The 230,686-nt window shown below is 58.5% G+C and carries 192 protein-coding genes, 5 pseudogenes, 1 riboswitch and 1 other annotated feature (2 of these 199 running past the window's edge); of the genes and pseudogenes, 95 read left to right on the top strand and 102 right to left on the bottom strand.

Annotated elements, in window-relative coordinates:
* From BTN45_RS23090 to BTN45_RS23075, 4 genes are all read right to left on the bottom strand, one after another.
* Nucleotides 1-753, bottom strand: the 5' portion of a protein-coding gene (locus BTN45_RS23090) for a hypothetical protein (protein ID WP_207591739.1). It extends 351 nt beyond the left edge of the window; the window shows 753 of its 1,104 coding nt (coding positions 1-753); its start codon is at nt 751-753; its stop codon lies beyond the left edge, outside the window.
* A 262-nt stretch (nt 754-1,015) separates the two neighbouring features.
* Nucleotides 1,016-2,554 (bottom strand): ABC transporter substrate-binding protein, encoded by a 1,539-nt coding sequence (locus BTN45_RS23085; RefSeq protein WP_246751753.1) that lies wholly within the window; start codon nt 2,552-2,554, stop codon nt 1,016-1,018.
* Between the two features lie 124 nt (nt 2,555-2,678).
* Entirely contained in the window at nt 2,679-3,659 is a 981-nt protein-coding gene (locus BTN45_RS23080) for a mannonate dehydratase (RefSeq protein ID WP_207591298.1), read from the bottom strand.
* 67 nt (nt 3,660-3,726) lie between these two features.
* Entirely contained in the window at nt 3,727-4,440 is a 714-nt protein-coding gene (locus BTN45_RS23075) for a FadR/GntR family transcriptional regulator (RefSeq protein WP_004444769.1), read from the bottom strand.
* A gap of 206 nt (nt 4,441-4,646) precedes the next feature.
* Here BTN45_RS23075 and BTN45_RS23070 point away from each other — a divergent pair, with 206 nt between their 5' ends.
* Genes BTN45_RS23070 through BTN45_RS23055 form a run of 4 tightly spaced genes read left to right on the top strand, consistent with a single transcriptional unit; the run spans nt 4,647 to nt 8,137 of the window.
* Nucleotides 4,647-5,675, top strand: a complete 1,029-nt coding sequence (locus BTN45_RS23070; RefSeq protein WP_022563795.1) for an ABC transporter permease — start codon at nt 4,647-4,649, stop codon at nt 5,673-5,675.
* Nucleotides 5,672-6,571, top strand: a complete 900-nt coding sequence (locus BTN45_RS23065) for an ABC transporter permease (protein ID WP_034497999.1) — start codon at nt 5,672-5,674, stop codon at nt 6,569-6,571. The genes BTN45_RS23070 and BTN45_RS23065 overlap by 4 nt, the downstream gene beginning before the upstream one ends.
* Nucleotides 6,558-7,403, top strand: coding sequence for an ABC transporter ATP-binding protein (locus BTN45_RS23060; protein ID WP_004444772.1), 846 nt, complete (start codon nt 6,558-6,560; stop codon nt 7,401-7,403). The genes BTN45_RS23065 and BTN45_RS23060 overlap by 14 nt, the downstream gene beginning before the upstream one ends.
* Complete coding sequence (locus tag BTN45_RS23055; protein WP_207591297.1) at nt 7,400-8,137, top strand: ABC transporter ATP-binding protein; 738 nt, start codon at nt 7,400-7,402, stop codon at nt 8,135-8,137. The genes BTN45_RS23060 and BTN45_RS23055 overlap by 4 nt, the downstream gene beginning before the upstream one ends.
* Before the next feature lie 60 nt (nt 8,138-8,197).
* Here the strand turns inward: BTN45_RS23055 and ugpC (BTN45_RS23050) are convergent, their stop codons facing one another.
* The 7 genes from ugpC (BTN45_RS23050) to BTN45_RS23020 form a co-directional block, all read right to left on the bottom strand.
* Complete coding sequence (gene ugpC, locus BTN45_RS23050) at nt 8,198-9,250, bottom strand: sn-glycerol-3-phosphate ABC transporter ATP-binding protein UgpC (RefSeq protein ID WP_207591296.1); 1,053 nt, start codon at nt 9,248-9,250, stop codon at nt 8,198-8,200.
* A gap of 17 nt (nt 9,251-9,267) precedes the next feature.
* Nucleotides 9,268-10,110 carry a carbohydrate ABC transporter permease gene (locus BTN45_RS23045; protein WP_006697331.1) on the bottom strand — a complete coding sequence of 281 codons (843 nt, stop codon included), beginning with the start codon at nt 10,108-10,110 and terminating at the stop codon, nt 9,268-9,270.
* Nucleotides 10,100-11,032: a sugar ABC transporter permease gene (locus BTN45_RS23040; protein ID WP_207591295.1), complete on the bottom strand. Its 933-nt coding sequence runs from the start codon at nt 11,030-11,032 to the stop codon at nt 10,100-10,102. The genes BTN45_RS23045 and BTN45_RS23040 overlap by 11 nt, the downstream gene beginning before the upstream one ends.
* Nucleotides 11,033-11,042: 10 nt before the next feature.
* Nucleotides 11,043-12,314, bottom strand: a complete 1,272-nt coding sequence (locus tag BTN45_RS23035; RefSeq protein WP_207591294.1) for a sugar ABC transporter substrate-binding protein — start codon at nt 12,312-12,314, stop codon at nt 11,043-11,045.
* Nucleotides 12,315-12,363: 49 nt separating this feature from the next.
* Complete coding sequence (locus BTN45_RS23030) at nt 12,364-13,965, bottom strand: FAD-dependent oxidoreductase (protein ID WP_207591737.1); 1,602 nt, start codon at nt 13,963-13,965, stop codon at nt 12,364-12,366.
* Nucleotides 13,966-13,970: 5 nt separating this feature from the next.
* Nucleotides 13,971-15,041, bottom strand: a complete 1,071-nt coding sequence (locus BTN45_RS23025; protein ID WP_100911468.1) for a LacI family DNA-binding transcriptional regulator — start codon at nt 15,039-15,041, stop codon at nt 13,971-13,973.
* A 198-nt stretch (nt 15,042-15,239) separates the two neighbouring features.
* Nucleotides 15,240-15,977, bottom strand: coding sequence for a PHB depolymerase family esterase (locus tag BTN45_RS23020; RefSeq protein ID WP_207591292.1), 738 nt, complete (start codon nt 15,975-15,977; stop codon nt 15,240-15,242).
* A gap of 411 nt (nt 15,978-16,388) precedes the next feature.
* Here BTN45_RS23020 and BTN45_RS23015 point away from each other — a divergent pair, with 411 nt between their 5' ends.
* The 6 genes from BTN45_RS23015 (at nt 16,389) to BTN45_RS22990 (ending at nt 23,180) form a co-directional block, all read left to right on the top strand.
* On the top strand, nt 16,389-18,455 hold the full coding sequence (locus BTN45_RS23015; protein WP_207591290.1) for an ATP-dependent helicase: 2,067 nt from the start codon (nt 16,389-16,391) through the stop codon (nt 18,453-18,455).
* A 355-nt stretch (nt 18,456-18,810) separates the two neighbouring features.
* The gene (rfbC, locus tag BTN45_RS23010) at nt 18,811-19,380 is read left to right on the top strand and encodes a dTDP-4-dehydrorhamnose 3,5-epimerase (protein WP_207591288.1); all 570 of its coding nucleotides are present in this window, start codon (nt 18,811-18,813) and stop codon (nt 19,378-19,380) included.
* A gap of 2 nt (nt 19,381-19,382) precedes the next feature.
* Complete coding sequence (rfbB, locus tag BTN45_RS23005) at nt 19,383-20,438, top strand: dTDP-glucose 4,6-dehydratase (protein ID WP_207591286.1); 1,056 nt, start codon at nt 19,383-19,385, stop codon at nt 20,436-20,438.
* A 4-nt stretch (nt 20,439-20,442) separates the two neighbouring features.
* The gene (gene rfbD / locus BTN45_RS23000) at nt 20,443-21,336 is read left to right on the top strand and encodes a dTDP-4-dehydrorhamnose reductase (RefSeq protein WP_207591285.1); all 894 of its coding nucleotides are present in this window, start codon (nt 20,443-20,445) and stop codon (nt 21,334-21,336) included.
* Nucleotides 21,333-22,199 (top strand): glucose-1-phosphate thymidylyltransferase RfbA, encoded by an 867-nt coding sequence (rfbA, locus tag BTN45_RS22995; RefSeq protein ID WP_207591284.1) that lies wholly within the window; start codon nt 21,333-21,335, stop codon nt 22,197-22,199. Before rfbD ends, rfbA begins: the two co-directional genes overlap by 4 nt.
* Nucleotides 22,200-22,289: 90 nt before the next feature.
* Nucleotides 22,290-23,180, top strand: coding sequence for a glycosyltransferase family 2 protein (locus tag BTN45_RS22990; RefSeq protein WP_348649832.1), 891 nt, complete (start codon nt 22,290-22,292; stop codon nt 23,178-23,180).
* A gap of 3 nt (nt 23,181-23,183) precedes the next feature.
* On the opposite strand, the gene BTN45_RS22985 is transcribed toward BTN45_RS22990, so the two are convergent.
* From BTN45_RS22985 to BTN45_RS22965, 5 genes and pseudogenes are all read right to left on the bottom strand, one after another.
* On the bottom strand, nt 23,184-24,104 hold the full coding sequence (locus tag BTN45_RS22985; protein ID WP_207591282.1) for an NAD-dependent epimerase/dehydratase family protein: 921 nt from the start codon (nt 24,102-24,104) through the stop codon (nt 23,184-23,186).
* Between the two features lie 15 nt (nt 24,105-24,119).
* Nucleotides 24,120-27,185: a glycosyltransferase gene (locus BTN45_RS22980; protein ID WP_207591281.1), complete on the bottom strand. Its 3,066-nt coding sequence runs from the start codon at nt 27,183-27,185 to the stop codon at nt 24,120-24,122.
* 184 nt (nt 27,186-27,369) lie between these two features.
* Nucleotides 27,370-27,669: pseudogene (locus BTN45_RS22975) on the bottom strand (transposase); the annotation flags it as partial.
* A gap of 68 nt (nt 27,670-27,737) precedes the next feature.
* Nucleotides 27,738-28,031, bottom strand: coding sequence for a hypothetical protein (locus tag BTN45_RS22970; RefSeq protein WP_207591280.1), 294 nt, complete (start codon nt 28,029-28,031; stop codon nt 27,738-27,740).
* A 196-nt stretch (nt 28,032-28,227) separates the two neighbouring features.
* Nucleotides 28,228-28,650 (bottom strand): annotated as a pseudogene (locus tag BTN45_RS22965) (IS3 family transposase); the annotation flags it as partial.
* A 111-nt stretch (nt 28,651-28,761) separates the two neighbouring features.
* Nucleotides 28,762-28,817, top strand: a sequence feature (sul1 is cis-regulatory element that is thought to sense ions involved in sulfur or methionine metabolism; They are found in Alphaproteobacteria).
* Between the two features lie 73 nt (nt 28,818-28,890).
* Here BTN45_RS22965 and BTN45_RS22960 point away from each other — a divergent pair.
* On the top strand, nt 28,891-30,378 hold the full coding sequence (locus BTN45_RS22960) for a SulP family inorganic anion transporter (RefSeq protein WP_207591279.1): 1,488 nt from the start codon (nt 28,891-28,893) through the stop codon (nt 30,376-30,378).
* 41 nt (nt 30,379-30,419) lie between these two features.
* On the opposite strand, the gene BTN45_RS22955 is transcribed toward BTN45_RS22960, so the two are convergent.
* The 10 genes and pseudogenes from BTN45_RS22955 to BTN45_RS22910 form a co-directional block, all read right to left on the bottom strand.
* Nucleotides 30,420-32,018, bottom strand: a complete 1,599-nt coding sequence (locus tag BTN45_RS22955) for an IS66 family transposase (RefSeq protein WP_207591278.1) — start codon at nt 32,016-32,018, stop codon at nt 30,420-30,422.
* A gap of 69 nt (nt 32,019-32,087) precedes the next feature.
* A pseudogene (gene tnpB, locus BTN45_RS22950) lies at nt 32,088-32,441 on the bottom strand (IS66 family insertion sequence element accessory protein TnpB).
* Nucleotides 32,438-32,824, bottom strand: coding sequence for a transposase (locus BTN45_RS22945; RefSeq protein WP_207591271.1), 387 nt, complete (start codon nt 32,822-32,824; stop codon nt 32,438-32,440). Before BTN45_RS22945 ends, tnpB begins: the two are co-directional and overlap by 4 nt.
* 470 nt (nt 32,825-33,294) lie before the next feature.
* Nucleotides 33,295-34,359, bottom strand: a complete 1,065-nt coding sequence (locus BTN45_RS22940) for an FkbM family methyltransferase (protein ID WP_207591262.1) — start codon at nt 34,357-34,359, stop codon at nt 33,295-33,297.
* Nucleotides 34,360-34,747: 388 nt separating this feature from the next.
* A complete protein-coding gene (locus tag BTN45_RS22935) occupies nt 34,748-37,297 on the bottom strand; it encodes a glycosyltransferase (protein WP_207591260.1) in 2,550 nt (849 codons plus the stop codon).
* Between the two features lie 656 nt (nt 37,298-37,953).
* A complete protein-coding gene (locus tag BTN45_RS22930; RefSeq protein WP_207591258.1) occupies nt 37,954-38,877 on the bottom strand; it encodes an NAD-dependent epimerase/dehydratase family protein in 924 nt (307 codons plus the stop codon).
* Nucleotides 38,878-38,907: 30 nt separating this feature from the next.
* Nucleotides 38,908-39,918, bottom strand: a complete 1,011-nt coding sequence (locus BTN45_RS22925; protein WP_207591256.1) for a GDP-mannose 4,6-dehydratase — start codon at nt 39,916-39,918, stop codon at nt 38,908-38,910.
* A 74-nt stretch (nt 39,919-39,992) separates the two neighbouring features.
* Nucleotides 39,993-40,991 (bottom strand): hypothetical protein, encoded by a 999-nt coding sequence (locus tag BTN45_RS22920; RefSeq protein WP_207591254.1) that lies wholly within the window; start codon nt 40,989-40,991, stop codon nt 39,993-39,995.
* Between the two features lie 25 nt (nt 40,992-41,016).
* Nucleotides 41,017-42,228 carry an HAD-IIIA family hydrolase gene (locus tag BTN45_RS22915; protein ID WP_207591252.1) on the bottom strand — a complete coding sequence of 404 codons (1,212 nt, stop codon included), beginning with the start codon at nt 42,226-42,228 and terminating at the stop codon, nt 41,017-41,019.
* A gap of 320 nt (nt 42,229-42,548) precedes the next feature.
* On the bottom strand, nt 42,549-43,151 hold the full coding sequence (locus tag BTN45_RS22910; RefSeq protein ID WP_246751725.1) for a D-sedoheptulose 7-phosphate isomerase: 603 nt from the start codon (nt 43,149-43,151) through the stop codon (nt 42,549-42,551).
* 1,081 nt (nt 43,152-44,232) lie between these two features.
* Here BTN45_RS22910 and BTN45_RS22905 point away from each other — a divergent pair.
* The 4 genes and pseudogenes from BTN45_RS22905 (at nt 44,233) to BTN45_RS22890 (ending at nt 49,624) form a co-directional block, all read left to right on the top strand.
* Entirely contained in the window at nt 44,233-45,996 is a 1,764-nt protein-coding gene (locus BTN45_RS22905; protein WP_207591250.1) for an ABC transporter ATP-binding protein, read from the top strand.
* A gap of 226 nt (nt 45,997-46,222) precedes the next feature.
* A pseudogene (locus tag BTN45_RS22900) lies at nt 46,223-46,974 on the top strand (integrase core domain-containing protein).
* 646 nt (nt 46,975-47,620) lie between these two features.
* Complete coding sequence (locus tag BTN45_RS22895) at nt 47,621-48,565, top strand: class I SAM-dependent methyltransferase (RefSeq protein WP_207591248.1); 945 nt, start codon at nt 47,621-47,623, stop codon at nt 48,563-48,565.
* A 273-nt stretch (nt 48,566-48,838) separates the two neighbouring features.
* Entirely contained in the window at nt 48,839-49,624 is a 786-nt protein-coding gene (locus BTN45_RS22890; RefSeq protein WP_207591246.1) for a 2-keto-4-pentenoate hydratase, read from the top strand.
* 80 nt (nt 49,625-49,704) lie between these two features.
* Here the strand turns inward: BTN45_RS22890 and BTN45_RS22885 are convergent, their stop codons facing one another.
* Complete coding sequence (locus BTN45_RS22885) at nt 49,705-50,610, bottom strand: LysR family transcriptional regulator (protein ID WP_207591243.1); 906 nt, start codon at nt 50,608-50,610, stop codon at nt 49,705-49,707.
* Between the two features lie 184 nt (nt 50,611-50,794).
* Here BTN45_RS22885 and BTN45_RS22880 point away from each other — a divergent pair, with 184 nt between their 5' ends.
* Nucleotides 50,795-51,850, top strand: a complete 1,056-nt coding sequence (locus BTN45_RS22880; protein ID WP_207591241.1) for an aldo/keto reductase — start codon at nt 50,795-50,797, stop codon at nt 51,848-51,850.
* A 49-nt stretch (nt 51,851-51,899) separates the two neighbouring features.
* Here the strand turns inward: BTN45_RS22880 and BTN45_RS22875 are convergent, their stop codons facing one another.
* Together BTN45_RS22875 and BTN45_RS22870 are read right to left on the bottom strand one after the other, a co-directional pair.
* On the bottom strand, nt 51,900-52,850 hold the full coding sequence (locus BTN45_RS22875) for a bile acid:sodium symporter family protein (protein ID WP_035208230.1): 951 nt from the start codon (nt 52,848-52,850) through the stop codon (nt 51,900-51,902).
* A gap of 192 nt (nt 52,851-53,042) precedes the next feature.
* Nucleotides 53,043-53,843, bottom strand: a complete 801-nt coding sequence (locus tag BTN45_RS22870) for a hypothetical protein (RefSeq protein WP_035208339.1) — start codon at nt 53,841-53,843, stop codon at nt 53,043-53,045.
* A gap of 140 nt (nt 53,844-53,983) precedes the next feature.
* Here BTN45_RS22870 and BTN45_RS22865 point away from each other — a divergent pair, with 140 nt between their 5' ends.
* The gene (locus BTN45_RS22865) at nt 53,984-55,051 is read left to right on the top strand and encodes a linear amide C-N hydrolase (protein ID WP_035208229.1); all 1,068 of its coding nucleotides are present in this window, start codon (nt 53,984-53,986) and stop codon (nt 55,049-55,051) included.
* Between the two features lie 40 nt (nt 55,052-55,091).
* Here the strand turns inward: BTN45_RS22865 and BTN45_RS22860 are convergent, their stop codons facing one another.
* Complete coding sequence (locus tag BTN45_RS22860; protein WP_207591239.1) at nt 55,092-55,619, bottom strand: dihydrofolate reductase family protein; 528 nt, start codon at nt 55,617-55,619, stop codon at nt 55,092-55,094.
* Between the two features lie 47 nt (nt 55,620-55,666).
* Here BTN45_RS22860 and BTN45_RS22855 point away from each other — a divergent pair, with 47 nt between their 5' ends.
* From BTN45_RS22855 to BTN45_RS22835, 4 genes are all read left to right on the top strand, one after another.
* Nucleotides 55,667-56,236, top strand: coding sequence for a TetR/AcrR family transcriptional regulator (locus BTN45_RS22855; protein WP_035208226.1), 570 nt, complete (start codon nt 55,667-55,669; stop codon nt 56,234-56,236).
* Between the two features lie 372 nt (nt 56,237-56,608).
* On the top strand, nt 56,609-57,208 hold the full coding sequence (locus tag BTN45_RS22845; RefSeq protein ID WP_035208225.1) for a superoxide dismutase: 600 nt from the start codon (nt 56,609-56,611) through the stop codon (nt 57,206-57,208).
* A gap of 103 nt (nt 57,209-57,311) precedes the next feature.
* The gene (fdxA, locus tag BTN45_RS22840) at nt 57,312-57,647 is read left to right on the top strand and encodes a ferredoxin FdxA (RefSeq protein WP_035208224.1); all 336 of its coding nucleotides are present in this window, start codon (nt 57,312-57,314) and stop codon (nt 57,645-57,647) included.
* An 11-nt stretch (nt 57,648-57,658) separates the two neighbouring features.
* Nucleotides 57,659-58,228, top strand: a complete 570-nt coding sequence (locus BTN45_RS22835; protein WP_035208222.1) for a flavin reductase family protein — start codon at nt 57,659-57,661, stop codon at nt 58,226-58,228.
* A gap of 76 nt (nt 58,229-58,304) precedes the next feature.
* Here BTN45_RS22835 and BTN45_RS22830 read toward each other — a convergent pair whose 3' ends face one another.
* The 6 genes from BTN45_RS22830 to BTN45_RS22805 form a co-directional block, all read right to left on the bottom strand.
* Complete coding sequence (locus tag BTN45_RS22830) at nt 58,305-59,090, bottom strand: inositol monophosphatase family protein (protein ID WP_035208221.1); 786 nt, start codon at nt 59,088-59,090, stop codon at nt 58,305-58,307.
* Nucleotides 59,087-59,983: a glycerophosphodiester phosphodiesterase family protein gene (locus BTN45_RS22825; RefSeq protein WP_207591236.1), complete on the bottom strand. Its 897-nt coding sequence runs from the start codon at nt 59,981-59,983 to the stop codon at nt 59,087-59,089. Before BTN45_RS22825 ends, BTN45_RS22830 begins: the two co-directional genes overlap by 4 nt.
* A gap of 47 nt (nt 59,984-60,030) precedes the next feature.
* Nucleotides 60,031-60,891, bottom strand: coding sequence for an ABC transporter permease (locus BTN45_RS22820; protein ID WP_081093252.1), 861 nt, complete (start codon nt 60,889-60,891; stop codon nt 60,031-60,033).
* Nucleotides 60,891-61,745, bottom strand: coding sequence for an ABC transporter permease (locus BTN45_RS22815; protein WP_207591728.1), 855 nt, complete (start codon nt 61,743-61,745; stop codon nt 60,891-60,893). The genes BTN45_RS22820 and BTN45_RS22815 overlap by 1 nt, the downstream gene beginning before the upstream one ends.
* Complete coding sequence (locus BTN45_RS22810) at nt 61,745-62,785, bottom strand: ABC transporter ATP-binding protein (protein WP_207591235.1); 1,041 nt, start codon at nt 62,783-62,785, stop codon at nt 61,745-61,747. The genes BTN45_RS22815 and BTN45_RS22810 overlap by 1 nt, the downstream gene beginning before the upstream one ends.
* Nucleotides 62,786-62,871: 86 nt before the next feature.
* Complete coding sequence (locus BTN45_RS22805; RefSeq protein WP_035208215.1) at nt 62,872-64,101, bottom strand: extracellular solute-binding protein; 1,230 nt, start codon at nt 64,099-64,101, stop codon at nt 62,872-62,874.
* A gap of 147 nt (nt 64,102-64,248) precedes the next feature.
* Here BTN45_RS22805 and BTN45_RS22800 point away from each other — a divergent pair, with 147 nt between their 5' ends.
* Complete coding sequence (locus BTN45_RS22800) at nt 64,249-65,397, top strand: ROK family protein (RefSeq protein WP_207591234.1); 1,149 nt, start codon at nt 64,249-64,251, stop codon at nt 65,395-65,397.
* A 130-nt stretch (nt 65,398-65,527) separates the two neighbouring features.
* On the opposite strand, the gene BTN45_RS22795 is transcribed toward BTN45_RS22800, so the two are convergent.
* Entirely contained in the window at nt 65,528-66,808 is a 1,281-nt protein-coding gene (locus BTN45_RS22795; RefSeq protein WP_207591233.1) for an ABC transporter substrate-binding protein, read from the bottom strand.
* Between the two features lie 195 nt (nt 66,809-67,003).
* On the opposite strand from BTN45_RS22795, the gene BTN45_RS22790 reads away from it, so the two are divergent.
* From BTN45_RS22790 to BTN45_RS22765, 6 genes and pseudogenes are all read left to right on the top strand, one after another.
* A complete protein-coding gene (locus BTN45_RS22790; protein ID WP_207591232.1) occupies nt 67,004-69,526 on the top strand; it encodes a hypothetical protein in 2,523 nt (840 codons plus the stop codon).
* Nucleotides 69,527-69,539: 13 nt separating this feature from the next.
* A complete protein-coding gene (locus tag BTN45_RS22785) occupies nt 69,540-70,634 on the top strand; it encodes a glycoside hydrolase family 105 protein (RefSeq protein WP_207591230.1) in 1,095 nt (364 codons plus the stop codon).
* Between the two features lie 5 nt (nt 70,635-70,639).
* A complete protein-coding gene (locus BTN45_RS22780; RefSeq protein ID WP_207591228.1) occupies nt 70,640-71,992 on the top strand; it encodes a glycoside hydrolase family 28 protein in 1,353 nt (450 codons plus the stop codon).
* Nucleotides 71,992-73,095 carry a sn-glycerol-3-phosphate ABC transporter ATP-binding protein UgpC gene (ugpC, locus tag BTN45_RS22775; RefSeq protein WP_207591226.1) on the top strand — a complete coding sequence of 368 codons (1,104 nt, stop codon included), beginning with the start codon at nt 71,992-71,994 and terminating at the stop codon, nt 73,093-73,095. The genes BTN45_RS22780 and ugpC (BTN45_RS22775) overlap by 1 nt, the downstream gene beginning before the upstream one ends.
* A gap of 1 nt (nt 73,096) precedes the next feature.
* The gene (locus tag BTN45_RS22770) at nt 73,097-74,092 is read left to right on the top strand and encodes a sugar ABC transporter permease (protein WP_207591224.1); all 996 of its coding nucleotides are present in this window, start codon (nt 73,097-73,099) and stop codon (nt 74,090-74,092) included.
* 2 nt (nt 74,093-74,094) lie between these two features.
* A pseudogene (locus BTN45_RS22765) lies at nt 74,095-75,143 on the top strand (carbohydrate ABC transporter permease).
* Between the two features lie 94 nt (nt 75,144-75,237).
* On the opposite strand, the gene BTN45_RS22760 reads toward BTN45_RS22765, so the two are convergent.
* The gene (locus tag BTN45_RS22760) at nt 75,238-77,733 is read right to left on the bottom strand and encodes a DNA translocase FtsK (protein ID WP_246751752.1); all 2,496 of its coding nucleotides are present in this window, start codon (nt 77,731-77,733) and stop codon (nt 75,238-75,240) included.
* A gap of 579 nt (nt 77,734-78,312) precedes the next feature.
* Between BTN45_RS22760 and BTN45_RS22755 the strand changes: the two genes are divergently transcribed.
* The 7 genes from BTN45_RS22755 (at nt 78,313) to BTN45_RS22725 (ending at nt 84,800) form a co-directional block, all read left to right on the top strand.
* A complete protein-coding gene (locus BTN45_RS22755; protein ID WP_207591220.1) occupies nt 78,313-79,920 on the top strand; it encodes an ABC transporter substrate-binding protein in 1,608 nt (535 codons plus the stop codon).
* A gap of 9 nt (nt 79,921-79,929) precedes the next feature.
* Nucleotides 79,930-80,919 carry an ABC transporter permease gene (locus tag BTN45_RS22750; RefSeq protein ID WP_207591218.1) on the top strand — a complete coding sequence of 330 codons (990 nt, stop codon included), beginning with the start codon at nt 79,930-79,932 and terminating at the stop codon, nt 80,917-80,919.
* Nucleotides 80,916-81,746: an ABC transporter permease gene (locus BTN45_RS22745; protein ID WP_004438917.1), complete on the top strand. Its 831-nt coding sequence runs from the start codon at nt 80,916-80,918 to the stop codon at nt 81,744-81,746. Before BTN45_RS22750 ends, BTN45_RS22745 begins: the two co-directional genes overlap by 4 nt.
* Complete coding sequence (locus tag BTN45_RS22740; protein WP_207591216.1) at nt 81,743-82,543, top strand: ABC transporter ATP-binding protein; 801 nt, start codon at nt 81,743-81,745, stop codon at nt 82,541-82,543. The genes BTN45_RS22745 and BTN45_RS22740 overlap by 4 nt, the downstream gene beginning before the upstream one ends.
* Complete coding sequence (locus BTN45_RS22735) at nt 82,540-83,319, top strand: ATP-binding cassette domain-containing protein (protein ID WP_207591214.1); 780 nt, start codon at nt 82,540-82,542, stop codon at nt 83,317-83,319. The genes BTN45_RS22740 and BTN45_RS22735 overlap by 4 nt, the downstream gene beginning before the upstream one ends.
* A gap of 9 nt (nt 83,320-83,328) precedes the next feature.
* Nucleotides 83,329-84,447, top strand: a complete 1,119-nt coding sequence (locus tag BTN45_RS22730; protein WP_207591212.1) for an aminotransferase class V-fold PLP-dependent enzyme — start codon at nt 83,329-83,331, stop codon at nt 84,445-84,447.
* A 164-nt stretch (nt 84,448-84,611) separates the two neighbouring features.
* Nucleotides 84,612-84,800: a hypothetical protein gene (locus BTN45_RS22725; protein WP_207591210.1), complete on the top strand. Its 189-nt coding sequence runs from the start codon at nt 84,612-84,614 to the stop codon at nt 84,798-84,800.
* 172 nt (nt 84,801-84,972) lie between these two features.
* Here BTN45_RS22725 and BTN45_RS22720 read toward each other — a convergent pair whose 3' ends face one another.
* Nucleotides 84,973-86,784 (bottom strand): IlvD/Edd family dehydratase, encoded by a 1,812-nt coding sequence (locus BTN45_RS22720; RefSeq protein ID WP_207591208.1) that lies wholly within the window; start codon nt 86,782-86,784, stop codon nt 84,973-84,975.
* Between the two features lie 519 nt (nt 86,785-87,303).
* On the opposite strand from BTN45_RS22720, the gene ytfQ reads away from it, so the two are divergent.
* From ytfQ to BTN45_RS22695, 5 genes are all read left to right on the top strand, one after another.
* Complete coding sequence (ytfQ, locus tag BTN45_RS22715) at nt 87,304-88,269, top strand: galactofuranose ABC transporter, galactofuranose-binding protein YtfQ (RefSeq protein WP_034498148.1); 966 nt, start codon at nt 87,304-87,306, stop codon at nt 88,267-88,269.
* Between the two features lie 298 nt (nt 88,270-88,567).
* On the top strand, nt 88,568-90,091 hold the full coding sequence (locus tag BTN45_RS22710; protein ID WP_207591206.1) for a sugar ABC transporter ATP-binding protein: 1,524 nt from the start codon (nt 88,568-88,570) through the stop codon (nt 90,089-90,091).
* Nucleotides 90,091-91,134 (top strand): ABC transporter permease, encoded by a 1,044-nt coding sequence (locus BTN45_RS22705; protein WP_207591726.1) that lies wholly within the window; start codon nt 90,091-90,093, stop codon nt 91,132-91,134. Before BTN45_RS22710 ends, BTN45_RS22705 begins: the two co-directional genes overlap by 1 nt.
* Nucleotides 91,131-92,111 (top strand): galactofuranose ABC transporter, permease protein YjfF, encoded by a 981-nt coding sequence (gene yjfF, locus BTN45_RS22700; protein ID WP_207591205.1) that lies wholly within the window; start codon nt 91,131-91,133, stop codon nt 92,109-92,111. Before BTN45_RS22705 ends, yjfF begins: the two co-directional genes overlap by 4 nt.
* Nucleotides 92,112-92,128: 17 nt before the next feature.
* Nucleotides 92,129-92,863 (top strand): FadR/GntR family transcriptional regulator, encoded by a 735-nt coding sequence (locus tag BTN45_RS22695; RefSeq protein WP_207591204.1) that lies wholly within the window; start codon nt 92,129-92,131, stop codon nt 92,861-92,863.
* A gap of 66 nt (nt 92,864-92,929) precedes the next feature.
* On the opposite strand, the gene BTN45_RS22690 is transcribed toward BTN45_RS22695, so the two are convergent.
* Entirely contained in the window at nt 92,930-94,147 is a 1,218-nt protein-coding gene (locus BTN45_RS22690; RefSeq protein ID WP_207591203.1) for an MFS transporter, read from the bottom strand.
* A gap of 183 nt (nt 94,148-94,330) precedes the next feature.
* On the opposite strand from BTN45_RS22690, the gene BTN45_RS22685 reads away from it, so the two are divergent.
* The gene (locus BTN45_RS22685) at nt 94,331-95,269 is read left to right on the top strand and encodes an AraC family transcriptional regulator (protein ID WP_035208187.1); all 939 of its coding nucleotides are present in this window, start codon (nt 94,331-94,333) and stop codon (nt 95,267-95,269) included.
* Between the two features lie 29 nt (nt 95,270-95,298).
* Here the strand turns inward: BTN45_RS22685 and BTN45_RS22680 are convergent, their stop codons facing one another.
* The 3 genes from BTN45_RS22680 to BTN45_RS22670 are packed head-to-tail and all read right to left on the bottom strand — an operon-like array spanning nt 95,299 to nt 100,767.
* Nucleotides 95,299-98,574 carry an error-prone DNA polymerase gene (locus tag BTN45_RS22680; protein ID WP_207591202.1) on the bottom strand — a complete coding sequence of 1,092 codons (3,276 nt, stop codon included), beginning with the start codon at nt 98,572-98,574 and terminating at the stop codon, nt 95,299-95,301.
* Nucleotides 98,571-100,088: a DNA polymerase Y family protein gene (locus tag BTN45_RS22675; RefSeq protein WP_207591201.1), complete on the bottom strand. Its 1,518-nt coding sequence runs from the start codon at nt 100,086-100,088 to the stop codon at nt 98,571-98,573. The genes BTN45_RS22680 and BTN45_RS22675 overlap by 4 nt, the downstream gene beginning before the upstream one ends.
* On the bottom strand, nt 100,003-100,767 hold the full coding sequence (locus BTN45_RS22670) for an ImuA family protein (protein ID WP_207591200.1): 765 nt from the start codon (nt 100,765-100,767) through the stop codon (nt 100,003-100,005). The genes BTN45_RS22675 and BTN45_RS22670 overlap by 86 nt, the downstream gene beginning before the upstream one ends.
* Nucleotides 100,768-100,991: 224 nt before the next feature.
* On the opposite strand from BTN45_RS22670, the gene BTN45_RS22665 reads away from it, so the two are divergent.
* The 3 genes from BTN45_RS22665 (at nt 100,992) to BTN45_RS26445 (ending at nt 102,988) form a co-directional block, all read left to right on the top strand.
* Nucleotides 100,992-101,345, top strand: a complete 354-nt coding sequence (locus tag BTN45_RS22665) for a DUF1304 domain-containing protein (protein ID WP_207591724.1) — start codon at nt 100,992-100,994, stop codon at nt 101,343-101,345.
* A gap of 4 nt (nt 101,346-101,349) precedes the next feature.
* Complete coding sequence (locus tag BTN45_RS22660; protein WP_207591198.1) at nt 101,350-102,621, top strand: glycerate kinase; 1,272 nt, start codon at nt 101,350-101,352, stop codon at nt 102,619-102,621.
* A gap of 115 nt (nt 102,622-102,736) precedes the next feature.
* Nucleotides 102,737-102,988 (top strand): hypothetical protein, encoded by a 252-nt coding sequence (locus tag BTN45_RS26445; protein ID WP_044459894.1) that lies wholly within the window; start codon nt 102,737-102,739, stop codon nt 102,986-102,988.
* Nucleotides 102,989-103,076: 88 nt separating this feature from the next.
* On the opposite strand, the gene BTN45_RS22655 is transcribed toward BTN45_RS26445, so the two are convergent.
* The 6 genes from BTN45_RS22655 to BTN45_RS22630 form a co-directional block, all read right to left on the bottom strand.
* Entirely contained in the window at nt 103,077-104,264 is a 1,188-nt protein-coding gene (locus BTN45_RS22655) for a Gfo/Idh/MocA family oxidoreductase (protein ID WP_004438856.1), read from the bottom strand.
* Nucleotides 104,265-104,285: 21 nt separating this feature from the next.
* Nucleotides 104,286-105,338, bottom strand: coding sequence for a sugar phosphate isomerase/epimerase (locus BTN45_RS22650; RefSeq protein ID WP_004438853.1), 1,053 nt, complete (start codon nt 105,336-105,338; stop codon nt 104,286-104,288).
* A 144-nt stretch (nt 105,339-105,482) separates the two neighbouring features.
* A complete protein-coding gene (gene ugpC, locus BTN45_RS22645) occupies nt 105,483-106,556 on the bottom strand; it encodes a sn-glycerol-3-phosphate ABC transporter ATP-binding protein UgpC (RefSeq protein ID WP_004438850.1) in 1,074 nt (357 codons plus the stop codon).
* Nucleotides 106,557-106,573: 17 nt separating this feature from the next.
* Nucleotides 106,574-107,422 carry a carbohydrate ABC transporter permease gene (locus BTN45_RS22640; protein WP_004438848.1) on the bottom strand — a complete coding sequence of 283 codons (849 nt, stop codon included), beginning with the start codon at nt 107,420-107,422 and terminating at the stop codon, nt 106,574-106,576.
* Nucleotides 107,415-108,353, bottom strand: coding sequence for a sugar ABC transporter permease (locus BTN45_RS22635; protein WP_207591196.1), 939 nt, complete (start codon nt 108,351-108,353; stop codon nt 107,415-107,417). The genes BTN45_RS22640 and BTN45_RS22635 overlap by 8 nt, the downstream gene beginning before the upstream one ends.
* 70 nt (nt 108,354-108,423) lie before the next feature.
* The gene (locus tag BTN45_RS22630) at nt 108,424-109,725 is read right to left on the bottom strand and encodes an extracellular solute-binding protein (protein ID WP_207591194.1); all 1,302 of its coding nucleotides are present in this window, start codon (nt 109,723-109,725) and stop codon (nt 108,424-108,426) included.
* 196 nt (nt 109,726-109,921) lie between these two features.
* Here BTN45_RS22630 and BTN45_RS22625 point away from each other — a divergent pair, with 196 nt between their 5' ends.
* Genes BTN45_RS22625 through BTN45_RS22615 form a run of 3 tightly spaced genes read left to right on the top strand, consistent with a single transcriptional unit; the run spans nt 109,922 to nt 112,932 of the window.
* Nucleotides 109,922-111,121 (top strand): ROK family transcriptional regulator, encoded by a 1,200-nt coding sequence (locus tag BTN45_RS22625; RefSeq protein ID WP_004438840.1) that lies wholly within the window; start codon nt 109,922-109,924, stop codon nt 111,119-111,121.
* A gap of 51 nt (nt 111,122-111,172) precedes the next feature.
* On the top strand, nt 111,173-112,273 hold the full coding sequence (locus BTN45_RS22620) for a Gfo/Idh/MocA family oxidoreductase (RefSeq protein ID WP_004438837.1): 1,101 nt from the start codon (nt 111,173-111,175) through the stop codon (nt 112,271-112,273).
* A gap of 17 nt (nt 112,274-112,290) precedes the next feature.
* On the top strand, nt 112,291-112,932 hold the full coding sequence (locus BTN45_RS22615) for a ThuA domain-containing protein (RefSeq protein WP_004438834.1): 642 nt from the start codon (nt 112,291-112,293) through the stop codon (nt 112,930-112,932).
* A 133-nt stretch (nt 112,933-113,065) separates the two neighbouring features.
* Here the strand turns inward: BTN45_RS22615 and BTN45_RS22610 are convergent, their stop codons facing one another.
* Entirely contained in the window at nt 113,066-114,424 is a 1,359-nt protein-coding gene (locus BTN45_RS22610) for an amidase (protein WP_207591192.1), read from the bottom strand.
* Nucleotides 114,425-114,726: 302 nt separating this feature from the next.
* Here BTN45_RS22610 and BTN45_RS22605 point away from each other — a divergent pair, with 302 nt between their 5' ends.
* The 3 genes from BTN45_RS22605 (at nt 114,727) to BTN45_RS22595 (ending at nt 118,964) form a co-directional block, all read left to right on the top strand.
* The gene (locus BTN45_RS22605; RefSeq protein WP_207591190.1) at nt 114,727-117,069 is read left to right on the top strand and encodes an EAL domain-containing protein; all 2,343 of its coding nucleotides are present in this window, start codon (nt 114,727-114,729) and stop codon (nt 117,067-117,069) included.
* A 29-nt stretch (nt 117,070-117,098) separates the two neighbouring features.
* Nucleotides 117,099-117,992 carry an amino acid ABC transporter substrate-binding protein gene (locus BTN45_RS22600; RefSeq protein WP_125270780.1) on the top strand — a complete coding sequence of 298 codons (894 nt, stop codon included), beginning with the start codon at nt 117,099-117,101 and terminating at the stop codon, nt 117,990-117,992.
* Nucleotides 117,993-118,061: 69 nt separating this feature from the next.
* Nucleotides 118,062-118,964 carry an amino acid ABC transporter substrate-binding protein gene (locus BTN45_RS22595; RefSeq protein WP_207591184.1) on the top strand — a complete coding sequence of 301 codons (903 nt, stop codon included), beginning with the start codon at nt 118,062-118,064 and terminating at the stop codon, nt 118,962-118,964.
* Between the two features lie 38 nt (nt 118,965-119,002).
* Here BTN45_RS22595 and minE read toward each other — a convergent pair whose 3' ends face one another.
* From minE to minC, 3 genes are read right to left on the bottom strand one after another with little or no spacing between them, the layout of a single operon-like run.
* Complete coding sequence (minE, locus tag BTN45_RS22590; protein WP_125270782.1) at nt 119,003-119,263, bottom strand: cell division topological specificity factor MinE; 261 nt, start codon at nt 119,261-119,263, stop codon at nt 119,003-119,005.
* A complete protein-coding gene (minD, locus tag BTN45_RS22585; protein ID WP_004438810.1) occupies nt 119,260-120,075 on the bottom strand; it encodes a septum site-determining protein MinD in 816 nt (271 codons plus the stop codon). The genes minE and minD overlap by 4 nt, the downstream gene beginning before the upstream one ends.
* Nucleotides 120,076-120,110: 35 nt before the next feature.
* A complete protein-coding gene (gene minC / locus BTN45_RS22580) occupies nt 120,111-120,839 on the bottom strand; it encodes a septum site-determining protein MinC (RefSeq protein WP_004438803.1) in 729 nt (242 codons plus the stop codon).
* A 405-nt stretch (nt 120,840-121,244) separates the two neighbouring features.
* On the opposite strand from minC, the gene BTN45_RS22575 reads away from it, so the two are divergent.
* The 7 genes from BTN45_RS22575 to uxuA all read left to right on the top strand — a co-directional run bounded on the left by BTN45_RS22575 (nt 121,245) and on the right by uxuA (nt 128,439).
* Nucleotides 121,245-121,931, top strand: a complete 687-nt coding sequence (locus tag BTN45_RS22575; RefSeq protein ID WP_207591183.1) for an HAD family hydrolase — start codon at nt 121,245-121,247, stop codon at nt 121,929-121,931.
* 368 nt (nt 121,932-122,299) lie between these two features.
* Nucleotides 122,300-123,016 (top strand): FadR/GntR family transcriptional regulator, encoded by a 717-nt coding sequence (locus tag BTN45_RS22570; RefSeq protein ID WP_207591182.1) that lies wholly within the window; start codon nt 122,300-122,302, stop codon nt 123,014-123,016.
* A 62-nt stretch (nt 123,017-123,078) separates the two neighbouring features.
* Nucleotides 123,079-124,053 carry a sialic acid TRAP transporter substrate-binding protein SiaP gene (locus tag BTN45_RS22565; RefSeq protein WP_207591181.1) on the top strand — a complete coding sequence of 325 codons (975 nt, stop codon included), beginning with the start codon at nt 123,079-123,081 and terminating at the stop codon, nt 124,051-124,053.
* Between the two features lie 60 nt (nt 124,054-124,113).
* Nucleotides 124,114-124,686: a TRAP transporter small permease gene (locus BTN45_RS22560; RefSeq protein WP_035208172.1), complete on the top strand. Its 573-nt coding sequence runs from the start codon at nt 124,114-124,116 to the stop codon at nt 124,684-124,686.
* 4 nt (nt 124,687-124,690) lie between these two features.
* A complete protein-coding gene (locus BTN45_RS22555) occupies nt 124,691-126,097 on the top strand; it encodes a TRAP transporter large permease (protein ID WP_035208170.1) in 1,407 nt (468 codons plus the stop codon).
* Nucleotides 126,098-126,166: 69 nt separating this feature from the next.
* Nucleotides 126,167-127,234: an L-idonate 5-dehydrogenase gene (locus tag BTN45_RS22550; protein ID WP_207591180.1), complete on the top strand. Its 1,068-nt coding sequence runs from the start codon at nt 126,167-126,169 to the stop codon at nt 127,232-127,234.
* The gene (gene uxuA, locus BTN45_RS22545) at nt 127,231-128,439 is read left to right on the top strand and encodes a mannonate dehydratase (RefSeq protein ID WP_207591178.1); all 1,209 of its coding nucleotides are present in this window, start codon (nt 127,231-127,233) and stop codon (nt 128,437-128,439) included. The genes BTN45_RS22550 and uxuA overlap by 4 nt, the downstream gene beginning before the upstream one ends.
* Nucleotides 128,440-128,465: 26 nt before the next feature.
* On the opposite strand, the gene BTN45_RS22540 is transcribed toward uxuA, so the two are convergent.
* Complete coding sequence (locus tag BTN45_RS22540; RefSeq protein ID WP_234905476.1) at nt 128,466-128,816, bottom strand: antibiotic resistance protein VanZ; 351 nt, start codon at nt 128,814-128,816, stop codon at nt 128,466-128,468.
* A gap of 246 nt (nt 128,817-129,062) precedes the next feature.
* Here BTN45_RS22540 and BTN45_RS22535 point away from each other — a divergent pair, with 246 nt between their 5' ends.
* Nucleotides 129,063-130,574, top strand: coding sequence for an aldehyde dehydrogenase (NADP(+)) (locus tag BTN45_RS22535; protein WP_207591173.1), 1,512 nt, complete (start codon nt 129,063-129,065; stop codon nt 130,572-130,574).
* A 53-nt stretch (nt 130,575-130,627) separates the two neighbouring features.
* Here BTN45_RS22535 and BTN45_RS22530 read toward each other — a convergent pair whose 3' ends face one another.
* The 4 genes from BTN45_RS22530 to BTN45_RS22515 are packed head-to-tail and all read right to left on the bottom strand — an operon-like array spanning nt 130,628 to nt 135,494.
* The gene (locus BTN45_RS22530) at nt 130,628-131,626 is read right to left on the bottom strand and encodes a TRAP transporter substrate-binding protein (protein WP_207591171.1); all 999 of its coding nucleotides are present in this window, start codon (nt 131,624-131,626) and stop codon (nt 130,628-130,630) included.
* A 15-nt stretch (nt 131,627-131,641) separates the two neighbouring features.
* Nucleotides 131,642-133,474 (bottom strand): TRAP transporter large permease subunit, encoded by a 1,833-nt coding sequence (locus tag BTN45_RS22525; RefSeq protein WP_207591170.1) that lies wholly within the window; start codon nt 133,472-133,474, stop codon nt 131,642-131,644.
* Nucleotides 133,475-133,503: 29 nt separating this feature from the next.
* Entirely contained in the window at nt 133,504-134,631 is a 1,128-nt protein-coding gene (locus BTN45_RS22520; protein ID WP_044459877.1) for an LLM class flavin-dependent oxidoreductase, read from the bottom strand.
* Nucleotides 134,628-135,494: an ABC transporter substrate-binding protein gene (locus BTN45_RS22515; protein ID WP_207591169.1), complete on the bottom strand. Its 867-nt coding sequence runs from the start codon at nt 135,492-135,494 to the stop codon at nt 134,628-134,630. The genes BTN45_RS22520 and BTN45_RS22515 overlap by 4 nt, the downstream gene beginning before the upstream one ends.
* Before the next feature lie 213 nt (nt 135,495-135,707).
* Here BTN45_RS22515 and BTN45_RS22510 point away from each other — a divergent pair, with 213 nt between their 5' ends.
* Nucleotides 135,708-136,073, top strand: a complete 366-nt coding sequence (locus tag BTN45_RS22510) for a metalloregulator ArsR/SmtB family transcription factor (RefSeq protein ID WP_004438767.1) — start codon at nt 135,708-135,710, stop codon at nt 136,071-136,073.
* Nucleotide 136,074: 1 nt separating this feature from the next.
* Nucleotides 136,075-136,704, top strand: a complete 630-nt coding sequence (locus BTN45_RS22505) for a glutathione S-transferase N-terminal domain-containing protein (protein WP_207591165.1) — start codon at nt 136,075-136,077, stop codon at nt 136,702-136,704.
* A 4-nt stretch (nt 136,705-136,708) separates the two neighbouring features.
* Here BTN45_RS22505 and BTN45_RS22500 read toward each other — a convergent pair whose 3' ends face one another.
* On the bottom strand, nt 136,709-138,544 hold the full coding sequence (locus BTN45_RS22500) for an ABC transporter ATP-binding protein (protein WP_207591163.1): 1,836 nt from the start codon (nt 138,542-138,544) through the stop codon (nt 136,709-136,711).
* A gap of 212 nt (nt 138,545-138,756) precedes the next feature.
* Nucleotides 138,757-139,953: an aminotransferase class V-fold PLP-dependent enzyme gene (locus tag BTN45_RS22495; RefSeq protein ID WP_207591161.1), complete on the bottom strand. Its 1,197-nt coding sequence runs from the start codon at nt 139,951-139,953 to the stop codon at nt 138,757-138,759.
* 88 nt (nt 139,954-140,041) lie between these two features.
* On the opposite strand from BTN45_RS22495, the gene BTN45_RS22490 reads away from it, so the two are divergent.
* Nucleotides 140,042-140,878 carry an IclR family transcriptional regulator gene (locus BTN45_RS22490; protein ID WP_072493551.1) on the top strand — a complete coding sequence of 279 codons (837 nt, stop codon included), beginning with the start codon at nt 140,042-140,044 and terminating at the stop codon, nt 140,876-140,878.
* 6 nt (nt 140,879-140,884) lie between these two features.
* Here the strand turns inward: BTN45_RS22490 and BTN45_RS22485 are convergent, their stop codons facing one another.
* From BTN45_RS22485 to BTN45_RS22465, 5 genes are all read right to left on the bottom strand, one after another.
* Nucleotides 140,885-141,379 carry a RidA family protein gene (locus tag BTN45_RS22485; protein WP_207591153.1) on the bottom strand — a complete coding sequence of 165 codons (495 nt, stop codon included), beginning with the start codon at nt 141,377-141,379 and terminating at the stop codon, nt 140,885-140,887.
* An 82-nt stretch (nt 141,380-141,461) separates the two neighbouring features.
* Nucleotides 141,462-142,685 carry an amidohydrolase/deacetylase family metallohydrolase gene (locus BTN45_RS22480; protein WP_207591151.1) on the bottom strand — a complete coding sequence of 408 codons (1,224 nt, stop codon included), beginning with the start codon at nt 142,683-142,685 and terminating at the stop codon, nt 141,462-141,464.
* A gap of 1 nt (nt 142,686) precedes the next feature.
* Nucleotides 142,687-143,562: an ABC transporter permease gene (locus tag BTN45_RS22475; protein ID WP_004438752.1), complete on the bottom strand. Its 876-nt coding sequence runs from the start codon at nt 143,560-143,562 to the stop codon at nt 142,687-142,689.
* Nucleotides 143,562-144,503 (bottom strand): ABC transporter permease, encoded by a 942-nt coding sequence (locus BTN45_RS22470; RefSeq protein ID WP_006698531.1) that lies wholly within the window; start codon nt 144,501-144,503, stop codon nt 143,562-143,564. The genes BTN45_RS22475 and BTN45_RS22470 overlap by 1 nt, the downstream gene beginning before the upstream one ends.
* A 106-nt stretch (nt 144,504-144,609) precedes the next feature.
* The gene (locus BTN45_RS22465; protein ID WP_207591149.1) at nt 144,610-146,136 is read right to left on the bottom strand and encodes an ABC transporter substrate-binding protein; all 1,527 of its coding nucleotides are present in this window, start codon (nt 146,134-146,136) and stop codon (nt 144,610-144,612) included.
* A gap of 423 nt (nt 146,137-146,559) precedes the next feature.
* On the opposite strand from BTN45_RS22465, the gene BTN45_RS22460 reads away from it, so the two are divergent.
* The 4 genes from BTN45_RS22460 (at nt 146,560) to BTN45_RS22445 (ending at nt 153,999) form a co-directional block, all read left to right on the top strand.
* Nucleotides 146,560-147,684: a glycosyltransferase family 4 protein gene (locus BTN45_RS22460; RefSeq protein ID WP_111814049.1), complete on the top strand. Its 1,125-nt coding sequence runs from the start codon at nt 146,560-146,562 to the stop codon at nt 147,682-147,684.
* Nucleotides 147,685-148,083: 399 nt separating this feature from the next.
* Nucleotides 148,084-149,280 (top strand): polysaccharide biosynthesis/export family protein, encoded by a 1,197-nt coding sequence (locus BTN45_RS22455; protein WP_207591148.1) that lies wholly within the window; start codon nt 148,084-148,086, stop codon nt 149,278-149,280.
* Between the two features lie 283 nt (nt 149,281-149,563).
* Nucleotides 149,564-150,862 carry an efflux RND transporter periplasmic adaptor subunit gene (locus BTN45_RS22450; protein ID WP_207591146.1) on the top strand — a complete coding sequence of 433 codons (1,299 nt, stop codon included), beginning with the start codon at nt 149,564-149,566 and terminating at the stop codon, nt 150,860-150,862.
* Nucleotides 150,859-153,999 carry an efflux RND transporter permease subunit gene (locus BTN45_RS22445; protein WP_207591140.1) on the top strand — a complete coding sequence of 1,047 codons (3,141 nt, stop codon included), beginning with the start codon at nt 150,859-150,861 and terminating at the stop codon, nt 153,997-153,999. Before BTN45_RS22450 ends, BTN45_RS22445 begins: the two co-directional genes overlap by 4 nt.
* On the opposite strand, the gene BTN45_RS22440 is transcribed toward BTN45_RS22445, so the two are convergent.
* From BTN45_RS22440 to BTN45_RS22420, 6 genes are all read right to left on the bottom strand, one after another.
* The gene (locus BTN45_RS22440; protein ID WP_246751751.1) at nt 153,996-154,553 is read right to left on the bottom strand and encodes an invasion associated locus B family protein; all 558 of its coding nucleotides are present in this window, start codon (nt 154,551-154,553) and stop codon (nt 153,996-153,998) included. The genes BTN45_RS22445 and BTN45_RS22440 overlap by 4 nt on opposite strands.
* A gap of 17 nt (nt 154,554-154,570) precedes the next feature.
* Nucleotides 154,571-156,193, bottom strand: a complete 1,623-nt coding sequence (locus BTN45_RS26440; RefSeq protein WP_246751723.1) for an autotransporter domain-containing protein — start codon at nt 156,191-156,193, stop codon at nt 154,571-154,573.
* Nucleotides 156,190-158,697: an autotransporter-associated beta strand repeat-containing protein gene (locus BTN45_RS26435; protein WP_246751722.1), complete on the bottom strand. Its 2,508-nt coding sequence runs from the start codon at nt 158,695-158,697 to the stop codon at nt 156,190-156,192. The genes BTN45_RS26440 and BTN45_RS26435 overlap by 4 nt, the downstream gene beginning before the upstream one ends.
* 222 nt (nt 158,698-158,919) lie before the next feature.
* Nucleotides 158,920-159,444: a flavin reductase family protein gene (locus BTN45_RS22430; RefSeq protein ID WP_207591130.1), complete on the bottom strand. Its 525-nt coding sequence runs from the start codon at nt 159,442-159,444 to the stop codon at nt 158,920-158,922.
* The gene (locus BTN45_RS22425; RefSeq protein ID WP_207591126.1) at nt 159,444-160,337 is read right to left on the bottom strand and encodes an aldo/keto reductase family oxidoreductase; all 894 of its coding nucleotides are present in this window, start codon (nt 160,335-160,337) and stop codon (nt 159,444-159,446) included. Before BTN45_RS22425 ends, BTN45_RS22430 begins: the two co-directional genes overlap by 1 nt.
* Nucleotides 160,337-161,494: an LLM class flavin-dependent oxidoreductase gene (locus BTN45_RS22420; RefSeq protein ID WP_004438724.1), complete on the bottom strand. Its 1,158-nt coding sequence runs from the start codon at nt 161,492-161,494 to the stop codon at nt 160,337-160,339. Before BTN45_RS22420 ends, BTN45_RS22425 begins: the two co-directional genes overlap by 1 nt.
* Nucleotides 161,495-161,595: 101 nt before the next feature.
* On the opposite strand from BTN45_RS22420, the gene BTN45_RS22415 reads away from it, so the two are divergent.
* From BTN45_RS22415 to thiD, 11 genes are all read left to right on the top strand, one after another.
* Entirely contained in the window at nt 161,596-162,300 is a 705-nt protein-coding gene (locus BTN45_RS22415) for a GntR family transcriptional regulator (RefSeq protein WP_207591124.1), read from the top strand.
* Between the two features lie 334 nt (nt 162,301-162,634).
* Nucleotides 162,635-163,711 carry a sn-glycerol-3-phosphate ABC transporter ATP-binding protein UgpC gene (gene ugpC / locus BTN45_RS22410; protein ID WP_207591123.1) on the top strand — a complete coding sequence of 359 codons (1,077 nt, stop codon included), beginning with the start codon at nt 162,635-162,637 and terminating at the stop codon, nt 163,709-163,711.
* 47 nt (nt 163,712-163,758) lie between these two features.
* Nucleotides 163,759-165,009, top strand: a complete 1,251-nt coding sequence (locus tag BTN45_RS22405; RefSeq protein WP_207591122.1) for an ABC transporter substrate-binding protein — start codon at nt 163,759-163,761, stop codon at nt 165,007-165,009.
* A gap of 172 nt (nt 165,010-165,181) precedes the next feature.
* A complete protein-coding gene (locus BTN45_RS22400) occupies nt 165,182-166,093 on the top strand; it encodes a sugar ABC transporter permease (RefSeq protein ID WP_198650671.1) in 912 nt (303 codons plus the stop codon).
* A gap of 4 nt (nt 166,094-166,097) precedes the next feature.
* Nucleotides 166,098-166,955: a carbohydrate ABC transporter permease gene (locus BTN45_RS22395; protein ID WP_207591121.1), complete on the top strand. Its 858-nt coding sequence runs from the start codon at nt 166,098-166,100 to the stop codon at nt 166,953-166,955.
* An 11-nt stretch (nt 166,956-166,966) separates the two neighbouring features.
* A complete protein-coding gene (locus BTN45_RS22390) occupies nt 166,967-168,958 on the top strand; it encodes an alpha-glucosidase (protein WP_207591120.1) in 1,992 nt (663 codons plus the stop codon).
* A 36-nt stretch (nt 168,959-168,994) separates the two neighbouring features.
* Nucleotides 168,995-169,097: riboswitch (TPP riboswitch) on the top strand.
* 128 nt (nt 169,098-169,225) lie between these two features.
* A complete protein-coding gene (locus tag BTN45_RS22385) occupies nt 169,226-170,011 on the top strand; it encodes an ABC transporter permease (protein ID WP_035208126.1) in 786 nt (261 codons plus the stop codon).
* Nucleotides 170,008-170,958, top strand: coding sequence for an ABC transporter substrate-binding protein (locus BTN45_RS22380; protein ID WP_035208124.1), 951 nt, complete (start codon nt 170,008-170,010; stop codon nt 170,956-170,958). Before BTN45_RS22385 ends, BTN45_RS22380 begins: the two co-directional genes overlap by 4 nt.
* Nucleotides 170,955-171,695 (top strand): hydroxyethylthiazole kinase, encoded by a 741-nt coding sequence (locus BTN45_RS22375; RefSeq protein ID WP_035208122.1) that lies wholly within the window; start codon nt 170,955-170,957, stop codon nt 171,693-171,695. The genes BTN45_RS22380 and BTN45_RS22375 overlap by 4 nt, the downstream gene beginning before the upstream one ends.
* Complete coding sequence (gene thiE / locus BTN45_RS22370) at nt 171,682-172,344, top strand: thiamine phosphate synthase (protein WP_035208120.1); 663 nt, start codon at nt 171,682-171,684, stop codon at nt 172,342-172,344. The genes BTN45_RS22375 and thiE overlap by 14 nt, the downstream gene beginning before the upstream one ends.
* On the top strand, nt 172,341-173,138 hold the full coding sequence (thiD, locus tag BTN45_RS22365) for a bifunctional hydroxymethylpyrimidine kinase/phosphomethylpyrimidine kinase (protein ID WP_035208119.1): 798 nt from the start codon (nt 172,341-172,343) through the stop codon (nt 173,136-173,138). The genes thiE and thiD overlap by 4 nt, the downstream gene beginning before the upstream one ends.
* Before the next feature lie 16 nt (nt 173,139-173,154).
* Here the strand turns inward: thiD and BTN45_RS22360 are convergent, their stop codons facing one another.
* Complete coding sequence (locus BTN45_RS22360) at nt 173,155-173,613, bottom strand: Lrp/AsnC family transcriptional regulator (RefSeq protein ID WP_004438693.1); 459 nt, start codon at nt 173,611-173,613, stop codon at nt 173,155-173,157.
* A 127-nt stretch (nt 173,614-173,740) separates the two neighbouring features.
* Here BTN45_RS22360 and alr point away from each other — a divergent pair, with 127 nt between their 5' ends.
* Nucleotides 173,741-174,907, top strand: a complete 1,167-nt coding sequence (gene alr, locus BTN45_RS22355; protein ID WP_207591119.1) for an alanine racemase — start codon at nt 173,741-173,743, stop codon at nt 174,905-174,907.
* Entirely contained in the window at nt 174,879-176,171 is a 1,293-nt protein-coding gene (locus tag BTN45_RS22350; protein ID WP_022563675.1) for a D-amino acid dehydrogenase, read from the top strand. The genes alr and BTN45_RS22350 overlap by 29 nt, the downstream gene beginning before the upstream one ends.
* A gap of 66 nt (nt 176,172-176,237) precedes the next feature.
* Here BTN45_RS22350 and BTN45_RS22345 read toward each other — a convergent pair whose 3' ends face one another.
* Nucleotides 176,238-176,948, bottom strand: a complete 711-nt coding sequence (locus BTN45_RS22345; RefSeq protein ID WP_004438680.1) for a GntR family transcriptional regulator — start codon at nt 176,946-176,948, stop codon at nt 176,238-176,240.
* A gap of 179 nt (nt 176,949-177,127) precedes the next feature.
* Between BTN45_RS22345 and BTN45_RS22340 the strand changes: the two genes are divergently transcribed.
* On the top strand, nt 177,128-177,631 hold the full coding sequence (locus BTN45_RS22340) for a BA14K family protein (protein WP_006698554.1): 504 nt from the start codon (nt 177,128-177,130) through the stop codon (nt 177,629-177,631).
* Between the two features lie 126 nt (nt 177,632-177,757).
* Here BTN45_RS22340 and BTN45_RS22335 read toward each other — a convergent pair whose 3' ends face one another.
* Both BTN45_RS22335 and BTN45_RS22330 read right to left on the bottom strand, forming a co-directional pair.
* A complete protein-coding gene (locus BTN45_RS22335) occupies nt 177,758-179,122 on the bottom strand; it encodes a sigma-54 dependent transcriptional regulator (RefSeq protein WP_207591118.1) in 1,365 nt (454 codons plus the stop codon).
* 1 nt (nt 179,123) lies between these two features.
* The gene (locus tag BTN45_RS22330; protein WP_112555650.1) at nt 179,124-180,965 is read right to left on the bottom strand and encodes a sensor histidine kinase; all 1,842 of its coding nucleotides are present in this window, start codon (nt 180,963-180,965) and stop codon (nt 179,124-179,126) included.
* 236 nt (nt 180,966-181,201) lie between these two features.
* Between BTN45_RS22330 and BTN45_RS22325 the strand changes: the two genes are divergently transcribed.
* Both BTN45_RS22325 and BTN45_RS22320 read left to right on the top strand, forming a co-directional pair.
* Entirely contained in the window at nt 181,202-182,548 is a 1,347-nt protein-coding gene (locus tag BTN45_RS22325; RefSeq protein WP_004438672.1) for a dicarboxylate/amino acid:cation symporter, read from the top strand.
* A 183-nt stretch (nt 182,549-182,731) separates the two neighbouring features.
* The gene (locus BTN45_RS22320; RefSeq protein WP_207591117.1) at nt 182,732-183,169 is read left to right on the top strand and encodes an EamA family transporter; all 438 of its coding nucleotides are present in this window, start codon (nt 182,732-182,734) and stop codon (nt 183,167-183,169) included.
* Nucleotides 183,170-183,208: 39 nt separating this feature from the next.
* Here the strand turns inward: BTN45_RS22320 and BTN45_RS22315 are convergent, their stop codons facing one another.
* Both BTN45_RS22315 and BTN45_RS22310 read right to left on the bottom strand, forming a co-directional pair.
* Nucleotides 183,209-184,561, bottom strand: coding sequence for an aspartate aminotransferase family protein (locus BTN45_RS22315; RefSeq protein WP_207591115.1), 1,353 nt, complete (start codon nt 184,559-184,561; stop codon nt 183,209-183,211).
* A gap of 36 nt (nt 184,562-184,597) precedes the next feature.
* Complete coding sequence (locus BTN45_RS22310) at nt 184,598-185,332, bottom strand: SDR family oxidoreductase (protein WP_207591113.1); 735 nt, start codon at nt 185,330-185,332, stop codon at nt 184,598-184,600.
* A 231-nt stretch (nt 185,333-185,563) separates the two neighbouring features.
* Between BTN45_RS22310 and BTN45_RS22305 the strand changes: the two genes are divergently transcribed.
* Together BTN45_RS22305 and BTN45_RS22300 are read left to right on the top strand one after the other, a co-directional pair.
* The gene (locus BTN45_RS22305; RefSeq protein WP_207591111.1) at nt 185,564-187,210 is read left to right on the top strand and encodes a GNAT family N-acetyltransferase; all 1,647 of its coding nucleotides are present in this window, start codon (nt 185,564-185,566) and stop codon (nt 187,208-187,210) included.
* Nucleotides 187,211-187,267: 57 nt separating this feature from the next.
* Entirely contained in the window at nt 187,268-188,422 is a 1,155-nt protein-coding gene (locus BTN45_RS22300) for an amidohydrolase (RefSeq protein ID WP_207591110.1), read from the top strand.
* A 28-nt stretch (nt 188,423-188,450) separates the two neighbouring features.
* On the opposite strand, the gene BTN45_RS22295 is transcribed toward BTN45_RS22300, so the two are convergent.
* From BTN45_RS22295 to bcsN, 5 genes are all read right to left on the bottom strand, one after another.
* Nucleotides 188,451-190,778: a cellulose synthase gene (locus tag BTN45_RS22295; protein WP_207591109.1), complete on the bottom strand. Its 2,328-nt coding sequence runs from the start codon at nt 190,776-190,778 to the stop codon at nt 188,451-188,453.
* Nucleotides 190,769-191,824, bottom strand: coding sequence for a glycosyl hydrolase family 8 (locus tag BTN45_RS22290; protein ID WP_207591108.1), 1,056 nt, complete (start codon nt 191,822-191,824; stop codon nt 190,769-190,771). The genes BTN45_RS22295 and BTN45_RS22290 overlap by 10 nt, the downstream gene beginning before the upstream one ends.
* A complete protein-coding gene (locus BTN45_RS22285) occupies nt 191,821-194,310 on the bottom strand; it encodes a cellulose biosynthesis cyclic di-GMP-binding regulatory protein BcsB (RefSeq protein WP_207591107.1) in 2,490 nt (829 codons plus the stop codon). Before BTN45_RS22285 ends, BTN45_RS22290 begins: the two co-directional genes overlap by 4 nt.
* A complete protein-coding gene (bcsA, locus tag BTN45_RS22280) occupies nt 194,307-196,496 on the bottom strand; it encodes a UDP-forming cellulose synthase catalytic subunit (RefSeq protein ID WP_022563664.1) in 2,190 nt (729 codons plus the stop codon). Before bcsA ends, BTN45_RS22285 begins: the two co-directional genes overlap by 4 nt.
* Nucleotides 196,497-196,563: 67 nt before the next feature.
* Nucleotides 196,564-197,553, bottom strand: a complete 990-nt coding sequence (gene bcsN, locus BTN45_RS22275) for a cellulose biosynthesis protein BcsN (RefSeq protein ID WP_207591085.1) — start codon at nt 197,551-197,553, stop codon at nt 196,564-196,566.
* A 343-nt stretch (nt 197,554-197,896) separates the two neighbouring features.
* Between bcsN and BTN45_RS22270 the strand changes: the two genes are divergently transcribed.
* Nucleotides 197,897-199,072, top strand: a complete 1,176-nt coding sequence (locus tag BTN45_RS22270) for an AGE family epimerase/isomerase (protein WP_207591722.1) — start codon at nt 197,897-197,899, stop codon at nt 199,070-199,072.
* A gap of 53 nt (nt 199,073-199,125) precedes the next feature.
* Here the strand turns inward: BTN45_RS22270 and BTN45_RS22265 are convergent, their stop codons facing one another.
* From BTN45_RS22265 to BTN45_RS22245, 5 genes are read right to left on the bottom strand one after another with little or no spacing between them, the layout of a single operon-like run.
* Nucleotides 199,126-200,088 carry a glycoside hydrolase family 26 protein gene (locus BTN45_RS22265; protein WP_112636116.1) on the bottom strand — a complete coding sequence of 321 codons (963 nt, stop codon included), beginning with the start codon at nt 200,086-200,088 and terminating at the stop codon, nt 199,126-199,128.
* A 13-nt stretch (nt 200,089-200,101) separates the two neighbouring features.
* Nucleotides 200,102-200,605 (bottom strand): DUF995 domain-containing protein, encoded by a 504-nt coding sequence (locus BTN45_RS22260; RefSeq protein WP_004438628.1) that lies wholly within the window; start codon nt 200,603-200,605, stop codon nt 200,102-200,104.
* Nucleotides 200,606-200,619: 14 nt separating this feature from the next.
* Entirely contained in the window at nt 200,620-202,551 is a 1,932-nt protein-coding gene (locus BTN45_RS22255) for a glycosyltransferase family 2 protein (protein WP_207591084.1), read from the bottom strand.
* Nucleotides 202,548-203,531: a UDP-glucose 4-epimerase GalE gene (gene galE / locus BTN45_RS22250; protein WP_207591079.1), complete on the bottom strand. Its 984-nt coding sequence runs from the start codon at nt 203,529-203,531 to the stop codon at nt 202,548-202,550. The genes BTN45_RS22255 and galE overlap by 4 nt, the downstream gene beginning before the upstream one ends.
* Before the next feature lies 1 nt (nt 203,532).
* Complete coding sequence (locus BTN45_RS22245; protein WP_004438618.1) at nt 203,533-204,555, bottom strand: UDP-glucuronic acid decarboxylase family protein; 1,023 nt, start codon at nt 204,553-204,555, stop codon at nt 203,533-203,535.
* Between the two features lie 389 nt (nt 204,556-204,944).
* On the opposite strand from BTN45_RS22245, the gene BTN45_RS22240 reads away from it, so the two are divergent.
* A complete protein-coding gene (locus BTN45_RS22240) occupies nt 204,945-205,292 on the top strand; it encodes a hypothetical protein (RefSeq protein WP_004438615.1) in 348 nt (115 codons plus the stop codon).
* A 42-nt stretch (nt 205,293-205,334) separates the two neighbouring features.
* On the opposite strand, the gene BTN45_RS22235 is transcribed toward BTN45_RS22240, so the two are convergent.
* A complete protein-coding gene (locus BTN45_RS22235) occupies nt 205,335-206,099 on the bottom strand; it encodes a response regulator transcription factor (RefSeq protein WP_348649831.1) in 765 nt (254 codons plus the stop codon).
* 918 nt (nt 206,100-207,017) lie between these two features.
* Between BTN45_RS22235 and BTN45_RS22230 the strand changes: the two genes are divergently transcribed.
* The 5 genes from BTN45_RS22230 to BTN45_RS22210 all read left to right on the top strand — a co-directional run bounded on the left by BTN45_RS22230 (nt 207,018) and on the right by BTN45_RS22210 (nt 214,377).
* Nucleotides 207,018-207,983, top strand: a complete 966-nt coding sequence (locus BTN45_RS22230) for a hypothetical protein (RefSeq protein WP_035211034.1) — start codon at nt 207,018-207,020, stop codon at nt 207,981-207,983.
* Nucleotides 207,984-208,132: 149 nt separating this feature from the next.
* The gene (locus BTN45_RS22225) at nt 208,133-210,154 is read left to right on the top strand and encodes a hypothetical protein (protein ID WP_207591075.1); all 2,022 of its coding nucleotides are present in this window, start codon (nt 208,133-208,135) and stop codon (nt 210,152-210,154) included.
* A gap of 68 nt (nt 210,155-210,222) precedes the next feature.
* The gene (locus BTN45_RS22220) at nt 210,223-212,430 is read left to right on the top strand and encodes a type I secretion system permease/ATPase (protein WP_207591073.1); all 2,208 of its coding nucleotides are present in this window, start codon (nt 210,223-210,225) and stop codon (nt 212,428-212,430) included.
* Nucleotides 212,431-212,438: 8 nt separating this feature from the next.
* Complete coding sequence (locus BTN45_RS22215; protein WP_004438597.1) at nt 212,439-213,797, top strand: HlyD family type I secretion periplasmic adaptor subunit; 1,359 nt, start codon at nt 212,439-212,441, stop codon at nt 213,795-213,797.
* Between the two features lie 85 nt (nt 213,798-213,882).
* Nucleotides 213,883-214,377 carry a hypothetical protein gene (locus BTN45_RS22210; protein ID WP_004438593.1) on the top strand — a complete coding sequence of 165 codons (495 nt, stop codon included), beginning with the start codon at nt 213,883-213,885 and terminating at the stop codon, nt 214,375-214,377.
* On the opposite strand, the gene BTN45_RS22205 is transcribed toward BTN45_RS22210, so the two are convergent.
* The 4 genes from BTN45_RS22205 to BTN45_RS22190 form a co-directional block, all read right to left on the bottom strand.
* Complete coding sequence (locus BTN45_RS22205) at nt 214,374-215,642, bottom strand: O-antigen ligase (protein WP_035211041.1); 1,269 nt, start codon at nt 215,640-215,642, stop codon at nt 214,374-214,376. The two genes, BTN45_RS22210 and BTN45_RS22205, sit on opposite strands and share 4 nt — an antisense overlap.
* 7 nt (nt 215,643-215,649) lie before the next feature.
* A complete protein-coding gene (locus BTN45_RS22200) occupies nt 215,650-216,906 on the bottom strand; it encodes a polysaccharide biosynthesis/export family protein (RefSeq protein ID WP_207591071.1) in 1,257 nt (418 codons plus the stop codon).
* Nucleotides 216,907-217,090: 184 nt separating this feature from the next.
* Entirely contained in the window at nt 217,091-217,771 is a 681-nt protein-coding gene (locus BTN45_RS22195; RefSeq protein WP_004438583.1) for a sugar transferase, read from the bottom strand.
* Between the two features lie 618 nt (nt 217,772-218,389).
* Nucleotides 218,390-218,938, bottom strand: a complete 549-nt coding sequence (locus tag BTN45_RS22190) for a cupin domain-containing protein (RefSeq protein WP_207591062.1) — start codon at nt 218,936-218,938, stop codon at nt 218,390-218,392.
* A gap of 146 nt (nt 218,939-219,084) precedes the next feature.
* On the opposite strand from BTN45_RS22190, the gene BTN45_RS22185 reads away from it, so the two are divergent.
* The gene (locus BTN45_RS22185) at nt 219,085-220,419 is read left to right on the top strand and encodes an aspartate aminotransferase family protein (protein WP_125270817.1); all 1,335 of its coding nucleotides are present in this window, start codon (nt 219,085-219,087) and stop codon (nt 220,417-220,419) included.
* Between the two features lie 210 nt (nt 220,420-220,629).
* On the opposite strand, the gene BTN45_RS22180 is transcribed toward BTN45_RS22185, so the two are convergent.
* The 6 genes from BTN45_RS22180 to BTN45_RS22155 all read right to left on the bottom strand — a co-directional run bounded on the left by BTN45_RS22180 (nt 220,630) and on the right by BTN45_RS22155 (nt 225,089).
* Complete coding sequence (locus tag BTN45_RS22180; RefSeq protein ID WP_207591052.1) at nt 220,630-221,556, bottom strand: homocysteine S-methyltransferase family protein; 927 nt, start codon at nt 221,554-221,556, stop codon at nt 220,630-220,632.
* A 17-nt stretch (nt 221,557-221,573) separates the two neighbouring features.
* Complete coding sequence (locus BTN45_RS22175; protein ID WP_037091118.1) at nt 221,574-222,263, bottom strand: ABC transporter permease; 690 nt, start codon at nt 222,261-222,263, stop codon at nt 221,574-221,576.
* A 12-nt stretch (nt 222,264-222,275) separates the two neighbouring features.
* Nucleotides 222,276-222,998 (bottom strand): ABC transporter permease, encoded by a 723-nt coding sequence (locus tag BTN45_RS22170; RefSeq protein WP_207591050.1) that lies wholly within the window; start codon nt 222,996-222,998, stop codon nt 222,276-222,278.
* 19 nt (nt 222,999-223,017) lie between these two features.
* The gene (locus BTN45_RS22165) at nt 223,018-223,791 is read right to left on the bottom strand and encodes a transporter substrate-binding domain-containing protein (protein WP_035211050.1); all 774 of its coding nucleotides are present in this window, start codon (nt 223,789-223,791) and stop codon (nt 223,018-223,020) included.
* A 23-nt stretch (nt 223,792-223,814) separates the two neighbouring features.
* Entirely contained in the window at nt 223,815-224,594 is a 780-nt protein-coding gene (locus BTN45_RS22160) for an ABC transporter ATP-binding protein (RefSeq protein ID WP_112636714.1), read from the bottom strand.
* Nucleotides 224,595-224,804: 210 nt separating this feature from the next.
* Nucleotides 224,805-225,089 (bottom strand): hypothetical protein, encoded by a 285-nt coding sequence (locus BTN45_RS22155; RefSeq protein ID WP_072493583.1) that lies wholly within the window; start codon nt 225,087-225,089, stop codon nt 224,805-224,807.
* A 284-nt stretch (nt 225,090-225,373) separates the two neighbouring features.
* Here BTN45_RS22155 and BTN45_RS22150 point away from each other — a divergent pair, with 284 nt between their 5' ends.
* The 3 genes from BTN45_RS22150 (at nt 225,374) to BTN45_RS22140 (ending at nt 226,662) form a co-directional block, all read left to right on the top strand.
* Nucleotides 225,374-225,901, top strand: coding sequence for a DUF4142 domain-containing protein (locus BTN45_RS22150; protein WP_044459826.1), 528 nt, complete (start codon nt 225,374-225,376; stop codon nt 225,899-225,901).
* Nucleotides 225,902-226,077: 176 nt separating this feature from the next.
* Nucleotides 226,078-226,245, top strand: coding sequence for a hypothetical protein (locus BTN45_RS22145; RefSeq protein ID WP_207591048.1), 168 nt, complete (start codon nt 226,078-226,080; stop codon nt 226,243-226,245).
* A 114-nt stretch (nt 226,246-226,359) separates the two neighbouring features.
* Entirely contained in the window at nt 226,360-226,662 is a 303-nt protein-coding gene (locus tag BTN45_RS22140; RefSeq protein ID WP_004438551.1) for a DUF982 domain-containing protein, read from the top strand.
* Between the two features lie 166 nt (nt 226,663-226,828).
* On the opposite strand, the gene BTN45_RS22135 is transcribed toward BTN45_RS22140, so the two are convergent.
* From BTN45_RS22135 to BTN45_RS22120, 4 genes are all read right to left on the bottom strand, one after another.
* Nucleotides 226,829-227,614, bottom strand: a complete 786-nt coding sequence (locus tag BTN45_RS22135; protein ID WP_207591046.1) for a L,D-transpeptidase — start codon at nt 227,612-227,614, stop codon at nt 226,829-226,831.
* A gap of 19 nt (nt 227,615-227,633) precedes the next feature.
* Nucleotides 227,634-228,689 (bottom strand): murein L,D-transpeptidase family protein, encoded by a 1,056-nt coding sequence (locus BTN45_RS22130; protein WP_207591044.1) that lies wholly within the window; start codon nt 228,687-228,689, stop codon nt 227,634-227,636.
* A 175-nt stretch (nt 228,690-228,864) separates the two neighbouring features.
* On the bottom strand, nt 228,865-229,650 hold the full coding sequence (locus BTN45_RS22125; protein WP_004438541.1) for an SDR family NAD(P)-dependent oxidoreductase: 786 nt from the start codon (nt 229,648-229,650) through the stop codon (nt 228,865-228,867).
* Entirely contained in the window at nt 229,647-230,045 is a 399-nt protein-coding gene (locus BTN45_RS22120; protein ID WP_004438538.1) for a hypothetical protein, read from the bottom strand. Before BTN45_RS22120 ends, BTN45_RS22125 begins: the two co-directional genes overlap by 4 nt.
* 92 nt (nt 230,046-230,137) lie before the next feature.
* Here BTN45_RS22120 and BTN45_RS22115 point away from each other — a divergent pair, with 92 nt between their 5' ends.
* Nucleotides 230,138-230,686, top strand: the 5' portion of a protein-coding gene (locus BTN45_RS22115) for a DNA-3-methyladenine glycosylase (RefSeq protein ID WP_004438534.1). The gene runs 36 nt beyond the window's last position; 549 of the gene's 585 nt are visible here — the first part of the coding sequence; the start codon lies at nt 230,138-230,140; the stop codon falls past the right edge of the window.

Here is a 230,686-nt window from a genome sequence, read left to right as displayed (position 1 = left end):
GTCGATCCGCTCCAGCTGATCGTCAAGCAGGACAGGCAAGGCGCCGTTACCATGCAGGACCGCAAGCGCCACATCCTGTTTGCCGGTATTGCCGATGACAACGGGAATGCGACCCCGTTCCAGATGCGTGAAGGATTGCCGCTTGGTTTTATCGTCTCTGACCGTATCGGCATAGGTCACGAAAAGACGGCTGCGTTTTTCGGCAACGGCCGTCAGCGCCACCGGAATAACGGTCAAGGGCGCCGGCTTGCGCAGCTGCAGGCGGACCCGCAGCATGCGGACAAGTGTGAACAGCATGGCGAGACTACCGAAACCAAGCAGAAAGACAAACACGCCGAGTGTGATGATACGGTTCCAGAGCATGTCCAGACCCAGCGAAATCGTTGCGAGTTCCGGGTTCTTCGCGGAGATGACCAGCCCGGTTTCGTAATCGCCGGAATGGAGATCGACGAACATGACCTCGACATCCTTCTTGTAGCTCACGCCCGCATGGTCGTAGGAAAGATCGGCCTTGCAGGTCGTGAAGATCGCCTTGCGTGTCTTGCAGCTGCCGCTGATATCGCCGTTTTCAATCTCCAGCGGATCCTGGCTGATCTTGTAGTCACGCACAACGCCCGGGCCTTCGGCTACCAGCATGACAATCGTGATTACGAAAAGCACGGGAACGGAGAAATAATAGGCTGCCGGCACCGAAATGACGCCACGTTTGAGGCTGAGTGGCCGAGACGGAAGTTTTATCTGTGCAAGGTTCATTGTCGTCAACGCATTCTTCGGGAGGTAGGTGAGCGGAGTTCGCGACTCTCGCCCGACGGAAGGAAAAGTTGCCGCACGGTCTAAACCGATGAAGTCCTTGAGGAAACCCCCTGAAATTACGGGATGGTGCGCGGCTATCTCCCGTCCCGGCGCTGTATTCCTGGTCAACGTGCGGGAGAAGACTCTGGCGCATTGGCCCAGTCACGCATAAAAACGGGCGGTAAAACCGCCCGTCACCTGTTTCGCAAACTATGCTTTGCCGTCAGTCCTTCGTGACCTTTTCAAGCCGGGTCGTCTGGCTGGGGTGGCCCACATAATCCTTGACGCGTGCATTCAGCACGATCGGCTCGAATCTTTCGAACATCGGCAGCACCGCAGGCTTCTGCGCGACGAACATTTCCTGCATCTGGGTGTAGATTTCCCCGCGCTTCTTGGCATCAGGCTCGAGTGACGCCTTTGCCGTGAGCGCGGTCAGTTCCGGAATATCCCAGGCCGAGCGCCAGACGAAATTGCCGGCGTTGTTGGCGGCAAGCGAGTTGTCCGGGTTGCTGGAGAACTGCTCCATCGAGCCCAGAACATTCGGCATGTAGGCTCCGGTCTGCGGAATGAGCAGATCAAAATCCCGCGCGCGGTGCGCGGCAATCACGTCCGAGCCGTTACCCTGCTGGATATTGACCTTGATACCAAGCTGGCTGAGCGTGGCCTGAATGGCAGTGGCGAGGTCGATGCGCGGCGTCTGCGCGATCGTCTTCAGATTGAGCGTGAAACCGTTCTCGTAGCCAGCCTCCTTGAGGAGTGCTTTTCCCTTCTCCACGTCGAGCTTCCAATCCGGGCTCGGAATGGCATACTCGAAATTCTCTGGTACCGGCACCGTGCGCGCCCGCCCGTAGGGACCCATGATGGTTTTTTCCATGCCCTTGTAGTCGATGCCGTAGGCGATCGCTTCGCGGACCTTGGGGTTGGACAGGGGCTCCTTGCCGGCATTCATGGACAGGACGTAAAAACCGCCCGTCGGCACACGCTGGATCTGGAAACCGTCCTTGTTGTTGAAGGTCGCAAGATCCGCAGCCGTCAGCGCGCTGGCGATGTCGATATCGCCGCGCTCCAGCATAAGGCGTTCAACCTGGCTTTCCGGCACATGCCGCACGATGACGCGGCGCATTTTGGGGCTGCCGGCCACATAGTCCTTATTCGCCTCCAGAATGATGATCTCATTCGGCGACCAGCGGTTGAGCGTGAACGGGCCGGAGCCGGCCGAATTCGTTCTCAGCCATGCATTCCCCCAGTCATCATTGACCTCGTGGGACTTCAGTTCCTTGCTGTCGACCACGCTGGCAATGACCATGGCGAGGCGATAGAGCAGCAATTCCGAAGTCGTTTCACCCGAAAGATCGACGCGAACCGTTTTTTCATCCGGAGCACTTACCAGCTTATCGATGTTGTCGGCATTGTAGCCCACGCGCTTGAGGTTCGCTGCGGCCGCCTGGTTCATCTTCAGAAGGCGGCTGAGCGAATAAACCACATCGGCCGAGGTCACCGGGTTACCGGAGGCGAAATTCGCCTCGCGAAGATGAAAGGTGATGCCTTTCTCATCCGTTTCCCAGCGCTCGGCGAGCTGCGGCGAAACCTTGCCGGAACCGTCCACCGAGATCAGGCGATCATAAAGATTGGCCATGATTTCGTTGGCTTTTGCCTCGGTGGCCTGATGGGGGTCGAGTGACAGCACCTGGGCCAGCGACGTGCCGATAACCAGCTGGTCGTTGGGGGTTTTGGCCGCGACGGCCGATCCCTGCACGAGCATAGCGCCAAGAACGGTGGTGAATGCGAGACGGATCAATGTTTTTTTCATACCTGCTCCTCCTACAGATCGGTAATTGATGTTCGGGAAAAGCCGCGACGCAGCGGGGCGTCGTGGGCCAAAACGGTCAAAGATGTTTGTTATCAAGTGCTTCGATCAAGGCTGCGATGTAGCCGTAGCAGAAGGCGAAAGCGACGCCGACGGGATCGCGTCCGGCGATCGTCGGCACATGGTCCGGCATGATCATGTAGCGATAACCGAGTTCGTGATAGAGTTTCAGCGAGCGCACCATGTCCATGTCCCCCTCATCGGGGAAAGTCTCCATGAAGGACAATTTCCCGCCGCTGATGTTGCGGAAGTGGACGTTGAAAATCTTGTCGCGGCTGCCGAACCAGCGGATGATGTCGTCGATCTCCTCGCGCGGATCATCAAGCATCTCGCCGATTGACCCCTGGCAGAAATTCAGGCCGTGATAGGGGCTCTCGCGCATCTGCACGAACTTCTTCAGCCCATCGACTGTTCCGAGCACACGGGTGACGCCCCTGTAGCCTGGCGGTGTATAGGGATCATGGGGGTGGCAGGCGAGACGCACCCTGTTGCTTTCGGCAACCGGCACGACCCGTTCGAGGAAGTAGTCGATGCGTTCCCAGTTCTCGTCTTCGGACAGAACGCCGGCGGGGCCAGGTGCGGCATCATGGTCCGCCTTGTCCCAGCGCCATGCCTCGTTGAGCGAACCGCCACGGCCGCGCTCCATCTCCGTTCGTGGAATGCCAATGAGGTTGAGATTGTATTTCGCGGCAGGAATTCCAGCCCTCGCGATGTTTTCGATCATCGTGCAGACGGCATCGATCTGCCGGTCGCGATCCGGGCCGGCAAGCAGGATATCGGGATATGACGCCTGCTCGATGGGCCGGGACGGCAACGGCAGTTGCACCATATCAAGGACAAGCCCAAAGCTTTCGACCTTGTCACGGTGGCGCTCGAAATCCTCGAAAGTCCAGCTTGCGGGTGCTCCGGGCGGATCCGCGCTGATGTTTTTGACGCCGAGCTGCGCCCAGACCTTGTAATCCTCGTCATCGCGCGCAGCAACCTGGGTGCCGACATACATCGATTCTCTCCTCTCTCCATGCAAGTCATCATATGACATCGCATGAAATAAGATGAGTGTCGAGATGCTATTGCGCCTCCGAGAGCAGCCTGTATCGCCGCTGGCTTGCCAGCATGTGTTCACGCATGGCTTTTCGGGCCGCATCGGGATCCTGCTCGACGATGGCGCGCAGGATCGCCTCGTGCTCGGCCTGGACTTTGCGAAGATAATTCGCGTCGCCAGTTTCAGGCAGCGTTGGGAACTGCCCACGCGGTATCGAGCGTGAACCGAACTGGCGCAATGCCTCCAGATAGAAGCGGTTATTGGTTGCGGTCGCGATGGCCGAATGGAATTCGTAATCCGCATCGACGGTTGATTCGCCAGCGTCGATGGCACGGGCCATTTTCCGGTGCGCCGCCGAGATTGCCGCTTCCTGCTGGGCCGTCCGGCGATAGGCTGCGATCGCCGCCGCCTCCCCTTCCGTTGCCAGGCGGAACTCCAGCATTTCCAGCGTCTCGGCAATGGTGCCAACTTCAGACTGCGTCAGTTTCACGCCGGCCCATTCACTGTCGCTACTGACAAAAACCCCCTTGCCCTGGATAGGGACGACGTAACCGGCAGAACGCAAATCGGCAATCGCTTCGCGGACCACCGTCCGGCTCACGCCATAAGCGCGTTCCAATTGCGGCTCCGTGGGAAGCTGGTCGCCATTTTTCAGTTTTCCACTGCGAATTTCTGCGCTGAGATTATCGATGATCTGTTGCGCCCGCCTCTCCCGCGGCCTCGCTTTGTCGCCAATCATGCCAGTCTTCCCTCTTGCAGAATACGAATCCCTTCGTTACTCATATGATGACGTGGCGGCACGTCATATGTTTTCATGTTAACTCAGGGAGGGGTTGGGATGAAGTACCATCAAGAGTTTTTACAAAAGAGAATTGCGCGTCTGCGGCGAGCAGCGTGCAAAGGGCCGGCCGCTGACGGATTTCTCTCAAGGAAGTGCGGCCAGCAATGACGGAGATTTCACTGCGCGGGCTTGGGCATCGTTTTCTGCAACTGATCGTCAGCCTCTTTATCCTGCTCTGCATCACCTTCATCATAGGCCGTGTGATGCCGACCGATCCGGTCGGAGCAATCGTCGGCGAGCTTGCCGATCCAAAAGCCTACGAGGCCATGAGGGCGCGGCTTGGCCTTGATCTGCCACTTTATCAGCAGTTCTTCATTTACTTGCGTGGTCTGCTGCATGGCGATTTCGGTATCGCGATCCTGACGGGCAATCCCGTGACGCGCGATCTGGCGCAGGCCTTCCCCGCAACCTTCGAACTCGCGACCCTGGCGATCATCATCTCGACGATCATCGGCGTTCCCCTCGGCCTTGCAGCAGCCCTGTTTCGCGATACGTTCATCGACAAGTTCGCGCGTGTCTTTGCGCTGGTTGGACATTCGATACCTGTCTTCTGGTTCGGCATCGTCGGGCTCGTCATTTTTTATGCCAGTCTCAATCTGGTCGGAGGGCCCGGCCGGGTGGACGTGTTCTACGAGGGTCTGGTGGAACCCAGAACCGGCCTGATGCTGGTCGACAGCCTGCTTGCGGGCGAGACGGAAATCTTCTGGAACGCGCTCGGACATATCATCCTGCCGGCCGTAATCCTTGCCTATATGGCCATGGCCTATATCACCCGCATGACGAGGGCCTTCACCCTCGAACAGCTGAGCCAGGACTACGTCATCGCGGCGCGGGCCAAAGGTGTCAGCCCCGCACGCACCATAACCCGCCATGTACTGCCCAATATCGCCGTGCAGCTCATCACCGTTCTGGCAATTTCCTACGGCAATCTGCTGGAAGGCGCCGTGGTGACCGAGATCGTCTTTTCCTGGCCGGGCATCGGCCAATACATGACCAATGCGCTGCTCATCGGCGACATGAATGCAATCCTCGCCGCCACGATCGTCATCGGCTTCATATTCATGTTGCTCAACTTCCTCGCCGATCTGGCCTACACCACGCTTGATCCCCGCACACGGGAGGCCGCACGATGACCGATATCGCGCAAAACAATACCGTCGATCGCCCCGGCGTCCTGTCGCGCCTGTCGACCACAACCGTGCGGACACTTAGGAAACTCGCAGACGAGCCACTTGGGATGTTCGGCTTCGCCATTCTGGCGGTTCTGGTTTTGGTCGCCATTTTCGCTCCGCTCATTGCGCCTTACGATCCTGCCCGCCAGGCGCTCGAAAACGCGCTTCAGCCGCCAAGCTGGGCGCATCTGGCCGGAACCGACGAATTTGGCCGCGATATTTTCAGCCGGCTCGTCTACGGCACCCGCATCACCATCCAGACCGTCCTGTCGGTCTCGGTCATCGTCGGTCCGATCGGCCTTGCGATTGGCGTCATGGCCGGTTTCTTCGGCGGGCGCACCGATGCCATCTTAATGCGCGCGACCGATATCGTCCTCTCCTTCCCCTCGCTCGTGCTCGCACTTGCCTTTGCGGCAGCGATGGGAGCCGGTCTCGGAACAGCGATCATCGCGATCTCGCTGACGGCGTGGCCACCGATTGCGCGTCTGGCCCGCGCGGAAGCACTGGTGGTGCGAAACACCGATTATGTGGCCGCCGCCCGCCTCTACGGTGCCTCGCCGCTGCGCATCCTGTTTCTCTATATCGCGCCGATGTGCATCCCCTCTGTCATCGTTCGCCTCACGCTGAACATGGCGGGCATCATCCTGACGGCTGCTTCGCTCGGCTTTCTCGGCCTCGGGGCGCAGCCGCCGCTGCCTGAATGGGGTGCGATGATCTCCAGCGGCCGCAAATTCATGCTCGATTACTGGTGGGTCGCCGTCATGCCCGGCATTGCCATCCTGCTGACGAGCCTTGCCTTCAACATCGCCGGCGATACGCTGCGCGACCTTCTGGATCCGCGTCATGCCCGTTCCTGACAGCACTCCCATACTCTCGGTACGCGACCTCAATGTCCGTTTTGGGCGCAATGCCATTTCCGCCGTTTCCAACGTCAATTTCGATGTCGGCCGCGAAAGGGTCGGTATCGTCGGTGAATCCGGTTCCGGCAAATCCACCACCGGCCGCGCCGCCATGCGCCTTTTGCCGAAGAGCGCGACCGTGACGGCGGAGAAAATGGATTTTCTCGGCGAACCGCTGCTCACAAAAACCGAACGGCAGATGGGCGCGATCCGCGGCAGCGAGATGGCGCTGATCATGCAGGACCCGCGCTATTCGCTGAACCCGGTGCTGCCCATCGGCAAACAGGTGGCGGAAGCCGCCGAACTGCATCTGGCGCTTACCGGCCAGGCGGCAAGGGCTGCTGCGCGCGACATGCTGCTGCGCGTGCGTATCAACGATCCCGACCGCGTCATGGCGCTTTATCCACACCAGATATCGGGCGGCATGGGGCAGCGGGTGATGATCGCCATGATGCTGCTCGCCAAGCCGAAGCTTGTCATCGCCGACGAACCCACCTCGGCCCTCGATGTCAGCGTGCGCAAGGATGTACTTCTGCTTCTGGACGAGATGGTGCGCGAGAACAATTCCGGCCTGATCCTCATCAGCCACGACATCCGCATGGTGGCGGCCTTCTGCGAACGCGTGCTGGTCATGTATGGCGGGCGCGTGGTGGAAACGCTGACGAAGCTTGAAGATGCGCAGCATCCCTATACGCGCGGCCTGATCGCGGCCATGCCCGATCCCCGCAATCCGGTCAGGCGTCTCAAGGTGTTGGATCGTCAGGCAATCGATGCGGAGGTGATGCGATGATCACGGTAGACAAGCTCGACGTCGTCTACGGCGCCAAGGAAAAACGTAACCACGTCGTACGCGGCGTCAGCCTTACGGTCAACAAAGGCGAAACCCTCGGAATCGTCGGCGAAAGCGGCTGCGGCAAATCGACCTTGCTGCGCTCGCTGGCAGGTCTGGAGGGTGGCTGGACCGGCTCGATAAGCTTTAATGGAAAACCGGTCGGCAAGACCCGCAGCCGCGACGAACTGAAACTGGCCCAGATGGTATTTCAGGATCCCTACGGTTCGCTGCATCCTCGCCACCGCATCGGTCGGGCACTGGCCGAGCCCATCCGCGCCATGGGGCTTGGCGACGGCTGGTCGAAGGTTCCCGCCGCCCTGCAACAGGTTGGCCTGCCTGCGCATTTTGCCGAGCGCTTCCCGCATGAACTTTCCGGCGGCCAGCGCCAGCGCGTGGCAATCGCCCGCGCGCTGATCCTCGAACCACCGATCCTGCTGCTCGATGAACCGACATCCGCGCTCGACGTTTCCATTCAGGCCGAAATCCTCAACCTTCTTGCCGACCAGCGCGAAGAACGCGATCTGACCTTTGTTCTCGTCAGCCATGATCTGGCTGTCATCGCCCATATGTGCGACCGCGTGCTGGTGATGCAGAACGGCGTTTTTGTGGATGAGCTAACCAGGGCCGACCTTGAAGCAGGCGTTACCCATGCCGCCTATTCAGGCGAGCTGTTCGAAAGCAGCTTTCTTTGAGATGATCGGTCGCGGAGATGGCTGAAGCGCGGCCGGACCTTTCTGGACGCGCGCCGGGGCTCAGTTCAGCCGATTGCCGTTTTCGTCCGAAAACAGATGAATGCCGTCCAAAGCCGGGGATATCCTTATCTCCTCGCCGACCGCCTGGCCTATGCGTTCGCGAAAAACGCCGAGCACCCGCGAACCACCCAGTGTCATGGTGACCTGCGTTTCCGATCCCAGCGGTTCGACGAGCAGGATCTCGGCCGGTACGCCCGAGGGATCAAGGGCGAGGTGCTCGGGTCGGATGCCATAAGTCGCCCCTTTTCCCGCAAGAGCGGCGGCAGCGGCCGGCAATGGCAAGACCACACCGCCAGTTTCAAAACCGGCTTGCGATATCACGCCGGGCAGAAAATTCATGGAAGGTGAGCCAATGAAGCCGGCAACGAACTGGTTTGCCGGACGGTCGTAAAGTTCGAGCGGCGTGCCGACCTGTTCGACACGGCCGCCGTTCAGCACGACCACCCTGTCAGCCATCGTCATCGCCTCCACCTGGTCATGCGTCACATAGATGGTGGTGGTCCTGAGTTTCTGATGCAAGGCCTTGATCTCGCCACGCATCACGACGCGCAGTTTGGCATCAAGGTTTGAGAGGGGCTCGTCGAACAGGAACACCTGCGGATTGCGAACGATGGCGCGACCCATTGCAACACGCTGGCGCTGACCGCCAGAGAGCTGGCGGGGATAACGGTCGAGCAATGCGGTGAGACCAAGGATATCCGCCGCCCAGTTCACCTTCTCGGCGATTTCCTGTTTGCTTGAGCCGCGATGCTCCAGCGAAAAGCCCATATTGGTTGCGACCGTCATATGCGGATAAAGTGCGTATGACTGGAACACCATGGCGATGTCGCGGTCCTTGGGATCGAGATCGTTGACGATCCGCTCGCCGATCTTGAGTTCGCCACCCGTGATCGTTTCGAGACCGGCGACCATCCGCAGCAGGGTCGACTTGCCGCAGCCGGAGGGTCCGACGAGGACGACAAATTCGCCATCCCTGATATCGAGATCGACGCCGTGAATGGTTTTTACCGCGCCATAGCTTTTGCGGATGTCGGACAGGGTTACATTAGCCATCGATTAAATCCGGTTTTTCAGCCCTTGAGGCCGGTATGGGCTAGGCCTTCGACGAACTGCTTCTGGGCAATCACGAAGACGATGAGCACGGGCAGCGCCGTCAGCGTCGCTGCGGCAAGCTGGATATTCCACATCGGTCCGCCATAGGCGTCGGTATATTGAGTCAGCGCCTGCGGCAGCGTGAACATCTCTGCGCTGGAGAGAAAGACGATGGGCTCAAGGAACAGGTTCCAGGAGTGCAGGAACGTGAAGATCGCGACCGAGGCCAGCGCCGGTTTTGCCAGCGGCAGCGCGATCTTGCGGAATATCTTGAAGCGCCCGAGACCATCGACACGCGCCGCCTCTTCGAGCTCGGCGGGCAGCGTCACGAAGAACTGCCGCATGACGAAAGTGGCAAAAACACTGGGCGCGCCGAAGATCGGAACAAGAATGAGCGGCCAGTGTGTGTTGACCATGCCCGCCTTCAGAAACATCTGAAACAGCGGCACGATCGTGACTTCCGACGGAATGAGCAGGCCAAGCAGCACGACCATGAAAATGAGATTTGCGCCCGGAAACCGGATCCGCGCAAAAGCATAGCCTGCCATGGACGATATGATCATCGTTCCTGCCGTCACGACAGCTGCGATATAGGCGGAATTCCAGTATTGCCGCACGAAAGGCTGCAACTCGAAGACCTTGGAATAGCTCGTCCAGTCCTGGTTTTGCGGGAAGAATTGCGGCGGGAAGGCGAAGATATCACTGATCGGCTTGATCGATGACGTCACCATCCACCAGGTCGGAAAGACGAACGGGATCAGGAGCACGCACAACACCCCGTAAAGAGCGACCTGCATGCGTGGGGAAAGGTCAGCTTTCATAAAAGACGATCCTCTTGCGCATCTGCCACTGGGCGAAGGTCAGTACGGCGACGATCACAAACAGCAGGATGGACAGCGTCGAGCCGTAGCCAAAGAAATGAAACTGGAAGGCCTGCTGATAGAGATAATAGACCAGCACCGTAGTCGAAAGACCCGGCCCTCCCTGGGTCAGAACGGCGATCTGCGCAAAAACCTGCAGCGAGCCAACAATCGTAATGATCGAGGTCAACAGCATCGTCGGACTGATCAGCGGCAGGGTAATGCGACGAAACTGCTTGAAGGCGGGCGCACCGTCGATGCGGGCCGCCTCGTAGAGTTCTTTCGGCACACCCTGAAGTGCCGCCAGAAACAGGATCATGTTAAGCCCGACATTCTTGAAGACCTGCACAACGATGACTGAAATCATCGCGGTCGTTTCCTCGCGCAGCCAGTTGGGGCCTTCGATGCCGGCCATCAGCAACATGCCGTTGATGCCGCCATTTTTCTGCAACAGGAACCCCCAGACGATCGTCCAGGCAACCAGCGACACGACGACCGGCGAGAAGAACAGCGTCCTGAATATCGCGATGCCAGCCAGTTTCTGGTTCAGCAATATGGCCAGAAGCAACGCCAGTGACAGGTTGAACACGACGAGCCCGGCCGAAAAAATCGCCGTCGCGCCAAGGACGTCGCGAAGATTGTCGTCCTCGACCAACATCCGGTAGTTCTGCGCACCCGTATAGGTGAAGGTGTTGGCGAGCACATTCCATTCATGCAGAGAATACCAGAACACCAGCCCGAGCGGGATCAGAACGAAGATGACGATGCCGATCAGCTGCGGGGCGATGAACAGGAAGCCCGCAAGGCTGTCGCGCCGCGCGATGGTCCAGAACGCCGGGGCCGGACGATCCTGAGTACGGGCAATATCCTGCGCGACAGCCATGGTTTTCTCCTCAGCGCTTCAAGAGCGGCCCGATCTGGCCGCAGATTTTTTGAAGCGCGCCGGCCACATCGGCCTGCGGCCGCCAGACGGCGTCGAGGTTCGAACGCACGATCTGCTGGATCTGGGCAAACCCGGTATGGCCGGGCATGACCTTGCCGGTCGAGATGCCGGAGATGACAACCTTTTCGATCTGCTCCTCGCTGAGCAGCGGGTTCGTCTTTTTCAGCACCTGCGCATTCAGCAAAGACTTGCGCGCTGAAGGGAAGAACTGGCTGAGTTTGGCGGAATTTTCCGGATTGGTCATGTAAGCCACGAATTGCGCCGCGGTCTCGGCATTCTTGCCTGATTGCATGACGCCGATACCCGCCTGGCCGATCAGCGCATAATCGCCCGCAGGGCCCTTCGGAAGAGGCACGAGGTCCCAGCCAAATGGCTTGTCCTTCGGCAGAAGCGAGGCACGGCTGATCTGAGTAATCGTCATCGCCGCATTGCCAGCAAAGAAATCGACCGTCTCGCCGGGGCCCGGAATGGCCTTCTTGTCGAAGATGGCGTCGTGGATGAACGAAATGGCGTCCGCCATCGGCTTTTCCGCCATGGTGCAGGTGGCGCCGTCAGCGCTCCAGGGTGAAGCCCCCCAGCCATTCCAGACGGAAGTGAGATATTGCCAGCTCTGGTAATTGAAATCGCGGACGACAAGCCCGCCCTTCCCGGTCTTGGCGACAGCCGACGCGGTTGCGATGGCGTTGTCCCACGTCCATTCGCCGGCAGCGATCATGTCAGCAGGGGTCTTGGCACCGGCAGCCTTGATGAGATCGTTATTGACGAAGACGGCGAAGGGCGAGGTCGAAAACGGATAGGCGTAAAGCGTACCGTCCTGCGACCAGCGTTCCGTGGCGCCGGCACCCACCTCCTCAAGATTATATCCCGGCGCAGCCTTCAGTGTGTCCGTCAGCGGGTAGAGCGCCCCGGACTTGACGAAATCATAAGCCGACGTCTCGAAAATCCAGGCCATGTCAGGTGCGTTGCCGCCCGCGATCTGTGTGGTGAGTGCAGTCGTGTAGGTATCGAAAGGCAGGGACTCATAAGTCACGCTGACATTTGGATGATCCTTCTTGAAACCGGCTGCGATCTCGTTGAAGAGCTTGAGATGCGCCTCGTTGGCGCTCCAGATCGTCATGCGCAGATTAACCGCATCCTGCGCAATCGCTGCCCCCGCAAGCGCAAACGAGCCGACCAGGGCAAGCGCACAGGCCGTGGATTTCAGTTTAAAATGATTGTTCATTCCCGGTCCTCCTCCAAAGATGGGTTCGATGAGACGGCAAACCGCCGTCCTAATAGGCCGCGATATCAGGCCAGCGTATTTCGATGCCCTGACGGGTCAGCTGCGTCTGGAAGGCTTCCAGGCGGTCATCGTCTTCCTGCACCTGATGTGGCGTGAGGCCATTTTCCAGGCAGTGCGCCGCAAGCATCCCGGCCACTTCGCCGATGTTCCATTCGACCGGATGCAGGCGGTAGCAACCATTGGTAATATGCGTCGTGCCGATGTTCTTGCCGGCCGGGATCAGGTTTCTCACCCGCTGCGGGATCAGCGCACCGAGCGGTATTTCAAACGGGCAGGATGGCACGTCGATATAGTTGTCGCCGCCGGTGGATGGATGCAGGTCGATGCGGTACATGCCTATACCGATGCTGTCGCGATAGCGGACCGCGCCTCTTTCGCCGCGAACCGTATAGGAAAGATCCTGCTCGACGATGCGCGTCACCGGCTTGATACGGCGGCTTTCGCGAATGTAGGGCGCCATGGCAAGCCCATGGTCGGTGCCGGTGATATCGCCGCGCAGCCGAAGCCCGCGGAACCCCTGCCCGCCATCAAGGCGCGGTGCTTCCGTCTGCAGCCAGTAAAAGACCGAATAGGAAAGATCTGCCGCCGCCTTGAGGTGGCGCGCCTTTTCTTCCTCGGTCACATCGATGATCGTGCCATCCATGTAATCGATCATCGGCCAATTCACGAGGCAGATATCCGATTGGTAGAACCCGGGCGCAAAGTTCTTCCGTGCCGCGATGCGCCGGAAAATCCAGAGATTCTCATCACCGCCGCCCTTTCGCTGGTCGGCATCGACCAGCAGCGGGTTATCATCGGGATTTGGCGTGAAGGAGCGGGTGGTATGCTCCAGCGTGCGCGGATGGGGCGCGGTGAAGCCGAGGAGCGGACCGCCCCAGAAATGCGGCTGGTAAGAGCGCCAATAGTCGTAGTTCTCAGGCTTGTCGATCGTCTGGTCGCCATCGACATGGTCAATGGCAAAGCAGATTGAGACAGCCTGCACATTGTCCGGTTGAGCGTGCTCTGGCGCGCTCGGTTCCCCCGTGTCCGACTGCGCCTCAAAACCCTTGGCATATTCCGTGCCGGTCATCGGCAGCAGATCGCCAAGTTCGGTGGCGTCGAGTACGTAATCGGCGGATATGACGATTTCAGCGCCGCCGTCGCGATGGCGGAGGGTCACGGAGCGAACCAAGTCGCCGTCCACATCGGCCGCGACGGGACGCCAGGGCTTGAGTATCGTCAGACGACCTGCGCCAATATAGGGCATCAGCATGCTTTCCATGACCGCGAGGCTGACACGCGGCTCGGCGCAGATGCGGCTCACCCATCCGCCGCCCGGATTAAGGTCACCCCACGCGCGCGCGCCTTCCGTCAGCGGATAATGGTCTCGATAATATTGCCGCACACCGTTGCGCAGCGCCCGGTAGGACCGGGTGATGCCGAACTGTTCAACCCATGTATGCTCGTCCGAGGGAACGGCCTGACTGGTCAATTGGCCGCCGATCCAGTCGTATTCTTCGGTCATGATCACGCGTTTGCCCGCTCGTGCGGCCGCCAGTGCCGCCGCTACGCCGCCGAGGCCGCCACCGACCACGAGAATATCTGCTTTCATGTCTTTCACGACGTCACATCCGTTTTGTTGACTGAGGACTTGTTTGCCGAGCCGGTCGGGGCCGGCCCCAACGTCTCTCCCTTGACGGGTTCACATTTGAGAAGGATTTGCCCACCGGCGCTGCCGGTCTCGATGCGGTTGACCAGCATGGCGGTTGCCTGCCGCCCCATCTCCTCGCGCGGAATTTCATAGGAGGTGAAGCGCACGGGGCTGCGAGCGGCCCTGATATGGCTGCCAAGCACGATCATCGAAAATGCGTCGGGTACGACAAGTCCCCTCGCCCGCGCCAGCGCCTCGACGCGCACGGCATCGGCCAATTCTATGAAGAAGGCGACTGTGGCCCCGCTCTCAATGATGGCATCGAGTATTTTCTCAGCCGGCCGGTTGACCGCCTTGATATGCAGGGCAATTGTGGCCGCATCTGCGAGCGCCGCGCTGAAACCTTGCCAGCGATCGGCAATCGATTCTGCCGGACCATGAGGTCCGATATAGGCGAGCCTAGTGTGTCCCAGCGCGATGGCGTCTTCGACGAGCTGACGCGTTCCCGCGGCGTAGTCACCGCCGACATAGGGAACCGGACCACCGGCATCTTCACGCCGGCCGATCGCGACGAAGGGATAGTCTTCCGAAACCAGCCGGGCGAGTTCCTTGCGATCGAACTCGCGGCCGAGAACCAGACAGCCGTCCGCAATCCGAAGCCTGTTGCCTTCCGAGAAAATCTTGCGGTTATCGCCGACACCGGCGCTCGTCAGCAGCAGAAGATCATAAGCCTGCTGCTGCGCCTCTTCTTCGATACCCAGCAGAAAGGGCGTGAAGAAGTCAGCCTGGGCGCTCGGGAATGCTGGCTCATAGGTGAAAACGCCGAGGATCCGGTTCAGCCCCTTGGCCATGCGCCGCGCAATCGGATCGGCAACATAACCGGTCTGGCGAATGACGGCCTGCACTCTTTCCCGGGTTTCGTCCGGGATGCGCGCGACCGCTGCCGGCGCGCCGTTCAGAACAAGAGACACCGTTGCCTGGCTGACACCGGCAAGCTTGGCGATATCGTTCTGCGTGAGACGTCTGTGACTGGACACGCCATGCCCTCCTCCGGCATCCATCCACTGCTAATACGTATTATCAGCTAATGCGTATTAGCACTATCTCCGCGTTGGGAGTCAAGCGATAAAGTGCATTCGCTGAAAGGGTCGCAGATTATCGCAAGCCTGCGCTGCAATGGCAAAACGCGGCAGAAACGGCAATGTCAGCTGTAAAAAACAGCGGTCGGCCCGGATTTACGGATTCGAGGATGCTTTTTCGCCCGCAAGCTTCTGCTCAAGCAACCAAGTCCACATCGCCTCGTCGTTCAGCACCTTTCCCTCGACCGCCTGATGGTCAGTGTCCTCAAGCACATTGAGCCGAACATTGCGCTTCAGCTCCTTAAGACGTTGCACGAGCACCACTGTATCGGACAGCGGGATCACCTCGTCATCTGCACCATGAAAGGCCCAGAAAGCCGCCTTCTCGTTCGTTCGATTGAGGTAGTGCCGAATGCCGCCGCCGGCAATCGGAACCACCGCGGCGAAAGTTTGAGGAAACTGTTCTGCCATGGACCATGCGCCGAACCCTCCCCGGCTATAGCCGATCAGATAGATGCGCTCCCGGTCGACCCGATGGTTGGCCACCACCGCCTCAAGAACGCTTGCGACACGCTCGATCGGATAAAGTAGTTCCTCGCTCGGATTTTGGGGTGAAAACACCAGGAAGGGAAACTCACGTCCGTCCTCTATCATTTTCGGCAAGCCGCTCGACCGTAGCTTTTCGACGTCGCTGCCGCCCTGATCGCCGCCATGCAGCCAGACGACAAGAGGATAGGTCTTGTTCGAGCCGGCGTAATCCTTGGGCGTATAAAGCAGGTAGTTGAGGTCAGAAGCGATGGTGACATCGGATTTCATCGCTTTCTGTTCGGCCTGTGCAAATGTCGAGGCAGTGATTGCAGCCAGAGCGATCAGGCAGAATTTAAGTCGTCTCATGATTTTTTCCTCCCAGTGAATAAGCCTCTTCGGGGGTAATGACCGTTAAATCCGATCGGGTTCAACGCTCCCGGAAAAAGCAGGAAAAGCGCCTCGGAAAACATGAAATATCTCATTATTTCAGACCAATGAGACAACTGCCTCATCTGATTTCCGGCGATGCGACGACAGCATATCCGCTTCCGCTCCTGAGGCAACATTCGCGGAAGAGACTTCGGAAATCGAGCTGTCAGGTGATAGCGCCAACCGGACTTGCGCAGCAAGGCTTTTGCGTTCAGCATTTGTTCTGGCTTGCTGTTTGAGTCTTTGCTAATCATTGCGGCACGAAGGCGACATGGCGGCGCAGGCTCAGTCGCCGCCGTTTTCGGGCAGGCAACTTCGCCTAGAACAGATATCGAGGATTAGTGCAGGATGGCGGTTGCCTATCTGGAAAAACTGAACGAGCAGCAACGCAAGGCCGTGGAACATGGGGTTGGACTGGTGGACGGACATGTCGCCGGTCCGCTTTTGATCATCGCCGGCGCCGGTTCGGGCAAGACCAATACGCTGGCTCACCGTGTTGCGCATCTGATCGTGAATGGCGCCGATCCCCACCGTATCCTGCTAATGACGTTCTCACGGCGCGCAGCCTCCGAGATGGCGCGCCGTGTCGAACGGATATGCAAGCAGGTCCTCGGGGCAAATTCGGCAATCATGACAGATGCATTGGCGTGGTCCGGCACGTTTCACGGCATTGGTGCACGGCTGTTGCGCATCTACGCCGAGCAGATCGGCCTCAACATCGATTTCACCATCCACGACCGCGAAGACAGCGCCGACCTGATGAACCTTTCCCGGCACGAGCTGGGTTTTTCCAAAACTGAAAGCCGCTTTCCGACAAAGGGCACCTGTCTTGCGATCTATTCGCGCGTCGTAAATTCCCAGACACCACTCAAGGACATCTTGCGCCAGCATTATCCCTGGGTTGCCAACTGGGAAAGCGAACTCAAGGAATTGTTCACGGCCTATGTCGAGGCCAAGCAGGTCCAGAACGTGCTCGATTACGACGATCTTCTGCTCTACTGGGCCCAGATGGTCAGCGACCCCGTTCTGGCCAACGATATAGGCAACCGCTTCGACCATGTGATGGTCGATGAATATCAGGATACCAACCGGCTGCAGGCTTCGGTGCTGATGGCGCTGAAGCCCGGTGGCCGCGGCTTGACCGTGGTGGGCGACGACGCGCAGTCTATTTATTCTTTCCGGGCGGCGACCGTGCGAAACATCCTCGATTTTCCGGCTTCCTTCAGCCCGGCGGCCGATATCATCACGCTGGATCGCAACTATCGCTCAACGCAGCCAATCCTTGCGGCTGCCAACGGGGTCATCGATCTCGCGCGCGAGCGCTTCACCAAAAACCTCTGGACCGAACGGGTATCGCTTGAGCGCCCACGGCTCGTAACAGTGAAGGATGAAACCGAGCAGGCGAACTTCATCATCGACCAGATCCTCGCCAATCGCGAGATCGGCATGACGCTGAAACAGCAGGCCGTGCTGTTCCGCACCTCCAACCATAGCGGCCCGCTCGAGGTGGAACTGACCCGCCGCAACATCCCCTTTGTCAAATTCGGCGGCCTGAAATTCCTGGACAGCGCCCATGTGAAGGACATGTTGGCCGTGCTGCGCTTCGCGCAAAACCCGCGTGACCGCGTCGCCGGTTTCCGGCTGCTGCAGATGCTGCCCGGCATTGGACCGAAGAAAGCTGGCACTATTCTCGATGCGATTGCGACAGACCCCGAGCCGCTGCTTGCCCTCGCCGAAATTCCGCCGCCGCCGAAGACCGGCGATGACTGGACAGCCTTCACACAAATGCTTTTGGGCCTGCGGCAGGCGCCGAATGACTGGCCGGGCCAGATCGGGCAGGCGCGGCTGTGGTACGAACCGCATCTGGAACGCCTGCATGAGGATGCGGACACCCGCAAGGCCGATCTGCTGCAGCTAGAGCAGATCGCTGGAGGCTACCCTTCACGCGAACGCTTCCTGACCGAACTGACACTCGACCCGCCGGACGCCACCAGCGATCAGGCCGGCGTGCCGCTGCTTGACGAGGATTATCTCAGCCTCTCCACCATCCATTCCGCCAAAGGCCAGGAGTGGCGCTCCGTCTTCATCCTCAATGTGGTCGACGGCTGCATCCCCTCCGACCTCGGCGTCGGCACCACCCAGGAACTGGAGGAGGAACGCCGGCTTCTCTATGTCGCCATGACCCGCGCCAAGGACAGCCTGTCGCTGATCACGCCCCAACGCTTCTTCACCGGCGGGCAGAGTCAGCAGGGTGACCGGCATGTTTACGCCGCCAGAACCCGCTTCATACCGGCGACATTGCTGCAGTTTTTTGAGACGATGACCTGGCCACTGGTTTCAGCCGCCGCTTCGGAACGCAGCGCGCAGCAGATCCGGATCGATGTGGGTGCGCGGATGAGGGCCATGTGGAAATAGGAGTGGGTTTTTCCGGCAATATTTACCTCCACGCAGCACCGATAGACGAGACGGCTATTGAGCAAGTATCCGCTTCCTCTCGGCCGTCGGCCTTGATAGCACCCTTGGGACGCTGAAACAGCTGACGAAGCCTAGGAGCGTTCATGCCGCATCCGCGGATCTAGCTTCGGCGAACTTCTGCTGACAGCAGATCACTCGCTGTACGTGAAACACACGCCACGACCCAACAGGCTGTCTTCGTGTTGTTTGTCGGAGATTCCGTCGCTCTTGTGGGGGCGATCAATAAAGCGTTATTGACTGTCCCTGCCGATAAAGCCATATCACCTTGAGAGGCTGACCAGACAGGATCCGCATAGTGCAACTAGAAGCATTCACGATACCAGGCTTGAAAAAGATAACCCCGGCTCGTTTCGGCGACAACAGGGGTTACTTCAGCGAGGTTTTCAAGAGGGATTGGTTTCGCGACAATGTGGCTGATGTGAAGTTTGTGCAGGATAATGAATCCCTGTCCGCACAGGCCGGGACCGTACGAGGACTTCATTTTCAGACAGAGCCTTTTGCACAGGGCAAGCTCGTTCGCTGTATTCGTGGGCGGCTGCTGGATGTTGCGGTGGATATCAGGACAGGATCCCCCACCTTCGGGCAATGGGCTGCTGTCGAGCTCTCACCCGAAAATGGCGAGCAGCTGTGGATTCCGGCGGGATTTGCCCACGGTTTTATGACGCTCGTTGACGACACGGTCATCTCATACAAGGTGACCGCTCAATACAGCGCAGCCAATGACCGCGGCGTAAAATGGGACGACCCCGCCATCGGCATAAAATGGCCTGAACTGGACGGCGTTGTCCTTTCAGATAAAGACGCAAAGCAACCGCTTCTGTCCGATCTGACTGAATATTTCACTTACGAAAAAACTGGAAACTGATGATGCGCGTTCTAGTGACCGGCGGCGCCGGATTTATTGGCTCCGCCCTTGTACGCTACTTGGTGAGCGAGATTGGCGCCGATGTTCTCACCGTTGATAAGCTGACATATGCGGGCAACCTCGCGTCACTGAAGCCGATCGAGAATGCGCCAAATCACCGCTTCCTTCAGGCCGACATCTGTGACCGGATAGCGATAAACGACGCATTTGCGACATTCGAGCCGGATTACGTGATGCATCTGGCAGCCGAGAGCCACGTCGATCGCTCCATCACAGGCGCCGCTGATTTCATTCAGACCAACATCAACGGCACCTTCACGATGCTGGAGTCGGCGCGGCAATATTGGAGCACTCTTGAGGGCGATGCCAAGGCGAATTTCCGGATGCTGCACGTGTCGACAGACGAGGTGTACGGCTCACTCGGCGAGCACGGTCTTTTTGAAGAAACAACGCCTTACGATCCTTCATCGCCCTACTCTGCCTCAAAAGCCGCAAGCGACCATCTGGCGACCGCCTGGCAGCGGACATATGGCCTTCCGGTCGTCATTTCCAACTGCTCCAACAATTACGGCCCGTTCCACTTCCCGGAAAAGCTCATTCCCCTGATCATTCTGAACGCGCTGGAGGGCAAGCCGCTGCCGGTCTACGGCAACGGCGCGAACATCCGCGACTGGCTTTACGTGGAGGACCACGCCCGCGCACTCTGGCTCATCGTTCAAAAGGGTCTTGTCGGCGAGAAGTACAATGTTGGCGGCAGAAACGAGCAGAAGAATATCGACGTCGTAAACTGCATCTGCTCCATTCTGGATGAGCTCCGCCCGCAATCGAAACCCCATGCGCAGCTTATCAAATACGTCACCGACCGCCCCGGTCACGATGCACGTTACGCCATCGACGCGACGAAGCTCGAAACGGAGCTCGGCTGGAAGGCGCAGGAAAATTTTGCGACCGGCATTCGCAAGACCGTACAATGGTATCTCGACAATGCCTGGTGGTGGCAGCCCTTGCGCGAAGGCGTGTACTCCGGAGAGCGCCTCGGCGTTCTGACGAAAGGCTGATTCAATGCGTCTTGCGGTGACCGGCAAAAGTGGACAGGTCGTGAGCGCCCTACAGGCGCTGGCGAGTAACGAGTTGGAGATCGTCTCTCTGGGGCGACCGGAACTCGACCTTTCACACCCTGAAACTGTCTCGAAGGCCCTAAGAGATGCAAAACCCGATGTTGTGATATCGGCAGCGGCCTATACCGCGGTCGACAAGGCGGAAAGCGAGCCGGAGATCGCTTTTGCCGTCAACCGGGATGGCGCAAAGGAGGTCGCGCAGGCGGCAAAAGAACTTTGCGTACCCGTTATTCATCTTTCCACAGATTATGTTTTTGACGGCACCAAGGCCACGGCTTACATGGAAAGTGATCCGACAGGCCCCTCCTCCGTCTACGGCCGCTCGAAGCTTGAAGGCGAACGAGCCGTTGCGGAGGCTACCGACAATTACGTGGTTCTGCGGACCGCATGGGTCTATTCGGAATATGGCAACAACTTCGTGAAGACCATGCTCCGGCTGAGCGAGAACCGCGACGAGATCAATGTGGTTGCGGACCAGTTCGGATGCCCTACCTCGGCCAACGATATCGCTGCCGCGGTCGTAACAATCGCAAGAAAGCTCGTGGAAGATTCGTCGTCCCGTCTTCGTGGCGTTTTTCATCTTTCCGGAACCGGCGAAACGAACTGGGCGAATTTTGCGAAACAGATATTCGTATTCGCTGAAGAACACGGCGGGAAGTCGATGATCGTCAACGACATCACCACTGCACAATACCCAACCCCGGCCCGGCGTCCGGCAAACTCTCGGCTTGATTGCAGCAAGCTGGAAGAAGTTTATGAAATAAGACTCCCGGACTGGCAAAAATCAACGCGCGCGGTCGTTTCCGCCTTGGCGCACATTAAAGAGGAACAGCCATGAAGGGCATTATTCTGGCAGGCGGCAGCGGCACGCGCCTGCATCCCATGACGCTGGCAGTCTCGAAACAGATTCTGCCGGTCTATGACAAGCCGATGATCTATTATCCGTTGACCACGCTGATGCTGGCCGGCATTCGCGAGATTCTCATTATCTCGACGCCCCACGATATGCCGCTTTTTCAGTCTCTTCTGGGCGATGGCTCGAAATGGGGTCTTTCCATTGAATATGCGGTTCAACCCAGCCCGGATGGGCTGGCGCAGGCCTATATGATCGGCGCGGGCTTCGTGGCGGGTTCGCCATCCTGCCTTATTCTGGGTGACAACATCTATTATGGCCACGGATTGCCGGAGCTTCTGCAGGCTGGTACGAGCGTCAACGATGGAGCGACGGTTTTCGCCTATCATGTGAACGATCCCGAGCGTTATGGCGTCGTCGATTTCGATGACGAAATGCGTGCACTTTCTATCGAGGAAAAACCGCTACAGCCGAAGTCGAATTGGGCTGTTACCGGGCTTTATTTTTACGACGCGGATGTGGTGGATATAGCAGCCAATCTCAAACCTTCGGCGCGCGGCGAATACGAGATTACGGACGTAAATCGGATTTATCTGGAGCGTGGTAAGCTGAAAGTGTCAATCATGGGTCGGGGTTACGCTTGGCTCGATACCGGCACTCCCGACAGTCTTCTCGAGGCAGGTGAATTTGTGCGGACGCTGGAAAAGCGACAAGGCTTCAAGATTGCGTGCCCGGAAGAGATAGCCTTTACAAAGGGCTTCATTACTAGTTCCGAGTTCTCAGTACTCGCAGAAAATGCCGGCAAGGGTGATTATGGCATATACCTTAGAAGACTTGCCTCCTCTTAAGTTTGTGGAATACTCTTTCGAATCGATTTAAGCGAACTATGCTACTCTTTCTGTTACAGAAGCCAATCAAAATCCACGTAGGGAGCGCGGATGGTGCGCCAAACTTCTGGGGTCAAAATGGCTAGTTTGTCGCTCTCGGACGTAACGGTTGTCTCTGTTTGCTACAAGAGCGATGAGCTGATAGCGGATATGATCTCAACCATCCCTGAAGCAACACCAATAGTTCTCGTTGACAACGGGAAAACGAACAGTTTTGCGAACCTACCCGCAGATAGAAACATCAGGATCGTTCAGTTGGGGGACAATCTGGGCTTCGGCCGCGGATGCAATGCGGGCGCGGCCGAAGCCCATACACCGTGGATATTGTTTTTGAACCCCGATGCCCGGTTGAAAGCTGGCGCGATTGAGGCTTTTCTGGAAGCTGTCGACCGTCACCCGACTGGCGTCGCATTTAATCCGCGGATATCCAACGCGGACGGGAGTGAATATTTCAAACGGCGGTCTTGGTTATTGCCGCGCAGCCGCTACATGAACAAGGGCTGGCCAGCGGCAGATACGGCCGTTTCTGTTTTAAGCGGCGCTGCATTTTTTGTTTCAAAGCGAAAATTCGATGCTGTGGAAGGTTTTGATCCAGACATCTTTCTCTATCATGAGGATGATGACCTGTCATTGCGCCTTGCAAAACTAGGGCAACTTATATTTGTGCGCGATGCCCTCGTTTCCCACGCTGCCGGACACTCTTCGGGGCGATCCCCAGAAGTCGCCCGGCTCAAGGCGTTTCATATGGCGCAATCAAGAATTTATACCGGTATAAAGCATCAGCGGCCGTTTCCGAGATTTTCGACGTTTGCGGAAGCCTTGGCTTTGATCATGTCCCCCAGCGTCCTGTTCTCAGCCCGCCGGCGCGGCAAGGCCATCGGATTTATTGAAGGTACAATTAAATCTATTAGGCCACCAATCGTGAAGCGAACGATCATCTGATTTCTATGGCGACTTCTGCTCTCTTAACCAAGACCAGACACCGGCAATCCCTTCTCTCAAGCCAGTCTTTGGCTCCCAGTCAAAATCCATCTTTGCCCGTTCTATGTCCAGAACGGATATTGGAACGTCGAGGCTTCGGTGAGGCTTGTAGATGACTGGAATAACATCACCCGTAACTTCCTGCACGATTTCAACAATATCTATGACAGAAGTTCCGGTTCCGCTACCCCCATTATAGACGCCGACCCTGTCGCTGAGTAGCGCCTTGGTACACAAGCTGCTAAGATCCTTTACATGAATATAGTCGCGAATCGTGGAGCCGTCCCCCCATATCTCGATAGGCTGCTGTTTCAGGGCGAGGTTGAGATATGTGGCAATTATGCCTTGGACGCCTAGGTTACCCTGATAAAATCCGTAAGGATTAGAGGCACGAACCACGACGGGCCGCAAACCGGACTTGATTTCATAAAGCTTAAGATAGGACTCTATCGCGACCTTCACCACTCCGTACGAACATATTGGATCCAGTATATGTCCCTCGGGTATTGGGACCTCCCGCGGCTTACCGTAGACAGTTCCGCCCGACGATAGATAGAGAATGCGTGTGACATCACATGCTGCCATGTCCTCCAATAGGCTCAGGGTCCCGAGAAGATTAAGTTCAACATCCCTGCCTGGATTCTTATCACCCGTGGCCGGCACCGTCGCGCTGATGAGATGCGCGACGGCGTCTACATCCATCAAAAGCTCGCGCATCAGTTGGCTGTCAGCCAGTTCTCCGGAAACGTATTGTACACCTGCAGGCAGCGGTCGATTGGGCATACGGCTTCTTCCCAGTACTTTCACCTCATGTCCCGAAGCCACCAAATCTTCGACTAAATGATAGCCGATGAACCCTCCACCGCCGAGAACTAGTATATTCATAAAATCCCTATCACCTTACCGCGACCTAAGTCGCCTCTCTGCGAGCACGGAACGATAATGGTCGATGTATTCACCCGCAAGCACATCGATATCATACGTCGCTCCGAGGATTTCCGCTTTCTCTCTAAAGCCCTCACGGATATCCTTTTCCAAGATTTCTTCCATCGCGCTACTCAGTTCATGAACAAATCGGTCATTGTCGCTGTCATTTGCAATTATTATTCCCGCTTGTTGGCCATCGATCTGTGACATTGTCTTGATCTCACCAACATTAGTAGCAACGCAAGGGACACCGACTTGAAGCGCCTGTATTAAGCAAAGCGGATAGGATTCTCCAGGAAAGCGCGTCGGTATCAGGGCTACGTCGCTGATACGGTAAAGACCATATATTTCTTTGACGAAACCAAGGAAGTGAATTGTCGAGTCCATCGTTGCCAGGCGCTTGGCTTCGTCCGCGGCTGGCCCTTCGCCCACCATCAGCATCGCCATCGGGACGTCGGGTCGCCGCTCTCGTAATAAACGATATGCCCTGACGGCCTCCACCCAGCCTTTGCCTTCAACCCCCCGTGCAACAAGCGAAAATACGACAGCGTCTTTTGCTACGTTCAGCTGAGTCCGGGTTTTAGGAAACGCCACTTCATCAATAGGCATCGCATTTTTTACTTTTACGAATTTTTTTTCGTCGATCTTTAGATTGTCGAACGGCCTTAGGTTTCGATCCGCAGTGTAGGCGAATTTATCAATTCTCTTGCTCCAGCGAGCGATTTTGCTCGTTGCAACATCCATCGCCTCATAGGAGCCATGCAGCGTCGAAATAAAGGGGGCAGAAATGCCGTTCCCGTCGAGTAAGAAGCGCTCGACATTGGCAACATGCGAATGGACGACAGAAATTCCCGCATTCTTGATGAAATTATCTATGCCCATATCGCGAACCGCATTGGCCGTATAGATAGGGATGCTAGGATCGAGCATGTGCCGAACGTCCTTGTGGTCGTCCGCGTCGTGCATCTGAAGAATAGAGACTATAATGCCCTTGCGACGAAGCGCATTAGCGAGGTGAATAGGGAATATTTCTCCACCACCGAAAGAAAATCCCAAAATGCCAACCAAAACATGAATATGTTCACGCGTGACCATGCTGAGGTTTACGTAATTCACAAGTTTTTCGAACTCTTCTGTCCTTATCCCAGCACCTCTGGATATGCTACGGCATACATCAATAAAGCGTTTAAGAGTGTCGTCCGGTACATCCCATCGTTTCTTCAAAGACGTCATAAAACGCGCATACTCTGTGTAGTATTCTGGTTTGGATTGAGCGCTCCTACCGGAAGTATTGCTCCCATGAATACGGAAATAGCTTACGGCACTGGGCTCATACGCGATTTGTCCGCCCCCCGCGATAATCGAGTAAAGATACCAGTCTCCCATGATTTTAAAACTTCTGGCTTCTTCCCATACTTGATCCGAAATTTCAAAACGCCTCCACAGGCTTCCTCCGACGTTAGCAATCACATTTTTGACACCAAAGCCGCCGCGAAACCATTCAGCCGCGGGGCGAGTCACGCGCCCATCCCATATCCCTGGCTCACTATCTTCACGATAGTGATCAAGACCCGCAAAATATTCCCCCTGGCTATTCGCAAATTGAATCCGCCCGAACGCCATCATCACACTTGGGTCACGAAATACGTTGACCATTCTTTCGATGAAAGTCGGCTCGCAAAAGTCGTCGCTTTCGCAAATCCAGACCAAATCGCCCTTCGCAAGCGAATGGCCTTTCTGCCATTGACGAAACACATTTCCAGAATTCTCGGTATTATAGACAGCGCTGATGCGCTCAGGAAAGCGCTTAACATACGATTCGATCACCGAGCGACTTTCGTCACCGGAGCAATCGTCCAGCACAAGAATATCGACGAGGGGATATGTCTGCACCAGAATACTGTCCAGACGCTGAGCAAGATACCGCGCGTGGTTGAAGTTTGGCACGATCGCGGTCACTCTCACTCCGCGCTGCGCTCCGATATTGGAGCGGCTCGCTGCGATGAATTTATTTGAGGCAATCCTCTGGTAATAGTCGAGGCAAAACTGATCGATTTTGCGCGACAGCAGCATCGGGTCGCGCTTTTCGGCGGACTTCAAAAACCTGTTGCGTCTGCGAGTGCTGAAAACGCTCATCCCAGATAAGGTGTACAATAGACGCGCATAAATCAAACGCTTCAAAAACTTCGTTAGAGAAGCCTTGCTCATCCAGTTGTTGCGCTGAAGCGCATCTACTTTACCGGAAATATGGTCGATGTCCTTCAAGAGGGTTTCGGCCCATCGAGTCTGCTCCAATTCCAAGCGCTTGAGTACTGGCTCTGATTCCTGAATGTCTTGGGAAAAAACGCCGCTTGTACTTAGATTGCCCAGAGGCTGATCTGATGCAATGCCGATCATATACGTTGGCAAGTCAATACCCGCGGTCGTCGCGCCACTTCCCGAGTTGGTCTCAAAAAACCGCGTGGCCTCATTTTCAGATGCGATGATCGAGCCAAAACCTATCTTCTGGCCATGCATCGACACATGAGCAAAATATTTCCCAAGGAGTTCGCTGAATTCGGATTTAAACAGTTCCTTGACGCTGGAGGAATTAGCCCGCCCCGTCGCGACTGTGTGGGCGTATTCCTCCCGCGTCGAAATAATCAATATTCCATCGGTTCGGAGGACACGCTTGATCTCATGCATAAATTGATCGTGGGACTCGATATGTTCTAGCTTTTCAAAACATATAACTACATCCACCGACGCCGACGGTAAGGGAATCGCTGAATAAGACCCAACCCTGAGGGAAATATTTCCAGCTTTGTAATTTAAATGCGCGTGACTTATCGTTTCGTCAGAAATATTCACACCGACTACGGACCGGGCAGTTTTCTTAAGAAGTGCTGTACCTAACCCTTCACCACCCGTGATATCGAGAACGTCTTTCCCCCTGACCAAATTCTTTGCTAGGTGATACCGGTGCATGTACTCTAGGTCGATATTTCCGCCAGCCGTTTGGAGACAGCGTTCGCCGTTCAAATCAAGATCGTCGGTCATATTTTCCCTCGGCAAAATGCGTAGCGGATTATGCTGTGAGGCGGATACCTTATTCTCTGGCTCAAGTCGAGACAATGATCCCACCGGCAAAAAACCAGTTGCTATGAAGTGACCTCGCCCAAATCTTATCCCGTTTTAAGTTCGCTCCCGCGGCGTTGGGTTGTGACCTGCCACTTAATTTCCATCCGGCTGCAATTAGAGCCTCGGCTGTTTTGATACGCCAATGGCGTGATGAGCGCACCCGGCGGAAACGCGAAGCTTCGACATTTCGCAGCGTTGGAGCCGGTTGCGGCGATGATCCCGGCATAATCCGCCGGTCTGGTATCGGAGCGATGAGTGCGGCCGAAAATGTTTATAATCGTCGGCCCACTCGCAATGGCGCTACGGGCATGATCAAGACCAAAAAAAATAGGCTCTCGTTTACCAACTCGTCGCGCATGTAGCCGTTGAAACTCTCGAAATAACCGTTTTGCATCGGTCTTCCCGTCACGATCATGGTAGCCATTCGGTGAAGGCCGCAGATATCGAACCAAGCCAGATTTTTATGGCCAGCTATTCACGCGGCAACTTGTCCGCCACGATCCTAAACTCCTCGGCGGTTAAACCTGTCAGCGTCGGCATTTCCCAATCGAAGAATCTATGATCACGAATGGCATAATCAATTAGCCGTCGAGTGGCATACAGCTCTCCCAGGGATAATTCGGCATGAGGGACGACCTCAGCAACTTTGTTTGCAATGGCATTGACTAATGATCCGGGTGTTGTCGACACGATCACGATGTGGCCGTCAGTTTCGAGCTGGAGGAGCGCCTCGCGCACGGCGTTTCTCAGGTCGGTATCACCCATTTATGCTGTCTATCTGGTTTTCCAAATCCTTCACTCTTTGTAGGTGAGCCTTCGGGAACTGTCGGTGTAACGCTAGCCGACATGCTGCATCTGAGCGAGCAATTTTTACGATTGGCTTGGTATGGTGCTTGTGCACTCGTCAGCTAGCGCCGCCGGTTAGGCAGCTTGGCCTCTTGGAGACTTCTGCTGCTGCCAACCAGCGGGCATTCGCCTTGGCTTCGAAGAGGATCGGCACACGCGTGCCAACAGCACGACGCCTGGCTTTGCGGTTGCGCACGGAAGACCTTCCTCGCGATAGAGCCGGTAGATGCGATTGACACCGGACGGCTCTCCATCTCGCCGAAGCAGGACGAAAAATCGACGATAGCCGAACTGGCGGCGCTCATTGGCCAGATCGCGCATCTTCGCTCGCAACTCACCTCCCGGCGGTCGAGAGGATCGATAGCGGATCGTCTTGCGGTCGGCACATATGATCTGGCAGCCCCGCCGTTCCGTAAGCCCGTAATGACCTCCAGATGCTCGACGGCTCCACACTTGGCGGCAGGCCCTACCATTTTTTTGAAAAAAGCTCGCTGAGTGCGGCCGTAACCAGAAACTGTTCGGCGAGCAGCTTCTTCAGCGTAACCGGTGTCGCATCCGCACCTTAACCGCCGCGTCCTTTGTTTTGTGTTTGGTTCAGACCAAGACATAATTGCAAAACTGGACTGCGTGAGCTACTTAGCGTCATCCACAAGGACCCGGTGAAACTCCGGGTGGCTCTTCTGGCCGCCGATCCGCCAGACAACACAGCAACGCAACCTATTCTGTTTTCGAGGACCGAGTTCGCTCGGCCCGTTGCATCAACTGTGAAAAATCATCAATGCGAACTTTTTCAAACTACCGTCAGGAGTGGTTCTCCAACATCCGTGGCGACGTGCTTTCGGGTATCGTCGTCGCTCTCGCGCTTATCCCGGAAGCGATAGGCTTCTCCGTAATCGCGGGCGTCGATCCTAAGGTCGGCCTCTACGCTTCCTTCGCTATCGCGTGCGTGGCGGCCTTTGTGGGCGGGCGACCTGGAATGATCTCTGCTGCAACGGCCGCGACCGCTGTTGTCATGATCTCGCTGGTCAAGGAGCACGGCCTTCAGTATCTGTTCGCCGCCACGATCCTTATGGGTATCATCCAGATCGTCGCGGGATGGCTCAGGCTCGGCCGCGTGATGCGCTTCGTCTCCCGTTCCGTCATCACAGGCTTCGTCAACGCGCTTGCGATCCTGATCTTCATGGCCCAGTTGCCCGAACTCGTTGGGGTCCCGACGCTCACCTACGTGATGATCGCGGGCGGGCTCGCCATCATCTACCTCTTTCCATACGTGACCAAGGCTATTCCATCGCCGCTCGTGGCCATCGTGGTCCTCACGGCCATGGCGTGGTGGTTTGGCATGGACCTACGCACCGTCGGCGACCTCGGCGAACTTCCGTCTTCGATCCCATTCCTGATGCTTCCGCAGGTTCCGTTGACGTGGGAGACGCTGCAGATCATCTTCCCATACTCAGTGACGCTCGCTGCTGTCGGCCTGCTGGAATCGCTGCTTACCGCGCAGATCGTCGACGACATGACGGACACGCCCAGCAACAAGAGCCAGGAATGCGTTGGTCAGGGCGCAGGGAATATCGCCTCGGCGCTGATCGGCGGCATGGGCGGATGCGCCATGATCGGACAGTCGGTCATCAACGTAACATCTGGTGGTCGAGGACGGCTTTCAACGTTCGTGGCGGGTGCTTTCCTGCTATTCCTGATCGTCGTCCTCAACGACCTCGTCCAGATCATCCCCATGGCCGCGCTTGTTGCGGTTATGATTATGGTTTCTATTGGCACTTTCTCCTGGCGGTCGATCCTCGACCTAAGACGCCATCCGCTTCCGTCCTCCGTGGTGATGTTGGCGACGGTCATCACCGTCGTCGCAACGCATGATTTGGCGAAAGGCGTGATCGTTGGCGTCCTGCTGTCAGGCATCTTTTTTGCTGGCAAGGTAGCCCGTCTGTTCAGGGTCACTCGCTTGGAGAATCCCGAAGAAAACAGTGTCACCTATGCAGTGGTGGGGCAGGTCTTCTTTGCGTCGGCGGAAGCCTTTATCCATGCGTTCGACTTCACCGACAAGGGTAAACGGATCATCATCGATCTCACAAAGGCCCACCTCTGGGACATCACTGCAATCGGCGCGTTGGACAAGATCGTGTTGAAGTTCCGCCAAGCGGGCGATGAGGTCGAGGTTCTCGGCTTCAACGAAGCGAGTGCTGATATGATTGATCGCTTCGCGCTGCACGACAAAGATGAGCGGATTGCGGCAAGCGCCTCACTACACTGAACATCGTGGCTGCGTACCTTTGTGCGCAGCCATCTGCCCCGCTACTGTTGCCTGTTGGTCCGCTCGAAGGGCGAATTATTCCAAGGCAAAAGCGCATGTATCTGGCTCTGCTTGTGGCCGTTGACGATGGCAGTGAGTGTGGCGGTCAGATAAGCCAGCGGATCGACGCCATTGAGTTTACAGGTCTCGATCAGCGAGGCGATGGTCGCCCAGTTCTCGGCCCCGGCATCGTGGCCCGCAAAGAGCGCGTTCTTGCGATTGAGGGCAATCGGTCGGATGGTTCGCTCGACGCTGTTGTTGTCAATCTCAATGCGGCCGTCGGTCAGAAAAGGCTTCAGACCATCCCAGTATTTGGCGATGTAGGCCATTGCCTCGCCGAGCGGGGACTTCGTTGCGACTCGGGCGCGGTGATGGACGAGCCACGCCTGCATGTCGGCTACAAGTGGTCCTGATCGTTCCCGCCGACCTGCAAGGCGAGCCTTTGGACCAAGCCCCCGAAGTTCGGCTTCGATGCGATACAGTTCACCGATCCGCTTCACTCCGTCCTCGGCAATCGGTGACGAGCCGTTGCGGGTGATCTCCACCAGCTTGCGCCGCGCGTGGGCCCAACAATAGGCAAGCCTAATGTCCGGGCCGATGTGGTCGGGTCCAATCAGCCTGTTATATCCGGCGTAGCCATCCACCTGCAGGGTGCCTTCGAACCCCTGCAATATCCGTTCGGCATGAATGCCTCCTCGACCGGGCGCATAGGTGAAGGCCACGCCCGGTGGAGCGCCGCCGCCCCATGGACGGTCATCCCGCGCCAGCGCCCAGAAGTATCCGGTCTTGGTTTTGCGAGAACCGGGATCGAGTACCGGGGCGCGGGTCTCGTCCATGAACAGTTTGGTCGAGCGCTTCAGGTCGGCAATCAATGCATCAAAGACGGGACGCAGTTCATAGGCTGCGCGACCGACCCAATCTGCAAGCGTGGAACGGTCGAGATCGATGCCTTGGCGGCTCATGATCTGGGCCTGCCGATAGAGCGGAAGGTGATCGGCATATTTGGGAACCAGTACATGGGCGACTGTCGCTTCCGTCGGCAGGCCTGCCTGGATCAGCCGAGCGAGAGCCGGAGCCTGAACGACGCCGTCGGTGCAGGCACGGCACGCATATTTGGGGCGACGAGTGACGATCACGCGGAACTGTGCCGGGACCACGTCCAGCCGCTCGGAAACATCCTCCCCAATGCAATGCATGCATCCGCCGCAGCCGCAGATCAGGCTTTCCGGATCGATTACTTCTTCGACGCGGGGAAGATGTTTTGGAAGGGAGCCGCGATTGATAGCGCGTGGCTTGGCAAGCCTTTTTGCCGCCGGGGTGTCCGCCTCATCCTCGGCATGGATCACGGCCATCGCCGTTTCCAGGTCTTCCAGTGCCAGATCGAATTGGTCGGGATCGGTCTTCTCGGATTTGCGTCCGAAGGCTGCCTGCTTGAAGGCTGCAACCAGCTTCTCAAGCCGCTCTATCCGCTCGTCCTTTCGAGCGATGTGCTCGTCCTTGCTCGCTATCGCGAAGTCCTTGGCCGCCTCGCGTGCCTGCGCCGCGATCAGCAGCGCCTTCAGGGCGGCGACATCATCGGGAAGGTCGGCGGCATCAAGCATGGCTGGAAACTATCAAATCCGGAGCCGATTTGCCTTCGGAATTTGCGGTGCTGAGTCATCGTGCCGCAGCTATTCGACGGTCTCTGGCGTTCTCGTTTGGACGGCATGAACCCGCCGCCAATCGAGGCCTGCGAATAGCGCTTCGAACTGGGCGTGGGTGAGTGTCATCAGGCCATCCTTTATGCCGGGCCAGGTGAACGTGTGCGCTTCGAGCCTTTTGTAGGCCATGACGATCCCGGACCCATCCCAGTAGATCAGCTTCAGTCGATCTGCTTTGCGCGACCGGAACACGAAGACCGTTCAGGTGAACGGGTTCTTGTGCAGCTCGTTCTTCACCAGCGCCGCCAATCCGTCATGGCCCTTGCGGAAGTCGACCGGCTTCGTAGCTACCATGATCCGCACGCGGTTCGATGGAAAGATCATGTCGCCGCCGCCAAGGCACGCGCGATGGCGGCAATCCGGTCAGCAGATGCGTCTTCCTCAAGGCGGATGGTGACTGGACCGATGACGATCTCGGGACGACTAACCGCTTTAGCCGGCGGTTCCGAAACAGGCTGATCGACTATCACCGCCGCGAACTCTATCGCATCCTCCGGTGCTCGGAGGATCAGCTTGCCCTGCCGCGCCATCGTCCGCCAGGTGGAAAGACTGTTGGCTCGCAATCCATAGCGCTGCGCAACTTCATTTACCGTCGTCCCAGGTCTCAAGCTCTCCGAAACGATCTTTGCCTTGATCTTATCAGGCCAATGTCGATGAGCCTCACGTCCAGGCTTCCTGGTTGTGAGAAACTCCCGTTCATGATCCATGGAATGTCGATCACAGATCAGGCGGCAGCGAGCAACGTGGGGGCAGAACACCGGTTACTCTTCAGCTTGGCGTTCTTATCCTCCAATGATCTACTTTTCCGTAAATCGCTGCTTCTTCATAAGTCCATCCTCAATGGGGCGAACTCTAATCCATTCTGGAGGAAATTCTCAGTGGCAGGTGACAGTCACTACAACGATCATCGATCAGACTCAGGCCTCGGATGGCTGGCACCCGCCGCGTTCGCTCAAGCAATCACCCCGGCACATGATGCGATGCTGAGGAACCAGACTGGCTCCGCAGCTGCTGCACGTACAACAACCCTACGCCGCCGATGCCAACTTGAAACCGGATAAAACCTGAGGACGATGTCAATTCATTAATTCCCGCGATGCACGTCCCGCTCGATAACCTGGATACTGATCGTGAGTCTAAGCTCTGCGATTACATCGCTTAGAACCATCAACCGTTGCTATCGAATTGAACGCGTCGCGTCACTATCTACCTTAGATGCATCTCGCTCAACGATTAGGTTTTCGATCGTGTTCCTCAAGTCCGAAATCGTTTTCTCATAGCCATCAATCATCAGAGCTGCATTGTTCTTCAGCTGATCAACGTGTGCACCCCTTGAGTCTCTATCAATTATCAGGCCTTGCACTGTCTCCTGAAGTTGCTCGATTATAATGTCTTTCTTCGACTTCGGCGACTTGGTGCCCGTCTCATGCTGATGAGATAGGCCCTCCCACCCCGGCATGATTACATCGAGCTGTGGCAGAATAGACTCGTGCACAAACCAGTCGTCGAACAGGGAAATCTCATTGAGGATGCGGTAATACCCGTTCACTTTTAGAAGGTTAAGAACCTGATCGCGCGTCGGCGAGTAGTTATGCTCACAGGCTATTATGTTGAATTTAAATAGTGAAAAGTCGAAGCCTTTTAGAATGGAGAGTTCACTCCCCTCGGTGTCGATCGAAATAAAGTCGATCACTCCCGGCGCACCATGCTGAGTTAGAAGATCCTGAAGATTCACAGTTTCTACTGGATACGTATCTCCAAATTTTCTGGTATTTCGATGCAGGTCAACATCCGAGAACTCAACGATTGTGGAGAGGGCGAAATCCGATTGAACTTCTCTAAACATCAATTGGGAGCCAGTAGTTTCATAGACGCATCTATCATCGATGATCGCACGTGGACGGTTTTCTCGAAGCGCTTCAATCCAGACGCGTGCCGGCTCAGCCAAGATGCCTACCCATCCCAGCTGCTGCTCAAGTAGAAACGTATTGCTCAGATATACGCCATCGGTTGCGCCGAATTCGACAAAATAGCCGTTCTGTTTAAATCGGGAAAGAACCGCCACAAGAATATCTTGCCGCAACTGAGCCTTGGCTTGCGGCAATAGTGCCGCCGCAGCCGGCAGTAAATCATCACTAAAAACCCTGAAAAGTTCTACATCGTCGAAGTCCTCGTGATGTCGATTCCGGTTCAAGCATCGAAGGATTGCCCGGATTTGTGAAATTTCGCTGACGGTGTTCATCGGGACTCCCATAAACCGTTATTCAAAGCGCCCTAACTTGTCATAATGGGTTGGCACAAGGACAGCGTCATGTCATCACAAATCAGATTTTTTCAAGGGCCAGCTATGAATTTCACGATCTTTTTCGTTTGGTAGAATTCCCGGCTGCCAACAGCGGATATTGATGCGGCGCGTAACAATAATGAGGTATGTGTAGGATTCTTCTCCCGAAGCTCGATCATACATCACGAGCTTAACGTTGCTACCGGCTTCCAAATATTCGACCTCAACGCGCTCAGATCCTGAAACTTTTGGCCTGACGCCACCAGCTAGCCGTTCGCGAACTTTTCAATAACCTACCAGCAAAAGCGCCAATCCCGGCGCTCATATATAATTTTAGCATATCTGGTCATTGCGATCTATGATCGTAGAGATACCGCCTGAAAGATACGCAACGGATCAAATCTTCAGCCTTGGTAGGAGAAGTGTACTCTTCATACACCTCTTTGAAGAGGTCATAGACTTCGGTGTCTAGGCCCCTCAACAGTGTCATAACATCAGCCAACAGGCTTTCATCACGATATAAATCGAAGATATCATGTTTCAGGTTGAAGAAGAGTTCGGTGGGCCCAGCTTCGGCCAGCGATGACAGCTGTACCCTGACAATTATATGTTCTGCGTAGCTTTGTGCGATCTTTGTCTGTGCTCGTGCTGTCTGCGAGTGATAACGAAAGTAATTCAGATTTTCGGCGAGATAAGCAATCGATCCATATTGCATCGCCCTACCAACAAAGAGCCAGTCTCCGGCAAGGCGATACTTTTTTATATCCTGATCAAACGCCTCCTGAAACGTGTCTGTCTTCACTAGCAGGCTACTCATATTTGGAACGACCATGCCGCTCGCCTGAAACTCCTTCAGTTCGTGTTTGCCGTTCACGGCAAAGCTACGGCGCCACCTCGTGGGGTGAAACACCGACGGGAAATATCCGTCCGCAGTTGTATCGATAACATTGTTGTGAGCGTCTATGATCAAAGAACCACAATAGGCCATGTTGATATCCGATCGCGCCCTCATGGTTTTTACCAGTTTCGGGACCATCGTGCGGTCGCAGGAATCGTCACTCTCGCAGATCCAGATCAGATCCTCGCTAGTGTTTTTTGCGGCATATTCCCACGCACTAAAAGGGGTTCCGCTATTCTCGTCGTTGCGAATGTATTCAAACTTAAACTCTTCCTGCAGCTTCTTGATAACAGCATCCGAATTGTCGTCGGAGCAGTCGTCAATCACCGTGATTCGAAGCTTGTCATACTCTTGGTCAACGATGCTTCGGATACGCTGTTCTATATAGTTGCCATGCTGGTAGGAGGGGACGACGGCATGAACACTCGGCAGTCCCTTCGCTGAAATTGACGCCGGGATCGCATAGGTTCGTTTAATCTCAGGCCACTTTGATTCCCAGCCGTAGTATTGCTTGCAGATTTCATAAGCGGCTTGACCCATCTGATCTCGACGCTTGCTGTCTCTGAGCAATTCCACAACATAAGCGGCAAACTGGCGAGGATCCTCGCTAACTAAGATCGAGTGACCGTGCTCGTACTTAAGGCCATTGGCAGAAATAGGGGTTGCTACCGTAGGCAAGCCGAGGTGCGCATACTGATTGATCTTCCCTCGAAAGCCAGCTCCCGATAAGGCCGGAGCTATGCCAACGGCGGCATGACCGATCTCGGCCCCAACCCGATCCACCTCACCAACATAGCTAACGCATGATCGTGGTTTTGCGAGAATGTCAGACACGTTCCCGCGACCGACAATGCGGAAATCGTAATCTCCGAATTCTTCGATGATGTGAGGATGCACTTCGTCCAAATACCACTGAAGCGCGTCGCGGTTGGTCTGTGAGCCAAAGTACGCAATGAAGCATACCGCGTTGCCGGAACGGGTCACCGTGTCCGATTCAAGGAACTCGATTGACGAAACGCCTGTTTCAATTGAAGTTATCGTTTTGATCCCAACCGATTCTGCAATACAGTCGGCGTCAATCTGCGACACGCAGACAACCTCGTCAACCAGTCGGCATATCTGCGCCTCAAGCTTAGCATCGGCTTCGGCAAGTTCTGCTTCAGGAATGCTTAATACGCCGCGTTTCAGGCACTCGGTGCGGATGAGGCTCTCCATCGGCGTGAAAATCAGTCGGTCTCCGATCTCACGATACGCCTCGATGGTTTCTGCCGACTGTGGGAACTGAAAATCCACAACATCAAAATAGCGAACAACTCCTGACTTCTCACGATAATGAGCAAGGGAGAAGTTGTAATTCTCGGCATACACGACCCTGTCAACGAGCGCATATACCTCCGCTCCCGCGCCCAGCAACGACTTGTTGGAGCTCACAAAAATCTCGATATAGACTTTACTGTTGCGGCTCTTGATGACTTCAATCATATCCAAAATGCGAAGCCCACCCGCATGCCGAGTGGTCGGCATGTGGGTACTAACGATCAGAATTGAGTGGCACTCGCGGTCTAGCTCACGGTCCACCGCGATGTGGTTTTCCTCGACGACGAGCCCGAGCCTGAGCATGGCCTCCTTTTCGGAGATTGTTGCGGGTGCAGGCTTTGGGTCATCCTCGGGCCCAATGACCATTCCCGCAGCCATCAAAAGCTGAATATTACTTGTTCGTTTGTCAAGAGAGCGCTTGAATCGGTGCTTCGCGCGCGCACTCAACCACGGAAACATCAGGGCCAGCTTCAATGCCCCTATCTGACCACGCTGTTTGAACGTTCGCCGGGCGACCGTGGGGTTGATCCTTCGAGCCTCCAGTTCCGCCTTGCGCCTCGATATAGAGATCAGAAAACGCTCCTTTCTGCGTTTCGACAAAAAGGGAAGAAAACGCGCTATTCTGAGAGACGCGATCAGAGTTCTTAATTTCAAACTTGGGTCGTTGGCGTATTTATTCATCTATATGGGTCGTTTCGATTGAAAAAGGACAGTCGTTTAGGAGCTGGTCCGTTAAACGTGTACCGGTATTATTAATATTTTGGACTGTTAAAAAGAGCAGTATCCACCCTTCCGATTTCCTTGAGCGTCGGCCCCCCCCCCGGTAAACGTGCCCAGTTAGGAATAATTATTAACAACGTGATAAAGTGAACTGGCAGGAGTATTTTGCTCAAATGCCAGATCATCAAGCTATGCTCCGGAAATTGCGATAAACCATCGAGCGCAGATTCATTAATATAGAATCCATCCACATGTCTTCCCTTTCACAGAACACACTACGAACGCTTGATGGATTGTCCGTGCCAAATGTCGCAGGCCCAAGGCTCTGATAGTGACACAACAAATAGATTGACCGTGCGCTAACGGATAGGCGATGTTCAAACAGATCAGGCTCGCCCGAGCGCATTGTACACTTTGTGATCGCTTGCGCGGTCAATCTCGGGGCAGTTTCTTGAAAAAGCGATGCGCGTGTCGCGTCTACACAACGGGCCAGTCGTTTGCCAAAATTTTTTCCGATCATTCAGGGCTCCGGCAAATGTTTGCTACAACAGATATTCAAAGCTTGGCTGACCATATATCCTCTTTGAGGCTTGGCAATTCCGCACTATTGGTCATGTCTAGTTGTGATTTTCGCAGTACCACTCCCAAGTCTCTTTAAGGCCCTGTTCGATGGTATATTTGCAGCCGAAGCCAGCAGAGGTGATCTTGGTCAGGTCATAAGCGCGATAGTCTTGTCCGTTCGGTTTGGACGAATCCCACTGGATCCTGTCGGAGAGGCCGGTGATTTCACCAAGGGCCTCGACAATCTCACGGATAGCGAACACTCGGCCGCTGCCGATATTGGTTGGGCCGTCGATATCGCTCATGATCAGGCAGGCGACCCGCGCCGTATCTTTCACGTACATGAAGTCACGCCGAGCCGACCCATCGCCCCAAACTACAACCGGACCGCCGTAAATCTTTGCATGATGAAACTTCTTGATGAGCGATGGGACCACATGTCCGAACTCGGTGTCGAATTTGTCGCGCGCACCGAAAAGATTGCACGAAACGACATAGCCCCATTTCAACCTATAGCTGTCTTCGTAGGCCTCCAGCATCGCCAGCATAGCACGTTTCGCGTGCGCGTAAGCACTTTCCGAACTGTGCGGCCGCCCCATGAAGATCATATCTTCTTTCAAAAGCGGACCCGGTGACGGAAAGGGATAAACGGCACCGGTTCCCATAACTGTAATTTTATCAGCAGATGAAAGATGTGAGGCCTCAACGACGTTGGTATTGATGACCACGTTATCGCGGAACGAAAGGGCCTGATTTTTCATGTTTCCCATTATGCCGTAGACTCTAGCAGCGGCATGGAAGACATATTTCGGTTTGTGAGCTTCGAATGCGGACACGGTAGCGTGACGATCCGTCAGATCGCAATCTTCCCGTCCTAGCGCAACGACGTTCTCGTAACCTTCAGAACGAAGGTGTTCCACCAGTGCGGAGCCGACAAGCCCACGCGCGCCTGTAACCAAGATAGTTTCGTCTTTTTTCATAGCTCGTCCAGACTAGAATATGCCGATCGATCAGCGAGAAAGGAAGGAATTGTTCTTACCAACACGTTCACGCCAGTAATCGAGAAGATCTGCCATAGTCCGGTCGAAGGAAATTTCAGGTTGCCAACCGGTGTGGTTCTGGAATTTCTTGGTATTAGGTACCTGCAGGTCTGCATCTATCGGCCTCAAGCGATCCGGATCAATTTCGACTTTTATGTTCTTGCAGGTCGACTGTGAAAGAAGCTTATCGAGCATTTCTCGGACCGAGCAAGTGTACGTTCCGCCGATGTTATAATAGGCGCCAGGTGTTGGGTTAACAGTGACGAGCATATAGTATGCACGCACAGCATCACGAACGTCAGCCCAAGTCCGAAGAGAATCAAGATTGCCCACGTTGACCACAGGTGGCAATTTGTTGTGCTCGATCATGGCGATCTGTTTTGCGAACGTCGATTCGGCGAAAACATCACCGCGCCTAGGACCCGTATGCGTGAACATGCGGGTAGTCATGACGGTCATCCCGTAGGCTTCGGCATAGTAGCGACCGACTAGATCGGTTCCGACCTTCGAAATCGCGTAGGGCGAAGCCGGGTGGAAGCTGCATTCCTCGTCGATGGGAAGCTTCTCCTTCGGCACTCTGCCGAAAACTTCCGAAGAGGCACAAACGTGAATCACCGCTTCTGGCGCATACTTTCGCAGTGCCCCCAGAACGCGCTCAGTCCCTTGAATGTTAGTATCCATTGTATCCAAAGGAGCAGTAAACGATGTTTTGGGATAACTTTGCGCAGCCAGATGAAAGACGTAGTCGGGATTTGCTTCCTTAACAGCATTGTCGATCGACATTGTGTCGCGCAAATCGGCGTAATGCAACCGGAAGCGATCTTTCTGGTTGATCCGATCAATGTGGGTGGTCAGGTTGTCGAGTGGGCTACGCCAACGCAGCATGCCATGAATTTCCCAATCCGTGTTCTCAAAGAGATAGTCAGCAAGATGGGAACCGACCATGCCTGTGATTCCAGTAATAAAGGCCCGCTTTGCCATGAAATTAGCTTTCTTGTTTCGTCTGCTGTTAAAGTAATACGCCGCCTTCAAAGACGTCGAGTGACGTTTAGTACTCACGCAAAACTATGCACGATACTGGCGCCGTTGTCTTCGGTCGATATCTTCACGAAATTCTTGTCGCCAAAGCGCTCACGCAACTTTTCCTGGACATGCTCCGATGCGAGAAAGAGCATAAATCCACCACCGCCAGCCCCGCACAGTTTTCCACCATACCCGCCCAACGACATAGCGGTTTCGTAAATATCATCAATGCGCGCAGAGGAGACGGCGGGCGAAAGACTTCTTTTCGTCATCCAGCCCTCACTGATAAGCTTGCCCAGTTCCGTTAACGCTGTTCGAGAATCGTTCCCTTCGAGGATCCGCACACCCTCCTCGCAAAGCTCATAGAGATGTCTCAGTTCTTTCACAATCTTGCGCTCACGTGTGTTGCTGATCTGAGTCTCCAAAGTCTCCGACGCAGAACGCTGCACGCCCGTGTAAATAAGGCACATCGACGCATTGATTGCGTCTCTGCAATCGGTTGTCATGCGCACGGGCTGAAGTGAGAAATCATTTCCATGGAACCTGTAGTGATTGAGCCCACCAAACGAAGCATGCGACTGATCCTGGATTCCACAATTTTCACGCAAAAGCTCGGTTTCAACTCTGACAGCCTCACGCATAAGGTCTAGCTTCGTTATAGAACGACCCTGGAGGTGAGAGATGAGCTTCACGAACCCGACCGTGAATGACGAAGACGATCCCAATCCTGAGCCCCCCGGCAAATCCGAGATGATGGCAATGTTCATCGGTGCGTCATACTGTCTATCCTGCAAGACAGCACGGATAACATTGTGCTTTATCTCACTAACGTTGTCGACCGCTTCAACGGTGCGATACGTAATTCGGTACTTTGTCTCCGCCACTCCTGCCATTGGTAAGGTGACGGTATAGATGAACTTGTCGATCGCCGTTCCTAGTACAGCTCCGGGAAATTCCTGAAAGTAATCCGGGTAGTCCGTTCCTCCTCCGAAGAAGCTCACGCGCAAGGGTGATTTCGCAATGGTCAGCATTCCAGAAAGCCTTTAGTAGGGTTCATTAACCGTTTGTTGCGCCGCGAACAACGGCAGCAAGATCGCACGAGTTCGCTTCGACCAGCGTGCCGGGAATGCCTGCATTCCGTGCCGCGTCTAAGTCAGATTCCTTGTCGCCAATCAGAAAACTGCCCGCCCGAGTTATCGGCCAATGCCTAAACGCATCCTCTATCATGCCGGGGTTGGGCTTTCTGTTCGAATGGTTGGCTTTGTAGCGCTCGACAACGGCATCCGGGTGGTAAGGACAAAAATAGAATGCGTCGATGTGAGCGCCGTGTCTGATAAGTTCAGCGTTCATTGCTGCATGAAAGCGATGCACAGCCGCCTCGTCATAATATCCACGAGCCACACCTGCTTGATTGGAGATAACTATGACGTAATATTTCCCTCTATTGAGCGCCCGTATCCCGTCGATCGCGGTTGGCGTAAAAATGAGATCTTTTACGGCGTGGGTATAGCCGTTATCAACATTGATAACGCCATCACGGTCGAGAAATGCTGCAGGCCGGGAAATCGCGCCAATCAGTTCGGCGCTCGCCTGACCATAGCTTTCAGGAAGTCCGATATCAATAAAATAACCTTCACCGGCGCGCGCCTCTAGGCTGCCAGAAGCAACCCATAATGGAAAAACATCCGCTTCTATTGATGCAGGGAATGCTATATTAGCGTCAGTGATAGCATCTCGTCGAAGCAAACAAACGCCGCTGTTAATCATTTGTCGGCCGCTGTCGGGCCGTTTCTCGAGAAATGCTTGGACAATGCCGTCCTTATCGACATGCACTATCCCATAGCGCGACGCATCCTCTATTTCACACAAAAGGAGGCGGCCGTTGGAGCAAGATCTCATCGCCTGTCCGAGTAATGTGCTCAAATCCGCATCAAACAATGAATCTCCGTTAGACATGACAAAAAATTCATCTAGGTGTTCAACTGCAAACGCCAAAGCTCCAGCCGTGCCAAGAGGACGGGGCTCAACTATTACGGTTAGGTCGACATCGTAAAGGCTCTTGCCGTGATAACGATCCACCACCATCTCACCCTTGTATCCCGCAACCAAAACGATCCTGCGTATGCCATAACGGGAAAGATGACGAATAATATGCTCAAGAAACGGACGCCCGCCAATCTCGACCATTGGCTTTGGACAGTCGAAACCCATTGATCGCAATCGCGTACCCTGTCCGCCGACAAGGAGGACTGCCTGCTCAACCATCATGGACAACTCTAACCTATTTTATCAACTGAATCCGACGGAAAAACTAGGGATCAACATGACTACTGCCTAATAAAACATCAAGCTCTCCTGGATCTCTAGGTGCCTTAAAGCAATCAATGAGAAGTTGTCAACCTTGAATAGAAATTGCCACCTGAAAGGACAACGGCCCTTTCGATTATGCCTAATTGGTGACCTTTAGCGATGCCTGAGACTTGCCCGAATGCCTCGTCCATAATAACATCGCTTCATCTCCCACTCAGGGAGCGTCCGTTAAGTTCCGCCGTATAAATTGCTGAGGCACACCATTCCCGCGCACCGGTTCATTGATTTGGCTGACATAGCTCAGACTCTATAAACGCACAAATCAGATGGCCAATTACGATATGCACTTCCTGAATATGATTGGTCTTGGTATGTGGAACAGCGATCAGGACGTCGGAAAGCGGCCTCATCTTACCGCCGCCTTGGCCAGTCAATCCGATCGTGCCAAGGCCAAGCGAACGCGCGGCTTCAAACGCCTCAACCACATTCGCACTGTTGCCGCTTGTCGACAGTCCGAAGACAACGTCGCCCTTCTGAGCGATACCGCGAAGCTGGCGCGAAAACACCTTCTCAAATCCATAATCATTGCCAATCGCGGTCAACGCTGACGTATCGACAGTGAGCGATAATGCCGGGAGCGGATTTCGATCGAGCAGAAAGCGCCCCATTAGTTCGGCTGCCAAATGCTGAGCATCCGCCGCTGAACCGCCATTCCCACAAAATATGATTTTGCCGCCATTACGCAAAGCCGAAATGCAGAGATCCGCGGCACGGTCAATCTCGGCAGCAAGCACTTGGGAAGCCTGCAAGGCTTTTTCCGTTTCGGAAAAATAATCCATCACATCATCTCGGCGACTTGATTGTTTAACCGGCTGATCCATATTTCTCGTCCTGATTATAGATGATTTTGACTTAATCTTACGGCTTTAGTGATGAGGCTTGTAAATCGTCCGCGCGATCACTGCAATCCGCATGCCCGCACAAAAACTTGCTCTGTCGCAAAAATCGAGGATTAAGGGCGCTATTCCGGCTTGAAATTATGGGCCCACGTCCGAAATGTAGGTATTGTGAATATCCGCGAGTCTCAACAGCAGGCGCGATAAACGCGATCAAGTAGGAGGCGGCTCGGCTTGAACGTTTCTCTAAGCGGATTTCCGCCCCAGTTATGCCGCCATCTTCTTGGCGTTAACGCCGTTGAGGAGCTTGATCGGGGCCGGTTGAATGAAGCTTTTGCTCGGCGTGTCGTTGGAAAGAGCCACCCTTGTCAGACGGGGGGGGGGGTGTAAAATAGTCGCTCTTTGACGTAGCATATCCAACAATCGATAATGAGAGAATCGAAATTCAGCAAAGCCAAGTTGCATTCGTTGAAAGAGCCACACGGATAGCAATTCAATTTCGCCAACCATCAAAAGTAAATGAGTTGGATATGCATGCCCCCCGGAAAGTATAACATGGACTTAATATCCTCTACACAATTTATTTGCAATAATTCTTCTACTTATGCCAGCGAAAATTACCGTTGTAACTAAACGAAGATATAACAACGACTAAGAAATTATAAATTCTTCTTATTATTGTATAATTAGCGCGAATATTAAATTTAACATATTAAGCCTGACCCGAAAATACGGCTTTTTTGGGGAAGTGAGGCCGATAATTCTAATCGCACATTGGCTGCGATTCCGCCTGACATGACGATATTGACAGACAGAATGAGGGGGACTATTTGCTAGCGACCAATGTGGGTCACACATAGCTCCAAATTGGAGCTTCTAGTCCTTGGAAGCGCAGGTTTTTGTCCGACTATCTTCCTCTGTATTCTGCGCATACCCGCAGCGAGAATTGATGGTGCTACAGGGTGACAACAAATGACATGCGGGGTGACACGACAATGACCTTTGCTATGCGATGAGCAGGTATTGCTTCGGAACGTTATTATCTTGAATTTGCAAGGATATTGCAGTGATCGGATCATTTTTGTCGCCAAACGACAAAAGGCTGCTAACGCGGCTATTTAAGGAAAACTTCAAGAAACACGTTGGCTGGTATTCTGCAGCAATCGCCGCAATGCTCGTCGTCGCTGGCATGACATCACTTAGCGCGTGGATAATGCGTGATATCGTCAACAGTGTGTATTTGAAGCAAGGCTTCGACGTAGTCCTTCAGATTGCCATTGCAGTTGCAGCCATTTTCATAGTGAAGGGTCTCGCCACCTTCGTTCAGAGCTACTATCTGAGCAAGGCAGGCAACAGCATCGTCGCCGAACAGCAACGTAAAATCTATGATCGACTTCTGAAACAGGGTGTGTCCTTCTTTCAAAACCTGCCATCTTCCGAACTGCTTGTTCGCGTCACCTATAACGCCCAGGCTGCGCGTAGCGTTATCGACACAATCGTCACGTCCTTCGTTCGTGACCTTTTCTCCCTCCTCGGCTTGATCGTCGTCATGTTCGCCCAGAACTTCCTTCTGAGCGCGATTTCCATGATTATCGGACCTTTGGCGATCTTGAGCGTTCGTCTTGTGCTGAGGCGCGTTCGGAAAATTATGGAGGCAGAACTTGCTTCATTAGGGGAAATCGTCAACGTCGTACAGGAGACCAGCATTGGTGTTCGCGTCATCAAGGCGTTTTCTCTGGAAAACCTGATGCGCCAACGCATGAATAAAGCTGTCTCGGACGTCGAGCAGCGTGCAAATGGTATTGCGAAGCTCGAAGCAGCAACTAGTCCTATTATGGAGACCTTGTCAGGCTTGGCAATTGCGGTTGTTATTGCTGTATCCGGCTATACAGTTCTAGAAAAAGGTGGATCGCCGGGTGACCTGATGGCGTTCATCACAGCGCTTCTACTAGCCTACGAGCCTGCAAAACGACTCGCGCGTATGCGCGTGCAAATTGAGAGTGGGATGATTGGTGTGCGGATGATGTTCGAGGTCCTCGATGCTCCGCTAACGCTAACAGAGAAGAAGGACGCAGTAATACTCCCCAAGGCGAGTGGCGATGTTGAGCTCAAGAACGTCAGCTTCGAGTATGTGTCTGGTCAGCCTGTTTTAAAAGATGTCTGTGTCAGATTCGAGGGCGGCAAGATGACGGCGTTGGTGGGCCCCTCGGGCAGCGGCAAATCAACAATCATCAACCTCATGATGCGCCTCTACGACCCACAGAACGGTTCTGTCGAAATCAATGGCATGGATCTGCGCGATGTTTCTTTTGCCAGCCTCCGTGAACACGTTTCTTATGTCGGTCAGGAAACCTTCCTCTTCTCGGGTACGGTGAGACACAATATCTCCGTGGGTCGCGATAATGCGACAGAGGAAGAGATCGTCGCTGCAGCCCAAGCGGCAAATGCGCATGATTTCATCATCAAGATGCCAAACGGATACGATACAAGGCTCGGTGAAAATGGGTCTGGCCTCTCTGGTGGCCAGCGACAGCGCGTGGCAATTGCACGCGCAATGCTTCGAGACGCAGATATTCTGATCCTCGATGAAGCGACTAGTGCACTTGATTCCGAATCCGAGTCACTTGTCCGTGATGCGTTGGAGCGTCTTACGCTCAACAAGACTTCCATCGTCATCGCCCATCGTCTTTCTACCATCAACCGCGCCGACAAGATCGTCGTTATGGACAACGGCGAAGTGGTCGAGCAGGGAAGCCGGCGTGAATTGCTGGCGAACGATGGTCTTTACAAGCGGCTTCATAGCATCCAATTCGATGCAGACGTCGCTTAATACAGTGATAAAATCCAGTGGCCTCCCCGACCGTATGGCTCGATTGGGAGAAAGTCCTGCACGAACGCGGAATTCCGATGTGTGGCGCAGCGCTAGGGGACCGGCCGGTCTCTGTGCTATCGTATCCATTTAACCTTGCCGCGCTGAAATGATCCATTTTGAAGTAAGCTCTGGCACAAAGAAAAACCAGAGAACGAGGGTGATGCGGTTCACGAACTAAGAGAGTATCGGTCTTCTGAAGGGAGCACGAGGCTAGCACGCCGGTCTCGGAGCTTTGCCGTAAACACGGCGTCAGCGATGCCAGGATCTATAGATGGAAGGCCAAGTTTGGCTGCATGGGTGTATCGGAGCCGGGCGGCTGAATGCGCTTAAAGACGAGAACACAAAGCCGAAGCGGCTTGCAGCGGACGCGATGCTTAACAATGCCGTGTTGAAAGACCTTTTGGGAAAGACGCTGTGACGCTCACCGCAAGACGGGCAGAAGGTTCCGGCTTTGGCAGTCGTCGACGCTTGCACCAGAAACTGCCTGACGAGCGTTGCCGATACATCATTTTCCGGTCTGCGGATTGTCCGTGAGTTGGGCCGGATCGTAGAGGGGTTGTCAAGCTGCAGATGATCGTCAGCGACAATGGCAGCGAGCTCACCAGCAACGCGATCCTGTCATGGACAGATCGGACAAACGGAATGGTGCTATATTGCGCCTGGCAAGCCGATCCAGAACGCCTTCATCGGAAGCTCCGATGGGCGGCTGTGAGAGAAACACTGAATAATACTCCCTTCTCGTCACTTACTGACGCTCGATCGGTGCTTTCAAACCGGCGCAGTCATTACAACGATTATCGATCACACTCAGACCTCGGATGGCTGGCACCCGCCGAGTTCGCTTAGGCAATCAACCCGGCACGTGATCCGTTGCTGCGCAACCAGAATGGTTCCGCACCGCAGCACGCCGCTACTGCCGCAAGTACAACAACCTGACACCGCCGGAGCGAATTTAACACCTGATAAAACTCGGGGGCCAAGTCGAATTCTGACCGAGAAGATTGATAGACTTACGCTGAGGCTTCGACAGACGACAGGGAATGAAGAGCTGGGCCGTCTTGCTTCCGGCGCCGGTCAGCGAGCGCCGGCACTATCTTTCGCATTCCTCCCAATCCCGCGTATTCAAGAGCGGTCAGAATTTTACTGATTTGTTGAGGCTTTGTGCCAAGGCAACGGTCACTGGTGAAACAACCGATTTCAACAAGGTGCGACAGAACGATATCGAGAAGCTTCAGACCGCATCACGAGATCTGACATACGATCGATAAAATTACTCGTTCGCGGAAGGGCACCAAAATCTTGCAAACGGGACATCGAAAGCCGCCCTACCCGTCTGTTACGCAGACCCCGCTAGCTCCCTTTGGCGAGGTCGATCGCGAGGATATTAACTGCTGTCATCTGCTCTCGCTGTGTCGGCGACAGCATGGCGTGAACCAAGCATCGTGCACCGATGCCGGCCAAAAGCGGCATTCATCCAATCAATTCGGTGCTTAGCTCGACTCTCGCTTTCAGAGCCGAAAGGGCGGAAAATTACTAGCTTTCGTCGTTTCCACAACAATTTATGAACCATCAGAGGATCGAATTGCCAACCACTGTTTTTAGTGACAAAACGTCGGAAAGAGAATTCCTGAAAGTCGTCAATTATCGAGGCAGCATGTCAAATGTTAATACAGCAACCAAATCTGGGCCTCCTTGGACGGACAGCATGGGGCAATCCCCTTGGCTCGGTAAGGTCAGGACATATGAAGAATACCAACAATTGAGGTTGCCTCGTTGGATTGATCCATTCAAAATAAAGCCAGCGCACGACATCATACTCGACGGCTTCAATGGTCTGGGAGGCTTCGAGACAACCTTTCGTCTCGGACTCGAATTATGGCTGGAAGGTCATGGATTCCTTTACCGAGAAGCCTTGAGCTGTAACAAAACCAGCCTAAACGCTCGCATGAGGGCGTCGCTTCAATACCTATTCGAGGTGTTCAATCCGCAGCCTGATCAATCTGTTTATATAACGGAGCAGGTGACGCCGATGTTTCAAGAGCTCTCTCGCGATTTTGCCAATATTATCGGCAGCGAATATCTCCTGGATACGCCGCTTGGCGAAAAGAAAGACGGTGTCCTGTGCCAGGACATCATGAATTTAACATTTGACGATAACGTCTTCGATTTCGTCTTGAGTTTCGATGTTATTGAACACGTTCCTGATTATCGAAAAGCTTTCCGCGAGATATATCGCACCTTAAAGCCCGGTGGAGTCCTATTTTTCACTGTTCCGATTACTTTGACATCGCGCGTAAGCCACGTCAGAGCAAAGATTGACGAAAAAGGTGAGCTTATTCACCTTCTACCCGAAGAATACCACGGTAACCCTCTCGGCCCACCGTCACTTTGCTTTACGAGTTTCGGGTTTGATCTCCTCGACGACATGCGTCAATGTGGTTTTTCTGACTGCTATGCAGAACTGTACGCAAACATCGAACTTGGATACTGGGGCGAGGCTCAGCCTATGTTGGTCGCGGTCAAGTAAGTCGTCAGCTTTGTCTATAAGGCGACATGGTGGGGTCTGCTTCGCTTTTGGCGCGACACTTCTGCTCCCCACTAAGGCATGACAAACAGGTACTAGTTTAAGATTTACCTCGTCGATAAACATTGCCGCGGTATTTTGATCCAACACGACATCAAGATGCGACTTCAGAATATTGAGCCAGAGCGCAGATTCGTGAGTGCTTGATGGCCTTGGCAGACTGCGTCAACTCGTGACAGCATCTCGCGCATGAGATCATCAGGAGACATGAGCGGAATGACGGCAATCGGAGAACTGGCAGAGAATTTTGCAGAGGCAAGCCGAGAGGGCGCGAGAATTCCTCTGGCAGAGCTTGAGGCCGAGGGTCTCGTTCCCGGCAGCCTTTTAGAGGCCATGGCGGTTCAGCGGGCTTTTGCTGCAAACTGGGCAACGCCGGTCGCCGGCTGGAAACTGGCGATCCGGCCGGATGGCGGGGCTGTTGGGGCACCGATTTTCGATTGTGTTAGGGTCGACGACGCCAATCTCGCTTCTTTTCCTGAAGATGGCACCGAAGGTGTCGAAGTCGAGATTTGCTTCACGCTTTCCGCCGACATCCCTGCTTCAACCGCTGGGCGGATGACAAGGACCGACCTAGCAGGATTTATCGACAAGGTTCATCTTGGCGCCGAACTCCTTCGCTACAGGCTGGTGGAGAAAAACCAGGTGCCGTTTCCGCTCTTTCTGGCGGATCGGCTCGCCAACCACGGCTTCGTCATCGGCCCGGAACTGGACGAAGGCATCGTGGAGGTCTTTACCGGGAACAGCGAGGACCTGCTGCAGCTCACCGTTACAGAGGGAACGGTGTCGCTGTTCGATGCCAAGGTCAAGCATCCGAATGGTGATCCGCTTGCGCCGCTTGTCGCCTTCGCCAATTCGGCATTCAACACCGGCGACATGCTGAAGGCTGGCAATGTCGTGACGACGGGTAGCCTTTGCGGTGCGATACCAAGCGCACTTGCTGGCGACACGCGCGTAAGGCTGGAATCGGCTGGTGCTTTCACACTCTCAGGTCCGAAACGATAGCCTTCGCTCCTCAGGCTGCTACCGTCTTCCGCCAGCCTGAGGCCTTAATCCCACTCACGCCTTTTATGGCACGTGGAACGTCACTTCACCCGCCCATACTCGCCGAGAAAATCGAGCAGGGCCCGAATACGTGCCGGAAGCGGTCCCCGTTGGCCGACATAAACGGCATGAAACATCTCCGTCTCACCCGTATCGAGATGATCGAGGACCGGGATCAGACGGCCGGCGGCGATATCCTCTCGCACGGTAAAAGCCGAAAGGCGAACCAGACCGACACCGGCAAGGGCAAGACGGCGAAGACCCTCGCCATCGCTCACCTGCACGCGTCCCGTCGCCGGAATAACGACGGTCTTTCCGGCGTCTCGCAACGGCCAGCCGTCGATTGATCGGGCGTAGCCGAATCCAAGGCGGTTGTGATCTTCGAGATCGGCTATTGTCTGTGGAATGCCATGACGCTCCAGATAATCCCTGGAGGCCGCGATGATCATTCTCGTCTCACCGAGCTTGCGGGCAACAAGCGTTGAGCTTTTCAGTGGTCCCGCGCGCACGGCCACATCCGTGCGTTCCGCAAGCAGGTCAACCACCAGATCCGTCTGGACGATATCAAGCGTGATGCCTGGATGGAGCGCCAGAAACCGTGGCAGGATGGGTGCAAGAATATGCGCTGCATAGGATGCGCTGGTGTTTATCCGCACGCGGCCGAGAGGCCGTTCACCTTCCCCGGCGGCGCGTTCGGCCTCTTCAAGATCGGCGAGGATACGGGCGGCCCGTTCATAGAAGGCGCAGCCCTCGGGGGTGATCTGAAGCTGACGGGTGGAACGGTTGAGCAGGCGTGCACCAAGGCGGCTTTCCAGCCGCGCGATCAGCTTGCTTACGGCGGAAGGCGTCATGTTAGCCGCAGCCGCCGCGCGGGAAAAACCACCAAGCTCAACGACCCGTACGAAGATCTCCATCTCCCCTGCCCGGTTGATCTCCAGTCGCGCCATGATGACTTCATCTCACAAGTGATAATAGTTTCGGCATTCTATTTCATTGAAGAGCAGGCGTCTATCTTAAGATAGCGATTGCAACACAGCGCAGTCTTCACCCGTCAGATCACGAATGGACGGGCAGAAGGCCACGCCGCGACGTGCCGCCTACGACCATTTTGGAACAACAAAGGAACGACCCATGGAATATCGCCAGCTTGGCAAATCCGGTCTGAAAGTGCCGGTCTTGAGTTTCGGCACCGGAACCTTCGGCGGCTCCGGCCCGCTCTTCAGCAACTGGGGCAATTCAGATGCGGCAGAAGCCCGACGCCTGATCGATATCTGTCTGGAAGCAGGCGTCAACCTCTTCGATACCGCCGATGTCTATTCCAATGGCGCATCGGAGCAAGTGCTCGGCGAAGCCGTCAAGGGAAGGCGCGACAGAGTTTTGATCTCGACGAAGACCAGCCTGCCGATGGGCGACGGGCCGAACGAGGCCGGCTCGTCCCGCTTCCGGCTGCTGCGTGGGGTGGATTACGCCCTGCGCCGCCTTAAGACCGATTATATCGATATCCTTCAGCTCCACGCCTACGATGCCTTCACGCCGGTTGAGGAAGTGCTCTCGACGCTCGATACGCTCGTCCGGTCGGGCAAGGTGCGATATACCGGCGTCTCGAATTTTTCCGGCTGGCAGATCATGAAGTCGCTCGCGGTCGCCGATCGATATGGCTGGCCGCGTTATGTGGTCAACCAGGTCTATTACTCGCTTGTTGGCCGCGACTACGAGTGGGATCTGATGCCGCTCGGGGCGGATCAGGGTCTTGGCGCCATGGTCTGGAGCCCGCTTGGATGGGGGCGATTGACCGGAAAAATCCACCGCGGCACGCCGCTGCCTGAGGGTAGCCGCCTGCATAAGACCGCCAGCTTCGGCCCGCCGGTAGATGATGAACATCTCTACCGCGTGATCGATGCGCTCGAAGCTGTCGCGCAAGAAACCGGCAGGACGGTGCCGCAGGTCGCCCTCAACTGGCTGGTCAGACGCCCGACTGTTTCCACGGTCATCATCGGCGCGCGCAATGAGGAACAGCTTCGCCAGAACCTCGATGCCGTGGGATGGGAACTGACGTCCGCACAGGTAGCGACGCTGGACGAGGCCAGCGAGACGACTGCTCCCTATCCACATTTCCCATATCAGCGCCAAGAGGGCTTTGCCCGGCTTAATCCACCGGCCGTAGCACGTAGGACTATGCCGTTCTAAGGCAGGGTCAGGCCGCCTGAACGACGGGCGGCCTGACAAATGCGGAGCTTCAGGCGGCTTTGTTGGCGGAGCCTGCGTCCACCCGGCCCGAAAACCAGTTCGCCAGGATTGCGCCGGAAATATTGTGCCAGACGCTGAAAATGGCGCTCGGAACCGCGGCGAGAGGCGAAAAATAGGCCGTGGCAAGTGCTGCGCCAAGGCCCGAATTCTGCATGCCCACCTCGATCGCAATGGCCTTGCGCTTGGCAAGCGACAGGCCCGTTGCCTTTGCCGCGAGGTAACCGAGCAGATAGCCAAGGCCGTTGTGCAGAACCACGACGGCAAAAATCATCAGCCCGGACTGGGCGATAGATGCCTTGGATCCTCCGACCACCGCCGAAACAATGAGGACGATGCCGATGACGCTTACCAGCGGCAATGCCGGAACGGCGGTCTTGACGAGACCGGGAAGCAGCTTCTGTAGAGCGGCGCCGAGAGCGAGCGGAACCAGAACGACCTTGACGATGCTGAGGAACATCGCCCAACCGTCGACGGGCAGGAACTGGCTTGCGAACAGCCAGACGAGGAATGGCGTCACCAGCGGCGCCGCGAGCGTGGTGACCGAGGTGCAGGCGACCGACAGCGCGACATCGCCCTTGGAGAGATAAGTCATGACATTGGAAGAAGTGCCGCCCGGGCAGCAGCCAACCAGAATGACGCCAGCCGCGACTTCCGGCGGCATGGGAATGATAAGCGTCAGCAGCACGGCCAGAAACGGCATGATGAGAAACTGGCCGAGCACGCCGATCGTCACATCGAAGGGCCTTTTCACGACCTCCCTGAAGTCATCGACCGAAAGTGTGAGACCCATGCCGAACATGATGATTGACAGAAGCGTGACGATCCACGGCGCGATCTGCTTGAACGTATCCGGAAAGAAAAAGCCGAGGACGGCGAACAGGATGACCCAGATGGCAAAAGTCTTGCCCACGAAAGCCGAAACGGCTGCCAGCGTTTTCATGTCTAAACTCCCATAAAGAACACCGCAGCCCGTCTATCCTCCAAGGAGTTCGTGTCAAGGCCAAACCAGGCGGCGTCGTACCCCTCCTCAAACTCACAGCTGCCCACAGCTGTCTCGCGAAAATCCGGATTGGCGCGGTGCGAGAGACCTGTGCCCCGCCGCGCAGATGATCGATGGAATCCGGAAAGGTGATCAGAACCTGTAGGTGACACCGAGTACAGGCCCGCTCAATCGGGACTCAAAAACATAACCATCGTCTGAATAATCGACATCGAGCACCTTGTAGCCGGCCGAGACCGACAATGAGTCGGTAAAGATGTAGTTGACCGTCGCCAAGGCGGACCAGGTGAGATCGGATCCCGCGCCAAAGCCGCCGATATCCACCTGCCCCTGAACGGACAGCTTATCCGTCAGGCTGAAAAAAGCGCGTGCGCCGATGACGGGATCTATCCAGCCAAAACTTTCCTTGTGGGCGGCGGACACGCTGCCGATTAGGGGATGGCTGGCGGTCACCGCCACCTCATTGGAAATATGCCAGAAGCGAGCCCCGGCCAGCGCGTCCAGCGAAAATCCATCTGCGTCAACGATGCGGTACCCGGCCTGCAGCGTCGCCATGAATTCCTGCGTGTCGACATCTGCATCGATTGCAGCGCCGGCCGGCAAAGTTGGTAAACCGGGAATCTGCAGCGCTGGCAGCGGCCCGGCCGCTTTGTTGTCCGTAGTATCGACATACATGATGTCGCCGGAAAGGATGATGCGGTCATAACGGCCCCAGACGTTAAGAAACCCGCCGAAGTTGAGATCCTCCATCACGTCGGAGAAGGATTTTTCGACATGAAGCGTCGGCGCCCGCCGGAACGGCGAGATGTTGCCGTTCAAACCAGTGGCCCATAGATAACCCGTGGCCTGAAACGCCCAATCGGCTCCATCAACCGTTGCGGGCGCGGCACGAACCTCATCCGCGCCTGAGGCCGCAGTTGCGGAAAAGGCCACAAAGACCGAAAAAACCGATAATTTTAGCAATGCCTTCTCCCCAACTAATTGCCCGTAGCTAAACCTATTTGACTCCCGCCAACAAGTCCGATCTTCTATCATACGCTGTATCTTGTACCGAAAGCACCGGAGACGTTTAAATGCGCCCGAAGACCCTGCCGCTTTTCTCTGCCTTCACCGCCGCCATGTTTTCCATTGCCACGCTCACCACGTCAGTTGCGCAAGCCTGCACGCGTTTCGTTTATTTGGGCGAGAATAATCAGGTAATGACGGCCCGTTCGATGGACTGGAAAACGGATGTGGGGACAAATATCTGGGTTTTCCCCCGCGGCATGGACCGTTCCGGTGAGGCCGGTCCGAATTCCATAAAATGGACCTCTAAATATGGCAGCGTCATCGCATCGGGTTACGACATTTCCACGACGGACGGCGTGAACGAGGCAGGCCTGGCGGCCAACGTTCTCTGGCTCGTTGAGTCGAGTTATCCCGTCTATGACGGGAAATCTCCGGGCTTGTCCATCGCAGCATGGGCGCAATATGTGCTCGACAATTTCGCGACCGTGGAGGAAGCGGTGCGTGCGCTCGAGAAAAACCCGTTCACGATCGTGACTGATAATGTCCCCGGCGAAGAGCGTCTGGCGACACTGCATCTATCGCTCTCCGATGGGAGTGGCGACAGTGCGATCGTTGAATATATCGATGGCAAGCAGGTCATCCATCACGGCCGCCAGTATCAGGTGATGACTAATTCGCCGACTTTCGACCATCAGTTGGCATTGAACGAATACTGGAAGCAGATTGGCGGCACCGTCATGCTGCCGGGCACGAACCGCGCGTCCGACCGTTTCGCCCGCGCATCCTTTTACGCAAACGCAATACCCAAAAGCGAAAACCCGGTCGAAGCCATCGCCAGCGTGTTCAGTGTCATCCGTAACGTCTCCGTTCCTTACGGCATCACGACCCCGGACCAGCCGAACATATCCTCCACCCGCTGGCGCACGGTGATCGATCACAAGCGCAAGCTCTATTTCTTCGAATCCGCACTGACACCGAATATTTTCTGGATCGACCTGACGAAGCTCGATCTTTCCAAAGAGACGGGTGCAGTGAAGAAACTCGACCTCGGCGCCAATCAGATCCATATCTATTCCGGCATGGCGAATGACAGCCTGAAGGAGACTCAACCTTTCAAATTTCTGGGGCTTTGAGTCTCATCCTGGCCGCTGCGGTTCCATGGGCGCCGGAGCGTCATGAAAAGCGGTAATGCAATCTCACACAGCCCTTGTCGATTGCTGTTGCACTTATCAGCGTCGGGCTTGCCCGGTAACCGGTCAAGGGAAAGAGAGGCTGGCCGGAGCCTAGTATTTCAGGGATGACGTATATTTCGATCTCATCCAGCGCGCCGCGCTCCATGAAGGCCATCTGCAGCCGGCCCCCGCCGAGCATCCAGACATCGCCGTCATCGAGCGCACGCAATTCCTCGATCAGCGAGTCCAGGTCGGCGCGCACTTCCAGCGCGCCTTTCGGCTGCTCGATCGGCCGCGACGTGACGACGATGACACGGTGGCCGTCATAGGCCCAGGGGCTCTGCTCCCCGGCAATGAAATCGTAGGTCGCCCGCCCCATGACCACGGTCCTTATCCCCGTCAGGAACAGGCGATAATCATGCTCGCCGAGGTCCATGTCGTCATACTTGTAGAGCCAGTCGAGAGACCCGTCTCCCGCTACGATCAAGCCGTCCAGACTGGCAGCTATATATCCACGAATGATTGCCATTCCACCCTCCTTGATTTATAAATGAATATTCGTTTATAAATATCCTCATGCCAAGACACAAGCTTGTTTCCGATGAAGAGGTACTTAACGCCCTGCTGCCGCTGATGTTGCAGACAGGGCCTGACGGCCTGACCTTTGCTGCCGCGGCCAAAGCCAGTGGCCTCTCTGCCGCTACGCTGGTACAGCGCTACGGCAACCGCGAAGACCTTGTGGAGTCTGTGCTGATGCGCGCATGGGACAACCTGCTGGCGCAGACGCGGACAGCGGACGAGGAGGAGCCGTTAACGCCACAGGGCGCGATATCGCTGCTGATGCGGCTTATGCCGGGCGACGCTGCAGAACAGAACGCCTGTGACGGGCTCCTGCTGCTCAGGGAGGATATCCGCAATCCGAAACTCAGGGCGAAAGGTGCCCTCTGGGGCAAGATTCTCGCACAATCGCTGGGGCGCCGGGTCTCGAAAGATGAAGAAACCGCAGCCAGTCTCGGCTGGCAGATGGCTGCCGTCTGGCAGGGCGCACACACGTGGTGGGCGTTCACCCGCGGTGAAGATGCGGATTCGGCAATTCGAAGAGCGCTTCAGGACTGGGTAGACATGGTGGAACGGGCTGGGCGGTGAAATTCGGGGGTACTGTCGGTGTCTCAAGTCTTGACGGATCTGGCGCATTTGGCTCCCTCACGACGGGTGTTTCCATGGAGACGGCAGAAAACTGGTCGCTTGATGCAGCACTCCTTTTCAACATAGAGGACGATGGGGAAACATCAGCAGGCGCGAAACTCGGCGTCAGCAAGAAATTCTAGGCGCAAAGGCAAGCAAACTGAAGCGCCGTCCCGTTGGCTGGCCTGGGTGATCAGCACGGCGGCACGCCGTTGGCATGGCGTCAAAAAACCGCTTGACCTCAACCGCGATTGAGGTCCTACAAGTACGGTCACCTTGTTTTCGCAAGGCTCTTTCATCCTCTTGAGCGAACAGTTGACAAAGGAATACCCCATGGCTTTCCAGCTTCCCGACCTGCCCTATGCCCATGATGCGCTCGCCCCCTCGGGGATGTCCGAGGAGACGCTGAAGTTCCATCATGATCTTCATCACAAAGCCTATGTCGACAATCTCAACAAGGCGATATCAGGGACCGAGTGGGAAAACAGGAATCTCGAAGAGATCGTCCGAGGCACCTATGAGAAGGGTGCGGTGACGCAATCCGGCATATTCAACAACGCCTCCCAGCACTGGAACCACACTCTCTTCTGGGAAATCATGGGGCCTGAGCATCATGCGATGCCCAAGGTGCTGGAAGAGGCGCTGACACAGTCCTTCGGCTCGGTAGCATTGTTCAAGCAGAATTTCGCCCTTGCCGGCGCTTCCCAGTTCGGCTCTGGCTGGGCGTGGCTGGTGATTGATACCGATGGTTCTCTGAAAATCACCCGCACTGAAAACGGGGTCAATCCACTGTGCTCCAGACAGAAGGCGCTTCTTGGCTGCGATGTGTGGGAACACAGCTATTACATCGATTTCCGCAACAAGCGCCCGGCCTATATCGAGAACTTCCTCGATAATCTGGTGAACTGGCAGGCGGTCGCCAGTCGTCTCTGACCTGATTGAACCAATCTGGCCGGCGCCGCTACCTCGTGCGGCCTGTCGGCTCAGGCGCAGCCGGACAGCCGCCGTCCGGCTGCCATTTTGTTCGAGCACCCAGATGCCCTATGTCGTCACCGAAAACTGCATCGCCTGCAAATATATGGACTGTGTGGACGTCTGCCCGGTCGAATGTTTTTATGAAGGCGAGAACATGCTCGTCATCCATCCCGATCAATGTATCGACTGTGGCATTTGCGAGAGCGAGTGCCCCGCCGCAGCGATAAGGCCAGATACGGAGCCGGGACTGCACGTCTGGCTCGACCTTAACCGCCACTATTCCGGCATCTGGCCGCGCGTGCATCAAAAGAGAGCGCCGCCAGACAATGCCGATATCATGAATGGCGCGGCGGCCAAGTTTTCCATTTTTTCGAAAAATCCGGGAGCGGGCGGTTAGCCCGGCGTCGCATGTCTCATAATCTCAAGCTCATCGATGGCGGTGCGGTCAATCACGCGCATCTTCCGCTTAAAGCCTCCGCTACGCCGGCAGTCTCACCACGTGAGTTCAAGGACGCGATGAGCGCCCTCGCCTTCACCGTCGCGGTGGCCTCATCCGCCCATGGGGGTGAGCGGATCGGACGCACGATCACCTCCTTCATGCCGCTCAGCGCGGAGCCACCGCTTCTGATGATCTCCATCGACGCCAGCAGCCGTATGGTCGACCTCGTAGCCGCATGCCGGCGGTTTTCCGTCGCCGCGCTGTCCAGGGGCCAGGAAGAGATCGCCGACGTTTTCGCGGGGAAGGGAAACCTGCCGGATCGGTTTTCGATTGGCCAGTGGGATTCCTGGCCTTCAGGAAGCCCTCGGCTTGCCGGGGCGCTACTCTCCCTTGATTGCGAGCTCGTCGGCTCCGTTGATGCCGCCGACCACATCCTGTTCGTTGGCGCCATCACCGAATCGATCCCGGATCCCTCACGCAAAGCCCTGCTTTGGAGCGATCGCTCCTATACCGGCACCGTGGACGGCACAGATCTATGATGTTGTGAGGCCGCGCCCCTGCCATGCCTAAACGCTCGACAACGCCGGATGTCACAACGCATCCGGCGCGTCTACGTCACGCAGGTTCCGCTACCGCCTTTCCGGCGATTTCCGGCCATAGCCCTTCCGACGCTGCCATTAAGGCCGGCGTCGCGGCGGCCACCCAGGGAACGCCGGCCCCGTGGCGCGTACCGATCCGCACATCAAGACCCGCTTCCCTTGCGAGCACGACACCGCCGGCGATGTCCCACATCGTCGTCAATTTCTGCAAGTGACCGTCGAAGATGCCGCGCGCGGCAAAGGCGAGACCGATCGATGTCGAGCGTATGGATTCCACCACCCAGCCTGCGTGCCTGAGCCCCACATTCAGGGCCGCGACTTCTTCGGCGTCGGCGGCGGCGCTGTCGCCAAGCGACATGACCTGTACGTCCCCGAAAGGCACATGGCGGGCAAGGGGCTTGCCGTTCATGATGAGCCCAGTCCCGTCGGCCGCCGCATAGATATCCCCGAAGATCGGCATGGCGACGACGCCGAGTTCCGGTCGGCCATTACGCACGAAGCCGAGCGAGATGCCCCAGAGCGGCGAACCGCGCAGGAAATTGGCGGTGCCGTCGATCGGATCGATTACCCAGTAGGCGTCATCGGCCACACCGCCCATTTCTTCGCCCAGCACGGTTTCTCCGGGAAAGGCAGCAGCCAGACGGTCGCGGACGAGCCTTTCAACCGTGGTATCGGCTTCCGAGACGAAATCCTGAAAGCCTTTCGTGCGGGTGGCGATGGCGTCGCGCGCCTCGAAAAAGCGAAGGGCAAGGCCCATCGCTTCCTCGATGATGCCGACGGCGCTTTCAAGACGCGCGTTCATCTTACCCATGCCCTGCCCGTCTCGCCGGCGCCGGTCTTCCGCCAACGGGTGAAGGCTTCGACCTCATCGGTCTGGATCGCACCAACGCCAACTTCGGCAAGGGCACCCCAGACGGCTTCGGGATTTGAAAGCGCCCGCGTATCGTTGAAATCGAGGCAATGGGACACATCGAGCGAGTTGATCCACAGGCGGATGTTCTGGCGCTCCATCTCAGCCCGGCCTTCGGCAAGATCGGCGATATCGGTGAATTTCACCTCGATCATCGGCGCCTTCAACGCCTCGATGCGACGCAGATCCTCGGCAAACTTGCCCTTCCGGACCGGGAACATCGGCATATGCGGGATTTTGCCGAACCAGTCGGCATCCAGCACTTCGAAATGGCCGGCCTCAGGATCGATATCGGTCTTTACCAGCACCTGATCCTCGACGCCAAGCCGCAAAACGGTTTCTATCACCTGCGGCAGATCGCGGGTGAATTTCGTGTCGATATTGACGGTGATCCTGCCGCGCGCCTCTTCCAGCAATTCTTCCAGCGTCGGCACGCATTCATCCGTCACGCCGGCTGCATCGCCTCCTGCACCGGCTCTCAGCTTTGCTGCGCGAACCAGCTCGAAGGGCAATTCGCTCACCGTCCCTTTGCCTGTCGTGGTGCGGTCGAGTGTTTCATCGTGAATGACGACCAGCCTGCCATCGGCCGTCGCCTGTGTATCGATCTCGATCATCTCGACGCCAGCTGCAACCGCGGCCCGGACAGAGGCGAGCGAGTTTTCCGCGGTGGCGGTCCAGAAGCCGCGATGGGCAATGGTCAGGATGGCCGGATTGTCGCGCGAGCTGAGCGCAAGCACATTGCAGGAATGGGAGGTCTTACGGGAGGCTGCAAGAGTTTGGTGCATTGTTTCCACTTTCGGACGTTGCAATTACCGGGCTTAAATGCCCCGGATCAGATTTTCCCCATGCCCGCCGCCATCAGATCGTCGCGCAGGATGCGGCCGGCGATGATGAAGACGATGAGCGCGGGGAGAAGCAGGATGAAGGAGACGATCGCGGCGAGCGGCAGCTGCATCGAATAAGGATCAAGATACATGTAGAGCTTGATCGGCAGGGTCTCGACGACGGGTGCGCCGACGATGAAGGACTTGTCGAATTCCTCGAAGCTGCCGATGAAGGACATCAGCCCGCCGGCGAGAAGGCCGGGCACGGCCAGCGGCAATATGATGTGCAGGACGATGCCGGCAGTTCCCGCTCCGAGCGAGCGCGCGGCATGGATGAGATCATCTGGAATGGTCTCCAACGCCGCCGTCATCAGCCGGATCATAAGCGGCAGGGTGCCGACGATCTGCACGAGAATGACCCCGGTTAACGAATAGGCGAGGCCGAATAGAAGAAACACCTGCCCGATGCCGACGGCGACGACCAGCCCCGGAATGATGATTGGTGCCAGAACGAAAATTTCCACCAGCCGTTTCAGCCGAAATGGAAAACGCGCCATGGCCCAGGCCGTGGGCAGCGCAATGGCCGCCGTCAGGAAGGTGACGACGATGGCGATGACGATGCTGTTGATCGCCGCCCGGATGAGGCTTGTGTCGCTGAGAATACCTGCCCAACGCACTGTCGTGTAATCCTTCGGCACGATGAGCGGCGGCGACCATCCATCGGCGATGCTCCAGAGAAACATCAGCGCCAGCGGCAGGGCGATGGCAAGTGTCAGTGCTCCATAAAGCCCGATGGAGACGAATATCCTGTCTTCGGGTGTAAAGGCGCGGCGGCGTGCGATGGCGGGTTCGATGGTAACAGCGCTCATCATGCGTCTCCTCGGGTTTGGCTGGGGCCGATGCGGGATGTCAGTGAATAATAAAGAATGAGCACGCAGATCGCGAAGAGGCTCAGCACCATGCCCATAGCATAGACTTGGTTGAAACGGCCCTGATTGAACTCCTGGATCATCAGCACCGAAAGCGGCCGGGCCGTGGGCGGGCCGACGATGTCGGGGATGGCGTAGGATCCCATGGAGCCGATGAAGGTAAGAAGAATGGCGGCGGTGATGCCAGGCATGGCGAGTGGCACTTCCACGAAGAAAAATGTCTTCAGCCGTGACGCGCCGAGCGTGCGCGAGGCATAACGTATATCCTCGGGAATGGCGGCAAAGGCGCTGGTGATGATCAGCGTCATGAAAGGTATCTGTTTCCAGACACTGGCGAGAATGACGCCGACGCCCCAGTCGTCGCGCACGAGCTTGGGCAGTTCGAGCCCCAGTGGTGCCACCAGCCGGTCGAGGAACCCGCCTCTTTCGAAAACGACGATCACCATGAGGCCGACAATGATCCCGGGCACCGCCATCGGCAGCTTGTAAAGGCCGCTGAACAGTTTGCGCCCGAGAAAGCTCTTGCGGATCAGAAGCGCCAGCGGAACCGAGGCCGCAAGCGAGACGACGACAGGCATGACGCCGTAATAGATGGAGGTCGTCAGACCACGGATCATCGACGGGCGGGTGAAAATCCGCTGGTAGAACATCACCGTTAGGTTGCCATCCTCTTGCCTGAAACTACCGATCAGCGCCGAGATGAGCGGCCCGCCAAAGAAAACGAGAAGATATCCAACACCCGGCGAGAGCAGGAAAAGAAGCTGCGCGCGCCTGTTTCGAAGGAGCCCGGTCATCATGCCGCCTCCCCCGCCATCCTGTCATCGAGAAGATGGACCGAACCGGGAAACTGCAGGGCGACCCTTTGGCCGGCATCGATTAGGGTTTCCGCGCCGGACTGGCTGACCCTTATCTGGCGGCCGCCGATCTCCACCGTATAGAGCGCGTTGGCCCCCATGAAGGAAACGGCGGAAACCGTACCGGCACCGGCCCGATCGGAGCAGATATTGATATTTTCCGGTCGAACCGAAATCTGGACGTTGCCGGCTGCTGCCCGATCCAATGTCACGGACGGGCCCCACGGCAATTGCGCCTGCTGGCCTTCGGCGGAGACCGGCAGAAGATTGGTCTGGCCAAGAAAGCCGGCGGTAAAGGCGTGTTTGGGCGCGCGGTAAAGCTCTAGCGGCGTGCCGATCTCGACCACCCGGCCGGCATTCATGACGACGATCCGGTCCGACATCGTCATGGCTTCGGCCTGATCATGCGTCACATAAAGGCTGGTGGCGCCGATACGGCGATGAAGTTCGGTCAGTTCATGGCGCAGCGTATCGCGGAGTTTAGCGTCGAGGTTGGAGAGCGGTTCGTCAAACAGAAGCAGGCTTGGCTGCATGACGATGGCGCGTGCCAAAGCAACACGCTGTTGCTGGCCGCCGGACAATTGCCGGGGCATGCGATCCACCAGAGCGGTGAGATTGCAAATCTCCAGCGCATGGGCGATGCGCCGTGCCCGCTCATCCTTCGCAACCTTCTTCATCTTCAGGCCGAAACCGAGATTTTTGGCGACCGACATATGCGGGAAAAGCGCATAGGATTGGAAAACCATGGCGATATCACGCGCTTCCGGCGGCGCCTGATCGATGCGCTTGCCGCCGAGGCGGATTTCGCCGCCCGAAGGCTGGCTGATGCCGGTGAGGATGCGCAAGAGCGTGGACTTGCCGCAACCTGAGGGCCCGAGGATGGTGACGAATTCGCCCCGCTCCACGGTGAGCGACACCGGATGAAGCGCGCGGCTCGCCCCGTAATCCTTGCTGATATTGCTTATTTCGAGTTCATTCATGGCGAGCCTCCCTCATATTTTTTGACCAAGGATATCCGGACCGTGCATGCCGCTTGCGGCCGCACGGTCCACCAATCCTGCCGGCGTTACTGGTTGAGGACTTTTTCATCGAGCGCTTCGGCAAGCGCAGTCGACATGTCCCAGAAAGCCGGCATCGACAGGCGCGGATAGACGCTCTGCTGCAACACATGGTCCTGCACGGCCTTCGGCATCAGATCATTGGTGACATCGGCGCGCGGAGAGCGGGAAGCCTTGTTTTCCAGCTTCCAGAGCTGGAATTCCTTGCTCATCGCCATGTCGATCAGAAGCAGCGCGGCGGCGACGTTCTTGGCATTGGCCGGCACGAACATGGCGTCGCCCGAGCCGACCTGGCCCTTTTCCAGAAGTGTGACGCGGAAGCTGTCGGGCAACTGCTTGGTGCCGAGGAAGCTCATGACCTGGTCTTCCCAGACTGTGCCCATGTATAGCTGCTGGTTGTTGATGAGGTTGAGCGTATCGGCATTACCGTTGGTCAGTTCGGCCACGGCCAGAAGACGGCGGTAGTAGTCCCAGACGGGCGTAAGGCACTCTGACTCCATTGCCCAGTCTTCAGCCTGCTGAAGCGTCTGGTTATAATCCGTCAATTGCTTGCGGCAGTCGCCGGTCAGATAATTGAGTGCCACGGAATAGATAAAGCCGCCGCCCGAGCCGCCCTTGGCCGGCAGGGTGACGCCAAGCCGCTTGGGGTTTTTTTCAGCCCAGACGAGAAGGTCCTCGAAGCTCCTCGGCACGTCTTCGGCCTTCACGAAGGCCGAGTCATAACCGATCGCGGTCTGGTTGAGGTGCACCAGCGGGAAGCTGCCGCCATGCGCCTTGCCGAAGATGGTTTCAGCCATTTCCGGATTGTAGTTGGCCATGTTCGGCAGGATTTTCGTGAGCGCAATATTGCCGACGACGTCCTTGGCAGAGAGCAGCGGATAGCTGCCGCCACCGGCGAAATAAGCGTCGACGGGCGAATCCTGCCCTGCCGCCTGTACCGCGATGAGCTGCTGGTTCGCCTGATCGCCCTTCACGTCGCTATAGGCAACCTTGATGCCATATTTGGCTTCGAAACGGGTAATCAGTTCCTTCCACGTATCGGCAAAACTGCCGGCGAAATTATACATCGTCACCGTGCCTTCGGTTTTGGCGACGGGAACGACGACGTCGTAGAAATTGTCGCGCGTGACCTTGGACAGATCGAAGTCGAGGTTTTTCATGTTGCTGTCAGCCGATAGGCATGGCGCTGCCGTCGTCGCCAGCGCAAACGCGGCGATCGCAAGAAATTTCATGCGCATTGAATGGTTCCTCCTGAGGACCCGTTGTTAACCAGCTCCTTATTAATACACTTTAAGTGTAATATTTGTGACAGTCCAGTGAAAAATGCTGTCGCAAACCGATGCTCCATGTTGCCGCGGCCTCGCACAGCCGTTATCCAAATGGCCATGACAACAGATCAGACGCCGCACCAAACCTTCGACCGTCAGCCGCTTGCCAGCGAAAACGAGCGTCTCATTCTGGATATCGTGCGCCGCCAAAGCCCCATTGCCCGCGCCTCGATCACCGGTCACACGAACCTTACGCAGCAATCGGTACACCGGCTGATTGACGGCCTGCTGGAGCGCGGGCTTCTGCGTACCGGCGCACCGCTCAAGGGCACACGCGGCCAGCCGAGCCCGACCATCGAACTCGTGCCGGAAGCGGCCTATTCGCTTGGCATTTCCATCAACACCGACTCCGTGGTGATCTGCATCGCCGATTTCCGTTGCGATGTCATTGTCGAGGAAAAGCTTGACATGCTTCCGGAGGACCGGGAAGAGACGCTCGCGGCCTTGGCGTTGGCGCTCGAACGGCTGCTGGCGGAACACGGCATTCCGCGCGAACGACTACTTGGTCTCGGTTTTTCCATGTCCGGCTTTTTCGTGTCGGAGGACCGCGCCTTCAACGCGCCTGAACCTCTTCGCGACTGGTCGCTGATGGACCTGAAGCCTATCCTTGAGAAACGGTTCCAACTGCCTGTCTGGCTGGAGAACAACGCCACCACAGGCGCGATCGGCGAAAGCCTTCGGGGTGTCGGTTCCTGGTGCCAGACCTTCGCCTATCTGTCCTTCAATTACGGCTTCGGCGGCGGCTTGATCCTCGGCGGGCAACCGTTCTACGGCTTCCATGGCAATGCCGGCGAATTCAGCGGCATATACAGCCCGGATGAATCGCCCAAACGGCCGGCCCTGCAATATCTGATCGCCACCCTGCAGAAAAACGGCGTCGACATTCATTCGATCGAACCACTCTATCAGCAGTTCGACCCCGCATGGCCGGGCGTTGAGGAATGGCTGGACGAGACCATGCCGCAGGTGGACAGGCTGGTGGCGAGCCTTATCGCAGTCCTCGATCCCCAGGCCATCGTCTTCGGCGGACAATTGCCGCGCGCACTTGGCCAGATGATGATCGACCGCACACACATGCCTTCCCAGCGCGAGCACCGTTATGGCGTCGGCCCGAAGGAGGCAAAGCTGGTTCTCAGCGAAACCGTGGGTGATCCCTCCGCAATCGGCGCAGCACTGCTGCCGCTCCGTGTACGCTTTTTCGTTTGATGTGGGTGGTTCGCCCGGTATCCGTTCAACCATGCGGCGATTAAATCGCCCGAGAGATGCGGATATGCCCGGAGGCTCCGGGCATTCTCGTTAACGGCTTTAGCCCTCCGGCAAGACCGGAGCATGCCTGTTATTTCTTGACCGCAACCGCCTCGTTGATCTTGGCGATGTCATCTTCCAGAACCTTGTAGGTCTGATCGAGCGTCAACTCACCGACGATAAGCTGGCTCATGCGCTGCACGATCTGTTGATACATGGCGCTGCCACCCTTGGCGCGTTCGAAATCACGCGCGGCCTGCGGCACGTTCTTTTTGTTGTCGAGGAAGACCTGCATCGCCGCCTTGGCGTTTTCGCTCTTCAGCTTGTATTGCGGATCGGCAATCTCCGCGCCCGTCAGGATGACGTAGTTTTCAGCGATTTCCCGCTGAACCTTTTCGGAGCCGAGGAACTCGATGAAATGGGCCACATCTTCAGGGTATTTGGTGCGCTTGAAGCCAACGATCGCGGTGCCACCAGGCATCGCGTAGCATCCCGCATCGCCGCAGGGAGCATTGATCGCGGTCCATTCGAAGGTGTCGCCGATCTTGTTCTGGAACGGATTGACCATCCAGTTGCCGGCCAGATACGTCACGACATTGCCGTTGACGAACTCGTCACCCATATTTTTGTACTGCGAACCCCCGGCCGCACCCCACATTTCCCTGGGGAAGCTGCCGTTTTGCGTCCATGAGAAGAGATCGGCGATGTATTTTTTCGCCGCATCATCAGGGAAGCTGAACTTGCCGTCCTTCACATAAGTCGAGCCGTAAGAGAAGGCGCCGCCGGAGAAACGGTGGCCGGACCGGTCCATGGTGAAGGGGATCTGCACGCCCGTCGCGTTGGCGACACGGGCGGATGCCTCGACGATCTCGCTCAACTTCGCCGTTGGGCCGGGTAAGGGCTCCCCGGCTTGCTCGAACAGCGTCTTGTTGACGAAGGGCAGGTTCAGCGTCTGCGACGCCATGTAGCCATTGATCGACTTCGGATCGTTGACATTGGGCAGGCGAAGCTGGTCGAGGCTTGCACCATGCAGTTTCGCGAAGGCGTCCGCATCCCTCATGTAAGGCCGCATGTCGAGATAATAGGGCGCGAGCTGCCAGTCGGTGATCTTGGCAATATCGGGGCCCTCGCCCACCGCCAGCTGCACTGGCAGCTGCTTAGAAACGGCATCATAACCCGACGATACGAAATTGATCTTCACGCCGGGATTGGCCGTCTCGAACTCCTTGCTGAGCGCTGCCATGCGCTGCACATAACCCTGATCGTCATCGGTAAAAAGAAATGTGATCGTGCGGGTCTCGGCCTGCGCGGCCGAAAGACCGGCCACAGAGGCAAATACCAGGGCGCTGACACCCGAAAACAATTTCATCATGCTCATCCTCCCAATGAAAACATTTTCATAAATCGAATAAAAGCTCCTCTGCTTACTTCGATTTGTGATGTTTTGCGGCTTGACAGAATAAACGTCAAGCTGTTTGTTCTGGCGAAATTGCACAAATCGACGCCGAGAGGCAAAAACATTTTTGTGAAAATAATTTCATTACCGATCGACGGGAGGCGATCCATTATGCCGGATGGACCATTTACGGCGAACACGTCGGAGCCCACATACACCGTCACGGACGGGGAGACGGTAACCGCCTGGATCGTCTCCGATCTCGTGGAAACATCGTTTCCGGGCACGCCGGCACCGGCGGAAGATCGGGTCAACTACCGTTTCATCAACGGTTTTGTCGATGTCGGCGACCTTCCCTGCCGCAAGGCCTTCCAGCAGACCATGGTTGGCCGCCACATAGCCCCCGATACCGGCTGGCCAGTCTCCCACCTCAACCTGCCCGGTTCCAATCGCCGCGTCGAATTCACCGGCTTCTGGCATGCTCCGACCCATGTGCAGCGCTGGCTGAAGGGCACATTTCGCAGCGAGACTGCACGGAAAGCGCATTTCCGGCTGCGAACCTGTGGCGGCGTTCGCATCTGGGTAGGCGGCGTCGAGCAGGTCCGTTTCGAACCCTTTATCCGCAATGTCGAAAGCAGCCGTGACATCGCGCTCGATCTTGCGGCCGGTGACAACGAGGTCCTGCTTCTCTGCGAGGATCTGGCGGAGCGAGACATCATCTGGTTCTTCGAACTTGAGGTTATTGATCCCGCGCCGCTCACCGTCGTGTTGCCGGTGCCGCTCGACCGGGAAGAGACGAAGCGCCTGGCCGCGCTGGTACGTGACGTGCACCCTGCCCGCGACGTGTTTTCTGGCAGCGCCCTCGAACTCGTCTTTGGCGCAGCGCCGGCAAGCGATCTGCCGGTGCACATCGCCGTCAAAAGCCATGGCCATGAGCGCGCCGCGCTTGCGGAAGTGGATACGGTGCTGAAAGCCGGGCAATCCTCACTGACGATCCCCGAAACAATAGGCATTGCCGACGGGTATCACGGCGTCAGGATCACCCTCGGATCGGGTTCCGGCACTGTCACCCGCGTCATCGACGCCGCCTTCATGCGTGATATCGCGCCGGAAGCATCCTCTAACGACATCAATGAACGGAAGAAGGCGGCGCTTTCCTTCAGCGCCCGTTTCGGCGCCTGGCGCATCGGCCGCGCGCTTGCCATGGTCGCCACCGGCAGCGATGACATCGAGACGATCGGCGGCATCATCGATGCAACGCTGCACTCCATCGACAGGCGCGAAGACTGCTCGGATTTCATCATGATCCCGCTGCTGTGGCTGGTGCGTGCTCATGGGGCCCGGTTGCCTGCAGATATGCGGGCACGGATCGATGCTTCGATCCTCGGTTATCGCTACTGGGTAGACGAGCCCGGCAATGACGTCATGTGGTTCTGGAGCGAAAACCACGTCCTTTGCTTCCACACCAGCCAGCTGCTGGCCGGCGACTATCTGCCGGACGCCACCTTCACCGCGTCCGACCGTACCGGGCGCGAGCAGGCCGCTCTGGCAGCTGAGCGGCTGGAGCGCTGGTTTGACAGCGTCGAGGCGCATGGGTTGGCCGAGTGGAATTCGGCCGCCTATTACCCCGTCGATTTCATCGGCCTTCTCGCCATCGAACATTGGGCGGGGCCGGAACTTGCCGCCCGCGCGCGCCACCAGCTCGATCTCATTTTCGAGATGATCGCGCTGCATACACTGGGCGGCGTTCCCTCCGGTTCGCAAGGGCGGGCTTATGACAAGGAGCTGCGCGCCGGGCCGCTGACGGAACTGGCGCCCTTTGCTGAGGTCGCGTTCGGGAAAGGCTGGCTCAACAGCGGCGTCGCCTCGCTGCCGATGTTCTGCTGCGGAGATTACCTGCCGCCGGCGCATCTTGCCGCCCTCTCCCAGCTGGAAAGCGGCCGTGTGGTCGAAGCCCGGTATGCCCAGGGGCTGGAGCCCGGCAAACTCGTGCTGTTCAAGAACGAGGCCGCCCAGCTTTCCACCGTTGTCGATCACAAGACCGGCCGCAGGGGTCACCAGCAGCACGTCATTGATATCAAGATTGCCGGCCACCCGATGGCGCGACTGTGGGTCAATCATCCCGGTGAAGACGATCCCTGGGGCAGCCAGCGCCCCTCTTATTGGGCGGGGAGTGGCATCCTGCCGCGCGTAGCGCAGCACCGCGATTTGGCGATGCTGATCTTCGATACCGAAGATCACCGCAACGACTGGACCCACGCCTATCTCGGCCGCGACGGGCTGGAGGAGGTGATGATGGAAGACAACTGGCTCATCACCCGTTCCGGCCGCGGCTTCGCGGCCCTTTACGCGACGAACGGACTTGAACCCGTCACCTCTGGTGCCACCGCCAACCGCGAGATTAGATCGCCCGGCCGCCGCGCCGGCTGGATCGGCGTTATCGGCTGCGGTGACGCGCAAGCCTTCGCCGGCTTCCGCGCGAAAATTCTCGCCACACGGGTCACCTTCGATGCCGAAAGCCGACTGCTCGCAGTCACGCCACCCGGCGGGCCAGAACTTACTCTCAACTGGGACGGCGCCTTCACTATCGGCGGACAGGCCATGGCCTTCGACCATGACCAGCCGCAACCGAAAATCACCTTCGACAGCGCCCACCCCGCATCGGGCAGCGCCGCAAAACCCTTCTACTCCTAAGCGGATTTGACAGATGAACCAGCCAAGCATGGAAAAAGACACTCTCAGAACGACCATCGACAATGTCGCCGCCGCCTTCAGCCGCCTCAAAGGCATTCAGGAAGGTCTGGTCAGCGGCAGTTCCGATGGCAAGATCCAGTTCGATGAATGGGATTGGGAAGTGGGTGTTGGCCTCTATGGTTTCCTGCGCCGGGCGCTCGCCGCCAACGACCAGAAGGCATTGGACGACCTCGTGACATGGTACGGCTGGCAGATCGACCGTGGCCTGCCGCCGCGCCAGATCAACAGCTCCGCACCGATGCTGCCGCTCGTCATCCTGACAGAATATGTCGACCGGCCGGATTTCCGCGCGCTGGTGGAAGATTGGGCCGACTGGCTTGTGCATGAATTGCCAAAAACCGAAGATGGCGGCTTCCAGCATGTCGTCAAGGAACGGCTCAATGAGGGGGAGCTCTGGGACGACACGCTGTTCATGGCCTGCCTGTTCCTCGCCCGCGCCGGCGTTGTCTGCAAACGGCAGGACTGGATCGACGAGGCCGTCTACCAGTTCATGATCCATGCGCGCTATCTCTCCGACCCCGTCACCGGGCTCTGGTATCACGGCTGGACCTTCAACGGCCGCCACAATTTTGCGGATGCCTTCTGGGCGCGCGGCAATTCATGGATCACTGTCGCCATCCCCGAACTCTTTGAACTGGTGCCGACACTTGCTCAGAAGGACAAACGTTTCCTCGCCAATGTGCTTTCAAGCCAGGCGCGGTCGCTGAGAAAATATCAGCGTGAAGACGGCATGTTTCATACGCTGCTCGATGACCCGACCTCACCGGTCGAGACGTCGGCGACGGCCGGCATCGCCTATGGCATTCTGCGCGGCATCGAGGCCGGCATTCTCGGTGAAGAGAACCGTCCGCATGCGGAACGCGCGCTGAAGGCGGTGCTCGGCAATATCGATGACGAAGGCGTCGTTCACGGCGTCTCCGACGGCACGCCGATGGGCCACGATCTCGATTTTTACCGCCGCATCCCCAACCTGCCCACGCCCTACGGGCAGGCACTGACGATGCTGCTTCTGATCGACGTTTTTCTGAAAAGGCCAAAGGCATCGTGAGCATCATGAACATCAATCAGGACATCACAGTTGCGGCCAGTGGCCTCGATGCCACGGCGACCATCCAGCAGGCTATCGATGCCGTGTCATCAGCAGGCGGCGGGCGCGTTTCTCTCTCGGCCGGACGACATGTCAGCGCCGGTCTCCGGCTCAAAAGCGGCGTGGAACTGCACCTTGCCGCAGACGCGGTACTCGCCCCCGTTTCCGATTATGACGCTTATGCACTGACCCGGGTTTCAGTGATTGCCGAAGACTCCGATCGCGGCATGATCACCGCCAAGGGCGCAAGCAATATCGCCGTGACCGGTCCGGGCCGCATCGAGGCCGGCGGCGAGAACTTCATCATTGGCGATGATACGGCCATGGGCACCTATATCCCGGCAAAAAAACGCCCACGCGTGATGGTGCTGGAAGCCTGCCGGAACGTGCGCCTTGAAAACCTGAACGTCAGTGGCTCCCCCATGTGGACGCTGCATATGGTCGATTGCGAGGACCTTCATTTCCGCAATCTGCGCATCGAAAACGACCGCCGCCTGCCCAATACGGACGGCATCGTGCTCGATGCCTGCCGTCGTGCGCTGATCGAGGATTGCTTCATCTCGACTGCGGATGACGGCATCTGCCTCAAGACCAGTGCCGGGCCGGATGGCAAGGCAGTGGGCGTGTGCGCCAGTATCGCGGTTCGCCGCTGCACCGTTTCCAGCATGAGCTGCGCGCTGAAGCTCGGCACCGAATCCTTCGGCGATTTCACCAATGTGGTGTTCGAAGACTGCAAGGTGGTGCAGTCAAATCGCGGCATGGGTCTTTTCTCCCGTGATGGCGGCGCCATGCGCAACATCCGCTTTTCACGCATCGAGGCCGAGTGCCATGAAACGCCGGGTGGTTTCTGGGGCTCTGGCGAAGCCGTGACAGTCACTGTCGTTGACCGCCGCCCCGAACGGCAGGCAGGCAGGGTGGACAATCTTGTTATCGAAGATTTGAGCGGTTCGATGGAGGGTGCAATCAACCTCGTATCCACCTCGGCAGCCGGCATTCACAATGTCAGGCTTGCGCGCATCACGTTGGCGCAGGAACCCGGCAAGCTCGGCACCGGCCTGCAATATGACCTGCGTCCCACCAATGCCGATATTGCGCCAAGCGCCGATGCGGCCGGCCGCGCCAATGCCTGGACCCAGGACGCACATGGCCGGATCGTCGGTATGGAGGATTATCCGGGCGGCATGCCCGCGATCTATCTTGAGGGCGTTCACAGTTTTTCGGCTGATGATGTCGCCATCAAAAGAGCAATGCCCTTGCCCGAGGGTTGGAACAGCCAGGAGATCGTCGCGACGGCGAGCTCGGTTGAAGGGAGCAGGTGATGGGAAGTCTGAAACTCGAAAACCTCAACAAGGCGTTCGGCGCCGTTCACGTCCTGCATGATATCGATCTCCAGATCGAAAACGGCGAATTCGTCGTTTTCGTCGGCCCGTCGGGCTGCGGAAAATCGACGCTTCTGCGCATCATCGCCGGTCTTGAGGACGTCACATCTGGCAGCATCGCCATCGGAAATCGCGATGTCAGCGCACTGTCGCCGGCAGAACGCAAGATCGCCATGGTCTTCCAGTCCTACGCGCTTTATCCGCATATGAGCGTGCGCAAGAACCTCGCCTTCGGCCTGGAAAACCTGCGCTTCAAGCGGTCGGAAATCGAAAACCGCATCAACGAGGCGGCGCGTATGCTCGCCATCGAACCCTATCTCGACCGCAAGCCGAAACAGCTTTCCGGCGGCCAGCGCCAGCGCGTCGCCATCGGCCGCGCCATCGTGCGCGAGCCTGACATCTTCCTGTTCGACGAGCCGCTGTCGAACCTCGATGCCGCACTGCGCGTGCAGACACGCGCCGAAATCACCCGGCTGCATCGCGATATCAAGACGACGATGATCTATGTCACCCACGATCAGGTGGAAGCCATGACCATGGCCGACAAGATCGTCGTGCTGCGCGCCGGGCGCATCGAACAGGTGGGCAGCCCGCTTGAGCTTTTCGATAATCCGCGCAATCTCTTCGTCGCCGGTTTCCTCGGTTCGCCGCGCATGAACATCCTCAAGGGCACCATCACCAAAGGCAGCGACGGCAGCATTGCCATCGATGCCGGCCATGGCGTGGCGCTCCCCTGCCTTGTCGATCCCGCAACCGTCAGTCCCGGGCAGGCGGTTCTGGCGGGCATACGACCCTCGCATTTCACCGTCGTGGATGACGGTCTGCCCTTCGAGGTGCAATACCACGAAAGCCTGGGCACCGAGACCTATCTCTACGGCAATATCAAGGGTGTGAAGGACCAGATCATCGTGCATCAGGCCGGCCATTTCGCGCCCGCCTCCGGCGCGGTGCTCAAAATCATGCCGGCACGTGAGAAGGTTCATGTCTTCGATCCCGCCACCGAACTGGCGCTGCCGCGCCTTGCGGGCGAAGGGAGAGGGTAGCATGGCCAATCCGACGCTTGCGAGACTGTCCGACCGTGCGCTCGACGCCGTGATGGCGATTGCCGAAGTGCCGCTCAACTTCATCGAGCGGCTGATCGGCAAAAGGCGCATGCCCTATATCTTCCTGATGCCGAACCTCGTTCTTTTTGGCATCTTCACCTTCCTGCCGATTGCGATTGCGGTCGGTTATGCCTTCACCGGCGGCACCGAACTTTTGATCACCGACCGCCCCTTTGTCGGTTTGGAGAATTTCGGCAAGCTGCTGGATTGCCAGAGCTATATGGACCCGGGAAGCTGCCGGGAATCGCTGTTCTGGACGGCAATCTGGAACACGCTTTGGTTTGTCGGTTTGAATGTCATCGCCACGTTGCTGGTCGCGCTCGTAACCGCCCTCATCCTCAACAGGGCGATAGCCGCGCGCGGTTTCTTCCGCGCCATGTTCTTTTATCCCGTCCTGCTGTCGCCCGTCGTCATCGGCCTCATCTGGAAATGGTTTCTGGACCGCAACGGCCTGCTCAACGCCTTCTTCCAGATGCTGGGCGTGCCGCCGGAAATCTTCCTGCTGGATGTCGGCTGGTCGCGCTTTTTCGTGGTGGTCGTTTCGGTCTGGTTCCACATGGGCTTTTATACGCTGATCCTGCTCGCCGGCCTTCAGGCCATCCCGAAGGATCTCTACGAAGCCGCCGCCATCGATGCCGCCTCGCCCCGGCGCACGCTTTTGCGCATCACCCTGCCGCTTCTCGGCCCCAACCTGCTCGTCGTGCTCATCCTGTTGATGATCCGCTCGGTGCAGATATTTGATGAAGCCTGGGTTTTGACGAATGGTGGCGGGCCAGGCACGGCCAATACGTTTGTGGTGCAATATATCTACCAGATGGCCTTCGGCAGCGATCTCAGGCTGTTTGGCCTCGCATCCGCCGCATCGGTGCTGATGGGCCTTGTGCTTCTTGCGCTCACCCTCGTGCAATTGCGTCTCGGCAAAAAGATGGAGTCCTGACCATGTCCAATGCCGTCTCTTTCCTCACGCGCACCCGCCGTCCCGGCCGGATCGGCCTCACCGATATCCTCTCCTGGGTCTGGCTCATCGGCGGCACACTTGCCGTCCTCATCCCGGTTGTCTGGGCCGCAATGTCATCGCTGAAACCGGAAGCCGAGATCACGCGGTTTCCGCCAAGCCTCCTGCCGCGCGCTGCCGTGCAAGTGGAGGTTCAGGGCTACGACAGGCCGCTCAGCCTGTGGAAGGCCACCATCGACGGCGCAGAGCGTGAGATGGCCATGGTCCGCCGCATCGGCCTCAAAGCCCAGATGGTGGACCCAGCCAATCCGGGCCCGCCAACAAGCGTCGACACACGGGAAATAACGCCGGTTCAGAAGCTGACCATCGCGACGGAGAACTTCACCGATCCCCTGACACAGTTCAGCTTCCTCACCTTCCTCAAGAACTCGGTCTTCGTCACCGTCGTCGCAACGGTCCTGACGCTGATCGTCAACGCCATGGCAGCCTTTGCGCTCTCCAAATACCGTTTCCGTGGCGAAAAGGCGATCTTCGTGCTGATCATCTCGACGCTGATGATCCCGCTCACCGTCGTCATGGTGCCGGCCTATCTCGTCATCGTCGGTGTCGGTCTCGTCGATAATCTCTGGGGTGTCATCATTCCCACCGTCGCGACACCGACAGGCTTTTTCTGCTCCGGCAATATATGCTGACCATCCCCGACGAACTGATCGAGGCGGCGCGCGTCGATGCCGCCAGCGAATTCCGCATCTTCTGGCGCATCATCCTGCCGCTGACGGCCCCGGCGCTCGCGGTTCTCGCCATATTCTCGGTTTTGTGGCGCTGGAACGACTTCCTCTGGCCGCTAATCGTTCTCAGCAGCCGTGAGAATTTCACGCTGCAGGTGGGGTTGAACGCCTTTCAGGGCGAGTTCTCTGTGCAATGGCACTATATCCTCGCCATGACCTTCCTCAGCCTGGCACCCGTCACGGTCGTGTTCCTGTTCCTCCAGCGCTACATCACGACAGGCATCGCCGGAACGGGAATGAAATAGCGGCTTCGCAGGCATTCGCAACGAACGCCACAGAAAGAAAAAGGGAGATGTTGTTTGCAACATCTCCCCTTTCGTTCATTTGGTGACGCGATGATCAGTCGTCGGAGCCCATCGCATCGTAAGAGTCGCGCTCGCCGGCGATGATGGCGCGCTTGCCGACATGGTTGGCAGGTCCGACAATGCCTTCCTGCTCCATTCGCTCCACCAGCGAGGCGGCGCGGTTATAGCCCACCGAAAGGCGGCGCTGGATATAGGAGGTCGAGCACTTCTTGTCGCGCATCACGATTTTGACGGCCTTTTCATAGAGGTCATCGCTGTCGTCGTCGCCCATCGAGGTCTTGTCGAAGACAGCCGTATCCTCTTCCGCCTCTTCTTCCGCTTCCTCGGCATCTTCCGTGACCGTGCCCAGATATTCCGGACGACCCTGCGTCTTCAGATGCGCCACGACCTTTTCAACTTCCTCGTCGGACACGAAGGGGCCGTGAACACGGGCGATGCGGCCACCGCCCATCATGTGCAGCATGTCGCCCTGGCCGAGCAGATGCTCCGCCCCCTGCTCACCAAGAATGGTGCGGCTGTCGATCTTCGAGGTGACCTGGAAGGAGATGCGGGTCGGGAAGTTGGCCTTGATCGTGCCCGTGATGACATCGACCGAGGGACGCTGGGTTGCCATGATGAGATGGATGCCGGCGGCGCGCGCCATCTGCGCCAGACGCTGGATCGCACCTTCGATCTCCTTGCCGGCGACCATCATCAGGTCGGCCATTTCATCGACGATGACAACGATATAAGGCATCGCCGTCAGGTCCATTTCCTCCTGCTCATAGACCGCTTCGCCAGTGGCGCGATCGAAGCCGGTCTGGACATTGCAGAACACCGTCTCGCCCTTAGCACGGGCAGCAGCGGCCCTTGCATTGTAGCCATCAATATTGCGCACGCCGAGACGCGACATCTTGCGGTAGCGGTCTTCCATTTCACGCACCGCCCACTTCAACGCCATCACCGCCTTTTTCGGATCGGTGACGACAGGCGTCAGGAGATGCGGAATACCGTCATAGACCGAGAGCTCGAGCATCTTCGGGTCGACCATGATCAGGCGGCATTCTTCCGGCTTCAGGCGGTAGAGCAGCGACAGAATCATGGTGTTGATGGCGACGGACTTGCCCGAACCGGTGGTACCGGCCACCAGAAGGTGCGGCATCTTCGCAAGTTCGGCGATAACCGGTTCGCCGCCGATGGTCTTGCCGAGGCAAAGGGCAAGCTTCTGGCGTGTCTCGGCGTAATCCTGCGCCTCGATCAGTTCGCGCAGGTAAACCGTCTCGCGCACCGGGTTCGGCAGCTCGATGCCGATGACATTGCGGCCGGGCACGACCGCAACGCGAGCCGAGAGCGCCGACATGGAGCGCGCGATATCGTCAGAGAGACCGATGACACGCGAGGACTTGACGCCAGGGGCGGGCTCGAATTCATAGAGCGTGACGACAGGACCAGGACGGACATCGATGATCTCACCCTTGATGCCGAAATCCTCGAGCACGCTTTCGAGTAGACCGGCGCTCTGTTCCAGGGCTTCCGGTGTCATGGTCGTGGTCTGCTGGACGCGGGCTTCCTGCAGGAGGTCAATCGAAGGATACTCATATTCCCCATCGGCGAAGACAGGTGCTTCACGGAACATGGGCTGAGAGGACTGGATAGGCGCTCGCGGCGTAAAACGCGGCTCGGCAACGATCCTTTCGACCGGCTGAATCTGCTCAGCAAGCTGCTGCGGCGCGACAGCCATGGCAGCTTCCGCTATCGGCTGCGACGTGAACTCCTGTTCGGGAGCCACGCCGGCGGCTGGAATGAATGCCTGCCGCACGCCGATTTCCCGATAGAGCCGGATGGCGTTGCCGCCGGGTACGGTGACAACCGGTGGCTCGGCCGAAAGGATGACCGGGGCGGCTGCGGGCGAGACGGGAGCGACAGCCATTGCGGATGAAGGCCCTGTCAGAACGGTGTTTACAGGCGCCGGAGCTGCGGGCGCCGAAACGGAAAATGCGCTCCGCACCTCGGCGGTAAGAGCTTCAGCCGCATCGCCGGGCAGATCAAGCGTCATCACTTCCCAGAACAGCTCATCCGGCAGATGGGCGGCAAAGGCGGGAATGGAAGTCTGCGTCTCAGCTTCCGGCTGCGCGGCAGGTTGCGGCTCAATCGTCTGCGGCGCTGCGGGTTCCGCATCGGGCGCGGCAGACGTCGATGAAGATGGATCCCGCACGGCTGCGGCAGCCTCTTCCGCCTGTTTACGGGCAAGCTCCAGCCGCAATTTGTAAGTCAAGGCGCGAGCACCGCGCGCGTCGGGCGGCTGCGGCAGAAACGGCATGCGCGGCGGCGCAATGCGTTGCTCGGCCGGCTTCTCGGCGGGCTGGGGTGCCGGCGCATCCTGGCGAACCGCCGTCTCGGGCTCTGCGGCAGCCGGTACGGAGGCAGCGGGCGCCTCCTCGTCCGGGATATTCGGCGTCTCCACCGGCATACGCCGGTTAAAGACGCTCTCCGGCGTGCGGGTAAAGCGGACATTCGGGCCAAGCACGAAGGCATTCTGCCACCCGGGCATCTCGGCACGGCCTTCGATGGCATCGGCTGCGATCACGTCAGCATTCTGCCGCGGCGCTGCACCTGCAGCCGTCACGATCGTCCGCTGCCCCGAAGGCGTCTGGACACCTGCATGACGGGCGTTTTCGCTCCCCTCCCCTACGCTATTGGACGAATTCTGAAATCTGGATCGGGAGAAGCTCATGGCAGCGTGCACACTCATCATAAACGTACATATTTCGGTCTCCTTGAAATAAAAAATAAAGGTTAATTACCCCTTTCCAAACGGGGTCGTACCGACGGATTTTCAACCGCTCCACAGGTTCGCAGCGCCATCCGCTGCCTCGCAAAACACATATCAAACGCTTGGTTTCATTCGGTTATGTCGAGTTTTCCGCCGTGAATTCGCCGCTGATGGCGGACTGGAGAACCGAATTTTCCGAGACGGGGCATATTGTTTCCGCAAAGCTCTCCGCAACGTAAAATCATTGCTGTAAAGGGCGCGAATTAACGTGGACACTGCCGAGGTTGCAGCCTTAAGATCGGCGCGCCGCGGGCCAAGCGGAAAAGCCCGCCTCGCCCTCATTCCGGAGTGAAATTCATGTCGCCTGTCCAGCTTTCCCGCCGCTCGCTTCTCAAGACCTCGCTCGTGCTGGCCGCAACCACGGGATTGGCGGGAATTACCGTCGCACAGGAGAAATTTGGCGGGCGACTGATCGTCGCGGCCGATTCGGAACCGAAAAACCTCAATCCGGCCATCGTTGCCTCCAACGGCGTGTTTTACATCGCCAGCAAGATCGTCGAGCCCCTGGCCGAGGCCTCCTTTAACGGCACCGACGGGCTGGAGCCGCGACTTGCGACGGAATGGCAGGGAGCCGATGACGGGCTCAGCGCCACCTTCAAGCTGCGCGAGGGTGTGACATGGCATGACGGCAAGCCATTCACCTCGGCGGACGTTGCGTTTTCGGCGCTTTCCGTCTGGAAACCGCTGCAAAATCTCGGGCGGCTGGTCTTTGCCAATCTCCAGACGGTGGAAACGCCTGATGACCACACGGCGATTTTCCGCTTTTCCAAACCCACGCCGTTCCAGCTCATCCGCAATGCGCTGCCGGTGGTTACCAGCGTCGTGCCGAAACACCTCTATGAAGGTACCGACATCGCCACAAATCCGGCCAATACTAAACCGGTGGGCACTGGGCCTTTTGTCTTTTCCGAATATAAACCTGGCGAATATTACCGCCTGACGCGGAACCCGAACTATTGGGGCAAGGGTCAGCCGCAGCTCGAGGAAATCATCTATCGCGTCCTTCCCGATCGGGCCGGCGCGGCCTCTGCGCTGGAGGCCGAAGAAATCCAGCTTGCCGCGTTTTCAGCCGTGCCGCTAGCCGATCTCGCCCGCATCGCCAAGGAGCCCGGCATAAAGGTTATTGCGGATGGCTATGAGGCACTGACCTATCAGCTGGTGGTGGAAATCAACCATCGCCGCAAGGAACTGGCGGATCTCAGAGTCAGAAAGGCGATCGCGCACGCCATCGACAGGAAATTCGTCATCGACAAGGTCTTTCTCGGTTACGCCACTGCATCGACCGGCCCCGTACCGAAGAATGCGCCGGAATTTTACACTGATGACGTTGAGACCTATGATTTCGACGTCGCCAGGGCCAACGCTCTTCTGGATGAGGCGGGTTATCCGCGAGGTGCGAACGGAACACGTTTTTCGCTGAAGCTTCTGCCCGCGCCCTACTTCGATGAGACCCGCCAATTCGGTTCTTATCTGCGGCAGGCGCTTCAGGAAATCGGGATTGATGCAGAACTGGTAAACAATGACGCCGCGGCGCACCAGAAGGCCGTTTACACCGACCACGCCTTCGATCTCGCCATCGCGCCGCCGGTGTTCCGCGGTGATCCGGCAATATCGACCACGATTCTGGTCCGTTCCGGCATTCCGGCCGGCGTCGGCTTCTCCAATCAGGGCGGCTACGAGAACAAGACGCTGGACGAATTGATCGACAAGGCGGCGATAACAGTGGATGCCGCCGCGCGCACGGCGCTTTACAAGGACTTCCAGAAGCAGGTCACGGCCGATCTGCCGCTGATCAACGTCGCCGAGTGGGGTTTCATCACTGTGGCGCGCGATACGGTCAAACATGTCGCCAGTAATCCTCGGTGGGCGGTGTCCAACTGGGCGGATACGGCGGTGGATACCTGAGGCAACACCATGAGACGTGCGGCGAAATTGCTGCGGCGAAGGGCATTCACCGCCATTCCGGTGCTGCTTATCGTGCTCGTCTTCACCTTCCTGCTGCTTGAAAACGCATCGGGTGACGCGGTCGACGCCTATCTCGTTTCCATCGGCGGCGGCGATGCCGGGCTGCGCGATGCGCTGCGTGAACAATATGGTCTGAACGGCTCCGTGCTGGCCCGTTTCTGGCTCTATGCGAGTTCGGTGCTGCGGCTTGATCTCGGCTGGTCGCTTGCCTTTGACCGGCCTGTGCTGGGGCTGATCCTGGAAAGGCTGTCGAACACGCTTCTTCTGATGGGCAGTGCGACAACGCTCGCCTTCATCCTCGGCACAGCACTCGGCATCGTGGCGGGCGCGCGTCCGGGCGGGGCGACAGACCGCGCGCTTTCCACACTCTCACTCGCGCTTTACGCCACGCCCGGCTTCTGGCTTGGGCTCGTGCTCGCCATCGTCTTTGCGGTGAAATTCAGATGGCTGCCTACCTCCGGCATCGAAACCATCGCTTCGGGCAAGCACGGCATGGCGAGGGCGGTTGATATCGGCCGCCATCTCGTGCTGCCGGTCGCCAGTCTCGGGCTGATCTATCTTGCGCTTTTCCTGCGCGTGATGCGCACCGCCATGGCGGCGATCTGGCCATTGGATTTCGTGCTCTTCGCCCAGTCCAAGGGGCTTTCAAAACGACGGATCGTGCTACGCCACGTCGCCCGCAACGCCGCCCTGCCGCTTGTCACCGTGCTTGGCCTGCAGGCGGCCACCATGCTGGGCGGCAGCGTGGTCATCGAAAGCGTTTTTGCCATTCCCGGTTTTGGCCGGCTGGCGCAGGAGGCCGTCACTGGCCGAGACGCCCCGTTGTTGATGGGCATCATCCTGACGAGCGCGGTTTTTGTCATCCTCGTCAACCTCTCCGTCGACATTGTCCATTCCGTGCTCGATCCGCGCATTGGCAGCGGGGAACAAGGCGCATGAGTTTCGCTTTCCGGCTCCTGCGCAGTTTCGAAGGCATGACGGGAACCGTCATACTGGTGCTGCTTTCCCTGACGGCGCTTGCCGCACCCGCCGTCTTTCCAGGTGACCCGCTGGCCATCGTTGGCGAACCGCTGATTACGCCTTTTACGGATGCGGCCCTACCGCTCGGCACCGATCGGCTGGGCCGCAACGTGCTGGCCGAGCTCGCCCATGGTGCGCAGGCCTCCCTGCTCGTCGGCATAGGCGCCGCCGCAGCCGCGCTGATTATCGGCACCGTCATCGGCACCATTGCCGGATTTGCCGGCGGCGTTGTGGACGAAGCATTGATGCGCGTCACCGACGCCTTCCAGATCGTCCCGAACTTCCTGCTAGCGCTAGCCTTCGTCAGTACAATCGGCCCCTCCATGCCGATTGTCATACTCGCCATTGCGCTTGGCGCATGGGCGGATCCGGCGCGGTTGATGCGGGCGCAGGTCTTGAGCATCCGCGAGCGCGATTATGTTCAGTCCGCCCGCGCCATCGGCATGCACCCGCTTGAGATCGCATTCAGGCAGATCCTGCCAAATGCCCTGCCGCCGGTCATGGCGCTTGCCGCCATCATCGTCGCCGCGGCCATTCTGACCGAAGCCGCCCTATCCTTCCTCGGGCTCGGCGATCCCAATATCGTTACCTGGGGTTCGATGATCGCAGAAGGACGCAATGTCCTTCGCTCGGCCGCGTTTCTGTCGGTCATTCCCGGCATCGGCCTTCTGGTTACGGTTCTCGGCGTTTATCTTCTTGGTGAAGGCATCAACAAGGCGATGGCGACAGGGAGGCGAGCGCCATGAGCGGAAATGCACTGTGCCGGATCGACGACCTCAGCGTTTGGTATGCGGCAAGAGATGCGCCGGCGTTGCAGAATGTCTCGCTGACGATCCGGCAAGGCCAGAGGCTGGCGATCATCGGCGAAAGCGGCTCGGGGAAATCGACGCTCGGCAAGGCGATTGCGGGGCTTCTTCCCGGACATGCGAAGGTTTCCGGTGATATTTCGTGGAGTCGCGACAGCCTGTTCCACGGCAGGCCGCTGCCAGGGCGGGATATCGGCACGATCTTTCAGGACACCGGCGCAACGCTGAATCCGGTTCTCGCCATCGGCGAACAGGTGGCGGAAGGGGCTGTCCGGCATCTAGGCCTCTCATGGCGGCAAGCGCGCGATCTTGCCCGCGATCTTCTGGAGCGGGTTCGGCTGCCGCACCCTTCCCACCTCGTCCGGGCCTATCCGCACCAGCTCTCGGGCGGCCAGAGGCAACGCGTGACGATTGCCGCCGCCATTGCAGCCAGTCCTTCAATCCTGATTGCCGATGAAGTCACGAGCGCGCTCGATACGGTTAGCCAGGCCGCCATCGCCACGCTGCTCGACGATCTGGTGCGGCAGGAAAACAAGACGCTGGTCTTCATCACCCATGATATCGGCCTTGCATCCAGCCTTGCCGACGAGATTGCCGTTCTGCGCGCGGGATTGCTGGTGGAACATGGCCCGACGAGGCGGGTGCTGTCCGCACCCGTCCATGACTATACGCGTGCGCTGCTTGCCGATTACCTCGATCTGTCCACGCCGCCGCTGGTCAGCGAGGCCGCGTCATGAACGATGCCCTGCTCACCGTCGACGGCTTGTCCAAGACCTACCGCACCGGCGCAAGAAGGGTGGCGGCGCTCTCCGACATCTCTTTTTCGCTTCGGCCCGGTGAGACGCTGGGACTTGCCGGTCCCTCCGGCTGCGGAAAATCCACGCTTGCGCGCATTCTCATGCGATTGATTCCGGCCGACGAAGGCACGATCCTTTTCAGAGGCCACAATTGGCTGACACTGGACGGCGGCAAGCTTCGCGCCGCCCGCCAGCACATGCAGATGGTGTTTCAGGATACGCATGGCGCTTTCAATCCACGCGCCAGCGTCGAAGATGCCATCGGCGAACCGTTGCGCATTCATCGCACAGTCGCAAGACGCGAGCGTGCGGCGGAAGTCCGCCGCCTTCTCGACCGCGTTGGCCTGCCCGCCAGCTATGCCGGCCGCTCGGTCTTCGAGCTTTCCGGCGGCCAAAGGCAGCGCGTCGGGATCGCACGGGCGATTGCGCTCAAGCCGTCGCTTCTCATCCTGGACGAAGCCGTCTCCGCGCTCGATGTTTCGGTTCGCCGGCAAATCCTTGAACTGCTGGTGGAAATACAGCGCGAGACGGCTGTTTCCTGTATTTTCGTCTCCCATGATCTCGCGGTCATTCGCGCCGTCTGCCACCGCGTCGCCATCATGGAAGCAGGAAGGATCGTTGAAATCGGCCGGACAGGAAATATCGTCTCGGCGCCGCAATCCTCGACCGCCAGAACCCTGATCGACGCCGCACCGCGCCTGACCATCACCACGTAAGGAAAAGACATGCACGCTCCGGATTATGCATTGCTGCTCGACCCACCCGCTTTTCCTGCCGAGCGTTATGCTGCCCTTGCCGACCGGCTGGCCGCGCTGATGAGCACAAGCAACGACGTGCTGCTGATACAGGCGGAAGCCGTGCTGGCGCTCGAAGCCGCAGCCACCAGCCTTGCGCGACCAAGCCTGAAAGCGCTCAACATTGTCACCAGCCCTTATGGTACGTGGTTTGGCGGCTGGCTGGAAAAGGGCGGCGCGACCGTGCGCAATCTGACCGCCAGCCCGGCAAGGCCGGTCACCCTGGAGGAAGTGGAACGGGCGCTGGACGAAGGGCCGGATTTCGACCTTCTCGCCATCGTCCACGCGGAATCGGCAAGCGGCATCCTCAACCCCCTGCCCGCCATCGCCGCGCTCGCCCGGGAACGGAGCATCGTGACCCTTGTGGATGCCGTCGCGTCCATTGGCGGACATGCTTTCGACGTCGACCGTTTAGGTATCGATATCGCCGTCATCGGCCCGCAAAAGGCGCTGGCCGGCCCGGCCGGCATTTCCGCCATTTCCGTCAGCGAAAGGGCCTGGACGCTTCTTTCGCATGACGGCGCTCCTGACAACTCCATGCTCTCGCTTATGGACCAGAAAAAACTCTGGCTCGATGCCGGTCGCGGCGCACTGCCCGGAACGCCCGCCCCGCTGGAGTTTTACGCGCTGGAGGCCGCCCTCGACAGGATCGAGTCAGAAGGGCTGGCATCCGCCAATCGACGCCACAAAACAGCAGCGACGGCCACCCGAAACGGCCTCAGGGCGCTTGGCATTCCAACCTGGGTGGAAGAGGCGCACGCTTCCGCCCTCGTTTCCACGGCGATCCTGCCGGATACCCTCGAAGCCAGGGCATTCCTCGCGGCTGTGTCCCAGAAGCAAGGAGCGGACATTTCCGGTGGCGTCGGCCCCGGCGCGGAACGGTTGATCAGGCTTAATCACACCGGTCGGAGAGCGCATCGGGATGCGGTGAAAGCCAATATCCTGGCCTTCTCCGGCGCCCTGAAAAGCCTCGGCCACGCTGCAAATACCGATTTCGCGCTGGAAGCCGCAGAAAAAACCTATTCAGACGCACCTGCGGATGGCGCTTGACGGTGTCGAAGAACATTCATTGCGCAAAATCCGCTCGCGATGGAACGCCGCTCACGACATTGTTGTTAAAAATGGTAGACAAATTCCTCCGCCAATCTTGACGAAATCATGGTAACGCGCGAAACTTAACGCTACGTTAACTCGCATGAAGAAGGGAAACGGCCATGGTAGCAGGGTTCAACATGCTCTCCTTTGACCTCTTCGGCATCGGCCGAAGGATGCCCGTCGTCAATGAGCGGGTGGAGACCGAGTTTCAGGACAAAACACCGCGCAGACCCGACGACGAATCGCAAGATGACGATCGCGATCAGGAATATGAACTGTTTTTCTGGTCGCTTTACCCCGTGATCTGAGCGTCTCCCGCACGCTCCAAGCCATCGACACATTGACCCTCCGTGGCATCATGATGCGGGGCGCGTGATAGCGTTGGTCGGTCCGTAGACCTCAATATTTCTAGTTTACCGTTAAAAGAAACGAAAGCGGCCCCGAGGTTGTCCTCGGGGCCGCATAGTCTTGTGATGGCTGTTAGTGGTTGTCGCGCGGCAGGCCCTTGGTCTGGGCGATGCGCTGATACTTCACGGCAGGTTCCAGGACCGCGCCGGTTTCCATCTGGCTGACGATGCCGCGCTGGATTTCCTGCCATGGCGTCTGGTGGTCAGGGAACTTGTAACCGCCCTGAGCCGTCAGCGCTTCATAACGCTTGGCAAGCTCTTCTCCTGAAATCAGGATATCCGCCTTGCCGCGGCCCACATCGATGCGGACGCGGTCGCCTGTCTGCAGAACGGCAAGGCCGCCACCTGCTGCTGCTTCAGGGGAAGCATTGAGGATGGACGGGCTGCCCGAAGTGCCTGACTGACGACCATCGCCGATGCAGGGCAGCGAGTTGACGCCTTCCTTCAGCAGATAATCCGGAGCGCGCATGTTCACGACTTCTGCCGCGCCGGGATAACCGATCGGGCCGGCACCGCGCATGAACAGCATGGTGTTGGCGTCGATCTTCAGCGACGGATCATCGATGCGGTGATGATAGTCTTCCGGACCGTCGAACACCACGGCACGTCCTTCAAAAGCTTCGGGATCGTTCGGGTTGGAAAGGTAACGGTTGCGGAACTCTTCCGAAATCACACTCGTCTTCATGATGGCGGAGGAGAACAGGTTACCGCGCAGAACGCGGAAGCCGGCGCGCTCCTTGAGCGGCTGTTCATAGGGGCGAATGACCTTTTCGTCCTCGATGATCGCGCCACGGCAGTTTTCGCCGATGGTCTTGCCGTTGACCGTCATGGCATCTTCCATGATCAGCCCCTGGGTCATCAGCTGGTTGACGACAGCAGGAACGCCGCCGGCATGGTAATAATCCTCGCCGAGATACTCACCGGCCGGCTGCAGGTTAACGAGCAGCGGTACGTCTTCACCATAGGTCTGCCAGTCATCCACTGTCAGCTCGACGCCGACGTGACGTGCAAGGCCGTTCAGGTGGATCGGCGCGTTGGTGGAGCCGCCAATCGCCGAGTTGACGCGGATGGCGTTGATGAACGCATCCTTTGTCATGATGTCCGATGGCTTCAGGTCTTCCTTGACCATTTCGACGATACGCAGACCGGTGAGGTAGGAGACTTCCTGACGATCACGGTAAGGCGCCGGGATGGCGGCGGAGCCGGGAAGCTGCATGCCCAGCGCCTCGGCAAGCGAATTCATGGTCGTCGCCGTGCCCATGGTGTTGCAATAGCCGGTCGACGGAGCCGAGGAAGCGACAAGCTTGACGAAGCCCTGATAATCGATCTCACCCTTCGCCAGCAGTTCACGCGCCTTCCAGACGATGGTGCCGGAGCCGGTGCGTTCACCGCGGAACCAGCCGTTCAGCATCGGGCCGACGGAAAGGGCGATGGCCGGAATGTTGACGGTGGCCGCCGCCATGAGACAGGCAGGCGTGGTCTTGTCACAGCCGATGGTCAGAACGACGCCGTCGAGCGGATAGCCATAAAGCACTTCCACGAGGCCGAGATAGGCGAGGTTACGGTCGAGACCTGCGGTCGGCCGCTTGCCGGTTTCCTGGATCGGGTGAACCGGAAATTCGATGGCGATGCCGCCAGCTTCACGGATACCTTCGCGCAGGCGGTTTGCCAGTTCCAGATGGTGACGGTTGCAAGGAGAAAGGTCCGAACCCGTCTGCGCGATGCCGATGATCGGGCGGTCGGACTGAAGCTCGGCCTGGCTCAGACCGAAGTTCATGTAACGCTCGAGATAAAGCGCGGTCATATCCGCATTTGCGGGGTTGTCGAACCAGGCGCGTGAGCGAAGCTTGCCTTGTGTTGCAGGCAGTTTGTCGGATGTAGTCATGATGCAGGTCTCCAGCCGGAAGTGGCCAACGGTAAAATATTACGAAATGCGACAAGCTTATGTTGTGCGCAAGGAAAATGGAATCAGCTTTCGGAGAACACGCATAACCGACAGAGCAGCGCCAGACGAGTGACCTGAAGCCGTTCTTCGGATTTAGCCGAATATTTTTCGGTATTTATGGTGATACCGGTGTCGCGCAACGGCCTCTCCCTCCCATGCCTTTCGGGAATGCGGCTAGCTCTTCGGCTCCGCGCTCCGCCTTTTATAAAGTCTCTTTATTTGTATTACTATTAGAGACAATCGCCTTCTGTCAAGTCGCCTCTGAGGCCACGTCAAGCCAGTTCCGCGAGCGGAAAAATGGGGCTTTCTTTCGTTCAACCCATTGATTCATAGTATTTTATGGCGAAAATTCACCGCAGTTCACCGAAGCCAAATTGCGGAAAGGCTAAAAAATCGCTTTTCAAGAGTATTACTATATGCTCATAGTGATCGCGTCACGCTGACATCATCTCTGGGAGGATTAAGATGAGAAAAGCTCTCGCGACAGTTACTGTCGCCGTTTCGCTGTGCCTTGCATCAAGTGTTTCCGCCAAATCGCTTACCGTCGGCTTCTCGCAGATCGGTTCGGAATCCGGCTGGCGCGCGGCTGAAACCACCGTTACCAAACAGCAGGCCGAGAAGCGCGGCGTCACACTTAAGTTCGCCGACGCGCAACAGAAGCAGGAAAACCAGATCAAGGCCGTTCGCGGCTTTATCGCGCAGGGCGTCGACGCAATCCTGATTGCACCGGTCGTCGCAACGGGCTGGGATGCTGTCCTGAAGGAAGCCAAGGAAGAGAAAATCCCTGTCATCCTGCTCGATCGCCAGATCGAGGCTCCCGATGATCTTTACCTGACCGCAGTTACCTCGGACCAGGTCCACGAAGGCAAGGTTGCCGGTGACTGGCTGGTGAAGGACGTCGGTTCCAAGGATTGCAAGGTGGTGGAATTGCAGGGCACGACCGGCTCCTCGCCCGCCATCAATCGCAAGAAGGGCTTCGAGCAAGCCATCGCTTCGCACGCCAATATCAAGATCGTCCGCTCGCAGACGGGTGACTTTACCCGCACCAAGGGTAAGGAAGTGATGGAAAGCTTCATCAAGGCCGAAGGCGGCGGCAAGGACATCTGTGCCGTCTACGCCCACAATGACGACATGGCCGTTGGCGCGATCCAGGCGATCAAGGAAGCCGGTCTCAAGCCCGGAACCGACATCAAGGTCGTGTCGATCGACGCCGTGCCTGACATCTTTAAGGCCATGGCAGCCGGTGAAGCCAACGCCACCGTGGAACTGACGCCCGACATGGCCGGCCCGGCATTCGACGCGCTCGAAGCCTATCTGAAAGACAAGAAGGCTCCGGCGAAGTGGATTCAGACCGAATCCAAGCTCTACACGGCATCTGACGACCCGATGAAGGTCTACGAGGCGAAGAAGGGCCTGGGTTACTAAGCCATTCCTTGCAGAAACGGCGCGTGGATTGCGCCGTCTCTTTCTGTTGAGGAGAGCGAAACCTCTCCGATCCAGTCTGCAGAATGATCTCGTATGGAGCGAGCGCATGCCACTTGTTTCTTCTCCCCGTCCGGGGAGAAGTCCGCGGCAGCGGGATGAGGGGGCAAGCCTGGAGATGTCAGAAGAGCTTGCCCCTTCATCCGACCCTTCGGCCCACCTTCTCCCCGGCGGAGAGAAGAAATAAGCCGCTCCCTGCCGATTGCTCTACCAAAACCCATTGCAATACGGAAACTGCTCAATGTCCGAAACGGCACCACTTCTGGAAGCACGCGCCATCGGCAAATCCTTTTTGGGGATCACGGCGCTGGATGGCGTCGACTTTGCGCTTGGGCACGGCGAAATCCATGCCCTGCTCGGCGAAAACGGCGCGGGAAAATCGACGCTGATCAAAATCCTGACCGGCGTCTACAGCCGCGGCAGCGGATCAGTCTTTCTGGAAGGCAGCGAAATCTCGCCCGCCAATGTGGGTGAGGCGCAGGCCCTTGGCATCGGCACCGTCTATCAGGAGGTCAACCTTCTCGAAAACCTCACCGTTGCGGAGAACCTCTACCTTGGCCGCCAGCCGCGGCGCTTCGGGCTGATCGACCGCAGCACGATGCAAAAGAATTCGCAGGCGCTGCTTGCCCAGTACGGCCTTTCCATTGACGTCAACGCCCTTCTCTCCAGCTATTCCGTCGCCATCCGTCAGATCATCGCCATCGCCCGCGCCGTCGATCTTTCCGGCAAGGTGCTGGTGCTGGACGAACCGACCGCCAGCCTCGACGCTCATGAGGTTGAAATGCTGTTCGGAGTACTCAAAAAGCTGCGGGCGCGCGGTATCGGTATCGTAATCATCACTCATTTCCTCAATCAGGTCTACGATATCGCCGACCGGGTGACGGTGCTGCGCAACGGCCGGCTTGTCGGCACACGCGAAATCGGCAGCCTGCCGCGTTGCGAGTTGATATCGATGATGCTCGGCCGGGAACTTCAACAGATCACCCATGACCATCAGGCGACCGAAGAAACAATCGCCGAAGGCGAGCCAAGCATTCGCTTCGAAGGTTATGGCAAACGCGGCAGCGTCTCTCCCTTCGATCTCGGGATACGCCCCGGGGAAATCGTCGGCGTGGCAGGGCTTCTCGGTTCCGGCCGGACCGAAACGGCATTCCTGCTCTTCGGTATAGACCGCCCCGACACGGGCAAAGCCACGATCGACGGGCAGGCGGTGACGATCTCTTCTCCCGAGGCGGCGATTGCGGCCGGTTTCGGTTTCTGCCCCGAAGAACGCAAGACGGACGGCATCATTGGTGATTTCTCCGTGACCGACAACATCGCGCTGGCCCTTCAGGCCCGGCAGGGATGGGCGCGGCCGCTGTCGCGCCGGCAAAAGGCGGAGCTGGCGGAAGGTTTCATCAAATCCCTCGATATCCGCCCGTCCGACCCCGACCGGCCGATCAAGTTCCTGTCCGGCGGCAACCAGCAGAAGGCCATCCTGGCCCGCTGGCTGGCCACGCATCCCCGGCTTCTGATCCTCGACGAGCCGACACGCGGCATCGATATCGGCGCCCACGCGGAAATTCTCAAAATGATCGAAAAACTCTGCAGCGAGGGCATGTCGCTTGTCGTCATATCCTCCGAACTGGAAGAACTCACCGCCGTGGCGCATCGTGTCGTCGTGCTTTCCGACCGCCGGCATGTCAGCGAACTGAAAGGCGGCGAAGTGACGGCTGACAATATCATGCGTGCGATCGCAGATGCGGCCAGAACGGAGGCGGCATGATGACGGCAGTCAATCGGCGTCTTAGAAGACTTGCACCGCAGCTTGCTGCGCTTTTCATCATTCTCGCAGCGATTACAATCATTTCGCCCGGCTTCCTCAATGTGTCGTTTCAAAATGGCAGGCTCTATGGCAGTCTGGTGGATATTCTCGTGCGCGCCGCCCCCGTGGCGCTGCTCACCATCGGCATGACGCTGGTCATCGCGACCAAGGGCATCGATCTTTCCATTGGTGCTGTCATCGCCATCTGCGGTGCCGTCGCCGCCACGCTCATCAGCAATGGACATTCCATTCCCGCCGTCATCGCCATTTCGCTTGGCGTGGGAATTGTCTGTGGCCTGTGGAACGGCGTGCTGGTTGCCCTTCTCGACATACAGCCCATCATCGCCACGCTGATCCTCATGGTGGCAGGGCGTGGCATCGCGCAGCTCATCACCGAGGGCGTCATCCTCACGTTCAACAATGACAGCTTTTCCGCGATCGGCTCCGGCGCATTTGCCGGTGTGCCCCTGCCCGTCATCATCTGGGTAACGGCCGCGCTCCTGATAGGCTTTCTCGTTCGCAAGAGCGCACTCGGTTTCCTGATCGAAGCGACCGGCATCAATCGCCGCGCAGCGGCTCTTGCCGGTGTAAGGGCGCGCTTTCTGCTGTTCTTCGTCTATGCCATTTCCGGTCTTTGCGCGGCGATCGCCGGCATGATCGTGACAGCGGATATTCGTGGTGCGGATGCCAACAATGCCGGCCTCTGGCTGGAATTGGACGCCATATTGGCGGTGGTCATCGGCGGCACTTCACTAAATGGTGGCCGCTTCTCCATCACCGCATCGCTGATCGGCGCGCTCATCATCCAGACCATCAATACCGGCATCCTCGTCTCGGGCTTTCCGCCGGAATTCAACCTCATCATCAAGGCCGGCATCATCATGGTGGTGCTGACGCTGCAATCTCCGGCGATCATGGCCGTCCTCGGTTTCGTGAAAGCGCCAAAGCAGCACGCCAAACCCGCCACCACCAACGGTATGACCAAGGAAGGAACCGCGCGATGATCCACAGCCGCAACCTGCCCTTCCTCACCACGCTGACGATTTTCGTCGTCGCCTATCTTCTTTGCGTGATGCAATATCCGGCGATCTTCTCGACGCGGGTGATCGGAAATCTTCTTACCGACAACGCCTTTCTCGGCATAGCCGCCGTCGGCATGACTTTCGTCATCCTGTCAGGCGGCATCGATCTCTCGATTGGTTCGGTCATTGCCTTCACCAGCGTCTTTGTGGCCGTCCTGGTCGGCACCTATAACATCCATCCGCTGCTTGCCTTCGCCATCGTGCTTTTGATTTCCACGCTGTTTGGCTGCCTGATGGGAGCGATGATCCGCTTCCTGTCCATTCCGCCTTTTGTGGTGACACTCGCGGGCATGTTCCTGGCGCGCGGAGCTGCCTATCTGATCTCCACCCAGTCGGTGCCGATCTCACATCCTTTCATCGATGCGATACAGGGCTTTTATTTCCGCTTTCCAGGCGGCGGCAGGCTGACGGCGCTCGCCATGCTCATGCTTATCGTCTTCGCCGCCGGCATGCTGATCGCAAGCCGCACCCGCTTCGGTGCCAATGTCTATGCGCTGGGCGGCAATCCGCAATCTGCCGAGCTGATGGGCGTGCCGATCGGGACCACCACCATTGGCATCTACGCACTTTCCGGCTTTCTCTCCGGCCTCGCTGGCATCGTTTATACGCTTTACACCTCGTCAGGTTACTCGCTGGCGACGGTGGGCGTGGAGCTGGACGCGATCGCTGCCGTGGTCATCGGCGGTACACTTCTGACCGGCGGCACGGGATTGGTTGCGGGAACCTTTGTCGGGCTTTTGATCCAGGGCCTGATCCAGACCTACATCGTTTTTGATGGAACCCTGTCCTCCTGGTGGACGAAAATCGTCATCGGCGTGCTGCTTTTCGTGTTCATCGTGTTGCAGCGCGCAATCATCTGGTATTCAAACAGGAGACTGGCCGGACCGCATCCGGCATAACGCAAACGGAGGCTTGCTTGGGGCTGCTCGAAACGACGATTAGCGGGCGAAAACGCCGGAACAGCCACGCGCATGTGGTTTCCGAACTCGGCAGCGCCATCGTCTCGGGCAGGATCGCCGAAGGCTCTCTGCTGCCCAACGATGCGGAGCTCTCCCTGCGTTTCGGCGTCTCGCGCACGGTGCTGCGCGAAACCATGAAGACGCTGGCGGCCAAGCGGCTGGTGGAACCGAAGGCGAAGGTGGGCACCCGGGTGCTCGACCGTTCGAGCTGGAATTTCTTTGATCCGGATGTGCTGGGCTGGCGCTGTGAAGCCGGCATCGACCAGGAATTTGTGAAACACCTGGCTGAAATTCGGCTGGCGCTGGAGCCGGCGGCGGCGGCGGCAGCAGCTCTCCAGGCCTCCAATGAAGACATTGTCTCGCTTTACGTCATCGCCGCAAAATTCGACAACCCGCAGCATACGCCGGAAAGCATCGCCAAGGTGGATCTCGAGTTCCATCTTGCCGTCGCGCATATGTCCGGCAATCCCTTCATGCGTTCGGCAAGCGGGCTGATCGAGGCGGCGCTTGCCATCTCATTCCAGCTTTCGTCACCGGCCGCCTCGCCCGACACCATCGCCGAGATCGCATCCAACCACCTTCGCATTGTCCACGCCATCGCGGCGCGGGACGCGGATGCCGCGGTGAAAGCCATGCGGCATGTGATCGAAGTGGGCAAGGACCGGACGCAGAAGGCGATCAAGACGGTTTGAAACCCGAAACCGGTCGTAGTGAAGGCGGGCCCACAAGAATGCAGGCCCATTCCTCTCGCCAGGTCCTCAGCCCTGCGATGCCTCTACCTGCGGCACCACGCCGCGCCGCGACGCCATCAGCGAGGCGCCGAGAAGGGCTGCGATGGCCACGAAGACGAACACCATGGTTGCGCCCTGGAGATCGATCAGCAGGCCGCCAAGAACCGCACCGCTGGAAATAGCGATCTGGAATGTCGTAAGCAGCAGCGCACCCGCACTCTCGGCCTCATCCGAGGCAACACGCGTGATGAAACTCTGCACGCTGACGGGCAATGCGCCGAAAGCAAAACCCCAGGAGGCGATGGCAAGGCCCGCAACAACGGGAGATGCGCCGGCAATCACCAGGATGGAAGCCGATGCGGCGATCAGCGTCGCGGCGAAGGTCACCGCCCAGGCCGTGTTCTTTTCGGCAAGGAAACCGCCGAAAAGATTGCCGAAGAAACCGCCGATACCGTAAATCAGCAGAACAAGCGAAATCGCCTCCACGCCAAGCTGCGGCACGTCTTCCAGGAACGGTCGGACATAGGTGAAGCCGGCAAAGTGGCCCGCAACGATAAATAGCGTCGTCAAAAGACCGATCCGGACCTGCGTTCGCTGAAGCAGCCGGAACATGGTGGAAAGGCCGGGGGCACCGGCCGGCGGCAGCGAAGGCACGGTGAGCAATTGCACGGCGAGCGCAATGACGCCGAGCACGCCGGCAACGACGAAGGCCGATCGCCAGCCGAGCGTCGCGCCAATCCACGCGCCCACCGGTGCCGCACACACGGTTGCGACGGAGACCCCGGTAAGGATGATGGCCATGGCGCGTGGCATTTTTTCAATAGGCACGAGCCGCAACGCAAGCGCCGCCGACATGGCCCAGAAGCCGCCAAGACCGATGCCCAGCAGGACGCGCGAGGCAAAGAGCATGAAAAGCCCATTGGCAAAGGCGGCCAGCGTGCTGGAGATGATCAGCAGCGTGGTCAACCCGAGCAGGGTCCAGCGCCGGTCAATGCCGCGTGTGCCGATGACGACACCCGGACCTGCAACCGCCGCGACCAGCGCCGTGACGGTTATGGATTGTCCGGCAATGCCGGAGCTAATGGAGAGATCGGCCGATAGCGGCGTCAGGAGGCTGACGGGCAGGAATTCCGCCGTTACCAGTCCGAAAACGCCGAGCGAAAGTGAAACCACAGCGGCCCATTTCGCATCCGGCTCCTGTCTGCGCGGCGTATATTCCAGTTCGTTTGTGGTCCGGCTATTCATGAAAATCTCCTGATGCGCATTCCCGGAACGCGTCGTGAAACGGAAAGGCAAGGCGAGGAAGCCGGTTGGGAGCCCTGCTTCGACGACTGCAAATCGATGCAAGCAGGCTAAGCGTGACAGCCCGGCGTTTCCATGCTAGAAAATCCGTATTCCTTAACCAATCGTCCGAATATGCGAGATACCATGAACGATGCCCTGACGGAAATGTTGCGTGGCCTTAGGCTTGACGGTGTGGAATATGGCCGCTGCCGCATGGCCACCCCCTGGGCGACGGCTTTTCCCGAACAGGAGGCGGCGCGGTTTCATTTCATCGGCGTGGGGCATGCGAAATTACAAAAACCCTCGGGTGAATGGCTGACCCTGACATGTGGCGACGCCGTGCTTCTGCCGCGCGGGCATGCACATGTGCTGGCGAGCGGTGAAAAGGTGGCCCCTTCCCCCTTCGACCGGTTCGGCAAGAAGGAAGTGTGCCAGGGCATTTTCGACATGGAGTGCGCGAGTGCGGGTGGCGATACCGTGGCTTTCACCGCTTCGATGCGTTTCAACATGGATAACCTGCATCCGCTGCTGCAGCTGATGCCTGACGTGATGCTGACCAGCGATCTGGCCAAAAGCGATCCGGCCATTCCGCATCTTCTGGAAGCCATGACGCGGGAGGTCGAGCTGAACCGCGTCGGCGCGGGTGGCATTCTGGCACGGCTGGCCGATGTGCTGACTGCAACGCTGATCCGTACGTGGGTGGAATATGGCTGCGGCGATTCCAGCGGCTGGCTTGCCGCCGTGCGCAATCCCGAACTCGGCCGCGTGCTCGCCGCCATTCATCTTAATCCTGAAAAGGACTGGAGCGTGGAAGAACTCGCCTCCCTGATGGGCGCATCCCGCTCAAGTTTCGCGGAACGTTTCACCCGCGTGGTAGGAGAAAGCCCCGCGCGTTATGTGGTGCGGGTGCGCATGCATCAGGCGCGGCTGTGGCTGCGAGAGGGCATGCGGGTGACGCTGGCGGCCGAAAAGCTCGGTTACGATTCCGAGGCCTCTTTCAGTCGCGCCTTCAAACGGGTAATCGGCGCACCACCCAGCCAGTTCCGCAGGAAAGATGCGGCAGGGCTGGAGGACGCGGCTTAAGACGCGCCCTCTCGGCGGAAACCGCGGACTCAGTGGAAATTACGGGAAATGACCTTTATCCGCTCCACCGCATCTTCATCATGGGTGGCCGGCGGCGGTCTTTTCCTGATGGTGCGGTGATCCTCCTGTGGCATGCCATGGTGAAACTCGTCGCCACGCCCGTGCGGCAGCGGAAACGCGTGGTTGCGCTCGCCCACACTAGCAAGCGCCTGTGACAGATCGGTCAGCCGGTGGGCGACCAGATGCACGACTTCGCCTTCCCTTTGAATCTTGCCATAAATGCCGACCATACCGGCCGACAGCACCACGCGGCGGTATTTTTCGAAAGTTTTGACCCACAGCACCGCATTGGCGATACCCGTCTCGTCCTCCAGCGTCATGAAGATAACGCCTTTTGCCGAGCCGGGACGCTGGCGCACCAGCACCAGCCCGGCCGTTTCCAGCCATGTTCCGTCCCGAACGCGCACCGCCTCCGCACAGGTGACGATGCGGCGACGGGAAAGATCGCGCCGCAGGAAGGTCATGGGATGTTCGCGCAGCGTCAATCCCACATGACCGTAATCCTGCACAACCTCGCCACCGTCAGTCATGGGGCGGAGCATGACGGAGGGTTCCTGAAGCTCCTCGATAACGGCATTTTCCCTGATGGCAGCGGCAGCGAAAAGCGGCAGCGGCTCATCCCGCAAGGCCTTGATGGCCCAGAGCGCCTCGCGTCTGGCAAGGCGAAGCGACGGCAGAAAGGCATCGGCTTCGGCGAGACAGACAAGGGCGGCGGCCGGAACACCCGCCCTTCGCCACAGATCATCCACGGAGACAAAAGGCCTATCCTGCCTGACATTGACTATATCGGCAGCATGATCATTGGAGAGCCCCTTCACCATGCGCATACCCAACCGCACGGCATAACGCTCTTTGCCACGCGCATCTTTCTCTCCCGTGGGTTCCAGCGTGCAATCGAAGCGGCTGTGATTGACGCAGACCGGGCGTACTTCCACGCCATGATCACGCGCATCACGCACGATCTGCGCCGGAGCGTAAAATCCCATCGGCTGCGAGTTGAGAAGGGCAGTACAGAAAATATCGGGATGATGGCATTTCAGCCATGAGGAGGCATAAGCAATCAACGCGAAGGAAGCCGCGTGGCTTTCGGGAAAACCATAACTGCCGAAACCTTCCAGCTGCTTGAAGATGCGCTCGGCGAATTCCTTGTCATACTTGCGCTCCACCATTCCATCGATCAGATCCTGCCTGAACTTGGAGATGGTGCCGACATTCTTGAAGGTTGCCATGGCGCGACGCAGCTGATCCGCCTTACCGGGTGAAAAACCGGCGCATTCGATGGCAATCTTCATGGCCTGTTCCTGAAACAGCGGCACGCCCAGCGTTTTGCCCAGTACGCTCCTCAGCTCCTCTTTCGGATAATGCTCATCCTCTTGTTTGTTACGGCGTCGCAAATATGGGTGCACCATATCTCCCTGAATGGGGCCGGGGCGAACAATGGCGACCTGAATGACAAGATCGTAGAATTTTACCGGTTTCAGGCGCGGCAGCATCGACATCTGCGCCCGGCTTTCGATCTGGAAGGTGCCCAGCGTATCGGCCTTCTGGATCATGGCGTAGGTGGGACCGTCGCCCTGTGGCACGGTGGCGAGATCGTATTTCTCTCCTGTCCGTGCCTCCAGCATATCGAAACCGCGTTTCATGCAGGAGAGCATGCCGAGCGCCAGACAATCAATCTTCATGAACTTCATGATATCGATGTCGTCCTTATCCCATTCGATGATCTGCCGTTTGTCCATGGCGGCGGGTTCGATTGGTACCAGCTCGTCCAGCCGGTCATGGGTCAAGACGAAACCGCCCGGATGCTGGCTGTGATGGCGCGGCGTGCCCACAAGCTGGTTAGCCAATTCGAAGGCAAGCTTCAGGCGACGATCCTCCATATTGAGGTTCAGTTCCTTCACCTGCTTTTCACCCACCCCCTCGCTCCAGCGCCAGACCTGCGACGAAAGAAGTTTCGTCAAGTCTTCCGGCAGGCCCAAAACCTTGCCGACGTCGCGTAACGCCCCTCGCCCGCGATAACGGGTGACGACCGAACAAAGCGCCGCCTTGTCATGGCCATAGGTTTTATAAACCCACTGAATGACCTCCTCACGCCGCTGATGTTCGAAATCCACGTCGATATCAGGCGGTTCGCGCCGTTCTTCCGAAACGAAACGCTCGAACAGGAGGTCGACCGTCATCGGATCGATGGCGGTGATGCCGAGCACGTAACACACCACCGAATTGGCCGCCGAGCCGCGTCCCTGACAGAGAATATCCTCCCCCCGGGCAAATTGGACGATAGCATTCACCGTCAGGAAATAAGGGGCGTATTCCAACCTGCCGATTAGGCCAAGCTCGTGGTGCAGCGCCTTTTCCACCTTTTCAGGGGCGCCATGCGGATAACGTTTCGGCACCGCTTCCCAGACCATCTTCTCCAGCGCCTGCTGCGCCGTCAGCCCCGGCAAGCTGCGCTCCTCGGGATATTGATAGACCAGTTCCTTCAGTGAAAACTTGCAGCGCTTTGTAATTTCGAGGCTGCGGGCCAGCGCCTCGGGGTAACGGGCAAACAGCCGGTGCATCTCCTGCGGCGGCTTCATATAACGATCGGCATGGCGCTCGCGGCGAAAACCGGCCTCGTCGATGGTGCAATTGTGACGGATGCAGGTGACGACATCCTGCAACATGCGCCGTTCGGGCACATGAAACAGCACATCATTGGTTACCACGGTCGGCACACCAGCCGCGTCGGCCATAGCTGAGAGTTCGAAAAGCCGCATCTGATCATTGGGACGCCTCCTGAGACTGAGCGCCATATAGGCCCTGTCCGCAAAAGCGGCTTTCAGCCGCCGCAGGCGGAGCGCGCAGAGATCATCGGCCAGATCGGCGAGCAGCACCACGATCAGCCCTTCGCCATAGGTGACGAGATCGTCCCATGTCAGCCTGCACTTGCCCTTGCCGCCCCTTTTTTTGCCCACGGAAAGCAGCCGGCAAAGCCTGCCGTAAGCGGGGCGATCCATGGGATAAACAAGCACGGATAGATCGTCATCCAGATCGAGCCGGCAGCCGATGACAAGGCGGATGCCATGATTATTGGCTGCTTCATAAGCGCGGGGAATGCCTGCAAGGCTGTTGCGATCGACAATGCCCAGCGCCTCGATGCCGAGAATTTTTGCCTGTTCGAATAATTCGTCGCAGGAGCTCGCTCCGCGCAGAAAGGAAAAATGCGTGGTGACCTGAAGCTCGGCATAACGCGGCGTATTCATGCGAAGACCCCGTGGATGAACCAGCCCTGCGATCCCGTCTCGGCATGTTCGCCGTCACCGGAGCGGAAAATCCAGAAACGTTCGCCGCTTTCATTTTCCACCGTGAAATAATCGCGCACGGCGGCCTTTTCCCGGTCACGCTTCCACCATTCACCAAACACCCGTTCCGGCCCGTCGGCACGGCGCACATTGTGGCGTATGCCTTTCCAGATGAAATAACGCGGCGGATGGTCCGGCAGGAGCGCCATTGTCTCAACGGGTTCAGGTGTTGCAAGCAGTCTGACCGGGCGTGGCCAGTGGCCGGGCCAGCCGAGCGTATCCTCAGTGGCAAGTGCCGCAATGCGGGCAACGGAGCGTTCCGGCACGTCGCTCGCCACCGCTGCATAACGATAGACCCTGTGGCCGCGATTGAGGATGACATCGACCGTATCGGCGATGTCCGCACGCCCTTCTTCCAGAAGCGAGGATCTGGCCTGCGCGGCGACAAGCGGTTCGGCATGGGTGGCGGTGAGCACCATCATCTCTATGCCGAAGCCGGGATCGATGGTGTCGATACGGTCAGTCAGAAGCCGGACAAGTTGCTTGACATCGCGCACCGGTCTTGATGTGCCCGCCCTGATCGCCTGCAGGCCGCTATCCACACGGTGCAGCACCAGATCGACCCGGCGGGCGCCGAGACCACGCCTTTCCAGCGCGGCGCAAAGCCCCGTGACCAGCTTTTGTGTATAACGGGCAATCGTTTCCGCCGCTGCGATCGGCTCTGGAAAGGCGCGCCGCACCTCCACCAGTTCGGCCACGCGCACCGGCTCTATGGGTTCGCCGATCTCTCCGAAAGCCTGCGCCAGACGACGGACGACTTCCGGGCCGAAGCGCAAGGTGAGCGGCGCGCGCGGGGATTCGGCAAGCTCACCGATGCTGCGAAAGCCGAGCACCTTCAACCCGGAAACGATGCGGTCCTCCAGCCTCAGCGCGGCAAGCGGCAAGCTGCTGATCGCCGCCCGTTGCCCACCCGGCGGTATGATGCTGATCTGCTCGCAGCCGAAACGCGCCAGTGCATGGGCCGCACCCCAGCTATCGGCAATGGCGGCGCGGGCGGCGAAGCCTGCGGCATGCAGGCGGTTGACCATGCCGCTCAGCATCAGCATCTCATTGCCGTGCAGATGATCTGCACCCGCCGTGTCCAGCACCAGCCCGTCCGGCGCATCGGCGGCGACGATGGGGGCATAAATGCGCAGGAAATGAAAGGCCAGCTGCTCAAGGGCGCGGGCATCTCCAACCGCATCCAGATCTTCCACGAGAAGGCCGGGCACCAGCGCCTGCGCCTTGCTGACCGGCGTGCCAGGCCGGATGCCCGCCGCCTTCGCGGCCTTGTCGAGCGCCAGCGCCAGCCGGCGGCTGCCCTGCCGGCCGATCATGACCAGCGGCTTTTCAACCGGCGGCGCGTTCTGTCCCGACAGACGCCGGAAACGATCCGTCGGCCATGTCGGCAGGTAGAGCGAGACGACCCTTTGCATCACAGGCTTCCACTTCAAATTCGGCGCTTTCGCCGCCGCGACATCGCAAAAGCTCAAGAAACCAGCGGGACCTGCCCACCCCCGGCACCGGCAGGGGTGACGAGGGCCGCACGGAAATACGCCAGCGGGTGACGGCCGCCGTCGGTTCGCCGAACAGCGCCGCATCGGCCGGACGCCGGAAGCGGCGGATGGCAATGCCGGTCACGCCGGAAGTTTCCGCCGCCAGTTGCAGCCGCCGCGAAGCGTTCATCGGCAGTTTCGCCACTTCGCCCATCACCGCGCCGAAACCATTGCAGCGCAAGCCCTCCTCGAAACAGTCAAGCACGCCTTTCTCATCACGGCATTCAACGATGATGAGCCGGTTCTGCGACAGGCCAGCCTGTGTCAGCCCCGGCATGAACAGATCCTGCCGGGTGACGCACCATAAAACCTTGCCGGCAATCCTTGCTGCCACCCCGGCCGCAAAGAGAGCGGCCGCCGCACCATCGGCAGCGCCATTGCCGCCGCCGCTCAGCTCATGCAGGCAGCCGAGCTTCAGCCCGCCTCCCGGCAGGTGATGGTCGATGGCATCAACGCCGAAAGGCAAGGTCTCGTGCAGCCGCTCAGGGCCGCCACCGATCCTTTCCAGCCTTTCACGCAGCTCTTCGACAACGAGCAACTGATCCGCGCGCTTTTGCATGGCATGACAGGTTTCAATTCCGGTTATTCATCTTTATTGTTCTTGTTTTGTTCCTATTTCCGCAAAGAGTCAAGCAACAGGTTGGCGCTCTTCACCAGTTTGTACGGGAAGAGAGGATTCTGGCCTTGCGGCTATCTGTTGCGCCGTTAAAACGGAATTATCCGCTTGCCACCTGTTACCCTGACAGATCTGGCGACGGGCATCAGGGTTTGGAGGAACCGATGATGATCGCCAGCATTCTGATTGCCGTGATCGCGGCAATCCATATTTACATCGTCATTCTGGAAATGCTGCTTTGGGAGAAGCCTGCCGGTCGCAAGGCCTTCGGTCTTTCCGCGGATTTTGCCCGGCAGACGAAAGTGCTGGCCGCCAATCAGGGGCTTTATAATGGTTTTCTCGCAGCGGGGCTGATCTACGGGCTCACGCAGGGTGACGACGGGCTGAACTTCAAAGTCTTCTTCCTGACCTGTGTGCTGGTGGCCGGTATTTTCGGCGCCGTGACAGCCAATATCAAAATCCTGTTCATTCAGGCATTGCCGGCATTGTTTGCACTCGGCTTCCTCTGGATCGGAATATGAACAAATGACCGCATGGAACGATACGTCCGCAAGAGACGCTCTCAACCGCATCTTCATGACCGCAGTCGCCAGCGCCGATCCGGCTAAGGTGTTGCAACAACACCTGCCCTCCCCGCCTAGAGGGCGGTGTGTAGTGGTTGGCGCAGGCAAGGCTTCCGCCGCAATGGCCGCAGCGCTTGAGGCGGCATGGCCAAATGTCGATCTTTCCGGCGTGGTGGTGACGCGTTACGGCCATGCCGTCCCGACCGGGCGCATTGAAATCATCGAAGCCTCGCATCCGGTGCCGGACGACAGGAGCGCCGAAGCCGCAAAACGCATTCTCGCCGCCGTTGAAGGGTTGACTGCAGACGACATGGTCATCGCGCTGATTTCCGGCGGTGGTTCGGCGCTGATGGTATCACCCGCCGAGGGAATGACGCTTGCGGACAAGATGGCGGTCAACCGCGCTTTGCTTGCCAGCGGCGCCACGATTTCCGAAATGAACGCCGTGCGCAAGCATCTCTCCCGCATCAAGGGCGGGCGACTGGCGCTGGCCGCCAAACCGGCCAGGGTCGTTTCCCTGCTGATCTCCGACGTGCCGGGCGACAATCCCTCGGAAATCGCCTCGGGCCCGACGGTCGCCGATCCGAGCGATATTGAAACCGTGCGGGAAATCGTTTCCCGTTATGCGCTCGATCTTCCCGAAAATGTGCGCAAAGTGCTGGAAAAAGGCGAGGAAACCCCGAAGGCCGGCGATATTGAAGAAGATATCCGGCTCATCGCCGCCCCCTCGCTCGCCTTGCAGGCGGCAGCGGATGAGGCGGTGGAGCTTGGCTTAACACCGCTCATCCTCGGGGATTCGCTGGAGGGTGAATCCAGGGATGTCGGCGCCGTCATGGCCGGTATCGCGATTTCCGCCCACCGCAAGGGCCTGCCACTCAAAGGCCCGGCCGTTTTGCTTTCCGGCGGCGAAACCACGGTCACTATCGGCAAGGGGCCGGCAGGCAAGGGCGGCCGCAACACGGAATTCCTGCTGAGCCTTGCGCTGACGCTCAAAGGTGCTGACGGCATATGGGCCATTGCCGGCGATAGCGACGGCATAGACGGAGTGGAGGATGCCGCGGGCGCCGTGGTGACGCCGGACACACTTGCCCGTATGCGCGCAGCCGGTGTCGATCCGCGCCAGTCACTCGTGAGCCACGACAGCTATACGGCTTTCAGGGCGGCAGGCGATCTTGTCGTGACCGGTCCAACGCTCACGAATGTCAATGATATCAGGGCGATTTTGATCGGCTGATAGCGGGGCATTGGCAGAGACTACTGAGCTTCCGGCACGCGCTCGTAGAGGAGCACGTTTTGACTATACATTCGGACAGGAGTAATCTGGCGGGATATCTTTTGGAGCCTCAGCCATGCGTCCTGGAGTGCTCATACTTGGCTTGGCCATCGCCCTTATACCAACTTTGGCGGATGCCCATAATTGCAAATGCCGAAATCGCGGTGTCATGTTCCAGCTTGGCCAGACGTCCTGCCTCAGGGTCGATGGCGGGTCCTATCTGGCCCGCTGCGAGATGAAACTCAACGTTTCCTCCTGGACCAAGATCCAGGACGGCTGCCCCGTGACGGAACGCGTGGAGTCGACCTCGTCCAGCGCTTATCACTAAGTCTTGTGCCCCCGCTCACGAAGGGGCTGGCGCATCAGCTTTTCTCTTCTCCCCGGGGCTGGGAGAAGAAATACGCTGCAACCTCGCCTCAGAGCTTCACCCAGCCACCGTTCTTCTTGCCGGACTCGATGCAGGCCGTAACAAAGGCGACACCCTTCACGCCATCATCGACGGTCGGGTAAATCACGGCCTTGTCGAGCGCCGATCCGGTGCGGCGGGCCTCGATGGCATGCGCCGCCTCGGTATAGATCGTTGCGAAGGCTTCGAGATAACCTTCCGGGTGGCCGGAAGGGATGCGGGTGACGCGTGCTGCGGCAGCCCCTGCCCCCGCGCCGCCGCGGGTGATCAACTGCTTCGGCTCGCCAAGCTTCGTGAACCAGAGATAGTTCGGGTCGGCCTGCGTCCATTCTATGCCGGCCTTGTCACCATACACACGAACTTTCAGCCCGTTTTCGTGGCCGACCGCAACCTGGCTGCACCAGAGCAGCCCCTTTGCCGCCTGCTTGCCGCCCTTCGGCTTGAAACGCAGCATCACATGCGCATTGTCGTCCAACCGGCGGCCTTCGACAAAGGTATGCACATCTGCCGCCAGTTCGTCGACTTCCAGACCGGAAATGAAGCAGCCGAGATTATAGGCATGCGTGCCGATATCGCCTGTGGAACCACCCGCACCGGATTGGGCCGGGTCGGTGCGCCAGACAGCCTGTTTGGCACCCGTCTGCTCGATGGGTTCCGCCAGCCAGTCCTGCGGATATTCCATCTGCACCAGACGGATCGTGCCGAGAGCGCCCGATTCCACCAGTTCCCGTGCATGCCGCACCATCGGATAGCCGGTGTAATTATGCGTCAGGATGAACAGCGCATCGGCCTTGTCGGCGACGTCCTTCAGCTTTTTGGCGTCCTCCAGATTGGAGGTCAGCGGCTTGTCGCAGATGACATGGATGCCACGCTCCAGAAACGCCTTCGCCGCCGGATAATGCACGTGGTTGGGCGTGACGATCGCCACCGCCTCTATGCCATCCTCGCGTAGCGCTTCCTTTTCGGCCATCTCCTCGAACGAGCCGTAGCAACGCTCGGGATCGAGCCCCAGCTCACGGCCGGAGGCGAGGGATTTTTCCGGGGTCGAAGACAGGGCTCCTGCCACCAGATCGAAACGATTGTCGAGCCGCGCCGCCATGCGGTGAACACCACCGATAAAGGCACCCGAGCCGCCGCCCACCATGCCAAGACGAATCCGCTTGTTCGCCTTGTCGGTTGTCTTTCCTTCAATAGCCATAATGTTTCCTCTGCAATGCTCTCAAAGCCCAAGCATACGGCGGTTGGCCGCATCGTCGGTGCCACCAGATGCGAAATCGTCAAAGGCTTTTTCCGTAACACGGATGATATGCGCCTTGACGAATTCAGCCCCTTCGCGGGCGCCGTCTTCAGGATGTTTCAGCGCACATTCCCACTCAACCACGGCCCAGCCGTCGAAATCATTGGCGGCCATTTTCGAGAAAATCGCACCGAAATCCACCTGCCCATCACCCAGCGAGCGGAAGCGTCCAGCACGTTCCACCCAGCCCTGATACCCACCATAAACGCCCTGCCGTCCGGTGGGGTTGAACTCCGCATCCTTGACGTGGAACATCTTGATACGGTCTTTGTAGATGTCGATATTGTCGAGATAATCGAGGCATTGCAGCACGTAATGTGAGGGGTCGTAGAGCATGTTGGCGCGGGGGTGGTTCTTCACCCGTTCCAGGAACATCTCGAATGTGACGCCATCATGCAGATCTTCACCGGGATGAATTTCGTAGCAGACGTCAACGCCCTGCTCATCGGCATAATCGAGGATCGGCGTCCAGCGTTTGGCAAGTTCGTCAAAGGCTGTTTCTACAAGACCGGCCGGGCGTTGCGGCCACGGGTAGACAAAAGGCCAGGCCAGCGCGCCAGAAAAGGTCGCATGCGCCTTGATGCCGAGATTTCTGGAGGCTTTCAGTGCAAACTTCACCTGCTCCACCGCCCATTGCTGACGCGCTTTCGGGTTGCCACGCACTTCCGGTGCGGCAAAACCGTCAAAAGCCTCGTCATAGGCTGGATGAACCGCAACAAGCTGGCCCTGCAAGTGCGTGGAAAGCTCGGTCACTTCCACACCGTTCTGGCGCGCGACACCTGCGAATTCGTCGCAATAGTCCTTCGATTCCGCCGCTTTCTTGAGATCGATCAGCTGCCCAGCCCAGGTCGGCACCTGCACGCCGGCATAGCCCTTTTCCGCCGCCCATTTGGTAATGCTGTCCCAGCTGTTGAAGGGGGCCGCATCACCGGCGAACTGACCGAGAAAAAGACCCGGTCCCTTGATCGTTCTCATAAAAATCTCCTCCTGCATCGATACAGTTGCGCGGTAACCCCGCTTTGTTCCCAATCGCCAAGCTAACCGCTCGTGATTTTCAGACAAGCCCCAAAAGCGAAGGGGCAAGAGAATTTCAGCATTTCATCAAGAACATCTGGACACTTAAAGCGCCAGTCCGCTCGCCCTGTCGAAGACGTGCACGCGCTCATGGTGCACGGTGGCGGCAAAGGGCGTATTGACCTTCACCGGTTGCTCACCATCCACCACTGCCGTGACTTGATCGCCCGCCAATTCGAAGACCACATGGGTCTGCGCGCCGGTTGGCTCCACCAGCACCGTTCTGCCGGTAAGCGAGATATCTCCCCCAATCGCAGAACCAATATGTTCAGGACGAAGCCCGATCGTCACCGGCTGGCCGCGCTTGACCTTGCGCGAGGCGGCAATGCGGATCGCGGTTCCGTCCTTCAGTCGGGCGGCGGGCTGGTCGCCTTCCCCATCGACCACGCCTTCGATGAGGTTCATCGCGGGCGAACCGATGAAGGCGGCGACGAAGAGATTGGCGGGTGTCTTATAAAGCTCAAGCGGCGTGCCCTGCTGCTCGATGCGGCCGTGATTGAGCACCACCACCCGATCCGCCAGCGTCATCGCCTCGATCTGGTCATGGGTGACATAGATGGAGGTCGTGCCGACCTTCTGGTGCAGCGCCTTGATTTCGCTGCGCATCTGCACACGCAGCTTGGCATCGAGGTTAGAGAGCGGCTCATCGAACAGGAAGACAGCGGGGTTGCGAACGACAGCGCGGCCCATGGCGACACGCTGGCGCTGGCCGCCGGAAAGCTGCGAAGGCTTGCGGTCCAGAAGCTTGCCGAGATCAAGCATACGGGCAGCTTCCGTAACACGCTCTTCAATGACGTTTTTCGGCTGGCCGGCAAGCTTCAGATTGAAGCCCATATTTTCAGCCACCGTCATATGCGGGTAAAGCGCGTAGGACTGGAACACCATCGCGATGTTGCGCTCACGCGGGGTCATGCCGTTGACCACCTTGTCGCCGATGAGAATATCGCCATCGGTGATTTCTTCCAGCCCGGCGATCATGCGCAGCAGGGTGGATTTGCCGCAACCGGAAGGCCCGACCAGTGCGATGAATTCTCCATCAGCAATATCGAGCGATATGCCGTGAATGACATCGAGCGCGGCATAGGACTTGCGGATCTCTCTAAGTTCGACGGAAGCCATATTTTGCTCCTTTCACGTCACGATTTGACGGCACCGGCCGTCAGGCCCGCGATGATGTGTTTCTGTGCGAGGAAGAAGACGATGACGGTCGGCAGGATCGTCAGCGTGATGAAGGCAAGAACAAGCTGCCACTCCGTGCCGAACTCGCCGCGATAGACCATGATGCCGAGCGGCCAGGGATATTTCGATTCCGAATTCAGCATGATCAGCGGCAGGATGTAGCTGTTCCAGCTGCCGACAAAGGAAACGATGCCAACGGTCGCCACGATCGGCCGCGAAAGCGGCACGGAAATATGCCAGAAAAAGCGCAAATAGCCGCAGCCATCCACAAAGGCCGCCTGAAACAGCTCGTCGGGCAGATTACGGAAGTAATTGCGGAACAGGAGAATGCTCATGCCGAGGCCAAAGGCCACCTGCGGCAGCACCACGCCCCAATAGGTATCGAGCAGGCCAAGATCGCGAATGCGGATGAAGAGCGGCAGAATGGCTGTGGCCGCCGGGAACATCAGCCCGAGCAAGAAATAATTGAGCAGGAAAGACGAGCCAAAGAACTTCACATGCGCGAAAGTGAAGGCCGCCATGGCCGAAACTGTCAGCGTCAGGAACACCGTCAGCAGTGCGATGACGAGCGAATTGAAAATCTGCAGCCAGTAGCGTTTGCCGAAGAGGATATCGCCGTAATTGGCCCATTGCCATTCGGCCGGAATTCCGAACGGGTTGACGCGCAGGTCTCCCAGCGTCTTGAAGCCACCGAGCGCCGTCGTCAGAAGCGGGATGAGCACGATGGCCGCAATCAGGCTCAATGAAATATAGAGATAAAGCTTGGTTTGCAGCGGCATGCGAACGGAAGTGGATGTGTCAGTCATGGCGCATGAAAATCCTTTTGTAACCGAAGGCGAGCGTCACGCAGATGACGAAGAGAACGACGCCAACCGCACTGCCAAGCCCGACCTGCATGCGCATGACGCCGTAGGTGTAGAGGAAGGTGACCATGGTCTGCGTGGAGTTGGACGGGCCACCGCCGGTCAGCGGCATGATCATGTCGAACAGCTGCAGCGAGCCGATGACCGCGAAGAAGACGGAAAGGCGCACCGTGGAGCCCAGCATCGGCAGCGTAACGTAACGGAATTTCTGCCAGCCGGACGCGCCGTCGATTTCGGCCGCTTCCAACACGTTCTTGTCGACGGATTGAAGGCCGGCGATCAACAACATCATGTGGAAACCGAAATATTTCCAGACGATGACGCCGAGCACGGCATAGATCGCCACATCCTTGTCAGCCAGCACATAGGGATTGGCGAAACCGAAGAAATTGGAAATGGCGGCAAACAGGCCATAATCGCCATCATAAACGAAACGCCAGATCAGACCCGCCGCGACGTCAGCCAAAACGTAAGGCAGGAAGAATACCAGCCGGAAGGCGACGACACCGGGAATGCGGTGTGCCAGCATCATGGCGAGCCAGATGGCCAGCGGAATCTGGATCAGGATCGAAATGAGGATGATGAGGCCGTTATTGATCAGGGCCTGCGAGAATGCGGCATTGCCGAAAAGCACCTGGAAATTCTTCAGGCCGACAAAATCGGTCGGCGTGCCGTAGCCGTTCCAGCGGTAAAGGCTGTACCACGCCGCCTCGCCCATGGGCAGAATGACGAACAGGGTAAAGAGCAAAAGCGCCGGCGGCAGGAAGACCAACAGGGTCAGCGCCCGGTCATGCGCGACTGAACTTTGCTTGCGCCTGGTCTTTGAAGCGCCGCGCGCCGGTACGGCCGAAGAAGTCATGGAAATATCCGTCATCTCTATCCGCTTTCATGGAGGCAGAGAGGCGGCGCCGCACAATGTCGGCGCTGCCATGGAAACCGTCAGATCAACGCAGTTCGAATGCGTCCTGAATCTGCTGAGCGCCTTCTTCAGGCGTCATCTGGCCGGAAACGATCTCGACTGAGATATCGTTGACGACACGGCCGACGGCGGCGCCCAATGTCTGATCGAAGAAGTTCTGGTGCCAGGTGGAGGAGGCAAGTTGTTTGGCCGAATCCGCCAACAGCGGGTTCTTCACCGCGCCGGCGGCGCCCGTGGCAACCGGCAGGATCATACCGGCGGCCGCCATTTTCTCTTCGCTTTCCTTGCTGGTCAGGAAGGTGGCGAAATCGATTGCTTCCTTGGAGGCGTTCTTGGTGAGCGCCCAGCCGTTCAGGCCGCCCAGAGTGTCTGTAGCCTTGCCTGCGCCGCCTTCGACAACGGGGAAAGCGAAGCGACCGATATTTTCAGGGGCCAATCCCTTGCCGTCGCCGGCATTCTTGCGCTGGTTCGCTTCGGTATTGTCAAAGCCGAGAATGATTGCGGCCTTGCCATCGCCAAAGACGCCCAGTGCCTGTGGCCAGGTTGCACCAAGATACCCCGGCTGGAAGGGTTCGAGCTTGCCGAACTCGGCCAGTTGCTCACCCGCCTTGATAATCGCCGGATCCATAAAGCCTTCGCCTTCACCCTTGCGGGCTGCGTCAAACACGGCCTGGCCGCCGTTGCGCATCACGAGATAGCTCCAGTAGAAGTGGATCGGCCATTTCTCACCGCCGCCACCTGCAATCGGCACGATGCCGGCGTCTTTGATCTTCTTCACCGTCGCGCTGAAGTCCGCCCAGGTCTTGATGTCTTCGGCCTTTACACCGGCCTTGGCGAAAAGCTCCTTGTTATAGAAGAAGCTGACGAGGCTGACACGATAAGGTACGGCCCAGACCTTGCCGTCGAAAGACAGGCCGTCAATTGCGGATGCGTTATAGGCCTGGCGCAGCTTGCCGCCATCGGCGTCGAAAACCTCGGTCAGATCCTTCAGCGCACCGGTTTTGGACTGTTCCTCAAGAACGCCGCCGCCCCAGCTATAGAAGAAGTCCGGAACATCGTTCGATTGCAGCAAGGTCGGCAATTTTGCCTTGAAGGCTTCGTTTTCGAGGAACTGCAGCTGAACATCCACATCGGGGTTCTTGGCCTCGTATTCCTTGGCAATTTCTTCCCAGACAGCCACGGATTTCGGGTCCAGCTCAACATGCATCCATTTAACGACCGTCGCGGCCGAGGCGCTTGCTGCGCCGAGCATGAGAGCAATGCTTGTCGTTGCGGCAAAGCCTGTCAGCCTGCCGCTCAGGCTTGCGCCTGCGTGCCAAATCGTCATGATGGTGATCCTCCCTCGGGGATTTCCTCATTTATTCCCCAATGCGGATTAATTCACATTAGCCCTCGCCCAATGTCAAGGCACTATGCCGATTTTTTGCGCGAACAGCTTGACACACCCCTCCCCTACACCGTTATTTAATCCGCAACCCGACGTAAATCGGTTCTCGAACCGGCATTGATCGCAGCAGGACCCCATGAAGACCGCAGACCCCGAACTAATGCGCGCGATCAACAGGCTGAGCGTGCTGGACAGCATCCGCCGACATGGGCCCATTTCCCGCGTTGAGATCAGCGAACGCACCCAGCTTTCCACCACGACCGTTTCCGCCATTACCGCCTCACTTTTGGATGACGGGCTCATCCTGACCCGGCACCTGGGCGATATCCGCACCGAAGGTGGGCGCGGCAGACCGCGTGTGATGCTGGAGCTGAACCCGGATGCCGCCCGCGTTGTGGGCGCCAAGATTGCCGCAAACCGCATGGTTTTTGTCGTCACCGATTTTTGCGGCAATGTACTCTCCACCCTTGCCTTGCCGATCCGGGTAGACCGCCAGCCCATCGGCGTCATCGCCGATCTCGTGGAGGACGGCGTAAGACGTTGCGTCGTCGATGCCGGTCTATCGCTTGAGGATGTGGACATGGTCTGTCTCGGCCTGCCCGGCGTCATCGAACATCGCACCGGCAAGATTCGAAGCAGCCCGATTTTGCGGGAAGTGAATGTTAATTTCGCTGAGGAAATGACGGCGCGGCTGAATTCGCCGACCATTATCGAAAGTGACGCCCACGCGATCACGCTTGCCCATCACTGGTTCGGCCATGCGCGCGATCTCGAAGACATGGTACTGATTTCGCTGGAACAGACGCTCGGCCTTGGCGTGCTGCACCAGAACCAGCTCTTCCGTGGCGCAGGCGGTCTCAGCCACAATCTGGGTGACCTCGTCATCGGCCTTGCCAATGAAGGCACGGTGCGGCTGGCGAGCCAGGCCGGTGAAAACGCAATTTTGGGCTCCCGCCCGGCGGATGGGCGTTTTGCCGAAGCGATCCGGCTCGGCCGTGGCATGCAACATGCTCATGCGCTGATTGCGGCCGAAGATCACGACCTTATCACGGCCGCCTTGCGAGCCGGTGCCGCCCTCGGCCTGACACTAGCCAATATCGTCACGCTGTTTGCACCGCCGCGGGTCATCATCACCGGCTCCAGTCTCGAACTTGGCGAACCGTTCATCGCCAGCATTCGCAACAGCTACAATGCCGCAGTGCCGCCATCTCTGGCCGGTGTGGCGGAACTGGTTTTCGATGTTGCGAGCGACGAATTGTGGGCGCAGGGGGCCGCGGCCGTTGCGCTTTACGAACTTTACGAATCGCCATGGAACACGACCGGGCCAGCGCTCTAACCCGCAGGGGTGAGCACAGACCAAGGCATTTCTGATTTACGGGAGGATTATATGAACAAAGTCGGCATCGGCATCATCGGCTGCGGCAACATTTCCAGTGCCTATCTCAAGGCCATGGCGTCGTTTCCCATTCTCGACATTCGCGGTCTTGCGGATATGAACGAGCAGGCGGCAAAGGCCCGCGCCGACGAATTCGGCCTCCAGGCGAGAAGCATCGACGCACTTCTCGCCGATCCCTCGGTGGAGATCATCGTCAACCTGACGATCCCCAAGGCGCATGTGGAAGTGGGTCTGCGCGCGCTGGACGCCGGCAAGCACGCCTATTCGGAAAAACCGTTGGGCATCAATTTCGCCGAAGGCAAACGCCTTGCGGACGCGGCAAAGGCAAAGAGCCTGCGCATCGGTTCGGCTCCGGACACCTTCCTCGGCGGCGGGCACCAGACAGCGCGCCGGTTGATCGACGAGGGTGTGCTTGGCCAGCCCGTGGGCGGCACCGCCACCTTCATGTGCCCCGGCCATGAACGCTGGCACCCCAACCCAGCTTTCTATTATGAGGTTGGTGGCGGGCCGATGCTCGATATGGGACCCTATTACATTACCGATCTCGTCAACCTGTTTGGCCCGGTCGCCAGGGTGGCAGGTTTCGCCATCGCGCCGCGCAATGAGCGACTCATCACCAGCGAGCCGAAGAACGGTGAAAAAATCCCCGTTCATGTCGCCACCCATGTGTCTGGCGTGCTGGCCTTCGAGAATGGCGCCGTTGTGCAGGTGGGTATGAGCTTCGATGTCGCCGGCCACAAACATGTGCCGCTGGAACTCTACGGCACGGAAGGTACGCTGATCGTCCCCGATCCCAACCATTTTGGCGGCGAAGTGCAATTATTGAAGAAGGGCGGACAGTTCGAGCCGCAGACCCTGTCTTCGCCCTATGCAGACGGAAATTACCGTTCGATCGGCGTCGCCGACATGGCCTACGCCATCCGCGAGAACCGTCCGCACCGCGCCAATGGCGATCTTGCCCTCCACGTGCTGGAAGTCATGGAAGCCTTCCAGACGGCGTCAGATAGCGGCACGACCGTTTCCATCACCACCAAGGCGGAACGTCCTGCTCCGCTTGAAACATCGCTGGTCGACGGCCAGCTCGGCAAATAATCCCGAGGAGGAAATAAATGCGCGAAGCACTCATCGTCTGGGGCGGCTGGAGCGGCCACGAGCCGCAGGAATGCGCCACCATCGTCAAGGACATTCTGGAGGAGGACGGTTTCAAGGTCTATGTCGAGCACAGCACCGAGGCTTTCGCCGATCCGTCGGTGCATGATCTCAGCCTTGTTGTGCCTATTGTCACCATGTCAAAGATCGAGAAGGAAGAAATCAAGAACCTGACGGCGGCTGTTGAAAACGGCGTCGGCATCGCCGGCTTTCATGGTGGCGCGGGCGACAGTTTTCGCGAATGCGTGGAATACCAGTTCATGATCGGCGGGCAATGGGTCGCCCATCCCGGAAATATCATTGACTACACGGTCAACATCACCCGCCCTGACGATCCACTGATGGAGGGGATTTCCGATTTTCCCTATACGTCAGAGCAATATTACATGCATGTTGACCCCTCCAACGAGGTTCTGGCGACAACGACTTTCACCGGCGATCACGCTTGGTGGATCGACGGCGTGGTGATGCCGGTGGTGTGGAAACGCAAATACGGCAAGGGCCGCGTTTTTTATTCGGCGCTCGGCCACCAGGCCAAGGAATTTTCCGTGCCGCAGATGAAGACCATGTTTCGCCGCGGCGCCAATTGGGCGGCGCGTTGAGGTTATCGGGAGCCTCTCCCTCGCAACGTCATCCTCGGCCTCGCGCCGAGGATCGGCAGCAAATCCTCGGGACAGGCCAGAGGATATCGGGGGATAGGTTCCACGTTCCCGACAAGCCGAGAAGATGAACACCTCAAGCCCGAACGATTTCTTCCGTCGCCATCGCCGCCCCCAGCACATGGTCATCCGTACCGTCCAGGCCTGAAAGCAGCAAACCGACCGGCATGCCTGCGTCGCCCGTTCCACAGGGGATCGAAACACCGCAGAGATCGAAGAAGTTACCGATCTGCGTGTTGCGCAGGGTTTTTGCATTCATGGCGAAAAAAGCATCGTCACTTTGGAGAAGCGGCGCGACCCTGGCCGCAACATGCGGCAATGTCGGCGACATCAGCAGTTCGCCTTTCCCGATCATTCCCGAAAACGCCGCAGTCATGCGTTCCCGCGCATCGATGATGGCTAGGTAATCCGGCACTGAAATATTGGCCCCCAGCTTCGTTCGTGCGACAACGCGCGGGTCCATGCGCGCGGCATCAGCACCTTCCAGCCGGGTTTTGTGCAGGGCAAAGGCCTCCGCGGTCACCAGCGCACCCTTTTCCTTGATAAGCTCGAACAGTTCCGAAAAAATCGGGAATGCCTGTCGTCGCACCGAGGCACCGGCGCGGACAAGACGGTCCACTGCCTGCTTGAAAGCGGCCGCGACTTCGTCCTCGATTCCGTCGAAAAATACGGTCTCGGGCACAACAAGCGAGAGGCTGGAAAGTGGCACGCGCTGCACATCGGCGGCAGTCCTGCCCCGCATGGCGGCATCCACCCAGACCGCATCCTGAACCGTGCGGGTGAGCGGCCCGAGCGAATCGAGACTCTTCGCCAATTGATATACTCCGCGCATCGAATAACGGCCGCGACTGGCCTTGTAGCCTACCACGCCATTGAAAGCGGCGGGAATGCGGACCGATCCGCCCGTATCCGTACCGATCGCCACCGGCACCAGGCCGGCCGCCACGGCCACGCCCGCACCGGAGGAGGAACCGCCGGGCAGACGGTGTCCATCCGTGGAAAGGGGATTGCGCGGCGTGCCGTAATGCGGATTGATGCCAAGACCGGAAAATGCAAACTCGCTCATATTCGTTCGGCCGATGCAGATCATGCCGGCCTGTTTCAGCGCGGTCACCACATCAGCGTCCCGCGACGCAGGCTCATCATCCGCAAGCACGGTCGATCCGGCCGTGGTCACCGTTCCCTCCAGATCAAAAAGATCCTTCCAGGCCACGGGAATGCCGTCGAGAAGCCCGCGGGAACGGCCTTCGCGAATTCGTGTCGATGCGGCCTCCGCTTCGGCGGCGGCCCGCTCCGCCGTCAGCCCTATGAAAATGGCCTGATCGGCCTCCTGACGGATCGCATCGACTGTCTCTTCCACCAGGGCGCGCGGATCAAGGTGGCCACCCTGGATGAGAGCGGAAAGCTGCGCGATGTTCTTGCCCCTGTGAGCCATGACGAAATTCCCTAAAATCGGCGTATGATGCCCAACATGCCGTTTATGCAAGGCTTGGCAAGGCCGGTCGCGGGTTTTTCCCGGAAGGTCGTTGCCGCCGCTGAAACTCGGCTGCCAGAGTCTATTTCTCAACCTGAAGTGCAGAGACGGACCGCTTATATAAGCGGCGACTGTAAAAAGACGGATTAATTCTTAATCGCATCTAAACTTTGTTGAATTATTTAGCAGACACCATTGAAGTGCATGCCCTATAAAAATTCCATAAAACAATCATAACGCGACATCGCGGGGGACTATCGCGAATGGAAGAGACTGCCTATCGGGGGATGGATAGACAGGTAGAGCCCGGCCACATGCTTCGCTCAACGACGCCGCCGGAAAAGGGCCGGTCGTCGCGGCGACGCTCGCTCGCCAGCAAGATAACCCTGATTTTCCTGGGTGGGGTGATCTTCGCCTACAGCATCGGCGCGCTTGTGGGCTGGTACATGTTCGTTGCCGCCGCCAGCGAACAGTGGCTCAATCAGGCCCGCGTCAACTCCCAGATTGCCAGCGCCACCCTTCGAAGCATCTACACCTATGTCAGCGTCACGGCGGATGCCGATGGCCAGGTCAACGGCATTTTGACCGACAAGCCTATCGGCGACGATGAATCCATTCTCGTTACGGGCTTCAATCCAAGCGATGTTCTCGCGCTCATAGGCGCCCAGACGAAAAATGCCGTCTGGCTATTCCGCTATGATGACGCCGATTCCGGTTTCAGGCAGATCGCAGCCGCTTTCGACAACGCCACAGACGATGACGAAAAACCGCTCGCTACCGACCCGATCTTCGCCAGAGACGCCGTGGCGGCGCGCTTCGCGACGGGGTTTGCAACCATAGGCGACTCCAGCCACTATATCGGCCTGCTGCCGATCATCAGTACGGAGACGAAAAAGCCGATCGGCGCGGTCGCCGTCAGCATCGGTGGTTCGGATGCGCTTTATGGCGCGCAGCGCAAACTGATCTACAATTCGCTCATCGCGCTGATCGTGGTGCTGACCGTGACAGGTGTTCTGGTAACGGTCATCGCGCGGCATTTCCTGAAACCCGTACCGGCGCTGGTGCAGGCGACCCTGCGGATCGCCCGCGAGGAAACCGATGTCGCAACCCCCTTTCAGGATCGACGGGATGAAATCGGCGACATGGCAACCGCCATCGAGACGCTGCGAGAAGCCGTTCTGGAACGCGGACGCCTGCGGCAGATACGCGACATGGCACAGCAAATGGAGCACATGGCCCATCACGATGCGCTGACCGGGCTTCCAAACCGGGTGCTGCTGATGAAGACGCTGGAAAATCGCCTTGAGCATCTCTCCGCGTCCGGCCAGCTGTTCAATGTCATGCTGCTGGACCTCGACCGTTTCAAGGCCGTTAACGACACGCTCGGGCACGCGGCCGGCGACGCGCTGCTGGTGGCTGTCGCTTCGCGGATCTCCTCCGTCCTCGGAGAAAACGACATGGTGAGCCGCCTGGGCGGCGATGAATTCGCGATCATACAGTCGACAAGCGGCGACTTTGAGAGCGATGCGGCGATGCTGGCAGCGCGGGTCGTGCATGCCGTGTCGCGCAGTTTCGCGCTCGAAGGCAGCGACATCAGCATCGATACCAGCATCGGCATCGCCTGTGCGCCCGGTCACGGCACATCGGCCACACAGCTGCTGCAACATGCCGATCTCGGCCTTTACCGGGCGAAATCCATGGGTTGCGGCTATTTCGTCTTCTATGAGCCAGGCATGGACATGGCTGCGCAGCACAAGCACGCGCTGGAAATAGACATGAAATCCGCCCTTGAAAACCATGAGTTCGAGCTGCATTACCAACCCGTGGTCAATCTGCAGAGCGGCCGCATCGTCGCCTATGAAGCGCTTGCCCGCTGGCGCCACAGCAAGCTTGGCCTGATCTCTCCGGACCGCTTCATCGCGCTTGCGGAAGAAAACAACTTCATCAGGCCGTTGGGCGAGTGGGTTCTGGCGCAGGCCTGCATGGATGCAATGACCTGGCCGAAGGATATCAGACTTGCCGTCAACCTATCCGCCGTTCAACTTTGCAATGACGATATCGTCCCCATTGTGGACCGGGCGCTTGAAGCATCCGGATTCCCGGCGGAACGGCTTGAGCTGGAAGTGACGGAAACGGCTATGCTTGAGCGCGACAGCAGCACCCGCGTCCTAAAAATGCTGAAGGAAAGAGGCGTCCGCCTGGCGCTTGATGATTTCGGCACCGGTTATGCGGGGCTCAGCACGCTCACCCACGTCGCCTTCGACAAGATCAAGATCGACCGCGAATTCGTTTCCGGCCTTCCGGCCAATCCCATGTGTTCGGCTATCGTCAACACCGTTATCGACATGGCCGAACAGATCGGCCTGAAGGTGACCGCCGAGGGGGTGGAAAACGGGGAGCAGGTCGAGGTGCTCAAACTTTCCGGATGCGACGAGGCCCAGGGCTATTATTTCGCCGAGCCTGCACCGCTTGCGCAGGTTCTAAAAAACCGTGCGGTCATCGTCCAAGTGGGAAAAACCGAAACCGCCGATCGAGCCGCGCAGACGGGCCACGATGCCGGACGACCGACACAGGACACCTATTGCCCTTCACAAAAAGCGATTTGAGAAACCGGCCGCCGGCCAAGAGGACATAAATGCGTATTGCAGTCTATTGCCTTTTCCTCACATGCTTTGCCCCCCTCACCCCGCTGCAGGCTGCCGGTGAAGGCGACACGCTTCAGCAGATCGCCAGGACCGCAAAAATCCGCATCGGCTATCGTGAGGCTGAACCCCCCTTTTCCTATCAGCTGCCGAACGGAGAGGTGACCGGTTTCTCAACCGATCTCTGCAGGACGATCAGCGAGGACATTCGCAAGTCCCTGAAACTCGACAAGCTCGACGTCGAATATGTCAAGGCCACGCCCGCCACCCGCTTCATCCTTGTCCGCGGCGGTCAGATCGATATCGAATGCGCAGCCACCACCAATAATAGCGACCGTCGCAGGATCGTGGATTTTTCCTATCCGAATTTCATGACGGCAACACAGTTTCTCTCGCGCAAGCAGGACAATCTGAAAAGCCTCGCCGATCTGGCAGGCAGGTCAGTCACATCCGCCTCCGGAACCGTCAATATTGAGCAGCTCAATGCCGTGAACCGTGAGAAGAACCTCAATATCTCCGTCATGCCGACGAAAACCAACGAGGAAGCCTTCGCCCTCGTCGTTTCCGGCAAGGCTTCGGCTTTCGTGATGGATGGTATCCTGCTGGCGGCGCTGGCGGCGACATCTGAAAATCCGGATCTTTATGCGCTTTCCGAGGAGACGCTGAGCGCACCCGAACCCTATGGGCTGGTCTTCCGTCGCGACGACCCGGCCTTCAAGGCGGCCGTCAACGACAGTCTGAAACGGATTTTCACTGGCCCCGCCATTCATGATCTCTATGAAAAATGGTTCACCAGACCCATTCCGCCAAACGGCATGAATCTGAACCTGCCGATGGCAGCAGCTCTGAGACAGGCCTACGAACAACCGAAAGAATATCGGGATTAAGGTGTTCGCACCCCCGCCTCAATTTTTATGAAAACACGTTTCGACAGATACTTTAGCTGGAGATGCGCGATGCAGAGATCGACATTATGGCTTGCATTAGGAATTTTTAGCCTTTTATCCACTTATGCGGCCGGGCAGGAAGTGCAGCCGCCGACACTCGAGACCATTGCTAGAACCGGTATCATCCGGCTGGGTTATGCCGATCGCAATATCCCCTTTTCGTATCTCGGCACCGGCCCGGAGCCGATCGGCTACAGCATCGAGCTTTGCCTCAAGGTGGTGGATTCCATCAGGGAAAAACTGGATCTGCCGGGACTGAAGGTCGACTTCGTCAAACGCACGCCCAGCAATCGGATCACGCTTCTCAATGACGGCACGATCGACATGGAATGTGTGGCGAGCACGAACACGGAAGAACGGCGCAAGGCCGTATGGTTCTCCTACAGCCACTTCATCACCGGTACGCGATACGTGGCGCTGAAATCGAGCGGCCTGAATACCGTCGCGGATCTTGCCGGGCGTACCGTGGTGGTAACGACGGGAACCATTAATATCAGCCAGTTGAACGTGCTCAATCGCAAGCTGGGGCTGAACATCGCCGTGCTGCAAAATGACAGCACCGAAGGCGGTTTCGAGATGGTGACGGAAAACCGTGCTTCGGCTTTCGTCATGGACGATATTCTTCTGCGATCCTTCGTCGCCGAAACAGGCAGGCCTCAGGATTACGCAATTTCAAATGAATATCTTGCGCCACCCCAACCCTACGGCCTGATGCTTCGCCACGGCGATACCGGTTTCAGAGATGCCGTCAACGAGGCCCTGGGTGAAATCTATGCGAGCGGTGAAATCGACAAAATCTACGAGAAATGGTTCAACGCTCCGATCCCGCCGAACGGGATGAACCTTCAGCGCCCGCTTCCGGACGATCTCGCTGACGCGTTTCGAAACCCCGTGGATACGACCGCGCAATAAAACGCCGCCCGGTTGGGGCGGCGTCTTTCATGCCTATGTCACGCGGCGCGGAGATCTGCGCCGAGCGGAATTTCGACGTCGATCTCGAGAATCGAGAAATGTTCGTCGCGATCCATCTTCACGTGCACACGGTCGCCGTCGATCTGTACATGCTTGGCAATGACGCCGAGAATTTCTTCCCGCAGGATGGCAACAAGATCAGAGCCCGATGAGGCCCGCTCATGGGCGAGCAGCACTTGCAGGCGCTCACGCGCAAGCGGTGCCGACTTCTGTCTGCGAAAAAGATTGAAGAGACTCATGCAGCCCTCCTTGCGAAGATCTTGGAGAAGATGCCACGCTTTTCGCCCGGAATGACCACCGGAATATCTTCCCCCGATAGGCGGCGGGCAGCGTCGAAATAGGCCATGGCCGGCGCGCAGCGGGCATCTGCGAGCGTGACCGGCGCACCGACGTTGGAGGCGCGCAGCACATCCGAACTCTCGGGAATGATGCCAATCAACGGGATCGACAGGATTTCGAGAACGTCGTCGACCTTCAGCATATCACCCCGCTCCGCACGCGCAGAATCATAGCGGGTAATGAGAAGGTGTTTTTCCATGCGCTCGCCGCGCTCGGCCTTCAGCGTCTTTGAATCGAGCAGGCCGATGATGCGGTCGCTGTCGCGCACCGAGGAGACTTCAGGATTGGTAACGACCACAGCCACATCCGCATGGCGCATGGCCAGCGTCGCGCCGCGTTCGATTCCGGCGGGACTGTCGCAGATCACCCAGTCGAAGTGCTTCTTCAACTCGTTGATGACCCATTCGACACCTTCCGGCGTCAGATTGTCCTTGTCCCGCGTCTGCGAGGCGGGCAGCAGGAACAGCGTCTCCAGGCGCTTGTCGCGGATCAGCGCCTGCGTCAGCTTGGCATCGCCCTGAATAACGTTGACGAGATCGTAGACCACGCGGCGTTCAGCACCCATGACGAGATCGAGGTTGCGCAGACCGACATCGAAATCGACGACTACGACCTTCTCTTTATTCTGCGCCAATGCGGCGCCAAGCGCTGCGGTCGAGGTGGTCTTGCCGACCCCGCCCTTGCCGGAAGTTACAACGACTACCTTCCCCATATGGCTCTCTCCTGTTCGTGCGTGTTTATCTGTTATCAGCCGAGTTTTGCGGCCTTGATCGTATCGTCTTCCAGCCAGAGCTGAACGGGTTGCCCGCGCAGCTTGTCGTCAATGTCCTCAGCCACCTTGTAGACGCCGTCGATTGCCAGAAGCTCGGCCTCCAGCTTGCGGCAGAAGATGCGCGCAGAGACATTGCCGAGCGAACCGGCCATGGCCCGCCCGCGCAGCGCGCCATAAACATGGATCGAACCGCCAGCGATGATCTCCGCCCCCGAGGCGACCGAGCCGATGACGGTCACGTCACCTTCGGGAAACATGATCGACTGGCCGGAGCGCACGGGCTCGTTGATGACGAGCGACTGCACGACGGCGCGGATCTCGCCCGATGTACGGGGCTTCTCCTCCGGCAATTCGGCAACCACGGCGACCGGCTCGACCTCGACATCGGAAGCCGGCTTTCCGCCCTTCAGCGATGGGGGCATGCCCGGCTCGATCATCGAGGGACGAACGCCCTCGATGCCCATGATGCCGACATTGCGCTCCCTGAGCGCCGCCAGCAGGTCCTTCAGACCCGCCTTGTCGAGCGACAGTTCCGAAACATCGAGGACCACCGGCCGCGACAGGAAGAAGCCCGCCGAACGCGCCGCGAGATCATCGAGCCTTTCCAGCCATTGATCGACCGGAGCTTCGGGGGACAGGACGACTGCGAGGAAGGAGCGGCCTTTGATGCGGATGGAACGCTGGTCTGTTAGCACTTTGGTCATCTTGGTAAACAAATCGTTGACAATTAGGTACCTCGAATATGGTTAACAAATGGTTAACGCCACCCTCAAGAGAGGGAAATCGTTAAGAAAATTCCGCGTTCGAAACTCTCATGCAGAACCTTCTAGAACATCTGTTATCCCTTTGAATCTGGCCATTCCCTGACATATGAAGACAAAGGATAACAGCGCATCCTTGCTGCAGGCTGACTCCCGGTGTGGCTCTGTTCACCGCCGCCCTGCCTGCCGACGACCTCGACTCGCGTGAGTCTGACCGCGTCCGACTCCGGGACAACATCCCCCACCCGCGGCAGATGACTATCGGCCCTTGGCGGCTGAAAAACGATTCCGTTATGCCTGACAATACTGTAGAGACAGGCGAGGCCGACAGTTCAACGGAAGAATGAGATGCACAGCAAAGTTCCGCCGCAAAACCAGATTTTTTCGCAACAGTTTGCGGCCTTCCTGTTCGACATGGATGGCACACTCGTCAATTCGATCGCCGTCGTCGAGCGCGTATGGCGGGAGTGGGCAGTGGCGAATGGCATCGAGCCGAATGCCTTCCTGCAGCGCATTCACGGCATGCGAGCCTCGGAGGTTATCCGCCGTGAGGCCATTGCGGGTCTTAACGTGGATGAGCAGGCCGAAATGATCCTTCGTGCAGAGATGGATGATGTGGACGGCATTGTTCAGATACCGGGCGCCGGCGCTTTCCTGCAATCGCTGCCGGCGGGCAAGTGGGCTATCGTGACGTCGGCCGTACGCGAACTGGCTGAACGCCGGCTCGCAGCGGCGGGCATTGCACCGCCGCCTGTCATGATCTGTGCGGAAGACGTGGTGAACGGCAAACCCGATCCTGAAGGCTATCGAAAAGCGGCCGAAAAGCTCGGCGTATCACCGCAAGACTGCATTGTCTTCGAGGACGCCCCCGCCGGCATCCAGGCGGGGGAAAACATGGGGGCGTCAGTGGTGGTCATCAACGCCACCCATTCGCATCCTATCGAAACGCCACACCTTTCCATTGGCGGCTATGGTGAGGTGAATGTAATTATCGACGGTATAGGCGGCCTGAAGCTGGCGACGGGCAGGAGCTGAAAAGCCTGCACGCAAAGGGAAAGAAGCGATCGCTTGCCAGCTGATGTCGCGAGCTGCTGGCAAGCGATCGCGCCCCGACATCATCCAAAACATTGAGAGAGGCAAAGTTTGCGACTTTGCCGTCGTTCTCCACCCAAGGAATCCGTCTGCCCGGCCAGCTCGCGGCCAGAATGAGGAAATGGCAGAACCCCCGGGAGCCAGAGCCCCGGGGAGCGTGACAATACTGCCCCGCTGAGCCTCCAGACGACCTCCGTATATTTTTCATTAACGTCTAATTGACAGCGTCGCACAAATGCGCCCTAATGAAATTGGTAAGACAATCTTACCGCTTGCGCGATTGGGGGAGACTTTCGCGCTGGGAGGACATCATGTTTGTGGCTCTTGAGCCGCGCCGCCTTTACCGGCTGGTTGCGGAACAAATTCGCTTGCTCATCGAAAGCGGGGAACTGACGGACGGTCAGCGCCTGCCGGCGGAACGCGACCTTGCGGAACGCTTCGGCGTATCACGCCCCACGGTGCGGGAAGCGCTTATCGTTCTTGAAGTGGAAGGCCATATCCATATTCGCATGGGTTCGGGCGTCTACGTAAACGCAACCGGCAAACAGGGGAAAGAAAAGCCAACAGTGCCGGATGCGCATGGGCCTTTCGAAATCCTGCAGGCGCGCTGTATCATCGAAAGCGCGATCGCGGAGGAAGCCGCACGGCTCGCCACGCCGGAATGCATCGTCAAACTTGATGACATCATCGAGCGCATGGCCGGCGCACTCGACAATTCACCGCAGGCGCTCAATCTCGACCGGGCCTTTCACACCGCCATCGCCGACATCATCGGCAACTCGGCGCTCAACCGCTTTACCGGCCTGATCTATGACGAGCGCAGCCTGTCACCCTTTTTCGAAAAGCTCGCCAGCTATTTCGAAGGTCCGCACACCTGGAACCTCGCCGTGCAGGAACACCGGGTCATCCGCGACGCCATTGCCGCGAACGATCCGGAAGGTGCCCGCGAGGCGATGCGGCAGCATCTGACGCTGTCGCAGAAGAGATTTTCCGAAAGTTTCGGGGAGGAAACGCTCGTAGAAGAATAACCGCCGCCGCAACCGGCGACGGGAAAAACGGAAATCTGGCTTTAATTCGGGAGGAGTTAAGAATGAAAATCAGATTGTCGACTTTGATGGGCGCAACAGCGGCCATCCTGCTCTCGGCGCTTGCGGCGCAGGCGCAGACCGCACTGAAATGGGCACATGTCTACGAGACCTCAGAGCCGTTCCATACGGATTCGGTCTGGGCCGCGGAAGAGATCGCCAAGCGCACAGATGGCCGCTACAAGATCGATGTCTTCCCAGCCTCGCAGCTCGGCAAGGAAGCCGATATCAATCAGGGCCTGAAGATCGGCACGGTTGATATCATCATTTCCGGGTCGAGCTTCGCCGCGCGTGACTTCAAGCCGATCGGCGTCACCTATTTCCCTTACATCTTCCGCGATCCGAGCCATCTGATCGCCTATACCAAAAGCGATATCTTCAAGCGGCTCGCGAAGGGTTACGAAGACAAGACCGGCAACCATATCGCTGCCGTCAGCTATTACGGCACACGCCACACAACATCGAACAAGCCGATTGCCACCTGCGCCGACATGGGCGGGCTGAAAATGCGCGTGCCTGATGTTCCGGCCTACCTCGCCATGCCGCGCGCCTGCGGCGCCAACACGACCCCGATTGCATTTGCGGAAGTCTATCTGGCGCTGCAGAACGGCACCGTCGATGCGCAGGAAAACCCGCTCACCACCATCGAGGCGAAGAAGTTCTTCGAAGTGCAGAAGAACATCGTCCTGACAGGCCACATCGTCGACCACCTCAATACAGTGATATCGAAGAACCTGTGGTCCAAGCTGTCAGATGAAGACAGACAAATCTTCACCGAAGTCATGCAGCAGGCTGCCGAGCGCACCACCAAGACCATCGAAGGCCGCGAGAAAAGCCTCGTCGAGGACTTCAAGAAGCGCGGCCTGATCGTCGCCGAAGTCGACAAGGCCGACTTCGAGAAGAATGTCCTCGAAAAAGTGAAGTTCGAGGACTTCGGTTACGACAAGGCCGACTGGGAAGCCATTCGCGCCGTCAAGTGAAGCAAGATCCGGTGCGGCTCCTTTGCCGCACCGCCCTTTCTCTCCAGACGGGATATCTCAATGTCGCAGGAAATTCATACTCAGGTCACGCCTGAGGAACTCGCCCATACGTTCGACGAGGCGCCGCCGGAGGTCGATCTCAAGGTCTATTCATTCGAAGACTGGGTCACGCTTGGCCTCTTCTGGCTGATGACGGGCTGCGTGTTCCTTCAGTTCTTCACCCGCTACGTGCTCAACGACAGCTACGCCTGGACGGAAGAAATCGCCGTCAACTGCCTGATCGGCGTCGTCTTTTTAGGTTCGGTCATGTGCGTGCGCATGTCGCGCCACATCCAGGTTGATGTGCTTTATCACTATGTGCCGCCGCAGGTGGCCCGCGCCATGTCGATCCTCGTCGATGTGCTGCGGATCCTGTTCTTCGCCTACACCTCTTGGCTGATGTGGCGCTACATGGAAATCGTCGCGGATGAGGAGATGGTCACCGTCGCCCTGCCGCGCAGCATCGTATTTTATACGGTTCTGGCCGCTTTCGTTCTGATGTTCTTCCGGTCGGTACAGGTCTTCATCGCCAATATGCAGCGCGGTTACTCCGTTCTGGAGCGGCCCGAAGAATTCCAGAGCGCGGGGGATTGATCACATGCTGCTTCTCATCGGCTCCTTTCTTCTCCTGATGGTGATCGGCCTGCCGGTCGCCATTTCCATGGCCTCGGCTTCTCTGCTCTACATCGTGTTTTATAATGTCGCGCCCGATATCATAGCCGCGCAGCGCCTGATCGCGGGTGTGGAAAGCTTCCCGCTTCTCGCCGTTCCCTTCTTCATCCTTGCCGGCAACTTGATGAATACGGCGGGCGTGACGGGACGAATCTATTCCTTCGCGGTGGCACTCGTCGGCTGGATGAAGGGTGGTCTCGCCCAGGTCAACATCATCGGTTCGGTGATCTTTTCCGGCATGTCGGGGACCGCGCTTGCCGATGCGGCCGGTATCGGCACCATCGAGATCAAGGCCATGAAGGACCACGGGTATCCGGTCGAAGCGGCCGTCGGCGTCACCGCCGCCTCCGCAACGCTCGGCCCGATCTTCCCGCCATCGCTGCCCTTCGTCATCTACGGCATGATGGCCAATGTCTCCATCGGAGCATTGTTCATGGCCGGCATCATTCCCGGCGTCGTCATGACGCTTCTGATGATGATCACGGTTGCGGTCTTCGCCTATATCAAGGGCTGGGGCTCCGATACACCGTTCAGCCTCAGAACGATCTTCGGCGCATCGATTGAAGTCTTCGTGGTGATGATGGTGCCGCTCGGCATCTATATCCTCACGGCGCTTGGTCTTTCCCTCAACCTGTCGATCCTGATCGTGCTGGTCATCCTGCTTGCCTGCGACTGGTATTTCGACTTCTCAGCCGTGATGGCGTTGATGACGCCAGTCATTCTGATCGGCGGCATGACCATGGGCTGGTTCACACCGACGGAGGCAGCCGTCGCGGCCGTTCTCTGGTCACTGTTCCTCGGCCTCGTCCGCTATCGCACGATGACCTTCAAGACGCTGGCGAAATCGACCTTCGACACGATCGAAACCACCGCATCCGTGCTCTTCATCGTTGCGGCGGCCTCGGTCTTCGCATGGCTGCTGACCGTCAGCCAGGCAGCGCAGCTTCTGTCGGCGGCGATCCTGACGATCACGGACAGCAAGTGGATTTTCCTGGTGCTGGTCAATCTCCTGATGCTGTTCGTGGGCTGCTTCCTCGATACGATTGCGGCCATCACCATCCTCGTGCCGATCCTTCTGCCGCTCGTGCTGCAGTTTCATATCGATCCGGTGCATTTCGGCCTCATCATCACGCTCAACCTGATGATCGGTCTGCTGCATCCGCCGCTCGGCATGGTGCTGTTCGTGCTCTCGCGCGTGGCGAAACTCTCCGTCGAACGCACGACCATCGCGATCCTGCCATGGCTGGTGCCTCTGTTCGTCGCGCTGTTGCTGATCACCTTCATTCCGGCAATCACCCTGTGGCTGCCGACCGAGATGGGCCTGATCCGCTGACGAGGCACCCTGCCCGCGCGGTTCGCCGCGCGGGGTCATCATTCCATATCAAGACATGAGGGCATGGTCATGCAGACACGCGTGGCACGTCTATACGGCGAAAAGGACATTCGCGTCGAAACAGAGAATCTCGCTGAGCCGCGACCCGGCGAGGTGCTGCTCGCAATGGCAGCGGGCGGCATCTGCGGCTCCGATCTTCATTATTATCAGGATGGCGGTTTTGGCCCGGTCAGGGTGCGCGAACCGATCATCTCCGGGCATGAGGCATCCGGCCATGTGCGGGCGCTGGGGGAAGGCGTCAGCGGGCTCGCCATCGGCCAGCTCGTCGCCGTCAATCCCTCGCAACCCTGCGGCCATTGCCAGTTCTGCCTGAAGGGCCAGCCGATCCATTGCCTCGACATGCGCTTCATGGGCAGCGCCATGCGCCTGCCGCACGAACAGGGCATGTTCCGCGACCGGCTGGTGGTTCCGGCCAAACAATGCGCGCCATTTCCAGCCGATACCTCAGCTGCTGAAGCGGCCTGCACTGAGCCGCTTGCAGTCTGTCTGCATGCCGTCGCCCAGGCTGGCGATCTCACCGGCGCTAAGGTGCTGGTGACGGGAGCCGGCCCAATCGGCCTCTTGACCATCGCCGCCGCCCGCCATGCGGGCGCAAGTATCATCGTTGCAACCGATCTGACCGATTCGGCGCTGGAACGCGCACCAGCCATGGGTGCGGACCGCACGATCAATGTCGCAAAGGACGCCGAGGCGCTTTTGCCCTACCAGGATGACAAGGGTTATTTCGACGTCATTTTCGATTGCTCCGCGGCAGCCCCCGCGCTTCGCACCGCCTTTGCCTGCGTGCGCCCGCGCGGCACCATCGTACAGGTGGGCGTAACCGGTGACATCACCATTCCGCTCAATGCGCTGGTGAGCAAAGAAATCCTCTGGCGCGGTTCGCAGCGCTTTCATGATGAATTCGCCATCGCCGCCGGGCTGATCTCAACGCGCAAGATCGATGTGCGGCCGATCATTTCCCACAGCTTCCCGCTCGATGAGGCGAAGGCCGCATTCGAGCAGGCCGGAGACCGCTCCACCGCCTGCAAGGTGCAACTGACTTTTTCCGCAGACGGAATTTTTGAGGACGAAAGATGAGACATACATGGCGCTGGTTCGGTCCGGTCGACAAGGTCACGGTTCAGGATGCGGCTCAGGCGGGCGCAGAAGGCATTGTCAGCGCGTTGCACCACATCGCCACCGGCGATGTCTGGCCGGTGGACGAAATAACCAGGCGGCATGAGGCCATCAAGGCCGGCGGGCTTTATTGGGACGTGGTGGAAAGCGTGCCCGTCTCCGAGGACATCAAGACCCAGACGGGCGACTGGAAAACCCATATCGCCAACTGGCAGGAAACGCTGCGCCGCCTCTCGGCGTCAGGCATCCGCACCGTCTGTTACAACTTCATGCCCGTGCTGGACTGGACCCGCACCGACCTGCGCTGGGAAACGAAACACGGCGCGAAAGCGATGCGCTTCGACCTCACCGATTTCGCTGCCTTTGATATTCACATTCTCAAGCGCCCGGACGCGACGCGGGATTATCCTGACTGGTTGCTGGAGGATGCGGCAAAGCGGTTCACCGAGATGCCCGACACAAAAATCGTCGCGCTATCACGCAACATCGGCGCTGGCCTGCCCGGCTCGGCAGATGGTTATACCCTGCCGGAACTCATCGAAAAACTGCGTTCCTACCATGGCGTTAATCGCGAAAGGCTTCAGCAGAACCTGATCGATTTTCTCTCCGAGGTGACGCCGGTTGCTGAAGACGTCGGCATCAACATCTGCGCCCATGGCGATGATCCGCCCTGGCCACTGCTCGGCCTGCCGCGTATTCTCTCAACGGAGGCGGACTACGCCCATATGCTCTCGCAGGTCGACAGCCGCGCCAATGGCGTCACGCTTTGCACAGGCTCTCTCGGTGCGCGCGCGGATAACGACCTGCCCTTCATTGCCAGCCGTTTTGCCGATCGAATCCATTTCGTGCATCTGCGCAACGTGACGCGCGACACGGACACCGTGCCCTGCTCCTTCTTCGAGGACGAACATCTGGAAGGCGGAACCGACATGGTCGCCGTCATTGCCGCCCTCATCACCGAAGAAGCCCGTCGGCGAGCGGAGGGCCGTGAAGACCACACCATTCCGATGCGGCCGGATCACGGGCAGGAAATTCTCGACGACCTCACGCGCGGCGCCCAGCCCGGTTACCCCGCCATTGGGCGATTGAAGGGGCTGGCTGAGCTGCGCGGCATCGAGCGTACGCTGTCACACAGCCACTTCGGTCTCGCGAATGGGAGTGGCTAATCGGAAATCTGACCGCAGGGGATGTGTCAGCCTGCGGCCATCTTCGCCCGAAACATGAGGTAGGAATAGGCGGCCAATCCGCCGGCAACAGCCCCGGCGGCCTTCACGGCTGCGTCGGTCAGATGCGGATGGCGTGTCGGCGACAGGAATTGCAGCGCCTCGATGCCAAAAGCCGCAACAATGCCCGCGACGATGATGGCAAGCCAGTAACGCGGATAGGCGAGCACGAAGGCGGCCGAACAGAGGGCGAAGGCACCTGCGCGGTCGATGCCGACCGTCGTCAATGTGTGGGGCCTCAGCCCAATGGGGCTGACAGTGACGATTACAATCAACAGAAGAAGCGACCAGGCAACATATTTCGGAAATCTGTTTGTCATCATGGCGTCACATTAAAGCGTCGTGTGCGTAAACGGAAGCAGGTCTTTTTCATGCTTCGCCCAATTAATCACACTTTTTGGTCAGATAGTTGAAAAACCGGCTTTCGCTCAGGCCCTACACGGGCTAAGGCAGAAGGCAACCGGGCGAGGATCGCGGCTGATGGCGCTTGCGCTGTCGCCTTTCGGTGCAACGTCACGGTGTCGGGTGGGTTTTCCACACAGAATCAGTTTTCAGGGAAGAGCACAATGAGTTTCAAGCCGCACGGCAAACATCTGGTTGCAGGAGAATGGGTCGCAACGGAAGCAAAATTCCGCAGCGAGCCTGCACATGGCGAAGCTTTCGATTTTTCGGTCGGCACCGTCGATCTGGTGAATGCCGCCTGTGAGGCAGCTGAAGAAGCCTTCTGGAGCTACGGTTACACCACCCGCGAAGAGCGCGCCGCTTTCCTCGACACCATTGCCGATGAGATCGAAGCCCGCGCCGACGCCATCACCGAAATCGGTTCCTCCGAAACCGGCCTGCCCGCTGCCCGTCTGCAGGGCGAACGCGGCCGCACCGTCGGTCAGCTCCGCCTGTTTGCGTCGCATATCCGCAAGGGCGACTATCTCGATCGTCGCCACGACGAAGCACTGCCGGATCGCCAGCCGCTGCCGCGCCCGGATATCCGCCTGATGCAGCGTCCGATCGGCCCTGTCGCCGTTTTCGGCGCGTCGAACTTCCCGCTCGCCTTCTCCACGGCCGGTGGTGACACCGCTGCGGCTCTGGCTGCCGGTTGCCCTGTTGTCGTCAAGGGTCACTCCGCCCATCCCGGCACCGGTGAAATCGTTGCCGAAGCGGTTCTTGCCGCCGTCAAGAAGCACAATCTGCATCCCGGCGTCTTCTCGCTGATCCAGGGCGGCCGCCGCGATGTCGGTTCCGCGCTCGTGCAGCATCCGCGCATCAAGGCGGTCGGCTTCACCGGTTCGCTCGCTGGCGGTCGTGCGCTGTTCGATCTCTGCGCTCAGCGCCCCGAGCCGATCCCCTTCTTCGGCGAACTGGGTTCGGTCAACCCGATGTTCCTGCTGCCGGAAGCCGTTGCCGCCCGTGGTGAAGCCATCGCCAAGGGCTGGGCGGGTTCGCTGACCATGGGTGCGGGCCAGTTCTGCACCAACCCCGGCATCGCCGTCATCCTCTCCGAGCAGGCGGATGCGGTTGCTGAAACCGCACGCGCCGCTCTTTCCGAAGTTGGCCCGCAGGTCATGCTGACAGACGGTATCGCCGCTGCCTATCGTGATGGCCGTGATCGTATCGCTGCCGGCAACGGCGTGCGCGACATTCTGACCACCACCTGCAACCTGCGCAATGCAACGCCTTACCTGTTCCGCGTTTCGGGCAAGGACTGGGTTGCCAACCATGCGCTTGCTGAAGAAGTCTTCGGACCGCTCGGCCTGATCGTGACTGTTGATAGCACCGAAGAAATGTTGGAAGTTGCCAAGAGCTTCGAAGGCCAGCTGACGGCGACCATGCATCTCGATGCAGGCGACGCCGAACTCGCCCGCAAGCTGCTGCCGATCTTGGAACGCAAGGCGGGCCGCGTTCTCGCCAACGGTTTCCCGACCGGCGTGGAAGTTTCCGAAGCCATGGTTCACGGTGGCCCCTACCCGGCCTCCACGAACTTCGGCGCAACCTCTGTCGGCACCATGTCGATCCGCCGCTTCATGCGCCCGGTTTCCTATCAGAACATTCCCTCGGACGTTCTGCCGGAAGACATTCGCTAATAAAAGAGGGGAGGCGCTCACACGCCTCCCTGTTCTTCGTCTGACCCGTAGTCTCAGGCAGACTGCACGGCCTGAATCTTCTCGATACCCCCAACAATGCCGGCGAAATCCTGCCAGACGCCCTGAGCGCCCTTGCGCCACCCATCCAGCGCTTCCGGCTGCAGCACCTTGCCACCCTTGGACAACGCAAGCTCAACGGACTTCGTTTCATCTTCAACGATCAGCTGGTTGAAGTACTTCGCGCCTTCGCTGGAAGCCTCCGACAGCACCTTCTTTTCTTCGTCATCCAGCTGGTTCCAGAAGGTCGCGCCATAATAAACGACGCCTGAAGCCCAGATGTGGCCAGTTTCGGTCAGATAGGGCACGACCTCGTAAAGCTTGAAGCCGGCATAGGCGGATTTGGTGAGGTCCATGGCGTCGGCCACGCCGGTCGCCAGCGCATTATAGGTCTCTGTGATCGGGATACCGACCGGCGTCGTGCCGAAGGCGCTCCACAGCTTGGTGTGCAGCGGGCTCTGGATGACGCGGATCTTCTTGCCTTCCAGCTGCTCGGGCCGTGTTACCGGTTCCTTGGTCAGCAGATGGCGCGCGCCGTAATTGATGAAATCGGCAGCGATGAATTGCTGGGCGGCGAGCTTCGTCTTCAACTCGTTGCCAGTCTCGCCGGTTACCACCTTGCGCACGTGCTCCCCATCACGGAACAGGAAGGGCAGATCGAGGATCTGCAATTCCGGCACCCAGCCTGAAAGCGAGGAAACGGTTGAAAGACTGGCCTGAACCGATCCCAGCCGAATATTCTCCGCCACTTCCTTTTCGCCGCCCAGCGCACCGCTCTTTACGATATTGAACCGGAAGCGACCGGGCAGCTTCGCTTCCACCAGCTCACTGATCTTCACCCAGATTTTCGTCTCCGGCTTGTCGCCAGCGAAAAGCGACGCAACGGTGAGGCTGCGGGTTCTGGCACTAGCCGTACGCACGAAGGCCGGTGCGGCGAGCGTTGCCGCGCCGAGAGCGGAGAGTTTGAGGAGATGACGACGGTCGATAATAGTCATGAATAAAGCCCCGGATTAGAAGAAAATGGCCCAGACGCACAGAATGGCGAGGGAAACGAGAAGGGAGAGGAGATAGGGAACGACGGCCCGGAAAAGGGCTGTCGCCGGAATGCGGGTGACGCCGCTCACCACAAAGATCAGCATGCCGAGCGGCGGTGTCAGGCCGTGGATCATGAGATTGACCACGAGGATAACACCGAAATGGATGGGATCGATACCGGCTGCCACGGCAGCGGGCAGAAGGATCGGCCCGAACAGCAGGATGGCAGCACCGATATCAAGCACAAGACCGACCACGAGCAGAATGAGGTTGGACAGCAGAAGCACCGCGATCTTGCTGCCACCGAGCAATGTCACGAAGTCGGTGACAAGACCGGAGACATTATCGACCGCCAGGAGAAAGGCGAAGGGGCCAGCCGTACCGATCAGAAGGCCGATCGCAGCTGCTTCACCCGCCGATTGGCGGAAGGTTGTAAAAATGCGGCCCGCGCCCAGCCGGTATCCGAAGCCGAGAAACAGCGTGTAAAGCGCTGCAAGCGCTGCGGCTTCCGTGGTCGTGACGACGCCAATGCGGATGCCGACCACCACGATGACGCCAAGACCGAAGGCAGGTATCGCAGCCACGGCCGAGCGCCACCGCTCAGAGCCCGTCGCGCGAGGCAGGGTATCAACGCTGCGCACGCTGAAATGGATCGCCACCGCCAGGCAGACCGCCATCAACCCGCCCGCAAAGAATCCGCCGACTAGCAGCGACCCGACCGAAAGGTTGGTGGCCGTTGCGAGGATAAGAAATGCGATGGAGGGCGGAATGACGTTGTCCAACACGGAAGTGGCGGCGATGATCGCACCCGCCTGCGCGGGTGGATAACCATGCTTGACGAGTTCCGGCTGGAAGGTGGAGGCGCCGAAGGCAGCATTGGCGACTGAAGAACCGGAGGCGCCCGAAAACAGCACGCTCGTCAGAAGCGTCGTCTGGGCCAGCCCCGCCCGTCGGTGGCCGACCATGGAGGCGGCAAAACGGACGAGCTGGTTTGCGACGCCCGATTCCGTCAGCAGACTTCCCGCCAGCAGGAAGAAGGGGATGGCGAGCAGCAGGAATTTCGACATGCCTGTGACCGTGGAGGAAACGATGGCCGGCTCCGGCAAAGTACTGCCGAAGGCAATCGCCACATAGGCGGCGGCGAGGAAGGCATGCGCAAGCGGCGCGGCCAAAACCAGCCCCACGGCTGCCGTCAGCGCCAGAAACAGGCTAGGCGGCAGGGTCGTATCGACGAAAATTTCCGGCAGGCCCACATAGGAAACAACAGCAATGACGACGGAGAGCAGAACAGCAAACGCCTTGCCTTCACTGACGCGCTGAAGCGCGAGATAAGCAAAAATCAGTGCGCCACCCGCACCAAGAAAACCGAAACGCACCCATTCCGGCAGACCAAGCGTCGGGGACGTCCCGCCCAGCATTGCCGCAATTTCTACCCCGCCGAAGGCGAGTATGAGCGCGGCAACGAACGAGAAAGCATCGGCCAGGACTTCCGTGGCAGCATGGAAACGTTCCGGCAGGAAGCGCACAAAAACATCGAGCCGCATCGCAAGCGCGCTTTTGAGACTGAGAGGCGCGCCGACAGCGATCATCGCGACATTAAGCCAGATGCCCAGATCTTCCGCGCCGATGAAGCCGGTGTGAAACAGATAACGCAGGGTCACATTGACCAGAACCACCACGAGCAGCGTGGCAAGGATTGCTGCCGCGACCGCACCGAGTACCTTGTCCAGAATGGCCAGCAGCCGCCCTGCCACACGCTGCGGGCCGATGCGCCCTCGTGCCGATGTCGTTGCGGGACTCGCCATCATGTCTTTCTTCTCCACTCCCGAAGCCATGCTCATGAGGCCTTGGCCGAGAGGTCACGGTCGAACAATGTCGACCACGTGAATTGTTTTGCCGCCGAAACCTCACGCGATACGTCAAGACGCGGAAGCACCTTTTCCCCGAAACGGAAGGCTTCTTCCAGCAATGGCATGCCGGACAGGATAAAGGTGTTCACGCCCGCCTTCTTATAGGCCTCCAGCGTGCGGATGACAGTATCGGGCGAGCCGACGATAGCTGTTCCCGGACCTGGACGAACGAGACCGATGCCGGCCCAGAGGTTTGGCGCTATTTCAAGATCGCGCAGGTTCTCCGGCTTCTGGCCGCCATGCATCGCCGTCATGCGCTGCTGGCCGACGGAATCGGTCTTGCCGACGAAGCGCTGGTTGGCGGCAATCGCTGCCTCATCCATGCGCCCGTAGAGATCGGCGGCGGCAGCCCAGGCCTCTTCATCGGTATCGCGCACGATAACATAAAGGCGAATACCGTATTCCAGTTCTCGACCGAGCTTTTCCGCCCGCGCCTTGACGAGATCGACCTTCGCGCCAATCTGATCAGGCGTTTCGCCCCATGAGAGATAGGTCTCGACATGTTTGGCCGCAACGTCGATGGCCTTGTCCGAAGAGCCGCCAAACCACAGCGGCGGCGGCTCGATGCCCTGCCCCACCGGCAGAGCGAGCTTTGCGCCCTGCGTCTGGAAATAATGCCCGTTGAAATCCACCGTTTCGCCGGCGAAAAGCCGGTGCCAGATTTGCAGATATTCATCCGCCATCTCGTAACGATCGTCATGCGGCATGGTCATGCCGTAAGCGCCGAGCATCTTCGCATCGCCCGAGACGACATTGATAAGCAGGCGACCGCGCGAAAACTCCTGAAGCGTTGCCGCCATCTTGCCAAGCAGCGTTGGCGCGATCAGGCCCGGATGAATGGCGACCAGCAGCTTCAGCCGCTCGGTATAGGAAAGAAGCGCACCCGCCAGAACCCAGACGTCATGCGCGCCGGTGGCAAACAGCGCCCCGGTATAACCGAGCTGGTCGTAAGCGAGCGCCAGTTGCTTGTAATAACCGAGATCGACCCTGCGGGAGCCTTCCGGCTGCCAGGGATAGGCGCCGTCGGGGGCGCACATGTACCAGAAAACATTCATCTGTCACCTCCGACGCTGGCTGATTGCGGGGCCGGGCTTTGCCCGGTCTGAACCGGTAAAGAGAAATGGCCGTGCCTGTAAAGCGTATCGGCCTCCTCCTGCTGTTCGGCAAGAATATTTTGAGTGGCGGGCACGACTGAAAGATCGCGAGAGCGCAATACCTTTGCCCAGGACGAAGCGTCGCCTTCGCTGCCAGGTTCGGCGGCGAGCAGCGCAGCCGCCTGCTCTACATTAGCCATAACGGCGCGGCCGACGCGGTCCAGTTCAGCCGCAATCGCTTGCCTCGTTTCAGGCGCGAGAGCGTGACGATCCAGCGTCCAGAACAGCGAACGGTTGGGAATGGTGGAGCCGCAGCGAACCAAAAGACTGATTTCTTCATGGGTCAGAGCCTTTTCCAGCCGCGGCGACATCGTCACCCAGGCATCGACGCGACCTTCCACCAGGTCTCTCAGGCTGTCACTGTCGCCGCTTTCTATCCGGCTGACATCCGAGAGGCCAAGCCCCGCCCCTTCCAGGCTGCGCGCCAGAAGATAGGTATGAAACGATCCGTCGATCAGGGATATGCGTTTTCCCGAGAGATCGGCGGCGGAACGGATCGGGCTGTCACGCCGCACGAGGATCGCGCCATTGGCCGGCCGCGGTGCGGAGGCGGCAATATAGACCGCCGAGATCCCTCGCGCATCCGCCTCGATGGGCGGTGTCGACCCAGTGCCGCCGAAGTGTATTTCACCCTTTTCCAGAAGCGCCGCGGTATCGCGCCCTTCTCTATAGAGCACGAATTCAGGCTCGAATGCCTCGAAAGAACCGGGCCAGAGCCGGGCGAGCCGCAAATGCAGATTGTTGGGATGGACCCCGATTTTCATGTCGACACCTCATTTCACGATCAATCTACTTTTTTATAGAGTGTTTTCGAGAAACGTTTTGGCGATCCCCGGTCGGAAAGCGAAAGAGAAATCTATTAATCCTGTAGATTTTAAAAAATGCCTGATTGAGCTGGCATGATATCTATCAAACCATTGAAATTTATCGCCGCACAATTTACTTTTTTATAGTTTGAAAAGTGGGCCTCTTCAGTCGTGACCAAACCGGTTTCCAATCTCATCTGCCGCAGCGTCGTTGAAGCAAGCGAGCTCCTGAAGCTTGTGGCCAATGCCAACCGTCTGGCCATCGTCTGTTACCTCATGGAAACGGAAGCATCCGTTTCCGCGCTTGAATATGAACTCGGCATCCAGCAGCCGACGCTTTCACAGCAGCTGGCCGAACTGCGCGATGCGGGGGTCATCGAAGGCACGCGGGAGGGCAAGGCGGTGATCTATCGTGTTACCGATCCGCGTATTGTCCAGTTGGTTCTGACATTACGCGGCCTCTATGCTGATCTTTCCGATGTGACCGGCAAGAAAGGCAGGCGCGCTTTGCCGCTGGATGAGGCAATGTTCGACTAACATGATCGACCTTTACACCTGGATCACGCCGAACGGCCTCAAAATCTCGATTGCGCTGGAAGAACTTGGCCTGCCCTATGTCAGCCATGCCATAGATATCGAAAAAGGCGAACAGTTCTCGGCCGAGTACATTCGCATCAACCCTGGCTCCAAAATCCCTGCAATCGTCGATCAAGACAATGGCACCGTTTTAACAGAGTCCAACGCAATCCTGATCTATCTCGCGGAAAAAGCCGGACGGCTCATGCCCGTCTCTGCCGCGGCACGGCTGACAGTCACCGAGTGGCTGATGTGGCAGGCCGCCAACTTCGGCCCGACACTCGGTTACGCCCATTATTTCCTGACGTACAATACAGGAAAGGCACCCTTCGCCGAGACACGTTTCGCCTCGGATACCGAACGCCTCTACCTGACGCTGAATGACCGCTTGGCAGAGCGCGGGTTCGTCGCCGGCGATTTTTCAATAGCCGATATCGCCATCTGGCCATGGGTTTCGCGTTTCGCCCGTCATAAAATCGATCTCGCTGATTTTCCCTCAGTAAACCGCTGGTATCGCCAGCTTGGACAGCGCGAAACCTTCCAGCGCGGTTACCGCGTGCCATTTGTGACATCTGACGTTCCGGGACTTTGATCGCTTAGCTGGCGACAAGATGGCCGGGTGAGACTTCGCGATATTCCCGCGGCTTCACGGAATAATCGACTGAGCGGATCGGACTTTTCAACTCGTCATTGGCGGCACCGCGACGCGTGTTTCTGCGGTCCGGGTCCGGCACCGGCACGGCCGCCATCAGCCTGCGGGTATAGTCATGCTGCGGGTTGTCGAAGACGGCCGCACGCGGGCCGATTTCGACGATCTCGCCGAGATACATCACCGCCACCCGGTGGCTGACGCGCTCCACCACCGCCATGTCATGGCTGATGAAAAGAAAGGCGAGATCGAGGCTCTGCTGCAAGTCCAGCATCAGGTTGATGACCTGCGCCTTGATCGAGACATCCAGCGCCGAAACGCTCTCATCAGCGACGATCACCTTGGGCTGGAGTGCCAGCGCGCGGGCGATGCAGATGCGCTGCCGCTGACCGCCGGAAAACTCGTGCGGGTAACGCGCCGCCATATCGGGCGAGAGCCCGACCTTTTCCAGCATGTCGGCCACCACATCCTTCGCCTCGCGGGCGCTGCCTATACGGTGTTCCAGAAAAGGTTCGGCGATCGCCGCGCCCACCGTCATGCGCGGGTTGAGTGAGGCAAAGGGATCCTGAAAGATCATCTGCACCGTCTTGCGCATCTCTCGCATGCCTGACTTGTCGAGGGCGAGAATATTCTCGCCGTTCACCACCACGGAACCGGCATCCGGCTCAATGAGCCGCATGATGGCGCGACCGGTGGTCGACTTGCCGCAGCCGCTTTCGCCCACCAGTGACAACGTCTCCCCGGCCCTCAGATCGAAGGACACGTTTTCCACCGCATGCACGCGGCCGCTGAGCCGCCCCAAGAGACCGGAGTGGATATCGAAGCGCTTGGTCAGCCCCTCAACTTTGAGCACCGGCTGGGCTGCGGCATTGACGGTATCGGCCGGACGCGCCGGTTCCTGCGTTTCTCCCGTGGTGGTGTTGACAATGGGAAACCGCAGCGGCCTTTCCTCGCCCGTCATGGAACCGAGAACCGGAACCGCGGACAACAGTGCACGCGTGTAGGGATGTTTACCGCGATGGAAAATATCCGCGGTCGCGCCGACTTCCACCTGCTCGCCACGATACATGACGACCGTGCGATCGGCGATCTCAGCCACCACGCCCATGTCATGGGTGATGAACAGGACGGAGGTACCTTCCTCTTCCTGAAGTGTCTTGATGAGATCGAGAATCTGGCCCTGAATGGTGACGTCAAGCGCCGTCGTCGGCTCATCCGCGATCAGCAGCTTCGGTTTGGAGGCAAGCGCCATCGCGATCATCACGCGCTGGCGCATGCCGCCGGAAAACCGATGTGGATATTCATCGAAACGCGAGGCGGCGGAGGGTATGCGGACTTTTTCGAGCAGGCGGATCGTCTCCGCTCGCGCTTCCGCTTTCGACATGGGCTGGTGGCACAGAAGAGCCTCGGAAATCTGGTCACCAATGGTGAAGAGCGGGTTGAGGCTTGTCATCGGCTCCTGAAAGATCATGGCCACCTCATTGCCCCGCACCCGCCGCATGGCGTCCTCTGAAAGTGACAGGAGGTTGCGCCCGCCGAGCAGGATTTCGCCCTGAACCCTGCTGCTTTCCCGATCCAGCAGCCGCATGATCGAAAGCGATGTCACGCTTTTGCCCGAGCCGCTTTCGCCAACGATCGCAACCGTCTCGCCTGACCCGACATCAAAGGAAATATCACGCACCACCGGTTTCCAGCCGCCATCCACGTGAAAGGACGTGGTGAGGTTGCGGACGGAAAGCACGGCATCTTTGGCACCAAGCGGTACTGCCTGCGGCATGGTCATGATCGTTCCCTTCTTTTCTTCTCGTTTGAATTCAGGCACGGCGTCACGGCCTGTTTCTTCTCCCCGTCGGGGAGAAGGTGGCCCGAAGGGTCGGATGAGGGGGCGACGTTCACGATAGATCGCACCCCTGCCCCCTCATCCCGCTGCCGCGACCTTCTCCCCGGCGGGGAGAAGAAACTCGCGGCACCCGCTCGTTCGATATGCAGTCGTTATTAGTCCGGCCAACGCAGCATGCCGTCGAAACGGTGGCGGCTGCGGTCTTCGAACGGTGTCGCAATTACCTCGTTGGAGGCGCGCGCCTTGTCCAGCTCTTCCGCCAGACGGGACGCTACGATGGTTTCCTGGCCGGGATGGAGGTTGCAGGGGTCAAGATAGAAATAGCGATGTTCCACCTCGTGATCGCGGGTGATGATCGGCGGATTACCCTTGGCCAGCGCCGTTGTCAGGTCCCATGCCGTAATATGCGCTTCTTCGGCATTGATGATAACGCGCAGCCGGTCGAGCGGGTTGTTGGTCGGGTCGGGCTCGATCAACGCCGTCACGCCCGGCCGTCCATCCAGCGTCCTTTTCCAGAGGTTGAGATAACCGGTTTCCCGTTCGCGGATGCCGGCATGGTCCCGCTTTTCCCAGGCCTCAAGCGCCGCCATGACACCATAGATACTTTCCTTGCCGACTTTCATGCCGCGGCCGATGCCCATATTCTGAAGGAAAGCATGACGCACCAGTTCCTTCTTACCCGCGACGATGCCTGAGGTGGGGCCGCCGAGGAACTTGTGGCCGGAATAGAGCACGACATCCGCACCCGTGGCCAAAAACAGCTTCAGGTCGTATTCGGAAGCGGCATCGACAATGACAGGGACACCCTTGGCGTGGGCGATCTCGACGAATTCGGAAAGATGCAGCAGACCGTAATCCACCACATGATGCGAGACGACATAGACAGCGGCAGCCGTCTTTTCGGTGATGGCGTTTTCCATATGGAAACGGTGGGTCGATGTTGCCTGCCCGATCAGCACCACCTTGCCGCCGCCGAGGCGGATTGCCTGATCCACCGGCGCGCCATAACTCACCACATGCCCCATCTGCACCAGCACTTCGTTCTTCTCAGGCGCGACATCGGGCAGCTTTTCGATGGCGAGTAGATTATTCCCCGTGATCGCGCCTGCCACTGCAAGGCTGATGCCTGAAGAGCAGGAGGCCGTAACGAAACCGGCCTCGCCCCCCGTCAGCCTCGCAATCACTGCACTTGCCTTGCGCTGCAGATCGTTGATCTCGACAAATTGCGGCAGGATGGCCGCCATGGCTTCAACCGCTTCCGGAACGACGATGGAAGCGCCGAGCGAGGTCATGGTGCCCGAGACGTTGATGACCGGGCGAAGGCCGATCCTGCTTCTGATATCCTCGGTCATGTCTTTCTCCTGTCTTTGCGATGCAATGGGCATCGACATATATGCCATAATAATGTAATAGCTTCTCAAAATTAATGAGGAGCCAAAATTGGACGCCCATAAGCTGGACGAAACGCCTTTATCCGCCCTTCCCGATACGGCGGAAAACCCGGACGCGAAGGTGGCCAAGCGCTCTCGCGTCAGCGGCATCGATCGCGCCCTTCAGGTTATTGATTACCTTTACGAAACCGGATCCCCCGCCGGCGCTTACGCCATTGCCAAGGCGATCAAGGCCCCGCTGTCCACCGTCTATGTGATCATCGACGATCTCATCGAAAAGAACATGCTGGCGCGCAATGCCGACGGCAACATCTGGCTCGGCGCGCGGCTTTACCACTACGGTCTTGCCTATGCCCGCTCGCTCGATTTCATGGGTGTCGCCACCCACGAAATGCACGATCTCTGCCGCCATGCGGGCGAGACGGTGCAGCTTTGCGGCCGCGATGGCGACCATATGCTGGTATTGGCCATGGCGGATGGACCGAGCCATTTTCAGGTCGCGTCCCGTGTCGGCACCCGCGTTCCTTTGAACTGGACGGCGTCCGGACGTCTGCTCGTCGGGCATCTGCCGGAAGCCGAACGTCTCGAACTTTTCCGTCGCTGCGCCCGTTCCTCGCCGACCGGACGCGCCGAAATCAACCCGGAAACGCTGTCCCAGTCTGCGGCGGCGGCCTTCCATGACAGGCTGTCGATCCAGGTCGCCGAGTCCGATTACGCCGTGGCGTGCATCGCTTCGCCGATTTGCGACAACAGGGGCGAATGCGTTGCGACGATTTCCATCGTGCTGCCCGAGCAGAAGGTGCTGGCGGACGAGAACCACTACACCGAGCAGGTCAGGGTCTCGGCGGAACGGATCGAAAAGCTCATGGGCTGGCGCAACCATTGAACGGCCTCACACCTTGAGCGCGACGATGGCTTCGATTTCGACGGTTATATTGCCCGGCAGTGAGCCGAAGCCCACGGCGGAGCGGGCATGTTGTCCCGCATCGCCGAACACATCGATGAAGAGATCGGAACAGCCGTTGATGACGCTAGGGTGATCGCGGAAATCACTGACGGCATTGACCATGCCCAGCAGTTTCACCACCTTCTTCACCCGCGACAGATCGCCCAGCGCCTCGTGCATGACGGCAAGCAGGTTGATGCCGGTGAGACGCGCATGGTTATAGGCCTCTTCCAGCCCGATTTCCGCGCCCACCTTGCCGGCATAGAGGTGGCCATTTTCTTCCCGCGGCCCCTGGCCCGAAAGATAAAGCATGTTGCCTTCCACCACATGCGTGACGAAATTGGCAATCGGCGGCGGCGGCGGCGGCAGGGAGATGCCGAGCGCGGCGAGCCGGTCATAGGGCGAGACGTGCCCTTCTGCGTCGAGCGAAGACTGTTTCACGCGAATTCCTCATAATGCCGGGAGCGGTTTCCCGTAATGGCTGCGAACGGCGGAGGAAGGACCTCCGCCCTATCGGTCGGGGTCAGCGCCAGGAATAACCATGGCTGTGGCGCACCAGCTTGCGCGCCCTTGGAATATAACGGCTGGCCGCGATGGCTTCCGCGCCGATAACCGCGTAACGCGGCTCGAACAGGCGCTTCAGGCGCGACACGTCGCCGTTGGAATCGTTCGCTTCCAGATCGGCATCGACAAGATCAAAAACAGTGAAATCTGCGCGCTGACCGACCTCGAGACGGTTTTCCATATCGAGGCGGATGATGGAGGCGGGGTTACGGGTCACGGCTTTAACCACGTTTTCGAAGGGCATGTTCACGGAGAGCAGCTTCGACATGGTGGTTGCCAGATCCCAGACCGGGAAATTCATCGAATGGCCATGCAAATCCGTAGAGATGGAGAACGGAAGCAACCCGCGTTCAATCGCGGCTTCCGCAACCTTGAAGGAGAAGGATGCGCCCCCATGGCCGATATCCAGCCGGATGCCTTCGCCCGCACAGCGTTCGGCAAGGTTGAACAGGTCCTCGTCTTCCATGATGCTGGAGCCCGACTTGCCGTTGAAGCAGTGGGTCACGACATCGCCGGGGCCGAGAATTTCCAGAACCTCGTCGTAAAGGGCCGGTGGCTCGCCCACATGTACCATCATCGGCACTTTCAGGATCTTGGCGATCTTCTTGCCGAGCTTGACCGGCGTCACACCCCAGGAGCCGGTGATGACATGGCTCGCCCGCACCTTCAGGCCGACTATATGCTCGCTGTTTTCCGCGTAACATTCGAGGATACGGTCGAGATCGATATCCTTGATGTCGCGCAGTTCAGGCACCCGGTTGCAGGCAACGAGACCGATGGAGCCGAGATTGAGGAAGGCCTTGATGCGCTCCCTTGAGGGTTCGATGATATATTCCCTGAAACCGTGGAAATTCGCCTCGCCCGCCGAACCGGCATCCACCAGTGTGGTTACGCCGCGCTCGGCCCCGCATTCGGAGGGGCGGATAGAGATGTCGGTGCCGCCGTGCCAGATATGCACGTGCAGATCGACCCAGCCGGGCGAGATGAAGGCACCCTTGGCGTCGATACGCTGCGCATCCGCAGGCACCTGCAGGGCAGAGCCTACCGCGGCAATCTTGCCGTCGCCGCCGATCAGAATATCGGTTGAAGCCTCAGACGCACCTTTTCCGAAACCGACAGGTTTGACATTGGTGAGAAGAATGGGAGCTTGAAGAGGCGTTTTTGCCTGTTCACCTGATGTCATATTACAAATCCCTTCGCAGTCTTGGGTCGAGCATGTCCCGCAGTCCATCGCCAACCATTTGCAGCGACAGTACGGAAAGAATGATGGCAAAGCCGGGGAAATAGGTCATCCAGTCGGCCTGTCCGATATATTGGCGGCCGGCGGAAATCATGGTCCCCCACGTTGGAATTTCGGGGCTGACACCAAGTCCCAGAAACGACAGGCCGGCCTCCGCCAGCATGGCGCTGGCAAAAAGAAAGGTGCATTGCACGAGAATCGGCGAGACCAGATTGCGCAGGACATGCCGCGTCATGATGTGGAAAGTGGAAATGCCGAGCGCCTTTGCCGCCTCCACATAGGGCAACTCACGAATTACCAGCGTCGAGGCGCGCACGATGCGGGCAAGGCGCGGCGAATAAACGACGGCGAGCGCGATGATGACAGTCGTCAGCGACGGGCCGAGTGCCGCCACCAGCGCAATCGCCAGCAGAATATCAGGAAACGCCATCATCGCATCGATCAGCCGCGCGATCGGTGTGTCCAGTTTCTGGAAGAAACCGGCAAGCAGGCCGAGCGTGATACCGATCAGCGCCGAAAGCGCCACCACGGCGGCCCCGACCAGAAGCGACAGTCTCCCGGCGTATATGGTGCGGGAAAAGACGTCGCGACCAAACTCATCGGTGCCGAACCAATAGAGTTCGCTCGGCGGCTTCAGGCGGTTCACGATCGACAGTTTTGAGGGCGAGTACGGCGCTATCATCGGCGCGAAAACCGCAAGCAGCACGAAGACAAGGAGCACGAGCAGGCCGGCGGCGACTGTCTTGCGCTTCAGGAGGCGCCGAATGAACAGGACAGTCGGGTTGCGTGCCGGGGGAACGGTGGAAACGATATCGGCCATCAGTAGCGAACCCTTGGATCGACCAGCAGGTAGAGCATGTCGATTGCAAAATTGATGAGCACGTAGAGCCCGGCGATAACGAGAAGCGCGCCCTGAATGACCGGATAATCACGCCGGAGCACCGCCGAGACGACGAGATTTCCGACCCCCGGCAAACCAAAGACGGTCTCCGTTACCACCGCACCCGAAATCAGCACGGCGGCGGTGAGGCCAAGCACGGTGAGAATGGGTATAAGCGCATTCTTCAGCGCATGTTTCATCACCACCCGACGCTCCTTGACGCCCTTGGCGCGTGCAGTGCGGACATAGTCATCACCGAGGACATCCAGCATAGAGGCGCGGGTGAAGCGCAGAATGAGGGCGGAGGACACGAGGCCGAGCGCGATGGCCGGCAACGTCAGATGATACATGCGCTCGACGAAACTCGACCCCGGACCGCCATAACCCGATACCGGGAACATATCGAGCCTGACGGCGAAGACCTGCATGAGGATGAGGCCGAGCCAGAAGCTCGGAATGCTCGCCGCCAGCATCGCGACCGTCGTTGCGGCCTGGTCCACGAACGAACCGCGCCGGTAAGCGGCATAGATGCCGATCGGGAGAGCGATGACGCTGGCAATCAGCAGTGAAAAGATTGTCAGGAAAAAGGTCGGTTCGGCCCGATCCAGCAGGGCTGATCCGACAGGCATATTGAGAAAGATCGACTGGCCGAGATCGCCCTTCAGCAATTGGCCGATATAGTAGACATATTGTACCCCAAGCGACTGATCGAGGCCGAGGCGGGTGCGCAGTTCCGCAATGTCCTGTGCCGAGGCATCCGGCCCCAGCATCACGGCGGCCGGGTCTCCGGGCGTGACGCGCAGGATAACGAAAACGATGGTGACGACGAGGAACATCACCACGATCATTCCCGCAAGTCTTTGGAAGATATACCGTATCACGAATAAAAGCTCCCGATCGCAAAAGTGGCGGACCACTTATGCGCGATAGTTGAAGCGAAGCTGCTGAAGGGTGCCGGCAGCCCGGCACCCGATTGCCGTCCTGGCTTTATTTTGTGACCGAGGCATTCCAGAAATACGGCCACGGAGCAGGATCGACGCCTTCCAGCTTGTTGGACTTCGCCGCCACGGCATTGAAGTCACCGATCTTGAGAAGCGGCAGCTCGGCATAGATCGTCTTCTGCACGTCGGCCCAGAGAGCGATGCGTTTATCCGGATCGACTTCGGCAGTGAAGGCATCAACCGCAGCCTTGCGTGCCGGCGTATCCCACCAGCCCGGCGAGCTCGTGGAAAGCGCGCCCATCAGCGCAGGTTCCGGCAGGAACGGGCTGTGGCTGATATAAATATCCCAGAGCTTCGGGTCAGCGCGGCGCTGTGTCAGCGTCGCCCAGTCCACCACCTGCATATCCACCTTGAAACCGGCCAGTTTCAGATATTCTGCAGCAACCTGCGCCATCTTGTAGTGGAACTCATACTGGCGGCTGGTAAGGATGCGCAGCGGCTCACCATTGTAACCGGCCGCCTTCAGCTTTTCGGCGGCGGCTTCCGGATTGCTGACATTATAGTTGCCCTCGACACCTACTTCTGAATGCCAAGAGAAGTTGTCGGGATAATAAGCGCCGTCGAGCGCGTAGAAATCCGTGCTGCCGAAAGCCGCCGCGAGCATGTCTTCCATGTTCAGCGCTTCCGTCACCGCCTTGCGAACCTCAAGCTTTGAGGACAGCCCCTCCTTGGTGTTGAAGACGAAGACCGGATAGCCGAAGGGCTTCAGCATCAACGGCTGCGAGGCGGACGACGACTTCACCTTGTCGAAGGATTCCACAGGAATGGAATCGACATAGTCGTATTGGCCCGAAACGGCGGCTTCGACGCGGGTGTTCGGATCAGGCACCGGAACGAAGCGGATTTCATCGAGATATTGATGGCGCGCACCTCCGTAACCGTCGCTTTCGCCGCCGCGGGACTTGTAGCCATCGAAGCGCACGAGCTGGATATACTGGTCGGCCTTGCGTTCCTTCAGCATATAGGGACCGGTGCCGATGAATTCGGCCATCGGCTCCGCCTGCTTTTCGGCCGGCAGGATGATCGCCGCGGAATTGTTGAACGCGAGCAGCGAGGTGAGCGGGGCATAGGGCTGCTTGAGGGTGATCGCCACCGTACCGGCGTCGGGTGCGGAGATATTCTCGATAAAGCCGGCTGCCTGCTTGCCGCGCGAGGCGATCTTCATCCAGCGTTCGAGCGAGGCGACGACATCTTCAGACGTCATGTCGCTGCCGTCGTGGAACTTGATGCCCTGTCTGAGCTTGATCGTGTAGGTTTTGCCATCCGCGCTGATCTCGGGCAGGCTTTCCGCCAGCAGCGGCGTCACCTTCCAGCCCTTGTCGAAAGTATAGAGCGTTTCGAAAATATGCTGTGTGACGATGCCGACGAGATCGGCGGTAGACGCCATGGGGTCCAATGTCGGCGGCTCGCCGATGGTGGCGACATTGATCACGCCGCCCTTTTCCTGGGCCATCATCACACCCGGTGCAAGCAACAAAGCGGCGGTGGCGAGAAATGCAATTTTACGTCTCATGGTCAAGCTCCCAGCTCTTCTGTGTTCCATTATTATGTTATATGCATCTTTATAACAGAATATCTTGCTGCGACGCCTTGTCAATAACCTTGAAGCGAGGAGGAATGATTACCAGACCGACGGGGACGCATTTTGGCACGCACCGCCCAGCGCGCTTTCGGCAGCCACAGCCAGACGCCGGGTCGGCGCAGATGTCAGGAAATTAGGAAGCGGGATATTTCGCATCTGCGAACAAGATGCTATTCAAGAAACGGAGCAGGACAGGATTCCGACAGACATAACCCTGCGTCCATATTATTTTCGCATTGTTTCGTCTTCGCAGCCGCGCTTTTGCAGGTGAAGACAAGATTGATATTCGATACTGCCGGCTTATTTCCAGGTCGGATTACAAATTTTTATTACGTTGATATTATTGAGGAAACTATGAAGACGGCGATCGTCCATGACTGGCTCACCGATAGGGGTGGGGCTGAAAAGGTCCTTCACAACCTTCTCGAAATCTATCCTCAGGCAGATCTTTTCTGCCTCGTCGATTTCATGAGCGAGCGTGATCGCGGCTTTCTCGGCGGCCGCCCGGTGAATACCTCCTTCATCCAGAAGCTGCCCTTCGCCCGGAAGAAATATCGCTCTTACCTGCCGCTGATGCCGCTCGCCATCGAGCAATTCGATCTGAGCGGTTATGATCTCGTCATTTCCTCAAGCTATGCGGTCGCCAAAGGCGTCATCACCGGGCCGGGCCAGTTTCACGTTTCCTATATCCACAGCCCCATCCGTTATGCGTGGGATCTTCAGCATCAATACCTCAAGGAAACGCGGCTGACGCACGGCTTCGCCTCGTGGATCGCCCGCGCCATCCTTCATTATATCCGCATGTGGGACATCCGCACCGCCAACGGTGTCGACCTGATGACCGTCAATTCCAAATTCATCCGCAACCGGGTGCGCAAGTGTTATGGGCGGGATTCCACGGTGATCTATCCCCCGGTGGATACCTCCCACCTCTCTCCCTCTGACCGCAAGGGCGATTATTTCGTCACTGCATCACGGCTGGTGCCCTACAAAAAAGTGCATCTGATCGTCGAAGCCTTCGCCAAAATGCCCGACAGGCGCCTCGTTGTCATCGGAGACGGCCCGGACATGAAGCGCATTCGCGATATCGCAACTCCCAATATCGAAATCCTGGGTTTTGTCGGCAATGAGGAGCTTCACAGATACATGGCGGAAGCCAAGGCTTTCGTCTTCGCGGCGGAAGACGACTTCGGCATCGTGCCCGTCGAATCCCAGGCTCTGGGCACACCAGTGATCGCTTATGGCAAGGGCGGCGTGCTGGAAACCGTCATACCGCTCGGCGGCTCTAACCAGCCCACGGGCCTTTATTTCCGCGAACAGACGCCTGAAGCGATCTGCGGCGCTGTGCAGGAGTTCGTCGACAATTCCGACCGCTTCGACAAGACCGCCTGCATCGACAATGCCGCCCGTTTCTCCCGCGAACGTTTCCTGAGAGAATTTGCCGACACCGTCAATTTCGCGCTCGCTGAACGGGCGTGATCGCCTGCAAAGTGAAACTCGATTATCAAACTGATTAAATGGTGTCGACAAAGGAAAAAACTGCATAAGCGTGACAAAACTGCACTAGCGCAATGCAGCAATCACAGAGATGATAGTGGGCGGACGGATGTTGAATGCAACGAAACTAAAACAGTGCGTGTCTTGCATGACATAGGCAATACACAAGATTTGCCCCGGGGTACCCTAATAAAATTGAATCATCCTCCAAATTTGCATATTACTTTCGCAGTTCAACACGTTTTTCAATCCTATCCTTTCTGAACAAATGCAAACCGGCCGAGACCTTCCTTACCGGGTTATTTACGAAGTGATCAATTTTTAAAAACCTATACGTGTCCGTTTTTATGCTTTTCGGACGATATTCATTTTGAGGACCAAATGCGTTTATTGAATGTTTCGATTCTGCTCGCCTCTGCGGCTCTGGCAGGCTGCACTGTCACAGCGGCATCTGGCCCCGACGCAGCCACAATCGAATCCAACGCCTCCGTAAAATTCGGATCAAAGGACAAGAAAAAAACCGCAGGCGTGGATTATGCGCTTATCGACATCAACAGCTCCGTCCTTAACTATGTCGGTGATACCACCACGACCACCTTGCTCGGCAGCTTCGGTGGTGGCAAGGGCGGCGTCCCGGCATTGCCGATGGGTGTCGGCGACGTAGTCCAGGTTGCCATTTTCGAAAGCCAGGCGGGCGGCCTGTTCATTCCAAACGATGCAGGCAGCCGCCCGGGTAACTTCATTAGCCTGCCCAACCAGACGGTCGACCGGGAAGGCAATATCAGCGTTCCCTATGCAGGCAAGATCCGCGCAACCGGTCGCAATGTCGAGGATGTGCAGAGTGAAATCGAGGAGCGCCTGGCAAATCGCGCCATCGAGCCGCAGGTTCTGATCACCAAGATTTCCAGTCGCTCCGCACAGGCCTCGGTTCTTGGCGACGTCAAAGAGCCGACAAAGGTGCAGCTGTCGGAAGCAGGTGATCGCGTTCTTGACGTCATCTCTTACGCCAAAGGCCTGAGTGCTCCCAACATAGAGTCCTATGTCACGCTCATTCGGCGCGGGAAAACGGCCCGCGTCAACTATAATCACCTTGTCAGCACGCCTTCGGAAAACATCTATGTGGTGCCGGGCGACACCATCATGGTGGAGCGGGAGCGCCGCACTTATCTCGCCTTCGGCGCTTCCGGCCTCAACGGCCGTTTCGAGTTCGAGGACGCCGATCTCAAGCTCTCGGACGCCCTTGGCAAGGCGGGCGGATTGCTCGACTCCCGTGCAGATCCCGCCCAAGTCTATGTCTACCGCATCGTGAAGCGCGATCTTCTCGTGAAGCTCGGCGTCAACACGTCCAAATTCGCGGGCCAGGACGTTCCGGTCATTTTCCGTGCCAATCTGCGCGATCCCTCGACCTTCTTTGCCAGCACGAAATTCCCGATGCAGGATCGCGACATCATCTATGTCACGAACTCGCAGGCCACCGAACTCTACAAATTCCTGGATCTCGTCGGCTCCGTGCCCGCCACCACAGGCAATGTTGCTGAAGATGTGCTGGCCACCCGCAACGCCATCCGGGCTTTCTGACCTCCGGCGTATCGCATCGCGAAAAAGGCCGCCCCGGAAACGAGGCGGCCTTTTCCCGTGCCAACCGGCGCGAAGAATATACGCAATGGCGGGGTTGCATGCGAGCGCGATCCGCTTCAGCCCCTGTACGGCAGGGCAAACGGCCCCCGCACACGGTTGTTGCCATTACAAAAGTTTAAGGTGATTTCGCAGCGTATTGGGTGTCTTGTGGAGGAAAGCTGCTCCCAAGGCTTGCCGCACATGTCGGGAAACATGTATCGCCTTCATTACGCGGAACCGTCAGATGAAACGTTTCTGGACCGCCCTCACCGTTCTTGCCATCGCAGCCGCCGGCGCGTGGTATTTCAAGGACCTCCTGCCGCTCGATCAAATTCCCTATCTGAAACAATTTGCCAGCACTCCACCGCAGGCAGAGACCGCAACCGCAGAAACGACTGCAAATGCAAAACCGCAATCCTCCCGCAATGGCCAGCCAGGCGCACAACAGGGCCAACGACAGGGCGGCGGGCGGCGCAATGGCGGACCACCGACCGTCAGCACCATTTCGGTCAGTAAGGCGACGCTGCCAATGGAAGCGGCGGCAACAGGGTGGGCGGTAGCAGCCGACATCACCAATATCGCACCGCTCCAGGCCGGCCTCGTCACCGAAATCGAGGCAAAGGACGGCCAGCACATCAAGGCGGGGGATCTGATCCTCAAGATGGACGATCGAATTGCCCGTGCGGCGGTCGACAAGGACAAGGCGAATATCGCCGCCGACCAGGCGACACTTGAACAGACTGAAGCCGCTTTTCAGCGTGCCGCCAACCTCGTCAAGCAGAGCGCCGAGTCACAGCAGGTGCTGGATCAGGCCAGAGCGGCGCGGGACAGCGCCAGCGCCAAGATCGATGCCGACCGCGCAACGCTTGCGTCCGATCAGGTGGCGTTGGAACATATGGAAATCCGTGCTCCCTTCGATGGGAGACTGGGTGATATCAGCGTCAGCCCGGGGGCTTACCTTAGTGCCGGCGTGAATATCGTGACGATCACGAAATACGACCCCATCTCGGTCAGTTTCCGGCTCTCTCAACGCTATCTGCCGCAATTGCGCGAAGGCGTAGCGAAAGACACGGCAGTTGATGTCGACCCTGCGGCGACCGGCGGCGAGGCGATGCGCGGCGTACTGCGTTTTTACGACAACACTGTGGACCAGACCTCCGGCACAGTGCTGGCAAAGGCGGAGTTCAAGAACGACCGCGGCCTTTTGTGGCCCGGTCAGTCCGTCAACGTCACCGCGCATTTTGTTTCCGAAGACGAAATGGTCGTCGTACCGACGGTCGCTGTGCGACCCGGACCGAAAGGCAATTTTGTCTACACGGTCGACAGCGATCATCATGCCCACATGACGCCCGTGGAGGTCGCGCGTTCGAACGGCGACCTCACCGCTATTGCGAACGGCCTTAATGGCGGAGAGCATATCATCGTCGAGGGCCAGTCGGAACTCGCCGACGGCCAGCTCGTGATCGAGCAATTTTCCGATAAGGGCGGGACGGCAGGCAATCTGGCCGCCAATATTCCGCAGGAAAAGGCTGGCCGCCAATGATCCCGAATTTTTGCATCAACAGGCCCGTCGCCACCACGCTTCTCGCCATCGGCCTCGTTCTGGCAGGCCTAGCCGGTTTCCGTTTGCTCCCGGTCGCGGCCTTGCCAAAGGTGGATTTTCCGACGATCAACGTGTCGTCATCACTCTCCGGCGCCTCCCCGCAAACCATGGCCACCTCGGTCACCACGCCACTGGTCAAGCAGTTCGAGACAATTCCCGGCGTCAGCGAGATCAGCGCCACCAATACGCTTGGCAACAGCTCGATCGTGCTTCAGTTCGATCTCAACCGCGATATCGACGCAGCCGCTGCCGACGTGCAGGCCGCAATTTCCCGCGCGCAACGGCAGTTGCCGAGCAATATGACGACGACGCCCAGCTATCGCAAAACGAACCCGGCCGATGCCCCGGTACTCTTGCTTGCGGTCAACAGCAAGGAAATGCCCACCAGCAAGGTCGATGAAATCGCCGAGAACATTATCTCCCCGCTCCTTTCCACCATTTCCGGCGTGGCGCAGGTGAGTATCTACGGGGCGCAGACCTATGCCGTGCGCATTGGGCTCGATCCGGCGCAGCTTCAGGCAAGAGGCCTCGGCGTCGATACGGTCACCACCGCCATTGCCCAGGCGAACAATCAGGTTCCCGTCGGCGCACTGCAGAACGATAATCAGCGCCTGACGATCGAGGCCGATACCCAGCGCACGAACGCAGCCGCCTTCCGTTCGCTGGTCGTATCGACGAACAACGGTGCACCCATTCACCTCGGTGATATCGCCAACGTCACCGACAGCATTGACAACACCAATGCGGGCAGCTGGTTCGACGGCGAACAGGCCATCGTTCTCGCCGTGCAGCGGCAACCGGATGCCAACACCGTCGATGTCGTGGACGCCATCAAGGCCAAGCTGCCGGCGCTTCACCAGCAATTGCCACCTTCCGTCAACATCAACGTGATGAACGACGCCTCGACCGCGATCAAGGACGCGATTTCCGACGTTCAGTTTACCCTGTTCCTGACCATCGGGCTGGTGGTGGCAGTAATCTACCTCTTCACCGGGCATCTGACGGCAACCGTCATTCCGGGTCTTGCCGTGCCGTTGTCGCTGATCACGGCTTTCGGCGCGATGTATGTGCTGGGTTACAGCATCGACAATATCTCCCTGCTTGGGCTCACCCTGTCAGTAGGTCTTGTGGTGGATGATGCTATCGTCATGCTGGAAAACATATTACGCCTGCACGAAGAGGGGCTGCCGATGCGGGAAGCCGCGCTGCAGGGTGCTGCGGAGGTCAGCAGCACCATCCTCTCCATGTCGATTTCGCTTGTCGCCGTCTTCATCCCCATTCTGTTGATGGGTGGGGTGATCGGCAGGCTCTTTAATGAATTCGGCATGGTCGTCACGCTCGCCATCATGGCCTCGGCTCTGGTATCGCTGACGGTCACGCCAATGCTCGCCTCGCGCCTTTCCGGCCACTCCTCCCGGCCACCGGCGATCATCCGTTGGTTCGATGCCGGCTTCGAGCGGACGCTTCGTGCCTATGGAAACGCCGTGAGCTGGTGCCTTTCCCATCGCCGTATTGTTTTGGCGTCATTTCTCGCCTCGGTCGCGGCATCTCTTTATCTATTCGAAGTGCTGCCCTCCAGCTTCTTCCCCCAGGAAGACATCGGCCGTCTTTCGGTTTCGACGCAGGCGCGCGAGGATATTTCCTACACGGCGATGCGCGATCTCCAGGCGCAGGTTGCCGATCAGATCCGCAAGAATCCGGCCGTGGTCCACGTTACATCCATCGTTGGCGGCAATTCGCGCAATCCGCTGAACAACGGCTCGATGTTCGTCGAACTCAAGCCCAAGGAGGAGCGTGCACCTCTGAGCCAGGTTCTGACGGAACTGGGCCAGGCCAGCTCGAAAGTCGCGGGCATCCGCACCTATATCAACCCGCAGCAGAGCCTGCGTTTCGGCGGGCGCAGCTCCGCCAGCCAATATCAGCTCGTGGTGCAGGGCTTGAACGCTGATATCACCAATGAATGGTCGAACAAGCTGATGGAGGCGATGCGCCGCGACCATACCTTCACGTCAGTAACATCGGATGCCCAAAACGGCGCCATCGCCGCCACGATTTCGGTCGATTCGGAAAAAGCCGCTGCATTCGGGATTACCAATGATCAGCTGCGCAAGACACTGGAAATGTCCTTCGGCGGGTACACCGCCGCACAGATCCAGTCGACCGGCGACAGCTACGACGTCATTGTCGAGTTCGACAGCTCGAAGCCATGGAATGACGATTTCCTGAGCGACATCAATATTCTTTCGGCCAAAACGGGCGTACTGGTGCCGCTTTCCAACTTCGCTGCTCTCACCCGGACGCAAGCGCCTGTTACCATCAATCAGACGGGCCAGCTCGTCTCCACCACCATCTCCTTCAACCTGCCGGATGGTGTGGCACTCTCCGACGCCACAAGTCGGATCGACCAGCTCAAGACCACGATAGGCCTGCCGCAGGATGTCTTCACCAGCTATGGCGGCACGGCGGCAATCTTCCAGCAGAGCCAGGGGAACACCGGAATCCTCATTCTGGCGGCGGTGCTCACCATCTATGTCGTTCTCGGCGTTCTCTATGAGAGCTTCATCCACCCGCTGACCATTCTTTCCGGTCTGCCGGCAGCGGCCTTCGGCGCCCTTGTGGCGCTGAAGGTCATGGGCATGGATTTCTCCATCATCGCCCTGATCGGGCTATTGATGCTTATCGGCATCGTCAAGAAAAACGCGATCATGATGATCGACGTGGCGGTGGAACTGATGCGCGAAAAAGCGGAACCACCCGCAATCGCCATTCACGAAGCCTGCGTGCGCCGGTTCCGCCCGATCATGATGACGACATTCTGCGCATTGCTTGGCGCTCTTCCCATCGCGCTCGGCTCGGGCGCCAGCTCAGAACTGCGCCAACCGCTCGGCATCGCGGTGGTCGGTGGTCTCATCGTCTCACAATTGCTGACATTGTTCATCACGCCCGTCATCTTCGTGGAAATGGACCGCTTCGGCCGCTTCCTCACGGGTCTATTTTCCCGCAAAAAAACGGCGGAAAAGCACGCCGAACCGGAAAACCCGAAAGGAGCGGCCGAGCCGGATTCCGTCGCGGCCTAATAGAGGCTTTCGAGGCGCTTCAGTGCCTCGGAAAATCCCGCTGGCTGCAGTTGGAAAGAGACGGCTCGACCCTGCAAATCCGGAGCCTCAACGGTTAGCGTCTTTCCTGTCTCCAGCGCTGAAACAACTTCGACAAAAGGTGTGAAAGACACAATGCAGCCGACAGGGAGGCACGTGCTGACCTGCACTTCCTGCAATCGGACATTGGCAGATTTTATTGAAAAGAGCTTCGTGACGGCAAGGCCGAAAGGCATGACGATAGTGCCTGAGAGCTTACCCGGCGCTTTTCCATCGTCGAGCCGAAATTCGACCGAAACAACGAGTTTTCGGTTTTTTTCCTCAAGCTGCACCTGCGCAATGGCGCAGAGCGGCTTCGCCGTTGATGTGTCCTTGCCGTCGGCGGGGTCTTCTTTTTCTGGTGCGGCACAGGCAAGTTGCCAGCTTCCGTGAACTTCATGCAGCGGCATGGCCGTGCTCGCGCTTTCCTGCGCGCGCGCCTCACCGCGGGAAAAACAAACCAGAATGGCAATGGCAAGCGCAGCCGCGCGTGGCATATTTGGTCTGAAGAACATCAGAAACGCACTCCCAGCTGAGCTGAAGCAGATTGATCCACGACACCCGCCCCGAACACCGCACCATACCGGAACGTCAGCGTGGCGGACGGACCAAGATCATAACTGAGCCCAAGATTAAGCAGCGCGACATCCCGCGCCATTGCCGTCCCCGCGACGGAAAAGCCATCGCCACCGGCATAAAACAGGGTGCTCATAACTGACTGGTTATCATAGGCATGCCGCCATCCGATATCGAGCATCGCCCTTCCGGAGCCGGTCTCCAGCACGATGTCATGGCCGAGGCGGGCACCGATCGTTGTGTAAAGCTGATCATGACTGGCAGAGCCTGAGGAAAGTGCGGAAACACCGCCCTGCTCCGCAAAGGCTTCCGTCTGAAGATTCACGTAGCTAATGGTCGCATAGGGCTCAAGGAGCACCCTATCAAGATCGAAACGCCATGCAGCTTCGGCGAAGACCTGCGTCGTGGAAGCGTCGTATCGGCCCGTAAAATTTTCCTGCAATGTCGAAAAGGAAATCGCCCGACGCGTTTCCACATTCTGGAAGGCATGGGTCGCGCCCACCCGGAGGGAGGCAGGGCCATTCGCCGCGCTCGCATAGGCTGCCAGATAGTAGCTATCCGCACCGGCAGATGCCGAGCCTTGTCTTAAAGTGTCGTGGCCGTACCCCCCCGCAAGTCCGGCCCGAATGCCCCCAGCAACATCGCCGTCCAGCCCCAGAAGCAAACCGCCTCCCGACATATCGACCGTTGCGCCATTTCCATCGGTCCAGACGCGGCTGCGCGACCCGAAACCGCTGGACCAGAAAGTAACGGTGTCTTCTTCCGAAGCTCCGCTCGAGCCAGGAGGAGCGCTGGTAGACATGATGCTCCGCACGTCCGCGCCGCTGAATGCGCTACGCATCCTCTCCAGAATGACGTCTCGCGTCAGCTGGCTGCGATTGATCAGCGCCATGGCCAGGGAGGGATGCAGTTCTCCGGCAAGCTGCGAAAAGGCGGATTGGGGTTCACTTTGCTCCAGAAACAATGCTGCTTGATAAAGCCCCGTATTTTCGCGTGCCGCCTCAACCGCGTTTGCGACGTTCTGAGCGTTTTCCGACAACGTCTCTGAGGCAAGCAGGCCCGGATCCTGCGACGCGCGCTCAAAGGAGAGATAGGCCGTGCCCTTATCGGAGCTCTTTGTGACGTTTACAGCCAAATAAGCGAAGTTCTCGTCCATGCTCGAAAAGGTGCCGGTAATACCACCTGTCGCGGTCAGGATCGCATATTTTATGCCGATATCGTAGGCCGACTTACTTCCAAGCGGCGTGACGACAAGTTTGACATCGTTGTCGATGGTGATAGCGCCGGTGACGGCGAGCTTGTCGGACGCGCCGGACGCATCGATTTCCACCGCGTAGGTGGAACCGCTAAGGAACCGTGCGTCGCCCGTCGAGGTCAAGGTCCCAATCGAATTGCCAGGCGATAGCGTGCCTCCGGAAGCGACACTCAGTCCGGCGATGACGCCAGAACCGCCAAGCGTCGCGCCGCTGCGGACGGAAACTGCGCTCGCCAGTACGCCGTTGACGCTGAGCTTGCCCGATGAAACATCGGTAGCGCCTGAATAGGTGCTGTTGCCGGTCATAACCAGATTGCCGCTCCGGTCTTTTCAAAAGTGCCCGTGCCGCTGACAACGTTCGCGAACATGCCCGGCCCATCGACCGCCAGCTCCGCATTATTGACGATCTCGCCGGAGCCAAAACTGTTTGCGGCTCCTGTCAAGCTGCCGGCAGAAATCGTCGTTGCCCCGGAATAGCTATTGTTGCCGGCAAGCACGAGATTGCCAGCGCCGGTCTTTTCGACCGTGCCGGAACCGTTGAGGTTATTTGAAAGCGTGCCGCCCCCCTCAACAACAAGCTGTGCATTGTTGGCGATAGGGCCGGAACCGAAACTCGCCGCGGTGCCTTTCAAGGTTCCGGCCGAAATGGTGGTACCGCCGGAGTAGCTATTATGGCCGGAAAGCGTGGTGACACCGTTTTCCGCAACGACACGCCCGTTGCCGGAGATCGTCGCAGAGAGATGGTAATCTGCCTCTGAATGATTGAAGACAATACTGCCGTCGCCATCGCCGAAAAGGATCCTGTCAGCATCCACCTCCCCCCCGGACCGAGCCGGAGACCCCTCAAGTGCCCCGACGTTCAGAACACCTGTGGACCCCGCCGCCGCCGCAATGACGACGGTAGGAGCCGCGAGTGCGCCACCATCGGCCACCCGCACCCAGCCTGTGCCGCTTCCACCGATCAAGAGAGCGTCGCGCACCTTGACCTGCGAGCCAATACCGGCCACGTGGAGGATGCCGCTTGATCCGGCCTGGGCGCCAACAACCAATCGATTCGTATCGAGTAAGCCCGCATCGGTGACGAATACATCTCCAAGTCCCCGCCATCCGACATAGGTTGAACCGGAATCGACGAGATCGCTGTCGACGGACACCGTCACAGCGGATCCCGCTCCGGCGACGTTTAAGATTCCATAAGAGCCGCCGAGTTCGCCGAGCGAAAGCTCTTTTGCCCGGATTTCGCCGCCGGTCTCAACGGAAACCTCACCCCTGGCAGCGCCTTCATATCCGACGAAGAGCGTCTTTGCGAGCGTCAAGGTCGAACCGCTGCCGCTGATGGCGACCACCGCAGAAGCGGATTTCGTGCCGACGATAGCGGTGTCGCTGGTTACTTTGCCGCCAGTCCCGATGTACAGCCGTGCTCTTCCTTCCCCCCCTATATAGAGATCGCCGGTGTTGTTCAGGATGCTCCCGGATCCCGATACGGTCACTCTCCCGTCACTGTCCGTCCCAAGACCGATTACCGTTTTTACGGAATCCACACGCCCGCCAGCCTCCACGCCCAGCAAGCCATAACCTGCATTGCCGACGGCAAGCCCGTCATCACCAACCGCGAAGACAGAACCGCTTCCTTTCACATTAACCGTACCCGTGCTGCCGGCCGCTGCGCCGAGATCAGCGGAAAAGCTTTTGACAACAGCGCCCGCTTCAACCTGGATTCGACCCTGCCCCGCGGGGCCGCCCGGATCGCTTTCATCCCCTCCGATAGTAAGGCCTCGCGCATTCCAAAGGGTTTGGCTGCCGCTGATTTCGACCAGCGCGACATTGTGACGACCAATCACGACAGCGCCGCTGGACACCCTGGCAGCTGTTCCTATCGACATCCTTGCCACAGCTTCATCACCGATGATGAAGGGGCCATAGGTTTCGAGTGCGGAACCCAGGCCATTAATTGTGAGGACGCTTTGGGTCGGGCTATCGAACTGGCCGATAATTGTGGTTGCAAGGCTTTTGACAACACCGCCGGCTGAGATCGTCACCATTCCTGAACCACGGCCACCGATGATCATGTCCCCCGTCACGGTAACGCTGCTTCCGCTGTCTTCAACGGAGAGATTTCCTCCAGAATCCGGACCTTCGCCGATAATTAAACCGCCGGTTTTTAAAGTGCTGGCGCCCAGAACCTCAAGCGTACCAAAAGCTGCGGTATGCGCTGAGCCTAAAAAGATTGTGCCAGAATTATCGAAACGGGATGAACTTTCCAGCCTGAGAGCGCCAAAACCGTCTCCCTCTCTTCCAAGATAAAGAGCGCCGCCGGATGTCGCGGTCGTACCGGTGAGATAAACCTCCCCTGTGCCGACACCACCAATAACGATGTCGTTTTTATTGTCCCAGTGAGCCCCCGTGAAATAAAGTTTCCCGGTGATTGGATATTTGTCAGCGGCTTGCAGAGAATCCGTTTGAAGGCTTCCATTTATCCAGATTTCAGCGTCGGTATCGATACCCACGATTAGCCCGTCGATTTCGACATTTGCGCCGGCGCCAATGGTCGGACCTGTCGAATTGATGCCTGCGCTATCGTTGAGGCCCGGGACGCGCCCGTATCCGTACCAATTGGACGACAGGAACCAATCGCCGCCCGCAGGACCAACCCAGGAGATCGTTTCCGCGAAAGCCGGCGCCGGGAATGCACAATACAGCATAAGCGCGAAGGCGCTGGTCGATGCCCGAAGGGCAGGCCACACGACGGATGGCAGGCCGGCGTTCTTCTTCTGCAATCGTTGATTTTCCAACCGGACGCAGTGCGACATCCAAACTCCCCGTTGGCACATTCTGCCAGTCCGCAATCAGCGAATCACGTTCCCTGTCAATTAGCGCAAATCAGGAGCAAGGAGTCAGTATAAAAAGTGCAAATCATCCGTTTGCTGACAAAATAAAAGCAAAGGGAGCGCGGCCCGCGCGCTCCTTGAGATTAGATAAGTATATTCGATTTTAGTAATATCAATATACAGGTCAGATCGCAGCGGTAAAGCCTATTGCCGGGAAAACCGTCCGAAGGCTCCACCCGAAAAGCACAGCGGATCACCATCACGATGAGCAGCGCGCAACACCTCGCCGACGATGATAGTGTGATCGCCCGCATCATGCGCCGCCGCCTGCCTGCACTCAAAACGGGCCAGCGTTCCGGGGATGACCGGTACACCTTCATCGTTCAATTCCCAGTCAAGATCATCGAAAGCACGGCCGTTGCGAGTGAAGCGGGCGCTCAGCACGTCCTGGTCGGCGCTCAGCACATGAATGGCGAAATGGGTCGCGCCGCTGAAGGCCTGATAACGCGACGAGCTTTTCGCAGGTGACCACAGCACCAGCGGCGGATCGAGCGAGACGGATGCGAAGCTGTTGACCGTCATGCCGATCGGGCCTTCCGGGGTCGTGGCTGTTACCACCGTAACACCGGTGGTGAAAGCGCCGAGCGCGTTGCGAAAGCTGCGGCTGTTTTCGCCGCCGGGAACGAATACATGTTCATTGGGCATCTTGATCGCCTCTGCAACTGTCATCACGCCACCTCTTTTCCAATCGCAAGGGTGTAGAGTTCAAACCATGTCTGGCGGTCCATCGTCACGCGAAGCGCATCGGCAGCGGTTTTGATGCGTTCGAGATTGTTGGTGCCAAGCACGGGCACTATCTTTGCCGGATGGCGCAGCAGCCATGCGATCGCGACGGCCGTCGCGTCGACGTCCTGTTCCTTGCCGATGCGATGTAGGGCAGCCATGGTGCCGCCATGCGCGCCGGAGAACAGCGAACCGCCACCGAGCGGCGACCAGGCCATGGGCGAAATGCGCTTTTCCTGCAGGTAGGCGAGATCGCCATTCGTGAAGGAATCGGTGGCAAGCAGGCTCATTTCGATCTGGTTCGTCACCAGCCGGTTGCTCATGGCCGATTGCAGCAGCGAAAAATCCCACGGGCGGAAATTGGATACGCCAACCGCCTTGACCTTGCCCGACGCCACCAAGGCATCAAGTGCCTTGCCGGTTTCTTCCGCGTCGATCAGCGGGTCGGGGCGGTGAATGAGCAGCAGATCGACGTGATCCGTTCCCATGTCGCGCAGCGATGCTTCCACCGACGCGTTGATGTGGACCGCGGTCGTGTCGTAATGCTTGACGCGGGCGGCTGCGTGGCGGCCGGCCGGTGCGACGATGCCGCATTTGGTGACGATTTCGATTTTGTCGCGCAGTCCTGGCGCGGCTTTCAATCCGGCGCCAAGAATGGCTTCTGCCGTGTATCCGCCATAGATATCGGCCTGATCCATGGTTGTGATGCCCTGTGCGAGGCAGGCCTCGATCTTTGCCTGTACATGCGCCGGCGATGTGTCTGCATCGTCACCAATGCGCCACATGCCGTAAACGATGCGGCTGAGTTCGAGTGTGTCAGAAAGAGCGATACGTTCCATCAGTGGCGTTCCCCATTGCCGAGCGGCGTCGCTGGCGTTTCAGAAGGCACCCGGCCATAGGCATGCGGCAGGGAGCAGGTTTTCATCTGCGGCAACACCTTGGTGCCGAAATGTTCGGCTTCGTCGAGATGCGGATAACCGGACAGGATGAAGGCGCGGATACCCATCTTCTGGTAATCCTCCAGCGCCGAAAGAACCTGATCCGTCGAGCCGACAAGTGCTGCACCGCAGCCGGAGCGCGCCCGGCCGATGCCGGTCCACAGATTGGGTTCGACATAACCGAACTTGTCAGCGAGTTCACGGGCACGTGCCTGATGCGACACGCCGAGTGAACCGCTATCGTGGGCGCGGTTGCGGATCAGCTGGCCGTATTCATCATCGAGCTTGGAGACCAGATGTTCGGCATATTCTCGGGCTTCCTTTTCAGTATCGCGCACCACCATATGGACGCGCAGACCATAATCCAGCGTGCGGCCATGGGCGGAAGCGCGCTCGTTGGCGGCGCGCATGCGGTCCGCCAGCTGGTCCTTCGTCTCCGGCCACATCAGATAGACGTCGCATTGGGCGCCACAGAGCTCAAGTGCATCTGGAGAATAACCGCCGAAATAAAGAAGCGGGCCGCCATTCTGCTGGTAGGGTCTCGCCGGCTCGGTCGATACGCCCTTGAACTGGTAGATTTCGCCGTCGTGGTCGATGGTGTCGCGGGTCCAGGCCTGCCGCAAAATCTCGACGACCTCGTGGCTGCGCTTGTAACGAAAGGCGCTGTCGGCGACTTCGCCCGGAAAGTCCGAGCTGATGACATTGAGGGTCAGGCGGCCTTTCAGCATGTGGTCGAGCGTGGCAACCGTACGAGCCAGCATGATCGGCTGCATTTCGCCACAGCGGATAGCGGCAAGGAAATTGATACGGTCGCTGATCGGCGCACAGCCGGCGACAAAGCTCAGCGTATCCTGCCCCACCTGATAGGACGACGGGCAGAGAATGTTGCGGAAGCCAAGTTCCTCAGCTTTTTTGACGATATCCGAGCAATGTTCGAAGCTGGAACGCAGGCTTCCATCCGGCACGCCGAGATAGGCGTAATCATCGGAACACAAAGCGGAAAACCAGGAGACCTCGGCAGCATCGAGATCAGCGGATGTAACGGGTACAACGGTCATGCAATTCCTCCTCAGGGCCGCTCTCGTTGTTCTTGCATAACATCAAGAAATATGTAAATCAATGATGTATCAATTTTTGTTTCGGGTGGAGGAAACGGCATATGAGACACACTGGTGGCAGTTTGCCCATGTATCTACAGATCGCCGAAATGCTGGTGCGCGAGGTGTCAGCAGGGCGGCTGATCGACGGCGAGAAGCTTGCGCCGGAGCGCGATATGGCTGCCGATCTCGGCATCGCCGTCGGTACGCTACGCAAGGCGCTCGCCGAATTGCAGGAGCGCGGCCTTCTGGAGCGCGTACAGGGTTCCGGCAACTACATCCGCGCGGTCAGCGATCCGCAGAGCGTCTACGCTTTCTTCCGGCTTGAACTGATCGAGGGCGGCGGCCTGCCGACAGCGGAGGTTCTGGATGTGACCCGGCTAGCGAAGCCCGCCGATCTGCCCGCTTTTGGCACCTCCTCCGAAGGACACAGGATTCGTCGTCTGCGGCGCATTGCCGGCAAACCGGCCGCCATCGAGGAAATCTGGCTTGATGGTTCCTATGTTGACACGATCACCATCGAAAATATGTCGGAATCTCTCTACCTCTATTACCGCACTCGCCTCAACCTCTGGATATCGAAGGCGGAGGATCACATCGATCTCGGTGAAGTGCCCGAATGGACGCCCGAAGCGTTCGGCCAGAAAGCAGGCGCATCCGTGCCCCGCGTCCTGCGTCTCAGCCAGGCGCAGGATGGTGCGGTGGCAGAAGTTTCCTGGACCTGGTTTGACCATGCCGTGGCGCGCTACGTTTCTCGCATACGTTGAGACTGCGCAAAATTCGCGTGATCTACAGGAGTGACGGAATTTGACGGCAGGCAAGCCAACCACTGCCCGCCAGCGGGCGATTCCGCGGATATATTTCTTTTAATCAATGACTTAGTAGTTTTTGATTTCTGTCAGAAATAAAATTGATACACTATTGATTTCCTTTTTGTGAAAGGTAATATCACGGCCTCAGGGAGACAGGCGTTTCGCCACCCCACGTTACTGCCAGACAATCGGGCTCGATTTTCGAAGATGCGGTACGGGGAACTTGAAGGTTGATACCGGCTATTGCGTCCATTGAAATTTCGGGCGTGCCGGTCGTGAGGAGGAAAATATGGCTTCAGTCAGCCTGCGCAAGCTGGACAAGAGTTACGGTGCGCTTCGCATCGTCAAGGGCATCGACCTTGAAATCAACGATGGCGAATTCGTCGTATTTGTCGGCCCTTCCGGCTGCGGCAAATCAACCACGTTGCGCATGGTCGCAGGGCTGGAGAGCATTACAGGCGGCGAGGTGAAGATCGGCGACCGTGTCGTCAACCGGCTGCCGCCGCGCGAGCGCGACATCGCCATGGTGTTTCAGGACTATGCGCTTTATCCGCACAAGACGGTGCGCGAAAACATGGGCTTCAGCCTTAAGGTGCGCGGTGTCAGCGCTTCGCAGGCCAATGCCAGCATCGATGAGGCGGCAAAGATGCTCGGCATCGAGCACCTTCTCGATAGGCGGCCCGGACAGCTTTCCGGCGGCCAGCGTCAGCGTGTGGCCATGGGGCGCGCCATCGTTCGCCGCCCGCAGGTCTTCCTGTTCGATGAGCCGCTTTCCAACCTCGACGCTAAACTCCGCGGACAGGTACGCACGGAAATCAAGCGCCTGCACCAGCAGCTGGGCACCACCATCATCTATGTTACCCATGACCAGGTGGAGGCGATGACGCTGGCGGACCGCATCGTCATCCTGCGCGGCGGCGATATCGAACAGGTCGGCACGCCGGATGAGGTTTATAACCGCCCGGAAAGCGTGTTCGTCGGCGGTTTCGTCGGTGCGCCCGCCATGAATTTCGCGCGAGCCAAGGTGAATGGCGACCGGCTGACATTCTCGGACGGGAATTTCCTGCCTATGGCATCCATTCGGCCATCGCGGGAAACAGGTCTCGAAGGCCGCGAAGTCATCGTTGGCATTCGCCCGGAACATTTTGGTACTGCCGAGAGCCTCGACAGCCAGCTTGCCGTAAAGGTGCAGGTGGTGGAGCCACTGGGCTCGGACACCCTCGTCCATTTCAGCCTCGGCGACGCGGCGCTGACCGCACGGATGCCGCCGCAGCTTCGGCGAACGCCGAACGAGGAACTGAAGATCGGCGTCGATCCGTCCAAGGTCCATCTTTTCGACGCAACAACGGAGCGCTCGATCCACTGATTGCCGGGCAAAATGCTACGGCCAAGGATGAATAACGGGAGGAACACATGACATTCAAAACTATCCGGGGAAAAGCCTTCATGGGCGCAGCGCTCTGCGCAACAGTGCTCGCTTTTTCAGGTCAGGCCTTTGCCGATGCCGAGCTGAAGATCTTCGTTTCCAGCCAGCATCAGCCGGATGTCTGGCGCAAGGCGCTCGATCAATATGAGGCGAAGACGCCGGGCGTGAAGGTGGTCATTGAGACCGGCGGCAACACCTCGGAAATGCAGGCGCAATATCTCAACACCGTGATGTCGGCCAAGGATTCGAGCCTCGACGTATTGATGCTCGACGTCATCCGTCCCGCGCAATTTGCAACAGCCGGCTGGACCAGCGATTTTGCCGGCAAGGACATGTCCGCCTATCTGCCGACCTATGCCGAAGCCAACACGGTGGACGGCAAGATCGTGGCGTTGCCAGCCTTCGCCGACTCCATGTTCCTCTATTACCGCAAGGACCTGCTGGACAAATACGGCATCAAGCCGCAGACCACCTGGGAGGAGCTGAAGGAAGCGTCCAAGAAGGTCATGGAAGGCGAAAAGAACCCGGAGCTTCAGGGCCTGTCCTTCCAGGGCAAGGCGATCGAAGGCGCGGTCTGCACCTTCCTCCTGCCCTACTGGAGCGAAGGCAAGTCGCTGGTTGAAAACGGCAAGCTGAACTTCGACAACAAGGCGGCGGTGGATTCGCTGAAGCTCTGGAAGAGTTTTGTTGACGAAGGCATTTCCAAGAAGAACATTTCGGAGGTGGCGACCGACGACACCCGCAAGGAGTTCCAGGCCGGCAAGGTTCTCTTTGCCGTCAACTGGTCCTATGCCTGGACCCATTTCCAGGGCAAGGAATCGCAGGTGAATGACAAGGTCGGCGTCGCCCGCCTTCCCGCCGTCAAAGGCGGTGAGCAGACGACCTGCCTCGGCGGCTGGGAATTCGGCGTGTCCGCCTATTCCAAACAGCAGGATGAAGCCAAGAAGCTTGTCGAATATCTGTCCAGTCAGGATGTATCGAAGTTCATGGCCATCAATGCAGCGCTCTTGCCCACCTACGCCGCTCTCTACAAGGATGCCGACGTGACCAAGGCAATCCCGTGGTTCGCGGATGCCCTGCCGGTCGTCGAAACAGCAAAGGCCCGTCCGGTGACGCCGCGTTACAACGAGGTCAGCGAGACCATCCGCACCACGGTCAACGGTGTGCTCGCCGGTGTCATGACGCCGGAGGATGGCGCAAAGCAGATGGAAAGCCGTCTGCGGCGCGTTCTGCGATAGGCTTCGGGCCGAAAGGCGGCGTGTGCACCGCGTCCCTTCCGGCCGTTTCGACTGACAGGATGAAAGGCGCCTCAAGGGCGCGAAACGGGCCGGACATAGACCGGTCCGACCGGGAGACGATGACGTGAATCCAGTTGCGGGAGTGGCAGACGTGACAATGCCGGAAAGAACCATGGTTCGGGTGGACGAGAAACCGCAGCCGCGCTGGACGCGGTGGCTCGATCTCGGCGACCGGTCGCTGGCCGTGCTGCTGCTCGCGCCGGCGGCGATCCTGCTTTCGCTCATCATCGTTTATCCGGTGGCGCGGCTCGTCTATACGAGCTTCTTCAGCCTGTCGCTGACCTCGGGCCTGCCGGCGGAATTCATCGGCTTTGAAAATTACACGGCGATGTTCGACGATCCGATTTTCTGGGAAACGACCTGGAATACGGTGCTGATAACGCTGATCACCGTGCCCGGCGCACTGTTCATGGGCCTTGGCCTCGCATTGCTCGCCAACCTGCCTTTCTCCATGCAGTGGCCAATGCGGCTTTCCCTTCTCATCCCCTGGGCGCTGCCGCTCTCCTTTGCAGGTCTCATCTTCGCGTGGTTCTTCCATTATGAATATGGTGTGGTCAACGACGTGCTGAACCGGCTGGGCTTCGAAGGCATTATCTGGTTCAACTCACCGAACTGGGCCTTTGCCGCCATCTGCCTGACGATCATCTGGAAGACCTCCTCCTTCATGGCGCTCATGATCCTCGCCGGGTTGCAGACAATCCCGCGCTCGCTTTACGAGGCAGCGGATGTAGATGGCGCCGGCAAGATCAGGCAGTTCTTCGAAATCACCCTGCCGCTTCTGAAGCCATCGATTATCGTCGCCCTCATCTTCCGCACGATCACGGCGCTACAGACCTTTGATATTCCTTACATGATGACCGGCGGCGGCCCCGGCACATCCACCACGACGCTTGCCATGTATATCCACCAGAACACCGTCTCCTTCCTCGATCTCGGTTACGGTTCGGCCTTGGCGGTCATGATGTTTGTGCTTTCCATGTGCGTCACCGCCGTTTACCTCCGTATCATCAGGACGAAGGACTGATCCCATGAGCACCGTCGCCACCTCTTCCGGTCTGTCCTCCTTCTTCTCTGGCAAGCCGCTGCGCTTCATCGCGGCCTCCATTCTTCTGATAAACGGCCTTTTCCCGGCTATCTGGATCCTCTTCACCTCGCTGAAAACCGAGGCGGAGCTGACTGTCAAGCCGATCACCTGGTTTCCGCACGCGCCGACACTCACGAACTACATGCAGGCCTTTTCGGATCAGCCGCTGCACCTCTTCCTGTTCAACAGCTTCATGGTGGCGCTGCTTTCCACGGCACTGACCATCCTGATTTCGGTGTTGGCGGCTTACGCACTGGCGCGGCTGAACCTTAAATACCGGGCGCTTATCCTGTCGCTCATCATCGCCGTTTCCACCTTTCCGCTGGTGACGCTGCTTGTGCCGCTGTTCGAAATCATGCGGGCGCTCAATCTGCTCAACAGCTGGACGGCGCTGATCCTGCCCTACACGGTGCTTTCACTGCCGGTGTGCACGCTGATGCTGGTTTCCTTCTTCGAAAGTATTCCGCGCGGTCTCGAAAACGCCGCCATGATCGATGGCTGCACCCGCATCGGCGCGCTGTTCAAGGTCGTCGTGCCGCTTTGCGCGCCGGGCGTCTTCACCGCAGGCATCCTTGCCTTCGTGAATGCCTGGGACGAATTCCTGCTGGCGCTCTCCTTCAATTCCAACCCTGCGCTGCGCACACTGCCCGTTGGCATCCAGCTTTATCAGGGGGAGTTCGCTTTCCCCTGGCCGGTCATTTCGGCAGCGTTGGTGGTTGGCATCGTGCCGGTCGCGATCCTCATCGTCATCTTCCAGGAACGGGTTGTCTCTGGCCTCACCGCCGGCGGTCTCAAGGGCTAAAAGGTTAAGTCATGTATTTCGAAAAGACCCACGATGGATTTACGCTTGCGATCGGCAACCGCACCATCCTTTCCCATTCGCCCGACGAGCCGGCCTTCTTCGCCGGTTTCGGCAAGGAACGGATGGATATGTATCGCGGCAATTTCGATATCGAAGACTACGTCGTCGAACGAACTGCCCTGCGCCACGCCGAGATGAGCGGCGATAGCGTCACGCTTTCCTCCGCACCGGGACAGACCCCTCGCCTTCGCCTGACACTCGAAAGCAATGCCATCCTGCTGACGGCGCTGGACAAGACCATCAACCGTCTCTGGCTGCGCGTCTTTGCGGAAACGGACGAGCATGTCTGGGGCGGCGGCGAGCAGATGTCCTATTTCGACATGCGCGGACGGCGCTTTCCGCTCTGGACCTCCGAGCCCGGCGTTGGCCGCGACAAGACCACCGAAGTCACCTTCAAGTCAGACATCAACGGCAAGGCAGGCGGTGATTATTACAACACCAACTATCCGCAGCCGACCTATCTCTCGTCGCGTAGATACGCGCTGCATGTGGAAACGAGCGCCTATTCGGTCTTCGATTTCCGCAATGGCGATTTCCACGAGATCGAAATCTGGGCCATCCCTGAAAAGATCGAATTTTTCGCCGGCGACAGTTTCACCGATATCGTCTCCGCGCTGTCCCTACGGTTTGGACGGCAGCCGCAATTGCCGGAATGGATCTATAATGGCGCGATCATTGGATTAAAGGATGGCGTCAATTCGTTTGCGCGGCTGGAGAAAATCCGCGCAGCCGGAACGCTCGTGTCGGGCCTGTGGTGTGAGGACTGGGTGGGGCTTCGCCAGACATCATTTGGCGCACGCCTGTTCTGGGACTGGCAGGCGAACGAAACCCGTTATCCGCATCTGCGCCAGAAGATCGCCGAGCTTGCCGATCAAGGCATACGCTTCCTGGGTTACGTGAACCCCTATCTCTGCGTTGACGGCCCGCTTTTCCCGGTGGCCGAACAGGCCGGTTATTTCGCAACGGATGCAGAAGGGAAAACGGCGCTGGTGGATTTCGGCGAGTTCGATTGTGGCGTCGTCGATTTCACCAATCCGGCTGCCGCCGACTGGTTTGCCGAAGAAATCATCGGCAAGAACATGCTGGATTTCGGCCTTTCCGGGTGGATGGCTGATTTCGGCGAATATCTGCCGATCGATATAACGCTCTCCAACGGTGTCGACGCAAAGCTGATGCACAATGCATGGCCCACCCTGTGGGCCGAGGTCAATGCAAAAGCCGTCGAAAGCCGCGACAAGACCGGAGAAACGCTGTTCTTCATGCGCGCAGGCTTCACCGGAGTGCAGGCCCATTGCCCCCTCATCTGGGGCGGTGACCAGTCGGTCGACTTCTCCCGTCATGATGGACTTGTCACCGTCATTTGCGGCGCGCTTTCATCCGGCCTCATGGGCAATGCCTATCACCATTCCGATATCGGTGGTTACACCAGCCTGTTCGGCAATGTCCGCACCGCGGAACTCATCATGCGCTGGACCGAAATGGCGGCGTTTACCCCTGTGATGCGCACCCATGAAGGCAATCGCCCGCGCGACAATCTGCAGATCGATCAGGATGAACGGGTTCTTGCTCATTTCGCCCGTATGACGTCGATCTATGTCACACTTGCCCCCTATCTGAAATCGCTCTCCGCCGAAGCGGCCAGAACGGGGCTTCCGGTGCAACGCCCGCTTTTCCTGCATTACGAGAATGACCGGCAGACTTACGCCATTCAGGACAGCTACCTCTATGGCCCCGACATGCTGGTGGCTCCTGTCTGGAAAGCAGGAGAAACGCAACGCACCCTCTATCTTCCGGGCGATGGCCAGTGGGTACATCTGTGGAGCGGTGTGCATCATCGCGGTGGAAACGAGGTTACCGTGGAAGCACCACTCGGCCGGCCCGCGATTTTCTACCGCGCCGATAGTGCCAACGTCACCCTGTTTGAACAGCTCCGCACCATCTGAGCCGTTGACAGCCAGCTAAAAAAACGACAGTTTCCGACCCATTCCGAGGGGAGCACCAGACGGTGCTGAGATGGCGTTGAGCCGGACCCTTGAACCTGATCCGGATCATGCCGGCGTAGGAACGGAAACTGTTGCGCCTTTGAGGCGCTGCCCTTTCTCTTCTCCGCTTTGTCCTGATCTCCGCGATTGTCACGTGTGGAGACCGAATGATGATGCTGAAAGTTTTTGTCCGTCGCACCCGGTGCGTCTGCGTCTGAGGTTCGGCTCATGCGTGCCGGCCATGCGTTGAACGGTGTCGGTCTCCTGCTTGTTCTCTGGCAGGCAGGCACATGGCTGTTCTCGCCACCCCGTTATATCCTGCCGGCGCCGGCCGATGTCGCCGCGGCCTTCCTGCGCCAGCCCGGTTTCCTGTTGGGGCAGGCCATGGTTACATTTCTCGAAATGGCCGTTGGACTGACCGCGGGCGTCCTGGTCGGTATTCTCGTGGCTTTCACCATCGCGGCAATCCCCCGTCTCGGTCGCCTCGTCTGGCCGATGGTTCTGGTTTTGCAGGCCTTTCCGGTCTTCGTGCTGGCGCCCATCCTCGTCCTCTGGTTCGGCTTCGGCATGGCCTCGAAAGCGGTGATGACGGCGATCATCATCTTCTTTCCCGTCGCCTCCTCCTTCACCGATGGCCTCAACAGGACGGATCGCGCCATTCTCGATGCCGCCTCGCTGACTCAGGCAAGCCACTGGCAGGTTCTCACCCGGTTGCGCGTGCCACTGGCACTGCCTTCGCTTATCTCCGGGCTGCGGGTGGCCGCACCCCTCGCACCGCTGGGCGCTGTCATTGGCGAATGGGTCGGCGCATCGGCAGGGCTTGGATTCGTGATGATCCAGTCAAACGCCCGCATGCAGACCGACACGATGTTCGCCGCCATGGCGATACTCGCCATCATGGCGGTGCTGCTGCGACTGGCGGTGGATCGCGCCACCGCCCATCTGGCGCCCTGGGCCAGGGAAACAGAACACACCATTCCTTTCGGGTATTTACGGAGACTTTCAGCATCATGAAGCGAACTCTTCTTTCTTTCGTCATCGCGGCGGCAAGCATATTTGCCCCCGTTCAGTCACAGGCGGCCGACAGGCTTACGGTATTGCTGGAATGGTTCGTGAACCCCGACCATGCGCCGATGGTCATCGCGAAAGAGCGGGGCCTTTTTGCGGATGTGGGGCTCGAAGTTGAACTTGTTCCGCCGGCAGATCCTTCCGCCGTTCCGCGCCTCGTTTCGGCAAAACAGGCCGATATCGGCGTGCACTACCAGCCCAACCTCTATCTGGACCACGATGCCGGCCTGCCGCTCGTCCGTTTCGGCACCCTGGTCGAAACGCCGCTAAACACCGTCACCGTGCTGGCTGACGGACCGATCAAAAGCCTGAAGGACCTGAAGGGCAGGAAAGTCGGTTTTTCCGTATCCGGCTTCGAGGATGCCATGCTGAAGCGCATGCTGGAAAAGGACGGCCTGACGAAAGACGATGTGGAACTCATCAACGTCAATTTCTCCCTGTCGCCATCGCTCATCGCCGGCAAGGTGGACGCCACGCTCGGCGGCTTCCGCAATTTCGAACTGACGCAGATGAAGCTCGAGGGCCACGAAGGCCGATCCTTCTTTCCGGAGGAACATGGTGTTCCGGCCTATGACGAGCTGATCTTCGTCACCCATCGCGATCTCGCAACAGACAGCCGTCTGCCGCGTTTCCTCTCCGCCGTGGAACAGGCCGCTATTTTTATCACCAATCACCCGCAGGAATCCTGGCAGCTCTTCATCAAGGCCTATCCCAATCTCGATGACGCACTGAACAAGCAGGCTTTCTTCGACACATTGCCGCGTTTTGCCAAGCGCCCTGCCGCACTCGACCGCGCCCGCTATGCGCGTTTTGGCGCCTTCATGCAGGAAATGCAGCTCATAAAGCAGGCGCCGGCGGCGGACGAAATCGCCGTGGAGCTACAGCAGCCATGACCATCCCTTTCCCCACGACCACGCAGGCCGCCGAAATCCTTGAAAAAGTCAGACAGGCGCGTCCGCGCGTACATTGCCTTATGAATACCGTGGTGCAAAAATTCACCGCCGACGGGATTACCGTTGTCGGCGGCATTCCCTCCATGACCACGTCGCTGGAGGAAATCGAAAGCTTCGTTGCCAAGGCGGATGCGCTGACCATCAATCTCGGCACGCTGGATGCGGAACGGCGCAAGGTTATCCTGCTGGCAGTGGAGATCGCCAACGCCTCAGGCAAGCCCTGGATCGTCGACCCCGTGCATTGTGACTATTCTCCATGCCGACTGGCCTTCGCGCGTGAGCTCATCACTCTCTCTCCCGCGATCGTGCGTGGCAACCGTGCCGAAATGAGCCTGATCGGCGAGGTGCCAGATGCAATCAGGATCGAGACCGGGCCGGTAGATCACCTGAGCGACGCGACGCGACGCGTCAGGATCGTAAACGGCCATCCCTGGATGGCTAAGGTAACGGGTACGGGCTGCCTCTCGGGGGGCGTCATCGCTGCTTTCATGGCGGTGGAACAGGATGCTTTGGCAGCAGCGGCGTCCGCCCTTGCCGTCACCGGCGTCTCCGCCGAACTGGCCGCGTCCTGTGCCAGAGGTCCCGGCACGTTCGAACCGGCATTCCTGGACGCGCTTTCGGCGATTACCGGCGAGGATATCATCAATCATGCGAGGATCGAGAATGAACAAGGTTGATTACCGCCTCAACGCGCTTGTGGATGCGAGCCTCGGCGATGTCGCGCCTCTCTTTGAGCTTGCTCTGGCGGCTGCACTTAATGGCGCGACCATCCTGCAATATCGCGACAAGCACGGCTCGACACGGGAGATGATCGAAAACGCCCGCGCCATCCACGAGGCCATCGCCGGCACCGGCGTGCCGCTCGTCATCAATGACCGGGTGGATGTTGCGCTCGCCTCGGGCGCAGATGGAGTGCATCTTGGCGCCGACGATATGGACGCCAGAACCGCTCGGCGCATTCTTGGCGAAAAGGCGATCATCGGCCTCACGGTCAAGAACCGCGCCGACGCCGAACGGGCAGCCTCCATGCCCGCCGATTACGCCTGCATCGGCGGTGTGTTCGACACGGTTTCAAAGGTCAACCCGGACAAGCCTGTCGGTATAGATGGATTTTCGACACTCCGTGGCCTGCTGAGGGAATGGCGGCCGGACATGCCGGTGGGCGCCATCGCCGGCATCGATCTTTCCCGCGTCCCCTCTGTCATTGCCGCCGGTGCGGATGGAGTCGCGGTGATTTCCGCCATCTTCCGCGCGGCGGATATTGCCGGCGCGACCAAGGAGTTCCGCTCCGCAATCGATGCCACCCTGAAAGCGAGACAGCCATGACATCAATTGCGTTGACCATTGCCGGATCCGACAGCGGCGGCGGTGCGGGCATACAGGCCGACCTCAAGACATTCTCCGCGCTCGGCGCCTATGGCGCCAGCGTCATCACCGCCATCACCGCACAGAACACCAGAGGCGTAACTGCGGTCGAGGATATTTCGGTGACCACCATCATCGCGCAGATGGATGCGGTGTTTTCCGATCTCACCGTCAACGCGGTGAAGATCGGCATGGTTTCCCGTATCGAAACCATTGCAGCCATAGCGGAGCGGCTCCGGCGGCAATCGCAGCCCGTGGTGCTGGATCCAGTCATGGTAGCGACGTCAGGCGACCGTTTGCTGCAAGAAGACGCCATCGAGACATTGCGGCGCGAGCTTCTGCCAATCGCGACCATCGTTACGCCGAACCTGCCGGAAGCGGCGCTTTTAACCGGCACGCCGATAGCGGAGACGGAAACGGACATCAATCATCAGGCCGAGGCGATCCTGAAAGCAGGCGCGAAAGCGGTGCTCATCAAGGGCGGTCATGGTGAGGGGCCTGACAGCACGGACTATCTGTTTGCAGATGGCACCATACATGCGCTTTCCGCTGCACGCGTAGAGACGAAGAACGATCACGGCACCGGCTGCACGCTGGCGGCGGCGATCACGGCTCATCTTGCGAGGGGAAGCGAGTTGCTGGAGGCAGTGGAGCTGGCGAAGGATTATTTGAATGGGGCGCTCGATGCTGGCCGGGGGCTTGCCGTTGGACATGGGCGAGGGCCGGTGCATCATTTTTATCGGTGGTGGGGGTGAAGCCCCACACTCGACACTACCTCGCCTTCGGCGTCGCCAGCACATTCCGGATCGCGAAACTCGAATGAATACGCGAGACCCCCGGCAGCTTCGAGAGTATCTCCTTGTGGATGCGCTCGAAATCCCCCGCACTTTCTGCCTCGCAACGCAGGAAATAATCCGAACCGCCGGTCATGAGATAACATTCGCGGATTTCCGGATATCGCCGCACCGCATTTTCGAAACGGTTGAGAAAATCCTCCGTCTGCCGGTCGAGCGTGATCTGCACGATGACCGAAATCACCTCACCGCCGGCGAGGCCGCTGGTAAGCGCCGTGTAACCACGAATGATCCCTTCCCGTTCGAGAATATCGACGCGACGCAAGCACGCGGATGGCGAAAGCCCGACCTCTGCAGCAAGCTTTGCGTTGCTGATGCGGGCGTTGAGCCGAAGCAGCCGTATGATATGACGGTCGGTCGCATCGAGTGATGACATAGAAAATTCCAATCAGCAAAAGAAAATTGCGCGGTTGCCAATTCTATCGCATTTCCTTCGAATAATCGCCGAGAAATTCGATAATCGTTGCAATACTCTCATAAGATAAAAATGAGGGTGAGCGACCATGGACATGCAGATCAGCCGCCAGCAGGCAGCCGGTGGTGCGAGCGGCCATCTGACCATCGATCTCGGCGCATTGCGCGAGAATTATCTGGCACTTGCGGCGAGGGCGCCCACATCCCAGACGGCGGCGGTGGTCAAGGCCGATGCATATGGCCTCGGTGCGGATATGGTCTCGCAAACCCTGTTCGATGCGGGGTGTCGCCATTTCTTCGTCGCTCATATTGACGAGGCGCTGGCGCTCCGGCTGCGTCTCCCCGCCGAGGCGCGGATCTTCGTCCTCAACGGCCTTCAACCCGGCAATGAGACCTCCTGCGCCGCCATGGCGATCACACCGGTTCTTAATTCGCTGGAGCAGATCGCCCAATGGGCGGCCCATGCCAAGACGCTCGGCAGGAAACTTGCAGCCGCCGTACAGATCGATACCGGCATGTGCCGCCTCGGCCTTTCCCCCAAAGAGCTGGAAACCCTCACTTCCCAGCCGCAACTGCTCGATGGTATCGACATCGCCTTCGTCATGAGCCACCTCGCCTGCGCCGACGAACCGGGCCATGCATGCAATGCGGCACAGCTGTCGGCGATGCGGCAGGCCACGATTGCGTTTCCTGATGTCCCGGTCTGTTTTTCCAACTCCGGAGGTATTTTTCTGGGTCGTGAGTACCACAACCACCTGCTGCGCCCCGGCATCGCGCTTTACGGCGGCGCACCCTCTGCCGACCGCCCGAACCCGATGAAACCGGTCGTTCGCCTCGATCTCGCCGTGATCCAGACCCGCACCGTTCCCGCCGGTTCGCTGGTTGGTTACGGCGGTTCCTTCGAAGCGTCCGGCTGCACGCGTCTGGCGACCATCGCCGCCGGTTATGCAGACGGCCTGCCGCGCTCGCTCAGCAATCGCGGCGCGGCATGGTATGATGGCGTGCGCCTGCCGATTGCGGGGCGCGTTTCGATGGACAGCATCATTCTGGACATATCCGCCCTGCCCGAGGGAACATTGACCCAAGGCAGTTTCGTGCAGATGATCGGCCCCGAGCAAACGCTTGAAGACATCGCGGACGATGCGGGCACGATCGCCTACGAAATCCTGACCGGCCTCGGCCGTCGTTATCGCCGTACGTATATTCAGCCGGACGAAACCCCGGTCTTTGCTTCAACATCAGTCAATCACAAGTGAGACGATCATGAACGTCACTATCCTCGGAGCCGGCGTCGTCGGCGTGACATCCGCCTGGTATCTGGCCAAAGCCGGGCACAAGGTGACGGTGATCGACCGGCAGCCGGCTGCAGCGCTCGAGACCAGCTTTGCCAATGCGGGTGAGGTTTCCCCCGGCTATTCTTCGCCCTGGGCCGCGCCGGGCATTCCGGTCAAGGCCATGAAATGGCTGTTCATGAAACATGCACCGCTGATCATTCGCCCGACGGTCGATCCGGCGGCCTGGCGCTGGATGAGCCAGATGCTGCGGAACTGCACCTCGGCGCGTTATGCCATCAACAAGAGCCGCATGGTGCGCGTCGCGGAATATAGCCGCGACTGCCTGATGGCACTGCGGGAAGAGACAGGTATCCAGTATGACCAGCGCATGCAGGGCACGCTGGAGGTATTCCGCACACAAAAGCAGTTTGACGCCATTGGCAAGGACGTGGACGTGCTGACGGCGGGCGGCGTGCCTTTCGAAATTCTCGACCGAGACGGCTGCGCCGCCGTGGAACCCGGCCTCTCGCCATCGAAGGAAAAGATCGTCGGCGGGCTGCGCCTGCCTGGCGACGAGACCGGTGACTGCTACATGTTCACCACCGAGCTTGCCCGCATGGCGGAAGAAGCGGGCGTTACCTTCCTGTACGACACGGGGATCATGCGCCCCATCGTTGAGGCAGGACGCGTCAAGGCGGTGGAGACCACCCGCGGGCTTGTGGAAGCGGATATTTTTGTCGCCGCGCTTGGCAGCTACTCTCCGCAGTTCCTTCGTCAGCTCGGTCTGACCCTGCCGGTCTACCCGGTCAAGGGTTACTCCATCACGGTGCCGATTGTGAAAGAGGAACGGGCACCCGTCTCCACGGTGATGGATGAAACGTTCAAGGTCGCGATCACCCGGCTCGGTTCGCGCATCCGTGCTGGCGGAATGGCGGAAATCGCCGGCTTCAGCAAGGACTTGCCCGCAGCGCGGCAGGCAACGCTCGCCCATTCGGTGGAAGACCTGTTCGGTGGCGCGGGCGATCAGTCGCAGGCGAAATTCTGGTGTGGCCTGCGCCCGATGACGCCGGATGGTACGCCTGTCATCGGCGCTACCCGCTACAGCAACCTTTACCTCAACACCGGCCACGGCACGCTCGGCTGGACCATGTCCTGTGGCTCCGCCCGCGTCCTTGCGGACATGATCAGCGGTGCGACGCCCGAGATCGACACCCACGATCTGGCAATCAGCCGCTACGCGGCATGACCGGCACGCTCCGGTTTCCGCTGATATGGCCCTCGCACGGCGTGTGAGGGCCGATACACCGATATCCTAAAGCGCCAGAGCGTCCCTGAGGGCTAGACCTTCCTTGGTACGAAGGTCAAGATCGGCCTCAATATGATTAAGATGTTGCAGCATCAGCGCCCGGGCCCTTGCCGCATCCTTCGCCTCCAGCGCATCCAGAAGATCGGCATGTTCGTTATGACCGCAGCTCGATACGCCGGAGCGCCCATAGAGCGCGATGACCAGCGATGAGCGCGCAACCAGTTCATCCATGAATTTTTCCAGGATGGCATTGCCGGCAATTGACGCCAGCATCAGGTGAAAATCACCCGAGGCCTTGATTTCCGCCCGCCGTGCGCTCGGCCCGCGTTCCTGCTGATGCCTGCTCTCCTCCAACAGATGCTCCCGCAGCTTCTTTACCGCCGCAGGCGTGATTTTTTCGATTGCCGCGTCAACGACGCCGGGCTCGATCAGCCGGCGGGACGCAAATACCTGCCGCGCCTCGTCGGGCGTCGGATTGGAAACGAAAGCGCCCCGATTGCGCTCGGCCTTCACGAGGCCCTCATAGGCAAGCATCTGCAGCGCCGCGCGCACCACCGTGCGGCTGACATCGAACAACGTTCCCACTTCCGATTCCGACAATTTCGTTCCCGGCGCCAGCCGGCGATCGACAATGGCGTCGCGCAAAGTGTCTCGAATGGCCTGGGCACGATCCTCATGCGATGAATCGGGAGATACGGTTATGTGGGCAAGGCTCATGGGCGCGTCCTGTTTGCTCCCGAGTTTTAGCGCGAAGCGTGGGACGCAGGCAAACGGGAATTGTGGGCGACAGCCGGTCTGCCACAATTCATTCAGCGACCGTTCAGCAGGCGGGCTGTATTTCCTTAACCATCGAATTTGCAACTGGCAGCACCCTGCCACCTGGATGGAAAAACACCATGTCGTCCTTTGCAGCCAAAACCGCTATGGCTATCGCCGTCGCCGCCGCAACCATCGCTCCCTTCAACAGCGCATCCGCCGGCGACTGGGACCGCCACGACCGCCGCGACGCGGCGCTTCTGGGAGGTGTGCTTGGCCTTGCCGCCGGTGTTGCCGTTGGTTCCGCCCTTTCCCGCCCGGCACCGGTGGAGGAGGAACGGGTCTATATCGATCCGGCACCGCGCCGTTATCAGGCCTATGAGCCGAGCTATGTCTATGAAGAGCCGGACTATCGTTACTACCGGCCAGCACCGCAGCCGGTTTATCGCCCGGCGCCGGTCTATCGCGCGCAGCCGGTTTACGACAGCCGCCCCGTCTATAGTCAGCGCCAGACCTATCGCACCATCGAGCCGTGGACCAACGCCTGGTACGATTATTGCTCGCAGCGTTACCGCAGCTTCAATTCCCGCACCGGCACCTACACGGATTATGACGGTCAGCGTCATTTCTGCGTAGCAGGCTGAACGACGGGTCTTGCCGCAATGGCTGCGATTATCGCCAGGCCGCAGACGGAAAAGTCTGCGGCTTTTCAATGGGGGTCGGAGCAGGACGACTTCACGCCGTCGCCATAAGTCGTCCTCTGCGCAGTTTCAGGCCGCGCCGTTCTTCACATAGTCCGCCCGGTTGATACCGTGGCGTTGCAGTTTGTCGTAAAAGGTCTTGCGGGCGATACCGAGCGTGGCGATGGTTTCCGCGACGTCGCCATTGGATCGCTCCAGTGTCTCGCGGATGATGCGCGCCTCGATCTCGTCCATACGCTCCGGCAAGGTGCCGGAAGCCGGGATTTCCGACTGCAGAACAGATGTGGCCGCCAATTCCGTCTCAAGCCCCAGAACTACCCTTTCGGCAAAATGGCCGAGTTCCCGGACATTGCCAGGCCAATCATGATCGTTGAGACGACGGGAAACCCCGGCGCCGATCTGCGGCACCGGCATGTTGAAGCGGTTGGCTGCCTTGGTGACGAAGTGGGAAAACAGGAGTGGAATATCCGCCCTGCGTTCGCGAAGCGGCGGTATCGACAATGTGACGACATTCAGCCGGTAATAAAGGTCCTCACGAAACGCGCCACGTTCGGCCGGATCGCCAAGGTCAACCTTGGCCGCCGCAACCACACGGATATCGACAGGTCGCTCTTCGTTTGAACCAAGCGGCGAGACCTCGCGCATTTCCAGCACACGCAGCATTTTCACCTGCACGGCAAGCGGCATGCTTTCGATCTCGTCCAGGAACAACGTGCCACCACTTGAATGTTCGATACGGCCGACACGTTTTTTCTGTGCCCCGGTAAATGCTCCCGGCTCATGGCCGAAAAGCTCGCTTTCGATCACCGTTTCCGGTAGCGCACCACAATTCAGCGCCACGAAATTGCCCTTGGCGCGCTTCTTGCTCCAACGATGAAGGGCCGTTGCCACCACTTCCTTGCCGCTGCCCGTTTCGCCGGCCACCAGCACATCGACATCCGTATCGGCAATATGCCTTAGCGTCGTGCGCAAGCGCTCCATGGCGGGTGTTTGCCCGATCAGCGGCAGGTCGTCCTCCGCCTGCCCGGCTGCCCGGCGAAGCGCGCGATTTTCCAGCACGAGGCGGCGTTTTTCGAGGGCTCTGCGGGCGCTTTCCACCATCCGTTCGGCGGGAAACGGCTTGGCTATGAAGTCATAGGCGCCGTTGTGGAGCGCATCAACGGCCATGGGTACATCGCCATGGCCGGTAATGAGGATGACAGGCAAGTCCGCATCGATCTTGCGGACATGGTCGAAAAATTCCAGCCCGGTCATGCCTGGCATGCGCACATCAGTGATAACGACGCCGTCGAAATCTTCACTCAAAGCTGCAAGCGCCTGCTCGGCTCGGGAAAAGGAAGTGACCGGCAGCCCGTCTAGCTCCAGCGTCTGCACCATCGCCTTGCGCAGCTGCGAGTCGTCATCGACCAGAAATATAGTACCATCCGCCGTCATGTCATGCTCGCTTCAGATATACGGAAAAACACGTGCCTGCCTCGCCACTCGTCACCTCAATGCGCCCGCCATAGTCCGAAGCAATATCGTTTGAGATGACAAGGCCAAGGCCGAGACCGCCCTCCTTGGAGGTATTGAAGGGTGAAAAAAGCTGGGCACGGATGGCTTCCGGAATGCCCCCGCCATTGTCGCCAACCGAGATTACAACCGCGTCGCCCTCTTCGCGAACACGCACCTCCACCCGGGCCGTATCAATCGCTTCAGTCGCTTCCAGCGCGTTTTGCAGAAGATTGATGAGGATTTGCTCCAGCCGGATGCGGCTGCCGAGCACTTTCAGATCCTGATCGGGCAAGACAATATCGAGCGCGTCCATCTGACCGGAAAAACGGCTGCGCAGCAGCATCACCGCGCCTTCGATGACGGTTCGAACACTGACAGGTTCAGCGCCGGTTCGGCCCTTGCGCGCGAGTATCTTCAGATCGCTGGTAATCGTGCCGATACGCTCGGTAAGGGCGGCAATGTCCTCAAGATTTTCACTGGCTTCAGCCAGACGTTCACGCTTCAGCAGAGTGCGCGCATTATCGGCAAAGGCGCGGATTGTCGCCACAGGCTGGTTTATCTCATGCGCCACGCCAGCCGCCACCTGCCCAAGAATGGAAAGGCGGTTGGCCTGCACCAGCTCATGCTGGACATTGCGCAACTCCCCGGTGGTCTTTTCGTGCAGGGCGATTTCCGCCTGAAGATGATCGCGCGTCTTCGTCAGATCGCGGGTTCTCTCCTGTACCTTAAGTTCAAGCTCGGCGCGGGCCCTTTGTTCTTCTTCCTTTTCTTTCAGAGCCTTGTGCCTGCGCCACAGCCACAGCGCCGAAAGCGCAATCAGCGGCATGAGCGTCGCCAGCGCCACCGCCCTGCCCTCGCGGATGGCGGCATTCAGAGCGGGTGCGACGGGCTGAAGATAATGCAGGGTCCAGGATGTCGTCGGCACCGGCATTTCCAGCCGAAGATAATCGCCGCGTTCGCGCCCCGGCTCATCAACGTGGATGAGCGGAACACCGTCGCCCAGTGATCGAGCCGTTCGGAAAGGCAGCGTCGCCAGCGCCTCATTGCCGAATTGCAGGCTTTCGGAAATGGTGTTTCGTCGCGCCTCGTCGATGGCCGCGACTGTCTTGAAGCGCCACTCCGGCACGCTCGTCATCAGCACGACACCGTTTCTGTCGACGACATAGACCGGCTTGCCTCCGATATTCCAGTCCGCTTCCAGCCGGTTGAACTCGACCTTGGCAATCACGACGCCAAGCGGCCGGCCATCAGCCGCATCGATCCGGCGGGAGATATAGAGACCTGGCCGGCGACTGACATTGCCGAGCGCATAATGTTCGGACATGCCAGTCTTCATCGCCGCCTGAAAATACTCACGGAAGGCATAGTTGGAACCGACAAAGCTGTCCGCCTGCCGCCAGTTGCTCGACGCGATGGTCAGGCCGGTCGGCCCGGTCACGTAAATAACAGAGGACTGGGTTCCTTCGATAAGCCCTTCAAGCTTTCGATTGAGCCGATCAAGAGCCGAAGAGCCGCCGCCATCGAGAGCGACGGCAAGATCGGGATCGCCGGAAAGAACCAGCGGAATAGCCCGCGGCCGCTCCAGCGCAACATTCAAAAGGGCGATCTTCAGTTCCGCATCGGTGGAGGCCTCGGAACCCGCCGCACGCAGGGCCTGATGGCGGGCAAATTCATCGGCGACAAGCAGCATGCCAAAACCGATAAGCAGCCAAAGCCCCGCGAGCGCCAGCCATTGCGCCCGTCGCTTCGCCTGGGAATGAAGTGAATTCTCTATCTGGCTCATAAGCCAATTGTGCGGATTTACGCACAGACCGCAAGAGTTTTTGTCCGGAATTCCGCACAGTCAACTGCCGCGTCTTCTATCCCTCCAAAAAAGAACTTTTTGAATCAGTCAGTTACGGCAAATAATCAAGTCTGGCATGCGTATTGCACATGACTCCGCAATCGGCGCGAAGCCGTCAACGACACGGCGATCCCGGGAGGCCAATCAAGGCAGGGTGAGGCCGAGGAGGAAAAAACATGATCGATACGACAGCCGTGGCCGCGGGCCACGCCAAATTGCCATTCTACAAGCATCTGTATTTTCAGGTTCTGGTGGCCATCATAGCCGGTATCGCACTCGGCCATTTCTATCCGGCCTTCGGTGAAGAACTGAAGCCGCTCGGCGACGGCTTCATCCGCCTCGTCAAGATGATCATCGCGCCCGTCATCTTCCTCACCGTCGCAACCGGCATCGCCGGAATGAACGACATGAAGAAGGTTGGCCGCGTGGCTGGCAAGGCCATGATCTACTTCCTCGTATTCTCCACCCTTGCGCTTATCGTCGGCCTCATCGTCGCCAACACCGTACAGCCCGGCGCGGGCATGAACATCGATCCGGCAACGCTCGATGCAAAGGCCGTCGCGACCTACGCCGACAAGGCCCATGAGCAGACCATTACCGGCTTCCTGATGAACATCATCCCGACGACCATCGTCGGCGCATTCGCCAGCGGCGATATCCTGCAGGTGCTGTTCTTCTCGGTGCTCTTCGGTATCGCGCTCGGCGTCGTCGGCGAAAAGGGCAAGCCGGTCACCGATTTCATGCACGCCCTGATGTATCCGATTTTCAAGCTGGTCGCGATTCTGATGAAGGCCGCCCCGATCGGTGCTTTCGGCGCCATGGCCTTCACCATCGGCAAATACGGCATCTCGTCCGTCACCAATCTTGCGATGCTGATCGGGACTTTCTACGTCACGTCCTTCCTGTTCGTGTTCGTGGTCCTCGGCGCCGTCTGCCGCTATAACGGCTTCTCCATCGTCGCGCTGATCCGCTATATCAAGGAAGAACTGCTGCTGGTCCTCGGTACCTCGTCTTCCGAAGCCGCGCTGCCTGGCCTGATGAGCAAGATGGAAAAGGCCGGCTGCAAACGCTCCGTCGTTGGCCTCGTCATTCCGACCGGTTACTCCTTCAACCTTGACGGCACCAACATCTATATGACGCTGGCAGCCCTCTTCATCGCGCAGGCGACCGGTATTCACCTTTCCTTCGGCGAACAGATTCTGCTGCTGCTGGTCGCCATGCTCTCCTCCAAGGGTGCCGCCGGCATTACCGGTGCAGGCTTCATCACGCTCGCGGCCACACTGTCAGTCGTGCCTTCGGTTCCGGTCGCCGGCATGGCGCTGATCCTCGGCATCGACCGCTTCATGTCGGAATGCCGCGCGCTCACCAACTTCGTCGGCAATGCGGTCGCCACCATCGTCGTCGCCCGCTGGGAAGGCGAACTGGACCAGGACCAGCTTGCCCGCGTGCTCAGCGGCAAGGAAGAATTCACCGGCATCGCCGATGTGGATCAGCTTCCGGCCTCGGTGCAGCCGGCAGAGTAATACGACCTCCCAAGGTCCTGCCTGCCCGGCCTCGTCCGGACAGGCCTCGCATGAAGGCCGGCGCGTCATCTCGATGTGTCGGCCTTTGTCGTTTGAGCAGGTCTCGGAAAACAGTTTTTATCGGACGGGCGATGCTGTAGGCCAGATCAAACAAGAACCGTTGCGATGAATGGAGTGGCCCATATGAGAAACATTTTCCTGGCGTGGCAGTTCTGGGCCCTGTTATCGGCCGCATTCGCGGCTCTGACTGCCATTTTCGCCAAGATCGGAATCGAAAACGTCAATTCCGATTTCGCCACTTTCATCCGAACCATCGTTATTCTCGCTGCCGCAGGCCTGATGGTTTATATCACCGGCAACTGGCAGCAGCCTTCCACCATCTCGGGGAAAACCTGGTCCTTCCTCGTGCTCTCCGGTCTGGCAACCGGCGCATCCTGGATATGCTATTTCCGGGCGCTGAAAATTGGCGACGCCGCCCGTGTCGCACCCATCGACAAGCTCAGTGTCGTCTTTGTCGCCGTCTTTGCAGTGCTGTTTTTGGGCGAAAGGCTTTCGTTGCCCAACTGGCTCGGCGTCGTGCTGATCGCCTGCGGTGCGGTACTCGTGGCCTACCGGGGATAGGTCGGCCGGATCAACCGGCCGGCACAATTGCCAAAATTTTCAGCCTCGGGCGGCCGCAACCTTGTCGAGACCGCGCTTCACACCAGCAAACAGCTCGTCCAGTTGCTCCGCGGTAATAATCAGCGGCGGGCAGAAACAGATGGATTCACCGATTGGCCGGGTGATGACACCCTCCTCCTCAATCGCGGCGGCAAGGGCAAACGTCGTATCGCCCGGCTTCAAGCCTTCCCATGGCTTCACCTCCAGCGCGCCGATGAGGCCGATACCGCGCGAGGAATGAATGAGCGGGTGATCCGCAAGTGCCTTCAGATGATCAAGGAACCGGCCTTCCAGCCGCGCGACATTGCCGACCAGATCGCGTTCCTGAATGATCTTCAGGTTTTCCAGCCCTACAGCCGTTGCGACCGGGTGGCCGGAGGCGGTGTAGCCATGGCCGAACGATCCGATACGGTCGGACTCATCGGCGATAGGCTGATAGAAATTGTCATTCATGATGATCGCCGAAAGCGGCATGTAGGACGACGAAATCTGCTTTGAGACCACAAGCACGTCCGGCTTGATACCGTAGGTCTCGCAGGCGAACATCTTGCCCGTGCGGCCAAAACCGCAGATGACCTCGTCCACCACAAGCAGGATGTCGTATTTCTTCAGGATCGCCTGTACGCCTTCCCAATAGCCCTCCGGCGGCAAAAGAACGCCACCGGCGCCCATTACCGGCTCGCCCCAGAAGGCGGCGATGGTTTCGGGACCTTCGCGAAGGATCAGATCCTCCAACTCCCCGAGGATACGCGCGGTGAAATCCGCCTCACTTTCGCCCTCCTTCCCGAAATGCACATAGGAGGGGCAGGCCGTATGCAGCATGCGGTCCAGCGGCAGATCGAAACTCTCATGGTTGCGCGGCAAGCCGGTGATCGAGGCCGATGCGATGGTCACGCCATGATAACCCTTGATGCGGCCGATGATCTTCTTCTTGTCCTTCTTGCCCAGCGCATTCGAACGATACCAAACCATCTTGGCGACCAGATCGTTGGCTTCCGAGCCGGAGGAGGTGAAATGAACTTTCGACATCGGCACCGGCGAAAGCTCGATCAGCAGTTCGGCGAGATCGACGGACGGGCTATGCGTCTTGTAGGAGAAGGTGTGGTAATAGGGCAGCTTCTGCATCTGCTTTGTCGCCGCTTCCACCAGCCGCTGTTCACCAAAACCGAGCGCCACCGACCACAGTCCCGCCATCGCCTCGATGTATCGCTTGCCACTGCTGTCGGTGACATAGATGCCCTCGCCGCTTTCAATCACCAGACCACCGGTCTTTTCGAATTTGCGCAGATTTACATTGGGATGCATCTGATAGGCGATATCGCGTGCCTCGACGGAATTCGGCAGGATGGTCATCGATAATGGCTCCGTTTCGGTTGATTGACTGAGGCGTCAGACGTGCTGTCCGCCATTGATGTGGATTTCCGCGCCGTTGATGTAGCTGGACTGTTCCGAGCAGAGAAAAAGGATTGTCTGCGCCACCTCCGCCGTGGTGCCGAGCCGCCCGAGCGGAACCTGGGCATCCACCAGCTCGGCCGTACCCGGAGACAGAATGGCAGTATTGATTTCCCCCGGCGCAATCGCGTTGGCTCGAACGCCCCGCGGACCGAATTCATGCGCCAGTTCGCGCGTCAGTGCGGCGAGTGCCGCCTTCGACGTGGCATAAGCAACACCGGCGAAGGGGTGAACCCGCGAACCGACGATGGAGGTGACATTGACGATCGAGCCTCTCGCCGCCTCCAGCTCCGGCAGGAGCGCGCGGGCGAGCAGCGCTGTTGAGACGAGATTGACATTGAGCACCCGCGTCCAGATATCCGCCGTCGTATCCATCACACCGAGGCGGCTTCCGCCTTCGCCCTTCGGCGAAATTCCGGCATTGTTGACAAGCGCCGCAAGCTTTCCTTCAGGCAGGCGTGAACGCACCTCATCTGCCAGGTCTTCTACGCGCGACAGGTCTTCCAGATCGGCCTGGATATGGCTCTCGCGTGCGGAGGGCCAGCGGCATTCCTCGGAAAAGGGCTGCCGCGAAACGGTCAGGATCCTCCAGCCCTTTTTCTGAAACAGCTTGACGGTGGCATGCCCAATTCCCCGGCTGGCACCGGTCAGAAGCATGTAAGGAACAGCCATAGAGAACTCCTGTGCCATGCGGATCGTTGAGCCGGCCTCGCATTCAACACGCATGTTAGAGCGCTTCGGCCGGGTGACAAGGGCTTTTTTGTCGCGGTGGCCGAAGCAAGGCCGCTCGCGGGCTAATCCCATTTGATGCGGGGGTTTCACCCGAAGGGAATATTTGAAGCGGATCATTTGCCCATAAAATGAAACCTCCCGAATGTGTGATCTGTATTGGGAGGGGGACACATGCGCATCGACATCATTGACACCGACGCCGGCTTCGAGGCGGTTCGGGAAAACTGGGACTCGGTGTTCATGGCCGATCCCCATGCCCGGCATTTTCTCTCCTGGGGCTGGCTGCGCGATTACATGCCGCGCCGCAGGCGCTGGTTCGTTCTGGCTCTGAGGGAACGTTCGGAAGGCTCGCCCTATGTGGCGTTTTTTCCGTTGCGCATCGTCACCGAACCGGACAAGAAAACCGGCCGCTTTCACGACAGCATCGTCATGGCCGGCAATGCTGCCGCGGATTATACTGGTTTCATCACCCTGCCGGACTATGAAGATCACGCCGTCGCCGGTTTCTGCGCCTATATAAGACAACAGAACTGGACCGAGCTGAAACTCGATTATCTTTCAGGCCCGCCGGAACGGCGCGATGCCATGATCAGGGCGCTTCAGGGCCCGCTCGTCATGTTCCGCGACAATATGCCGACCAACCCCTACAACATCAACAATTGCATCTGCCCGGTGGTGACCCTGCCGGACACGTTTGACGGGTATCTTGAAAGCCACATGAGCAGCCAGACCCGGCAAAAGCTCAGGCGTTTCATGAGAAAGGTCGAGGGCGGGGACGAATATCGCATCAGCTTCGCGACGAAAGACACCATCAAGCGGGACATGGACATCCTCTTCGATTTCTGGCGCATCCGCTGGGCGCCGCATAAGGGCAGGGAACGCACCGAGCTCCTGATCGGCGCGACCCGCCAGATGCTGATGGATGTCTATATTCGCGGTGATCTAGAGGTACCTGTGCTGTGGTTCGGCGACCAGCCGCTTGGCGCACTCGCCAACATCATCGATCGCCGGAAAAAATCTGTAATGTTCTACATCACCGGCCGCGACGAGAACTGGAAGACGCCTTCCCCCGGTCTCGTGCTGCACGGGTACTGCATCCGGAGGGCAATCGAGCAGGGTTTCAAGACCTACGACTTCCTGCGTGGCAACGAGCCCTATAAATATTTCTTCGGGCCGGAGGAGCAGAAGCTGAGCTGCACGCTGTTTCGCACCCGCTCGGGTGATAATCTCGGCGGCACGCTTCACCCGCGCAGTATCCGATTTGTCTACGAACAGGGACTCAAATTTTACAAGGCGGGCAGGAAGGCTGCCGCAAGCATCGCCTTCAGCCAGGTGCTTGCCGCAGCGCCCGGTCATTCCGGCGCCCAATTCGGGCTGGCCAACCTGTCTCTTGATCGGGGCGAGTTCCGGGAGGCGGAGATCGCCTTCCTGGCGCTTCTCGCCAGCGGCCAGGACCCGGTTCTGCTTTGGCTTCGCATCGGTGAGGCACGGCTGGCGCAGCAGCATTATCACGAGGCATCCGAGGCCTTCCGCCAGGTCACCAATCGCGCGCCGTTCCACCGCGAAGCGCTCTACAAATGCGCCGTTGCTCTCATCGCCGCCGAAAGAAAGATGGAAGGCGCCGAAATCCTTGAAAGATTGCAGCATTATCATTCGGACGAGGCCCAACATCTCGAATATGCGGAGAAGGCGCGCGCCGCACTTGCGCGGCTGGAACTGACGAAAACAAAGATCCCACTCCCTGCCGATGTCATCCCGCTCACCGTCAAACCGAAAACGGCGGGCAAGCGCTGGCACCCGCCAAAGGTTTTGCATTGAAGACAATGATCTGTAAGTTGCGGCAGCAAAACGCCGACCGACCTGCAGGGAATTTTGATGTTTCTGACAAATAAGGACATGCTCGATCTCATCGAGCTTCGCCACGATTTGCATCGCCATCCGGAAATTTCCGGAGAGGAGAAAGAAACCGCCCGCCGCGTCCGTGCCTTTCTTGAGCAGGCACCACCTGACCGGCTTCTTGCCGGCCTCGGCGGCCATGGCGTGGCGGCTGTCTATGACAGCGGAAGAAGCGGCCCCTCGGTTCTGATCCGCTCGGAAATCGACGCGCTGCCTATCCACGAAAAGGGTGAAGTTGAATATCGTTCGAGCGTCGACGGAAAAGGCCATCTGTGCGGTCACGACGGCCACTCCACCATTCTGACGGCACTGGCGCTTGGCCTTGCCCGCCAGCGGCCGGAGACAGGACGGGTCATTCTTCTCTTTCAGCCGGCGGAAGAAACCGGTGCGGGCGCAGCCGCCGTTATTGCCGATGCCCGCTTTGCGGAGATAAAACCGGACTATTCATTTTCACTTCACAACCTCCCCGGCCTGCCCTTCGGCCATGTCAGCGTGGTGGAAGGGCCGGTCAATTGCGCATCGCGGGGCATCAAAATCACGTTAGCGGGCAAGACGGCACATGCTTCCTCACCGGAACACGGCATTTCCCCCATGCGGGCGATTACGAGGCTGATGCCGTCCCTGAGCGATCTCGGTTCCGGTTTTCCGCCGGCACCGGATTTTTCGATGGTGACGATCACCCACGCGATCATGGGGGAAGCGGCCTTCGGCATTTCCCCGGCTGACGCGGAAATCTGGGCGACACTCAGAACGCTGACCGACGACCGGATGGAAAACCTGTGCAACGCCGCGGAGACGCTCGCAAAAGGGGTGGCAGACGAAGAGAGGCTGGCGCTCGATATCACCTATGACGATATTTTCCTGCATTGCGAAAACGCTCCGGACGCCGTCGATCATATCCGGCAGGCGCTGGACGACGAGAAAATCTCCCACGGTTCCGAAGGTCTGCCCATGCGCGCTTCCGAGGATTTCGGCCGTTTCCGTGGCGTCTCGTCGTCGGCGATGTTCTTTCTCGGCGCAGGCCGGGACTATCCCAATCTGCACAACCCCGACTACGACTTTCCGGACGCACTGATCGGTATCGGTGCGCGCATCTTCATGCGGCTCATTCGTAATCTCACTGGCGGGAAATAAGCCGTGGCCGGCTGCACGCCGGCCGCTGTCAACCGCCTTGCGGACCGTTGCTCGGCCGGGCGGCGCGCACTGCCGCGAGCCCCCTGATGCCATCGCGATTACCGATGGAGGCGAGGCTTTCGAATATCTGGGCGGCTTCCCCATAACGGCGCATGGCGAGATAGGAGTAACCGCGCAGCACCATCAGATCAGCACGCTCGTCAGCCAGCCGAGCCCGCTGGTCGAGGAGCAGAAGCGTTTCGGCATAACGTTTCGACTGAAAGGCGGAAACCGCGCGATCGGCAAGGATCGAAACCTGCAGCTCCGTGGCTCGCGGACGATCCATGCGCGATTTCGTCGCCGAGACCGCAGCATGATCCGTCAGCCCCATGCGCAGATAGGCGAGGCTCTGACCATAGGCCGCATCGCTTTTGACACTCGACTGGCCGCCGGCAATGGCGGCTTCAAAAGCTTTCAGCGCCTCGGCCGGTCTATTCGTCTCCATCAGGCACCAGCCGAGATCGAGCGCCTGCTGCGGCGGCAATCGCTGCGGATCAGGATAGGCGGCACAAGAGCGTGGACGCGAAGCCGTGTTGTTTGCTCTTTGCGCTGACGAAGACAGTCCCGCCTGCTTGCGTGACGGTTCAGGCGCCTGGACGACGGGTTGAACATAGGTCACCGTCCCTCCCTGCGCCGTCTGAGGCACGGGTGCTGTCTGCTGCGGGGCGGTGGCGAGAGGCGGCGCGGTTACCGCCACGGCCGGCTGGCCGGACTGATCCACCATGCGTGCAGTACCCACATCGGCAATACGCTGCGAGCGACCCGCCCATTGCTGCTGAATGCCCCGTAGGCCAGCGAGGTTGCGCAGGTCGTGATAGCTCAGTGCCACGCCATAGGCAGACGGCTCATCATCCGCTTTCCAGCCAAGGGCAGTGCTGAACCATTGCAAGGCGAGCTGGCTCTGACGGAACGCAAGCGAATACCAGCCGAACTGTTGTGCCGTCGCCGCGTCCTTGCGCGCAACGGTTTCCGCTGCAATGCGCTGCAGTACATCCGGCGGCAGCACCACGGGCGGCTCCAGCGCGAGAAGATTGGCGGTTGCGGCAAGATAGGTTGCGAGCGCATCGTCGGATGTCGCGCGCCATTTGTACATGACGTCCTCGGCTTCACGCGGCTCGTTGCGGTCGATCAGCGCCAGCGCCAGCCCTTGCGAGGCCGACGCGCTGTCCTCTTCCTCTCGCGCCTTGCGGAACCACTTTTCGGCCTCCGCCATATTTTTTTGGCGAATATTATACCAGCCGAGCAGCAGCGCGTCGCTTGCGAGCTTTTCCGTTTCGGCAAGCCGTTCAAGCCGCATCAGATAGGCAGAAGGGACGGTGATCCCCTCTTTCTCTCCTGCCTTCGCCACGAACTGGCGCGCGAGATCGTTCTTGACCGGCTCGAATTCCAGCTGTCCATCGGCGCCGGGCTTTTCCTTGGCCAGAAGCTCACCCATCATTTCCGCCGGCAGCAGCGCGGATGCCTTTTGCACGGTGGCGAGCCTGTCACTTGCGACAGTGCAATTGTTGAGAATGTAGAGATAGGCGTCGCGCGCCCGTACCATCCTGTCCGTATTGGCAAAGGCATCGGCAACCCGCCACAGAACGTCGACCTCGCTGCAGGTCAGCAGACCGGAATTATTGGCGGCCGTATCCACCACCGTCGCATATTGCTTGAGGTCAGACGCGTTGATGAGGCGCTGACGCGCCTCGGCCAGAGACAGCATGCCGGTCAGGTTGTCCGGCGGCTGCCAGCCAGGCTCTGTCTGCTGGCGGTCGGCAATCGCTTTCCTGACCTCGGCATAACGGCCGTCGGTATAAAGCTGCCACATGGCATCGAGCTTTGCATCGCCATTTTCCGGAACAGCAAGCGGATCAGCCGGTGGCGTCCAGTTTGGATAAAGCGTGCGAAGTCGCGCGATTTCGGCCTGAAGGCGTTGCGTATCGCCTCTCGCGGCGAAATAGCGCAATGCACTGAGATCGACTTCCGGCATATCACCCGACGCCGGCTCCGCCACGCGCGCGGCAGGCGCCTGCGCCGTCTGTGTTTGCATTGTCTGGGCGCCGGTCTGTGGCAACGGTCGCGGCTCGGTTGCCGGCACGGTTACCGGTGGGGTCGAGGACTGCGCTAACTGCGCCATCTCGCGATTCTTGACAAAAGCGTTGATTTGCGCCGGATTTGCCGCAGGAGATATACGCTGCGCGGCGCGATTGTCCCCCACCGCGGAGGTGTGGACGTCCGACACGCGACTGAGAATGCTGCCACGCCAGTGGAAGGCTGCAAGCGCGACTAGAAGCAGGATGAGGGCCGAAGTCGATAGAGGCTTGTTCATCGGCATTCCCCGTTATTTCTTGCCAGAAACGACAATGCCAGAAGATGCAATGTGGAAGGATAATAAAGTGTTGGCTGAAAGCTCTTCAGTTCTTCCGGAACGGCGGCCCCGCCTGCGACACAGGCCGCAAGTGCCGGGATGATGCGATAGCCTGGATCCGACAGCACATCCTTGACCGCTCCGCTCTTCAGATCGAAAGTGCCGGCCGCACCGCTTTCCAGCGTCATGCCGCTCTTCAGCCGGTTGAGCAGGTCGGGCGAGCCCATATTCGCCCGAGAGAGATAAAGCGGAATGCGCACCGCATTGTAACCGAACTCCGGCGGGAAACCCGATGCCGGCTGGGCTCGCGTCCGCACCGATACCCAGTCGGCCGGTAGTTTCCTCTCGCCAAAGGCAAAGGCACCAATCTGCGTCACCCCGTCATCGGCTACCGCTTTCCAGAGCGGCGACGGCGCGACGAGATTGAGAACCGGGAAGGCCTCGAATATCAGATACGACGGATTAACCACCGGACCGTCATCTCGGTCTCCCTCGCCAAAACCGGTTGCAGCCGGCAGGAGCAACGTACGGCCTGCGCGCTGAACCACGGTTTTTTTGAGGATGGCGGATGCCATGGCTGTGGATGCCTCGGCGTAATCCTGCCGATTCCATTGCCCGGCAGCCAGCGCCAGCGCATAGGCGATCAGGATATCGCCATCCGTAGCGTTGTTGATATCGGTCACATGCGGACGTGTGCGCGGATCCCATTTCCAGGCGGACAGTCCGTCATCCCGCACCAGCAGTTCGGTGCGTGTGAAACTCCAGATCAGCTCGAAATCGGCGAGGCTGTCGGACAATACCGCAAGCCACATGCCATAACCCTGACCCTCGCTGTGGCTGATATTGCCGTTGCCCGTATCGATGATGCGGCCACCGGGATCGAGAAACGCACTCTTATAGGCCGACCATGCCTCCGGCGAGATCGACGCGGTGCGGCCCGCTGAAACGGCTGTCAGCAACGTCATGATGGAAAGGACGACAACACCGGCCAGTTTCGAAATTCCGCTCTTCATCGATGTCGCCCCATCATGCGCAGCATGGCAAATGTCGCAAGACCGAGGAGCGACACGAACCCAATGAAGGCCAATGAATAGGAGAGAACGTTAGAAGACAGCCAGTTGGCCGCAATCAGCCTGAAGTTCGAGAAGGAAAATGGCCGGGTGCTATAAAGATATGGCCGTTCCACTTCGACGGTCTCGATTTTTTCAGCACCTGCGTCGTAAGCGGCGACACGCCCCGTGACGCCACCCCACCGGTTTTCACGCGTCATCGCCGCCATGCCCCCCAAAAGCTCTCCCGAACTTGGCGCGGTTGCGAGCGTCCAAACCCCTTCACCTGACGGGCTCAGTCCCTGGGCCAGCATGAAGGAAACATTGGCAGGCGGCGCATAGGGCTGCTCGGCTGCAGGCAGGAAGCGCAATGTATCCGAACTCAGGTCGAAGTTGCGCTTCATCCATTCCTCAAAGGACGAAACCTGTCCTTCCCAGATGCCGCCGTCGACCCGTTCACGCCAGTCATTAAAGAGGTTTTCACTGTTTTGGGCAGGCTGCTGAACACCGGCTCCCACTTTCCAGGAGATCTGGCTGGAGGGAACGAGATTGAACTGGCTGATCAAAGCCTGCGGAAATTGTGAGATCGTACCAACGAACAACGCGTCACGGTCGCCGATCACCAGTGGCGACGCGACGGTCTCAATGTCGATCGGATGCCCCGCCACGCTCGCCAGCCGGCTGATGAGCGTGGCCGCCGCGGACATCGTGTCCGTGTCAAAACGATCAAGAGACAGGGCGACGGGAGTAGTCCCAGTGCGGTAGGGCTGCCCGGCGCCAGCCATGGCAGCGAGATCGGGTTTGCGACCAATCTGCGCATAGTCCGGAATATGAATTTCCGATGTGTCGAACAATGCAAAACGGGGCGTTGCGCTCGCTGGCGCACCCGGTGCGCAGGCCTGATCCTGCGCCGTCATCAGCACCGCTTCAATGGTCACCTTGTTCGGACCCGGCTTGAAGTGCCGCATTGTCACATTGATCGGCAGATGTCTAAAAATACCCCCGCCATTATTGGAGATAGGCACGGTGGAGGCGATCTGGTCATTGACATAGATGTCGACATGGCTGCCGGGCAACACCTGCGAGGAATAGGCTGCATCCAGGAGAAGCGACGCTTCGCCATAGGCCGACGCATAAAAATCGGCGGGCATGCCGATGTAAAATTCATTGCGGAAACGCCGACCGCTGAACTCGCTGCTTTCGATACCGAGTTCCGAAAGCGCGATCCGACGGTCCGACATGATCAGTGGCACATCGGGTGCGTGCCAGCTGCGCGTCGAAAAAGTGGCTCGCTGAGCGCCCGGTGTTCGCGAGATCGAGGAAAACAGCGTCTCTATCGCCGCTTGCACCGCCTGGGGGGTCGGACCGGTGACGAGAAGCGGCGACGCTCCGCCCGCGACGGCGCTGCCGAAGCCTGCGAAAGCGCCCGCTGATGCTTCAGGTGGCAAAGTTCCGGCCATGCCGGCGATTTCCCGAGCGGTGCCGACGAGGACCGAAAGCGTTCCCGCTTTACGTTCGACGGGAGGGGCCGTCACAAAACGGACCGTCTGGTTCGGCATCTGGGTTCTGAGCGCCAGCGCCTGCGAAAGACGCAGGAGAGAATCCGCAAATGCCGGATTGCCGAGCGCCGGTGCCACGATTTCGATCGACGTCGTCGCCTTGCCATCCGGTCCGGTCGCCTGGATGTCGTCGATGTTGGCGAAACTGCCCGCAACATCGGCGTTAAAGCCTATGAAGGTATTTGCCGGATCGACATCGGTCCATAGATCGTAAGTGGACTGGATCGTGCAATCTGTTCTGTGGCGCTGCTGCACCCCGAGCGACACGACATTCGCGCCGACCTGAAGGACACCGGGCGGAATTTTAAGGGAAATATTCCCCTGACTGTCCGGCGCCTCGATACGCGCTGCACCAAGCCCGACATTGTTCACGCTGACCTGAAAGTTCGAGCTTTCCGGGGCAACAACGATCGCGTTCTGATAACCGACATTCAGCGATACGGCTGCATTCACCTGCTCTGGCGTCAGATAGATACTCCATTGCCGCCGGTCCATTTCCCCCGAAAGGCTGAGCTTTTCATAGGGAAGGATATAGCGGCGGCGGCCATCCGCTGAAGAAGACGAGGCGCGCATGGAACCGGGTGAGATGCTTTCCCGGCGCGCGGGCACGGTCACCGGGGGAACCGGCGGCGGTTGGGCCGTCACGTCTGGGGAAGGCGCAGGCTGAGCCGCGAAAGGTGGCGGAACAGGTGGCTGCGCCGGCGTCGGGACCTCCGGCTCACGACGCGGTTCCACCGGAGAAATGGCGGGCGGCTCCGCGGGCTTTGGCACGGTCTGGGCCGGCCTTTCCGGGGACATGTCGAAGGGGGATGACTGCGCAATGGCGCTCGTCGCGACTGCACCCCAGATCATCACTGTCAGCGACTGCCTGATAGGTCCGCGGCCGGTCATTTTACGGCTCCGGCAGGTTTGACGGCCTTGGAACCCGGCCGCAGCGCGCGCGCCAGATAAAAGAGACCACGCTGCGTCTGGAAGAGCGATATTGCCAGGAAGGTCGCCGTACCGCGAATGAGGCCGGGGTTCCTGCGTCGCACACGCTGAAACTCGCTCCATTGCTCGGAATTGGCAAAAATCAGGTCGGCGATAAGGCGGTGATCGACGGCCCGCTGCGGGGAGAAGGTGCAGCCGATCGAAATGAACCCCTCGCCTCGCACCGTCCGCACAATATTGAGAGGCATCGTTTCCGGCACGCCCTCGCTGTGGGGTTTGACTCTGACGATCGCAGTCTCGCCTTTTTGGACCGTGGTTGCGTTATCGAATAGATTGATGAGCAGACCGTGGACGGAAACATTGTCGATGGAAGCGGGCACCCAGGTGTCGCTGCCCTCAAGCTTGACCTCGCAGCGCCGCTTCACGGTGATGCGCCGCGAGGCGGACTTGTCGCCGCGTTCAGAAACGACCCCCAGCGCGCAACCGGCGAAGATGAGGTTCAGCAGGTTCCAGCCGCCGACCACGAGCGTGACATCCGCCTTGTAGGGCTCGCTGTAGATACGCCAGACGGCAAAGATCATCGCCACCACCAGCAATCCGAAAATCACGAAGAACGGCCGGCTGATTTCCGAGAGCCGCGCCTCAGCGATGGATTCATCCTTCGCCGTGACCTTGAAGGTTGGCTTGCCCGGATTGAAGATCACTGAAACGACGGCGGGCAGGAGGTGAACCGTCTGCACATATTCGTAGAGTTCCGATATCCACGGCCAGCGGAAACTGCCGTAGAGATAGTTCTGCATCATGAGGTTCACGAGCATGTAGGCGGCCGTATAGGCCAGAAACTCGCCGCCCGAGGCCACAAATATCTGCAGGTCGAAGAAAAGATAGAACAGCGGCGCAAACAGGAAGATCGTGCGCGGAAACGGAAATAGCCAGAACAGCGTCGAGGACATGTAGCAGAGGCGCTGCGTGAATGTGAGGCCACGCTTGAACAGGGGCTGACGGAAAATCAGGATCTGCATCATGCCCTGCGCCCAGCGGCTGCGCTGACCGATGAAGCTTGCGAAAGTGGCCGGCTGCAGCCCGGCAATCAGGGGCTTGTCCACATAGATGCTGTTCCAGCCGCGGGAATGCAGTGCGAGGGCTGTTTCACAATCTTCCGTGATGCTGACACCGCTGAAACCTTCGGTATCCTGCAGGGCCTCGCGCCGCAGTACGGCGGCGGAACCGCAGAAGAAGGCGCCGTTCCACTTATCCAGACCGCGCTGGATGATGCCGTAAAACATCTCATTTTCGCTCGGCATCGTCTCGAAGGTTCGCAGATTGCGCTCGATCGGATCCGGATTGACGAAGAAATGCGGCGTCTGCACCAGGAACAGCCGCGGGTCTTCTTCGAAATAACCAACGGTTTCCAGCAGGAAGTCGCGCGCGGGCGCGTGGTCGGCGTCGAAGACCGTGACGAGTTCGCCGGTCGAATGGGCAAGGCCGTTATTGAGATTTCCGGCCTTGGCGTGGACATTGCGCTCGCGCGTCAGATAACGCACGTCGAGGTCTTCGCAGAGCTTCTTCAGCTCTTCATGGCGGCGCTGCGCGGCCTGCGCTTCGACAATATTGGCGGCATTGCGCTTCTGCACCGAGCCGCCATCGTCCAGCAGCCAGACCGTGAAGCGGTCCGCCGGATAATCCATGTTTTTGGCCGCCGCCAGCGTATTGGCCAGAAGCTCCGCATCCTCGTTGTAACTGGGCACGAAGACATCCACTGTCGGACGGTATGTGGGCGAGCCGGGCCTGGTCTTGCGCGACGGTAGCGGCATGGACACGATGACAAGGCTGAGCGCCAGCATCACCACGCTATACATTTCCGCCAGATAGAGCAGAAAACCGGGAATGAAGTTCTCAAGCTGATTGACGGGCGGCAACGTGCTTGTCGTGCGCCAGTAGACGTAACGAAGCACGATGGCCGTACCGAAACCGAGGGCCACCAGCCGCCAGACCCCCTGCCCGTTGAAGCCCTTGATCGTTGCGAGGAGAATAAGCGAGATTGCCGTTGCGACCAGGTGGGTCTGCAAGCTGACCGGCATCGTGATGATGGCCAGAACGCAAAGCGACACAAGCAACCAGACAATGATTGTGATGGCCTTGTTCATCCAGAAACTTTCCGTTCTCGTCCCCATCCGGAATTTCGGCCCGGAATCTCCGCTCTCGTCCCCGCCATCATCTGCATCCCTGGCCCGCCCCCGAACCCGAAAGGCACGATGGCGAGGGAATGGACACCTGCGGTACGCGCGATGATTGCTGTTGGCCTGTGACTGCCCCACCGCCGGCGGCGCGCGAGGCCGTCACCGCAGGCTGACCCGACGCACCCGCCGATACCGGCGAAGGAATGTTAACTGCTGCAACGGGCGGCATCGGCTGTTGTTCCGGCTGGACCGGGGCAGTGGCCGCCGCACGACGAACCGGCCGGACCGGCACGCTGGCGGTCACCTCGCCGCCGGGTCGCATCGGCACCTCTTCCGACTTTATCGGATAGACCGGATTGCCGGGACGGCCGAGATTTTTGTCCACCGCCTGCGGCGTGCCGTAGGGGTTCCAGCTTGGCGAGGCATAAGTCCCGGTGATGGTATAATTATACATCACCGCCAGAAGCCGCTCGACGCTTGCGCCGGATTGACAGAGGCGTAGCCGCACCTTGATGCGCCCCAGATTGCGGAAATCCTGCCGCATGCTTTCGGGAGAACGTATATCCTGCCAACCATAAAGGCAGGTATCCTCACCACGTCCCTTGCCAGCGGCATAGGAAAACGCGCCGTAACTGTTCTGTAGGTAATTTGCCGACATGGCGATAGTTTCACCGGGAAATTCCGCACGGATTTCCCGTGCGAGGGAGGAAGCCCTGAAACCGGTGAACGCCAGGGAATCGAGATCTGTATCGCCCGCCTGCTGCGGACCGAAGAACTCCGCCTTGAGATAATTCTGTCCCGGCGTAGCAGCCTCGGAACGCAATATGACCTGCTGCGCCACGGCGTTGGAATAAGTACGGCTGACGACGGTAACGATTTCGGGACCGCCAGGCGGCGGAAAAATCAGCGCTTCGGAGGGGGACAGAAGCTGCGTCCCGCCGAACGACCGAACGCCCGCGGGAGTATTGCAGCCAGAAAGAACCGCAATGGAAAACAGCAATGAAGTATAGGCAGAAAATTTCACTGCCCTTCGCCCCTTTTTTTCCCCGACGCCGCCCAGATTAAAAGGAAACCGAATCACCAATGACCAGACCATTGTTACGAAATACGTGAGGACTGCGAATAAGCAATCGCAAATTTCCGTTGTAATTTCTGATAGTTTATGGCGTGCGAATCGCTTTTTCGCTGCCATTGGCGAAGGGCAAAAAGGTGGAACCAATCACGCCGCTGCGGGTTGGCTTTGCGTCAGATCGATAATTTTTGCGGTTGCAGCGCAATATGCCCCATGGTCTATTTGCCTCCATAGTTACGTATTTTTATTGATCTCAATTTATTCAACTGTAAAAACAGAGAGTTACCGCATGACCATGCAATTTCCGAGTATCGCGCAGACACTTGCCGAGGAGATCGGAACATTACGCAAATGGCTTGACGAGGATGCCCTTCCATTGTGGTGGGAGGCGGGGTCAGCCCGGCCGGATGGCGGCTTTTATGAGCGTCTCGGTCAGGATGCGAAACCGGTTTTTTCCGATGACCGCCGCGCCCGCGTCCAGCCGCGCCAGGCTTATTGTTATGCCGCCGCCGGTCAGCATGGCTGGCACGGACCCTGGAAAGACGCAGTGTTGCACGGGCTGTCCTGGTTCGAGGAGGTCTATCGCCTTGAAAACGGCCTTTACGGCAACCTGGCCGACCAGACCGGAAAACTGATCGACCCCTCCTTCGATCTCTACAACCAGGCTTTTGCGCTTTTCGCCGCCGCGCAGACCGCTGCGGTCCTTCCCGAGCGGAGGAATGAGATGCGCAGCCGCGCGCTCGAAATCCTTGCCATTCTCGAACGCGACTATAGACACCCGGTCGCCGGCTTCGAGGAGGCGAACCCGCCGCGCACACCGCTTTGCTCCAATCCGCATATGCATCTTTTCGAAGCGATGCTGGCATGGGAAGAACAGGATCGTGACGGCCCGTGGTCGGCGCTGGCGGACGAGATTGCCGGCCTCGCACTTTCCCGCTTCATCGATGACGGCAATGGCGGCCTGCGCGAATTCTTCGCCCATGACTGGACGCCCTACGAGGGGGAGAAGGGCCGGATCATGGAGCCGGGCCACCAGTTCGAATGGGCCTGGCTTCTGGTGCGCTGGGGCAGCCTGCGTGGAAACGAAGAAGCGATCAGGAAGGCAAAACGCCTGTTCGAGATCGGCGAGGCCTACGGCATCTGCCCGCGCCGGAAGGTGGCGGTAATGAGCCTTTACGACGATTTTTCGATGCGTGACGGGCTTGCGCGACTATGGCCGCAGACGGAATGGCTGAAGGCGGCGGTGCGGCTTGCCAGTGTGACTGATGGCGAGGAGCGGCAGCGTTACCTTGCCTCTGGTCTGAGCGCCATCGGCGCGCTGCAGCCTTTCCTTGACACGCCGGTCAAGGGCCTGTGGTTCGACAAATGGCCGGCGGACCGGCCGATGCTCGACGAACCGGCGCCGGCAAGCACGTTTTATCACATCGTCTGCGCCATCTATGAGGCCAAGGCGGTGCTGGCAGCAGGGTGAGGAACGTCACTTACCGGGCGAGCGGCATCGCCGCTCGCCGGTTTTGATACCGGTCAAACCTTGGCCGGACGCACCACGCGCCAGTCAGGTCTGCCGAGATTGTGCGGCCAGGCATGAACGTCCTTGTCATTGAAGTAGACGACTTCTTCCAGCTTTGGAAAATCCGCCTGTTTAAGCGTCACGTCGTTCATCCACGGACGAACATAGGAATCGCTGCCTTCATAACCCAGTTCTGCGACCCAGACTGGTTTGTCGAAGGTCTCGACGAGTCCGTAGCCCTTGCGCAGCAGATCCGTGAAGGTCTTCGGCGCGCCATATTCGATCTTGTCGTAATCCTCGAGGCCGAACACCGACAGACCGACCAGATCGGCGTAATTGTCACCGGGATAATAGGCCCGCAAACCATCCAGACCTTTCGGTGACCACATCACTTTCACGCTTGGAACCGCCTTGCGCGTCATATCCACCACGCGCTTGTAGGCGGTGATGTAATCACGCGGGTTCCAGCCCGACCACGAGAAGCGGCCGGTCGTGTCTTCCATTTCCTGTCCCCAGCGCAGGATCAGCGGGCTCTTCATCGCCGACATGCGTGCGGCGATCGCCTGCATGTTCTTATCGTAATCGCCACTCAGAACCTTGCGGCGCAACTCGTCTGAAGAGAGGCGCCAGTTGACGTCCCACGACCAGGGTTCGACCGTGATCATCACATTGCGCTTGCGCTCCAGGGCGTAGGCATCCGCAAGTGCGAGACTATCGAGATCCACGTCTTCCCAGGGCAAGAACAGGTGTTCCGTCGCCACCCCGGACTGGCCGGTGAAATCGCCGTGCGGATCATATGCGCCGAAACGTATTCCGTCCGCATGCAATGTCGGTCTTTTGTCGGCAAGCGTCTTCATGCCCGTCGAGGTCATGGGGGCGACCCCTTGCGCGTCGAGCTTGAGCACCGGATACATTCCGGCGGTAAAGGCTGCGGCGGCACCACTCGCGAACAGAAGTGTTCGTCTTGTTATCTGCATGACACCTTACTCCTTACCTTGTTGCCGTCATCGCCTTGTCGTAGGCGGCGATCTGCGGCGTGACATCGTCCTTGCGGACGAGCTTGAGGAATTCATCGCCAGGGCGGGGCGGATTGTGCCGGAACACGTACCATTGCCCGCCCTGTTTGCGCTGGTAGAGCACGTTGCCGATGCGGCCATGGTCGAAGCAGGTATCGGCCTTGCCGCTTCCCGCCTCGGCTTTCCAGGTGGCGCGCATGCACAATGTGCCATTGGCATCGACAGTCCAGCGGCCTTCACCGATGGACTTCTTGCCCTTTTCTTCCGTTGCAGCGATGAATTTACGGCCGTCGGCGATGAAGCGCCCGCCGCCCGTATCCCATTTCCAGGTCTTGTCGAAATACATCTCCACGACCTCGCTGGTTCTGAGCGGCTTCGGCGTCTTCGTGCCGCCTGCAGCATGGACGACGCTTGGCGCGACCACCGCAAGACAGAGTACGAAAGCGGAGAATCCGCATGTGCTTATTGTTGTTTTCATCACAGCCTCCTCCTTCATTGTCCGACCCTATTGTCGGCCAGCATGATCTCTCCGGTTGCCACCGCTGGCGGCGGCGCAACGATTGGTTCTGCCTGCATTTCCTGCGGCCCGCGCAGTCCAGGCAGTGCAATGCGCAGTTTCAGACGCACCGACCTTGCACCTTCCGCGCCCGCGCCTGCGACCGTGAACCGTGTTTCGGTAAAACTGATATAGGGTTGTCCATGCGAGAGAGCTTCCAGCCCACCAATCGCATGGGAGCTGAGCTCCGCAGCACTTCCCGCCACCAGCAGCAAGGAACAGGCGGCAGCACTCGCTCCACCGCGCAGGGCCGGCAGCTTCGGCAAACCGTTTTCCACTGCATGGCGGATGAGCAGAAACACCGACAGGCCCGCATAGATCGCCACATTGATGGCAGCGAAGATAAAGAACCCCTCCGCGCCGTTTTGGCGCGGCGCCAGAACCATGGAAAGAAGGCTGAGCGCCGCGAGGACCATGTATGGTGCGACTACCCGCAGCGGCAGCGGCGGTTTTGCCTGCGTGCCCTTGGGTGTGATGCGGAAATCGACGAAATCGCCACGGATCGTGTCACGTACGGCGGCCAGCACACCCATAAGCGACCATGGCCAGCGCAGGAACAGGAACACCATGGCCTCCCAGCTGAAAAGCTTCGCATCATGCGGACGGAACGCGCCCGTGGCCCGCCAGAAGAAAGCAAACACGATCATGATCAGCGAAACCGGAAGGAAATGCGCCAGAAACGCCGGATAGGATGCGTTGACCAGCACATGGCCTCTCACCAGCGCCACGGCCGGAAGCACGAACATCAGAGCCATGAAGCCGGAGAACAGCGGATACCAGAGTTGCGAAAACAGGAACTGGAACTTCAGTCGCGCGGGCAGCTTCGGCACGTAATGCCGTGAATACTGCAGCAGAATGGTCATAAGGCTGCGCGACCACTGGAACTCCTGAACGATGAGATCGGCAAAGGTCACCGGCCCGTCGCCATGGGCGATAGCATTGACGGCGTGGACGCCGCGCCAGCCGCCGGCATTCATCAAAAGCGTGGTGGAATGATCTTCGGCAAGCTCCGGCCCGAGGCCGCCCACCTCCCGAAGAGCCTTCGTGCGCACGGCGTAATGCGAGCCGATGCAAAGCGGCGCCCAGCCATTATTGTATCCCAGCTGGAGCGCACCATGCAGGCTTGCCTCGGCATAAAGCCTTCCGCGTGCGGCCCAGCTTTCATTGGCATTGGCGTCGCAAATGCTTGGGGCGGACACATATCCAATCCTCGGATCGGCAAAGGGACGGATTACCTCGCTCAGATAGTCGGGTTCCGGCACGTGATCCGCATCGAACTGGGCGACAAAATCATAACGCTCGTAACCGTAACGGTCGTAAAAATAGGCGAGATTGCCCTCTTTGCAGCGCGTGCGCCGCGGCCAGGTCTTGCGGTGATACTCGGCAATGCCCTGTCGGGTGGAAACGAAAACGCCGTGCGCGCCACACCATTTCAACGTTTCCGCATCCGGGGCTTCATCGGCAAGCCAGACGTCGAACTCCAGACCCTTCTGCTCCAGCATGGCCAGCAGTGTCTTTTCCACCACCGCGAAAGGTTCCGACGGCGCTTTGGTGACCACCATCGCCACCCTGCCCCCCGGCAGAGGCGAGCGCCGGTCAACAACCCTCGCGTTGAGAAATATGAAGATGAAATAGGATGGCAGAAGCGTGATCCACGCCAGCGCCAACGTGACCACGGAGTAGTAGGGCCAGTCGATGACGCGATCTCGATCGAGCCACCAGATCCAGAAATAGGCGAGCGTCACCAGCCAGCCACCGATGCCAAGCAGGTAGGCAAGGCGGTTCCAGCCTGTAAAGATCGGCAGCATCCGCAACACGCCTGCAGCGGCGCGGGGGGATGCGACGGAGGGTGTGGAGCGCATCGTCATGACAGCACCTCCAGTCCAAAACCGGGACCGGCCGTGCGGATGATAGTGTCTATATCGGAGCGCCTGGGCGCAAAGCCGAGCGTCTGCCTTGCGCGTTCTATATCGGCAAAGAGCGCCGGAGGGTCTCCTGCGCGCCGTGCGCCAAAATGAACAGGGACTTCCTGCCCCGTCACGCGATGGATTGCCCGAATGATGTCACCGACCGATGTGCCGTGACCAGAGCCGAGATTGACACGCAACGTCTCGCCGCCATCGGCAAGATAGTTGACGGCGGCGACATGGGCATCGGCCAGGTCACTGACATGGATATAATCGCGAATGCAGGTACCGTCACTGGTATCGTAATCGGCACCGAACACATCGAGTTGCGGCAGCCTTGCAGCAGCGGCCATCAGCGCACGTGGAATCAGATGCGTCTCCGGTTCATGACGTTCGCAAAGCTCGCCATCCGGGTCCGCACCGGCGGCATTGAAATAACGCAGTGCAACGAAACGCAGACCATAGGCCGCGGCATAATCGTCTAGCGCCATCTCGAAGATCAGCTTGGTGCGGCCGTAAGGATTGACCGGCGTCTGTGCCGTCTCCTCACGGATGGGCAGTTGCGGCGGCACGCCATAGGTGGCGCAACTGGACGAAAACACCAGTCCGCCGATATTCTGGTCAAGACAGGCGTCCAGCAGCGAAAGACTGCCGCCGACATTGTTGCGGTAGTATTTGCGTGGATCCTCGACGGACTCGCCGACATAAGCGTTGGCGGCACAATGAATAACGAAGGCTGGCGAGAACTCCTGGAGCGTGGCTTTCAGGATACCACGATCCAGAATGTCGCCTTCGATAAAGGGACCCCAGCGGACCGAATCCGCGTGACCGGTCGATAGATTGTCATAAGCTATGGGCTTGAAGCCGGATTGCGCCAGCGCCTTGCAGATGTGGCTGCCTATGAATCCGGCCCCGCCCGTGACGAGGATTGTGCGGGGCATCTCATACGGCCTCCGCCACTTTCCGGCCCGCCAGCAACGCATCGAAATAGACGATCGTTCTTTCAAGGCCGATTTCGAGCGGTACACGCGGCTGCCATTTCAGCAGCTCGTTTGCCCGCGAAATATCCGGACGACGCTGCTGCGGATCGTCGATCGCGGCAGGCAGATGGACGATGCGAGAGCGAGAACCTGTCATCCGGATAACAATGTCGGCCAGCTGCCGCACCGGAATTTCTGCGGGATTACCGAGATTGATCGGCCCGGTGCAGTCTTTCGGTTTGGCCGAGAAGCGCAGGAAGCCATCGATCAGGTCATCGACATAGCAGAAAGAACGGGTCTGGCTGCCATCACCGTAAATGGTGATGTCGTCCCCCTTCAGCGCCTGGACGATGAAGTTCGAAACCACACGGCCGTCGTCAGGGCGCATACGCGGCCCGTAAGTGTTGAAAATGCGTCCGACCTTGATATCGACACCGAAAGTGCGGTGATAATCGAAAAACAGCGTTTCCGCGCTGCGTTTCCCTTCATCGTAGCAGGCTCGCGGCCCGATTGTATTTACATTGCCGAAATAGGTTTCCGGTTGCGGATTGACGTGGGGATCGCCATAGACTTCCGAGGTCGAGGACTGCACCACGGTAGCACCGCATCTGCGCGCGACTTCCAGCACATTGACTGCGCCGAGTACATTGGTGAGAAGGGTACCGACGGGATCGCGCTGATAATCAGGCGGCGAAGCCGGAGAGGCAAAGTTGAAGATCAGCGAAACATCGATGTCATAGGGCTTGCGCACATCGTGCTCGACCATCAGAAACCGCTTATTGTTCCGCAAATGCTCCACATTCGCGGTACGGCCGGTCGAAAGATCATCGAGACAGATCACCTCGTGACCGCTGCTCAGCAACCGCTCGCAGAGATGGGAGCCCAGGAAACCGGCGCCACCATTAACGAGTACCCGTTGCCCGGGTTTCCAATCTGAGTAAATGGTAACGCCGTTATCATGTTCGTTGGGAACGAAATTACGCATAACACACCTCCCCACGGTGAATCAGCACAGCCGATTCAACTAAGTGAATTAAACTCTCCATTTGACGCTACTGAATATCATCCCTCTATTTTTTCTTCTTCCTGAGGTTTTAATATTCACATCCGATAAATTTCCACTTTCATGATAAGCGCAGGCAAAAGCAGGTCAACTTCAATTTATCGAAATATTACAATTCATTACCCAAAATTACTCAAAATAGCTCGTTGATTTAATACTTTTTAACTACGCCTCCATTATGCCTTTCTTATTGAGCATTAGCGCAAGCTTCGCTCAACCAGTCGGGGCTATCCTGGTTTTGTAAGGCTCGGTCCACCGGGAACAAAACCGCCCGGCGAGATGCGACAGACAGTCGATTTCAGGGGACACACATGATGAATGAAATGCCTTATTTCCGTGGCGGCAAAACAGTCCGTCAATGTCGTCTTGCGCTCGTTGCCGGCGCACTTTTGACTTTCACTTTCGCGACCGCTTCATGTTCCGTCGTCGAAGACGCCGTTCTCACGACCGCATCGGCCAGCCCGACTACGATCAAGAGCCGTGTCACGCCGGCGAAGGCGGCCTATGGCTATCAAAAAACCGGCAACGCAGCCGTTACGCTTGTTGCAGATGCTTCGGACACTCCGACAGTATCGCGACCTTCCTACTCGGGCTCTTCTCCCTATATCTGCTCGCCGAGCGGATTTGGGCAAAAGTCCCGCTGCTTCCTCAGGCCCTGAGCCTCCTGCATAACGTCCGGGCTGCCTCTGGCAGCTCGACGCTCAGTTCTTCCAGCCGGAGAACGTCGCGCCTTCATCCTTGCTGAAGAAACGCGACGCCGCCTCCGTGCGGTTGCGAACGTTCATCTTCTTGTAGATGTTGCGAACGTGGACCTTCACCGTGTTCTCGGACAGATGAAGCCGGTCGGCAATGATCTTGTTCTGCGTGCCCTTGCATAACAGGTCGAGGATTTGCACCTCCCGCGTCGTCAGCGTCGCCATGTCGCTCCTGCTCTCGGCAAGGGCGTCAGCACGGTTGGCGATGACAGCGCTGTTCTGCACGCTTTTACCGCCAGCTGCGGCGGAATAGGGCGTAAGCTTGCCGAGTAGGGCCGCCGGGAAATGCTCCCCGCCCTTCATGAGCAGGTCGACCGCCGCCATGAAGACGTCGAGCCGGAGATTGAGCGGCAGCACACCATCGATGATGCGCATTCCCACCAGCCGCTTCAGGGGCTCTTCAATTTTGTCGATCGTTTCCACGACAAGCGCAATCGGCGCTTCAGGATGTTTTTCACGGATCGCCGACAATACGCTGTGAAGCCGCTCGCCCGCCAGGCGATAGGGCAATACGAGCCGGACATCGGCGCCGTAATCATCGTCAATCGTTGCTGACGATGTCACGCTTACCACGGAGAATGTAGGGAACTTTTTGCCCAACGCCTCCATTAGGCACTCGGAAAACAGGTCCGGATCCGCTACGATCAATAAAGTTCCATTTATATGTGTAACGGCGTTTTTTTGTTTTGCCGCATAATCTGACGTTCCCATGAACATTGACGCCTCCCTCAAGCGCTTACGCATTACTTTCTTTTGATTGCGCAGTCTGTCATCCGCCCGGCGACCTACCCCTTAAAACTTGGGGGCGTTTCTCCGCTTCATGTCATGTCAACTATTATTAATCACCCGTTAATTCGTACACGCTAATACGAAAAGCTGTGTAAATAAATGGCCCAAACGGGTTATTTTTTACAATTGACATACAAAATAGGTTAAGCCGGATCAGAATCAGTGAACCGGGAGCCGGCGTAAAAACAAATATATCGGAAAAGCTTTCGTGCTGGTTTTGCGTTCCGACGAAATGTAACTTTCAGTTGATATCCCTCGACATAGCTCGCCTGCTGCACATGCCGAAGCCTGTGCCTTTTCGGGATGAGAGCATCTCTCCACCGAAATAAACCATGTTTCATGAAAGAGCCGCTCTGCCCTGTCGAAGCGGTATTTTTTCGAGAATGAACCGGCGAACGATGCCCAAGACAACCGCTGGCGACGTATATATCCGAGTGGAACGCCGATAGGTTTAGCCCAAATTGATATCTAGGAAGCGCAATTTTTCTGCGGCACAGTCTGACCGTCGCTGAACGGCGGCTGATGGAAAGACACTTCCGGCCTTGACGTGCGTTTGAGAGCGCCGGACCCTTTTCAAGAAAACATGCAAGCGAAAAGACGAAGCCACCGCGCTCCCCTGCTGGAGCGAGGAACGGATTTGTGCGCCGTTTTATCGAGTAGCGCACAAGGGCTGAACAAAAAGAGCCCGTCCACGGGCCAATACCGAACCGCAGATGATGCGTAACCGAGTCCATCTGCAAAACATCAATCTTCATGCTATCCGGAGCAAGCGCGAAAAAATCCCGTTTGAGATGAGAGGGATTTCGAAAGCTGCTCCGAGCTTTTTCGGAGGAAATCGAAATGGGTTATGATCATAAATCCGCTGGCAGCGACGACGATATCACCAAGATCGGCGCGCTTTCCGATGGTTTTGCCAACACGTCTACCAATGACGCCAAGGTGGAAGACAGCAACGTCGGCACCGCGAACGGTGAGAACCGCAACAACGACAATAGCGACAACAGCACCAATGTGGATGTTGATGCCAAGATCGATGTTGCAGTCGGCAATGGTGACAATCGCGATAACGACTATGACTGGAGCTATGACAGCAAGTCGTACAGCGATAACGACACGACGACCAAGACGAGCACCGAAACCAACACCGACATCAAGACCGATTACGACTGGAGCTATGAAAGCAAGTCGTACAGCGACAACGACACCAATGTGAAAACGGTGACGGATTCGGACAACAAGACCTTCACCTATTCCGACAACGACACCACCACCACGACAACATCGACCTCCGGCAGCTTCAACTCCTCGGACAGTTTCTACAAGTCGGATGACGACTTCGGCAACATCACGGGCGTCAAGGATGTCGGCAATCTCGGCATCGCCGGCGGAGACCTCACCTTCAATCTGGGTGACGACTTCTCCTTTACCCTGGATGTCGACAGCATCCTCAACGACTCGCTCAACGGTGACGGCAACGATACGGGCTTCAGCCTCGTGCAGGCCAATCACCTGGCGGATCAGGATGAGGCTTACGACATCAAGATGCAGAACGGTGGCGCCGAAAACCACCTGAGCGCCAATGCAGGCGACGCCTATGGCGCAGAAGGCATCGACGGCAAGGGATGGGATCTCAAGGCCGGCGACGACGCAGCGGGCACCAGCACGGCCGACGCATCGGCAATCCTTGCAAATTCCGGCTTCCATCTGGAGCTGGTGCAGGGCGCCAACATGCTCTCCAATGCCGTTGACGTCACGGTCACAGGGGGCAACTCCAGTGTCTCGGACGTCGGTGAGGATCACTCCTGACAACCATCTCTTGACGAAAAGAGCTGCACCGGCGTCCGCCGGTGCAGTTTGCGGTTCATAGACAGGCCTGGCGACAAAGAAGCACCGCTTGCAAGACGTGTGCCGCCCGACATCTGTGACGTACCGCAATGATCGGGGAGGGACCTCCAATGCATATCGACAAGATTTCAGACATGATCGCGCATTTCATCGGCCTGTTCGACACGATGGCCGAAGAAGCGCGTCTGCGAAACAACTATAGTGAAGGCCCCGCACGTTCCGGGCCTGAGCAACTGCCGGAAGAGGAAGCGGCAAGGCTGCTCGACAAGAACTATGACGTTGCACTTCAGGACTACGATCCTGGCGTCAAGTACCATGCAGGCTATTACGACTTCGATTATCTGCCGCCGCATTTCGCACGCACGGTCGAACATGACATGCAGCAGTTTGCGAATTCGATACCGGTCGATATTTCCGCTGCGAATTTCCGCTTTCCAGGTCGCCTTTCCTTCGAGGACGAACGTGAGCTGGTAATTCATACCGGCCCAGGCTCGGTTGTCGCCCATGTCGCGCAGGTGAATATTCTTCGGGACGATGATTATCTGAATATGACGGACGGCCCCAACGTGGCCCGCGACACCAGCTTCGTCACTGAACGTACAGTCGAATTCTACAACGAAGCGTCCGTCTTCACCCCTTTTTCCGGTTTCCAGCGCACCGACAGCTATGATGCGCTACAGGCTCTCGCCAAGACCGCGCATGATTATATCGAGCACGCCCGCGACAACGACGTTACCTCACTCGGGACCGGCGCAGATGAGGATTTCGTCCTGGCCGGCAACGACATCAATGGTCTTTATATCAATGGCGTTGCCGCCGCTGAGAAGCCGGCGCTGGACGACTACATGCCGGATCGCGGCATTGCCAAGCCTCCGGAAGAACCGGAACGAAGTGACGTTGCGCTGCATGAAGAAAGTCCCGCCGGCAACAGTCTCGATGTGGCCGCAGGCGCCAATGTCGTCGCCAACGTCGCCACATTGGTCAATACCGCCGTCATGACCTCCGTCACCGCCGTGATGGGTGACTACCACCAGATCGATGCGATCACCCAGGCCTATATCTATAGCGACAGGGACGAAATCGCTTCCGTTTTCACCCGTTCCGAGGATCAGGCCGACACGGCCGCCTACAACATCGCCAATTTCGAACGCAGCGTTTTCCCCGGCGCGGAAAATACGGCTGCGGAGAGCCCTGAAACCGGCGAAATGCCGATTTTCCCCACCGCGTGGCGCGTCAGCGTATTAGAGGGTGACGTTTCCTTCGTGCATTGGATCGAACAATACCAGTTCGTCAGCGACAACGACACGATGACGATCACGACCTCCGGTGCGAGCGTCAGTCTTTTGACAGGGGGAAATGCCGCACTCAATATTGCGAATTTCCTCGGCATCGGAATGCAGTATGACCTCATCATCGTTGGCGGCAATGTGCTGGACATGAACCTCATCAGCCAGATCGCCGTGCTTTACGACAATGACTGGGCCCGCGCCAATCCCGATGCACCGGGAGGCGCCACTATTCAATCCGGCAACAATCTCCTTTGGAACGATGCCTCCATCTATAACGTCGGCTCCAACGACCGTTTCGAAACGATGCCCGACTACATGGCGCAGACGGTGTCCGCGATCAATGAGCGCGATCCGAACATGCCGGATGCTCTTGCGCATGACAGCAATTTTGCCGGCTACCAGGGACTGAACGTGCTCTACATCACTGGCAATCTCTACGATGTCAGCATCATCAAGCAGGTGAGTGTGCTCGGCGATTCCGACGACGTTACCCAGGCCGCGGCCAAGGTGCTCGAAAACAACGAGAATGCCGACGTCCATATCGATACCGGCAGCAATGCCGTCATCAATCTCGCGCAGATCATTGATTACGACAGCTTCGGTTCCACCACCTATGTTGCCGGCGGCGTTTATTCCGACGCCATTCTGATACAGGGCGGCATCATCGAAAACGATACGTCGCAGCCGGCGCAACCGGGTCAACTTGCGAACGAGGTCATCGCTTTTCTGCACGACGATCCCGCCACCATCGAAAACGAATCCGACGGCGTCATCAATGCCGGGCACGACCTGTCGTGGTCCAATGCCCACTCATCCGACGTCATGCAAGCGGTCACCGCATAGGTTTTGCCGGCGGCAGTTCCGCCTGTGTAACCGCAAAAGCCGCAAGATCACCGAGGGGACCGATAAAAATGGATCATATTTCAAGAAGAACGATTGCGGATGGACGCTCGCTGGATTTACCGCTGGATCAGGACGCGGAAGACAGCAAGCTGACGGACGCCTGTATTTCAGCTATCAATGAAGCCGTAGAGAACCTTCGCCAGTTGTCGGGTGCGGAACAGATCGCTGGGGCAACCCCGCCCTGTCCGGAGGTGGCGCTACCGCCCTCGCCGACGACACCGCAATCCAGCATATTGCGGGATAGGCCATCGGGAAACCCGGCACCGAAACAGGAGCCACACCCCGCGTCGCGACCTGCCCCCAAAGCCAAGATCGACAATGCAGAACTGAAGAGCGCGCCCGACCTCCCCTTCGTCAAGACTATCGACAACAATGATGGTCCGATCCGTGAAAACGAACGCCGCCCGGCGACGGGCGGTGGCGGCGATGGCAAGGAACCAACGGGCAATGGCGGCGGTGGCGGCGGCGGTGGCAGCAGCCAGAGCGGCTTTCATAAACGCAGCGAACCGATCAATTTCGCCGCAAGCCTTGCCAAGGGTATCGCCGCGGTACGCCGCAACATGATTGTGGTGATGCTGTTCACCGTCGCCATCAACGTCCTGCTTCTCGCCATACCGCTTTATCTGTTTCAGATTTCGGACCGCGTGCTGACGAGCCGCTCGATGGATACGCTCGTGATGCTGACGGTCGCGGTTCTCGGAGCGGTACTGCTGCAGGCTTTCATGGATGCCATCCGCCGCTTCATCCTGATGCGTACCGCTGTGGAGCTCGAGGTCCAGCTCGGCGCTCCCATCCTGTCTGCCGCCGCACGCGCCTCCCTGCATGGCAGCGGCAAGGATTACCAGATATTGCAGGATTTACAGCAATTGCGCTCATTCCTCACCTCGGGAACCCTTATCGCTTTTCTCGATGCGCCGCTGATGCCGCTCTTCATCGTGGTGGTTTATCTGGTCCATCCGCATCTCGGTATTATCATCATGGTCTGCTGCGCCGTGCTGTTCACCATCGCCTGGCTGAACCAGCGCTTCACCGCACGGCAATTCTCCGAAGCCTCGGGTTATCTGAGCCGCGCCAATTTCCATCTCGATTCCATGTCGCGCAATTCGCAGATCATCAATGCGCTCGCCATGATCCCCGAAGCGGTAAAAATGTGGGGCCGCGAAACGGCGGGCTCGCTGAAATCGCATGTGGCCGCACAGGATCGAAACATTATGTTCTCTGGCGTGTCCAAGGCCGCGCGTATGATCACACAGGTTGCGCTTCTCGGCTGGGGCGCGCATCTGTCGCTCTCCGGCGAGCTGACAGGCGGCATGGTGATTGCGGCCTCCATCGTTTCGGGCCGTGCGCTCGCGCCCATTGAAGGAGCGATCGAGGGCTGGCACCAGTTCAACAAATCGGCCGCCTCCTATGGCCGCATCAAGCAGCTCCTCATCAGCTCACCGCTCAATTTCCCACGCCTGCGCCTTCCCAATCCGGAAGGACGCCTGGATGTTGAGCGCATTCTCTTCGTACCGCCGCCGCAGAAGAAAGTGATCCTAAACGGCATCTCTTTTTCGCTGAAAAAGGGTGAATCGCTTGCCATCATCGGCAATTCCGGCTCCGGCAAGACGACGCTCGGCAAAATGCTGGTCGGCTCCATCCTGCCTACATCGGGCAATGTTCGTCTCGATCTCATGGACCTACGCAACTGGGACCAGCGGCAGTTCGGGGAAAGCATCGGTTATCTGCCGCAGGACGTCCAGCTGTTCCCGGGCACCATCAAGGCCAATATCTGCCGCATGCGCGACGATATAGAGGACAGGCAAATCTATGAGGCCGCAGTGCTGGCCGACGTTCACGAGTTGATCGCCGGTTTCCCGCAGGGTTATGAAACCGTGGTCGCCGCCGATGGCGCACCACTTTCCGGCGGGCAGAAACAGCGCATCGCACTTGCTCGGGCCTTCTTCGGCGATCCCAAGTTCGTGGTACTGGACGAACCGAACTCAAACCTCGACACCCAGGGTGAGCAGGCCCTGGCCAAGGCGCTGCTGCACGCCAAAAGACAGGGCATCACCACTGTCACAATCACCCAGCGGCCGGCGCTTCTGCAATGCGTCGACAAGATCATGGTGCTGAAAGACGGGTCGGTCGCCATGTTCGGCGAAAGGATGGACGTGCTGAAAGCGCTCTCCGGCAATGGCCGCCAGGCCAGCCAGTCCCCGCAGATCGAGGGTTGAGGACCGTCATGTTCAGGAAAAAGAACGCCATTGCCGAAGTCAAACCACAGGGTCAGCTGGAATGGTACAGCGAGGTACCGCGCTCAATCCGCCTGCACAGCTCGATCGGTCTTGCCGTGCTGCTCGCTTCCTTCGGCGGGTTCGGGTACTGGGCTGGCACCGCGCCGCTCTCCTCCGCCATCATCGCCCAGGGCAGCTTCGTCGCCACCGGCAATAACAAGGTCGTGCAGCATCTGGAAGGTGGCATCATCAAGGAGATGATGGTCAGCGAAGGCGACACGGTCAAGGTGGGCGACGTGCTGCTCACACTCGACAAGACGACGGCGCTCGCCAACGAACGCATGTTGCAGCTGCGGCGGCTTCGGCTTGAGACCATCGTCACGCGCCTGCGCGCCGAAGCGCAGGGCGCAAAGAGCTTCAAGGTGCCCGACATCGTCATGAAGGAAGCCGGCGATCCGGATATCAACGCCATCATCCAGAGCCAGAACATCGTGTTCCACAGCAAACTCATCAAGCTCGAAGAGCAGTTGAACCTGATCGAGAAGAACATCAGGTCGCTGGAGTTTCGTTATGCGGGTTATGACGGGCAGAAGCAGTCCTTCGACCGGCAACTCGCGCTTCTCACACAGGAACGCGATTCCAAGGAGAGGCTCGCCAAGGATGGTGTCATCCGCAAGACCGACATGCTGGCGCTGGAGCGCGCCATTGCCGATGCGATGGGGGACATTGCCCGCCTGAGCGGCGAAATGAACCAGAGCGAAGCGGAAATCGCCAAATTCAAGCAGGAAGCGATCATTGCGGTCAACGCCAACAAGCAGGCGGCGCTTGATGCGCTGGAGACGGCGGAGTCCGATCTCGACAGCGTGCGCGAACAGGTCCGTGGGGCCGCCGAAGTGCTGGAGCGCACCGTCATCCGCTCCCCCGTCAACGGAACTGTCGTGCGCGCTTATTATCACACACCCGGCGGCGTCATCACGACAGGCAAGCCGATCATGGAAATCCTGCCGGCCCATGTTCCGCTGATCCTCGAGGCGCAGGTGCTCAGAACCTCAATTGACCAGCTGCACGAGGGCCAGACGGCAGCGATCCGTCTTTCGGCGCTCAACCGCCGCACCACGCCGGTCCTGAACGGCAAGGTTTTTTACGTTTCCGCCGACAGCATCGAGGAGAACGCCGGTCTGCAGGTCAAGGATGTCTATATCGTGCGCGTGCAGGTGCCCGATGAGGAAATCGCCAAGGTCCATAATTTCCGCCCAGTGCCGGGCATGCCTGCCGACGTATTGATCCAGACTTCGGAGCGTACTTTCTTCGAATATCTGACCAAGCCGATCGCTGACAGCATGTCCCGTGCTTTCAAGGAAAGATGAAGAGATATCAGTAACCTACCCTGTCTTTTCCGCGACAGTCGGCATATGATGTCTAAGGATGTTTTGTCGGGGCGGGAGAAGCGTCATGGCGGCGATGTCGGATGTATTGCTGCTGGTCGGCAGGCTGAACTATGTGTGGACCAACACCGAGAGCCTGATGATCTATCTGATCGTCCACCTTTTGAAAGTGGACAAGGAGGCTGCCATCGTCGTGTTCCTCACCCTCAACACCACACGGGCGCGCATGGATCTCATCGAACGCCTGGCAAAGCTTCCCTCCACCGACGCGAAGGACCGGAAGACTGTCCTCTCCATCATGGCGCGGCTGAAGAGGGAAGCGAAGACGCGCAACAAATACAATCACTGCATCTATTCTTTTGACGAAAAGGGCGATATCGCCAGCACCCAGCTGATGCGTCTGGTGGAAGATGACAGCCAGGTCCGCTACGGCAAGGTCGAGCGCATGGACGAAAAGGAAATCGGTCAGCTCGAAAAATCAATCGCCGACATTGTCGAGGTCAGCAAGGATATGTGGAGCTTCATTCACGCCAGTCCACATGTCTCGGCGGATTATCTCTAGGGTCTGGTCTGCAGCCTCATGCCGATCGCGGGGTGAGTCTCACCGTTCCGCGCCGCCTTTACCGGAAGGCAAAGTTTTCCGGCCGCGAAATAAAGCAGGAACGAACCGATCTGATAGGGGAAGATGATGTCAATCTCCACGAAGGATCGCACCACGAACAGCGCGCAAATCGCAAAAAGGATAACGCCCTGCGGGTCGCTTCGACGCATCAGCACCGATCTCAGATGTCCCAGCAGCGTGCCGTAAAGCACCATGCCCAGCAGGATCATGCCGACAAAGCCGTTTTCCACCACTGTCTCGATATAGGTATTGTGGAAATGGAAGCCGCTGCGGCCGGTGATGAAGAAGTCGTTCCACAACCGTTCGGCATCGGCAAAACCCGCAACCCAGAATCCCTGGTAGCCGACCCCCAGGATCGGAGCCTGCTTTGCAGCCTCTATGCCCTGCTGCCAGAGATAGGTTCGGCCGGTCAGCGTCGAATCCTTGCCGAAGATACCGAGAATGGCATCTAACAGACCGAACTGCAGCGAAGCCACCGCAAGCAGCGCGCCGAGACCGCCGAGAGCAAAAAACATCATTTTACGGTTTGCGGGTGAAAGCATCCCGATCGGGATAAAACCGATGATGAGGGCGACAACGGCCGCGGTGGTAATGGCGGAGGTGGCAGACTGCGATGCGACGAGGCTATAGGCAGACAAGAGTCCCGTCACGCCTGCAATCGGCAGCCAGATGCCCCTTTGCTTGAGTACCAGCACAGACGAGGCAGCAAAAATGACGCCCAGCGACGCGTAGAAACCGAGCTGGTTTTTGGATGAGAAGGCACCGACGAAACTGTAGGTCCCATCAAGCGCGTCAAAAAGATAGATGCCGAACAGAAGCGAATAGAGCAGGACGACGCCGATACCAATCAGGGCGCCCCGCGTCAGCGTCCGGATGGAAATCACGCGCATGGCAATCAGCGCGCAAACGATATGGGTCATGTATTGGATGGAGGCGCGCATGGTTACAGATACGGCTTCCGACCAGAAGCTGGACAGGACGGTAAGAATGCCGAAGCCGAAAATCCACAGATAACGCGGATAATTGCCGAGCACGCGCCGGTAGTCGACCACCACCAGCGGCAACCACATGCCATAATAGGCCAGAACCGAGATTTGCCCGAAACGCGACGAATAGGCGAAAACGAAGAATGACAGCGCAACGGCCGTCATCCCATAAATCTCATTGCGTTCGGGATCGATCAGCGCCGATTTGGCGATCCGCATTGAAACCTCACTGCATCAGGATTTCAGAAGAGACCTTGATGACGTCGCCGGGCTGAAGTAAGGCATTTTCATCGACCTTCAGCTCCTTCGGCTTGCCGTTTTCCTCACGTACCACGACATAGCTGATCGTCGCGGACTTACCCGATGGATCGAAGCGGATCGCCTCGGCCGATTGCGCCAGTGCCTCCGACATCAATTCGCGGCTCGTGGTCAGCTGCAGATTGAGCTTGTCGAGTTCCGCTTCCGTGTCCTGCAACTCCTTGGAGCGCTGCGCCACCCAGTCGTTGCGCAGGTTGATCTCGTCCTGGGTTGCCTTGTTGATATCCTGTTTGGCGCGCAGCGACTGCGTGTCGATATCGAGGAGGGTGGATTCCACCTCGGCCGCACGTTCTTCTGCCGAAATGCGCCGCTGCGACAAGGCAAGGCCTTGCTCGTTCAGCCTGTTGACGCGGTCGCGGTCTTCATTGGCGAGTTGAAGCTGCCGGTTTTGCGTTTCCGACTTTTTCTTCAGGGATTCGACTTCGCTCTGCAAAAGCGCGTGCAAGTCCGTCAGCGCCTTGAGCTGAAGTGTATAACGCTCGGTCCGCGATTTCATCAGCGCGCTTTCGCTGGCGAGAAGCGTGTCGATCTCGGCGATCTTTTCCATCTCCGGCGTCTTGGTAATCGTCTGATCGCCCTTTACCTCGGCGATCAACCGCGCCTGGCGGGCAAGCAGCCTTGCCCGCTGGTTATCATAAACGGCGGCGTCACCACGTGCATTGATGAAGTCGCGCGCAAAACGCTGTTCGGCGTCGGACCTTCGCAAGCCGCCTGCAAGACTGACAGCCTTCAGCACCGTGATGTTGGGGGCATAGGGATATTCACCCGGTGTCTGCACATCGCCACTCAGAAAGATCGGCCGGAACTGGGCGATCTCTACGGAGGCCGAAGGCAGGTTGCGGAGGGCGAACTTGCTCTGAAGCTGAGCGCCGATCTGGTCGCTCACCTCGGAAGGCGTTTTGCCTGCGACGTCCAGCTGACCGATGAAGGGCAAGGACAGCGTACCGGAGGGCCCGACGGAATAGTCGCCGTTGATGACGTCCCAGTTGCGGATGCTGCCGTCGGCCGGTTGCCATTCGGCAACGCGGATACGCAGCTTGTCCGCGGTACCGAGCTTATATTGAGCGCCATCCGCAGCCATTGTGGAAAGCGGCGCGGAAAAAGCGACGGTAGCAGCAAGAACGAGGGCCACAAACGGGCGGTGGGCGGCGGAAAAGCCGTTCATCGGGAAACTCCCTGTTAGCGGATCGCCATACAGGCGATCAGGCCGTCGCGCGACCGGCAAGGCGGCGCCGCAAGAAGCGGCCGGTATGATTAGCACCAATGACGCACCCGAAGACCGGACTTGGGATCCCGGTCGGGGTGCGTGTCGAAGCGAAGATCGATATAGCCGAACTCAATATCGGTTTTCAGTAGCTTCCGCGTGACAGGCACACGGCGGGAATGGTCTTGACGATGATGAAGACATCCTGCCGCATCGACCAGTTCTGGACATATTGTGTGTCGAAAGCAACGCGAGTCTTGTAAGACACATCGTTACGGCCGCTGATCTGCCACAGGCCGGTCAGACCCGGGCGGGTGCTGAGATAATAGGCGGCAGCGCTTTCATAGTAGCTCAGCTCCTCGTCCACGACGGGACGCGGGCCAACCACACTCATTTCACCACGAAGGATGTTAATGAGCTGCGGCAGTTCATCAAGGGAGAGCTTGCGCAGCACGGCGCCAACGGCCGTAACACGCGGATCGTTCTTGAGCTTGCGGGTAGCCCGCCATTCCTCGGCGGCTTCCGGATTGGCGGCAAGATATTGCCGCAGGATCTCATCGCCGTTCATCGCCATCGTCCTGAATTTCAGGCAATGGAAATAGCGGCCATTATGTCCCACACGACGGTGACCATAAAAGATCGGGCCGGGGTCGGACATCTTCACCAGAACGGCGATCAGCAGGAATATCGGGCTGAAGATGAGCAGCGCAAGAGCAGCCGATGTCATATCGAAGCTGCGTTTTGCGATGCCCCCGATAGGGAAACTGACATCGAAATCTTCGGAGCTGCTGAGTGTCTGTTCAGCCGATTGGGTCGCGGACTTCATAGAGAGAACTCCATTTATGTTTTGCGATTGGTCGGTGCCCGGAGGCGCGTCTTTCCGTCTAAAGGAGATAACAAGTCTGTGTTCGGAATTTGATGCTAATGGATTTTTTGTAAGGCACATTGCCCATAACCGTCTATGCGATTTCTTGCGTGAGCGGCCGATCAACGTCCGGGCAATATTAACGGTTGCATAAAAAAGCAACAAATGTGCTGAAGGCCATGTCTTGAGAGCATGGGTGACGCCGTCGCATGTATTGGTTTTTGTGCGAGCGATAGCCTTTTCTTATGTGTTTCTTATAACTTGGCGAGATGAGACAGGAACGTTAAGAACAGCGCGGCATATGACAGACTATTAAATTTTTTTGCGGCGCAGCAAGATTGTGGCAATGCATATAAAATTTGACATATCGGCTGGGATTTTTTTGCCCCCTACCTGCACCTCGCCAAGAAAAAGCGATAGAAAAATCGCTAAAAGGCGGCAAAGGCGGCAAAAGAGTGGCGAGAAACTGCATTATTGTCATGGCAGCCACGCAAAAGCCGCATAGCTAACGGCCACTTTTTTTGAACGCAGCCCTGCGCGCCTGTCCTGAAGGTGGTTCCAGGCCCCAATTTGGGGGAATCAGAAGGTTGGCGGTGTGCAGGCGCTGATGACCTCACAGGCCACCGGTCCGACGCAGCGAAAGCGATGTGGCCTTCGGCTTTCGAAATAATAGGCATCACCCGGGCCGAGCACCCGCCTCTCCTCGTCCACCGTCACTTCCAGTCGCCCTGAAAGGATAATGCCGCCTTCTTCGCCATCATGGACCAAGGGCACCTTGCCGGTATCGGCGCCGGGCTGGTAGCACTCTTTCAGTATCTGCAGGCTGCGGCCGAAGACATTCTCGCCCACCTGGCGAAACGAGATGGGGCCCTTGCCAATTTCAACCAGCTCGTCCGCCCGATAAAAAGCCTTACGGCTCGTATCCGGCTCAAAGGCGAAAAATTCGGCCAACCCTATCGGTATGCCATCGAGAATGCGTTTCAGCGCGCCCACGGACGGGTTCGAGGTGTTAGATTCGATCAGGGAAATCGTAGAATTAGTGACACCAGCACGCCTTGCCAGTTCCCGTTGGGAAATATTGTGACGCAGCCGCAGATGGCGCAAACGTCCCCCTATATCCACCGACATCCCGTCGCCCCCGTTGCCGTTGTTCGAAATATCGAAAACCCATCTTCACGCCTACAGTATTTTCAATCACTTCGCCACATGGAGAAAAGGGCTTGTTCGGTGAAGAAAATAGCTTTCAATCGTCGGCCACGAACAGGAGAACCGTGATGGACAACCCGAGCCGATCTAATTCCACATCGCTTGACAGCTACTGGATGCCTTTTACCGCCAACCGGCAGTTCAAGGCCAATCCCCGTCTGCTGGCGAGCGCCGAAGGCATGTATTACACCAGCAATGATGGCCGTCAGGTTCTCGATGGAACGGCTGGCCTCTGGTGCGTTAATGCCGGCCACGGACGCCAGCAGATTGCCTCCGCAGTGAAGCATCAGCTTTCCACTATGGACTACGCACCTTCATTCCAGATGGGTCACCCGGTCGCATTCGAATTTGCCGAACGGCTGGCGGAAATCGCCCCCGGCCCGGAAGGCGGCAAACTGGACCGCGTCTTCTACACTGGTTCGGGATCGGAATCGGTCGATACCGCGCTCAAAATCGCGATCGCCTATCAGCGCGCCATTGGCCAGGGGACGCGCAGCCGCCTCATCGGCCGCGAACGCGGGTATCACGGTGTCGGTTTCGGCGGCATTTCCGTGGGCGGCCTCGTCAACAACCGCCGCGTCTTCCCGCAAATCCCCGCCGACCATCTGCGTCACACCCACGATCTTACGAAGAACAGCTTCGTCAGGGGCCAGCCAGAGCACGGCGCCGAGCTCGCGGACGATCTGGAACGGTTGGTCGCCCTGCACGGTGCGGAAACCATCGCCGCCTGCATCGTGGAACCCGTGGCGGGCTCCACCGGTGTCCTCGTGCCACCGAAAGGCTATCTGGAACGCCTGCGCGCCATCTGCGACAAGTACGGCATTCTGCTGATCTTCGATGAGGTCATCACCGGTTTCGGACGCATGGGCTCATCCTTCGCCAGCAATTACTTCGGCGTGACGCCCGATATCGTCACCACGGCGAAAGGGCTCACAAACGGAGCTATCCCCATGGGTGCGGTCTTCACCAGCCGCAAGGTTCATGATGCCTTGATGCATGGCCCCGAAAGCCAGATAGAACTGTTCCATGGCTATACCTATTCCGGCCACCCCGTCGCCTGCGCGGCAGGCATCGCAACGCTGGACATCTATCGCGACGAGGGCCTCTTCACCCGCGCCTCCGAATTGCAGGACGCCTGGCACGATGCCATTCATTCGCTCAAGGGCTCGCCCAACGTCATCGACATCCGCACCATAGGCTTCATCGCCGGCATAGAACTCCAGCCGCGCGACGGCGCGATCGGCGCCCGTGCCTATGATGTCTTTGTGGATTGCTTCGAACGTGGCCTGCTCATTCGCGTCACCGGCGACATCATTGCTCTTTCACCGCCGCTGATCGCCGAAAAATCCCATTTCGACGACATCGTTTCCATTCTCGGCGACGCGCTGAAAAGAGCGGAATAACTGGATTTAACAGGAAGGCTGCAATCTAAATTGCAGCCTTTTTCACTTTTCTACCAGTAACATGGAATGTTCCTGAATCGAGCGCAGGCCGCCCTCGCCCGTGGGACGCCATATGTGCCCTGTCAGATCACCATGCGGCCGGGACCGGCGCTTGAGCTTGGCCAGGCGGCTGGCGATGGCACGCACCTTTTCGACAAGGGGGCTCTCTTTTCAGATCGTTCTGCCAGTGCCACGCCGGCGAAGCGTATCGGCAACCGTATGGATATGCGCAGCGCCAATACCGCAGCAGCCACCGATCAGGGTGGCCCCCGCATCTGCCCAGGAGCAGGCGAAGCGGGAATAGACATCATCGGTCAGATCCGCTCTCGTGCCGTGCAGCCCCTCATTGGCGGCGGAGTCGCCCTGTTCGCCTTCGAAGGCATTGGCATAGATGCCAATATCCAGAGCAACACCCTTTTCCTTGAAGACGGCGGCTGCGGTTTCCACGGCAGCCCTCATCACTTCCGGCTTGCTGCAGTTGAAGAGCAGCGCTGTGGCACCTGATCCGGCGGCCCATTCGGCGGCGGAGCGCACGGTCTCGCCGGAACGCAGCTTGGGCTCCGCACCGTTCACCTGAGCGGGTTCGTCGTTCAGCGTGAAGGAAATCCAGAAAGGCTTGCCCGTCTCGGCCACCGCCTGCCGCACCGCCTCACCCTCAGCGACAAGGCTCAGGGTCTCTCCAAGCCAGACATCCACATGTGGCTGAAGATTTTCGACCAGCACCTTCAGATAGTCCTGAACGCGAGAGGGATCGAAATTTTCTGGCTCGTAGGAGCCAAAGATCGGAGGGAGCGAGCCGGCCACGGCCACATTACGCTTCGAAGCCTCCGCCGCTTCACGCGCCAGGCGACCGGAAAGGGCGATCAGTGAAGCACCTTCTTTGTTGAACCGGTCTTCGCCGATATGAAAAGGGACCAGCGCATAGGAATTGGTGGTCACCACATCCGCGCCGGCCTCGATGAATTCCGCATGCACCTGGCGGACGATGTCCGGGGCGTTGATGAGCGCGAGCGCCGACCACTCGGGCTGCTTCAGTTCAGCGCCCAGCCGCTGCAATTCACGGCTCATGCCACCGTCCAGAATACGAATATCGCTCATGAGAACTCCTTGATAGGCTATCGGCGCACCGGCACCTGCGCCTCGATGAAACCGAAGCAGCGGGCAATGATGGCGGTGAGGATGAGATAAAAAATCGTCACGACGAAAAGCGGCTCGTAGACCAGCAGCGTGTCCTGCCGCACCTTGTAGGCGACGGCGTAAAGATCCATGACTGTCACCGTGAACGCAAGCGGCGTGGCTTTCAGCTGCATCACCACTTCACCCGCGATCGTCGGCAGCGCCGCGCGGATCGCGCGCGGCAGCCAGATGCGGCGCGCCAGCGTGAACCGGCTCATGCCGAAGGCCCTGCCCGCCTCAAGTTCGCCTTTCGGAACGCCCAGCAACGCACCACGAAGAACTTCGGCTTCATAGGCTGCGTAGTTCAGCGTGAAGCTGACCGCCGCAAAAAAGAAACCTTCGCGCAGCACCGGCCACAGAAAGCTTTGCCGCAGCCCCGGCACCATGGGCAAGAGCGACCCCACGCCGTAATAGAGCAGCCAGAGTTGTATCAGCAGCGGCGTGCCCCGAAAAAAGGTGCAATAACCACGCGCGAGAATCCGGGTCATTCGGCCGCCGCTGACCTGCGCGAAGGCAAGTCCGATGGCGAGAACGAAACCGCAGCAGACGGAGATCACGAGCAGGGCGATCGTCTGCCATGCTCCGGAGAGAAGAAGCGGCCAGTATTTCCCGACCCAGGAAAAATCCATCGCCAATCTCCCTCACGCCAGGCTGGGCTGACCACGGCGCACGTGCCGTTCGATCTGCCTGAAGATGACATTGGAGACGAGGGTGATCGCCAGATACATCAGGGCCGCAGCCACGAAGAACAGGAAATACTGCTTAGTACTTGCACCGGCGAGCCGGGTCGCGAGCGCCAGTTCCTGATACCCCACAACGGCGACAAGCGCACTGTCCTTGGTGACGGCGAGCCACAGGTTGGAAAGCCCCGGCAGGGCATTGGGCAAAAGCGCCGGCAGAACGACACGGCGAAACCTCAGGAGGGGAGACATGCCGAAAGCCCTCGCCGCTTCGATCTGGCCGTTGGGGATCGCCATTATCGCCCCGCGCAGCACTTCCGTCATGTAAGCGCCCTGCACGAAGCCCAGAACCGCCACTGCTGCTATGAAGCCGTTGACCTCGAGCACCGGCAATCCAGCCAGCTGCAGCAGGCGATTGAGCCCGTCGGTTCCGGCATAATAAAGCCCCACAATCAGGATCAGTTCCGGCACGGAGCGGATAAGCGTGGTGTAGAGATTGAGGACGGTTTCGAGCCCGCGGTTGCCCGAAAGCTTGCCCAAGGCGCCCGCCATGCCGATGACGATGCCGATGAGATAGGCCCCGGCCGAGATGGCAAGCGTCGCTGCAGCACCCGTCAACAGGGTACCACCCCATCCCGGAGGATAGGGTGACAGAAGCTGCAACATTGTATCCAGGCTTGCCATCTGCCGAACCCGACCCGGATTACTTCGCGCCGTAGATATCGAAGCTGAAGTACTTCCTGGTGATCTCATCATATTTGCCGCTGGCGCGGACGGCGGCGATGGCGGCGTTCAGCTTCTGCTTCAGTTCGGTGTCGTCCTTGCGTACGCCACCTGAAACGCCAAGTCCGAGGATTTCCGGGTCGTCAGCAACATTGCCGGCATCCGCGCAGCAATCCTTGCCGGCATCGCTTTTCAGGAACGTATCGAGAACAAGTGAGTCACCAAAGACGTAATCGATACGACCCGCAGCCAGATCCTGAAACGCCTCATCCAGCGTCTGGTAGGTTTTTTCGTCGGCTACGTCCTTGAAATACTTTGCATAATAGGCAGACTGAATGGTGGCGACCTGGATACCGATGGTCTTGCCTTTCACGTCTTCAGCCGTTGCCCCCGGCTTTCCGTCCTTGGCCCCGATCAGCTTGCTCGGAGTATTGTAATATTTGTCGGTGAAGCCAATCACCTTCTGACGCTCCTGCGTGTTGGACATGGAAGACCAGATCACATCGAATTTCTTGCTCTCAAGCGCGGGAATGAGACCGTCCCAGGATAGCGCGACGATGGAGCATTTCTCCTTCATCTCGGCGCAGACGGCATCCATCAGGTCGATTTCCCAGCCCTGCCACTTGCCGCTGGCGTCCTGCGCGAAGAAAGGCGGATAGCTTTCGTTCATGACGCCGAAGCGGACGTCTGCGCTGGCGGAGAAAGCGGAGAGTGCGAAAGCCGTACCGGCCAGCATTGAGGCGAAGAATTTCATTTAAATCTCCTGTTACGAAAAAATCAGCTCGCGAGCGCGCCGGTGAATTCCCGGCACCTTGCACTCAGAGGATTGCCGAAGACCCGTTCCGGCGGTCCTTCTTCTTCCACGCGGCCTTGATGCAGAAACATGACATGGCTCGACACATCGCGCGCAAAACGCATCTCATGTGTCACCAGAAGCATGGTGCGGCCTTCCTCGGCGAGATCACGGATCACCTTCAACACCTCGCCGACCAGCTCCGGGTCCAGCGCCGAGGTGGGTTCGTCGAACAACATCACCGCCGGCTCCACGCAGAGCGCGCGGGCTATGGCTGCCCTCTGCTGCTGACCGCCGGACAGGAACGCCGGATAAGCATCCTTCTTCGCGTAAAGCCCGACCTTGTGCAGCAGCGCTTCAGCCTTCTCGATGGCTTCCGCACGTTTCACGCCCATCACATGCACCGGGGCTTCTATGATGTTCTCAAGTACAGTGCGGTGGGCCCATAGATTGAAATTCTGAAAAACCATGCCAAGACCGGTGCGCAAACGCTCCACCTGGCGCCAGCTCTGCGGCAGGGCATTGCCGTCCCGACCGTACTTCACGGCCACTTCCTCGCCATTCACGATAACGCGCCCACGATCCGGAACTTCGAGGAAGTTGATGCATCTGAGGAAGGTGCTCTTGCCGGAGCCTGAGGAGCCAATGACGGAAATGACGTCCCCTTTGTGCGCCTTGAGCGAAATACCTTTCAGAACCTCGTGAGAACCAAAGCTCTTGTGGATATCGTCAACCGCCAATGCGCAGGGAACGTCAGTCGTCATCAAAGGGTCCGGGTCATGTCAATAGCTGCGCACATCTAGCAAAGTGCGCGTTTTCTGACGCGGAAATAACCGCTCTATTGCATCGCGGAAAGGAAAAAACATTCCCGACAACGGAAAAGAAAGAAAATTGCGGCCAACTGCCGTTATCCGGCCACCGTTCTCCGTTCCGCCCTATGGCGCAGTCGGAGAGATATCACTGCGGAGATACCGCTATTGCGGAGATGCGCCGCGTCCTTCGGCCACGTCAACCGGCGGCGCCTGATTTTGCTGATCTCTTTTCACACCAAACTCGCATAACGCCAACCGGCGCATCGTCGCGAGCAACTCGAGGTCGATGGCTGCACCATCATCCTTCAGCAGAAAATCCTGAAGAGTTTTGCGTATCGTCTTTTCCACGAGTTTGGCCTGCAACGTCTCATCTGATGTGAAACGGGCGGCCCAACGAACGAGAATTCGTCGTAGCAGACAATATTCGAAATTTGACGGATGCAACATATGTGCATCTCCGCAAAAAGCAGGCGGGAGCACATAGTAACCCTCAGTTGCCACCGCCTACGAATTCGGTTGGTAGCAATGTATGAACCATAGCATCATTCGGATCGAAGTCGACCCCTGAATTCTGGCCCGTACAGAGTGCCCGCCTCGCATGGACATTATCCCGAGGCGATGCGTCAACTCCGGCAACCGGCAACGCCGTTCAAGCGGGCTTTTCTTCCACCCCGAGGAACATTTCTTGCCCATCACGGTTGGTGGAGCCTCAACCATCAGGAGGCTCAACAATGAAGACCATTCTTTCCCTCGCGTTCGCACTCGTCGCCGGAACTGCTTTGGCGCAATCCGCGACGGAATCCACCGGCGTCAATTCCGCACTTGGCGTCGCGCCAAAAACCGAGGATTTCATCTTGCAGGCCTCGGCAAGCGATATCTTCGAAATTGAATCAAGCAAACTCGCCCTCACCAAAGGGAACGAGGAAACCAAAGCCTTTGCGCAGCAAATGATCACCGAGCATGAGAAAACCAGTTCGGAACTGAAAACCCTGTTATCCGGCGGCAAGGTGAACGGGACACCGGTCACCGCTCTGACAGATGATCACAAGGAAGAAGTGGACGACCTCGCAAAACTCGACGCCAACGAGTTCAACGAAGAATATATCGATGATCAGGTCGATGCGCATGAAGACGCCGTTGATCTTTTCAAGCGCTACGCCGAGGGCGGCGATAATCCGGAGCTTAAGGCGTGGGCGGCAAAAACTTTACCGGCGCTCCAGCATCATCTGGAAATGGCCCAGGGCCTCGACAAAAACTGACGATAGATGGCTGCTGGTGATCTTTGTGTGATGGAGAAGCTGGCGCGACACGGCTAGGCTCGCACCCGGACGTGCGAGTTGATCAGGCGGCGCGCCGGCGAAATTCTTCAGGCCGGATCCCGGCAGCAGAACTTCACAATCCTCCGCGCGTTCATCGCAAGAAGGACGGCTGAAAAATGAACGATGCGAACACCCGAAACTACACTATCGAACAGATTCAGGAAATATATGCGTTGGGCTTGGTGCAGGCGGCAGAACTGTTTGAACGGTTTGCAGGTGATAGGGCGGCCATCGACAAAATGATGAAGCGCTGTCCGCACAGGGAGGATAAAGAACAACGCTAGGTGCCGACACTTATCTGCGCAGCGAAAATTTGTGTTTCCGATCTTGATCCGGGGCACCGCCGCTCCAATATTTTTCAGGCTTCTTGATCTGGTTGTTTAAGATTGGAGGTAAAGATGAACAGCCCGGAAGTTTTGTTTAGAGCGCCTGTTCGGGTGCGCATGCAATGCGGCCTTGAGAGATCGTTTCTCAGCGTTTACGACGCCCTGGATTTTCTGGAAAACGAATGGCCGCTTCGCCGTGGTGAACGCTATAAGCGCGCCGTGCAAAAATGCCGCGCCGCGCTGTCCAGGCTCGAAGCCGCGGAAGTGGCGCGGGAAGCATTCATCTCCGCCTGCCTTGAGGCGAGCATGCCGCTGGTTATGGCCGGTCCGGTCCATTTCGATGAAATGTTGCCCATGAGCCGCGCAGTCGGCTAGAGGGCTGTGCCAGAACACATTCCCTGGCTAAGCCCCGCTGTTCCGGCGGGGCACCGGTAACGTGCTGCGTCGTTTACCTGGGAGGTACAACGCCATGAATGATGCCGACAGCGGACCGCCCGACGCGGTTGAGCCGCCGTTGCCGGCGGCCCACCTCTCTCCTAGGTCAGTAGGTCTGCATCGGCTGTGACAAACCGTCACCGACCGCGCCATTGCCATATTGCGCGACAGGCACGCCTTCCTGACCAATCGGCACACCCTGCTGTGCGGGACCGAGCGCTGTCACCACAATCGGCGTCCCATCTGGCACGCGATTGTAGAGATCGACTATGTCCTGGTTCAGCAGGCGAACGCAGCCCGAAGACACGGATTTGCCAATTGTCCACCATTCGGGCGAGCCGTGCAGACGATAGATCGTGTCCTTGCCATCCTTGAAGATATAAAGTGCACGCGCACCGAGCGGATTCTTGAGGCCCGGCTCCATGCCGCCATTGCGGCTGCTATAAGGCTCCAGCTCCGGCTGACGGGCGATCATTTCGTCTGGCGGTGTCCAGCGCGGCCATTGCCGCTTGTACTGGATGACGCCGCGGCCTGACCACTCGAAGCCCGCGCGGCCAAGACCCACGCCGTAACGCATGGCCTGCCCGTTTTCATAGGTCAGATAAAGGAAATGGTTGGCAGTATCGACCACGATCACGCCGGGGCGCTCGCCGGTCGGGTTCGCCACCATCTGCCGCAGGAACTGGCGCGGAATGCGCTTATAGGGAATTTCCGGCAGCGGAAACTGCTCGTCCGGTTTCGGACCGTACATCAGCGCGTACATCGGATCTTCCGCGGGAGCGGTCGGCCTCGCGGTTTCACGTGCCGTGGTGTTGCAACCCGCAAGTCCGGCCAGTGCCAAACCGCCTGCTCCAAGCAGGAAACCCCGCCGGGTCGTCATCGTCTCGTTCAATTGAAAAACCTCATTTACGTCATCTCACACTGGCAAAGGGATCTGCCAGCGCCGCCTCGGGGCGGCTTATAGGGTACTTCGTGCCGGAAACCTGCGATGCCATTGCCTTGGCGCCGCTCGATTTCAGTATGGCCCTGAAGCTCGGATGCATGCCGCCGTCTACATACGCGCTGAGGGGGGCGGAAGTTCCCTCGCTCATCGCCGCGGCAAGTTTTTGTTGCTCCTCGGCCAGCCTCGATGCCACCAGCGGGTCATTCTCGTTGACGGACGGCGGGCAGGCTGCCAGCGGATCGGCAGGCTCGCCTTCGGCAAATTCACTATTGAAGACATAACGGCGGCCGCAGACGGAGACCTTGGGCTGGCGCCGCGTCACCTCGAAATAATCGTAACCTTCCTTCAGCGTCTTCCAGAAGGGCATGTTGGGGTCGTTCCGGTGCGCCACCATGTTCCTTGCGGTCATGCGGAAGGGATAGGCCTGGACCTGGAAGCGGTCCTGCCCACCCTGCAGCGCACGCGCGACAATGGCATAGATCTCACCCACCTGCGCGTCTGTCATCGCGTAGCAGCCGGAAGATGAACAGGCGCCGTGCACCATCAGCGCCTCGCCGGTATAGCCGAGCGCGGATTCCAGCCGGTTGGGATAACCGAGATTGAATGAGACGTAATATTGCGAATTCGGGTTCAACATGCCGGCCGAGACATGATAAAAACCCTCCGGCGCCTGACGGTCTCCCGTTTTCATCTTCGGCCCGAGTTTTCCGGACCAGCGACACATGGGATATGTCTTCAGCAACGCATAATTGCCGGTCTTGTCGATCTTCCAGACCTCGAGCTCGCTCTCCTGCTTGAAGATACGAACGAGAACCGGGCTTTCCGGACGCATGCTTTTGGCTGACATCTGCGCCATCATCTTGGACGACAGCTTCGGCGGATCTTTTTTCACGCTGTCGAGACCCATTGAGGTGCACGCGGCAAGGCTACCGCCGATCGCGATGACCGCAGCCAGTCTTGCCCCCGTCTTGAACTTTTGCCGCAACCCCGCCACCGCGAAGTTCAGCACAGCCTGCATACCCATGGATATTTCCGCCCGCCTGATTTGCCCGCCTTTCCGGCAGACGCTTAACTATCGAAGGTGGCCACAACACGGCAACCTCATCCATGGACAAAGTCTCGTGAACAGACGTTACCCTTTCGTTAATCATAGGGACACAAGCCCGTGATGGTCTCCGGGCATGACGCCGGAGAAGCATCTAGCGGAGAAGCCCCTGGCCGCCGTCGATCCAGACCGGTGTGCCGGTCACGTGGCGGGACGCATCGGAGGCGAGAAAACCGATCAGCTCGGCGACATCCTCGCTCGTTCCCGCCACACCGCCCGTCACCGGAATATCTCCCGCGGGGAAGCGAACCGGCACCTCGGTTTTTTCCCGTGCGCGTATCTTCGTATTCTCGTCGATTGCCGTTTTGATCGCACCCGGGCACACTGCGTTGACGCGGATGCGGTGCCGCCCAAGCTCCAGCGCCAGTTGCTGGGCCATGGCAAGCTGCCCTGCCTTTGTGACCGAATAGGCGGTCGCGCCGGGCGAAGTGAAGGTGCGCGTGCCGTTGATCGAGGAGACAATGACGATCGAACCGCCGCCTGCCGCCTTTAGATGTGGCACGCTGGCATGAACCGTGAGATAGGTGCCGCGGAGATTGATGCGTATCGTGTCGTCCCACTCCGAGGGCTTGAGTTCATCGATAGGCGCCCAGACACCGTTGACGCCAGCATTGGCCACCACGACGTCAAGGCGGCCAAAATCCTCCACCAGCGCTGCAACGGCGCTCCGCATGGCCTCCTCATCCGACACGTCGGCGATGAGAATTTTCGAGGCGCCGGAACGGGCGGTAATGTCGTCGGCAACGTCCTCCAGTTCGGATTGCGTGCGCCCGAGCAGCCCGAGCGAAAAACCCTGGGTGGAGAGATGAAGGGCGGCGGCGCGTCCGATACCTGAACCGGCCCCGGTCACGAGAGCGACTTTACGAACAGTCAATGTCACAGCCCCCCTTTTCGCGAGGCGATGGAGGTAACGGTCGCCGAGACGGGATCACTGGCCGGAAAGCTGTCCTCCAGCCCCTCTTCCAGCTCCTCCTCCAGAACGTCACGGTCCCTCGCGGTCCGGGCGCTCGCCTGCACGCGCTCACCCTGATCGCGCGTTCCATCATTCTGAGCCGTTCCAAGGCGGGAAAATTGCGAGGGTGCGTCGGCACCCTGGCGCGTTCCAAATGCGGTGAGTTGGACCATCACGGCGCTCGCCCGTTTAATCGCTTCCGCGTCGTCGATCCCTTCCAGGCCATGGGCAAGGCGAACCGAAACGTGATCGCCGTCGCTGCCGGCAAACTCGACGGAGATAGATCCGTCATTGCGTTTTACATAAGTCGTCGAAAGTTGCATGACATGCCCTCCGGCTGGAATTCATCGACAAGGCCGATGCGGGAAATGAGTAAAAGCTCACTTCAGAACGACATAGCGTGGAAGGGGTTCCGATGAATCAGGTCTTTGGTCCGGAAATGGACAAGAGTTTTTTCCTTCGCGACGCAGTGGATGTGGCCCGCGCGCTCATCGGAGCGGAATTTCGCGTCGGCAATACCGGCGGCGTCATCGTCGAGACCGAAGCTTATCATCCAGATGATCCGGCGTCGCACAGTTTCAATGGGAAAACCCCGCGCAACCGGGCAATGTTTGGGCCGGCCGGACGTCTCTACGTCTACCGGTCATACGGCATTCACTGGTGCGCCAACTTCGTCTGTTCCCCCGGTTCAGCCGTGCTTCTTCGCGCGATCGAACCGCGAACCGGTATCGACATGATGAAACTGCGACGGGGAACTGACAAACTCAGACTCCTATGCTCCGGCCCGGGAAGGCTTTGCCAGGCAATGGCCATCACCGGAGAGATGGACGGCGCCGCGCTCGAGGCGCCACCTTTTTTCCTGCAGCTGCCGAAAACCGCAACCGCCGTCAGCATCGGCAGGCGCATCGGCATCAGCCGAGCGATCGATTATCCTTGGCGTTTCGGACTCGCGCACTCACCTTTT

Origin of the sequence: Rhizobium sp. ZX09 (genome assembly GCF_017357485.1) — a bacterium.
GTDB lineage: Bacteria > Pseudomonadota > Alphaproteobacteria > Rhizobiales > Rhizobiaceae > Agrobacterium > Agrobacterium pusense.
The sequence above is the reverse complement of the archived record's forward strand: the minus strand, read 5'-3'. Positions and strand labels throughout refer to the sequence as shown.

What these genes read in the sequence shown, in the direction of transcription:
- BTN45_RS23085 (WP_246751753.1), bottom strand. Translation starts at nt 2,554, where the DNA reads ATGCTCGTGCAGGGATCGGCCGTCGCGGCCAAAACCCCCAACGACCAG.
- BTN45_RS23080 (WP_207591298.1), bottom strand. Translation starts at nt 3,659, where the DNA reads ATGTATGTCGGCACCCAGGTTGCTGCGCGCGATGACGAGGATTACAAG.
- BTN45_RS23075 (WP_004444769.1), bottom strand. Translation starts at nt 4,440, where the DNA reads ATGATTGGCGACAAAGCGAGGCCGCGGGAGAGGCGGGCGCAACAGATC.
- BTN45_RS23070 (WP_022563795.1), top strand. Translation starts at nt 4,647, where the DNA reads ATGACGGAGATTTCACTGCGCGGGCTTGGGCATCGTTTTCTGCAACTG.
- BTN45_RS23065 (WP_034497999.1), top strand. Translation starts at nt 5,672, where the DNA reads ATGACCGATATCGCGCAAAACAATACCGTCGATCGCCCCGGCGTCCTG.
- BTN45_RS23060 (WP_004444772.1), top strand. Translation starts at nt 6,558, where the DNA reads ATGCCCGTTCCTGACAGCACTCCCATACTCTCGGTACGCGACCTCAAT.
- BTN45_RS23055 (WP_207591297.1), top strand. Translation starts at nt 7,400, where the DNA reads ATGATCACGGTAGACAAGCTCGACGTCGTCTACGGCGCCAAGGAAAAA.
- ugpC (WP_207591296.1), bottom strand. Translation starts at nt 9,250, where the DNA reads ATGGCTAATGTAACCCTGTCCGACATCCGCAAAAGCTATGGCGCGGTA.
- BTN45_RS23045 (WP_006697331.1), bottom strand. Translation starts at nt 10,110, where the DNA reads ATGAAAGCTGACCTTTCCCCACGCATGCAGGTCGCTCTTTACGGGGTG.
- BTN45_RS23040 (WP_207591295.1), bottom strand. Translation starts at nt 11,032, where the DNA reads ATGGCTGTCGCGCAGGATATTGCCCGTACTCAGGATCGTCCGGCCCCG.
- BTN45_RS23035 (WP_207591294.1), bottom strand. Translation starts at nt 12,314, where the DNA reads ATGAACAATCATTTTAAACTGAAATCCACGGCCTGTGCGCTTGCCCTG.
- BTN45_RS23030 (WP_207591737.1), bottom strand. Translation starts at nt 13,965, where the DNA reads ATGAAAGCAGATATTCTCGTGGTCGGTGGCGGCCTCGGCGGCGTAGCG.
- BTN45_RS23020 (WP_207591292.1), bottom strand. Translation starts at nt 15,977, where the DNA reads ATGAGACGACTTAAATTCTGCCTGATCGCTCTGGCTGCAATCACTGCC.
- BTN45_RS23015 (WP_207591290.1), top strand. Translation starts at nt 16,389, where the DNA reads ATGGCGGTTGCCTATCTGGAAAAACTGAACGAGCAGCAACGCAAGGCC.
- rfbB (WP_207591286.1), top strand. Translation starts at nt 19,383, where the DNA reads ATGCGCGTTCTAGTGACCGGCGGCGCCGGATTTATTGGCTCCGCCCTT.
- rfbD (WP_207591285.1), top strand. Translation starts at nt 20,443, where the DNA reads ATGCGTCTTGCGGTGACCGGCAAAAGTGGACAGGTCGTGAGCGCCCTA.
- rfbA (WP_207591284.1), top strand. Translation starts at nt 21,333, where the DNA reads ATGAAGGGCATTATTCTGGCAGGCGGCAGCGGCACGCGCCTGCATCCC.
- BTN45_RS22990 (WP_348649832.1), top strand. Translation starts at nt 22,290, where the DNA reads ATGGTGCGCCAAACTTCTGGGGTCAAAATGGCTAGTTTGTCGCTCTCG.
- BTN45_RS22985 (WP_207591282.1), bottom strand. Translation starts at nt 24,104, where the DNA reads ATGAATATACTAGTTCTCGGCGGTGGAGGGTTCATCGGCTATCATTTA.
- BTN45_RS22980 (WP_207591281.1), bottom strand. Translation starts at nt 27,185, where the DNA reads ATGACCGACGATCTTGATTTGAACGGCGAACGCTGTCTCCAAACGGCT.
- BTN45_RS22970 (WP_207591280.1), bottom strand. Translation starts at nt 28,031, where the DNA reads ATGGGTGATACCGACCTGAGAAACGCCGTGCGCGAGGCGCTCCTCCAG.
- BTN45_RS22960 (WP_207591279.1), top strand. Translation starts at nt 28,891, where the DNA reads ATGCGAACTTTTTCAAACTACCGTCAGGAGTGGTTCTCCAACATCCGT.
- BTN45_RS22955 (WP_207591278.1), bottom strand. Translation starts at nt 32,018, where the DNA reads ATGCTTGATGCCGCCGACCTTCCCGATGATGTCGCCGCCCTGAAGGCG.
- BTN45_RS22945 (WP_207591271.1), bottom strand. Translation starts at nt 32,824, where the DNA reads ATGGATCATGAACGGGAGTTTCTCACAACCAGGAAGCCTGGACGTGAG.
- BTN45_RS22940 (WP_207591262.1), bottom strand. Translation starts at nt 34,359, where the DNA reads ATGAACACCGTCAGCGAAATTTCACAAATCCGGGCAATCCTTCGATGC.
- BTN45_RS22935 (WP_207591260.1), bottom strand. Translation starts at nt 37,297, where the DNA reads ATGAATAAATACGCCAACGACCCAAGTTTGAAATTAAGAACTCTGATC.
- BTN45_RS22930 (WP_207591258.1), bottom strand. Translation starts at nt 38,877, where the DNA reads ATGAAAAAAGACGAAACTATCTTGGTTACAGGCGCGCGTGGGCTTGTC.
- BTN45_RS22925 (WP_207591256.1), bottom strand. Translation starts at nt 39,918, where the DNA reads ATGGCAAAGCGGGCCTTTATTACTGGAATCACAGGCATGGTCGGTTCC.
- BTN45_RS22920 (WP_207591254.1), bottom strand. Translation starts at nt 40,991, where the DNA reads ATGCTGACCATTGCGAAATCACCCTTGCGCGTGAGCTTCTTCGGAGGA.
- BTN45_RS22915 (WP_207591252.1), bottom strand. Translation starts at nt 42,228, where the DNA reads ATGATGGTTGAGCAGGCAGTCCTCCTTGTCGGCGGACAGGGTACGCGA.
- BTN45_RS22910 (WP_246751725.1), bottom strand. Translation starts at nt 43,151, where the DNA reads ATGGATCAGCCGGTTAAACAATCAAGTCGCCGAGATGATGTGATGGAT.
- BTN45_RS22890 (WP_207591246.1), top strand. Translation starts at nt 48,839, where the DNA reads ATGACGGCAATCGGAGAACTGGCAGAGAATTTTGCAGAGGCAAGCCGA.
- BTN45_RS22885 (WP_207591243.1), bottom strand. Translation starts at nt 50,610, where the DNA reads ATGGCGCGACTGGAGATCAACCGGGCAGGGGAGATGGAGATCTTCGTA.
- BTN45_RS22880 (WP_207591241.1), top strand. Translation starts at nt 50,795, where the DNA reads ATGGAATATCGCCAGCTTGGCAAATCCGGTCTGAAAGTGCCGGTCTTG.
- BTN45_RS22875 (WP_035208230.1), bottom strand. Translation starts at nt 52,850, where the DNA reads ATGAAAACGCTGGCAGCCGTTTCGGCTTTCGTGGGCAAGACTTTTGCC.
- BTN45_RS22865 (WP_035208229.1), top strand. Translation starts at nt 53,984, where the DNA reads ATGCGCCCGAAGACCCTGCCGCTTTTCTCTGCCTTCACCGCCGCCATG.
- BTN45_RS22860 (WP_207591239.1), bottom strand. Translation starts at nt 55,619, where the DNA reads ATGGCAATCATTCGTGGATATATAGCTGCCAGTCTGGACGGCTTGATC.
- BTN45_RS22855 (WP_035208226.1), top strand. Translation starts at nt 55,667, where the DNA reads ATGCCAAGACACAAGCTTGTTTCCGATGAAGAGGTACTTAACGCCCTG.
- BTN45_RS22845 (WP_035208225.1), top strand. Translation starts at nt 56,609, where the DNA reads ATGGCTTTCCAGCTTCCCGACCTGCCCTATGCCCATGATGCGCTCGCC.
- fdxA (WP_035208224.1), top strand. Translation starts at nt 57,312, where the DNA reads ATGCCCTATGTCGTCACCGAAAACTGCATCGCCTGCAAATATATGGAC.
- BTN45_RS22835 (WP_035208222.1), top strand. Translation starts at nt 57,659, where the DNA reads ATGTCTCATAATCTCAAGCTCATCGATGGCGGTGCGGTCAATCACGCG.
- BTN45_RS22830 (WP_035208221.1), bottom strand. Translation starts at nt 59,090, where the DNA reads ATGAACGCGCGTCTTGAAAGCGCCGTCGGCATCATCGAGGAAGCGATG.
- BTN45_RS22825 (WP_207591236.1), bottom strand. Translation starts at nt 59,983, where the DNA reads ATGCACCAAACTCTTGCAGCCTCCCGTAAGACCTCCCATTCCTGCAAT.
- BTN45_RS22820 (WP_081093252.1), bottom strand. Translation starts at nt 60,891, where the DNA reads ATGAGCGCTGTTACCATCGAACCCGCCATCGCACGCCGCCGCGCCTTT.
- BTN45_RS22815 (WP_207591728.1), bottom strand. Translation starts at nt 61,745, where the DNA reads ATGACCGGGCTCCTTCGAAACAGGCGCGCGCAGCTTCTTTTCCTGCTC.
- BTN45_RS22810 (WP_207591235.1), bottom strand. Translation starts at nt 62,785, where the DNA reads ATGAATGAACTCGAAATAAGCAATATCAGCAAGGATTACGGGGCGAGC.
- BTN45_RS22805 (WP_035208215.1), bottom strand. Translation starts at nt 64,101, where the DNA reads ATGCGCATGAAATTTCTTGCGATCGCCGCGTTTGCGCTGGCGACGACG.
- BTN45_RS22800 (WP_207591234.1), top strand. Translation starts at nt 64,249, where the DNA reads ATGACAACAGATCAGACGCCGCACCAAACCTTCGACCGTCAGCCGCTT.
- BTN45_RS22795 (WP_207591233.1), bottom strand. Translation starts at nt 66,808, where the DNA reads ATGATGAAATTGTTTTCGGGTGTCAGCGCCCTGGTATTTGCCTCTGTG.
- BTN45_RS22790 (WP_207591232.1), top strand. Translation starts at nt 67,004, where the DNA reads ATGCCGGATGGACCATTTACGGCGAACACGTCGGAGCCCACATACACC.
- BTN45_RS22785 (WP_207591230.1), top strand. Translation starts at nt 69,540, where the DNA reads ATGAACCAGCCAAGCATGGAAAAAGACACTCTCAGAACGACCATCGAC.
- BTN45_RS22780 (WP_207591228.1), top strand. Translation starts at nt 70,640, where the DNA reads ATGAACATCAATCAGGACATCACAGTTGCGGCCAGTGGCCTCGATGCC.
- ugpC (WP_207591226.1), top strand. Translation starts at nt 71,992, where the DNA reads ATGGGAAGTCTGAAACTCGAAAACCTCAACAAGGCGTTCGGCGCCGTT.
- BTN45_RS22770 (WP_207591224.1), top strand. Translation starts at nt 73,097, where the DNA reads ATGGCCAATCCGACGCTTGCGAGACTGTCCGACCGTGCGCTCGACGCC.
- BTN45_RS22760 (WP_246751752.1), bottom strand. Translation starts at nt 77,733, where the DNA reads ATGCCCGGGTGGCAGAATGCCTTCGTGCTTGGCCCGAATGTCCGCTTT.
- BTN45_RS22755 (WP_207591220.1), top strand. Translation starts at nt 78,313, where the DNA reads ATGTCGCCTGTCCAGCTTTCCCGCCGCTCGCTTCTCAAGACCTCGCTC.
- BTN45_RS22750 (WP_207591218.1), top strand. Translation starts at nt 79,930, where the DNA reads ATGAGACGTGCGGCGAAATTGCTGCGGCGAAGGGCATTCACCGCCATT.
- BTN45_RS22745 (WP_004438917.1), top strand. Translation starts at nt 80,916, where the DNA reads ATGAGTTTCGCTTTCCGGCTCCTGCGCAGTTTCGAAGGCATGACGGGA.
- BTN45_RS22740 (WP_207591216.1), top strand. Translation starts at nt 81,743, where the DNA reads ATGAGCGGAAATGCACTGTGCCGGATCGACGACCTCAGCGTTTGGTAT.
- BTN45_RS22735 (WP_207591214.1), top strand. Translation starts at nt 82,540, where the DNA reads ATGAACGATGCCCTGCTCACCGTCGACGGCTTGTCCAAGACCTACCGC.
- BTN45_RS22730 (WP_207591212.1), top strand. Translation starts at nt 83,329, where the DNA reads ATGCACGCTCCGGATTATGCATTGCTGCTCGACCCACCCGCTTTTCCT.
- BTN45_RS22725 (WP_207591210.1), top strand. Translation starts at nt 84,612, where the DNA reads ATGGTAGCAGGGTTCAACATGCTCTCCTTTGACCTCTTCGGCATCGGC.
- BTN45_RS22720 (WP_207591208.1), bottom strand. Translation starts at nt 86,784, where the DNA reads ATGACTACATCCGACAAACTGCCTGCAACACAAGGCAAGCTTCGCTCA.
- BTN45_RS22710 (WP_207591206.1), top strand. Translation starts at nt 88,568, where the DNA reads ATGTCCGAAACGGCACCACTTCTGGAAGCACGCGCCATCGGCAAATCC.
- BTN45_RS22705 (WP_207591726.1), top strand. Translation starts at nt 90,091, where the DNA reads ATGACGGCAGTCAATCGGCGTCTTAGAAGACTTGCACCGCAGCTTGCT.
- yjfF (WP_207591205.1), top strand. Translation starts at nt 91,131, where the DNA reads ATGATCCACAGCCGCAACCTGCCCTTCCTCACCACGCTGACGATTTTC.
- BTN45_RS22690 (WP_207591203.1), bottom strand. Translation starts at nt 94,147, where the DNA reads ATGAATAGCCGGACCACAAACGAACTGGAATATACGCCGCGCAGACAG.
- BTN45_RS22685 (WP_035208187.1), top strand. Translation starts at nt 94,331, where the DNA reads ATGAACGATGCCCTGACGGAAATGTTGCGTGGCCTTAGGCTTGACGGT.
- BTN45_RS22680 (WP_207591202.1), bottom strand. Translation starts at nt 98,574, where the DNA reads ATGAATACGCCGCGTTATGCCGAGCTTCAGGTCACCACGCATTTTTCC.
- BTN45_RS22675 (WP_207591201.1), bottom strand. Translation starts at nt 100,088, where the DNA reads ATGCAAAGGGTCGTCTCGCTCTACCTGCCGACATGGCCGACGGATCGT.
- BTN45_RS22670 (WP_207591200.1), bottom strand. Translation starts at nt 100,767, where the DNA reads ATGCAAAAGCGCGCGGATCAGTTGCTCGTTGTCGAAGAGCTGCGTGAA.
- BTN45_RS22665 (WP_207591724.1), top strand. Translation starts at nt 100,992, where the DNA reads ATGATCGCCAGCATTCTGATTGCCGTGATCGCGGCAATCCATATTTAC.
- BTN45_RS22660 (WP_207591198.1), top strand. Translation starts at nt 101,350, where the DNA reads ATGACCGCATGGAACGATACGTCCGCAAGAGACGCTCTCAACCGCATC.
- BTN45_RS26445 (WP_044459894.1), top strand. Translation starts at nt 102,737, where the DNA reads ATGCGTCCTGGAGTGCTCATACTTGGCTTGGCCATCGCCCTTATACCA.
- BTN45_RS22655 (WP_004438856.1), bottom strand. Translation starts at nt 104,264, where the DNA reads ATGGCTATTGAAGGAAAGACAACCGACAAGGCGAACAAGCGGATTCGT.
- BTN45_RS22650 (WP_004438853.1), bottom strand. Translation starts at nt 105,338, where the DNA reads ATGAGAACGATCAAGGGACCGGGTCTTTTTCTCGGTCAGTTCGCCGGT.
- ugpC (WP_004438850.1), bottom strand. Translation starts at nt 106,556, where the DNA reads ATGGCTTCCGTCGAACTTAGAGAGATCCGCAAGTCCTATGCCGCGCTC.
- BTN45_RS22640 (WP_004438848.1), bottom strand. Translation starts at nt 107,422, where the DNA reads ATGACTGACACATCCACTTCCGTTCGCATGCCGCTGCAAACCAAGCTT.
- BTN45_RS22635 (WP_207591196.1), bottom strand. Translation starts at nt 108,353, where the DNA reads ATGACGGATATTTCCATGACTTCTTCGGCCGTACCGGCGCGCGGCGCT.
- BTN45_RS22630 (WP_207591194.1), bottom strand. Translation starts at nt 109,725, where the DNA reads ATGACGATTTGGCACGCAGGCGCAAGCCTGAGCGGCAGGCTGACAGGC.
- BTN45_RS22625 (WP_004438840.1), top strand. Translation starts at nt 109,922, where the DNA reads ATGAAGACCGCAGACCCCGAACTAATGCGCGCGATCAACAGGCTGAGC.
- BTN45_RS22620 (WP_004438837.1), top strand. Translation starts at nt 111,173, where the DNA reads ATGAACAAAGTCGGCATCGGCATCATCGGCTGCGGCAACATTTCCAGT.
- BTN45_RS22615 (WP_004438834.1), top strand. Translation starts at nt 112,291, where the DNA reads ATGCGCGAAGCACTCATCGTCTGGGGCGGCTGGAGCGGCCACGAGCCG.
- BTN45_RS22610 (WP_207591192.1), bottom strand. Translation starts at nt 114,424, where the DNA reads ATGGCTCACAGGGGCAAGAACATCGCGCAGCTTTCCGCTCTCATCCAG.
- BTN45_RS22605 (WP_207591190.1), top strand. Translation starts at nt 114,727, where the DNA reads ATGGAAGAGACTGCCTATCGGGGGATGGATAGACAGGTAGAGCCCGGC.
- BTN45_RS22600 (WP_125270780.1), top strand. Translation starts at nt 117,099, where the DNA reads ATGCGTATTGCAGTCTATTGCCTTTTCCTCACATGCTTTGCCCCCCTC.
- BTN45_RS22595 (WP_207591184.1), top strand. Translation starts at nt 118,062, where the DNA reads ATGCAGAGATCGACATTATGGCTTGCATTAGGAATTTTTAGCCTTTTA.
- minE (WP_125270782.1), bottom strand. Translation starts at nt 119,263, where the DNA reads ATGAGTCTCTTCAATCTTTTTCGCAGACAGAAGTCGGCACCGCTTGCG.
- minD (WP_004438810.1), bottom strand. Translation starts at nt 120,075, where the DNA reads ATGGGGAAGGTAGTCGTTGTAACTTCCGGCAAGGGCGGGGTCGGCAAG.
- minC (WP_004438803.1), bottom strand. Translation starts at nt 120,839, where the DNA reads ATGACCAAAGTGCTAACAGACCAGCGTTCCATCCGCATCAAAGGCCGC.
- BTN45_RS22575 (WP_207591183.1), top strand. Translation starts at nt 121,245, where the DNA reads ATGCACAGCAAAGTTCCGCCGCAAAACCAGATTTTTTCGCAACAGTTT.
- BTN45_RS22570 (WP_207591182.1), top strand. Translation starts at nt 122,300, where the DNA reads ATGTTTGTGGCTCTTGAGCCGCGCCGCCTTTACCGGCTGGTTGCGGAA.
- BTN45_RS22565 (WP_207591181.1), top strand. Translation starts at nt 123,079, where the DNA reads ATGAAAATCAGATTGTCGACTTTGATGGGCGCAACAGCGGCCATCCTG.
- BTN45_RS22560 (WP_035208172.1), top strand. Translation starts at nt 124,114, where the DNA reads ATGTCGCAGGAAATTCATACTCAGGTCACGCCTGAGGAACTCGCCCAT.
- BTN45_RS22555 (WP_035208170.1), top strand. Translation starts at nt 124,691, where the DNA reads ATGCTGCTTCTCATCGGCTCCTTTCTTCTCCTGATGGTGATCGGCCTG.
- BTN45_RS22550 (WP_207591180.1), top strand. Translation starts at nt 126,167, where the DNA reads ATGCAGACACGCGTGGCACGTCTATACGGCGAAAAGGACATTCGCGTC.
- uxuA (WP_207591178.1), top strand. Translation starts at nt 127,231, where the DNA reads ATGAGACATACATGGCGCTGGTTCGGTCCGGTCGACAAGGTCACGGTT.
- BTN45_RS22540 (WP_234905476.1), bottom strand. Translation starts at nt 128,816, where the DNA reads ATGACAAACAGATTTCCGAAATATGTTGCCTGGTCGCTTCTTCTGTTG.
- BTN45_RS22535 (WP_207591173.1), top strand. Translation starts at nt 129,063, where the DNA reads ATGAGTTTCAAGCCGCACGGCAAACATCTGGTTGCAGGAGAATGGGTC.
- BTN45_RS22530 (WP_207591171.1), bottom strand. Translation starts at nt 131,626, where the DNA reads ATGACTATTATCGACCGTCGTCATCTCCTCAAACTCTCCGCTCTCGGC.
- BTN45_RS22525 (WP_207591170.1), bottom strand. Translation starts at nt 133,474, where the DNA reads ATGATGGCGAGTCCCGCAACGACATCGGCACGAGGGCGCATCGGCCCG.
- BTN45_RS22520 (WP_044459877.1), bottom strand. Translation starts at nt 134,631, where the DNA reads ATGAATGTTTTCTGGTACATGTGCGCCCCCGACGGCGCCTATCCCTGG.
- BTN45_RS22515 (WP_207591169.1), bottom strand. Translation starts at nt 135,494, where the DNA reads ATGAAAATCGGGGTCCATCCCAACAATCTGCATTTGCGGCTCGCCCGG.
- BTN45_RS22505 (WP_207591165.1), top strand. Translation starts at nt 136,075, where the DNA reads ATGATCGACCTTTACACCTGGATCACGCCGAACGGCCTCAAAATCTCG.
- BTN45_RS22500 (WP_207591163.1), bottom strand. Translation starts at nt 138,544, where the DNA reads ATGACCATGCCGCAGGCAGTACCGCTTGGTGCCAAAGATGCCGTGCTT.
- BTN45_RS22495 (WP_207591161.1), bottom strand. Translation starts at nt 139,953, where the DNA reads ATGACCGAGGATATCAGAAGCAGGATCGGCCTTCGCCCGGTCATCAAC.
- BTN45_RS22480 (WP_207591151.1), bottom strand. Translation starts at nt 142,685, where the DNA reads ATGACATCAGGTGAACAGGCAAAAACGCCTCTTCAAGCTCCCATTCTT.
- BTN45_RS22475 (WP_004438752.1), bottom strand. Translation starts at nt 143,562, where the DNA reads ATGGCCGATATCGTTTCCACCGTTCCCCCGGCACGCAACCCGACTGTC.
- BTN45_RS22465 (WP_207591149.1), bottom strand. Translation starts at nt 146,136, where the DNA reads ATGAGACGTAAAATTGCATTTCTCGCCACCGCCGCTTTGTTGCTTGCA.
- BTN45_RS22460 (WP_111814049.1), top strand. Translation starts at nt 146,560, where the DNA reads ATGAAGACGGCGATCGTCCATGACTGGCTCACCGATAGGGGTGGGGCT.
- BTN45_RS22455 (WP_207591148.1), top strand. Translation starts at nt 148,084, where the DNA reads ATGCGTTTATTGAATGTTTCGATTCTGCTCGCCTCTGCGGCTCTGGCA.
- BTN45_RS22450 (WP_207591146.1), top strand. Translation starts at nt 149,564, where the DNA reads ATGAAACGTTTCTGGACCGCCCTCACCGTTCTTGCCATCGCAGCCGCC.
- BTN45_RS22445 (WP_207591140.1), top strand. Translation starts at nt 150,859, where the DNA reads ATGATCCCGAATTTTTGCATCAACAGGCCCGTCGCCACCACGCTTCTC.
- BTN45_RS22440 (WP_246751751.1), bottom strand. Translation starts at nt 154,553, where the DNA reads ATGCCACGCGCGGCTGCGCTTGCCATTGCCATTCTGGTTTGTTTTTCC.
- BTN45_RS26440 (WP_246751723.1), bottom strand. Translation starts at nt 156,193, where the DNA reads ATGACCGGCAACAGCACCTATTCAGGCGCTACCGATGTTTCATCGGGC.
- BTN45_RS26435 (WP_246751722.1), bottom strand. Translation starts at nt 158,697, where the DNA reads ATGTCGCACTGCGTCCGGTTGGAAAATCAACGATTGCAGAAGAAGAAC.
- BTN45_RS22430 (WP_207591130.1), bottom strand. Translation starts at nt 159,444, where the DNA reads ATGACAGTTGCAGAGGCGATCAAGATGCCCAATGAACATGTATTCGTT.
- BTN45_RS22425 (WP_207591126.1), bottom strand. Translation starts at nt 160,337, where the DNA reads ATGGAACGTATCGCTCTTTCTGACACACTCGAACTCAGCCGCATCGTT.
- BTN45_RS22420 (WP_004438724.1), bottom strand. Translation starts at nt 161,494, where the DNA reads ATGACCGTTGTACCCGTTACATCCGCTGATCTCGATGCTGCCGAGGTC.
- BTN45_RS22415 (WP_207591124.1), top strand. Translation starts at nt 161,596, where the DNA reads ATGAGACACACTGGTGGCAGTTTGCCCATGTATCTACAGATCGCCGAA.
- ugpC (WP_207591123.1), top strand. Translation starts at nt 162,635, where the DNA reads ATGGCTTCAGTCAGCCTGCGCAAGCTGGACAAGAGTTACGGTGCGCTT.
- BTN45_RS22405 (WP_207591122.1), top strand. Translation starts at nt 163,759, where the DNA reads ATGACATTCAAAACTATCCGGGGAAAAGCCTTCATGGGCGCAGCGCTC.
- BTN45_RS22400 (WP_198650671.1), top strand. Translation starts at nt 165,182, where the DNA reads ATGGTTCGGGTGGACGAGAAACCGCAGCCGCGCTGGACGCGGTGGCTC.
- BTN45_RS22395 (WP_207591121.1), top strand. Translation starts at nt 166,098, where the DNA reads ATGAGCACCGTCGCCACCTCTTCCGGTCTGTCCTCCTTCTTCTCTGGC.
- BTN45_RS22390 (WP_207591120.1), top strand. Translation starts at nt 166,967, where the DNA reads ATGTATTTCGAAAAGACCCACGATGGATTTACGCTTGCGATCGGCAAC.
- BTN45_RS22385 (WP_035208126.1), top strand. Translation starts at nt 169,226, where the DNA reads ATGCGTGCCGGCCATGCGTTGAACGGTGTCGGTCTCCTGCTTGTTCTC.
- BTN45_RS22380 (WP_035208124.1), top strand. Translation starts at nt 170,008, where the DNA reads ATGAAGCGAACTCTTCTTTCTTTCGTCATCGCGGCGGCAAGCATATTT.
- BTN45_RS22375 (WP_035208122.1), top strand. Translation starts at nt 170,955, where the DNA reads ATGACCATCCCTTTCCCCACGACCACGCAGGCCGCCGAAATCCTTGAA.
- thiE (WP_035208120.1), top strand. Translation starts at nt 171,682, where the DNA reads ATGAACAAGGTTGATTACCGCCTCAACGCGCTTGTGGATGCGAGCCTC.
- thiD (WP_035208119.1), top strand. Translation starts at nt 172,341, where the DNA reads ATGACATCAATTGCGTTGACCATTGCCGGATCCGACAGCGGCGGCGGT.
- BTN45_RS22360 (WP_004438693.1), bottom strand. Translation starts at nt 173,613, where the DNA reads ATGTCATCACTCGATGCGACCGACCGTCATATCATACGGCTGCTTCGG.
- alr (WP_207591119.1), top strand. Translation starts at nt 173,741, where the DNA reads ATGGACATGCAGATCAGCCGCCAGCAGGCAGCCGGTGGTGCGAGCGGC.
- BTN45_RS22345 (WP_004438680.1), bottom strand. Translation starts at nt 176,948, where the DNA reads ATGAGCCTTGCCCACATAACCGTATCTCCCGATTCATCGCATGAGGAT.
- BTN45_RS22340 (WP_006698554.1), top strand. Translation starts at nt 177,128, where the DNA reads ATGTCGTCCTTTGCAGCCAAAACCGCTATGGCTATCGCCGTCGCCGCC.
- BTN45_RS22335 (WP_207591118.1), bottom strand. Translation starts at nt 179,122, where the DNA reads ATGACGGCGGATGGTACTATATTTCTGGTCGATGACGACTCGCAGCTG.
- BTN45_RS22330 (WP_112555650.1), bottom strand. Translation starts at nt 180,965, where the DNA reads ATGAGCCAGATAGAGAATTCACTTCATTCCCAGGCGAAGCGACGGGCG.
- BTN45_RS22325 (WP_004438672.1), top strand. Translation starts at nt 181,202, where the DNA reads ATGATCGATACGACAGCCGTGGCCGCGGGCCACGCCAAATTGCCATTC.
- BTN45_RS22320 (WP_207591117.1), top strand. Translation starts at nt 182,732, where the DNA reads ATGAGAAACATTTTCCTGGCGTGGCAGTTCTGGGCCCTGTTATCGGCC.
- BTN45_RS22315 (WP_207591115.1), bottom strand. Translation starts at nt 184,561, where the DNA reads ATGACCATCCTGCCGAATTCCGTCGAGGCACGCGATATCGCCTATCAG.
- BTN45_RS22310 (WP_207591113.1), bottom strand. Translation starts at nt 185,332, where the DNA reads ATGGCTGTTCCTTACATGCTTCTGACCGGTGCCAGCCGGGGAATTGGG.
- BTN45_RS22305 (WP_207591111.1), top strand. Translation starts at nt 185,564, where the DNA reads ATGCGCATCGACATCATTGACACCGACGCCGGCTTCGAGGCGGTTCGG.
- BTN45_RS22300 (WP_207591110.1), top strand. Translation starts at nt 187,268, where the DNA reads ATGTTTCTGACAAATAAGGACATGCTCGATCTCATCGAGCTTCGCCAC.
- BTN45_RS22295 (WP_207591109.1), bottom strand. Translation starts at nt 190,778, where the DNA reads ATGCCGATGAACAAGCCTCTATCGACTTCGGCCCTCATCCTGCTTCTA.
- BTN45_RS22290 (WP_207591108.1), bottom strand. Translation starts at nt 191,824, where the DNA reads ATGAAGAGCGGAATTTCGAAACTGGCCGGTGTTGTCGTCCTTTCCATC.
- BTN45_RS22285 (WP_207591107.1), bottom strand. Translation starts at nt 194,310, where the DNA reads ATGACCGGCCGCGGACCTATCAGGCAGTCGCTGACAGTGATGATCTGG.
- bcsA (WP_022563664.1), bottom strand. Translation starts at nt 196,496, where the DNA reads ATGAACAAGGCCATCACAATCATTGTCTGGTTGCTTGTGTCGCTTTGC.
- BTN45_RS22270 (WP_207591722.1), top strand. Translation starts at nt 197,897, where the DNA reads ATGCAATTTCCGAGTATCGCGCAGACACTTGCCGAGGAGATCGGAACA.
- BTN45_RS22265 (WP_112636116.1), bottom strand. Translation starts at nt 200,088, where the DNA reads ATGCAGATAACAAGACGAACACTTCTGTTCGCGAGTGGTGCCGCCGCA.
- BTN45_RS22260 (WP_004438628.1), bottom strand. Translation starts at nt 200,605, where the DNA reads ATGAAAACAACAATAAGCACATGCGGATTCTCCGCTTTCGTACTCTGT.
- BTN45_RS22255 (WP_207591084.1), bottom strand. Translation starts at nt 202,551, where the DNA reads ATGACGATGCGCTCCACACCCTCCGTCGCATCCCCCCGCGCCGCTGCA.
- galE (WP_207591079.1), bottom strand. Translation starts at nt 203,531, where the DNA reads ATGCCCCGCACAATCCTCGTCACGGGCGGGGCCGGATTCATAGGCAGC.
- BTN45_RS22245 (WP_004438618.1), bottom strand. Translation starts at nt 204,555, where the DNA reads ATGCGTAATTTCGTTCCCAACGAACATGATAACGGCGTTACCATTTAC.
- BTN45_RS22240 (WP_004438615.1), top strand. Translation starts at nt 204,945, where the DNA reads ATGATGAATGAAATGCCTTATTTCCGTGGCGGCAAAACAGTCCGTCAA.
- BTN45_RS22235 (WP_348649831.1), bottom strand. Translation starts at nt 206,099, where the DNA reads ATGGGAACGTCAGATTATGCGGCAAAACAAAAAAACGCCGTTACACAT.
- BTN45_RS22230 (WP_035211034.1), top strand. Translation starts at nt 207,018, where the DNA reads ATGGGTTATGATCATAAATCCGCTGGCAGCGACGACGATATCACCAAG.
- BTN45_RS22225 (WP_207591075.1), top strand. Translation starts at nt 208,133, where the DNA reads ATGCATATCGACAAGATTTCAGACATGATCGCGCATTTCATCGGCCTG.
- BTN45_RS22220 (WP_207591073.1), top strand. Translation starts at nt 210,223, where the DNA reads ATGGATCATATTTCAAGAAGAACGATTGCGGATGGACGCTCGCTGGAT.
- BTN45_RS22215 (WP_004438597.1), top strand. Translation starts at nt 212,439, where the DNA reads ATGTTCAGGAAAAAGAACGCCATTGCCGAAGTCAAACCACAGGGTCAG.
- BTN45_RS22210 (WP_004438593.1), top strand. Translation starts at nt 213,883, where the DNA reads ATGGCGGCGATGTCGGATGTATTGCTGCTGGTCGGCAGGCTGAACTAT.
- BTN45_RS22205 (WP_035211041.1), bottom strand. Translation starts at nt 215,642, where the DNA reads ATGCGGATCGCCAAATCGGCGCTGATCGATCCCGAACGCAATGAGATT.
- BTN45_RS22200 (WP_207591071.1), bottom strand. Translation starts at nt 216,906, where the DNA reads ATGAACGGCTTTTCCGCCGCCCACCGCCCGTTTGTGGCCCTCGTTCTT.
- BTN45_RS22195 (WP_004438583.1), bottom strand. Translation starts at nt 217,771, where the DNA reads ATGAAGTCCGCGACCCAATCGGCTGAACAGACACTCAGCAGCTCCGAA.
- BTN45_RS22190 (WP_207591062.1), bottom strand. Translation starts at nt 218,938, where the DNA reads ATGTCGGTGGATATAGGGGGACGTTTGCGCCATCTGCGGCTGCGTCAC.
- BTN45_RS22185 (WP_125270817.1), top strand. Translation starts at nt 219,085, where the DNA reads ATGGACAACCCGAGCCGATCTAATTCCACATCGCTTGACAGCTACTGG.
- BTN45_RS22180 (WP_207591052.1), bottom strand. Translation starts at nt 221,556, where the DNA reads ATGAGCGATATTCGTATTCTGGACGGTGGCATGAGCCGTGAATTGCAG.
- BTN45_RS22175 (WP_037091118.1), bottom strand. Translation starts at nt 222,263, where the DNA reads ATGGATTTTTCCTGGGTCGGGAAATACTGGCCGCTTCTTCTCTCCGGA.
- BTN45_RS22170 (WP_207591050.1), bottom strand. Translation starts at nt 222,998, where the DNA reads ATGGCAAGCCTGGATACAATGTTGCAGCTTCTGTCACCCTATCCTCCG.
- BTN45_RS22165 (WP_035211050.1), bottom strand. Translation starts at nt 223,791, where the DNA reads ATGAAATTCTTCGCCTCAATGCTGGCCGGTACGGCTTTCGCACTCTCC.
- BTN45_RS22160 (WP_112636714.1), bottom strand. Translation starts at nt 224,594, where the DNA reads ATGACGACTGACGTTCCCTGCGCATTGGCGGTTGACGATATCCACAAG.
- BTN45_RS22155 (WP_072493583.1), bottom strand. Translation starts at nt 225,089, where the DNA reads ATGTTGCATCCGTCAAATTTCGAATATTGTCTGCTACGACGAATTCTC.
- BTN45_RS22150 (WP_044459826.1), top strand. Translation starts at nt 225,374, where the DNA reads ATGAAGACCATTCTTTCCCTCGCGTTCGCACTCGTCGCCGGAACTGCT.
- BTN45_RS22145 (WP_207591048.1), top strand. Translation starts at nt 226,078, where the DNA reads ATGAACGATGCGAACACCCGAAACTACACTATCGAACAGATTCAGGAA.
- BTN45_RS22140 (WP_004438551.1), top strand. Translation starts at nt 226,360, where the DNA reads ATGAACAGCCCGGAAGTTTTGTTTAGAGCGCCTGTTCGGGTGCGCATG.
- BTN45_RS22130 (WP_207591044.1), bottom strand. Translation starts at nt 228,689, where the DNA reads ATGGGTATGCAGGCTGTGCTGAACTTCGCGGTGGCGGGGTTGCGGCAA.
- BTN45_RS22120 (WP_004438538.1), bottom strand. Translation starts at nt 230,045, where the DNA reads ATGCAACTTTCGACGACTTATGTAAAACGCAATGACGGATCTATCTCC.